Origin of the sequence: Mesorhizobium sp. WSM4904 (assembly GCF_029674545.1) — a bacterium.
Lineage (GTDB): Bacteria > Pseudomonadota > Alphaproteobacteria > Rhizobiales > Rhizobiaceae > Mesorhizobium.
Genome location: NZ_CP121354.1, coordinates 2,055,001 through 2,280,200 on the forward strand (window position 1 = coordinate 2,055,001; position 225,200 = coordinate 2,280,200).

213 protein-coding genes, 1 tRNA gene, 2 rRNA genes and 3 pseudogenes (2 of these 219 only partly in view) are annotated in these 225,200 nt (G+C 64.4%); 100 read left to right on the forward strand and 119 right to left on the reverse strand.

The genetic code is table 11. The features are described from left to right. From QAZ47_RS09785 to QAZ47_RS09840, 12 genes are all read left to right on the forward strand, one after another. Positions 1-2,573: ribosomal RNA gene (locus tag QAZ47_RS09785) — 23S ribosomal RNA — on the forward strand; it begins 253 nt to the left of the window's first position. A gap of 70 nt (positions 2,574-2,643) precedes the next feature. Beyond that, a 5S ribosomal RNA gene (rrf, locus tag QAZ47_RS09790) occupies positions 2,644-2,758 on the forward strand. Positions 2,759-2,917: 159 nt separating this feature from the next. Further along, positions 2,918-2,994, forward strand: a tRNA-Met gene (locus tag QAZ47_RS09795). A gap of 175 nt (positions 2,995-3,169) precedes the next feature. After that, positions 3,170-3,691, forward strand: coding sequence for a hypothetical protein (locus QAZ47_RS09800; protein WP_278233091.1), 522 nt, complete (start codon positions 3,170-3,172; stop codon positions 3,689-3,691). Between the two features lie 555 nt (positions 3,692-4,246). Beyond that, positions 4,247-5,908, forward strand: a complete 1,662-nt coding sequence (locus tag QAZ47_RS09805; protein ID WP_278233092.1) for a hypothetical protein — start codon at positions 4,247-4,249, stop codon at positions 5,906-5,908. Positions 5,909-6,166: 258 nt separating this feature from the next. After that, complete coding sequence (locus QAZ47_RS09810; RefSeq protein ID WP_278233093.1) at positions 6,167-6,808, forward strand: ThuA domain-containing protein; 642 nt, start codon at positions 6,167-6,169, stop codon at positions 6,806-6,808. A gap of 90 nt (positions 6,809-6,898) precedes the next feature. Beyond that, positions 6,899-7,642, forward strand: a complete 744-nt coding sequence (locus tag QAZ47_RS09815) for a FadR/GntR family transcriptional regulator (protein ID WP_278233094.1) — start codon at positions 6,899-6,901, stop codon at positions 7,640-7,642. Positions 7,643-7,730: 88 nt separating this feature from the next. Further along, positions 7,731-8,894, forward strand: coding sequence for a galactonate dehydratase (gene dgoD, locus QAZ47_RS09820; protein ID WP_278207810.1), 1,164 nt, complete (start codon positions 7,731-7,733; stop codon positions 8,892-8,894). 2 nt (positions 8,895-8,896) lie between these two features. Next, positions 8,897-9,673 (forward strand): SDR family oxidoreductase, encoded by a 777-nt coding sequence (locus QAZ47_RS09825; protein ID WP_278233095.1) that lies wholly within the window; start codon positions 8,897-8,899, stop codon positions 9,671-9,673. Positions 9,674-9,758: 85 nt separating this feature from the next. Continuing rightward, positions 9,759-10,751, forward strand: coding sequence for a substrate-binding domain-containing protein (locus QAZ47_RS09830; RefSeq protein WP_278233096.1), 993 nt, complete (start codon positions 9,759-9,761; stop codon positions 10,749-10,751). 64 nt (positions 10,752-10,815) lie between these two features. Next, on the forward strand, positions 10,816-12,336 hold the full coding sequence (locus QAZ47_RS09835; protein WP_278233097.1) for a sugar ABC transporter ATP-binding protein: 1,521 nt from the start codon (positions 10,816-10,818) through the stop codon (positions 12,334-12,336). Beyond that, the gene (locus QAZ47_RS09840; RefSeq protein ID WP_278233098.1) at positions 12,333-13,322 is read left to right on the forward strand and encodes an ABC transporter permease; all 990 of its coding nucleotides are present in this window, start codon (positions 12,333-12,335) and stop codon (positions 13,320-13,322) included. Before QAZ47_RS09835 ends, QAZ47_RS09840 begins: the two co-directional genes overlap by 4 nt. Before the next feature lie 70 nt (positions 13,323-13,392). Here QAZ47_RS09840 and QAZ47_RS09845 read toward each other — a convergent pair whose 3' ends face one another. From QAZ47_RS09845 to QAZ47_RS09905, 13 genes are all read right to left on the reverse strand, one after another. Then, positions 13,393-14,505 (reverse strand): ABC transporter permease, encoded by a 1,113-nt coding sequence (locus tag QAZ47_RS09845; RefSeq protein ID WP_278233099.1) that lies wholly within the window; start codon positions 14,503-14,505, stop codon positions 13,393-13,395. Next, the gene (gene rbbA, locus QAZ47_RS09850; protein WP_278233100.1) at positions 14,505-17,297 is read right to left on the reverse strand and encodes a ribosome-associated ATPase/putative transporter RbbA; all 2,793 of its coding nucleotides are present in this window, start codon (positions 17,295-17,297) and stop codon (positions 14,505-14,507) included. The genes QAZ47_RS09845 and rbbA overlap by 1 nt, the downstream gene beginning before the upstream one ends. Continuing rightward, a complete protein-coding gene (locus tag QAZ47_RS09855) occupies positions 17,294-18,361 on the reverse strand; it encodes an HlyD family efflux transporter periplasmic adaptor subunit (RefSeq protein ID WP_278233101.1) in 1,068 nt (355 codons plus the stop codon). Before QAZ47_RS09855 ends, rbbA begins: the two co-directional genes overlap by 4 nt. Before the next feature lie 394 nt (positions 18,362-18,755). Continuing rightward, complete coding sequence (locus tag QAZ47_RS09860) at positions 18,756-20,111, reverse strand: glutamine synthetase family protein (protein ID WP_347567204.1); 1,356 nt, start codon at positions 20,109-20,111, stop codon at positions 18,756-18,758. A gap of 444 nt (positions 20,112-20,555) precedes the next feature. Next, positions 20,556-21,254, reverse strand: coding sequence for a GntR family transcriptional regulator (locus QAZ47_RS09865; protein ID WP_278206547.1), 699 nt, complete (start codon positions 21,252-21,254; stop codon positions 20,556-20,558). 294 nt (positions 21,255-21,548) lie between these two features. Beyond that, complete coding sequence (atzF, locus tag QAZ47_RS09870) at positions 21,549-23,345, reverse strand: allophanate hydrolase (protein ID WP_278233103.1); 1,797 nt, start codon at positions 23,343-23,345, stop codon at positions 21,549-21,551. Beyond that, a complete protein-coding gene (locus QAZ47_RS09875) occupies positions 23,342-23,692 on the reverse strand; it encodes a cupin domain-containing protein (protein ID WP_278233104.1) in 351 nt (116 codons plus the stop codon). The genes atzF and QAZ47_RS09875 overlap by 4 nt, the downstream gene beginning before the upstream one ends. Next, the gene (locus QAZ47_RS09880; RefSeq protein ID WP_278233105.1) at positions 23,685-24,353 is read right to left on the reverse strand and encodes an isochorismatase family cysteine hydrolase; all 669 of its coding nucleotides are present in this window, start codon (positions 24,351-24,353) and stop codon (positions 23,685-23,687) included. Before QAZ47_RS09880 ends, QAZ47_RS09875 begins: the two co-directional genes overlap by 8 nt. Further along, positions 24,353-25,885, reverse strand: coding sequence for an ABC transporter ATP-binding protein (locus QAZ47_RS09885; RefSeq protein ID WP_278233106.1), 1,533 nt, complete (start codon positions 25,883-25,885; stop codon positions 24,353-24,355). Before QAZ47_RS09885 ends, QAZ47_RS09880 begins: the two co-directional genes overlap by 1 nt. Before the next feature lie 10 nt (positions 25,886-25,895). Next, positions 25,896-26,597, reverse strand: a complete 702-nt coding sequence (locus tag QAZ47_RS09890; RefSeq protein WP_278233107.1) for an isochorismatase family cysteine hydrolase — start codon at positions 26,595-26,597, stop codon at positions 25,896-25,898. A gap of 40 nt (positions 26,598-26,637) precedes the next feature. Then, the gene (locus tag QAZ47_RS09895) at positions 26,638-27,564 is read right to left on the reverse strand and encodes an ABC transporter permease (RefSeq protein WP_278206558.1); all 927 of its coding nucleotides are present in this window, start codon (positions 27,562-27,564) and stop codon (positions 26,638-26,640) included. After that, positions 27,564-28,706, reverse strand: coding sequence for an ABC transporter permease (locus QAZ47_RS09900; protein WP_278206559.1), 1,143 nt, complete (start codon positions 28,704-28,706; stop codon positions 27,564-27,566). Before QAZ47_RS09900 ends, QAZ47_RS09895 begins: the two co-directional genes overlap by 1 nt. 22 nt (positions 28,707-28,728) lie before the next feature. Beyond that, positions 28,729-29,856, reverse strand: coding sequence for a BMP family ABC transporter substrate-binding protein (locus QAZ47_RS09905; protein WP_278206561.1), 1,128 nt, complete (start codon positions 29,854-29,856; stop codon positions 28,729-28,731). A 337-nt stretch (positions 29,857-30,193) separates the two neighbouring features. Between QAZ47_RS09905 and QAZ47_RS09910 the strand changes: the two genes are divergently transcribed. After that, the gene (locus QAZ47_RS09910) at positions 30,194-30,847 is read left to right on the forward strand and encodes a GntR family transcriptional regulator (RefSeq protein ID WP_278207811.1); all 654 of its coding nucleotides are present in this window, start codon (positions 30,194-30,196) and stop codon (positions 30,845-30,847) included. Here the strand turns inward: QAZ47_RS09910 and QAZ47_RS09915 are convergent. Continuing rightward, positions 30,825-31,637, reverse strand: coding sequence for a LuxR C-terminal-related transcriptional regulator (locus QAZ47_RS09915; protein ID WP_278233108.1), 813 nt, complete (start codon positions 31,635-31,637; stop codon positions 30,825-30,827). The two genes, QAZ47_RS09910 and QAZ47_RS09915, sit on opposite strands and share 23 nt — an antisense overlap. 118 nt (positions 31,638-31,755) lie before the next feature. On the opposite strand from QAZ47_RS09915, the gene QAZ47_RS09920 reads away from it, so the two are divergent. The 5 genes from QAZ47_RS09920 (at position 31,756) to QAZ47_RS09940 (ending at position 36,556) form a co-directional block, all read left to right on the forward strand. Beyond that, entirely contained in the window at positions 31,756-32,889 is a 1,134-nt protein-coding gene (locus QAZ47_RS09920) for an ABC transporter ATP-binding protein (protein ID WP_278233109.1), read from the forward strand. Beyond that, positions 32,870-34,033 (forward strand): spermidine/putrescine ABC transporter substrate-binding protein, encoded by a 1,164-nt coding sequence (locus tag QAZ47_RS09925; RefSeq protein ID WP_278233110.1) that lies wholly within the window; start codon positions 32,870-32,872, stop codon positions 34,031-34,033. The genes QAZ47_RS09920 and QAZ47_RS09925 overlap by 20 nt, the downstream gene beginning before the upstream one ends. Before the next feature lie 74 nt (positions 34,034-34,107). After that, on the forward strand, positions 34,108-34,971 hold the full coding sequence (locus tag QAZ47_RS09930; protein WP_278233788.1) for an ABC transporter permease: 864 nt from the start codon (positions 34,108-34,110) through the stop codon (positions 34,969-34,971). Further along, entirely contained in the window at positions 34,971-35,783 is an 813-nt protein-coding gene (locus tag QAZ47_RS09935; protein WP_278233111.1) for an ABC transporter permease, read from the forward strand. The genes QAZ47_RS09930 and QAZ47_RS09935 overlap by 1 nt, the downstream gene beginning before the upstream one ends. Before the next feature lie 11 nt (positions 35,784-35,794). After that, positions 35,795-36,556 carry a glucose 1-dehydrogenase gene (locus QAZ47_RS09940; protein ID WP_278233112.1) on the forward strand — a complete coding sequence of 254 codons (762 nt, stop codon included), beginning with the start codon at positions 35,795-35,797 and terminating at the stop codon, positions 36,554-36,556. A gap of 18 nt (positions 36,557-36,574) precedes the next feature. On the opposite strand, the gene QAZ47_RS09945 is transcribed toward QAZ47_RS09940, so the two are convergent. Continuing rightward, positions 36,575-36,892, reverse strand: coding sequence for a GFA family protein (locus QAZ47_RS09945; RefSeq protein WP_278233113.1), 318 nt, complete (start codon positions 36,890-36,892; stop codon positions 36,575-36,577). Positions 36,893-37,495: 603 nt separating this feature from the next. On the opposite strand from QAZ47_RS09945, the gene QAZ47_RS09950 reads away from it, so the two are divergent. The 3 genes from QAZ47_RS09950 to QAZ47_RS09960 all read left to right on the forward strand — a co-directional run bounded on the left by QAZ47_RS09950 (position 37,496) and on the right by QAZ47_RS09960 (position 41,165). Next, entirely contained in the window at positions 37,496-38,866 is a 1,371-nt protein-coding gene (locus tag QAZ47_RS09950) for a glutamine synthetase family protein (protein ID WP_278233114.1), read from the forward strand. 2 nt (positions 38,867-38,868) lie between these two features. Beyond that, on the forward strand, positions 38,869-40,164 hold the full coding sequence (locus tag QAZ47_RS09955; RefSeq protein ID WP_278233115.1) for an FAD-binding oxidoreductase: 1,296 nt from the start codon (positions 38,869-38,871) through the stop codon (positions 40,162-40,164). Positions 40,165-40,376: 212 nt separating this feature from the next. Beyond that, on the forward strand, positions 40,377-41,165 hold the full coding sequence (locus QAZ47_RS09960) for a DeoR/GlpR family DNA-binding transcription regulator (protein WP_278233116.1): 789 nt from the start codon (positions 40,377-40,379) through the stop codon (positions 41,163-41,165). Between the two features lie 11 nt (positions 41,166-41,176). On the opposite strand, the gene QAZ47_RS09965 is transcribed toward QAZ47_RS09960, so the two are convergent. The 6 genes from QAZ47_RS09965 to QAZ47_RS09990 form a co-directional block, all read right to left on the reverse strand. Beyond that, entirely contained in the window at positions 41,177-41,683 is a 507-nt protein-coding gene (locus tag QAZ47_RS09965; RefSeq protein WP_278233117.1) for an L-2-amino-thiazoline-4-carboxylic acid hydrolase, read from the reverse strand. Continuing rightward, positions 41,680-42,459, reverse strand: a complete 780-nt coding sequence (locus tag QAZ47_RS09970; RefSeq protein ID WP_278233118.1) for an ATP-binding cassette domain-containing protein — start codon at positions 42,457-42,459, stop codon at positions 41,680-41,682. Before QAZ47_RS09970 ends, QAZ47_RS09965 begins: the two co-directional genes overlap by 4 nt. Beyond that, positions 42,456-43,466, reverse strand: coding sequence for an ABC transporter ATP-binding protein (locus QAZ47_RS09975; protein ID WP_278233119.1), 1,011 nt, complete (start codon positions 43,464-43,466; stop codon positions 42,456-42,458). The genes QAZ47_RS09970 and QAZ47_RS09975 overlap by 4 nt, the downstream gene beginning before the upstream one ends. Then, complete coding sequence (locus QAZ47_RS09980) at positions 43,463-44,293, reverse strand: ABC transporter permease (RefSeq protein WP_278233120.1); 831 nt, start codon at positions 44,291-44,293, stop codon at positions 43,463-43,465. Before QAZ47_RS09980 ends, QAZ47_RS09975 begins: the two co-directional genes overlap by 4 nt. Then, positions 44,290-45,276, reverse strand: coding sequence for an ABC transporter permease (locus QAZ47_RS09985; protein WP_278233121.1), 987 nt, complete (start codon positions 45,274-45,276; stop codon positions 44,290-44,292). Before QAZ47_RS09985 ends, QAZ47_RS09980 begins: the two co-directional genes overlap by 4 nt. 270 nt (positions 45,277-45,546) lie before the next feature. Beyond that, positions 45,547-47,157 carry an ABC transporter substrate-binding protein gene (locus QAZ47_RS09990; RefSeq protein WP_278233122.1) on the reverse strand — a complete coding sequence of 537 codons (1,611 nt, stop codon included), beginning with the start codon at positions 47,155-47,157 and terminating at the stop codon, positions 45,547-45,549. 310 nt (positions 47,158-47,467) lie between these two features. Here QAZ47_RS09990 and QAZ47_RS09995 point away from each other — a divergent pair, with 310 nt between their 5' ends. Further along, positions 47,468-48,658: a Xaa-Pro peptidase family protein gene (locus tag QAZ47_RS09995; RefSeq protein WP_278233123.1), complete on the forward strand. Its 1,191-nt coding sequence runs from the start codon at positions 47,468-47,470 to the stop codon at positions 48,656-48,658. Between the two features lie 217 nt (positions 48,659-48,875). Here the strand turns inward: QAZ47_RS09995 and QAZ47_RS10000 are convergent, their stop codons facing one another. From QAZ47_RS10000 to QAZ47_RS10010, 3 genes are read right to left on the reverse strand one after another with little or no spacing between them, the layout of a single operon-like run. Beyond that, positions 48,876-49,292, reverse strand: a complete 417-nt coding sequence (locus tag QAZ47_RS10000) for a cupin domain-containing protein (RefSeq protein WP_278233124.1) — start codon at positions 49,290-49,292, stop codon at positions 48,876-48,878. A 14-nt stretch (positions 49,293-49,306) separates the two neighbouring features. Beyond that, positions 49,307-50,161 carry a phosphoenolpyruvate hydrolase family protein gene (locus QAZ47_RS10005; RefSeq protein ID WP_278233125.1) on the reverse strand — a complete coding sequence of 285 codons (855 nt, stop codon included), beginning with the start codon at positions 50,159-50,161 and terminating at the stop codon, positions 49,307-49,309. Between the two features lie 12 nt (positions 50,162-50,173). Further along, positions 50,174-51,370: a Tm-1-like ATP-binding domain-containing protein gene (locus QAZ47_RS10010; RefSeq protein ID WP_278233126.1), complete on the reverse strand. Its 1,197-nt coding sequence runs from the start codon at positions 51,368-51,370 to the stop codon at positions 50,174-50,176. Positions 51,371-51,503: 133 nt separating this feature from the next. On the opposite strand from QAZ47_RS10010, the gene QAZ47_RS10015 reads away from it, so the two are divergent. The 7 genes from QAZ47_RS10015 to QAZ47_RS10045 all read left to right on the forward strand — a co-directional run bounded on the left by QAZ47_RS10015 (position 51,504) and on the right by QAZ47_RS10045 (position 58,206). Beyond that, complete coding sequence (locus QAZ47_RS10015) at positions 51,504-52,199, forward strand: TetR/AcrR family transcriptional regulator (protein ID WP_278233127.1); 696 nt, start codon at positions 51,504-51,506, stop codon at positions 52,197-52,199. 356 nt (positions 52,200-52,555) lie between these two features. Beyond that, positions 52,556-53,872: an extracellular solute-binding protein gene (locus QAZ47_RS10020; protein ID WP_278206584.1), complete on the forward strand. Its 1,317-nt coding sequence runs from the start codon at positions 52,556-52,558 to the stop codon at positions 53,870-53,872. A 67-nt stretch (positions 53,873-53,939) separates the two neighbouring features. Then, positions 53,940-54,845, forward strand: a complete 906-nt coding sequence (locus tag QAZ47_RS10025; RefSeq protein WP_192253241.1) for a sugar ABC transporter permease — start codon at positions 53,940-53,942, stop codon at positions 54,843-54,845. 1 nt (position 54,846) lies between these two features. Continuing rightward, positions 54,847-55,803, forward strand: a complete 957-nt coding sequence (locus QAZ47_RS10030; RefSeq protein ID WP_278233128.1) for a carbohydrate ABC transporter permease — start codon at positions 54,847-54,849, stop codon at positions 55,801-55,803. Continuing rightward, positions 55,800-56,021 (forward strand): hypothetical protein, encoded by a 222-nt coding sequence (locus QAZ47_RS10035; protein WP_278233129.1) that lies wholly within the window; start codon positions 55,800-55,802, stop codon positions 56,019-56,021. The genes QAZ47_RS10030 and QAZ47_RS10035 overlap by 4 nt, the downstream gene beginning before the upstream one ends. Further along, the gene (locus QAZ47_RS10040) at positions 56,018-57,121 is read left to right on the forward strand and encodes an ABC transporter ATP-binding protein (protein WP_278233130.1); all 1,104 of its coding nucleotides are present in this window, start codon (positions 56,018-56,020) and stop codon (positions 57,119-57,121) included. Before QAZ47_RS10035 ends, QAZ47_RS10040 begins: the two co-directional genes overlap by 4 nt. Next, entirely contained in the window at positions 57,121-58,206 is a 1,086-nt protein-coding gene (locus QAZ47_RS10045) for an ABC transporter ATP-binding protein (protein WP_278206588.1), read from the forward strand. Before QAZ47_RS10040 ends, QAZ47_RS10045 begins: the two co-directional genes overlap by 1 nt. 34 nt (positions 58,207-58,240) lie before the next feature. Here QAZ47_RS10045 and QAZ47_RS10050 read toward each other — a convergent pair whose 3' ends face one another. Both QAZ47_RS10050 and QAZ47_RS10055 read right to left on the reverse strand, forming a co-directional pair. Then, positions 58,241-58,672 carry a DUF4437 domain-containing protein gene (locus QAZ47_RS10050; protein WP_278206589.1) on the reverse strand — a complete coding sequence of 144 codons (432 nt, stop codon included), beginning with the start codon at positions 58,670-58,672 and terminating at the stop codon, positions 58,241-58,243. Positions 58,673-58,779: 107 nt separating this feature from the next. After that, on the reverse strand, positions 58,780-59,745 hold the full coding sequence (locus QAZ47_RS10055; protein WP_278233131.1) for an AraC family transcriptional regulator: 966 nt from the start codon (positions 59,743-59,745) through the stop codon (positions 58,780-58,782). A gap of 172 nt (positions 59,746-59,917) precedes the next feature. Between QAZ47_RS10055 and QAZ47_RS10060 the strand changes: the two genes are divergently transcribed. Further along, positions 59,918-61,132 (forward strand): MFS transporter, encoded by a 1,215-nt coding sequence (locus QAZ47_RS10060; RefSeq protein WP_278233132.1) that lies wholly within the window; start codon positions 59,918-59,920, stop codon positions 61,130-61,132. 139 nt (positions 61,133-61,271) lie between these two features. Here QAZ47_RS10060 and QAZ47_RS10065 read toward each other — a convergent pair whose 3' ends face one another. After that, positions 61,272-62,354 (reverse strand): nitroreductase family protein, encoded by a 1,083-nt coding sequence (locus QAZ47_RS10065; protein WP_278233133.1) that lies wholly within the window; start codon positions 62,352-62,354, stop codon positions 61,272-61,274. A 177-nt stretch (positions 62,355-62,531) separates the two neighbouring features. Then, positions 62,532-62,879 carry a GFA family protein gene (locus QAZ47_RS10070; RefSeq protein ID WP_278233134.1) on the reverse strand — a complete coding sequence of 116 codons (348 nt, stop codon included), beginning with the start codon at positions 62,877-62,879 and terminating at the stop codon, positions 62,532-62,534. Positions 62,880-63,053: 174 nt separating this feature from the next. Here QAZ47_RS10070 and QAZ47_RS10075 point away from each other — a divergent pair, with 174 nt between their 5' ends. Continuing rightward, positions 63,054-64,349: an amidase gene (locus tag QAZ47_RS10075; RefSeq protein WP_278233135.1), complete on the forward strand. Its 1,296-nt coding sequence runs from the start codon at positions 63,054-63,056 to the stop codon at positions 64,347-64,349. A gap of 24 nt (positions 64,350-64,373) precedes the next feature. Here the strand turns inward: QAZ47_RS10075 and QAZ47_RS10080 are convergent, their stop codons facing one another. The 5 genes from QAZ47_RS10080 to QAZ47_RS10100 all read right to left on the reverse strand — a co-directional run bounded on the left by QAZ47_RS10080 (position 64,374) and on the right by QAZ47_RS10100 (position 68,623). Beyond that, positions 64,374-64,733 carry a hypothetical protein gene (locus QAZ47_RS10080; RefSeq protein WP_278233136.1) on the reverse strand — a complete coding sequence of 120 codons (360 nt, stop codon included), beginning with the start codon at positions 64,731-64,733 and terminating at the stop codon, positions 64,374-64,376. 70 nt (positions 64,734-64,803) lie between these two features. Beyond that, positions 64,804-65,781: a hydroxyacid dehydrogenase gene (locus tag QAZ47_RS10085; RefSeq protein WP_278233137.1), complete on the reverse strand. Its 978-nt coding sequence runs from the start codon at positions 65,779-65,781 to the stop codon at positions 64,804-64,806. 6 nt (positions 65,782-65,787) lie between these two features. Next, positions 65,788-66,504, reverse strand: coding sequence for a FadR/GntR family transcriptional regulator (locus tag QAZ47_RS10090; RefSeq protein WP_278073783.1), 717 nt, complete (start codon positions 66,502-66,504; stop codon positions 65,788-65,790). 2 nt (positions 66,505-66,506) lie between these two features. Beyond that, a complete protein-coding gene (locus tag QAZ47_RS10095; RefSeq protein WP_278233138.1) occupies positions 66,507-67,676 on the reverse strand; it encodes a mandelate racemase/muconate lactonizing enzyme family protein in 1,170 nt (389 codons plus the stop codon). Between the two features lie 59 nt (positions 67,677-67,735). Beyond that, positions 67,736-68,623: a sugar phosphate isomerase/epimerase gene (locus QAZ47_RS10100; protein WP_278073785.1), complete on the reverse strand. Its 888-nt coding sequence runs from the start codon at positions 68,621-68,623 to the stop codon at positions 67,736-67,738. A gap of 401 nt (positions 68,624-69,024) precedes the next feature. Between QAZ47_RS10100 and QAZ47_RS10105 the strand changes: the two genes are divergently transcribed. The 3 genes from QAZ47_RS10105 (at position 69,025) to QAZ47_RS10115 (ending at position 72,490) form a co-directional block, all read left to right on the forward strand. Further along, the gene (locus tag QAZ47_RS10105) at positions 69,025-70,080 is read left to right on the forward strand and encodes a sugar phosphate isomerase/epimerase (RefSeq protein WP_278233139.1); all 1,056 of its coding nucleotides are present in this window, start codon (positions 69,025-69,027) and stop codon (positions 70,078-70,080) included. Between the two features lie 157 nt (positions 70,081-70,237). Next, on the forward strand, positions 70,238-71,425 hold the full coding sequence (locus QAZ47_RS10110; protein ID WP_278233140.1) for a Gfo/Idh/MocA family oxidoreductase: 1,188 nt from the start codon (positions 70,238-70,240) through the stop codon (positions 71,423-71,425). 213 nt (positions 71,426-71,638) lie between these two features. Then, positions 71,639-72,490: a sugar phosphate isomerase/epimerase gene (locus QAZ47_RS10115; RefSeq protein ID WP_278233141.1), complete on the forward strand. Its 852-nt coding sequence runs from the start codon at positions 71,639-71,641 to the stop codon at positions 72,488-72,490. 223 nt (positions 72,491-72,713) lie between these two features. On the opposite strand, the gene phnE (QAZ47_RS10120) is transcribed toward QAZ47_RS10115, so the two are convergent. The 13 genes from phnE (QAZ47_RS10120) to phnG all read right to left on the reverse strand — a co-directional run bounded on the left by phnE (QAZ47_RS10120) (position 72,714) and on the right by phnG (position 84,028). Next, positions 72,714-74,078, reverse strand: a complete 1,365-nt coding sequence (gene phnE / locus QAZ47_RS10120) for a phosphonate ABC transporter, permease protein PhnE (protein WP_278233142.1) — start codon at positions 74,076-74,078, stop codon at positions 72,714-72,716. Between the two features lies 1 nt (position 74,079). Further along, on the reverse strand, positions 74,080-75,033 hold the full coding sequence (phnE, locus tag QAZ47_RS10125; RefSeq protein ID WP_278233143.1) for a phosphonate ABC transporter, permease protein PhnE: 954 nt from the start codon (positions 75,031-75,033) through the stop codon (positions 74,080-74,082). Positions 75,034-75,092: 59 nt separating this feature from the next. Next, positions 75,093-76,001 (reverse strand): phosphonate ABC transporter substrate-binding protein, encoded by a 909-nt coding sequence (gene phnD / locus QAZ47_RS10130; protein ID WP_278073791.1) that lies wholly within the window; start codon positions 75,999-76,001, stop codon positions 75,093-75,095. Positions 76,002-76,140: 139 nt separating this feature from the next. Then, positions 76,141-76,998, reverse strand: a complete 858-nt coding sequence (gene phnC / locus QAZ47_RS10135) for a phosphonate ABC transporter ATP-binding protein (RefSeq protein ID WP_278206606.1) — start codon at positions 76,996-76,998, stop codon at positions 76,141-76,143. A 116-nt stretch (positions 76,999-77,114) separates the two neighbouring features. Next, entirely contained in the window at positions 77,115-77,825 is a 711-nt protein-coding gene (locus QAZ47_RS10140) for a DUF1868 domain-containing protein (RefSeq protein WP_278233144.1), read from the reverse strand. Between the two features lie 44 nt (positions 77,826-77,869). Next, positions 77,870-78,385: an N-acetyltransferase gene (locus tag QAZ47_RS10145; RefSeq protein WP_278233145.1), complete on the reverse strand. Its 516-nt coding sequence runs from the start codon at positions 78,383-78,385 to the stop codon at positions 77,870-77,872. Between the two features lie 209 nt (positions 78,386-78,594). After that, positions 78,595-79,212, reverse strand: coding sequence for a DapH/DapD/GlmU-related protein (locus tag QAZ47_RS10150; protein WP_278073794.1), 618 nt, complete (start codon positions 79,210-79,212; stop codon positions 78,595-78,597). Next, complete coding sequence (phnL, locus tag QAZ47_RS10155; RefSeq protein WP_278233146.1) at positions 79,209-79,916, reverse strand: phosphonate C-P lyase system protein PhnL; 708 nt, start codon at positions 79,914-79,916, stop codon at positions 79,209-79,211. Before phnL ends, QAZ47_RS10150 begins: the two co-directional genes overlap by 4 nt. A gap of 175 nt (positions 79,917-80,091) precedes the next feature. After that, the gene (gene phnK / locus QAZ47_RS10160; RefSeq protein ID WP_278233147.1) at positions 80,092-80,868 is read right to left on the reverse strand and encodes a phosphonate C-P lyase system protein PhnK; all 777 of its coding nucleotides are present in this window, start codon (positions 80,866-80,868) and stop codon (positions 80,092-80,094) included. After that, positions 80,865-81,845, reverse strand: coding sequence for an alpha-D-ribose 1-methylphosphonate 5-phosphate C-P-lyase PhnJ (locus QAZ47_RS10165; protein WP_278233148.1), 981 nt, complete (start codon positions 81,843-81,845; stop codon positions 80,865-80,867). Before QAZ47_RS10165 ends, phnK begins: the two co-directional genes overlap by 4 nt. Continuing rightward, positions 81,842-82,954, reverse strand: a complete 1,113-nt coding sequence (locus QAZ47_RS10170) for a carbon-phosphorus lyase complex subunit PhnI (protein ID WP_278233149.1) — start codon at positions 82,952-82,954, stop codon at positions 81,842-81,844. The genes QAZ47_RS10165 and QAZ47_RS10170 overlap by 4 nt, the downstream gene beginning before the upstream one ends. Position 82,955: 1 nt before the next feature. Then, positions 82,956-83,567 carry a phosphonate C-P lyase system protein PhnH gene (gene phnH / locus QAZ47_RS10175; protein ID WP_278233150.1) on the reverse strand — a complete coding sequence of 204 codons (612 nt, stop codon included), beginning with the start codon at positions 83,565-83,567 and terminating at the stop codon, positions 82,956-82,958. Next, a complete protein-coding gene (gene phnG, locus QAZ47_RS10180; protein ID WP_278233151.1) occupies positions 83,567-84,028 on the reverse strand; it encodes a phosphonate C-P lyase system protein PhnG in 462 nt (153 codons plus the stop codon). The genes phnH and phnG overlap by 1 nt, the downstream gene beginning before the upstream one ends. 139 nt (positions 84,029-84,167) lie before the next feature. Between phnG and phnF the strand changes: the two genes are divergently transcribed. Continuing rightward, positions 84,168-84,911, forward strand: a complete 744-nt coding sequence (phnF, locus tag QAZ47_RS10185; protein ID WP_278233152.1) for a phosphonate metabolism transcriptional regulator PhnF — start codon at positions 84,168-84,170, stop codon at positions 84,909-84,911. 294 nt (positions 84,912-85,205) lie between these two features. Here phnF and QAZ47_RS10190 read toward each other — a convergent pair whose 3' ends face one another. From QAZ47_RS10190 to QAZ47_RS10215, 6 genes are all read right to left on the reverse strand, one after another. Then, positions 85,206-86,225, reverse strand: coding sequence for a zinc-binding alcohol dehydrogenase family protein (locus QAZ47_RS10190; protein ID WP_278233153.1), 1,020 nt, complete (start codon positions 86,223-86,225; stop codon positions 85,206-85,208). 67 nt (positions 86,226-86,292) lie between these two features. Next, the gene (locus tag QAZ47_RS10195; protein WP_278206621.1) at positions 86,293-87,258 is read right to left on the reverse strand and encodes an ABC transporter permease; all 966 of its coding nucleotides are present in this window, start codon (positions 87,256-87,258) and stop codon (positions 86,293-86,295) included. Next, positions 87,255-88,808, reverse strand: a complete 1,554-nt coding sequence (locus QAZ47_RS10200) for a sugar ABC transporter ATP-binding protein (protein ID WP_278233154.1) — start codon at positions 88,806-88,808, stop codon at positions 87,255-87,257. Before QAZ47_RS10200 ends, QAZ47_RS10195 begins: the two co-directional genes overlap by 4 nt. Before the next feature lie 161 nt (positions 88,809-88,969). After that, the gene (locus QAZ47_RS10205) at positions 88,970-89,965 is read right to left on the reverse strand and encodes an ABC transporter substrate-binding protein (RefSeq protein ID WP_278233155.1); all 996 of its coding nucleotides are present in this window, start codon (positions 89,963-89,965) and stop codon (positions 88,970-88,972) included. Positions 89,966-90,145: 180 nt separating this feature from the next. Beyond that, complete coding sequence (locus tag QAZ47_RS10210) at positions 90,146-91,144, reverse strand: aldo/keto reductase (RefSeq protein WP_278233156.1); 999 nt, start codon at positions 91,142-91,144, stop codon at positions 90,146-90,148. Between the two features lie 107 nt (positions 91,145-91,251). Beyond that, the gene (locus tag QAZ47_RS10215) at positions 91,252-92,757 is read right to left on the reverse strand and encodes an altronate dehydratase family protein (protein WP_278233157.1); all 1,506 of its coding nucleotides are present in this window, start codon (positions 92,755-92,757) and stop codon (positions 91,252-91,254) included. 255 nt (positions 92,758-93,012) lie between these two features. On the opposite strand from QAZ47_RS10215, the gene QAZ47_RS10220 reads away from it, so the two are divergent. The 6 genes from QAZ47_RS10220 to gndA all read left to right on the forward strand — a co-directional run bounded on the left by QAZ47_RS10220 (position 93,013) and on the right by gndA (position 98,780). Further along, the gene (locus tag QAZ47_RS10220) at positions 93,013-93,915 is read left to right on the forward strand and encodes a GntR family transcriptional regulator (protein WP_278206629.1); all 903 of its coding nucleotides are present in this window, start codon (positions 93,013-93,015) and stop codon (positions 93,913-93,915) included. Between the two features lie 128 nt (positions 93,916-94,043). After that, positions 94,044-94,391, forward strand: a complete 348-nt coding sequence (locus QAZ47_RS10225) for a DUF2946 family protein (protein WP_278233158.1) — start codon at positions 94,044-94,046, stop codon at positions 94,389-94,391. A gap of 96 nt (positions 94,392-94,487) precedes the next feature. Then, entirely contained in the window at positions 94,488-95,015 is a 528-nt protein-coding gene (locus QAZ47_RS10230; RefSeq protein WP_278233159.1) for a copper chaperone PCu(A)C, read from the forward strand. A gap of 35 nt (positions 95,016-95,050) precedes the next feature. Then, positions 95,051-95,569, forward strand: a complete 519-nt coding sequence (locus tag QAZ47_RS10235; RefSeq protein ID WP_278233160.1) for a YcnI family protein — start codon at positions 95,051-95,053, stop codon at positions 95,567-95,569. A 51-nt stretch (positions 95,570-95,620) separates the two neighbouring features. Beyond that, complete coding sequence (locus tag QAZ47_RS10240; RefSeq protein ID WP_278233161.1) at positions 95,621-97,255, forward strand: copper resistance CopC/CopD family protein; 1,635 nt, start codon at positions 95,621-95,623, stop codon at positions 97,253-97,255. Positions 97,256-97,355: 100 nt separating this feature from the next. Next, complete coding sequence (gndA, locus tag QAZ47_RS10245) at positions 97,356-98,780, forward strand: NADP-dependent phosphogluconate dehydrogenase (protein ID WP_278233162.1); 1,425 nt, start codon at positions 97,356-97,358, stop codon at positions 98,778-98,780. 85 nt (positions 98,781-98,865) lie between these two features. On the opposite strand, the gene QAZ47_RS10250 is transcribed toward gndA, so the two are convergent. Continuing rightward, positions 98,866-99,909: a LacI family transcriptional regulator gene (locus QAZ47_RS10250; RefSeq protein ID WP_278206636.1), complete on the reverse strand. Its 1,044-nt coding sequence runs from the start codon at positions 99,907-99,909 to the stop codon at positions 98,866-98,868. 385 nt (positions 99,910-100,294) lie between these two features. Between QAZ47_RS10250 and QAZ47_RS10255 the strand changes: the two genes are divergently transcribed. The 8 genes and pseudogenes from QAZ47_RS10255 to QAZ47_RS10290 all read left to right on the forward strand — a co-directional run bounded on the left by QAZ47_RS10255 (position 100,295) and on the right by QAZ47_RS10290 (position 108,191). Continuing rightward, positions 100,295-101,533, forward strand: coding sequence for an ABC transporter substrate-binding protein (locus QAZ47_RS10255; RefSeq protein WP_278206637.1), 1,239 nt, complete (start codon positions 100,295-100,297; stop codon positions 101,531-101,533). Positions 101,534-101,618: 85 nt separating this feature from the next. After that, positions 101,619-102,512: a sugar ABC transporter permease gene (locus QAZ47_RS10260; RefSeq protein ID WP_278233163.1), complete on the forward strand. Its 894-nt coding sequence runs from the start codon at positions 101,619-101,621 to the stop codon at positions 102,510-102,512. Between the two features lie 67 nt (positions 102,513-102,579). Beyond that, a pseudogene (locus QAZ47_RS10265) lies at positions 102,580-103,455 on the forward strand (carbohydrate ABC transporter permease); the annotation flags it as partial. Then, a complete protein-coding gene (locus QAZ47_RS10270) occupies positions 103,455-104,564 on the forward strand; it encodes an ABC transporter ATP-binding protein (protein ID WP_278233165.1) in 1,110 nt (369 codons plus the stop codon). The pseudogene QAZ47_RS10265 and the gene QAZ47_RS10270, both read left to right, overlap by 1 nt. A gap of 37 nt (positions 104,565-104,601) precedes the next feature. Further along, a complete protein-coding gene (locus tag QAZ47_RS10275) occupies positions 104,602-105,348 on the forward strand; it encodes a sugar phosphate isomerase/epimerase (RefSeq protein WP_278233166.1) in 747 nt (248 codons plus the stop codon). A gap of 11 nt (positions 105,349-105,359) precedes the next feature. After that, positions 105,360-106,502 (forward strand): Gfo/Idh/MocA family oxidoreductase, encoded by a 1,143-nt coding sequence (locus QAZ47_RS10280; RefSeq protein ID WP_278233167.1) that lies wholly within the window; start codon positions 105,360-105,362, stop codon positions 106,500-106,502. A gap of 110 nt (positions 106,503-106,612) precedes the next feature. Continuing rightward, positions 106,613-107,659: an L-glyceraldehyde 3-phosphate reductase gene (gene mgrA / locus QAZ47_RS10285; protein WP_278206644.1), complete on the forward strand. Its 1,047-nt coding sequence runs from the start codon at positions 106,613-106,615 to the stop codon at positions 107,657-107,659. Between the two features lie 127 nt (positions 107,660-107,786). Next, positions 107,787-108,191 carry a Fur family transcriptional regulator gene (locus QAZ47_RS10290; protein WP_059184736.1) on the forward strand — a complete coding sequence of 135 codons (405 nt, stop codon included), beginning with the start codon at positions 107,787-107,789 and terminating at the stop codon, positions 108,189-108,191. Positions 108,192-108,397: 206 nt separating this feature from the next. Here QAZ47_RS10290 and polA read toward each other — a convergent pair whose 3' ends face one another. Then, the gene (gene polA / locus QAZ47_RS10295) at positions 108,398-111,364 is read right to left on the reverse strand and encodes a DNA polymerase I (RefSeq protein WP_278233168.1); all 2,967 of its coding nucleotides are present in this window, start codon (positions 111,362-111,364) and stop codon (positions 108,398-108,400) included. Positions 111,365-111,901: 537 nt separating this feature from the next. Here polA and QAZ47_RS10300 point away from each other — a divergent pair. From QAZ47_RS10300 to QAZ47_RS10330, 7 genes and pseudogenes are all read left to right on the forward strand, one after another. After that, positions 111,902-113,287, forward strand: coding sequence for a M20/M25/M40 family metallo-hydrolase (locus tag QAZ47_RS10300; protein WP_278233169.1), 1,386 nt, complete (start codon positions 111,902-111,904; stop codon positions 113,285-113,287). Positions 113,288-113,433: 146 nt separating this feature from the next. After that, a complete protein-coding gene (locus tag QAZ47_RS10305) occupies positions 113,434-114,054 on the forward strand; it encodes a ribonuclease D (protein ID WP_278206650.1) in 621 nt (206 codons plus the stop codon). 67 nt (positions 114,055-114,121) lie between these two features. Beyond that, a pseudogene (locus tag QAZ47_RS10310) lies at positions 114,122-114,325 on the forward strand (hypothetical protein). Positions 114,326-114,537: 212 nt separating this feature from the next. Further along, the gene (locus QAZ47_RS10315; protein WP_278233170.1) at positions 114,538-114,792 is read left to right on the forward strand and encodes a GlsB/YeaQ/YmgE family stress response membrane protein; all 255 of its coding nucleotides are present in this window, start codon (positions 114,538-114,540) and stop codon (positions 114,790-114,792) included. After that, positions 114,792-114,965 (forward strand): hypothetical protein, encoded by a 174-nt coding sequence (locus QAZ47_RS10320; protein ID WP_278233934.1) that lies wholly within the window; start codon positions 114,792-114,794, stop codon positions 114,963-114,965. The genes QAZ47_RS10315 and QAZ47_RS10320 overlap by 1 nt, the downstream gene beginning before the upstream one ends. A gap of 167 nt (positions 114,966-115,132) precedes the next feature. Continuing rightward, on the forward strand, positions 115,133-115,516 hold the full coding sequence (locus tag QAZ47_RS10325) for a hypothetical protein (protein ID WP_278233171.1): 384 nt from the start codon (positions 115,133-115,135) through the stop codon (positions 115,514-115,516). A 374-nt stretch (positions 115,517-115,890) separates the two neighbouring features. Next, positions 115,891-116,985: a DUF4238 domain-containing protein gene (locus QAZ47_RS10330; protein ID WP_278233172.1), complete on the forward strand. Its 1,095-nt coding sequence runs from the start codon at positions 115,891-115,893 to the stop codon at positions 116,983-116,985. Positions 116,986-117,020: 35 nt separating this feature from the next. Here QAZ47_RS10330 and QAZ47_RS10335 read toward each other — a convergent pair whose 3' ends face one another. Beyond that, on the reverse strand, positions 117,021-118,190 hold the full coding sequence (locus QAZ47_RS10335) for a hypothetical protein (protein WP_278233173.1): 1,170 nt from the start codon (positions 118,188-118,190) through the stop codon (positions 117,021-117,023). 50 nt (positions 118,191-118,240) lie between these two features. On the opposite strand from QAZ47_RS10335, the gene QAZ47_RS10340 reads away from it, so the two are divergent. Both QAZ47_RS10340 and QAZ47_RS10345 read left to right on the forward strand, forming a co-directional pair. Next, a complete protein-coding gene (locus tag QAZ47_RS10340) occupies positions 118,241-120,493 on the forward strand; it encodes a transglycosylase domain-containing protein (RefSeq protein ID WP_278233174.1) in 2,253 nt (750 codons plus the stop codon). A 431-nt stretch (positions 120,494-120,924) separates the two neighbouring features. Further along, the gene (locus QAZ47_RS10345) at positions 120,925-121,674 is read left to right on the forward strand and encodes an SDR family oxidoreductase (RefSeq protein ID WP_278206656.1); all 750 of its coding nucleotides are present in this window, start codon (positions 120,925-120,927) and stop codon (positions 121,672-121,674) included. 25 nt (positions 121,675-121,699) lie between these two features. Here the strand turns inward: QAZ47_RS10345 and QAZ47_RS10350 are convergent, their stop codons facing one another. Further along, complete coding sequence (locus QAZ47_RS10350) at positions 121,700-122,620, reverse strand: zinc-binding dehydrogenase (RefSeq protein ID WP_278233175.1); 921 nt, start codon at positions 122,618-122,620, stop codon at positions 121,700-121,702. A gap of 112 nt (positions 122,621-122,732) precedes the next feature. On the opposite strand from QAZ47_RS10350, the gene QAZ47_RS10355 reads away from it, so the two are divergent. Next, on the forward strand, positions 122,733-123,539 hold the full coding sequence (locus QAZ47_RS10355) for a helix-turn-helix transcriptional regulator (protein WP_278206659.1): 807 nt from the start codon (positions 122,733-122,735) through the stop codon (positions 123,537-123,539). Between the two features lie 6 nt (positions 123,540-123,545). Here QAZ47_RS10355 and ybaL read toward each other — a convergent pair whose 3' ends face one another. Then, entirely contained in the window at positions 123,546-125,339 is a 1,794-nt protein-coding gene (gene ybaL / locus QAZ47_RS10360; protein ID WP_278233176.1) for a YbaL family putative K(+) efflux transporter, read from the reverse strand. Positions 125,340-125,551: 212 nt separating this feature from the next. Continuing rightward, a complete protein-coding gene (locus tag QAZ47_RS10365) occupies positions 125,552-125,989 on the reverse strand; it encodes a host attachment family protein (protein ID WP_278206662.1) in 438 nt (145 codons plus the stop codon). A gap of 428 nt (positions 125,990-126,417) precedes the next feature. Here QAZ47_RS10365 and cysG point away from each other — a divergent pair, with 428 nt between their 5' ends. From cysG to QAZ47_RS10400, 7 genes are all read left to right on the forward strand, one after another. Beyond that, entirely contained in the window at positions 126,418-127,914 is a 1,497-nt protein-coding gene (gene cysG / locus QAZ47_RS10370) for a siroheme synthase CysG (protein WP_278233177.1), read from the forward strand. Beyond that, a complete protein-coding gene (locus tag QAZ47_RS10375; RefSeq protein ID WP_278073837.1) occupies positions 127,911-128,216 on the forward strand; it encodes a DUF2849 domain-containing protein in 306 nt (101 codons plus the stop codon). The genes cysG and QAZ47_RS10375 overlap by 4 nt, the downstream gene beginning before the upstream one ends. Before the next feature lie 43 nt (positions 128,217-128,259). Further along, positions 128,260-129,930: a nitrite/sulfite reductase gene (locus tag QAZ47_RS10380; RefSeq protein ID WP_278233178.1), complete on the forward strand. Its 1,671-nt coding sequence runs from the start codon at positions 128,260-128,262 to the stop codon at positions 129,928-129,930. Beyond that, positions 129,905-130,669: a phosphoadenylyl-sulfate reductase gene (locus QAZ47_RS10385; RefSeq protein ID WP_278206666.1), complete on the forward strand. Its 765-nt coding sequence runs from the start codon at positions 129,905-129,907 to the stop codon at positions 130,667-130,669. The genes QAZ47_RS10380 and QAZ47_RS10385 overlap by 26 nt, the downstream gene beginning before the upstream one ends. Positions 130,670-130,897: 228 nt before the next feature. Next, complete coding sequence (locus QAZ47_RS10390) at positions 130,898-131,431, forward strand: DUF934 domain-containing protein (protein ID WP_278233179.1); 534 nt, start codon at positions 130,898-130,900, stop codon at positions 131,429-131,431. A 78-nt stretch (positions 131,432-131,509) separates the two neighbouring features. Beyond that, positions 131,510-133,117 (forward strand): GMC family oxidoreductase N-terminal domain-containing protein, encoded by a 1,608-nt coding sequence (locus tag QAZ47_RS10395; protein ID WP_278233180.1) that lies wholly within the window; start codon positions 131,510-131,512, stop codon positions 133,115-133,117. A gap of 194 nt (positions 133,118-133,311) precedes the next feature. Continuing rightward, positions 133,312-133,932 (forward strand): DJ-1/PfpI family protein, encoded by a 621-nt coding sequence (locus QAZ47_RS10400; protein WP_278206669.1) that lies wholly within the window; start codon positions 133,312-133,314, stop codon positions 133,930-133,932. A gap of 135 nt (positions 133,933-134,067) precedes the next feature. On the opposite strand, the gene QAZ47_RS10405 is transcribed toward QAZ47_RS10400, so the two are convergent. Continuing rightward, on the reverse strand, positions 134,068-134,268 hold the full coding sequence (locus QAZ47_RS10405; protein WP_278233181.1) for a hypothetical protein: 201 nt from the start codon (positions 134,266-134,268) through the stop codon (positions 134,068-134,070). 218 nt (positions 134,269-134,486) lie between these two features. Here QAZ47_RS10405 and grpE point away from each other — a divergent pair, with 218 nt between their 5' ends. Both grpE and QAZ47_RS10415 read left to right on the forward strand, forming a co-directional pair. Next, a complete protein-coding gene (gene grpE, locus QAZ47_RS10410) occupies positions 134,487-135,134 on the forward strand; it encodes a nucleotide exchange factor GrpE (RefSeq protein WP_278233182.1) in 648 nt (215 codons plus the stop codon). A gap of 121 nt (positions 135,135-135,255) precedes the next feature. Further along, positions 135,256-135,887, forward strand: a pseudogene (locus QAZ47_RS10415) (trimeric intracellular cation channel family protein). A gap of 108 nt (positions 135,888-135,995) precedes the next feature. On the opposite strand, the gene QAZ47_RS10420 reads toward QAZ47_RS10415, so the two are convergent. The 6 genes from QAZ47_RS10420 to QAZ47_RS10445 form a co-directional block, all read right to left on the reverse strand. Continuing rightward, positions 135,996-136,883: a GNAT family N-acetyltransferase gene (locus QAZ47_RS10420; RefSeq protein WP_278233183.1), complete on the reverse strand. Its 888-nt coding sequence runs from the start codon at positions 136,881-136,883 to the stop codon at positions 135,996-135,998. Between the two features lie 186 nt (positions 136,884-137,069). Continuing rightward, positions 137,070-139,349, reverse strand: a complete 2,280-nt coding sequence (locus tag QAZ47_RS10425; protein ID WP_278233184.1) for a PAS domain-containing sensor histidine kinase — start codon at positions 139,347-139,349, stop codon at positions 137,070-137,072. A gap of 140 nt (positions 139,350-139,489) precedes the next feature. Continuing rightward, the gene (locus QAZ47_RS10430; protein ID WP_278233185.1) at positions 139,490-140,479 is read right to left on the reverse strand and encodes an MDR family oxidoreductase; all 990 of its coding nucleotides are present in this window, start codon (positions 140,477-140,479) and stop codon (positions 139,490-139,492) included. 111 nt (positions 140,480-140,590) lie between these two features. Further along, on the reverse strand, positions 140,591-141,079 hold the full coding sequence (gene lspA, locus QAZ47_RS10435) for a signal peptidase II (protein ID WP_278233186.1): 489 nt from the start codon (positions 141,077-141,079) through the stop codon (positions 140,591-140,593). A 10-nt stretch (positions 141,080-141,089) separates the two neighbouring features. Then, entirely contained in the window at positions 141,090-141,950 is an 861-nt protein-coding gene (locus QAZ47_RS10440) for an RNA methyltransferase (protein WP_278233187.1), read from the reverse strand. A gap of 1 nt (position 141,951) precedes the next feature. Next, positions 141,952-142,998: a class I SAM-dependent rRNA methyltransferase gene (locus tag QAZ47_RS10445; RefSeq protein ID WP_278206678.1), complete on the reverse strand. Its 1,047-nt coding sequence runs from the start codon at positions 142,996-142,998 to the stop codon at positions 141,952-141,954. 123 nt (positions 142,999-143,121) lie between these two features. Here QAZ47_RS10445 and QAZ47_RS10450 point away from each other — a divergent pair, with 123 nt between their 5' ends. Both QAZ47_RS10450 and QAZ47_RS10455 read left to right on the forward strand, forming a co-directional pair. After that, positions 143,122-143,832, forward strand: a complete 711-nt coding sequence (locus tag QAZ47_RS10450; RefSeq protein WP_278206680.1) for a YafY family protein — start codon at positions 143,122-143,124, stop codon at positions 143,830-143,832. Positions 143,833-143,901: 69 nt separating this feature from the next. Next, the gene (locus QAZ47_RS10455) at positions 143,902-144,270 is read left to right on the forward strand and encodes a VOC family protein (RefSeq protein WP_278206682.1); all 369 of its coding nucleotides are present in this window, start codon (positions 143,902-143,904) and stop codon (positions 144,268-144,270) included. A 72-nt stretch (positions 144,271-144,342) separates the two neighbouring features. On the opposite strand, the gene QAZ47_RS10460 is transcribed toward QAZ47_RS10455, so the two are convergent. From QAZ47_RS10460 to sppA, 4 genes are all read right to left on the reverse strand, one after another. Beyond that, positions 144,343-145,314, reverse strand: coding sequence for an ornithine cyclodeaminase family protein (locus QAZ47_RS10460; protein ID WP_278206684.1), 972 nt, complete (start codon positions 145,312-145,314; stop codon positions 144,343-144,345). 25 nt (positions 145,315-145,339) lie between these two features. Beyond that, positions 145,340-145,672: a DUF1049 domain-containing protein gene (locus QAZ47_RS10465; RefSeq protein ID WP_278206686.1), complete on the reverse strand. Its 333-nt coding sequence runs from the start codon at positions 145,670-145,672 to the stop codon at positions 145,340-145,342. A 115-nt stretch (positions 145,673-145,787) separates the two neighbouring features. Next, entirely contained in the window at positions 145,788-146,072 is a 285-nt protein-coding gene (locus tag QAZ47_RS10470; protein ID WP_027165368.1) for an integration host factor subunit beta, read from the reverse strand. A gap of 78 nt (positions 146,073-146,150) precedes the next feature. After that, positions 146,151-147,104: a signal peptide peptidase SppA gene (gene sppA, locus QAZ47_RS10475; protein WP_278206687.1), complete on the reverse strand. Its 954-nt coding sequence runs from the start codon at positions 147,102-147,104 to the stop codon at positions 146,151-146,153. A 294-nt stretch (positions 147,105-147,398) separates the two neighbouring features. Here sppA and lptC point away from each other — a divergent pair, with 294 nt between their 5' ends. The 6 genes from lptC to ptsN all read left to right on the forward strand — a co-directional run bounded on the left by lptC (position 147,399) and on the right by ptsN (position 152,774). Next, positions 147,399-148,112, forward strand: a complete 714-nt coding sequence (lptC, locus tag QAZ47_RS10480) for an LPS export ABC transporter periplasmic protein LptC (RefSeq protein ID WP_278206688.1) — start codon at positions 147,399-147,401, stop codon at positions 148,110-148,112. After that, entirely contained in the window at positions 148,099-148,692 is a 594-nt protein-coding gene (locus tag QAZ47_RS10485; RefSeq protein WP_278206689.1) for an LptA/OstA family protein, read from the forward strand. Before lptC ends, QAZ47_RS10485 begins: the two co-directional genes overlap by 14 nt. After that, the gene (gene lptB, locus QAZ47_RS10490) at positions 148,692-149,510 is read left to right on the forward strand and encodes an LPS export ABC transporter ATP-binding protein (protein ID WP_278206690.1); all 819 of its coding nucleotides are present in this window, start codon (positions 148,692-148,694) and stop codon (positions 149,508-149,510) included. The genes QAZ47_RS10485 and lptB overlap by 1 nt, the downstream gene beginning before the upstream one ends. Positions 149,511-149,820: 310 nt before the next feature. Further along, the gene (rpoN, locus tag QAZ47_RS10495) at positions 149,821-151,350 is read left to right on the forward strand and encodes an RNA polymerase factor sigma-54 (RefSeq protein WP_278206691.1); all 1,530 of its coding nucleotides are present in this window, start codon (positions 149,821-149,823) and stop codon (positions 151,348-151,350) included. Positions 151,351-151,663: 313 nt separating this feature from the next. Continuing rightward, positions 151,664-152,248 (forward strand): ribosome-associated translation inhibitor RaiA, encoded by a 585-nt coding sequence (gene raiA / locus QAZ47_RS10500; RefSeq protein WP_278206692.1) that lies wholly within the window; start codon positions 151,664-151,666, stop codon positions 152,246-152,248. Between the two features lie 61 nt (positions 152,249-152,309). Next, on the forward strand, positions 152,310-152,774 hold the full coding sequence (ptsN, locus tag QAZ47_RS10505; protein WP_027165361.1) for a PTS IIA-like nitrogen regulatory protein PtsN: 465 nt from the start codon (positions 152,310-152,312) through the stop codon (positions 152,772-152,774). Between the two features lie 92 nt (positions 152,775-152,866). Here the strand turns inward: ptsN and QAZ47_RS10510 are convergent, their stop codons facing one another. Then, complete coding sequence (locus QAZ47_RS10510; RefSeq protein ID WP_278073862.1) at positions 152,867-153,124, reverse strand: DUF1150 family protein; 258 nt, start codon at positions 153,122-153,124, stop codon at positions 152,867-152,869. Positions 153,125-153,189: 65 nt separating this feature from the next. After that, positions 153,190-153,615, reverse strand: coding sequence for an Hsp20 family protein (locus QAZ47_RS10515; RefSeq protein ID WP_278206693.1), 426 nt, complete (start codon positions 153,613-153,615; stop codon positions 153,190-153,192). A gap of 141 nt (positions 153,616-153,756) precedes the next feature. Between QAZ47_RS10515 and QAZ47_RS10520 the strand changes: the two genes are divergently transcribed. Then, positions 153,757-154,698 carry a nucleoside hydrolase gene (locus QAZ47_RS10520; RefSeq protein ID WP_278206694.1) on the forward strand — a complete coding sequence of 314 codons (942 nt, stop codon included), beginning with the start codon at positions 153,757-153,759 and terminating at the stop codon, positions 154,696-154,698. 39 nt (positions 154,699-154,737) lie between these two features. On the opposite strand, the gene QAZ47_RS10525 is transcribed toward QAZ47_RS10520, so the two are convergent. After that, positions 154,738-155,352, reverse strand: coding sequence for a LysE family translocator (locus QAZ47_RS10525; protein ID WP_278206695.1), 615 nt, complete (start codon positions 155,350-155,352; stop codon positions 154,738-154,740). A 198-nt stretch (positions 155,353-155,550) separates the two neighbouring features. Here QAZ47_RS10525 and QAZ47_RS10530 point away from each other — a divergent pair, with 198 nt between their 5' ends. Genes QAZ47_RS10530 through QAZ47_RS10540 form a run of 3 tightly spaced genes read left to right on the forward strand, consistent with a single transcriptional unit; the run spans position 155,551 to position 158,341 of the window. Further along, complete coding sequence (locus QAZ47_RS10530) at positions 155,551-156,378, forward strand: AraC family transcriptional regulator (protein WP_278206696.1); 828 nt, start codon at positions 155,551-155,553, stop codon at positions 156,376-156,378. A 59-nt stretch (positions 156,379-156,437) separates the two neighbouring features. Next, positions 156,438-157,868 carry a tryptophanase gene (locus tag QAZ47_RS10535; RefSeq protein WP_278233188.1) on the forward strand — a complete coding sequence of 477 codons (1,431 nt, stop codon included), beginning with the start codon at positions 156,438-156,440 and terminating at the stop codon, positions 157,866-157,868. Further along, positions 157,865-158,341, forward strand: a complete 477-nt coding sequence (locus tag QAZ47_RS10540) for a YbaK/EbsC family protein (RefSeq protein ID WP_278206698.1) — start codon at positions 157,865-157,867, stop codon at positions 158,339-158,341. Before QAZ47_RS10535 ends, QAZ47_RS10540 begins: the two co-directional genes overlap by 4 nt. A gap of 96 nt (positions 158,342-158,437) precedes the next feature. Here QAZ47_RS10540 and QAZ47_RS10545 read toward each other — a convergent pair whose 3' ends face one another. From QAZ47_RS10545 to QAZ47_RS10575, 7 genes are all read right to left on the reverse strand, one after another. Continuing rightward, positions 158,438-159,889, reverse strand: coding sequence for an amidase (locus tag QAZ47_RS10545; RefSeq protein ID WP_278233189.1), 1,452 nt, complete (start codon positions 159,887-159,889; stop codon positions 158,438-158,440). A 5-nt stretch (positions 159,890-159,894) separates the two neighbouring features. Continuing rightward, a complete protein-coding gene (locus tag QAZ47_RS10550) occupies positions 159,895-160,797 on the reverse strand; it encodes a ribokinase (RefSeq protein WP_278233190.1) in 903 nt (300 codons plus the stop codon). A 149-nt stretch (positions 160,798-160,946) separates the two neighbouring features. Next, positions 160,947-161,387, reverse strand: a complete 441-nt coding sequence (locus QAZ47_RS10555) for a hypothetical protein (RefSeq protein WP_278233191.1) — start codon at positions 161,385-161,387, stop codon at positions 160,947-160,949. A gap of 16 nt (positions 161,388-161,403) precedes the next feature. Beyond that, complete coding sequence (locus QAZ47_RS10560; RefSeq protein ID WP_278206702.1) at positions 161,404-161,925, reverse strand: hypothetical protein; 522 nt, start codon at positions 161,923-161,925, stop codon at positions 161,404-161,406. Then, positions 161,892-162,284: a hypothetical protein gene (locus QAZ47_RS10565; RefSeq protein WP_278233192.1), complete on the reverse strand. Its 393-nt coding sequence runs from the start codon at positions 162,282-162,284 to the stop codon at positions 161,892-161,894. Before QAZ47_RS10565 ends, QAZ47_RS10560 begins: the two co-directional genes overlap by 34 nt. 23 nt (positions 162,285-162,307) lie before the next feature. Further along, entirely contained in the window at positions 162,308-162,778 is a 471-nt protein-coding gene (locus tag QAZ47_RS10570; RefSeq protein WP_278233193.1) for a hypothetical protein, read from the reverse strand. 235 nt (positions 162,779-163,013) lie between these two features. Next, positions 163,014-163,916 (reverse strand): methylated-DNA--[protein]-cysteine S-methyltransferase, encoded by a 903-nt coding sequence (locus QAZ47_RS10575; RefSeq protein ID WP_278206705.1) that lies wholly within the window; start codon positions 163,914-163,916, stop codon positions 163,014-163,016. A 176-nt stretch (positions 163,917-164,092) separates the two neighbouring features. Here QAZ47_RS10575 and QAZ47_RS10580 point away from each other — a divergent pair, with 176 nt between their 5' ends. Next, the gene (locus tag QAZ47_RS10580) at positions 164,093-164,860 is read left to right on the forward strand and encodes a class I SAM-dependent methyltransferase (protein ID WP_278233194.1); all 768 of its coding nucleotides are present in this window, start codon (positions 164,093-164,095) and stop codon (positions 164,858-164,860) included. An 11-nt stretch (positions 164,861-164,871) separates the two neighbouring features. Here QAZ47_RS10580 and QAZ47_RS10585 read toward each other — a convergent pair whose 3' ends face one another. Continuing rightward, positions 164,872-165,366 (reverse strand): DUF2244 domain-containing protein, encoded by a 495-nt coding sequence (locus QAZ47_RS10585; RefSeq protein ID WP_278233195.1) that lies wholly within the window; start codon positions 165,364-165,366, stop codon positions 164,872-164,874. Between the two features lie 22 nt (positions 165,367-165,388). On the opposite strand from QAZ47_RS10585, the gene nth reads away from it, so the two are divergent. Continuing rightward, positions 165,389-166,195 (forward strand): endonuclease III, encoded by an 807-nt coding sequence (gene nth, locus QAZ47_RS10590; RefSeq protein ID WP_278233196.1) that lies wholly within the window; start codon positions 165,389-165,391, stop codon positions 166,193-166,195. Positions 166,196-166,528: 333 nt separating this feature from the next. On the opposite strand, the gene QAZ47_RS10595 is transcribed toward nth, so the two are convergent. Further along, on the reverse strand, positions 166,529-166,984 hold the full coding sequence (locus tag QAZ47_RS10595; RefSeq protein WP_278233197.1) for a DUF2214 family protein: 456 nt from the start codon (positions 166,982-166,984) through the stop codon (positions 166,529-166,531). Positions 166,985-167,203: 219 nt separating this feature from the next. Here QAZ47_RS10595 and QAZ47_RS10600 point away from each other — a divergent pair, with 219 nt between their 5' ends. Further along, entirely contained in the window at positions 167,204-167,758 is a 555-nt protein-coding gene (locus tag QAZ47_RS10600; RefSeq protein WP_278233198.1) for a GNAT family N-acetyltransferase, read from the forward strand. A 35-nt stretch (positions 167,759-167,793) separates the two neighbouring features. Here the strand turns inward: QAZ47_RS10600 and QAZ47_RS10605 are convergent, their stop codons facing one another. The 8 genes from QAZ47_RS10605 to QAZ47_RS10640 form a co-directional block, all read right to left on the reverse strand. Next, positions 167,794-170,280, reverse strand: coding sequence for an EAL domain-containing protein (locus QAZ47_RS10605; protein ID WP_278233199.1), 2,487 nt, complete (start codon positions 170,278-170,280; stop codon positions 167,794-167,796). Between the two features lie 281 nt (positions 170,281-170,561). Then, on the reverse strand, positions 170,562-170,960 hold the full coding sequence (locus QAZ47_RS10610) for a DUF1801 domain-containing protein (protein WP_278233200.1): 399 nt from the start codon (positions 170,958-170,960) through the stop codon (positions 170,562-170,564). Between the two features lie 75 nt (positions 170,961-171,035). Beyond that, positions 171,036-171,485, reverse strand: a complete 450-nt coding sequence (locus QAZ47_RS10615) for a DUF1801 domain-containing protein (protein WP_278233201.1) — start codon at positions 171,483-171,485, stop codon at positions 171,036-171,038. Then, positions 171,485-171,718 (reverse strand): hypothetical protein, encoded by a 234-nt coding sequence (locus QAZ47_RS10620; protein ID WP_278206713.1) that lies wholly within the window; start codon positions 171,716-171,718, stop codon positions 171,485-171,487. Before QAZ47_RS10620 ends, QAZ47_RS10615 begins: the two co-directional genes overlap by 1 nt. A 36-nt stretch (positions 171,719-171,754) precedes the next feature. Then, a complete protein-coding gene (locus QAZ47_RS10625) occupies positions 171,755-172,147 on the reverse strand; it encodes a VOC family protein (RefSeq protein ID WP_278233202.1) in 393 nt (130 codons plus the stop codon). Between the two features lie 73 nt (positions 172,148-172,220). Next, positions 172,221-172,631, reverse strand: coding sequence for an SRPBCC domain-containing protein (locus QAZ47_RS10630; RefSeq protein WP_278233203.1), 411 nt, complete (start codon positions 172,629-172,631; stop codon positions 172,221-172,223). Then, a complete protein-coding gene (locus QAZ47_RS10635) occupies positions 172,628-172,951 on the reverse strand; it encodes a metalloregulator ArsR/SmtB family transcription factor (RefSeq protein ID WP_278206716.1) in 324 nt (107 codons plus the stop codon). The genes QAZ47_RS10630 and QAZ47_RS10635 overlap by 4 nt, the downstream gene beginning before the upstream one ends. A 112-nt stretch (positions 172,952-173,063) precedes the next feature. Further along, the gene (locus QAZ47_RS10640; protein WP_278233204.1) at positions 173,064-173,816 is read right to left on the reverse strand and encodes an IclR family transcriptional regulator; all 753 of its coding nucleotides are present in this window, start codon (positions 173,814-173,816) and stop codon (positions 173,064-173,066) included. Between the two features lie 204 nt (positions 173,817-174,020). Here QAZ47_RS10640 and QAZ47_RS10645 point away from each other — a divergent pair, with 204 nt between their 5' ends. From QAZ47_RS10645 to QAZ47_RS10665, 5 genes are all read left to right on the forward strand, one after another. Further along, positions 174,021-174,998 carry a tripartite tricarboxylate transporter substrate-binding protein gene (locus QAZ47_RS10645; RefSeq protein WP_278233205.1) on the forward strand — a complete coding sequence of 326 codons (978 nt, stop codon included), beginning with the start codon at positions 174,021-174,023 and terminating at the stop codon, positions 174,996-174,998. A gap of 126 nt (positions 174,999-175,124) precedes the next feature. Beyond that, complete coding sequence (locus QAZ47_RS10650; RefSeq protein WP_278206719.1) at positions 175,125-175,661, forward strand: tripartite tricarboxylate transporter TctB family protein; 537 nt, start codon at positions 175,125-175,127, stop codon at positions 175,659-175,661. 4 nt (positions 175,662-175,665) lie between these two features. After that, positions 175,666-177,189, forward strand: a complete 1,524-nt coding sequence (locus QAZ47_RS10655) for a tripartite tricarboxylate transporter permease (protein ID WP_278206720.1) — start codon at positions 175,666-175,668, stop codon at positions 177,187-177,189. Between the two features lie 15 nt (positions 177,190-177,204). After that, positions 177,205-178,389 (forward strand): CoA transferase, encoded by a 1,185-nt coding sequence (locus QAZ47_RS10660; protein WP_278206721.1) that lies wholly within the window; start codon positions 177,205-177,207, stop codon positions 178,387-178,389. Continuing rightward, positions 178,386-179,225 (forward strand): citryl-CoA lyase, encoded by an 840-nt coding sequence (locus tag QAZ47_RS10665; protein WP_278206722.1) that lies wholly within the window; start codon positions 178,386-178,388, stop codon positions 179,223-179,225. The genes QAZ47_RS10660 and QAZ47_RS10665 overlap by 4 nt, the downstream gene beginning before the upstream one ends. 10 nt (positions 179,226-179,235) lie before the next feature. Here the strand turns inward: QAZ47_RS10665 and QAZ47_RS10670 are convergent, their stop codons facing one another. The 14 genes from QAZ47_RS10670 to QAZ47_RS10735 all read right to left on the reverse strand — a co-directional run bounded on the left by QAZ47_RS10670 (position 179,236) and on the right by QAZ47_RS10735 (position 194,944). Beyond that, positions 179,236-179,703 carry an NUDIX hydrolase gene (locus QAZ47_RS10670; RefSeq protein WP_278206723.1) on the reverse strand — a complete coding sequence of 156 codons (468 nt, stop codon included), beginning with the start codon at positions 179,701-179,703 and terminating at the stop codon, positions 179,236-179,238. A gap of 148 nt (positions 179,704-179,851) precedes the next feature. Then, positions 179,852-180,130 carry a hypothetical protein gene (locus tag QAZ47_RS10675; RefSeq protein ID WP_278207815.1) on the reverse strand — a complete coding sequence of 93 codons (279 nt, stop codon included), beginning with the start codon at positions 180,128-180,130 and terminating at the stop codon, positions 179,852-179,854. A 111-nt stretch (positions 180,131-180,241) separates the two neighbouring features. Beyond that, on the reverse strand, positions 180,242-180,934 hold the full coding sequence (locus tag QAZ47_RS10680; RefSeq protein ID WP_278206724.1) for a response regulator transcription factor: 693 nt from the start codon (positions 180,932-180,934) through the stop codon (positions 180,242-180,244). Then, on the reverse strand, positions 180,931-183,654 hold the full coding sequence (locus QAZ47_RS10685; RefSeq protein WP_278233206.1) for a sensor histidine kinase KdpD: 2,724 nt from the start codon (positions 183,652-183,654) through the stop codon (positions 180,931-180,933). Before QAZ47_RS10685 ends, QAZ47_RS10680 begins: the two co-directional genes overlap by 4 nt. Positions 183,655-183,710: 56 nt before the next feature. After that, complete coding sequence (gene kdpC / locus QAZ47_RS10690; RefSeq protein WP_278206726.1) at positions 183,711-184,274, reverse strand: potassium-transporting ATPase subunit KdpC; 564 nt, start codon at positions 184,272-184,274, stop codon at positions 183,711-183,713. A 12-nt stretch (positions 184,275-184,286) separates the two neighbouring features. After that, positions 184,287-186,383 carry a potassium-transporting ATPase subunit KdpB gene (kdpB, locus tag QAZ47_RS10695; protein WP_278233207.1) on the reverse strand — a complete coding sequence of 699 codons (2,097 nt, stop codon included), beginning with the start codon at positions 186,381-186,383 and terminating at the stop codon, positions 184,287-184,289. Next, positions 186,380-186,634, reverse strand: a complete 255-nt coding sequence (locus QAZ47_RS10700) for a hypothetical protein (protein WP_278206728.1) — start codon at positions 186,632-186,634, stop codon at positions 186,380-186,382. Before QAZ47_RS10700 ends, kdpB begins: the two co-directional genes overlap by 4 nt. Then, positions 186,618-188,321 (reverse strand): potassium-transporting ATPase subunit KdpA, encoded by a 1,704-nt coding sequence (kdpA, locus tag QAZ47_RS10705; RefSeq protein WP_278206729.1) that lies wholly within the window; start codon positions 188,319-188,321, stop codon positions 186,618-186,620. The genes QAZ47_RS10700 and kdpA overlap by 17 nt, the downstream gene beginning before the upstream one ends. A gap of 22 nt (positions 188,322-188,343) precedes the next feature. Continuing rightward, positions 188,344-188,433 carry a K(+)-transporting ATPase subunit F gene (locus QAZ47_RS10710; RefSeq protein ID WP_040990279.1) on the reverse strand — a complete coding sequence of 30 codons (90 nt, stop codon included), beginning with the start codon at positions 188,431-188,433 and terminating at the stop codon, positions 188,344-188,346. Between the two features lie 631 nt (positions 188,434-189,064). Further along, the gene (locus tag QAZ47_RS10715) at positions 189,065-190,501 is read right to left on the reverse strand and encodes an amidase (RefSeq protein WP_278206730.1); all 1,437 of its coding nucleotides are present in this window, start codon (positions 190,499-190,501) and stop codon (positions 189,065-189,067) included. 153 nt (positions 190,502-190,654) lie between these two features. After that, the gene (locus QAZ47_RS10720; RefSeq protein ID WP_278233208.1) at positions 190,655-191,746 is read right to left on the reverse strand and encodes a Gfo/Idh/MocA family oxidoreductase; all 1,092 of its coding nucleotides are present in this window, start codon (positions 191,744-191,746) and stop codon (positions 190,655-190,657) included. A 266-nt stretch (positions 191,747-192,012) separates the two neighbouring features. Continuing rightward, the gene (locus QAZ47_RS10725; protein ID WP_278206732.1) at positions 192,013-193,185 is read right to left on the reverse strand and encodes an ABC transporter substrate-binding protein; all 1,173 of its coding nucleotides are present in this window, start codon (positions 193,183-193,185) and stop codon (positions 192,013-192,015) included. Positions 193,186-193,265: 80 nt separating this feature from the next. Then, positions 193,266-194,114: an ABC transporter permease gene (locus QAZ47_RS10730; protein WP_278206733.1), complete on the reverse strand. Its 849-nt coding sequence runs from the start codon at positions 194,112-194,114 to the stop codon at positions 193,266-193,268. Then, positions 194,111-194,944: an ABC transporter ATP-binding protein gene (locus QAZ47_RS10735; RefSeq protein WP_278206734.1), complete on the reverse strand. Its 834-nt coding sequence runs from the start codon at positions 194,942-194,944 to the stop codon at positions 194,111-194,113. Before QAZ47_RS10735 ends, QAZ47_RS10730 begins: the two co-directional genes overlap by 4 nt. A 274-nt stretch (positions 194,945-195,218) precedes the next feature. On the opposite strand from QAZ47_RS10735, the gene QAZ47_RS10740 reads away from it, so the two are divergent. Together QAZ47_RS10740 and QAZ47_RS10745 are read left to right on the forward strand one after the other, a co-directional pair. Next, entirely contained in the window at positions 195,219-196,166 is a 948-nt protein-coding gene (locus QAZ47_RS10740) for a MurR/RpiR family transcriptional regulator (RefSeq protein ID WP_278233209.1), read from the forward strand. Positions 196,167-196,379: 213 nt separating this feature from the next. Continuing rightward, the gene (locus QAZ47_RS10745) at positions 196,380-198,167 is read left to right on the forward strand and encodes an NAD(P)/FAD-dependent oxidoreductase (protein WP_278233210.1); all 1,788 of its coding nucleotides are present in this window, start codon (positions 196,380-196,382) and stop codon (positions 198,165-198,167) included. Positions 198,168-198,705: 538 nt separating this feature from the next. Here QAZ47_RS10745 and QAZ47_RS10750 read toward each other — a convergent pair. Next, positions 198,706-199,938 (reverse strand): amidohydrolase/deacetylase family metallohydrolase, encoded by a 1,233-nt coding sequence (locus tag QAZ47_RS10750; protein ID WP_278233211.1) that lies wholly within the window; start codon positions 199,936-199,938, stop codon positions 198,706-198,708. Positions 199,939-200,020: 82 nt separating this feature from the next. Further along, entirely contained in the window at positions 200,021-200,386 is a 366-nt protein-coding gene (locus tag QAZ47_RS10755) for a RidA family protein (RefSeq protein WP_278233212.1), read from the reverse strand. 195 nt (positions 200,387-200,581) lie between these two features. On the opposite strand from QAZ47_RS10755, the gene QAZ47_RS10760 reads away from it, so the two are divergent. Further along, positions 200,582-201,067 (forward strand): hypothetical protein, encoded by a 486-nt coding sequence (locus QAZ47_RS10760; RefSeq protein WP_278233213.1) that lies wholly within the window; start codon positions 200,582-200,584, stop codon positions 201,065-201,067. 103 nt (positions 201,068-201,170) lie between these two features. On the opposite strand, the gene QAZ47_RS10765 is transcribed toward QAZ47_RS10760, so the two are convergent. Further along, complete coding sequence (locus QAZ47_RS10765) at positions 201,171-201,425, reverse strand: hypothetical protein (RefSeq protein ID WP_278233214.1); 255 nt, start codon at positions 201,423-201,425, stop codon at positions 201,171-201,173. Positions 201,426-201,745: 320 nt separating this feature from the next. On the opposite strand from QAZ47_RS10765, the gene QAZ47_RS10770 reads away from it, so the two are divergent. Next, positions 201,746-203,239, forward strand: a complete 1,494-nt coding sequence (locus QAZ47_RS10770; RefSeq protein WP_278233215.1) for an ATP-binding protein — start codon at positions 201,746-201,748, stop codon at positions 203,237-203,239. A gap of 187 nt (positions 203,240-203,426) precedes the next feature. Next, the gene (locus QAZ47_RS10775) at positions 203,427-203,870 is read left to right on the forward strand and encodes a hemerythrin domain-containing protein (protein WP_278206742.1); all 444 of its coding nucleotides are present in this window, start codon (positions 203,427-203,429) and stop codon (positions 203,868-203,870) included. 102 nt (positions 203,871-203,972) lie between these two features. Here QAZ47_RS10775 and QAZ47_RS10780 read toward each other — a convergent pair whose 3' ends face one another. The 9 genes from QAZ47_RS10780 to QAZ47_RS10820 all read right to left on the reverse strand — a co-directional run bounded on the left by QAZ47_RS10780 (position 203,973) and on the right by QAZ47_RS10820 (position 213,864). Beyond that, positions 203,973-204,695 (reverse strand): Crp/Fnr family transcriptional regulator, encoded by a 723-nt coding sequence (locus tag QAZ47_RS10780; protein ID WP_278233216.1) that lies wholly within the window; start codon positions 204,693-204,695, stop codon positions 203,973-203,975. 84 nt (positions 204,696-204,779) lie between these two features. After that, the gene (locus tag QAZ47_RS10785; RefSeq protein ID WP_278233217.1) at positions 204,780-205,766 is read right to left on the reverse strand and encodes an ABC transporter permease; all 987 of its coding nucleotides are present in this window, start codon (positions 205,764-205,766) and stop codon (positions 204,780-204,782) included. Beyond that, entirely contained in the window at positions 205,763-206,749 is a 987-nt protein-coding gene (locus QAZ47_RS10790; protein ID WP_278206745.1) for an ABC transporter permease, read from the reverse strand. Before QAZ47_RS10790 ends, QAZ47_RS10785 begins: the two co-directional genes overlap by 4 nt. Then, positions 206,746-208,293, reverse strand: coding sequence for a sugar ABC transporter ATP-binding protein (locus tag QAZ47_RS10795; protein WP_278233218.1), 1,548 nt, complete (start codon positions 208,291-208,293; stop codon positions 206,746-206,748). Before QAZ47_RS10795 ends, QAZ47_RS10790 begins: the two co-directional genes overlap by 4 nt. Positions 208,294-208,551: 258 nt before the next feature. Beyond that, a complete protein-coding gene (locus QAZ47_RS10800; RefSeq protein ID WP_278206747.1) occupies positions 208,552-209,586 on the reverse strand; it encodes an ABC transporter substrate-binding protein in 1,035 nt (344 codons plus the stop codon). 72 nt (positions 209,587-209,658) lie between these two features. Then, complete coding sequence (locus tag QAZ47_RS10805) at positions 209,659-210,570, reverse strand: sugar phosphate isomerase/epimerase (protein ID WP_278233219.1); 912 nt, start codon at positions 210,568-210,570, stop codon at positions 209,659-209,661. Between the two features lie 19 nt (positions 210,571-210,589). Then, entirely contained in the window at positions 210,590-212,119 is a 1,530-nt protein-coding gene (locus QAZ47_RS10810; RefSeq protein ID WP_278233220.1) for a mannitol dehydrogenase family protein, read from the reverse strand. Then, positions 212,116-212,898 (reverse strand): SDR family oxidoreductase, encoded by a 783-nt coding sequence (locus QAZ47_RS10815; RefSeq protein ID WP_278233221.1) that lies wholly within the window; start codon positions 212,896-212,898, stop codon positions 212,116-212,118. The genes QAZ47_RS10810 and QAZ47_RS10815 overlap by 4 nt, the downstream gene beginning before the upstream one ends. 72 nt (positions 212,899-212,970) lie before the next feature. Further along, on the reverse strand, positions 212,971-213,864 hold the full coding sequence (locus QAZ47_RS10820; RefSeq protein ID WP_278233222.1) for a MurR/RpiR family transcriptional regulator: 894 nt from the start codon (positions 213,862-213,864) through the stop codon (positions 212,971-212,973). Between the two features lie 442 nt (positions 213,865-214,306). Between QAZ47_RS10820 and QAZ47_RS10825 the strand changes: the two genes are divergently transcribed. After that, positions 214,307-215,491, forward strand: a complete 1,185-nt coding sequence (locus QAZ47_RS10825) for a Gfo/Idh/MocA family oxidoreductase (RefSeq protein WP_278233223.1) — start codon at positions 214,307-214,309, stop codon at positions 215,489-215,491. Positions 215,492-215,520: 29 nt separating this feature from the next. Here the strand turns inward: QAZ47_RS10825 and QAZ47_RS10830 are convergent, their stop codons facing one another. Continuing rightward, positions 215,521-216,147: a TetR/AcrR family transcriptional regulator gene (locus tag QAZ47_RS10830; RefSeq protein ID WP_278233224.1), complete on the reverse strand. Its 627-nt coding sequence runs from the start codon at positions 216,145-216,147 to the stop codon at positions 215,521-215,523. Between the two features lie 234 nt (positions 216,148-216,381). Here QAZ47_RS10830 and QAZ47_RS10835 point away from each other — a divergent pair, with 234 nt between their 5' ends. Continuing rightward, a complete protein-coding gene (locus QAZ47_RS10835; RefSeq protein WP_278233225.1) occupies positions 216,382-217,050 on the forward strand; it encodes a methyltransferase domain-containing protein in 669 nt (222 codons plus the stop codon). A gap of 48 nt (positions 217,051-217,098) precedes the next feature. On the opposite strand, the gene QAZ47_RS10840 is transcribed toward QAZ47_RS10835, so the two are convergent. From QAZ47_RS10840 to QAZ47_RS10850, 3 genes are read right to left on the reverse strand one after another with little or no spacing between them, the layout of a single operon-like run. Continuing rightward, the gene (locus QAZ47_RS10840; protein WP_278233226.1) at positions 217,099-217,959 is read right to left on the reverse strand and encodes a carbohydrate ABC transporter permease; all 861 of its coding nucleotides are present in this window, start codon (positions 217,957-217,959) and stop codon (positions 217,099-217,101) included. Continuing rightward, the gene (locus QAZ47_RS10845) at positions 217,956-218,846 is read right to left on the reverse strand and encodes a sugar ABC transporter permease (protein WP_278233227.1); all 891 of its coding nucleotides are present in this window, start codon (positions 218,844-218,846) and stop codon (positions 217,956-217,958) included. The genes QAZ47_RS10840 and QAZ47_RS10845 overlap by 4 nt, the downstream gene beginning before the upstream one ends. A gap of 38 nt (positions 218,847-218,884) precedes the next feature. Next, the gene (locus QAZ47_RS10850) at positions 218,885-220,177 is read right to left on the reverse strand and encodes an extracellular solute-binding protein (protein ID WP_278233228.1); all 1,293 of its coding nucleotides are present in this window, start codon (positions 220,175-220,177) and stop codon (positions 218,885-218,887) included. Positions 220,178-220,500: 323 nt separating this feature from the next. On the opposite strand from QAZ47_RS10850, the gene QAZ47_RS10855 reads away from it, so the two are divergent. The 5 genes from QAZ47_RS10855 to QAZ47_RS10875 form a co-directional block, all read left to right on the forward strand. Next, positions 220,501-221,772 carry an extracellular solute-binding protein gene (locus QAZ47_RS10855; RefSeq protein ID WP_278233229.1) on the forward strand — a complete coding sequence of 424 codons (1,272 nt, stop codon included), beginning with the start codon at positions 220,501-220,503 and terminating at the stop codon, positions 221,770-221,772. Between the two features lie 117 nt (positions 221,773-221,889). Further along, complete coding sequence (locus QAZ47_RS10860) at positions 221,890-222,822, forward strand: sugar ABC transporter permease (RefSeq protein ID WP_278233230.1); 933 nt, start codon at positions 221,890-221,892, stop codon at positions 222,820-222,822. Beyond that, complete coding sequence (locus tag QAZ47_RS10865) at positions 222,819-223,694, forward strand: carbohydrate ABC transporter permease (protein WP_278233231.1); 876 nt, start codon at positions 222,819-222,821, stop codon at positions 223,692-223,694. The genes QAZ47_RS10860 and QAZ47_RS10865 overlap by 4 nt, the downstream gene beginning before the upstream one ends. After that, entirely contained in the window at positions 223,691-224,431 is a 741-nt protein-coding gene (locus tag QAZ47_RS10870; RefSeq protein ID WP_278233232.1) for a PIG-L family deacetylase, read from the forward strand. The genes QAZ47_RS10865 and QAZ47_RS10870 overlap by 4 nt, the downstream gene beginning before the upstream one ends. Then, positions 224,428-225,200, forward strand: the 5' portion of a protein-coding gene (locus QAZ47_RS10875; RefSeq protein WP_278233233.1) for an ROK family protein. Its footprint extends 100 nt past the window's final position; 773 of the gene's 873 nt are visible here — the first part of the coding sequence; it begins with the start codon at positions 224,428-224,430; its stop codon lies off the right edge, out of view. Before QAZ47_RS10870 ends, QAZ47_RS10875 begins: the two co-directional genes overlap by 4 nt.

Here is a 225,200-nt window from a genome sequence, read left to right on the forward strand (position 1 = left end):
AGTGGCGAACGCGGGGAACTGAAACATCTAAGTACCCGTAGGAAAGGACATCAACCGAGACTCCGGAAGTAGTGGCGAGCGAACCCGGACCAGGCCAGTGGCGATTGAGAGACAAGCGGAACCTTCTGGAAAGTTGGGCCATAGCGGGTGACAGCCCCGTACGCGTAATGCGATCAATCGTCCTTGAGTAAGGCGGGACACGTGAAATCCTGTCTGAAATTGGGAGGACCACCTTCCAAGCCTAAGTACTCGTGCATGACCGATAGCGAACTAGTACCGTGAGGGAAAGGTGAAAAGCACCCCGACAAGGGGAGTGAAAGAGTACCTGAAACCGATTGCCTACAAACAGTGGGAGCCCGCAAGGGTGACCACGTACCTTTTGTATAATGGGTCAGCGACTTAGTGTGACGAGCAAGCTTAAACCGATAGGTGTAGGCGCAGCGAAAGCGAGTCTGAACAGGGCGTTCAGTTCGTCGCATTAGACCCGAAACCGAGTGATCTAGCCATGAGCAGGCTGAAGGTAAGGTAACACTTACTGGAGGGCCGAACCCATAACTGTTGCAATAGTTCGGGATGACTTGTGGCTAGGGGTGAAAGGCCAATCAAACTCGGAAATAGCTGGTTCTCCGCGAAATCTATTTAGGTAGAGCGTCGACCGAATACCCCAGGGGGTAGAGCACTGGATGGGCTAGGGGTCCTCACCGGATTACCAAACCTAACCAAACTCCGAATACCTGGGAGTACTAGTCGGCAGACACACGGCGGGTGCTAACGTCCGTCGTGAAAAGGGAAACAACCCTGACCTACAGCTAAGGTCCCCAAGTTATGGCTAAGTGGGAAAGGATGTGAGGATCCCAAAACAACCAGGATGTTGGCTTAGAAGCAGCCATCATTTAAAGAAAGCGTAACAGCTCACTGGTCTAAATAAGGGTCTTTGCGCCGAAAATGTAACGGGGCTAAAGCCATACACCGAAGCTTAGGGTTCGTGAGCAATCACGAGCGGTAGCGGAGCGTTCTGTAAGCTGATGAAGCCGTACCCGTGAGGGGCGGTGGAGGTATCAGAAGTGCGAATGCTGACATGAGTAACGTAAGGGGAGTGAGAGACTCCCCCGCCGAAAGACCAAGGGTTCCTGCTTAAAGTTAATCTGAGCAGGGTTAGCCGGCCCCTAAGACGAGGCGGAAACGCGTAGTCGATGGGAATCACGTTAATATTCGTGAGCCTGGAGGTAGTGACGGATCACACAAGTTGTCCAATCTTATCGGATTGAAAGGGCAGCGGAGTGGTTCCAGGAAATAGCTCCTCCTTATAGACCGTACCCGAAACCGACACTGGTGGTCTGGTAGAGTATACCAAGGCGCTTGAGAGAACTATGCTGAAGGAACTCGGCAAATTGCACGCGTAACTTCGGAAGAAGCGTGACCCTTTTCTGCGCAAGCAGAGGAGGGTGGCACAGACCAGGGGGTAGCGACTGTTTATCAAAAACACAGGGCTCTGCGAAGCCGCAAGGCGACGTATAGGGTCTGACGCCTGCCCGGTGCTGGAAGGTTAAGAGGAGGGGTGCAAGCTCTGAATCGAAGCCCCAGTAAACGGCGGCCGTAACTATAACGGTCCTAAGGTAGCGAAATTCCTTGTCGGGTAAGTTCCGACCTGCACGAATGGCGTAACGACTTCCCCGCTGTCTCCAGCATAGACTCAGTGAAATTGAATTCCCCGTGAAGATGCGGGGTTCCTGCGGTTAGACGGAAAGACCCCGTGCACCTTTACTATAGCTTTACATTGGCATTCGTAGTGGCATGTGTAGGATAGGTGGTAGGCTTTGAAGCCTGGGCGCCAGCTCAGGTGGAGCCACCCTTGAAATACCACCCTTATTACTATGGATGTCTAACCGCGGCCCGTTATCCGGGTCCGGGACAATGTATGGTGGGTAGTTTGACTGGGGCGGTCGCCTCCTAAAGAGTAACGGAGGCGCGCGATGGTGGGCTCAGAACGGTCGGAAATCGTTCGCTGAGTGCAATGGCATAAGCCTGCCTGACTGCGAGACTGACAAGTCGAGCAGAGACGAAAGTCGGTCATAGTGATCCGGTGGTCCCGCGTGGAAGGGCCATCGCTCAACGGATAAAAGGTACGCCGGGGATAACAGGCTGATGACCCCCAAGAGTCCATATCGACGGGGTTGTTTGGCACCTCGATGTCGACTCATCGCATCCTGGGGCTGGAGCAGGTCCCAAGGGTATGGCTGTTCGCCATTTAAAGCGGTACGTGAGTTGGGTTCAGAACGTCGTGAGACAGTTCGGTCCCTATCTGCCGTGGGTGTAGGAATATTGAAAGGATCTGTCCCTAGTACGAGAGGACCGGGATGGACGGATCTCTGGTGGACCTGTTGTGGCGCCAGCCGCATTGCAGGGTAGCTATATCCGGACGGGATAACCGCTGAAGGCATCTAAGCGGGAAACCCACCTTGAAACGAGTATTCCCTGAGAACCGTGGAAGACGACCACGTTGATAGGCCGGGTGTGGAAGAGCGGCAACGCTTGAAGCTTACCGGTACTAATAGTTCGATCGGCTTGATCGTTCTCATTACTTGTGCCCATTGTAGGCGGCACGAATAGACAGCTTCTCGATTTGAACGTGCGTTTTGCCGACCTGGTGGTTATGGCGGAGCGGCTGCACCCGATCCCATTCCGAACTCGGCCGTGAAACGCTCCAGCGCTGATGGTACTTCGTCTCAAGACGCGGGAGAGTAGGTCGCTGCCAGGTCTGCCAAGCGCACGTTCGTCTCACATCCCATCATCCGGATGGAGACAAAGTCTTCTCCTTACGATAAGGCCCGCCTAACGGGATCCTGGGCCGCGCAAGCGGCCCTTTCATTTGGTGGCCACTTGAATTCGGTAAGCTCAAGCTTACCTCTATGGTTGACGCGGGGTGGAGCAGCCCGGTAGCTCGTCAGGCTCATAACCTGAAGGTCACAGGTTCAAATCCTGTCCCCGCAACCAAGTTTGTCATAAATCAATAACCGTCCCGGTCTAACCGGGGCGGTTTTTTTGCGTTCTGCGGTGGGAAAGTCTGGATTTGGCCGTTTTGCGGACAGGTGGTTCGGAACAGGGTGCGTGCTAAATCAGAACTTCAGAACTGGTTCCGCATACCGGAATTTTTTGAGCGGGAGGGGATATGCCACTGGCGAAAATCGCGCTGATCGGAAGTTTTCGACGGCCCAATTATGGGAGAGTTCAGAGCGCGCTGCAGGTATTCGGTGCGGCGGGCCTTGAGGTTACCTCGCCTTCAGGGGCGGAGATCGCGTCCGGCGAGCAATTCGTGAGATTCACAACCGATTTGGAGCACAAAACAGACGCGGAGATACAGACCGCGACTCTTGAGCGCATTTTTTCGGCCGATGCGGTTTACGTCGTCACCGGCGAGAATGGGTATGTGGGCAGGACCACGTGCTACGAGATTGGTCGTGTCTTACAGCGGAAGCAGCCCCTCTACTTCTCAGCGTATCCGGACGACATCCCTGTTCACATCGGGTCAAGCCATGTGGTGACCCCGGAGGAGTTCGTGCTACGCTTTGTGCGGAACCGTGAGCCACTGGCCTGGCTTTTCGAGACGGGCACTGGAGAACTGTTTGATGGAGAACGTCGCCTCGCCGGCTGTAAGCAGCTCGTCAGAAACAAGGAAGAGCTTCGACCGTAGGCTAGTGATCTGTGGGAGCATGGCCTTTGCCAACGAGATGGATCGCGTTGCCCGCCTGCTTGCGGAAGATGGGGTTCGTGCGGTAACGCCCGAGGAGGTCGATGTCGCAGCGGAGTTTGGCAGCCAATCCAGCTACTATCAATTCAAGCGTGCGGTTTCGCGCGCGCATATTGCGAAGGTGAGAGACCCTAGGACCATAGGGATCCTGGTCATAAACTTCGACAAGCACGGGGTGAGAAGCTATATTGGGCCAAATACATTCGCGGAAATAGCTGTGGCTTTCGCTGACCGAAAGCGAGTGTATGTTCTAAACGGCATTCCCAGTATGTATGCAGACGAACTGTCCGCTTGGGGGGTGACCGATCTAGCGGGCGACTTGGGATCACTTGCAGAGCAGTGTCGCAATCTATGTCGACAGGATCGAAGCCAGCTCAAGCTTCCTTGGTCCTAAGGCCGGGCTCTACGTATCGACGAGCCATCTTTCTCCATTTCTTCGATCTGCACTTCCTTGAAGAGCGAGGCGCATTCGTTCGAGGACAGCGAGCTTTCGCCGAAATGGACCTCGCCGTGCGCTTCGCAGTCATGCTCGGGTCCCGCATCTTGGTTCCGGCTGCTTCCTTCTATGAGACCGAAGTCGCGCCCAAAGTTCTGAAGCAATTCCTTGAGTCCGATGTCGCTGATCTTTTCAGGTTCGTCGGTAGCGGCAGTTCGCTTGCGGAATTCAGTTTTGAAAAGATCGAGCAGTACCGACCGGGTTCGCCCCAGCACACGATCTATTCCGCCTCTCCGGAGCAGTTGGTCGGCTGGCAACAACGCACCAGGAGCGCCACGAAGGACATAGCCGCGGGGTGGCGGGAGCGCATCGCCTCGGAAGCGACTTTGCTGGATTTTCGCCGGGCACGACCGCAAGCCATGACCGACGGGGAATTCGAGCGCGCGTGGCTCGACGTCCCGGAGCGCCTTGGACAGGAAGCCTTCATCGTTCCGCACGTACTTGAGAGGCTTCCTGTCGACCCGCGCAATATCTCGACGCAGAACCGTTTGCACCGCATCGTCAATCGCGAATATTTCGCAAGCTACGCCAAGGATTTCGGGGCGGCCGTATTCCAGAACATGAGCGTTTTGGGGGGCGACGTGGTCCCGTCCGGGCGTAGGCATGATGACATAGACTTCGGGAGCCTGGTGAAGGTATGCCGGGCATCGGGGATTCTAAAAAGGATTCGGGGCTGTCACGTCCAGGAACTGGAGAGTCTCTGTTTCGAGCAAACATTCCAGGAGGCATTCGCGATGTCGCAGACGGGCGGATACGTTCAAGGCTCGAACGATCGTTCGCCAAGCCCTATGCGGGTCGACCTGGCGATATTGACGGCTCTGCCGAAGGAACGAGAGGCCGTTGAAGCCGTCTTCGGAACAGGGCACCCATTTCGCGTTGACGGCGATCCTCACATTTACAAAATGATCGACTTTGAAATCCAAGGAACGGTAAAGAAGGTCGTCGTCGCCGTCCTGTCGGAGATGGGAAACGTACGGGCAGGGGTGACGGGCACTGACCTCCTAAGGTCCTTTTCGCCCTCCATGGTGCTTATGGTCGGTATCGCCGGCGGATGCCCCAACCCCTCGCATTTTTCCGAGCATGTTCGGCTCGGTGACGTTGTCGTGGCTCGCTCAGTCCTGGAGTATGACCACGTGAAACGCCTGTCGGACGGGACGGTAGAATTCAGGGATTCCCCGCAGCGCCTTTCATACACTATCGCCCAAATCGTCGCTGCGCTGCGATCGGAACGAACGGGGTTTGACACTGGTTGGATTGCTTCCAGGGATCTGGCCCTGCGTCATTTCAATATCGATCCCGAGAATTTGCCGCCCGATATCCTTTATGGGGCTGACGGCATTCAACTCCAACATCCGTCGGATACTAGGCGCGTACTGTCGCCGTCCATCGTGCATTGGGGCCGGATTGGCGCCGGCGACAGCCTTCTTAAGGATCCGGTGTTTCGGGACCAGCTCCGCGACGAACACTCTGTAATGGCTGTCGAGATGGAAAGTGCGGGCATACGCGACGCGGCCTGGTCTCGCTCCTGCGAAGTTGGCGTTATTCGCGGCATCGTGGACTATTGCGATGCCCACAAGGATGACAACTGGCATATCATCGCCGCAGTCTCTGCGGCGGCGGTAGCCCGATTGCTTTTCGAGACTTTGGCTAAGGCCGACAGCTAGGATGGGCTCTTTCTGTCTGGGCAGCTCCGGCCGAATTACGCGCTCTCGCCAGCTAGGTGGTCTTCGCCAGGACCTCGAGTGGGTCGCCTGTTTCGTTTAATCCGTCCGGCTGGATTCCCATTCCATTAGAGATGGCCGCCGGCCAGGCGACGCGCTTTAAGTCTTTGATTTTGGGCGACATGCGTTAACGTCCGAAATCTCGGCAAGTATTCGCCCTTGGCGATTTTGAATGAAGAAATCAAACCGACGGAGAGAAAGATGCGGCAGGCGCTGATCGTATGGGGCGGATGGGAAGGCCACGAACCCGAAGCCGGGGCCAACGTCGTCAAGACGATGCTCGAGGAAGAAGGCTTTGCCGTGCGCGTGGAAAACACGACCGCGGTGTTCGCCGATCCGGCCATCGCAGAGCTCAGCCTGATCGTGCCGATCTACACCATGTCCAAGCTCGCCAAGGCCGAAGCGGCCAATCTGACCAAGGCCGTCGAGAGCGGCGTCGGTCTCGGAGGCTATCATGGCGGCATGGGCGATGCATTTCGCGAATCGACGGAATACCAGTTCATGTGCGGCGGCCAGTGGGTCGCGCATCCCGGCAATATCATCGATTACCGGGTGAACATCGTGCGGCGCGACGATCCGATCATGGCCGGCATCGAGGATTTCGCTTACCGCTCCGAGCAGTATTACATGCATGTCGATCCATCGAACGAAGTGCTGGCGACCACCACCTTCTCGGGCGAACACGCGCCGTGGATCGACGGCGTGGTCATGCCGGTCGTGTGGAAGCGCCGGCATGGCAAGGGCCGGGTGTTTTATTCGTCACTCGGCCATGTAGCCAAGGAGTTCGAGGTTCCGCAGATGCGAACGATCCTGCGCCGCGGCCTGATCTGGGCGGCACGCTGAGCTGGCACAGATCATATGAATTGTGATTTACATAAGATCTAGCCTTCCATACAACAGCTGGCGGCAGAGTGCTCTACGGGAGAGGATTGCGTGGAAACCATCGTTCCTTCGGATGCAATCGGCTGGATGCCTTCGGTCGACCAGGGCGGGGCGAGCGTGCACAACGCCGTCGTCAGCGTGCTGGGCAGCCGCATCCTGGGCGGGAACTATGCTCCCGGTGACGCCTTGCCGCGCGAGGACGAGCTCTGCGCCATGCTGGGCGTCAGCCGCACCTCGGTCAGGGAAGCGGTCAAGGTGCTGTCGGCGAAAGGCCTCGTCGAGGCCAGGCGGCGCGCCGGCGTGCGCGTGCTGCCGCGCGACAACTGGCGGCTGCTCGACCCGGTGGTCCTTGGCTGGCACCCGGCGATCCAGGACGACGAGGAACTGGTCTCCGGCCTTTTGGAGGCACGCAGAATCTTCGAGCCGGCGGCCGCGGAACTCGCCGCCAGGCGCGCCACCGCTGCCGATCTCGCCGATATCGAGCGCGCGGTGGTCGGCATGCGCGACAACATCCCGCGCGATCTCAACGCCGTCTGCCAGGCGGATCTTGCCTTCCACAAGGGTGTCATCGCCGCCAGCCACAATGTCGTGCTCAAGGGGTTGGTCGGCATGCTGGAGGCTGCGCTGCGCGCCACATTCCTCGTCACCAACCCGCTGATGGAAGCACAGTCGCGCGCGCTCTCGGCGCATGTCGCAGTGCTGGAGGCGATCCGCATCCGCGATACCGCCGGCGCCCGCGCCGCCATGAACAGGCTGCTCGACATCGCCGCCGACGACCTCCACACAAAAGCCTGACACTCCTTCTTGACGCCATTTTAGATCGTATGATAATCGGATTTCATATGATCTAAAAGCCGTCTGGGAGGAGTTGCGCTTGAGAATCGTGGCGATCACCACGCGCGTCGTGAACGCGGATATGCGCAACTGGGTGTTCGTGCGTATCGAGACCGACCAGCCGGGTCTCTACGGCTGGGGCGAGGCGACGCTGGAATGGAAGACCCAGGCCGTCGTCGGCGCCGTCGCCGACCTGGCGCCGCTGCTGATCGGCCGCGATCCGCGCGACATCGAGCAGGCGGTGCGCATCCTCAAGAAGCATTCGTTCTGGCGGCTGGGCGTCATCGGCATGTCGGCCGTCTCGGGCATCGAGCTGGCGCTCTGGGACATTTTCGGCAAATGGCTCGATCAGCCGGTCTGGCGATTGCTCGGCGGCAAGGTGCGCGACCGGGTCAAGGTCTATACCCATCTCGGCCTCGGCGACATGCGCGCCGTCTATGAAACGCTGGACACCGAGCCGCTGGTGCAGCGGGCCTCCGAGGTGGTAGCCAGAGGCTATCGCGCGCTGAAGGCCGTCTTCATCCCTTATAGCCACTATCACGCTCCGCTCATCGAGGTCGACAAGGTCGGCCGGCTCATGGAGGCGCTGCGCAAGACGGTCGGGCCGGAAGTCGAGATCATGGTTGACTTCCACGGCCGTCCCGCCTCCGCTTCGACCGCGCTCGCCTATATAGACGCGCTCGCGCCGCACCGGCCTATGTTCGTCGAGGAGCCGCTGCCGCCTGGCGAGACCGGCGCGCTGGCGCAGCTTGCCGCCAAATCGCGCGTGCCGATCGCCACCGGCGAGCGGTTGGTCGACCGTCCCGAATTCGACGATCTGTTCCGGGCAGGGGCGGTCGATATCGTGCAGCCGGACATCTGCCATTGCGGCGGCCTGCTCGAGGCCAAGAAGATCGCGGCGATGGCCGAGGCGGTGTCCGTGGGGGTGGCGCCGCACAATCCGCTCGGCCCGATTGCGGGCGCCGCGGCGCTGCATTTCGCCGTCTCCACCCCCAACCACCTGATCCAGGAGGAGATGGTCGGCGCCGTGCCCTGGTATTTCGAGGTCGTGAAGGGGCCGATCCGCATGGTCGACGGCTGCTGGCAGGTGCCGGACGCGCCGGGGCTCGGCGTCGAGGTCGACGAAGCGGTCGCAGAGCGGCATCCTTACAAGCCTGAAGTCATGCACACCACCAACGCCGTGCTTGCCGACGGCACCATCGTGGACTGGTGACGATGGCCGGGCGTCTCAAGGACAAGGTGGCGATCATCACCGGCGCCGGGCGCGGCATCGGCGAGGCGACGGCGCGCGCGATGGCGGCCGAAGGCGCCGCGATCGTGGTGGCGGAAAAGGACGCTTCGGCGGGGGCGAAGGTCGTCGCCTCGCTCGTCGAAAGCGGTGCGCGGGCGCTGTTCGTGGAAACCGACGTCGCCGACAGCAGATCCTGCGAAGCGATGGCGGAACAAGCGCTCGCCGCCTTCGGCCGCATCGACGTGCTGGTCGCCAATGCCGGCATCAATGTTTTCCACGAGCCGCTGGAAACCACGGAGGAGGAATGGCGGCGCTGCTTTGCCGTCGATCTCGACGGCGTGTGGTATTCGGCGCGCGCGGTTCTGCCGGCGATGCGGGCTCAGAAGCAGGGGTCGGTCGTCGCCATCGCGTCCTGCCATTCCTTCGCGATCATCCCGTCCACCTTTCCCTACCCTGTCGCCAAGCACGGGTTGCTCGGCCTGGTGCGGTCGCTCGGCATCCAATACGCCGCCGAAGGTGTCCGTGTGAACGCGATCGCGCCCGGCTACATCGAGACGCAGATCGCGGTCGACTACTGGAATACATTTGCGGACCCGCAGGCGGAGCGCCAGCGCATCTACGACCTGCACCCGCCGCGCCGTATCGGCCGGCCGGAGGAGGTGGCGATGACCGCCGTCTTCCTCGGCTCAGACGAGGCGCCGTTCATCAACGCGGCCTGCATCGTCATCGATGGCGGGCGCTCGGTTCTCTACCACGAATGAGGTTTCGCACCGGCGGCCGGTCGCCGGAAACGTCTTCAAAGCAGATCACGTCCCGCCGGCCCGGGATCGATAGGGAGGAAAGCCAATGAAAAAGATGATCAAGATATGCCTTGCGGTGGCGGCGACCGCAGCCGTCGCGTTGACGGTCCATGGCGCCGGCGCGCAGGACAAGATGAAGTTCGGCTACATCAACAAGATGGGCGACCATCCCTGGTTCGTGCGCGAGGTGAAAGGCGCCAAGGACAAGGCCGCCGAGCTCGGCGTCGACCTGCTTGTCCAGGACGTCCAGTTCGACGCCAACCTCGCCGTCACCACCTTCGACACCTATGTCGGCGATGGCGTCAAGGGCATCGCCGTGGTGGTGCCGGATCGTTCGCTCGGCCCGGTCGTCGCCGACAAGGCGAAGGCAGCCAAGATCGGCCTGATCGCGGTCGACGACGACATCGCCTTCGCCGACGGCACGCCGGTCGCCTATGTCGGCATGAACGCGCTCAACATCGGCAAGCAGGTCGGAACCGAGATCGCCCGCATCGCCAAGGCCGAAGGCTGGGACAAGGACCTCTCCAAGGTGCGCGTCGGCTCGATCGAGGACCAGAAGGCCGACACCTGCATGCGCCGCAACAAGGGCGCGGAGGAAGCGCTGGTCGCGGCGATCCCGGAGATCAAGTCGCGCATCGTCTCGATCCCCTACGACAACACCATGGTCAACTCGATCGACGTCGTTTCGACCACGCTGACAGCCAATCCGGATGCCGAGAAGTGGATATTCTTCTCCTGCAACGACGACGGCGTGCTCGGCGGCGTGCGCGCCACCGAGAATGCCGGCATGAAGCCGGAGAACGTCATCGGCATCGGCATCGACGGGTCGCGTTCCTGCGAGGCCTTCGGCGCCGGCAAGCCTTCGGGCTTCCGCGGCACGATGTGGCTGGACAGCGCCAAGCATGGCGCGGCCGCGATCCAGGCGCTCTACGACCAGGCCACCGGCAAGGAGATGCAGAAGGACTATTTCCAGGACGCCACCCTGATCAGCGGCGAGAATTTCGCCAAGTTCAAGGATACGCTCGGTTGCAAGTCCTAGGCTTTCTTTCCGCCTCACGGCGGGTGGCCTTTGGGCGGGCGGCTTCCTGCGGAGCCGCCCGCCGATGACCGTGCCCGTCGTTTCCGTCGAGAGCGTCTGCAAGCGTTTCGGCGCCGTGCAGGCGCTGCGAGATGTGTCGGTCGCCTTCAATGCCGGCGAGATCACTGCCCTGATCGGCGAGAACGGCGCCGGCAAGTCCACGCTGATGCGCGTGCTGGAGGGCGAGCACAGGCCCGATGCCGGTCGGGTTCTGGTCGATGGGCACCCGGTCCAGCTCAGCTCGCCGCGCGTCGCACATGGCTCTGGCATCCGCGTCATCCATCAGGAGCCGGAGATCATTCCGGAGCTGACGGTGGCGGAAAACATCTTCATCGGCGACATCAAGGCGCGCGGCGGCCTGTTCCTCGACCGCGCGGATCTGGAGCGGCGCAGTCTCGATCTGCTCGGTACGTTCGGCGTGGTCGACGTGCTGTCGCCCGGGCAGCGCTGCCATGGGCTCAGCCCGGCGCTCAGGCAGCTCATCGAGATCATGCGGGCGCTGCGGCCCGGCGCGAGGCTCCTTGCCTTCGACGAGCCGACTTCGTCCCTGACGGAGGACGAGGCGCAGCGGCTGTTCCGCGTCATCCGGCGTCTGAAAGCCGACGGCGTCGCCGTGATCTACATTTCGCACCGCCTGCGCGAGATCATCGAGCTTGCCGATCGCTGCGTGGTGATGCGCGACGGCAGCCGCGTCGCCGACGAGCCGATCGCGGCGCTCGACGAGCAGCGCATGGTGCGGCTGATGGTCGGCAGGCCGGTGAGCGACCTGTTCAACCGAAGAGAACGCACGCTGGGGCCGGTCCGGCTGGCGCTGGAAGCTGTCACGACACGCCGTGTCGACGGGATCAGCTTCGAGGTGAGGGCCGGCGAGATCGTCGGGCTGGGCGGACTGGTCGGCGCCGGACGGACGGAAGTCGCGCGCGCCATCGTCGGCCTCGATCCGCTGCTGTCGGGACGGATGACGGTCGGCGGCCGGCCTTACAAGCCGCGCGAACCGGCCGATGCCGTCGCGGCCGGAATCGGGCTGGTGCCGGAGGACCGCAAGCAGGAAGCGCTGCTCTTGATGCAGGCTGTGCGCGACAATGTCAGCCTCGTGGTGCCCGACAAGGTGTCGCGCTTCGGCTTCTTCAGCCGCAGGCGCGAGCGCGCGCTGGTCGCCCGCCACGTCGCGGAGCTCAGGGTGAAGACGCCGTCGATCGAACAGGCCGTCGGAAAACTGTCCGGCGGCAATCAGCAGAAGGTCGTCTTCGCGCGCTGGCAGGCGCGGGGGCCGGCCGTGCTCATCCTCGACGAGCCGACGCGCGGCATCGATGTCGGCGCCAAGGCGGAAATCTATAGGCTCATCGAAAGCCTGGCCGACCAGGGCCTCGCCATCCTGCTCATCTCCTCCGAGATGCCGGAGCTGCTCGGCCTCGCCGACCGCGTTCTGGTCATGCAGAGCGGGCGCATCAGCGGCGAGCTTCCGTGGCAGGAAGCGAGCGAGGAAGCGGTGCTGGCCTTGGCCATGCGCTCGGGGAAAGAGACAATCGAGAGGAGAGTATCGTGACCGATACCGCGACCGCCGGCCGCGAGCGCGCGCCGGCAAGTCTGTTCGGCCGCATCGGCGCGCAGAACATCAGTCTGCTGATCGCGCTGATCGTGCTGCTGGCGATCTTCGGCGCGCTCAGGCCCGACGTCTTCTTCACGCCGCGCAATCTGATCAATATCGGGCTCGCGGTCACCATCCTCGGCATCCTGGCGATGGCGCAGACCGTCGTCATCGTCTCCGGCGGGCTCGACATCTCGGTCGGATCGATCGTGGGCCTGAGCACCATGGTGCTTGCCGTCGCCGCACAGGAAACCGGCTCGATTTCGGCCGGTATCCTGGCCGGACTGCTCGCCGGACTTGTAGCGGGCGCGGTCAACGGGCTGATCATCGTCTACGGCCCGGTCAACGCGGTGATCGCGACGCTTGGAACGATGTCGGCCTTCCGCGGCCTCGCCTATCTGATGAACAACGGCAACTCCATCCCGATCACCGGCGACAGCCTGCGCGCGCTCGGCATCGGCACCTTTCTTGGCCTGCCTTTTGCCATCTGGCTGCTGATCGCCGCTATGGCGGCGTTCATCGTCTTCACCCGCGAGACGGTGGTCGGCAGGAACATCTACGCGCTCGGCGGCAATCCGACGGTGGCGCGGCTCGCCGGCATCCCGATCCGCCGCTACCAGATCTCGATCTACGCCATGAGCGGCTTCGCGGCAGCGGTGGCCGGCCTGGTGCTCGCCAGCCGCACCATGTCCGGACAGCCGGCCTCCGGCAGCCAGGGACTGGAGCTCGAGGCGATCACCGCCGCGATTCTCGGCGGCTGCGCGCTGCAGGGCGGCAAGGGCACGATCGTCGGCGCCATGTTGGGGGTGCTGATCATCGGCGTCCTCAACAACGGCATGATCCTGACCAGCGTGCCGACCTTCTACCAGCTGCTTGCCAAGGGCGCGCTGCTGATCCTGGCGGTCATCGTCCAGGAGCGCCAGCGGGCGCGGGCGGGAGAGTAGGCCGTGTGCGCAGATCGGCCGCTACACGCTTGCGATGCAGGTCTCAATCTCGAAGCATTGGATTGCGGTTCTATTTCAGGAACTGACGGAAGCGGCGGAGCGAGAACACAAACAGCAGCATGCCGATGACCAGCAGCGCCGCAAGCTGCGGCCAGACGACATCGAGGCCCGCGCCGCGGAACAGGACGGCCTGGGCCAGCATGACGAAATGCGTGTTGGGCGCGACGAACATGACGGCCTGGATGGCGAGGGGCATGCTCTCGCGCGGCGTCACGCCGCCGGACAGCACCTGCAGGGGCAGGAGCACCATCATCAACAGCAGGCCGAATTGCGGCATGGAGCCGGCGACGGTGGCAAGGAAGATCCCCAGACAGGTCATGGCGACGATGTCGAGGGCCGCGCCCACCATGAAAAGCGCGATCGATCCGTTTATCGGGACCGACAGCAGCCCCTGGATGACGAAGACGAGCGCAAGGCCCGACGCCACGAGGACGACGATGCCCATGGACCAGATCTTGCTCGTCATGATTTCGAACGGGGTGACCGGCATCACCAGCAGATGCTCGATCGTGCCGTGCTCGCGCTCGCGTATCAGCGCGGCACCGGTGAGCACGATCGAAAGCATGGTGATGGAGGAGATGACATTGGTGATGGCGCCGAACCAGCCCTTGTTGAGTTCGGGGTTGAATCGCGCCCGCAGGTCGAGCTCGACGGGGAGCGAAGTCTGGGAGCGATAGTGGTTCAGGAACTCGTTCACTTCCCCCGAAACGATCGACTGAACATAGCCTCCGCCGGTAAAGGCCTGCGACATGCGGGTGGCGTCGATGTTGAGCTGAACCGTTGGAGAGCGACCGGCCAGGAGGTCGCGCTGGAAGCTCGGCGGAATGTCCAGCGCGAATGTGTCCATTCCTGAATCCATGCGGCTGTCCATCTCGGGCTGGGAGATCAGTCGCGGCGCGGTGAAGTAAGGCGGGTAAAATGCCGTGACGATACGCGATGAGACCGGCGACTGATCCTCGTCGACGATGGCGATCGCAGCATGATTGAGCGTCTCGGGCATCGCCTTGGATTCGGTGTAGATGGCGAGGGTGAAGGCGTAGACGATCAGCACAAGCATCATCGGGTCCCGTACAAGACCGCGCAGTTCCTTGATGCCGAGCTCGTATATGTTGGCGATGTGCATCAGCGGGCCTGTTTTCTCAAGAAAGCCGCTCCAAGGCCGAGCAGCACCGGAATGGCGACGAGCAGCGGCACGAACGCGCCGGACAGGTCGGCAAAGCCGAGCGCTTTGGAAAAGACGCCGCGCGAGATCGTTACGAAATAGGTGGTCGGATAGATCCGGCCGATGAATGCACCCACGCCCTGCAGCGACGACACCGGGTCGATCATGCCCGAATATTGGGTGGCGGGGATCATGGTGAGCAGCGCGGTTCCGAAGATTGCCGCGATCTGGCTGCTCATGAAGGTCGACAGAAAGAGCCCCATTGCCGTCGTGGCCATGACGTAAAGAAGGGCGGCGGCTGCGAATGCCGGAAGGCTGCCGGTCAACGGCACGCCGAAAATGAAGACGGCAAAGGCAGTCAGCAGCACGAAGTTCAGCATCGCGAGGACCACATAGGGGATCTGCTTGCCGACCAGGAATTCGAGCCGGGTGACCGGCGTGACGTAGAAATTGATGATGGAGCCGAGTTCTTTCTCCCGCACCACGCTCAGCACGGCCAGCATTGCCGGGATCAGCAGGAGAAGCATCGGGAGGACAGCCGGAACGATGGCGTCGAGGCTGCGGACGTCGGGGTTGTAGCGGTAGCGGATATCGAGCTGAAAGGCGCTGGCGGTGGCGGTGTCGCCGTAGAGTTCGCGCGCCTTCCGCGCGAGCCAGCCGGCATGCATTCCCGAGACATAGCCCAGCACGGTTTCGGCGCGCGTCGGCATGGCGCCGTCGATCCACGCGCCGATCGTGACGTGGCGACCGCGCGCGAGGTCACGCCCGAACCCGGTCGGAATTTCGATGGCGAGATTGAGCTCCCCGTCCTCCATACGCCGATCGAGATCGGCATGGTCGGTGATCGGCGTCTTCTCGGTGAAATAGCGCGAGCCGGCGATCTGCAGCACATAGTCCCGGCTGATCGTCGTGTCGTCGCGATCGAGGACGGCGAAGGAGAGATTCTCGACGTCCATGTTGATGCCGTAGCCCACGACGAACATCAGGATGAGGCTGCCGATGGTAGCCAGCGTGGCGCGGATCGGATCGCGTGCGAGCTCCATCGCCTCGCGGCGGGTGTAGGCGAACATGCGGCGCAGATCGAAGAAACGGCCGTCGCGGCTCTCCTGGGGTTGGCTGTGCGGCGCGCCGAGCGCTTCCGCGAGCGGCACTGTTTCAGCGGCCGAGCCCGGCGTGCCGCGCTGCTCCGGCCCTGTCGCCTCCTCCAGATATCCGACAAAGGCTTCTTCCAGCGTTGCCGCCGAGCGGCTCCCGACGATGCCAGCGGGCGTGTCGCTGACCAGGACCTTGCCGGCGTGCATGAGCGAGATGCGATCGCAGCGTTCCGCCTCATTCATGAAATGCGTGGAGACGAAGATCGTCACGTTCTCCTTGCGGGAGAGATCGCCGAGAATCCGCCAGAACCCGTCGCGGGCAACCGGATCGACTCCGGAAGTGGGCTCGTCGAGGATCAGTATCTCGGGGGAATGGATCATCGCCACCGCCAGCGACAGCCGCTGGCGGATGCCGAGCGGCAGTGCTTCGGGCAGCGCGTCGACGTTGTTGGCCAGACCGAACTGCCGCGCGACCTCCTCGACCCGGGACGGGATCGCGGCGTCGGCCATGCCGAAGAGTCGGGCATGCAGCTCGAGGTTTTGCCGAACCGTCAGTTCCGAGTAGAGGGAGAATCCCTGTGACATGTAGCCGACGCGCCGCCGCACCTCGATGTCGCGCGAGTCGATCTCGCGTCCGAACAGCCGCGCCTTGCCCTCGCTCGGCTCGAGCAGCCCGGTCAGCATCTTCATGGTGGTCGTCTTGCCGCAGCCATTCGAGCCCAGGAAGCCGAAGATGTCACCGCGGCCGATGCGGAAGCTCACGTCGTCGACGGCGGTGAAATCGCCGAAGCGCATGGTGAGATGTTCAGCCTCGATGGCGGATACGCCGTCGGCATCGGCGGGTCGTGGAGGGATCTTCACCGTCTCGTGGCTGCCTCGCTTCTCCGGCGGGAGAAGAGCGATGAAAGCCGCGTCGAGGTCAGGCGCGCCGGTGCGTGCGAGCAGGTCGGCCGGGGCTCCGGACGCCAGCACCCGGCCTCCATCCATCGCCACCAGCCAGTCGAAGCGCGCGGCCTCCTCCATGTAGGCCGTCGCGATGATGACGCTCATGCCGTCGCGGCTCTTGCGAATCTCATCGATCAGTTCCCAGAACTGGCGGCGCGACAAAGGGTCGACGCCGGTGGTCGGCTCATCCAGGATCAAAAGGTCCGGATCGTGGATCAGGGCGCAGCAGAGGCCGAGTTTCTGTTTCATGCCGCCCGAAAGCTTGCCGGCCTGCCGATCGGCGAAAGGCGCAAGCCCGGTGCGCCTCAGGAGCTCGCCGATGCGGCGCTCCCGCTCCCGTCGGTCGTGCCCGAAAAGGCGGCCAAAGAAATCGATGTTGTCGAAGACGGACAGCGTCGGATAGAGGTTCTTGCCAAGGCCCTGCGGCATATAGGCGATCCTTGGGTAGACGCTCTGCCGGTGGCGGAGATCGGCCATGTCTCCGCCCAGCACCTCGATATGCCCTTCCTGTATCGTCCGCGCTCCGGCAACCAGGGAAAGCAGGCTGGATTTGCCGACGCCGTCCGGCCCGATCAGGCCGACCATGCAGCCGGCCGGGAAGTCCAGCGATATGTCATTGAGAGCCCGGACCTTCCCATAGACATGGCCGACGTTCTCCAGCCGCGCGACCCGCTTCGGCGAGAAGGCAGCGGCGCCGTCCGCCCGGGCATTCATTGCACGAGCTTTCCTTGGACGCCGGCCGGCCATTCAGCCTGCGGGTCGAGCCGCACATAGGCCACGCCGGGCAAACCCGTCTTGACCTGCTGGATGTATTTGCGGAGCAGCTCCGGCGAGATATGCGCCTTGATCCGGAACATGAGCTTCAGGCGCTCCTCCTCCGTCTCGACGGTCTTGGGCGTGAACTGCGCGACGTCCGCGACGAAGGTCACCTTGGCGGGGATGATGTATTGCGGCGCGGCATCGAGCACGAGGCGTACGTCGGAGCCGATGGCGACGCGCCCAGCCTGCGCGGTCGACAGGAAGAACGTCATGTAGACATCGCCGAGATCGACGAGGTTGAGCACGCGCCCGCCGCCCGCAAGCACCTCACCGGGTTCCGCCACCCGGAATTGGACACGTCCATCGCGCGGCGATTTCAGCGTGGCGTCGTCGATATCGGCATCGATGCTTTCGATCGCCGCCTGCGCGGCATCGACCGCGGCCTTGGCATCGACCACCTGTGCCCTCGCAGCGTTGATGGCCGCCTCGCTGGCGGCGAGCTGGGCCTGCGCCGCGGCAACGGCGGCCTTCGCGCTCTGCTCGGCGGCGCGATCGTTGTCGAGAACCTGCTGGGAGACGGTGTTGTTGACCGCGAGCTGCTGGGAGCGCGCCAAGGTCCGCTCGGCGGCGTCGAGCTCGGCCCCGCGCTGCGCGACGACCGCGGCGGCTGCCGTCTTTTCGGCTTCGCGTTGCGTCACCAGGCTGCCGGCGGTCTCGACGCCGATGGTGGCGCGCTGAAGCTGCGCCTCGGCCTGGCGGCGCTGAGCCTCGATCTGCGTGGTGTCCATGCGGGCAAGCACTTCGCCGGCTTTGACGAAATCACCTTCGCCGACCAGGATTTCCTTGATCCGCCCCGACGCCTTCGTGGAGACGTCGATTTCGACCGCTTCGATGCGGCCGTTACCGCTGGCGATGCCTTGCGGCAACGCCCCGGCCTCGGATCGCTGCCATGCGTAATAGCCGGCTGCCGCGAGCGCGATCAGAATGACGGGAGACAGCCACCGTAACGAACCTTTCATTGGCGGCCTCCTGCGCTGCGCGACGCGGGGACGAGCGCGGGCGGCGCAAAAGGGATCTGTTCAGGGCTCAACGAGATGCCGATCATGGCGGGGGACTCCGTTCGGGCTGAGAGCTGAACGGGACCAAAACAGAGGCCCGGCATGGCGACCTTGATCCGTATCAATCGCGGGAGAAGCACACCGGCGACGCAGAACGGCCTTCGAGGGAAGTTGCCCAGGCCACCAGAAGTCCGTGCCCTGTTTCATCGCATCGAGGCGTTCGCCGACCTTCGGACAGACCGAAGCGCCTCCTTGAAGCGCGTCGCGTCGAAACGGATTCGATCGACGCGCCTCAAGTCTTTGTTTCGATGCATGTCGTTTTCCCAAGCCGATGCACAGTTTTGGGCGACATGCACTAAACGCTTTCGAGATAGGTCTCGATCTCGAAGTCGCTGACGTTGAGCGCGAAGGTGTTGAGCTCCTGGCGCTTGCAAGCGATGAAGGCGTCGCGCAGCACAGCCGGGAAGATTTCCGCGACGCGCGGCCCGGTTTCGAACGCGGCGATGGCCGAAGCCCAATCCGGGGGCAGCTTGGCGAGCGTCAGTCCTTGCCCCTCGCCGCCGGTCGGCTCGCCGGGTGACAGTTGTTTTTCGATGCCCATCAGCGCGGCGCCCAGGATCGCCGCCAGCACCAGATAGGGGTTGGCGTCGGCGCCGGAGACGCGATGCTCGATGCGACGCGCGGCAGATGGGCCACCCGGAATGCGTATCGCCACCATGCGGTTTTCGTAACCCCAGGCGACGGCCGTCGGCGCATAGGATCTTGGCCGAAGCCGGCGGTAGGAATTGAAATGCGGCGCGAACACCAGCGTGCTCTCGGCCATGGCGGCAAGCAGGCCGCCGACCGCGTGGCGCATGGTCTCGGAGCCCTGGTCGCTGCCGTCGTCGAAGATGTTGCGGCCTTGCTTGTCGACGACGCTGAAATGGACGTGGAAACCGTTGCCGGCACGCTCGCCATAGGGCTTGGCCATGAAGCAGGCGGCAAAGCCATGCTTGCGCGCAATGCCCTTGACGGTGCGCTTGAAGAGCACGGCGTCGTCCGCGGCGCGCAAGGCGTCCGGAACGTGGTTGAGGTTGATCTCGAACTGGCCGACGCCGTTCTCGGCGATCGCGGTGTCGACAGGGATGCCCTGCATGCGGCAGGCCTCGTAAACATCGTGAACGAAGGCCTCGAAATCGTCGATCTCGTCGATCGAAAGCGCCGCATCGGAATCGAGTCGCCGCCCGGTGACCGGCGAGACAGGACCGACAGGCCGCTGCGATGTCGGGTCGACGAGGTAGAATTCGAGCTCGGTTGCAGCAACCGGCGTCAGGCCAAGCGCGGCATAGCGGTCGAGGATGCGGGCCAGCGCGCGGCGCGGGTCGCCGAGATAGGGCGCGCCGACCTCATCCGCCAGCCACAGCGGCAACAACGCCGTCGGATGCGCCGTCCAGTTGACAGGCAGGATGCCGCGTCCCGTCCAGTGGCAAAGGCCGTCGGCATCGCCGGTGGAGAAGACCTGCGCGTTGCCTTCGATGTCCTCTCCCCAGATGTCGAGCCCAATCAGCGAAAAGGGCATGCGCAGCTTGCCTTCGAGCGCCTTGCGCGCCTGCTCGACCGGGATGCGCTTGCCGCGCATGATGCCGTTGAGGTCGCACACCGCGGCCCTCAGGCTCTGGATGTCGCTCCTGCTATCAAGCCAGTTCAAAACGTCCGCAATTGCATCGCCCAATTTCCAGCCCCTGGTTCTTTCGGTAGCCATTTAGGCTACGATATCCATTCTACAGCTTGTGAGTTCGTGAAGGTCGCCCCTGGATGTTTCCAGACGACTTTGCTTCATTTTTTCAAATCATTAGCCGGGATATCGGGCGGCATTTCAGGTCCGATTTCTGCGATCTGCGATCGCAACATAGCGGCAAGCAAAGAGAAAGCCAAGCGGGAGTTGGGATTGGCCGCAACGCCTATCCCGTCGTCATCCTATGGCGGAGCAAGGAGCGAAGCGACGCGGCGCAGACCATAGGATCCATTCCGTGAAGTTGAGGCGTTGCCACGATGCAAAATTCTGCTCCTCAGCATCCTACGATCAAAGTCACAGAATGGATCCTCGGGTCTGCGCTCCGCTTCGCCCGTGGATGACGGCGTCACGGAGGCTTCGGCCAATCTCGAAGGCTTTTTCCTACTGCCGCAGTTCCGGGAACCTGACCTGCTTGAGAATGTGCGTTGCACCTTCGCCGATGTCGCGCACGATGGCCGCGCGTGCCCGTTTGCCATCGCCGGCCTCGATCGCCGCCACGACCTCCTCATGATAGTCGATGCCGAGAATGCCGGCGAGGTCGTCCTCGAAGCCGATGCGCAGGTTGCGCAGGAAAGGCCCGACCTGCATCCACACCGTCTCGATCAGGAAGATCATCTGCTCGTTGCCGCAGTGGCGGTAGATCGAGAACTTGAAGTCGTGATTTGTGCGCAGATAGTCGTCGATGTCGCCGCTGCGGGCGGCCTGGGTGAGCTCGGCGCAGTGACGGCGGATGGCGCGCAGGTTGTTGCCGTTGATGCGTTTGGTGGCGAGCTCGGTGGCCGTGCCTTCCAGGATCGTGCGCACGTCGGTCAATTGCTGGAAGCGATCGGCCGAGATCACCGGCACCTCGACGCTGCCGTTCGGCATCGGGCTCAGCGCCCTCAGCGCCTGCAGCCGCATGAAGGCGCTGCGCACCGGCATGTCGCTGGTGCCGAGCTCCTTGGCGAGCTTGCGCGAGGTCAGCTTCTGGCCGGGCTGGAGCTGACCCGACATCAGCGCCCGCACCAGTTCCAGATAGACTTTCTCATGCAGGGGTACCGTGTCGAGGGCAGTCAGTCCGAATTGTGTTTTGTCGGCCATTGGCTATGCGCTGCTTCGTCCGCCCTGAAATCCGTTTCGTCAAGCAATCCGCCGCCGGGATTACTTAGCTGGCGGTTTCGAGCCGCACGATAGGCGGTTAACGCGCGCCGCCGCAAGGGCCGCCAGGGTTGCATCCCGGCTGACCCAACGGAGCGGCATCATGCGTGCGGTGGAGCGATTCCCCTTTGCCTGACGCGGACCTCGCAACGCCTGCCGGCAGGCGGGGCCTCGACTTCCGGGCCAACAAGATTGCTGTCGTTCAGCTGGAAGGAAGGCTCCCGGCTGTCGTTGTGCTTACTGGGTCCTCGCGAGGAAACTGCGCCAGCCGCCATAGGCGGAGATATCCGTTGCCGCCGACAGACCGGCGGTCTCGGCCAGAAAACCCTTCGCCGATGTTCCATCGTCGAGCTCGATGGTGCCGATGCCGAGCGGTGGCGGGATGGCGGCGACGAAGCGGCCGAATGCCTCGGCAGAAAGCCGCCAGACCTCGACCTCGATCGCGGTGCCGCCGCCTGCGACGCGGATCAGTCCCGGTTTTGGCGTGGTCTGGCCGGCAAGCTCATAGAGCTTGTAGGAAGGCGTCGTCGTCGTCGCCCGGCAGAAACGCGCGCCAGCTTCCTTGAGCTGGCAATTGAGCGGCATCCCCGAAAGATGCGCGCCGACGACAACCATTTCGATCATGCCATCCTCGGCCGATGCGCTGGCTGGGCGCGCGCTCGACTGCCGCCACCCGGTCGCGCCGAGGGCGAGGCCGCTCGCCGAATGCAGGTCGCGCGCGACCGCCGCGACGAGGCCGTCCCGGCCGGCGGCGGCCAGAAGCGTAACGCTCATCGGCAGGCCGTCGTCGCGCGTGCCGGCCGGCACGGCGATGCCGCACATGTCGAGGAGATTGACGAAATTGGTGTAGGTGCCGAGCCGGCTGTTGGTGGCGATCGGATCGGCAAGCACGGCATCGACCGTGTAGTGGGTCGGCGCCGTCGGCACGCAGAGAAGATCGACGGAGGCGATGACCGGGGCAAGCCGCGCCTTGCAGGCCTGCAGGGCATAGAGTCCGCGGAAGGCGTCGGCGGCCGACAGGTTTCTGGCGCCACCGATGATCTTGCGCGTCACCGGATGGAGCGCTGTTTCATTCGCCTCGAAGAAATCACGGATCGCCGCATAGCGCTCCGCGACCCAGGCGCCTTCATAGAGCAGGTCGGCCGTCGCATAGAAGTCGCCGAACGGGATCTCGACGAGCCTGGCGCCGTGCGTCTCCAGGGCAGCGAGAGCGGCCTCTAAGCCCGCCTGCATCGATGTGTCGCCGAAGAATTTCAAGTCGGCCTTGGCCGGGATGCCGACATTCAGCACCGGCGGGCGGGGGGCGAGTGGCTGGACGGCGATGTCGCGCGAATAAGGATCGGCGGCATCGTGCGTCGCGGCGGCCGAGAACACCGCATAGGCGTCGTCGACCGTCAGCGCGAAAACCGAGACGCAATCGAGCGTCCGGCAGGCCGGCACCACGCCCGCCGTCGACAGCGCGCCAACGGTTGGCTTCAACCCGACGATGTTGTTGAGGCCGGCCGGAATGCGGCCCGAGCCGGCGGTGTCGGTGCCGAGCGCGAAGGAGACGATGCCGCGCGCCGTCGCCACCGCGGAGCCGGAGGAGGAGCCGCCGGGCACGAGCTTAGGATCGATCGCATTCCTCGGGATCGGCCAGGGCGTGCGCACGCCGACGAGGCCAGTGGCGAACTGGTCGAGATTGGTCTTGCCGACGACCAGGGCGCCCGCCGCCTTGAGCTTCGCCACGACCGTCGCATCCTTGTCCGGCGTGTAAGCATATTCAGCGCAGGCGGCCGTGCTAGGCATGCCGGCGACATCGATGTTGTCCTTGACGGCGAAGGGGATGCCCCAGAGCGGCTTGGTCACTGGGTCGAACGAGCCGAGCGCTTCGGCTTCGGCCAGCATCACGGCTTTCGTCGCAAGGTGGATGAAGATGCCGGGATCGCCCGCCGCCTCGACGCGGGCCAGCACCGTATCGATCACCTCGGCTATGCCGGTGCCAGCCAGGTAGGCCGCATGCAGGCTGCCGATGTCGAAGCGGATGTCGCTCATTTCGTCTCCCCCAGAATGATCACCGGCAGGTCCCATTGGATCAGCACGACGCAGCCGGCTTTCGTCCACACCGAATGCTCGGTGCCGACCGGATTGAGGATCACGCTGCCTGCCGGATAGTCGCCGTTCTCGTCGCTTTGGGTGCCTTCCAGCACGACGATGGTTTCCAGCCCGGCATGGCGGTGGCGCGGCACACCGGCGCCCGGCTGATATTTAAGGACCGCCACGGACGGTTCGACCGGCCTGCCCTTGAGAAGCCAGTGCACCGTCACGCCGTCGCGGAAAGGCTCGAACGCCAGATCGCGCCAGCCACCGTCCACAAGGCCGGCAAAGGCAAGATTAGGCATTCGCAATTCCCTCGAGCACCTGGTCGGTGGTCGCCGTCCAGCCGACGATCGCGCCCTGCGCCTTGATCATGGCGAGCGCGGCGGTCTTGAATTCGGGAAAGTAGCTCTCCGTCGCGTCCTCGGCGACCAGACACTCATAGCCGCGGTCGTTGGCCTCGCGCATCGTCGTCTGCACACAGACTTCTGTCGTCACGCCGGCGAAGACCAGCTGCCGGGCGCCGATCCGCTTCAGGTCATCGCCGAGGCCGGTCGCGTAGAAGGCGCCCTTGCCGGGCTTCTCGATGACGATCTCGCCGGGTAGAGGCGCAAGCTCATCGAGGATCGCCGTGCCTGGCTCGCCGGCGATCAGGACGCGGCCCATCGGGCCGACATCGCCGATGCGGATCGACGGGTTGCCGCGGTTGCGCTTGGCTGGCGGCAGGTCCGAAAGGTCGGGCCTGTGGCACTCCATGGTGTGGATCACCGGCAGGCCGGCGGCGCGAAAACCTTCGATCAGCCTCTTCACCGTCGGCACGATCGCGGTCACCCGGCTGACGTCGTTGCCGAGGCTGGCGCCGAAACCGCCGGGCTCGGCGAAGTCGCGCTGCATGTCGATGACAATAAGCGCCGTCGACTGCGGCTCGAAGGCAAAGGCGAAAGGCAGCGCTTCGATTTTTGCCATCAGTGGTGCCCCGCCATGTGCTCGCCGATCGTCTGCACGCTCGCCTGCGCGATCGGCGTCTCGTAGACGAGCGCGCCGTCGGACATGACGAGGATGCGGTCCGAGAGCTCCAGGAGCTCATCCAAATCTTCCGACATCAGGAGCACCGCGGCCCCCGCGTTGCGAGCCTTCATGATGCGGGCGCGGATTTCGGCGACGGCGGAGAAGTCGAGGCCGAAGCAAGGGTTGGAGACGATCAAAAGGTCGACCTCGCCGGTGAGCTCGCGGGCGAGCACGGCGCGCTGCACATTGCCGCCCGACAGCGAGGCGATCGGCGAGGAGAGCGATGCGGTCTTGACCTTGAACTGCTCAACCAGCCGGGCGCTGAAGGATTTGATGGCGCCGGCGTTGATCCAGCTCACCGGCTTGCCGTTGCCATCGACGTCGAAGGTGCGGAAGGCGATGTTCTCGGCGACCGTCATCCTCGGCGCGCAGGCATTCTTCAGCGGCTCCTCCGGGATGAGGCGGACGTTGAGCGCACGCGCCTCCGCGCGTGTCGCAGCATAGGCCGTGCCGCGAACCACGACTTCGCCCGCCTCGCTGGCGCGCTGTCCGGCCAGCACTTCCAGGAACTCCTTCTGGCCGTTGCCCGAGATGCCGGCAATGCCGACGATCTCGCCGGAGCGCACGCCGAGCTCGGCGATGTTGATCGATTTGAGGCCGGTTCGGTCCGGTGCCTTCAGCGCCCTGACCTCGAGCACGATCTCGGCATCCGGCTTCGGCTCGGCACGGCTGTCGAGCGCGGCGATCGGCTGGTCGCCGATCATCATCGCCGCCATTTCGCTGCGCGAAAGATCCGAGACCTTCCCGGTTCCGGTGAGCCTGCCCTTGCGCAGCACCGTGATGTCGTCGGCGAATGCCGTGACCTCGTGGAACTTGTGCGAGATCATCAGCACGGTGAGGTCGCCCGCCTTCGTCATGCCGCGCACCAGGCCAAGCACTTCCTGCGCCTCGCCCGGGGTGAGGACTGATGTCGGCTCGTCCAGCACCAGAAAATTGCGGCCGAGATAGAGCTGCTTGATGATCTCCAGCTTCTGCTTCTCGCCGGCGGCGAGCTCGGCCACCTTGACGTCGAGCGGCAGCTTGAAGGGCATGCGCTCCATGAAGGCTGCAAGTGCTGTGCGCTCCTTGCGCCAGTCGATGACGCCCGGCACCTTCTCGCGCGAGATGACCAGGTTCTCGGCGCCGGTCAGCGAAGGCACGAGCGTGAAATGCTGATAGACCATGCCGAGACCGAGCGCCGAGGCATCCCTGGGGCTGGCGATCGTCACCTCGCGTCCGTCGACCATCATGTCGCCCGACGTCGGGTGGTAGAAACCCATCATGCATTTGACCAGCGTCGACTTGCCGGCGCCGTTCTCGCCGAGCAGGGCGTGGAAGGAGCCTGCAGGCACTTTGATTGAGACGTCGTCGAGCGCGGTGAAGCCGCCGAAGCGCATGGTCATGCCGATGGTCTCGACGCCGATCGCCTCGCGGTGGAGAGTTCCGCTCATCGCCGGCTCCTCACGGCAGTTGGGCGACGAGGGCGGCCGAATTCGAGACGGCGCCGAAGACGCCGCCCTGCATCTTGATCATCTTGATCGCCGCCAGATGGTTGCCGTAGTCGGTCGCCCCGCAGCAATCCTCCAGCATCACGCATTCGAAGCCGCGATCGTTGGCCTCGCGCATGGTGGTGTGCACGCAGACATCGGTAGTGATGCCGGTGAGCACGATGTTCTCGATGCCGCGCTGGTTGAGGATCAATTCGAGGTCGGTGGCGCAGAACGAGCCCTTGCCCGGTTTGTCGATGATCGGCTCGCCCTCGGCCGGGTAGAGGTCGGGGATGATGTCCCAGCCCGGTTCACCTCGCACCAGGATGCGCCCGCAGGGGCCGGGATCGCCGATGCCGGCATTGATGCGGCGCGAGCGCCAGCGCTTGTTGGCCGGCAGGTCGGCGAGGTCGGGGCGATGGCCCTCGCGCGTGTGGATGATGGTGTAGCCCTTCGCCCGCATGGCGGCGAGCACAGATTTGATCGGCTCGATCGGCGCCCTGACCAGCGACAGGTCATAGCCCATATGGTCGACATAGCCGCCAGGCCCGCAGAAATCGGTCTGCATGTCGATGATGATCAGCGCCGTGTTGTCCGGCCGCAGATCGCCATTGTAGGGCCAGGGATAGGGATCGGCGTCGATGTAGCGCTGGGTGATCTCGGCTCTGGCGTTCATGGCAAAAACTCCGGTCTCGCGAGCGGCACGTGGTGCGCGGTCATTTGGTGATCGACAGTTCGCCTGGAGCGCCGGCGAGCGTGCGGCTCGGCGACGAGGTGGCGATCATGATGACGAGGGTGAGGATGTAGGGCGCGGCGTAGAAGAGGTAGTAGCCCTGGGTGACGCCCACCGACTGCAGCGCCGGGCCGAGCGCGCCGGCGCCGCCGAACAGCAGCGCGGCGGCAAAGCAGCCGAGCGGGTTCCAGCGGGCGAAGATGACCAACGCCACCGCCATCAGCCCCTGGCCCGACGAGATGCGCTCGGTCCAGCTGCCGGGATAATAGAGCGACAGATAGGCGCCGCCGATACCGGCCAGCGCACCGCCGACGCCGGTGGCCAGCAGGCGCACCGTGTTGGGGTCGAGGCCCATGGCGCGCGCGGCATCGGCGCTGTCGCCGACCACGCGCACGATCAGGCCGATGCGCGTGTTGCGGAACGCCCACCAGAGGAAAGCCGCGAGCGCGGCACCAATAAGGAACAGCACGTTGACGTTGAGCGCCGCCTGCACCTGAGGGATGTCGGACCAAGCGCCAAAGGGGATCGCCGGCAGGTCCGGCGCCGAAGGCTGGATGAAGGGCTTGCCGAAGAAGAAGGCGAGACCGGTGCCGAACAGCATCAGGGCGATGCCGATGGCGATATCGTTGACCTTCGGGAATTTGCAGATCCAGCCGTGGAAGAGGCCGAAGCAGAGGCCGGCGACCGCCGCCGCCAAAAGGCCGAGCCATGGCGAGCCGGTCATCACCGCCACCGCATAGGCGCTCATGGCGCCGAACACCAGCGTGCCCTCGAGGCCGAGATTGATGCGGCCCGAGCTTTCGGTGATGGCTTCGCCGAGCGAGACGAAGATGAAGGGGGTGGACACGCGGATAGCGCCGCCCAGCATGGCGAGCGGCACGCCCCAGAGGCCGATGTCGATGGCTTCCATCAGACAGTCCCCTTCAAGGAATCGGGCCTCTGCCAGAGGTCGGGATTGAAGAGCTTGAAGCGGCCGTAGAAGGTCTCGCTGAACAGGATGACGATGAACAGCATGCCCTGCAGCACCAGAACGGTCGCGTCGGGCAGGTCCATGCGGCGCTGGATGAGCCCGCCGGACGCGTCGATGCCGCCAAGCAGGAAGGCGACGGGGATGATGGCAAGCGGATTGTGGCGGGCAAGGAAAGCGACGAGGATGCCGGTATAGCCGTAGCCGGCAGCCAGCGAGCCGTTGGCGCTGCCCTGCACGGCCGCTACCTCGAGCATGCCGGCAAGGCCGGCGAAGCCGCCCGCCAGCGCGGTGAAGCCGACGATCAGCGGACCGACGGCAAGCCCCTGCACCTGCGCCGCTCTGACATTGCCGCCGGCGATGCGGGCGGCGAAGCCCCAGCGGGTCTTCTCGATCAGCAGCCAGGAGAGCACGCAGGCGAGGATGCCGACGACGAGGCCCCAGTGCACTTCCATGCCCGGGATGTTGCCGACGCGGTAGATATCGGCCAGCGGCTGGGTCGAGGGTTTGTTGAGCGAGGCGGGGTCGCGCAGCGGCCCTTCCACCAGATGGTTCATCAGTGCGATGGCGATATAGGCCATCAGCAGGCTGGAGATGGTCTCGTTGACGGCGCGGTAGTGACGCAACGCGCCGACGGCACCTATCCAGATGCCGCCGGCGGCCACGCCCCCCACGCCCATGAGGAGGATGACGAGAAAAGACGGCGCGCCGTTCAGCGCCACGCCGATGGCGGCCGCGGCGACGCCGCCGAGCACGATCGCGCCCTCGCCGCCGATGACGACCAGGCCAAGGCGCGCCGGCAGCGCCACGCAGAGTGCCGCAAGCAAGAGTGGCGCGCCGCGCGACAGCGAATTCTGGATCGAGAACCAGGAGCCGAAGCCGCCCCGCCACATCGTCTCGTAGAGCTGGACAGGCGATTTGCCGACCATCGCGATGAACAGGCTGAACAGCAGCATGCCGGCGACCAGCGCGGCGAGCGGAATGACGAAGGCCTCTGCCCGCCTGGCGATCCATTCGAGCGCCGTTCGGTATCCCCTCGCATCGAGGATGGCCCGCACGTCCGTACCGCTCACCGCTTCCGTCATCGCCTCGTCTCCCTTGGCCCGCTCAGGCGGTCGAGCCGACGACGCCCTCGACGAGATAGTCCATGCTTTCGAGCTCGATGGCTGTCTCGACGAAGGCCTGGCCTTCGGTGGCGACGACGGCGCCTTTGTTGCTCTTCAGCGGTCCCTTGATGACGGAGAAGCCGCCCTTCATCATTTCGGCCAGCGTGGCGTCGAACTGCTTGCGCGCGGCTTCGCCGACGGCGGGCCCGAGCGGACTCATCTTGACGAAGCCGTCGGCCAGGCCGCCGCGCGTGAAATTGGGCAGCGGCTTGCCGGCGACGAGATCGTCGACGAACATCTTGTAGACCTTGGCCCAGTTCCACTCCGCGCCGGTCAGATATTTTTCCGGCGCCAGCGGACTTTGGTTGGCGTGGTAGCCGCAGACGAAGGCGCCGCGCCCGGCGGCCGTCTCGACCACCACCTTGGGACTGTCGACATGGCAGGTGATGACGTCGGCGCCCTGGTCGACCAGCGCGTTGGTGGCCTCGGCCTCCTTGACCGCCAGCGACCATTCTCCGGTGAAGATCACCTGGCAGGTGATCGCCGGATCGACCGAGCGCGCGCCGAGCAGGAAGGAGTTGATGTTGAGCAGCACCTGCGGGATCGGCTTGGCGGCGACGAAGCCGAGTTTCTTCGATTTGGTGGTGTGTCCGGCGACGACGCCGTTCAGGTACTGACCCATGCCGATATAGCCGAAATAGGAGCCGGCGTTGATCGGATGCTTGTCCTTGTTCCACATGCCGCCGCAATGGCGGAACTGCACGTCGGGGAACTTGGCGCACATGGCCAGCATATGCGGATCGAAATAGCCGAATGAAGTCGGGAAGATCAGCGAGGCGCCGTCGAGATTGATCATCGATTCCATCGTCTTCTGGACGTCGACCGTCTCGGGAACGTTCTCTTCCTCGACGATGGAAATGCCTTCGATGCCCTTCAGCGTCGCAGCCCCTTCGGCATGCGCCTGGTTGTAGCCATAGTCGTCCTTCGGGCCGACATAGATGAAGCCGACGGTCGCGGAGGCGGCGCGCGCGGCGCGGATCGGAAAGGCTGCCGAGGCCAGACCGAGAGCCGCTCCGACGGCGGAGGTCTTGAGCAGGTCGCGGCGGCTAAGCATGAATCTCTCGGTCATTTTCGAATGCTCCCCTTTCTTGGACCCGGCGCGGGTCGGTTAACGTCTCGTCAAGAAAGTGCATGCAATCGCTATGCCAGTTTCATGGCGATATTTTATGTAATAAAATCAATAGATGACTTTAGCGGGTCTGCATAAATGCGAGGCAAGTGCATGCACTTTTTGCCTGAGAAATGGCCAATTTGACATGTTGGCCAAAATCTAGGCATACAGAGATGCGACTTGAGTCGAAATCAGCCCGCAGGCCCCCAAGGCCGCGGGTCCGGGTATGAGAAGCCGGACGGGAGGAGGCGTGTCGGGAAAGCGCTTGGTCAGGTCGGGCACGACCGTGGATCAGATGGTGAGGGCGATCGCGGACCGCATCGTCACCGGCTATCTGCGCCCCGGCGAAAGGCTCGACGAGATCTCGCTCGCCGCCCGTTTCGACGTCTCGCGCACGCCCGTCCGAGAGGCGCTCGGTCACTTGAGCGCGATGGGGCTGGTCGAAAGACGGCCCAACCGGGGCGCCATCGTCGCGGTGATCACGCAGGAACATCTGGCCTCTATGTTCGAGAGCATGGCCGAGCTGGAAGCGATCTGCGCGCGCTTCTCGGCCGAGCGCATGACCGCTGCCGAGCGTCGATCGCTTGAGATGGAGCATCAGGCATCGGCGCGGCTCGTGCAGCTCCGCGCCGAGGAGGACTACGAGTATTTCAACACCGAGTTCCACAGCAGGCTCTATCGCGGCGCCCACAACACGCATATCCACGATTTGACCGTGGCGACCCGCAGCCGGCTGGCGCCGTTCCGGCGCGCGCAGTTCATGCTGCCGGGCCGGCTGGCCAAGTCCTGGCAGGAGCATGATGTGATCGTTACCGCGATCATGCGCGGCGATGCGGCGGCTGCCGGCAAGGCCGCCCGCGATCATGTATCGATCGTCAGCGAGGCGAGCGCGGTGTTCGCGGCCGTCGACCCGATGGAACCGAAGGTCAGCCGATCCGCGCGTCGATGATTTCGACGAAACGCGCGAAGAGGCCTGCCTGCGACTTTATCTTGAGCTTGCGGTAGATGTTGCGGCGGTGGACCTTGACCGTCCCGGGCACGATCCTGAGCGCCCTGGCGATCGATTCCGTCGAATGGCCCTGGAGCACAAGGTCGACGACCTGCTTTTCGCGCGAGGTCAGCGACAGGCTCTTCCAGATATGGGCGCGATCCAATTCATTGGCCGTCGCGACGGTCTCGCCCGGCGGCGGAACCGCGACTTCGTCGGCGGGCAAAGTCGGCCAGCGCAGTCTGCAGAAGCCGACCACCGCCGGCGCCATGTCGCGCAGCAGCCTGGCGTCGGCGGTTCCGAACGGCCCCGATGCGCGCAGTCGCATCAGCGACAGCACCAGCGCATCCTTGCCGGCCAGCGGCACGAAGAAGCCCACCTCCTCGGCGAGCCGGGTCTGGCTGTAATAGGAGCGGTAGTATTCGCTGGCATAGAAGCGGTCCGGTGCCAGCTCGCGCATGCGCCAGAACCCTTCCTTGCGCTCGACCGCGGCGTGGTGGAAGGGGTCGAGCAGATAAGGCCCTTCCTGATAGAGCGCGACAAAGATGTGGCTTTCGGCCGGCGAGAAGGTCTCGAACAAGAGCGGCGGCCGCGCCGAACCCCGATAGCCGAAGATCACGCAATGGTCGAAGCGGACATGTCCGCGCAGCCAGCCGACGATCGCCTCGCCGAAATGGTCGCCGCCGGTCTCGCGCGTCGCGGCGATGACGGCAGCTAAAGCGTTGTAGTCATCACTGCGGGAGGTGGCCAATTCGTACCCCTCTGAACGATAAAATCGGCTAAATATACCACCTGCGAGGTATATACTAGCTGCCATTGGCTCTGCTAGCGTCACGACATTGCCTCACGCTGTCGCTGGAGCCCGTGGCTTGACTGCAGTGCCCGATATCGAGTTTCGCGCGGTCACCAAGCGCTACGGCGCCGTCACGGCGGTCAGCGGCATAGACCTTGCCATCCCGCCTTCCGCTTTCGTCGCGCTGCTCGGTCCGTCCGGCTGCGGCAAGACGACGTGCCTGCGCATGATCGGCGGCTTCGAGCAGCCGAGCGAGGGCCAGGTGCTGATCCGCGGCCGCGACATGGCCGGAACGCCGCCCTACCGGCGCCCGGTCAACATGGTGTTCCAGCAATATGCGCTGTTTCCGCATCTCGATGTCGAGGACAACATCTCCTACGGCCTGCGCCAGGCGAGGCCGCGCTTGTCGTCGCGCGAGATATCCTCAAAGGCAGGCGAGGCGCTGGCGATGGTGCAACTCGCCGGTTACGGACGCCGCAAGATCCACGAGCTTTCCGGCGGCCAGCAGCAGCGTGTCGCGCTCGCCCGCGCGCTGGTCAACAAGCCGGCGGTGCTTCTTCTCGACGAGCCGCTGGCGGCGCTCGACAAGAAATTGCGCACCGACATGCAGATCGAGCTGCAGAACCTGCAGCGCGAGATTGGCATCACCTTCGTGCTGGTCACCCACGACCAGGAGGAAGCGCTGTCGATGAGCGACTTCGTCTGCGTCATGAATGGCGGCCGCGTCGTCCAGATCGGCCAGCCAAGCGAGATCTATGACGAGCCGGCCGATCTCTTCGTCGCCGACTTCGTCGGCAAGACCAATCTCTTGAGCGGCAAGGTGGCCGGGCTCTCCCGCGGCCTCGTCGACGTCGCGCTTGCCGACGGCACGGTGATTTCCGCGCGCAAGCGGGCGCCGCTTAGCCCCGGCGAGGCGGTATCCGTCAGTTTGCGGCCGGAATCGCTCAGCCTCTCGGCACTGGGAGGCGGCAGCCTGAAGGGCGTCGTCCGCAACCGGATTTTTCTGGGCTCGACAGCCGAATACGCGATCGAGGTCCAGGGCATCGGATCACTGCTCGCCAAGGCCGATCACGCGATCGGCCAGGGCAATCTTTTCAAGCCGGGCGAACCCGTCGCCATCGGCTTTGCCGTCGGAGCGCCGCTGGCGTTTCCGCAGCCTGAGAACAACGGGACCAACCAGAGGGAAGACCATGTCGAAATCCTATCGTGACGGACTGCCGATAAGCCCCGAAAAATTCGTCGATCAATTGATGCGCCTGAAGCGCGGCTCGATCAGCCGTCGCGACTTCCTCGGCCTTACCGGTCTTGGCGTCGCGACCGCGGTGATGGCGCGCGAGCTCGGCATCATGCCGACGCCGGCCTTTGCCGCCGAGAGCCTCGGCGACCGCATGTCGATCGCCACCTGGCCAAATTATCACGACCCGGCGACGTTCGAGAATTTCAAGGCCGAGACGGGTGTGGCCGTCGAGGTCAACGTCTTCGGGTCGAACGAAGAGATGCTGGCCAAGCTGCAGGCCGGCGGCTCGGGCTGGAGCCTGTTCGTGCCGACCAACTATACGATCTCGACCTACAAGAAGCTCGGCATCATCGAGCCGCTGGACATGGCCAAGCTCGGCAATTTCGACGGCACCAAGGAAGATGCGCGCTTCACCGCGGAAGGCACGATCGACGGCACGATCTACGCCGTGCCGAAGAACTGGGGCACGACCGGCTTCGCCGTCAACACCAAGAAGCTCACGAAGCCGATGTCGAGTTGGAAGGAGTTCTGGGATACGGCGATGACCGAGGCCGACGGCCGCACCATGGTGCACGACTACCAGCTCACCACGATCGGCAACGCGCTGAAATATTACGGCTATTCCTTCAACTCGCTGAAGCAGGACGAGCTCGCCAAGGCCGAGGAATTGCTGCTCAAGGTCAAGCCGCATCTGTTCGCGGTGTCGAGCGACTACCAGCCGGGAATGCGCGCGGGCGATGCCTGGATGACGATGTGCTGGACCAATGACGGCGCGCAGCTTCACCGCGACATCCCCGAGATCGCCTATGTGCTCGGCAAGGAGGGCGGCGAGATCTGGACCGACTTCTACGCCATCCCGAAGGATGCGCCGAACAAGCCCGCCGGCTATGCGCTGCTCAACTATCTCATGAACCCGAAGGTCGCGGTGAAGGAGCATCTGGCCAACGGCGCGCCCTCGACCGACGCGCGGGTCAACGCGCTGCTGCCGAAAGAGGTGCTCGACAATCCGATCCTCTATCCGGCGGCCGACCTGTTGAAGCCGCTCGAGTTCGGCGCCGCGGCGACGCTTACCGATCCGGGTCGCGCCGAGCTGATGGCGCGCTTCAAGGCCGCGTGAGGCAAGGGACCAACTCCAGTCAAGTTCTTACCACCGGCGGGCAAATGTCCGCCGGTCCCGAAGCGGCTTTCTCGATGCGCGGCAGTCTCTTTCGCAAGAATTTCCTGACGGCGCTGCTGCTCGCTCCGGCGACGCTATGGCTTGTCGTGTTCCTGGTCCTGCCCTTCGTGGCCATCGCCATCTTCAGCGTCGGCGAGCGGGCGCCCGAGGGCGGCTACCAGGCCGCGCTGACGCTCGCGCAATACGCCAACCTGCCGGCGCGGGCGACAGCCTTCTGGAACACCATGGTGCTGGCGCCGGTCGGCGCGCTCGCCTGCCTCATCGTCGCTTACCCGGTCGCCTATTATCTGGCGCTGCGGGCGCCGCAGCGCTGGCGGCTGATCCTGCTCGCGCTGATCGTCATCCCGTTCTGGACAAGCCTGCTGATGCGCACCTATGCCTGGATGTACATCCTCGGCGGGCGCGGCATTCCGGCCCTGCTCGCCTATGTCGGCATCGAGGATCTGAGACTCATCAACACGCCGGGCGCGGTGCTGCTCGGCATCGTCTACGGCTATCTGCCGCTGATGATCCTGCCGATCTATGTCAGCCTCGAGCGGCTCGACCGCCGGCTGCTGGAAGCCTCCGCCGATCTCGGCGCGACGCCCTTGTCGACCTTCCTCGGCGTGACGCTCAGGCTGTCGCTACCCGGCGTGATGACCGGCTTCTCGCTGGTGATGATCCTCTTGCTCGGCGAATACCTGATCCCGACGCTGCTCGGCGGCGGCAAGGTGTTCTTCATCGGCAACGCGCTGGTCGATCTCTTCCTGCAGTCGCGCAACTGGCCGTTCGGATCGGCGATCGCCATCACGCTGGTTGCGGTCTCGGTGGTGGTGCTGATCGTCGCCAACCGCATCTCGACCCGGCTTTCGGGCGCCCGCCGCGTGGACCTGATTTGATGCGCGCCTTCGTCGTTGCCGTCTTTGCCTTCCTCTATCTGCCGATCGCGCTGGTCGTGCTGTTCTCCTTCAATGCCGGTCAGCACGCCAGCGAGTTCACCGGCTTCTCGGCGCAATGGTACGGCAAGGCGCTGTCCAATCCGTTCCTGGTCGAGGCGCTGAAGAACAGCCTGTTCATCGCCACCACCAGCGCGCTGCTGGCGGCCGTCTGCGGCACGGCCGCGGCGCTTGGGCTGCAGCGCGTCGGCGCGCGGATGCGAGCGCTCTTCGATGCGCTGCTGGGCGCCGCCATCGTCGTTCCAGGCGTGGTCATCGGCATCTCGACGCTGGTGGCGCTGGTGCAGCTCTTCGCCGTCGTCAATCCGTTCCTTGCTTCGCTGTGGCCGACCGACCAGCCGCCGCGCCTCGCGCTCGGCTACGGCTCGATCATCGCCGCGCACGGCCTGTTCTCGATGGCGCTGGTGACGATGATCGTCGGCACCCGGCTCGGCAGCCTCGACCGCAACCTGGTCGAGGCATCGAGCGATCTCTATGCCACGCCGCTGACGACGTTCCGCTCGATCGTGCTGCCGCAGATCATGCCGGCGATGATCGCCGGCTTCCTGCTCGCCTTCACCTTCTCCTTCGACGATTTCATCATCGCCTTCTTCGTCGCCGGCGCTCAGACGACGCTTCCGATCTACGTCTTTGCCTCGATCCGGCGCGGCGTGACGCCGGAGATCAACGCCGTCGCCACGATCGTGCTCGCCGCCTCGGTCCTGCTCGTCCTGCTCGCGCAATCGCAACTCGGCCGACGAAAACCATCGCGTTGAAAGACAAGCCCATGATTTTGAAAGATCGCATTGCCGTGGTGACGGGCGCCGGGTCGGGGATCGGACGCGCCGGCGCCATGATCATGGCGAGGGAAGGGGCGGTCGTGGTGATCGCCGACCGCGATCCGGCGGCCGGCGAAGCCACGGCGTCGGATATCCGCGAAGCCGGCGGCCGCGCCGAAGCGGTCGCCACCGATGTCGGCGACGACACGGCGGTAGAGGGCCTCATAACCGGAACGCTCGACAAGCACGGACGGATCGACATCCTGCACAGCCATGCCGGCATCCAGGTCGGCGGCACGCTGACGGAAGTGAGCACCGGCGGCATGGACGCCTCATGGCGGATCAATGTGCGGGCGCAGTTTCTGGCGGCGAAAGCCGTCATGCCTTCGATGATCGCGCAGGGCGGCGGGGTGATCCTCAACACGGCCTCGAATTCCGGCGTCTTCTACGACCGCGAGATGATTGCCTATGCCACGTCCAAGCATGCCGTGGTGGCAATGACCAGGCAGATGTCGCTCGACTATGCAAGGCACAATGTGCGCATCAACGCGCTTTGCCCAGGCTGGGTCGACACGCCGTTCAACGAGCCGTTCATCGCCCAGATGGGCGGGCGCGATGCGATCGAAAACTATGTCCGCACCAAGATCCCGATGGGGCGCTGGGCGAGCGCGGAGGAGATCGCCGAAGCCATCCTGTTCCTCGTCTCCGACCGCTCGTCCTTCATGACCGGCCAGGCGCTGGTCGTCGATGGCGGCGAGAGCATCGGCTGAGGTTCTTTGGCGAAGCTCCTACCGGTCGGCGGGATTGCGGAACGCCGGATCGCGGCGTCGCGAATAGGTGTCGATGCGCGGCAGACGGTCGGGGAATTCCAGCCAAGGCAGCCGCAGGCGCCAATAGGCATGCGCCTGTGGCCGGAACCGCTCCGGATGATCGAGGAATCCGATGGTGACATAGAGCTCGTCGCTCAGCCCTTCGTCGCGATAGGTGATCGAGGTGCCGCATTTTTCGCAGAAGCCGCGAACGACGCCTCGGGTCTTCGAGAATTCCCGGGGCTGGCCGCGGGTCAGCCGGAACTGGCGCGGGCGGTAACCGACCCAGATGGTCATGGGACTTCCGATCGCCCGGCGGCAGTCGTCATCATGGTCGAAGCAGATCCAGAAAGGATCGCCTTGCATCTCGGCGGCGACCGCACCGCAAAAACATGCCCCCGTTTCGATTCTGCTTTCCATCCTGTCGCTCCCGGTCGTGTTGAAGATCGTTCTGTTCGGGAACATCAAAGGCAGCATCCGGTTCCTTACGGCCATTCGACGCTAATGCGGGCCTTGTTCCGAGGGCCGGGCTTGCGCTGGGAGCGACGATCGGTCAAACCATAGGCCAGGTTCCTTGACGAGGCTTGCCGTGCAAGTGGCAAAAAGGCTTTCCCGCTCTCGGCCGCTTTCAGTTTCGGCCGCAAGAAACCGCGCTTCGGCGGGGTGTCACTAATCATGCGCTGTTGCCGGCACGAGAACCTGCAACGCGCCGAGGAGACCAAGGTCGGCTCGCACGTCGTTCGTGACGGCTGGACCGAGGGGGTAGCAGGGACGCTCATTCCGGCCTCTCGGCCGGCCATCAGGCGGGCGTCCGTCATTCAGATAACGCAGCTTATTTAACGCTCAAACCGAAACGGACGTGCCCGCCGAAGCGATTTCTCCTTCGTACGGACATGACCGATGCCTGACAAACAAGACTTTTCCAGCAGCGCCGATCCGCAAAGCTGGCTGACCACGCATGGAATAAACGAGGTCGAGTGCCTCGTTCCCGACGTCAACGGCGTGCTGCGCGGCAAGGCTTTGCCGGCGGCCAAGTTCCTCAAGTCGCTCGAGGACCGGGCGCTCTATTTGCCGAGCAGCGCCTTCCTGGTCGCCATCGACGGCCGCTATTCCGGTTCCATCGACGAGGGGTTCGCCTATCAAGACCCCGACATGCGCATGGTGCCCGACCTTTCGACGCTCAGCCTTGCGCCCGGCGGCGGCTCCGGTAAGGCCTATGTCTTTGCCGATACGTTCCACATGGACGACCGGCCCTGGATGGCTTCGCCGCGCCATGTGCTGCGGGCCGTGCTCGATCTCTACCGCCGGCGCGGCTGGCGTGCGGTGATGGCGCCGGAGCTCGAATTCTACCTCACGGCGCCAAATCCAGATCCGGATCGGCCGCTGACCGCGCCGGTCGGACGCAACGGCCGGCCGGAAAGCGTGCAGCATCCCTACGACATGCAGGCGCTGGAGGAATTCGAAACGGTGACGCGGCGCCTCTACGACCACGCCGCCATCGCCGGCCTGCCGCTCGACACACTGATCCACGAATCCGGCACCGCGCAGCTCGAGATCAACTTCCTGCACGGCGATCCGCTGGCGCTGGCCGACAAGGTGCTGTTGTTCAAGCGCATGGCGCGGCAGGCGGCGCAGGCGAGCGGCATGCACGCCACCTTCATGGCGAAGCCGATCGCGGCGCAGGCCGGCAGCTCGATGCATCTGCACATGTCGATCGTCGACGAAAGCGGCGAGCCATTGTTCGCCGGCAAAGACGGCGAGGATAGCGCGATGTTCGCGCAGTTCATCGGCGGCCTGCAGAAATACATCCCTGAAATCATGCCGCTGTTTGCACCCAACGTGAACTCGTATCGCCGAATCCGGCCTGGGCACAGCGCGCCGGCCAACATCGAATGGTCGCATGACAACCGCTCCTGCGGCCTGCGCGTGCCGATAGGCGGGCGGGCGGCTCGGCGGGTCGAGAACCGGCTTCCCGGCGCCGACGCCAATCCATATCTCGCCATGGCCGGTTCGCTGATCGCCGGCTATCTCGGCATCGAGGAGAAGCTCGACCGCTCGGCGGAAGCTTTCGGCAATGCCTATCGAAGCCAGAGCACGCTGCCGAAAACCATGGAGGAAGCGCTCGACCGCTTCGCCGCCTGCGAGCCGGTGCGGGCGCTGGTCGGCGAGGATTTCTTCCAGACCTATCTGCGCGTGAAGAGCGTCGAGCTCGATCTGTTCCAGACTGTCGTGACGTCGTGGGAACGCGACCATCTGCTGCTCAAGGTGTGACCATGGCTCGTTCGACAGGTTTCAATTCCGGTCTCGATATCGGCAAATCCTACTATGTCGCCACCGCCAATCCGGCGCCGGACCATCAGCCACTCATCGGCGACGTCGAGGCTGACCTCGTAGTGGTCGGCGGCGGCTGCACCGGGCTTTCGGCTGCACTTCACGCGGCCGAACGCGGCCTGAAGGTGGTGCTGCTCGAAGGCGGCAAGATCGGCTGGGGCGCCTCCGGCCGCAATGGCGGCCAGATGATCCCCGGCTTGCGCAGGGGCGCCAAGGGGCTGGTCAAGGCGTTCGGGCCGGAACGGGCGAAGGCGCTGTTCGACCTCGCCTTCGAGGCACGCGGGCTGGTGCTCGACATCATCGAGCGCCACGGCATCGAGTGCGACCTGCGCCTGACCGGTCATCTGGTCGGCGCGGTCAACGGCTCCGACATGCGCGACTTCGAGGAAGAGGCAGAGTGCCTCGCCAAGGTTATGGACTTTACCGATGTCGAGGTCCTGTCGGCGGCGCAGGCGCGGCAGATGGTGGACACGCCCTATCAGGGCGCGGTCTTCGAGAGGCTCGGCGGCCACATGCATCCGCTGAACTATACGCTGGGGCTGGCGCGCGCCGCAGTCGGCGCCGGCGTTATGATCCACGAGAACTCGGTCGCCGTCCGGCTGGAGCGCGAGCCGTCCATCCGGGTCTTCACCGACAAGGGTTCGGTCCGCGCGCGTCATGTCGTGTTGGCCGGCGATGCGCTGCTGGAAGGGCTCGAGCCGCGCGTCAACAGCCGCATCATGCCGATCGGCAACTACATCGTTGCCACCGAGCCTTTGGGCGGGCGCAATGTCATACCGTCCAATGTCGCGGTTTCGGACACGCTCTTCGTCGTCAACTATTACCGCATGTCGGCGGACGGCCGGCTGCTGTTTGGCGGCGGCGAGCGCTATACGCCTTCGCCGCCGGCCGACATTGCCGGTTTCGTGCGGCCGCATATGGAAAAGACCTTCCCGCAGCTCGGAGGCTGCCGGATCGATCACGCCTGGGGCGGGCTGGTGTCGGTGACGACGTCACGCCTGCCGCATGTCGGGCACTACGGCGAGGTCTATTTCGCGCATGGCTATTCCGGCAAGGGCGCCATCCTGTCGACGCTGTCGGGCAAACTGCTCGCGGAAGCGATCACGGGGGACGCCTCGCGGCTCGACCTGTTCTCGACGCTGACGCCGCTGCCGTTCCCCGGCGGCACTGCGCTGCGCGGCCCGCTCTATGTGCTCGGCATGCTGTGGTATGCAATGCGCGATCGGCTGAGACATTAGGGTCTGTTGATATTCAGGTGAGGCGGCCTGCAAATGGTGGCTTCCTGCGCTTCCGGTGCTCACGTACTTTGAGTATGCTCCGCTCCGGTTCTCGGAAGCCATCATTTTCGGCTCGGCCTGACCTCAATCTCAACAGACCCTGGGCTGGCTTTCCCTTTCCCGGCGTGGCTAATGTCCTGAGGCCGGGAACGAAATCCCGGGAAGGAAGAGCGATGAATATCGAGCCTGGACGGCTGACGAAGAAGGAGCGACATGAGCTGATCCTGTCGGAAGTCCGGCGCTCGGCGTCGATCCGCATCTCGAAGCTCGCCCGGCGCATCGGCGTCGCCGGCGAGACCATCCGACGCGATCTCATCGAGCTCGGCGAAGCGGGGCTCATCAACCGCACCTATGGCGGTGCGACGATCTCGCTGATGACGTCCGAACCGGTGATCGCCGAACGCGGCCTCACCCTGGTCGAGGAGCGCGCCCGCATCGGGCGCGGTGCCGCGAGCCTGGTCGAGAACGGCCGCATCGTGATGATCGATGGCGGATCGACGACCTACGAGGTCGCGCGCAGCCTTTCCCAGTTGCGGCGAGATATCACCCTCATCACCAACTCGGTCGGCATCGCATCGGTCGCCGGCGCCAACCAGAGCTTCCGTGTCATCCTCTGCCCGGGCACCTATGACGGGCGCGAGGCTGCCGTGCTTGGCGAGGACACGGTCGAGTTCGTGCGCCGCTACAATGCCGATGTGGCGATCATCGGCGCGTCGGCCGTCAATGCCGAGGGGCCGAGCGACATGGTTTCGGGCGCGGCCGCCGTGAAGCGCGCGATGATGGCCCGATCCTTGTCGACGATGCTGGTCGTCACCAACGACAAATTCGGCCGCAGCAGCCTGGAACGCGTTTGTGCGCTGAGCGATATTTCCGACGTCGTCACCGACAGCGAGCCAGCGGCCGAGCTGCGCACCGCCGTCGACGAGGCAGGCGGCGAACTGCACGTCTTTGCCGGAGACTGAATGGATATCGGTTAAGCGTCCCTGTTGGTCAGCGCGATATGGCAGCAGCCGGAGCCATGGCCGGGCGTCCAGGTGACGTTGGCGAAGCGCACGCCGGTCGCCTCGAACAGGCCGCGGTCGAAGGCGCCGGCAATGCGGCAGAGCGTGGCCAGCTTTTCCTCGCTGACGCCGGCCTCGACCCAAGCGTCCTTCAGCGGGCAACGCTTGACCTTGAAGGCGATGTGGTCCGGCCCGCGATCGACATGGGTCGGATACATTCGGCCATCATCAGGGCTGACGGCCAGGAACGCTTCGCCGATCGCTGGTGCGTCGTTGGGGCCGAAATCGGCGAAAGCCGCCGCCGCGACCTCCCGGCCGCGCTTTTCGATGGTGCGGATCATCACCGCTTCGGCCTTCTCGGCACCGAGCTCGGCGGTCAGCTCGTCGAGGAAGAGGCGATAGAGATCGGCCCGGTTGCGGAAAGCGGAGTCGAGCTCGCGCGACAGTTTTTCGGCTCTGGCTGTTTCGGGATCGGTCATGGCGTTGTGATCCTGCTCAATTTCGGCGTTGCCGCCACCAGCGCCTTGCCGATCGCCGATTGCGGGTCGGCGACGACGGCGCGGGCATCGCCGCTTTCGGCGATCCGGCCAGCGTCGAGGATGACGACGCGATGGGCGACGGCTCGGATGACGCCGAGATCATGCGAAATGAAGAGATAGGCGATCCGTTCCTGTCTTTGCAGGTCGAGCAGCAGTTCCAGGATCTGTCCCCGCACCGACACATCGAGCGCCGAAACGGCCTCGTCGAGCACGATCAGGGACGGCCGCGCGGCGATGGCGCGGGCGATGGCCACGCGCTGGCGTTGGCCGCCGGAAATCTCGTGGATGGCGCGCGCTGCAAGGCCGGCATCAAGACCGACGCGCCCCAGCAGCGCCGCAATATGACGCGGGCGCTCTGCGCGGGAGGCGATGCCATGAATGCGCAACGGGTCGTCCAGCACGCGCGCCACGGTGGCGCGCGGATTAAAGGCGGCGAGCGGATCCTGGAACACCATCTGGAGGCGGGCGCGGCGCGCGCGCAGCGCGGCGCCCGACAGCGCAAGGAAGTCCGCGCCTTCGAATTCGACGCGCCCGGCGTCCGGCTCGATCAGGCGCAGCACCAGCCGCGCGATCGTCGACTTGCCGCTGCCCGACGGGCCGGCGAGCGCCAGCGTCTCGGCCGGGCCGATCTCGAATGAGACATCGTCAACCGCGGGAAAAGGCTTGCCGCCGCGGTAATAGCGCTTGGCAAGGTTGGAGACGGCGAGCAGGCTCATGCCGAAGCGCCCTGCCGGCCAAGCAGCGGCTCGGCGTCGAGGCCGAGATGGGCATCGAGCAGCGTGCGCGTATAGGCATGGCGCGGCGCTTCGACGATCTGGCGGGTCCCGCCGATCTCGACCAATTCGCCATGGCGCAGCACCGCGATGCGCTCGGCAAGCGTGGCGGCGAGCGCGATGTCGTGGCTGATGAAAAGCAACGTCATGCCATCCTCGGCCACCAGCCTGCGGATCAGGGTGACGATCTCGGCCTGGACGATGGTGTCGAGCGCGCTGGTCGCCTCGTCGGCGATCAGCAGTTTCGGTCCGGCGGCGATTGCCGCGGCGATCGCCACGCGCTGCCTCTGGCCGCCGGAAAGCTGGTGCGGGTAAGCGCGCAAGGCGGATTCAGGGTCGAGCAGGCGGACGCGTTCGAGGAGGGTTTTGGCTCGGGCCAGGGATTGGGACCAGCCGAGGCCTAGATGGGTGTGCACGACTTCAGCGATTTGTTTGCCGATCGGCATGACGGGGTCGAGGCTGGAGGAGGGATCCTGGAAGACGAAGCCGATGTCGTGGCCGAGGCGGGGGATGGTATCGCGAGGACGAAAAGGCTGGCGCTCTACGGCGCCCCCCTCTGTCCTGCCGGACATCTCCCCCACTTGGGGGGAGATTGAGCTGTCGCTGCCGCTTTCGCCAATCGCCGGCGCTGCAGGAGGAGAGCCGGCAGCGGAACTGCTGATCTCCCCCCTTGTGGGGGAGATGTCCGGCAGGACAGAGGGGGGCGCGAAGGAACGAGAGGTTTGCGATTTCGGTATCGGCCAACCGATGCTTCCGCCAATCACAGCGGACCCCGCCAACAACCCCGCAATCGCCAGCGCCAGCGTGCTTTTGCCCGAACCGCTCTCGCCGATGATCGCGAGGCGCTCTCCTGCGAGAACATCCAGGCACACACCGTTCAGTGCCGCCACCTCGAGGCCGTCGCGGCTGTAGCGGACAGAGAGATCTCGGATCGAGAGCAGCGCCGTCACGACAGGCTCCTGCGCACCGCGCTGCTTTCGACCACGCCCTCGCCAGCGAGGTAGACGCCGAGCACGGTCAGCACCAGCGCGATGCCGGGAAAGATCGACAGATACGGCGCGGTGCGCAACACGGCCCGGCCTTCGGCAATCATGCCGCCCCAAGTGACGCGGTTGGGATCGCCGAGACCGAGGAAGGAAAGCGCCGCCTCGGTGAGGATGGCCGCAGCCACGATCACCGAGGACAGCGCCAGCACCGGCGGCAAGGCGTTGGGTAGCACCTCGCGAAAGGCGATTTCGAGCGGATGCATGCCGATGACGCGGGCGCCGGCGACATAGTCGCGCTCGCGGATCGACAGCACTTCCGCGCGCGCGACACGCGCCGGTCCGGTCCAGGCGCCGAGTGCTATTGCCGCGACGACCACGCCAAGCGAGGGGCCGACGATGCTGACGAAGGCCAGCGCGAGAAGAAAGCTCGGCACGGTCTGGAAGGCGTCGGTGACGCGCATCAGCACCTCGTCGATCAGGCCTCCGGCAAAGCCGGCCAGCGTGCCGACCACCGCGCCGATAAGGAGCGCCGCGGCGGCCGCCGCCAGACCGACGGCCAGCGAGGTGCGGGCGCCGTGGAAAAGCTCGGCCAGCACGTCGCGGCCGAGCCGGTCGGTGCCGAGCGGCAGCGACCAGTCCTGGAACGGCGGCAGCAGCGCCGGGCCGGCGATCGCCTGAGGATCGCCTGGGAAAAGCAGCGGCGCCGCCAACGCCATTGCGGCCAGCAGGGCGAGGATGAGCGCGCCCGCGATCGCTTCCGGCGCGCGGAAGAAACGAAGCAGCCGGCTCATGCGCCTGCCTCACCGGCGCCGACGCGCGGATCGAGAAAGGCATAGGCGAGGTCGACCAGGAGGTTGATGGCGACGACGAGCACGGCGCTCACCAGGATGATGCCGAGCAGCAGCGGCGTGTCCCGCCCGGCGACGGCTTCCTGCGCCAGCCGGCCGAGGCCTGGCACGGCAAAGACGCTTTCGATGACGACGCTGCCGCCCAGCATCTGCGCCGATTGCAGGCCGAGCATGGTGACCAGCGGCAGGAGCGCGTTGCGGGCGACATGCGCAAGCACGATGCGGCGGCGCGCCAGGCCCCGGGCACGGGCGGCGAGGATAAAGTCCTGGCGCCATGCCTCGGCCATGCCGGCGCGCATCATGCGCAGATAGAGCGCAAGATAGATGAAACCGAGCGCCGAGACCGGCAGCACGAGATGGGTGACGATGTCGGTGGCCCGCGCCAGCCCGGTCTTGCCGGAGGCGATGGTCTCGATGCCGCCGATCGGCAGCCAGCGCAGGTCGACGGCGAAAATCACGATCAAGACCAGGCCAAGCCAGAAACCGGGCACGGCATAAAGCGCCAGCGAGCCGATCGAAAGCAAACGGTCGCGAAAGCTGCCCGGCCGCGCGCCGGCGTAGATGCCGAGCGCCGAGCCGAGGCCGAAGGAGAGCGCGGTGGCGCTGCCCATCAGGATGAGCGTGGTCGGCAGGCGTTCGAGGACGACATCGCGGATTGGCCGCGAGAAGGTGACGGACTGGCCGAGATCGAGATGCAGCAGCGCCCAGAGGTAGTTGGCGAGGCGGGTCAGTTCCGACTGGTCGAGGCCCCAGCGGTGGCGCAGCAATTCGATCATGCCGGCATCGCCGCCGGTCGAGACGATATAGGCGTCGACCGCGTCGCCGGGTGCGGCTTCGAGCAAGAGGAAGCTGCCGATGACGACGATCAGGAGAACGAAGATGCTGCCGACGAGGCGGCGGCGAAGGAGGATGAGGGCGCGGGTCATGGCGCCCTCGAAGGCATGGCGACATGCTGGTTAGGGCTGCGCCCAGGCACCCCCCTCTGTCCTGCCGGACATCTCCCCCTCAAGGGGGGAGATTGGCTGTTATCTCTGGCTTCGCCAATCTTCGACGTTGCAGAACTGGCGAGACAGACAAGCTGCTGATCTCCCCCCTTGAGGGGGAGATGTCCGGCAGGACAGAGGGGGGTATCGTAGAGCTCGACGTTTGCTCGTGCGTCTACGACGATTTGGCGAATTCTCATCCGCGCGACTGTGTCACGATTCCAAATAGGTGTCCGCCCAGTTCGACACCGCCCAGCGCGGGTTGTTGGCGATGTTGCCGACGGTGTCGCGGGCGACGGAAATGAAGCTCCATTCGGCGACGTTGATCAACGGCAGGTCGGCCGCGACCTTTTTCTGGAATTCCTTATAGAGTTCGGTGCGAGCCGACGTGTCGAGCGTCTCCGAGGCCTTGGCGATCAGCGCGTCGAGCTCAGCGTTCTTGTAGCCGCCCTGGTTGGAGAAGGGCACGCCGTCCGGAATGCCGCTCTGCACCAGGATGGTGGTCGAGATCGCCGGGTCGCCGCGGAACACCGGCGGGCCGACGGCGAGGTCGAAGGCATGGTCGGTGTAGACCGCCTTGATATGCGCGGCCGAGTCGTTGTTGACGATCTCGGCGTCGATGCCGATTGCTGCGAGCGCCTGGCGCAGGTAGTCGCCAAACTGTTTCGTCTCGTTGAAATAGGGCGCCGGCAAGAGTTTCAGCGTGAAGCGCTTGCCGTCGTCGGCGCGCTTATAGCCGGCTTCATCGAGCAAGTCGTTGGCCTTGCCGACGTCGAACGGATAGGTCGGAACGTCGGCGGTATAGAATTGCGGATCGTTCTTCGGCACCGGGCCGGTGGCGGTCGCGGCGTAGCCGAGGAAGATCGTCTTGACGACGAAATCCTTGTCGATGGCATGCGCGATCGCCTGCCGCACCTTCAGGTCGGCCAGTTCCTTGCGGCGGTGGTTGATCTCGACGACGAGCTGGTAGGTCAGCCCCTCATAGCCCTTAGTGATCACCTTCAGGCCCGGCACCTTGGAGATGCGGTCGAGATCGGCGAGCGGCACGGCGGAAAAGGCAGCGAGCTGGATCTCTTCCGCCTCGAGCGCCGCGGCGGCCGAAGTGCGGTCGGGCAGCACCTGGTAGACGATCTCGTCGAGATAGGGCTCGTCCTTGCCCCAATAGTCGTCGTTGCGCGCCAGCCGGTAATATTGGCCGGCCTTGTATTCGGCGAATTTGAACGGACCGGTGCCGACCGGGGCGTTGTTGGCCGGATTGTCCTCGATCTTGCCATTCTCATAGACATGCTTCGGCACGACGCTCGTCAGCGCCGGCAGCGCGTTACGGATCAGCTGGAACGGGGTCGGCTTGGCGAATTTGAACACCGCGGTCAGCTCGTCGGGCGTGTCGACGGCGACGAGATACTTGAACACGGTGCGGCCGAGATTCTGCAGCGGCTTCCAGATCTGCAGCGCCGAGAAGGCGACATCGGCCGAGCTGAAGGGCTTGCCGTCATGCCATTTGACGCCGTCGCGCAGCTTGAAGGTTACCGACAGGCCGTCGGCCGCACCTTCCCAGGAGAGCGCAAGGCGCGGCTGAAGTCCGTCCTTGCCGTCGAAGGAGGCTTCGGCCAGCGTCTCGACGATCTTGCTGGAAATGAAGAAGACGCCATTGGAGGCGACGATCGCCGGGTTGAGGTTGCGCGGCTCGGAATCGGCGGCGACGATCAGCCTGCCACCCTTCTTCGGCATCTGCGCCTGGACGATCGCCGGCAGCGCGGTCGACGCCAAGAGCAGCGCCGAACCGGCAAGCAGGCCGCGGCGTGAAATCGTCAGTTCGGACATCGCTCAACTCCCCTCTTCGCGTCGCAACGGGCGCGGACAATGGGCGCGATTATGGCCTTCGGCAAAGGTTTCGCCAGAGACGGATTTGGCGCATGCTGGCTTGGCTTTGAAATTTTCGTCCGCTGGACCAGTTATATCGAGCCATCGACAATTGCAGATCTGGTAGGACCAGATTTGCATCGGAAATACGTTTCGATCGGCGCGGTGGCAAGTTCAACCGGAAGGCAGTTGGTTCTGGCTGGACCAAAGTGGCAAAAATGGTGCAGATTTAGGCGAAAGCTTAGGCAGCCAAAAGATCAGGGAGAGGCAGATGAACATCGCTCCGGGCAAGACCGACGTCACCAGCATCCCGTTCGACCAGGCGCGGGTGGACAGGCTGATGGAGGAGGCGGGCATCGACGTGCTCTGCGCCACCTCCAAGCACAATACGCAATATCTGCTCGGCGGCTACAAGTTCATCTTCTTTGCCGCGATGGATGCCATCGGCCACAGCCGCTATCTGCCGATCGTCCTATACGAGAAGGGCGGGCCGGAGAACGCGGCCTATATCGGCAACAAGATGGAGGGCGGCGAGCACCAGAACCATCCGTTCTGGACGCCGACATTGCATGCCGCCTGCTGGGGCACGCTCGACGCCGCAAATCTCGCGGTGGAGCATTTGCGGAAGATCGGCAAGGCCGGGGCGCGCATCGGTATCGAGCCGGGCTTCCTGCCGGCGGACGCCTACACGCTGATCCGCAAGGCGCTGCCGGACGCGAAGCTGGTCGACGCCACCGGCATGCTGGAGAACATGCGCGCAATCAAGACTGAGGCCGAGCTCGAAAGACTGCGCATCGCCTCCGAGCTGATCACCGATTCCATGCTGACGACTATTCGCTGGGCGCGCGAGGGCACGACCAAGACCGACATCATCGAGCGGCTCAGGCGCGAGGAGACCAATCGCGGCGCGCATTTCGAATATTGCCTGCTGACGCTGGGCTCCAGCCACAACCGCGCCGCCTCAGACCAGGCGTGGAAGAAGGGCGAGGTGCTGTCGATCGATTCCGGCGGCAATTATCGCGGCTATATCGGCGACCTCTGCCGCATGGGCGTACTTGGCGAGCCGGATGCCGAGCTGGAGGATCTTTTGGCCGAAGTGGAGGCGGTGCAGCAGGCGGCCTTCTCGAAGGTCAAGCCGGGCACGCTCGGTGGCGACATGATCGCGCATGCCGAAAGCGTGCTGAAGGCTTCCAAGGTTGCGGCCTACACGGATTTCTTCGCCCACGGCATGGGTCTGATCACCCATGAGGCGCCGTTCCTGATGACCAACCATCCGGTCACCTATGAAGGCACCTATGCCGCCAAGCCGCTGGAAAAAAACATGGTGCTCTCGGTCGAGACCACCATGCTTCATCCGACGCGCGGCTTCATCAAGCTGGAGGATACGGTGGCGGTGACCGATGCCGGCTATGTGATGTTCGGCGATCGGGGCAGGGGGTGGAACAGGGGCGGGGCGGCATAAAGCGAAAGGCTGGCGCAGCCCCTCATCCGCCTGCCGGCACCTTCTCCCCGTATAGTGACGGGGAGAAGGGAGCTGCTGCTATCTTGGTGCTCGTCTTGCAACTTCGAAAATTGGCGAAAGCGCAGATGAAAGCGTCTTTCTCCCCCGTATAGTGACGGGGAGAAATGTCCGGCAGGACAATGAGGGGCAGCGCTGCCCTGGACAGGAATTAAGTCTACTATTGCCCCGCCGGCAGCAGCCTGAAATCCGGTAGCTCCCGCAGTGCCAGCTCCGGTCCGGCGGGTGAATAGACGACGAAAAGCTGCATCGGCTGGTCGCCGGTGTTGAGCGTCGAATGGAAGCGGCTTTCCGGCACGTAGACGGTGCAGCCGGGACCGACTTTGGCGACCACTGGATTGCCCTTTTCGTCCTCGACCATCTGCTCGCCATGGCCCGAGATGACGAAGATGATCTCCTCCGCGCCCGGATGGTTGTGGCGAGTATGCCCTTGGCCGGGCGGCAGGTCGACGACGCCGCCGGAAAAGCGTTCCGCGCCGTTCACTTCCGGCGCGACGGTGAGGGCCAGCCTGCCCCAGTCGAAGCCGAAGGCGCTGACATCCTTCGGGTAGACGAACACCTTGCTCTTGTCGGCCATTGCCTCATCCCTCCCTAGTTGCTGGTAGTATTCGCTTTGCCGACTGCCGCGGCCTTGAAATCCGCCGTCTGCCTGGCGATCGCAGCTTCGGCCGGCAATCGCTCCATCGAGCTCGCTCCGTAGAAACCGTGCAGTCCCTTGCAGCGCTCCAGGATGTAGCGCGCGTCGTCGGGCATCGAGATCGGCCCGCCATGGCAAAGCAGGATGACATCCTCGCGCACCGAGCGCGCGGCGTCGGCGATGGCGTCGATCTCCTTCACGCAGGCCTCAAGCGACTTCGCAGAGGTGGCGCCGATCGAGCCGCCCGTCGTCACGCCCATGTGGGCGACGACGATGTCGGCGCCGGCCCGCGTCATGGCGCGCGCTTCGTCCGGGTTGAAGACGTAAGGGGTGGTCAAGAGGTCGAGCTTGCGCGCCTCGGCGATCATGTCGACCTCGAGCCCGAAACCCATGCCGGTCTCCTCGAAACTCCGGCGCATGGTGCCGTCGAACAGGCCGACGGTCGGAAAATTCTGCACGCCGGAAAAGCCCATAGTCTTCAGCTCGGCAAGGAACAGCGGCATGATGACGAAAGGGTCGGTTCCATTGACGCCGGCCAGCACCGGCGTCTTCTTCACCACCGGCAGCACCTCATAGGCCATTTCCTTGACGATCTCGTTGGCATTGCCGTAGGCGAGCAGTCCGGCCGCCGAGCCGCGCCCGGCCATGCGGTAGCGGCCGGAATTGTAGATGATGATCAAGTCGATGCCGCCGGCCTCCTCGGCCTTGGCCGACAGGCCGGTGCCGGCGCCGCCGCCGACGATCGGCACGCCCTCGGCGATCATCTTGCGGAATTTTTCCAGGATTTCTCTGCGCGGAATGGCGGCCATGCTTGTCCGGTCTCACTTCTTGGCGATGTCGAGGAAGGCCTCGGCGGCGGCTTTGGCGAATGCGGGTTCGTTGATGTGCAGCGGCAGGCGCGTCACGGTGCGGTTCCTGGCCGGCTCGATGGTGCGCTCGATCGCCTCGAACAGCGCCGCATCGGCTTCCGGATCGAAGAAGGCGCCGCCTTCGATATCGAGCGCCGACACGCCCTTTTCCGGGATCAGGAAGCGGACCGGGCCGTCGCAGCGGGCGAGGCGGCCGCCGATCCATTCGCCGATCCTGCGGCATTCGTCAGCGGTGGTGCGCATCAGCGTGACGTTCGGATTGTGCTCGTAGAACAGCCGCCCGCGATAGCGCTCGGGGATCGTCGGCGGCGCCCAGAAGTTCACCATGTCGAGCGCGCCGACCGAGCCGACATAGGGCAGTTTCGTACGGGCAATGGCGCCGAAGCGATCCTCGGTTGCCGGCAGCACGCCGCCGAACAGGAGATCGCAGACTTCGGTGGTGGTGATGTCGATAACGCCGGCGAGCAGGCCGCTGTCGGCGAGCTTCTCCATCGACCGGCCGCCGGTGCCGGTGGCGTGGAAGACCATGCAGTCATAGTCGGCGCGCAATTGCTCGACGATGGTTGTGACGCATGGCGTGGTGACGCCGAACATGGTGAGGCCAAGTGCCGGCTTGCCGGCGGCGACCGGTGCCGGTTTTGCGGCCATGCCGGCGATCGCCTGGGCGGCGTTGTGGAGCACGACGCGCGACAGCCGGTTGAGGCCGGCCATGTCGGTGACCGACGGCATCATGACGATGTCGGAGACATCGACATATGGCGCCGTGTCGCCGGAAGCGAGCGTCGAGACCATGATCTTGGGCAGGCCGAGCGGCAGCGCGCGCATGCCGGCGGTGACGATCGAGGTGCCGCCGCCGCCGCCAATGCCGATCACGCCGGCGACGTCGTCACGCGATTGGATGAAGCGGGTAAAGGCGACGCCCATGGCGGCAACTGCGGTGCCGCGATCGTCGATGCCGAGCACCGCGCCGGCTCCATCCGGATGATGCGCCGCGACCTCGCCTGCCGCGACATCGACGGGGACGGTGGCGCCGCGCGTGCCGATGTCGACGCGGAGGACCGTGCCGCCGGCCGCAGTTACGGCATCTGCCAGGAAGGCGAGCTCCTCACCCTTGGTGTCGGCGGTGCCGACCACATAGATGCGCTTCATTGACGCCTCTCTATGTTGGCTGGCCCAGAGGCGGCGATGCTCAATTCCTGAAGGCTTAGTGCTTTACGTGTCAACGCAACCAGTCCAAAAAGGGAGCCATTGCAATTTTTTGAGACGCGCGTATCGTATTGACATGGATGTCTCACGTCAACAAGCCGCTTCCAACGACGATGCCGAGCAGGCGCCGGCAGCCGAAAAGGGACCACGCGCCCGCACCAGGCGGCTGATGCTGGAGACGGCGACCAGGCTGATGCAGTCCGGCGTGACACCGTCGGTGAGCGAGGTGGCCGAGGCGGCGGAAGTTTCCCGCGCGACCGCATATCGCTACTTCCCAAGCCAGGCGGCACTGGTGCAGGCGGTGGTCGACGAGGGGCTCGGTCCGATCCTGACCTGGAAGTCGAATTCGAAAGACCCGGAGCGGCGCGTCGCCGAACTATTCGCCTCAGCCATGCCGCGCATCGAGGCCTTCGAGGCGACGTTCAAGGCGGCGCTCAAGCTGTCGCTCGACCAATGGGCGAGGCGGCAGGCAGGCACGCTGGGCGCCGAGCCGGCCTTCAAGCGCGGCCATCGCGTCGATCTCCTGAAGGACGCGATCGCGCCGCTCAAAGGCCAACTGAAGCCGCGCCAGTTCAAGCGTCTGGCGCAGGCGCTGTCGCTGATGTTCGGCGTCGAGGTGCTGATCGTGCTGAAGGACATATGGGGGTTGGACAGCCGCGACACGATGTCGGTCGCCGGGTGGGCGGCAGGTGTGCTGGTGCGCGCGGCGATGGCGGAATCGGAAGCGAAAGCGAGCGGAGCTGCCGCGGCATCTGGAGCGGGAATGTCTTAAATCTGGTTCGACCAGATTGGGGAGCCAGTTACGCATAATAATTGTGGTGCATCGCCAGAAACAAGGCCTTAACGTATCAAGGAGTAGGAAAAACAAGAGAAAACAGACAGATACCGCTTCGATTGGCTTGCCGAGCCGCTTTTCTGCGTCCAAGAAAGAGCTTGACGGCCCTCTTTAATTGGTAATACCAGATCAGTACGCATAAAGCGGATCGAAAGTGCGGATTGCGATCCGTTTTTTCCGGCAGGGGCGAGGAGGCTCAAAGCCGGAAAAGTGCCATCACGGGAGGAACTACCAGGGCCGACCACACTGCCGGCCCGCATGACACGGTAGAATGCGCACAAGGGAGGAAAACTATGCGCAAGATAGTGACCAGCGTGATCGCTGGTATCGGGCTGGCGCTTGCCTGCGGGACATCCGTCCGCGCGCAGGACAAGGAACTCACCATCTTCTGGGCGGAATGGGATCCGGCGAACTATCTGCAGGAACTCGTCAACGACTACACGGCCGAAACGGGCGTGAAGGTCACGGTGCAGACCACGCCGTGGCCGGACTTCCAGACCAAGGCCTTCACCGAATTCAACGCGCATGGCGACGCCTACGACATGGTGGTGGGCGACTCGCAATGGCTGGGCGCCGGTTCGACGCAGGGCCACTATGTCGACCTCACCGACTTCTTCAACCAGCACAAGCTTGGCGATGTGATGGCGCCCGCGACCATCAAATATTATGCCGAATATCCCGGCGGGTCCGGCAAATATTGGGCGATCCCGCTGGAAGGCGACGCGATCGGCTGGTCCTACCGCAAGGACTGGTTCGAGGACCCGAAGGAGAAGGAAGCCTTCAAGGCCAAATATGGCTACGACCTCGACATTCCGAAGACCTATGCGCAGCTGCGCGACATCGCCGAGTTCTTCCACCGTCCGGACCAGAAGCGCTACGGCATCGCCATCTACACCGACAATTCCTATGACGCGATGGCGATGGGCGTGGAAAGCGCCATCTTCAGCTATGGCGGCGATCTCGGCGACTACGCAACCTACAAGGTCGACGGCGTCACCAATTCCAAGGAGGCCGCCGCCGGCCTCGACATGTACAAGGAGCTCTACAAGTTCACGCCTCCGGGCTGGGGCAAGACCTTCTTCGTGGAAGACAACCAGGCGATCACCGGCGGCCTCGCCGCGATGAGCATGAACTTCTTCGCCTTCTTCCCGCCGCTGGTGAACAAGGCCACCAACCCCTATGCCGACGCCACGGGCTTCTTCGCCAATCCGGCCGGTCCGGACGGCAAGCGCTTCGCCGCTCTCGGCGGTCAGGGCATCTCCGTCGTCTCGTACTCGAAGAACAAGGACGAGGCGATGAAGTTCCTCGAGTGGTTCATCAAGGACGAGACCCAGAAGAAGTGGGCCGAGCTCGGCGGCTATACCTGCAGCCAGGCCGTGCTGAAGTCGGAAGCCTTCCAGAACGCCACGCCCTACAACAAGGCGTTCTACGACACGATGTTCATGGTCAAGGACTTCTGGGCAACGCCTGAATACGCCGAGGTGCTCGATCAGCTGAACCAGAACATCTATCCGTTCGTGGTCGGCGGCAAGGGCACCGCCCAGGAAGCGCTCGACAAGACCGCCGCCGACTGGAAGGCGACGTTCACCAAATACAACCGCTACAAGTAAGCATCGCAGTCAGAATGCCGGAGGAGGGCTTCCCCTCCGGCATTCCTGTTTTCAGGGAGAACGACCGTTGGCTTCGGTAGCCCTCACCAATCTTGATCCCGCATCCAGGGCCGCCGCGCGCGGCTGGTCGGATCTGACCATCCGCAACATGTTCATCATCCCGACGCTGGTTTTCCTGATCGTCTTCAACATTTTTCCGCTGATCTATTCGCTCGGCTATTCCTTCACCAACTTCGCCGCGAACCGCAGCGAGCCCTGGCAGTTCGTCGGCCTGCAGAATTATCGCGAGCTGCTGACCGACGACCACATCTGGTCGAACTTCGTCATCACCGCGAAATACGTGATCGTGTCGGTGGCCGGCCAGATGATCGTGGGCTTCGGTCTTGCGCTCCTGCTCAACCGCAGCTTTCCGATGAAGGGCCTGATCACCACGCTCCTGCTGTTGCCGATGATGATGTCGGCGGCGGTCGTCGGCCTGTTCTGGCAGCTGCTCTACAGTCCGTCCTGGGGGCCGATCAACTATGTCTTCGGCCTTGGCGACTTCGCCTGGCTTTCCAATCCCGACAGCGCGCTCTACGCCGTCGCGATCACCGACATCTGGATGTGGTCGCCCTTCGTCATGCTGCTTTCGCTCGCCGGCCTGTCGGCCGTGCCGCAGCACCTCTACGAGGCCGCCGCGATCGACCGCGCCAGCTGGTGGTACACCTTCACCCGCATCACCTTGCCGCTGGTCTCGCCGATCCTGCTGATCGCACTGATCTTCCGCACCATGGAAGCCTTCAAGACCTTCGACATCGCCTACACGATGACGACCCAGCCGACCGCCGAGCTGATCGCGATCCGGCTCTACAAGCAGGCATTCCAGCAGTGGGATACCGGCAAGTCCTGCGCGCTCGCCTACATCGTGCTGATCATGGTGCTGGCGATCACCAACCTCTACGTGAAGTATCTCAACAAGGTGAAGGAGCGCTGAGATGGCCGCCGTCCGCACTTCTTCCGAGGTCGCGCTCAACCGCATCGCTATCGCCGCGGTGCTGATCGCCACGCTGATCTTCCTGGCGCCGATCTACTGGATCGCCTCGACGGCGTTCAAGCCGAAGGAGCTCGCCGTCAGCGTGCCGCCCACCGTCCTCTTCGAACCCGAAGTGACGCCGTTCGTGCGGCTCTTCACCAAGCGCGTGCAGATGCAGAAGACGGTCGACCCGCAAGCCTACGAGGCCGCGCCCTGGTGGGAAAAAAAGATCTATGACGGCGGCGAGCGGGTGCTGAAAGTCGGCAAGGACGTGCAGCTTTCGCAATATCCCGACCGGTTCATGAACAGCCTGATCGTGGCGGTGATCAGCACCGTGCTCGCGGTGGGCATGGGAACCTTCACTGCCTACGGCTTCTCGCGCTTCAAGATCGCCGGCGAGGCGGACCTTCTCTTCTTCATCCTGTCGACACGCATGCTGCCGCCGGTGGTGGTCGCCATCCCGATGTTCCTGATGTACCGGGCGGTCGGCCTCAACGACTCGCATATCGGACTCATCATCCTCTACGTCGCCTTCAACCTGTCGTTCTCGGTCTGGCTGATGAAGGGCTTCATGGACGAGATCCCGAAGGAGTATGAGGAGGCTGCGCTCGTCGACGGCTATACGCGCATGCAGGCCTTCTTCAAGATCGTGCTGCCGGAAGCGGCGACCGGCATCGCCGCCACCGCTGTGTTCTGCTTCATCACCGCCTGGAACGAGTACGCCTTCGCGCTGATCATGACCAACCGGCGCGCGCAGACGGCGCCGCCCTTCATCCCAAGCCAGATCGGTTCCGGCCTGCCGGACTGGACCACGATCGCGGCGGGCACGTTCCTGTTCCTGCTGCCGGTCGCGATCTTCACCTTCCTGCTGCGCAACCACCTGCTTCGCGGCGTGACTTTCGGAGCGATCCGCAAATGAGCTTTCGCGCGATCAACGAGAAGTATCTTTTGCCGGCGTCGCAGATCCTCATGGTGCTCGGCATCATCGCGCTCTGTCAGCCATGGAGCCTTGGGCTGCATTCCTACGGCGTGACGATCATCCTGACCGGGCTGATCGGCTTCAACATCACGTCCAAGATTGCGCCGGAGCAGAGTGAGGAAACCGGCGCCGCGACGCATGAGGGGGCTCGGCAGTGACGCAGATCGAACTTCGCGGCATCGAGAAATTCTTCGGCGCCGTCCAGGTCATCCACAATCTGAACCTCGCCATCGCCGACAACGAGTTCATCGTGCTGCTTGGCCAGTCGGGCTGCGGCAAGACCACGACGCTGCGCGCGATAGCGGGGCTGGAGACGATCGATCAGGGCGACATCCTGATCGACGGCAAGGCCGTGCAGCACCTCAAGGCGGCCGACCGCGACATCGCCATGGTGTTCCAGTCCTTCTCGCTCTATCCGCATATGACGGTGTTCGAGAACATCGCCTTTCCGCTGCGCGCAACGCGACTGAGCAGCGGCGAAGTCGACAAGTCGGTGCGCGAGATCGCCAGGGTCCTGCGCATCACGGACCTGCTCGACAAGAAACCGTCGGCACTCTCGGGCGGCGACATGCAGCGCGTGGCGATCGGCCGGGCGCTGGTGCGGCGCCCGAAGGCGATGCTGATGGACGAGCCGATCGGCGCGCTCGACGCCAAGCTGCGCGAGGAGATGCGGGCCGAGATCAAGCGGCTGCACATCAAGCAGGGTTCGACCACGATCTACGTCACGCACGACCAGATCGAGGCGATGAGCCTGGCCGACCGCATCGTCATCATGCATGAAGGCTTCATCCAACAGGTCGGCACGCCGGACGAGGTCTATTCGCACCCGGCCAACCTGTACGTGGCGCAATTCGTCGGCAGTCCGGTGATGAACGTTGCCGAGGCCACCGTCGCGGATCAGGCCGGCATCGCCTCCGTTACCGTCGGCGGCACGCCCAAGGGTTTCGAATTCCCGCGCGAGCTGCTGTCCAAGCTCAACGGGCATTCCAACGGTGGCTTGACGCTCGGCATCCGTCCGGAAGGCGTGCTCGTTCGGCACGATGCCGCGCCCGGCTACATGCCGGTCGAGGCGCAGATCATTGAGCCGCTCGGCTCCTTCGACATTGTCGACCTCAAGGTCGGCTCCAAGATGCTGCGCGCCCGCACCAAGGCCGGCTACGTCTCGGGTCCCGGCGAAAAGGTCCATGCCCGCATCGATCCGGAGCAGGCGCATTTCTTCGACACGGCAAGCGGCAAGTCACTCGGAGTAAGGCTGTAATGGCCCATATCGAACTGAAGAACATCACCAAGAAGTTCGGCGGCCATACCGCGCTGACGGGCCTCAATCTCGAGATCGCCGACGGCGAGTTCTTCGTGCTGCTCGGCGAGACCGGCGCCGGCAAGACCACGACGCTGCGCCTGATCGCCGGGCTCGACAAGCCGACCGAGGGACAGGTCTTCATCGATGGCGTCGATGTTGCTAGCTGGGGCGCGGCCGAGCGCGACGTCGCGCTGGTGCTGCAGCAATATTCGCTCTATCCGCGCTATACGGTGCGCGAGAACCTCGAATTCCCGCTGAAGCCGAAGATCCGCCGCCTGCCGGACGACGAGATCAAGGATCGCGTCGCGCGCGCGGCCCGCACGCTCAGGATCGAGCACCTGCTCGACCGCAAGACCGACAGGCTCTCCGGCGGCGAGATGCAGCGCGTCTCGATCGGCCGGGCGATCGTGCGCAAGCCGCGCGTGTTCCTGATGGACGAGCCGCTGTCGGCGCTCGACGCGAAGCTGCGCGAGGCGCTGCGCACGGAGCTGAAAAACCTGCAGATGCAGCTCGGCGCCACTTTCCTGTTCGTCACCCACGACCAGATCGAGGCGATGTCGATGGGCGACAAGGTGGGCGTGCTCAACCATGGCCGCATCGTCCAGACCGGCACGCCGCAGGAGATCTACAACAATCCGCGCGACACCTATGTCGCGAGCTTCGTCGGCTCGCCGCCGATGAACCTCATCGACGGCAGGATGGTCGAAAACCGCGCGGTGATGGCGCCGATGAATTTCGAATTGCCGCTTTCTGGGGGAGCCAGGACGGGCGGTGCGACCGACGGTCGCCCGCTCGTCTTCGGCATCCGTCCGGAGGACGTCTATCTGGAGAGCGGTGCGCCGGTCGAGGCGCAGGTCCACGACGTCGAAAACCACGGCGTCGAGAAGATCGTGACGCTGAGGGTCGGCGACACGATGCTGAGAGCCACGGTGCCGGCGAGGACCGCCGTCGAGATCGAGCAGCCGGTCCGCTTCGCCTGGAATCCGGACAAGGTGGTGATGTTCGACAAGGGCAGCGGGGTTAGCCTGCGCCACGCCGGATAGCGGCCAGCCGTTCGTCCAACCGCTACCGCTTGGGCTATTTCGGCAGGTACGTCTCGTAAGGCGTGTCGTTGATCAAAAGGATCACGCATTCGGTGTCCGACAGACAGGCGTCGTCATGCATCTCGTCGGCTTTCTGGGTCCAATAGGAGCCCGGCGGCAGCTCGACCTTGGTCGCTTCGCCGCCCTGCATCTGCCAATGCGCCCAGAGCCCCTTGATGACGACGGCGCGATAGTCGGCGGTGTGGGCGTGGACCGGCGCGCGCCAGTTGCCGGGGACCTTGAGCAGCGTGCCGGCCGGGCCTTTGGCGCGCTCGCCCCACAGCGGACCAAGGCGCTGGGGCTGGTCCGGCGCTTCGACGAGGTAAGGGATCTTGTCGGCGGGCAGGTAGCTGTCCTCGAGCGCGAACGCCCGTCCCGGAAGGACGGCCAGCGCGGCCAGCGCGAGCGGTGCAAAGTAATTGGCCATGGCGGTTTCCTCCACCAAAAGCTTATGCCGTCTCAGCGGGCGAGGAATGGCCCTTCGTCCAAAAGATTTGGCAATTCCTCCAGCCAGGTGGCGGCGTGGCCGCGATGTCAGGGATGGTCGTCGCCGTTGTTGCGCAGATGGCTCGGCGCGACGCCCACCACCCGCTTGAAGGCGCGACTGAAGGAGGCTTCGGAATCGTAGCCCAGTTTCGCAGCCGCCACCGACACCCTCATGCCGTCGCGGGCGAGCCACTGCCGCGCCTGGTGCATGCGCACGCGCAGCACATACTTAGCCGGCGTGTCGCCGACCACTGTGACGAAGCGCTGCGCGAAGGCTGAACGCGACGCCCCCATCATCTTCGCGAGCGCCTCGACCGACCAGTCGCGATCGGGCTGCAGGTGAATGGCGGCGAGCACCTTGCCGACGTCCGGGTTGCGGACGGCGGCGATCCAACCGGTGGCATCGCCGCAGCCGTTCTCCACCCAGGAGCGGATGATCGTGGCGGCGAGCACGTCGGCGAGCCGAGCCAGAATCCCGCCGGAGCCGACGCGGTCCATCGTCACCTCGCCGGCCATCGCGTCGAGCAGATGCTGGATGCCCGGCGCGTTCGCCATCAGCTCATGCGCGCGCATCAGGTCGGGCATCATGTCGAGCAGCGGATGCGAGCCGTCGAGATTGAAGTGCATGCTGCCGCAAAACAGCAAGGTCTTGCAGCCGTCGCAGCCGTTGGAGACATCGTAGATGTTCTCGCAGACCGGCTCGATGGTGTAGCGGCCGATCGGCACGGGCGGAACGCCGGGAGCGCTCGCCAGCACGTGCTCGTCGCCGCGCGGGATCAGCAGCGCGTCGCCCACCGATAGCTCGATCCATTCCTTAGCCGGCGAGAACAGCCAGCAGCCCTGCTGGCCGATGAAATGGAAGCGCGCCGCCTTCTGCGCAGGGAAGGAAACAGCCCAAGGCTCGCCCAGCACGCAGCGGCCATATTCGACACCATCGAGCCGCAAGCCGCGCAACATGTCGGTCAGCGGGTCGCCGGATGCCGGCAATGTGGTTTTGGACGAATTGTAATTCATTTCGGCGTTTCTAGCATGGAAACTCCAGGCAGTCACTCCCTATGTTGCACCGCAGCCAAATGTTGCGCCGCAACCAAATCGGACCGATGGAGCCGCCCGCCAAGCATGTAACGGGTTGGTCCACAGTTGGTCATCCCCCGCGTGGCGCCGCAGACAGATCGGAGAATTTGCCATGACCGAACCCGCCACAGGCGTCATCGACGACGCTGTTCTCGACAGAACCGAACCGGAGGAACGAACCGAGCCTGTGTGGGGCGCGGTGGTCTCGCTGGCGCTCGGCGTGTTCGGCCTGGTGACGGCCGAATTCCTGCCCGCCAGCCTGCTGACGCGGCTGGCGCAGGATCTTGGCGTCAGTGAAGGTGCCGCCGGCCAGGCCGTGACGGCGACGGCCGTCGTCGGCGCGATCGCCGCGCCCACTATGGCCATCGTCACCAAGCGGCTCGACCGCCGATTGGTCATGTGGATGCTCACCGTCCTGCTGATCGTTTCCAACCTCGTTGCCGCCTTCGCTTCCTCGCTCGCGATGTTGCTTCTGGCCCGTGTGGTTCTGGGGATCGCGCTCGGCGGCTTCTGGTCGATGTCGGCCGCTATGGCGATGCGGCTGGTGCCGATGCGGCTGATGCCGCGCGCCATGTCGATCATCCTGACCGGCGTTTCGGTGGCCACCGTGACGGCGGCTCCCGTCGGCGCCTATGTCGGCGATATCTGGGGCTGGCGCACGGCCTTCATGATCGCGGCGGTCGTCGGCGCGCTGACCTTGCTGGTTCAGCTTGCCACCATTCCCAGCCTGCCGCCGACGGCGGTGGCGAGCTTCCGGACCCTGATCGACGTGCTGAAGCGGCCGACGATCCGCGTCGCTCTCCTGGTCGTGCTGCTCGTCGCCTCCGGACAGTTTGCCGGCTTCACCTATGTGCGGCCGTTCCTGGAGACGGTTCCCGTCATGCCGATCGAGACCATTTCGCTGGTGCTGCTCGCCTATGGCATCGGCGGCTTCTTCGGCAATTTCGCCGGCGCCTTCCTGGCCGAGCGCAACCTGAAGCTTGCGGTCGCGCTGGCGCCGTTGTTGATCGCGCTGTCGGCGCTTGCCATGCTGATCCTCGGCGCCTCGCCGGTGATCGCGGCCATCGCGGTTGCCGCCTGGGGCTTTGCCTTCGGCGCGGTGCCGGTCGGGCTGCAGACCTGGCTGGTGCGCGCCGCGCCCGACCAGGCCGAGAGCGCCGGCGGCCTGATGGTCGCGACGTTCCAGGTGGCGATCGCGCTGGGCGCGGTCTTCGGCGGCCTGCTGGTCGACCATGCCGGTGTCGCCAGCGCCTTCGCCTATGGCGCCGCGGCGACGCTGCTCGCGGCCCTGGTGACTTTCGCGATCGGGCCGAAACAGGCTGAATAGTTTAACTCGGTATGAGCTTTTCGCTTCGACCCGGGGCCCTCGGCGGCTCCGGGTCGAAGCTGTCATTGTGGCTGCTGGAAAGTCGGTGATTTGGCAAACGGAACAAGCCAGCAATCCTGGCCGCTGTTATCCGACGCGATCAACCGATGACCGAAGCCACCGGCCTTCTTGGCGAAAAAGGCAAGGTGGGTCCGTACCCGAACCGCATCACAAGATCAGGTCTGCGGGTCTCGCCGACGATCGCCGCCAGGTCGGCGCGCAGGCGGGCGACCTCGATGGGCTGATTGATAAAGGCGATCTTGAGCCCCAGACCCGTTGCGGCCAAAGCGAAGCGCTGGCAGGCCTGGCCGACCCTGATCCAGTGATCATGGTCCGGTCGCTCGCCAAAAAAGATCGCGACCCCGGCGGAAGAGTCAATTTGACGGGCGTAGTTCTGATTTTCCTGCGCGACGTTGAATAGCCGGTCGAACGCGATCCGACCCAAGCCAGTCGGCAGCACCGGATTGCCGCTCGCGGCAGAGAAGAGCCCATCAGCTCGAGCCATCGCGCTGCGCGGGTTGAATCGTATCCACTGCTTCAGTTCACGCATGAACGCGGGGTCGTTCATCTGCTCTTCGTTGCCGGCAAGGACGGTATCCCGAACCTTTATCATCCGTGTCCTGTCGGTGACGAGTGCGAGGCTTACACCTGGGATCGCAGCTGTTCGCTCGACTTCGACGAGGTCCGCCGCAGGGACAGCACGACCGTCGTATTCGGCACGCGTCGATTGGCGTTTTGAAATGGCGTCGACCAGCGGGTCCACGTTTGGCGCGCCCATGACGTAATCGTAACGGACACCATCGCCGTCGGCTGTGAGCGAGGCCTCGCCCGGACGGCCTGTCGCCGCCGCGGCGAGTGCAAGGTTGGTCATGGCGCATCCCAGGCTGACATAGAGATGATGGTCGTCAGGGTCGACGACAGGAGTCCGCCTCCGAAAGTCAGGCCGTATCTCGATTGCTTGCCCTTCCAACCGGAACCGCCAGGGCTGCGTATTATGGCTGTTGGCCGCCAAGGTGGCGTAGCGGACCACGGCTTCAAGGTCGGGCGTCAGTTGGCCATGCAATCGCGCGGTGAAAGCCTCATACTGGGCCATCGATCCGACCGCCGATCGCCAGCCGGCTACACCGGCGCCCGCCGCGACAACCAAGGCGCCTGCGCCGACGAGCATCGTTCGCCTGTTCATCGTGCCCTCTTGGCCAAACTCGCAGGCAAGATAGTGCCAGTCGGAAGGTTACCCTTTGATCTCCATCAAGGCCTGCTGGTCGACCATGCTGGCATGCAAGCGCTTGCATCCATAGCGAGCGGCAAAGCGCTTGCGGCAATGGCCCTTTCCTGCTCGGACCCAAGGTTCTGGCGCTCCCTAGGCAGCGCGTCCGTCGAATTCGAAGACCTGCACTGCGGCGAGGTCGATCCCCTCGAGGCAATTGATGTTGATGTAGGCGCTGCGCTCACTGCTTTGGCTGACATCCTCGGCGAAGGGATGGATGCCGCAGGTCCGGCAGAAGCGATGCGCGATCGAGCCCTTGCCAAAAGTGTATTTGCCGAGGTCATCGCCCCAGGCGACCAACCGTAAGCTTTCATGCGGCACGGCCCAAAGCAGCGCGCCCTTGCGCGCGCAGATCGAACAATTGCAGCGCACGACGCCGCCGAGCTCGCCTTCGACCTCGAACGCCACCTTGCCGCAATGGCAGCTGCCTTTGTACAGCATCGGTCTCTTCCTATCACTGGCAGGTGCAGAGGCACGCTTGCCGGGTTATCCCTTGCGCAGGCCTGGCCTGCCGCATCAAGTCTTTGTTTTCACCCAATTCCGGACGGAAACCGCTACACGCTTTTCCTGGAATTGCTTTAAAGACGTTGCATCCTTGCGGAGTCCGACATCGACATGCAATCCGTCCGCGACCGTCTCGAAATCATCCTGTCACGTCTTGCCAATCGCGCCGGCGACGAGAAGGTCTACACCAAGCTTTATGCCGAAGCGGCGTCCGCCGCCGCCGATGCGGCCGATGCCCGCCGGAAGGCGGGCGTAAGCCTCGGACCGCTCGATGGCGTAATCATTTCGATCAAGGATCTGTTCGATGTCGCCGGCGAGCCGACGAGGGCGGGCTCGCTGATGCGCGCCGGTGCCCAGCCAGCCGCGCGGGACGCGGCGATCGTGCGCCGGCTGCGCCAGGCAGGCGCCGTGATCCTCGGCAAGACCAGCATGACCGAGTTCGCCTTCACCGCCATCGGCGACAATCCGCATTACGGCACGCCGGGCAATGCCGCCGATGCCAGCCTGATCCCGGGCGGCTCGTCGTCCGGAGCGGCGGTCGCGGTGGGCGAGGGCAGCAGTGACATCTCCGTCGGCTCGGACACCGGCGGCTCGGTGCGCATTCCGGCCGCGCTCAACGGCGTCGTCGGCTTCAAGCCGACGGCACGGCGCGTGCCGCTCTCCGGCGCCTTTCCCTTGTCGGCGACGCTGGATTCGATCGGGCCGCTCGCCCGCAGCGTGGCTGATTGCATGGCTGCCGACGCGATCATGGCGGGCGAGGAGCAAACTGCTCTCCAGCCGATCCCGCTCGCCGGCCTGCGTGTCGGCATTCCGCGCGGCCGGCTCTTTGACGACACGCAAGCCGAGCTCGCCGCAGCCTTCGAGCAGTGCATCGGCAAGATCGGACAAGTCGGCGGGCACGTCGCCGACTTGCCGATCGGCGATCTCATCGCCGAGATGCGCGCAGCGACCAAAAGGGCTTCGATCGCGTCGATGGAAGGCGCGGAAGTGCATGCCGATTGGCTGGCGTCCGGCGCGTCGGTGCCGGTCGATCCGCATGTCAGCGGGCCTTTGTCGCGCGCGCTGACGGTTCCCGCTTCCGCCTACATCAGGACAATCCGCCGCCGGACAGAACTGGTTGCGGCCATGGAGGCCCGGCTGCAAGCGGTCGACGTGCTTGCCCTGCCTACCGTGCCGATGGTTGCGCCGTCGATCGCCGCCATGGCCGGCGATGAAGCGCTTCGGGACCGAACGGAAGGTCTGCTCTTACGCAACACGCAGGTCGCCAACCAGTTCGATCTGTGTGCCATCTCGCTGCCGATGCCCGGCACAAAGCTGCCGGCCGGACTGATGCTGGTGGCGAGGCATGGGCACGATCGTCGCCTTCTCGGCATCGCCGCGTCGGTGGAGGCTTTGCTGAAGGGCTGAGGCTGATGGCCCGGGCGGCGAGCCTCAATGTGCCGAGCAATGGCCGCGCTCGCTGTCCTTCGCTGCCCTCTCGATGCCCGTCGCGACCAGTGTCGGCAGGCTGTACCGCTTGCCGTTGAAACTATGCGGCCGGCTCTCGATCGTGCCGGCAACGACGACCTTGCCAGCATAGAGCTTATCCGACAGGTCGAGCGCCTTGTCCTGTTGCGGCAGGCTGTCAATGTCGACCGAGACGCCCTTGATGATCTTGCCGGAGGCGAGGTCGAGCGCGCTGTTCGAAGGGCAGGGCGCCATCACGCAGCGCAAGCCGTTGTCGCAGGGGACGTAGCTGCCCTGTCCGTCGGAACGGGCTTCGGCCCCGGACAGGCAGAAGCCAGCGATCAACAGGGCTCTCGCGGCACTTTTAGGCATAGCTGGAAGGTCGTCGTCAAATCCGGGAAAATTGAGGCAGGCGTCAGTCGGTCGGAAAGCGCTGCCGGTAGTGCTCGATCACTTCAGGGTTGCGCAGGTTGACCGGCAGCTTGTTGGCCAGCACCAGCAAGGCCTCGCCGGCGGCGCCGACGCCCATGCGCATCATCGATTCCTCGGTGATGCCGGCCATATGCGGGGTGACGATGACGTTGTCGAAGCCGAAATAGGGATGGTTCGGCGGCAGCGGCTGGGTCGCGAAGACGTCGAGCGCGGCGCCGCCGATGCGACCCTTCCGCAGGGCTTCGATCAGCGCCTCGTCGTCGACCACCGGTCCGCGCGAGACATTGATCAAAAGCGCATCGGGCTTCATGCGGGCGATGCGCTCGCCGCTGATCAGGCCGCGCGTTTCCTCGGTCAGCGGACAGCAGAGCACGATGATGTCGCTCTGCTCGACCAGCGCGTCGATCGACAGGAAGCCGACGCGTTCCGGCGCCGGACGCAAGCCGCGCGTGGTCGCCACGACATTGAGGTCGAAACCGTGCGCCGCGATATGGCCGACGGCCTGACCGACCGCCCCAAGACCGACGATGCCGATCGTCTTGCCGGCGAGTTCGCTGGTCGAATTGGCGTGCTCGCGCCCAGCGAGCCAGCCCTTGGCGCGCAGGTCGCGATCCATGACGCGGAAGCGCCGCAACAGCGCAAGCGCCGTGAACATCACATGCTCGGCGACCGAGCGGGCATTGACGGCCGGCACGTTCGCCACCAGCACGCCGGCCGCGGTCGCCGCCTCGACCGGGATCATGTCCAGACCCGCGCCGTGGCGGATCGCCGCGCGCAGGTTTTTGGCGCCATCGAAGAGTTCCGGCGGCAGCGGCGCGCGCACGATGACGATGTCGGCGTCCTTCGCCTCGGCGGCCAGCGTCCTGGCATCGAGGGCGGACGCAATAGCCAGCCTGCCGGCGCCGGCCAGCATTTTGGTGGCGCGTGGATGCAGCGGATGCGTCGACAGGATCTTGGGCATCAGCGTTCAGGCCTTCTCGAGCGTCGCGCTTTTCGGCTCCGTCCAGCGACCTTCGATGATCCCCTTCCAGTAGCTCTCCGCGCCCTGCAGATGGGCGCTCATCAGCGCCTGGGCGAGGTTGCCGTCGCGGCGCAGCAGCGCCTCGTAGATCTGGATATGCTCGGCATGCGAGCGCACGCTGCGCTCGGGGTCGTTGAAATAGATCGGCAGGCGCTGCTCGCCCATCAGATAGTAGACGCTGCAGATATTGTGGAAGACGCCGTTCTTGGTCGCCCGCACGATCTCGAGGTGGAACTCGCGGTCTTCCTTGGCGAGGCCTTCGCCGGCGGCAATGCGCTCCTCGGAGGCCTTCAGGATCTCGCGCAGCCGCTCGAAATTCTCTTCCGTTGCGCGCGAGCAGGCAAGCTCGGCCGCCTTGATCTCATGGATCTTGCGCAGCTCGACGGTCTCGTAGATCTGCACCGGATCGAGCGGCAGGCCGGCGCGGGCGAAAAGCGCCAACGCTTCTACGCTCGCCTGCTTGGTGTCGATATAGATGCCGGACTTGGCGCGGCGCTCGACGATGCGCATGGCTTCCAGGATCGCCAGCGCCTCACGGATCTGGCCGCGGCTGACGCCGAAATGCTCCGCCAGCTCGCGCTCCGACGGGGTGCGGCCCGACTCCTTGTCCGAGTTGGAGAACAGATAGGCGGCGAGTTCCGCAAGAAGGTTCTTTTCTTTCATCGTCAGATGCGTTGCGCGTGCGCCTCCAGGAAGCGCTCCGAAATGGTGAATCCCAATCCGGGCTTTTCAGGGATCGCTATCATACCGTCCTTTGCTTCGACAGTCTCCTCGACCAGATCGTGGATCATCGGATTGGCGCCCAGCGAATATTCGACGACGAAGCTCGCGGGCGAGGCCGCGCAGACATGCAGCCCGGCAAAGAAGCAGGGTGCGCCGGCCCAAAGATGCGGCGCAAAGCGCAGGTTGAAGGCGCTGGCGATGGTGCCGATCTTCATTGCCTCGCTGATGCCGCCGCAGAACGCGGGGTCCGGCTGGAAGATGTCGGCCGATTTCAGCACCGCGAGGTCGCGGAAGGCATAGCGCGTCGCCTCGCTCTCGCCGGTGGCGACGGGGACCGAGCCCGAGGCGCGCACCTCGGCCATACCAGGCTTGTCGTCGGCGATCACCGGCTCCTCGAACCAGGCGAGATCGAGATCGGCGGTGAGACTGATGAAGCGCTTCGCCTCGGCGACCGTGTAAGTGCCGTGCGCGTCGACCATCAACTCGACGTCCGGGCCGATCGCTTGCCGCGCGGCACGCACGCGCGCGGCCGAAATATGCGGCGCGCCGTCCATGGCGCCGACGCGCATCTTCAGCGCCTTGAAGCCGCCTTTGGCGATGTAGGATTTGAGCTGCTCGCCGATCGCGTCGGCCCCTGCCCAACCGCCCGACGCATAGGCCTGCATGCGCTCGACCTTGCGGCCGCCGAGCAGCCGCCACACCGGCTGCCCCAACGATTTGCCGAGGATGTCCCAGAGCGCGATGTCGACGGCGCTGATCGCCGCCACGCTCATGCCACGCCGCGCCAGCTGAGGCATGGCGTGGCCGCCATGGGCCGCCGTTTGATGGCGCACGCCGTTGTAGAGCATCTCCCAGATGATGCCGATGTCGGCCGGGTCGCGGCCGATAAGCTGCGGCGCAATCTCATGGTTCAGCATGTGGACCAGCGCGCCATAGCTGCCCGCGCTGCCGGCGGCGTTCTTGCCTTCGCCCCAGCCGACCAGGCCGTCCTCGGTCTCGATGCGCAGGATGGCGGCGTCGAACGTCGTCACCTGACCGAAGTCGCTGCGGTGCTGCCGCTCCGCTTCGATCGGTATGCGAACCCACCAGGCTTGGACGTTTCTGATACGCATCTTCATCCCCGGCCCCGCCGCCCGGCGAGGGCGGAAGGGCTAAGCTTCGATCGGATCCTCTACTTGATCAGCGGCAGCAACGTTTCGGCGGTGATGCGCATCTGGTCGGTGTAGAATTTCTCGGTGAGCACACTGGAGCCGTGGTCCTGGATAAATTTGAGCTGCTCGGGCGAGATGTCGACCGGGTTGCGCTCCACCATCTCCGGATAGGGAGCGGCCGGCGTGCGGTCGACGGGCGCGACGAACTCATTGGTCAGCGCGCCGTCATAGCCGATCTCCTTCAACGTGCCGACGATCTTCGGCCAATCGATCTGGCCGAGGCCAGCGGCGAAGCGGTTGTTGTCGGCGACATGGAAGTCGTAGAGGCGTTTTCCGACCTGCCGGATGGCGTCATAGACGTTAAATTCCTCCATGTGGATGTGGTAGGCGTCGAGGCAGACGCCGCATTCCGGGCTCACCGCGTCGGCGAGCGCCAGCGCCTGGGCGCCGCGGTTGAAGAGATAGGTCTCGAAGCGGTTGAGCGGCTCCACGGCGATCTTGACGCCGACCTTCTTGGCATGGGCGAAACATTCGCGCGTGGCGTCCACCACCCAGCCCCATTCTTCCGCCTCGGTGCCGTCCGGCACCACCTTGCCGACGGTCGCGGGAACCAGTGTGATGATCTCGCCGTCAAGCTCGCTCACCATGGTCAGCACGTCCTTGACGTATTGCACCGAGCGCTCGCGCTGGCCCTGGTTCTTGGCGGCAAGGTTGCGTTCGCCCAGCATCAGCGTCACCGCGCCCCAGCAGCGGATGCCGTGCTCCTTCAGCAGCGCGCGCGTCTCCTTGATCCGGTACTGCTCGGGCTCGCCGGAAATCTCGATCGACTCATAGCCGAACTTCTTGATGCGCTTGAGCGTCACCTCCAGCGGCTCCGCCCGCATCCAGTTGTGCGTCGAAAGATGCATGGTCTATCCTTCCCAGAATTCGCCTGTCACTTTTGCCCCGACGCCTCCGAAAAGAGCGCGCCGCACGATTCCTCCCCAAGGCGTTCCAGCGATTTTTCTTGAAAACTGGTTCGACCAATTGGGCCTGAGATGACCTCTACAGCAAATTCACATGAACGGCAAGGAGACCGCACATGACGGCCTGCTCTCCATGCAATTTGTTGATTTAAATGGATTAAATCTTCCTCTCACGGTTATGGCCGCTGCCTTTCCGCCGTTTGCTGTGGCTTGACCGGGTGGCTGGATTTGGTAATACCAGAATGACGCCCCGTTTTGGCGCCGACACCGAACGACCAAACAGGCTGGCCCTCATTCCAATCGGCGCTATGCTTGGTCGCGAAAACCGAGAAGGGAGGATGCCGATGCCGACGACAATGAAGGGTCCCGGCCTGTTTCTGGCGCAGTTCGCGGGCGACGCGGCGCCGTTCAATTCACTGGCCTCGATCACCAAATGGGCAGCCGGTCTGGGCTACAAGGGCGTGCAGATCCCGACCTGGGACGGGCGCCTGTTCGACCTCAAGAAGGCGGCATCGTCGAAGGCCTATTGCGACGAGGTAAAAGGCATATGCGCCGACGCCGGCGTCGAGATCACCGAGCTGTCGACGCACCTTCAGGGTCAGCTCGTCGCGGTGCATCCGGCCTATGACGCGCAGTTCGACGGCTTCGCGCCAGCCGAGGTGCACAACAATCCGAAAGCCCGGCAGAAATGGGCGGTAGAGCAGATGGAGTTCGCCGCCAAGGCGTCGAAGAATCTCGGCCTCAAGGCGTCGGTGAGCTTCAGTGGCGCGCTCGCCTTCCCCTATCTCTATCCTTGGCCGCAGCGGCCGCCGGGGCTGATCGAGGAGGCCTTCGCCGAGCTCGGCCAGCGCTGGAAGCCGATCCTCGACGTCTATGACGAGAACGGCGTCGACGTCGGCTACGAGATCCATCCGGGCGAGGACGTTTTCGACGGCGCGACCTTCGAGATGTTCCTCGACGCGGTCGGCGGCCACAAGCGCTGCAACATCAATTACGACCCGTCGCACTTCCTGTTGCAGCAGCTCGACTATCTCGAATTCATCGACATCTATCATGAGCGGATCAAGGCCTTCCATGTGAAAGACGCCGAGTTCAACCCGACGGGACGGCAAGGCGTCTATTCCGGCTATCAGGGCTGGGTGAATCGCGCCGGACGCTTCCGTTCGCTGGGCGACGGGCAGGTGGATTTCAGCGGCATCTTCTCCAAGCTCACCCAGTACAACTACGATTCCTGGGCGGTGCTGGAATGGGAATGCTGTCTCAAGCATCCCGAGGACGGCGCCGCCGAAGGCGCACCCTTCATCCAGCACCACATCATTCGGGTGACCGAGAGGGCATTCGACGATTTCGCCGGCGGCACGAGCGACAAGAAGCTGCTGCGGGCGATGATGGGAATCTAGCACTACTTTCCCTCCCCCTTTGAGGGGAGGGTGGATCCGCAAAGCGGATCGGGGTGGGGTCGCCGGGCGTGGAGCTCGGCATGAACCGACCCCACCTGGCCCTTCGGGCCACCCTCCCCGAGGGGAGGCATATCCGAGACAACGAGGGAGACAAAAAATGGTCGGCGCATCGAAGTCGGAAACGGGAGGCGGCCCGATCCGCTACGGCATGGTGGGCGGTGGGCAGGGCGCCTTCATCGGCGCGGTGCACCGGATCGCGGCGCGCATGGACAATGATTTCGTGCTGGTGGCCGGGGCGCTGTCGTCGAATCCGGAACGGGCAAAGGCTTCGGCCGAAGAACTCGGGCTCGATCCGTCCCGCAGCTACGGCTCCTATGCCGAGATGGCCAAGGCCGAAGCCAAGCGCCCGGACGGCATCGAGGCAGTGGCGATCGTGACGCCCAACAATGTGCATGTGCCTGCGGCGAAAGCCTTCCTCGAGGCCGGCATCCACGTGATCTGCGACAAGCCGCTGGCGACGTCGCTTGCCGAGGCGAAGAAGCTCGCGGCGCTGGTCGAAAAGACCGGCAAGGTGTTCGTGCTCACCCACAACTACACCGCCTATCCAATGGTGCGCCAGGCCCGCGAGATGGTGGCCAAGGGCCAGCTCGGCGACATCCGCATCGTGCAGTCGGAATATCCGCAGGACTGGCTGACGGAAGACCTCGCCGCCACCGGCCAGAAGCAGGCCTCCTGGCGCTCCGACCCGAAGCAGGCCGGCGCCGGCGGCGCGCTCGGCGACATCGGCACGCATGCCTACAACCTCGCTCGCTTCGTCTCGGGGCTGGAGCTCGATGCGCTCTCGGCCGATCTCGACGCCTTCGTGCCGGGCCGCCAACTCGACGACAACGTCAATGTGCTGCTGCGCTTCAAGCCGGTCGGCAACAAGCATCCGGCCAAGGGCATGATCTGGGCGAGCCAGGTGGCGCCTGGCCACGAGAACGGGCTGAAGCTGCGCATCTACGGCTCGAAGGGCGGGCTGGAATGGGTGCAGGCCGATCCTAACTATCTCTGGTACACGCCGTTCGGCCAGCCGAAGCAGTTACTGACGCGCGCCGGCGCCGGCGCGATGCCGGTCGCGGCGCGTGTGACGCGCGTGCCTTCGGGCCATCCGGAGGGCTATCTCGAAGGTTTCGCCAATATCTACCAGGAAGCCGCCCGCGCCATTCGCGCGGCGCGCAAGAAAGGCGGCAAGCTGGCTAAGGATGTGATCTTCCCGACAATCGCGGACGGCGTCGAAGGCATGGCCTTCATCGAGGCCTGCGTGAAGTCGTCGAAGAAGAATGGGGCGTGGACCAAATTGTAGTCGCGGCGATCGGCAGAGTCCCCCTCACCCGGATTGCCCCGAATTGCAAGGGCAATTCGGGGCAATCCGACCTCTCCCCCAGGGGAGAGGAGCTTGTCAGCGCCGGCGCCAACCTCTTCTCCCCTCGGGGAGAAGGTGGCCGCGAAGCGGCCGGATGAGGGGGCAACGCCTCGGGAGGGAACAGGCGGCTGTCAAAAGGGGGGAGGGGTGTCGATGAAGATCGGCATGTGCATGTTCTTGTGGACGACCAGCGTCTCGAAGAAGCACGACGCGCTGCTGAAGGACATCAAGGCGACCGGCTTCGACGGCGTAGAGATACCGGTGTTTTCCGGCGAGCCCGATGATTACAAAAGGCTCGGCGCGATGCTCGATCGCATCGGCCTGGAGCGCACGGCGGTCTCGGCCATGGGCGATCCGGCGATGAACCTGATCTCGCCGGACGCTGCGACGCGCAAGGCCGGTATCGACTACATGAAATGGGCGATCGACTGCAGCGCTGCGCTCGGCGCGGACCGATTGAGCGGGCCGCTGCATTCGACGCTCGGCGCTTTTTCCGGCAGCGGGCCGACGGCGGCCGAGAAGAAGCGTTCGATCGCTTCGCAGCGCGCCATCGGCGACCATGCCGGCAAGAAAGGCGTCACCATCGGGCTTGAGGCCCTCAACCGCTTCGAATGCTATCTGCTCAACACGATGGACGATCTGTCGGAGCATATCGACGCGATCGACCGCCCGCACATCAAGGCGATGTACGACACCTTCCACGCCAATATCGAGGAGATCGACCCGATCGGCGCCTATACGCGCAACGGCAAAAACATCGTCCATATCCATATCTCGGAGAACGACCGCGGTGTGCCGGGGCGGGGCAACATCCCGTGGAAGGAAACCTTCGCCGCCATTCGCAAGGGCGGCTATGACGACTGGCTGACCATCGAATCCTTCGGGCGTTCGCTGAAGGATCTGGCGGCGGCGACCAAGGTGTGGCGGGATTTCGCCGAGAGCCCCGAGGCGGTCTATCGCGAGGGGTACAGGCATATCAAGGATGGGTGGAGGAAGGCGGCGTAAGCCTTCCCTTCGTCATCCACGGGCGGAGCGGGAGCGAAGCGGACGCGGAGACCCGAGGATCCATCCGTGATGTCTACGCTCCGCAACGGTGCAGAGCGGGACCCCGAGTAAGCGCCACTTTTTGAACCGCTGCATTGCATGGCCTATGTCACGGAATGGATCCTCGGGTCTGCGCCGCGTCGCTTCCCTCCTTGCTTCGCCCGAGGATGACGAAGGCGCGAAACTACCCCTGCGCAGCCTGCAGCCTGTTGTAATCATGCAGCGTGCGACTGAGCCTGCGGCGCAGGAACTTCGAGATGTTGTCGAAGATGAAGACGACGAGCAGCGTCAGCAGAACCATGTAGAAGACGTTCGCCCAATTCGAGTTGGTGCGCATGGCTTCCCACAGCTTCAGGCCGATGCCGCCGGCGCCGACGGCGCCGATGATGGTGGCGCCGCGGGTGTTCGATTCCCACTGGTAGAGCGTCTGGCTGATGAAGATCGGCACCACTTCCGGCAGCACGCCGTAGCGCTGCACCAGGATGCCGTTGGCGCCGGTCGACAGCACGCCTTCGCGCGGCTTGTCGTCGATGTTTTCCAGCGCCTCCGAATAGGTTTTGCCGAGCGTGCCGATCTCGGTGAAGAAAATAGCGGCGCTTCCGGCCAGCGGGCCGGGGCCGAAGGCGCGAGTGAAGAACAGCGCCCAGATCAGCATGTCGACCGAGCGCATGAAGTCGAAGAAGCGCTTCAAGACCTGGCTGAGCAGGCCGCTCGGCGTGATGTTGCGGGCGGCGAAGAAGGCGAGCGGGAAGGCGACGATGCCACCGAGCAGCGTGCCGAGGAACGCCATGACGATGGTCTGCAGCAGCTTCGTCCAGACGTCGCCATGCTGCCACTGGGCGTTGTTCCAGATGTTGTCGGCGGCTAAAGCGAGGTTCGACGTGCCCGGCTGGAGCTCAGGACCGGAGAGGATCAGCGAGAACACCTCGCCGGCCTGCTTGCCGAAGAAGGGCGAGCGTGTGTCGAAGACGAAATTCGCCCAGCCGAGGAAGCGCCTGCGCACCTTGACGCGGTCGACGGTGACGCGCACCTCGCCAACAAAGCCCATCCTGGCGACGACCTCGTCGTCATGCACGGTCACCCAGTCCGGCACCGGACCTGTAACCACCGGCTTGCCGCCGGTCAGCGATATCGGCACGGTCTGGCCGTTGGCGACGATCGTCGCCCTGGTCTTGTCGAAGGTGACGGATTTGGCCTCACCGTCGATCTGCACGGTGTAGGTGCCGTCGGGATTGTTGATCACCCAATCCGGATCGGGATGTTCGCCGAGCGCGGAGAAGCGCGGATATTTCGGCGTGATCTCGGGCTGGTCGAGGCGGAATTCCGGCTGCAGGTCGTAGCTGATCCATTGCGACAGGAAGAGCGGCAGGCGCTCCCAGTGCGATTCCCTCAGCACCTGCGGCAGGCTGAAGAACCACAAGGCGTAGGCGAGATAAAGCAGGGTGCCGACGATTAGAAATAGCGGCCAGAAGCGCTTGTAGGCAGGCCGTTGGAACACCTGCGGGTGACGATCCTCGATGGCTTTGATTTCATCGACTGTCATGGCCATTTCAGGCACTCATCAAGAAGGCTTGTTCACCAACCAGCTTGCGGCGCAGCCAGGCGGAGAACTGGTCGACCAAGAAGATGGTGACGAAGAGAAGCAGCACCAGCGCCAGCGTCTTGGCGCCGAATCCGCGCGAGATGGCAAGCTTCAGCTCCTCGCCGATGCCGCCGCCGCCGACGGCGCCCATGATGGTCGAGATGCGCACGTTGATCTCGATCCTGAGCAGCGTATAGGACATGAAATTGGGCAGCACCTGCGGCAGGTCGGCGAAGCGCACCCGCTCGATCCAGTTGGCGCCGACCGCGCGCAGGCCTTCCTCGGGCCGCATGTCGATGTTCTCGTTGATCTCGTAGAACAGCTTGCCCAGCGCGCCGATCGAATGCAGGCCGATTGCGATGATGGCCGCGACCGGACCGATCGAGACGATGGCCGCGAACAGGCCGGCGATGACGATCTCCGGGAAGGCGCGCAGCAATTCCATGAAGCGCTTGACGATGAGCCGCAGGATCGGGCTCGGCGTCAGGTTGCGCGCGGCGATGAAGGAGAAGGGCACGGCGAAGACGAAGCCGATGAAGGTCGAGACCAGCGCGACGTTCACGGTGGTCAGCATCAGCTCGAAATATTCGGGGATGTAGAAGCCTCCCGAGATATAGACGCGGCCGAGCGGGAAGTTGAACTCCTGCGTGCCCTTGTCGTGCGGCGAGGCGATGTCGAACAGGGCCCGCCAGACGTCGTTCCAGTCCTTCGGGATAAGCCAGCTCAGGAAGTCGAGGATGTGCGGCAGCCGCTCGAAGAAATGGCCGGCATTGGCTTCGTCGGCGAACCACATGGTCGCGACCATGGCGACCAGCAGCAGGCCGACGCCGATCGCGGTGTAGAAGCGGCGCAGCGACGTCTGGCGCCGCCAGGCGTCGGCCTGCTGCCGCGTCGCTTCGGAATGAATTGTCGCTGTTGTCATGATCGGTGGATGCAAAAAGGGCGGCGTTGTTTTACGCCGCCCCTTTTTTCCTGATGCCGTCAGCCGCCGATCGCGGCTTTGCGGGCCTCGACGATGACTTTGTAGAAGTCCGGCTTCACCGGGACATAGCCGGTGAAATCGCCGCCCTCGACGCCTTCGAAGCAGGGCTTGTCCTTGGTCGGCAGCTGGGTGAAGAAGTCGGTGAGCTTGGCGGTCATGTCGGCGCCGAGCGCGGTGCGGACGACCAGCGGGCCGTTCGGGATCAGGCCCGAGCGCCACACTTCGACGAAGTCGTTCGGGTCGACGGCGCCCTTGGCGACTTCCTTGTGGAAGGTGCCGGAGGTGTAGCCGTTCTTGAAGTCGCCGATGCCGGAGGAATCGTCCACCGCCACGTCGACCTTGCCGTCGCGGACGGCAAGCACGTTGTTTTCATGACCGCCGTTGAACTGGGTCGAGGCGAAGTAGCTCTCGTTGGAAGCGCCGGTGTCCTTCGGAATCTGGGTCAGCGGGATCAGGTAGCCCGAGGTCGAATCCGGGTCGGCATAGCCGAGCTTCTTGCCCTTGGCCGACTTGATATCGGTGATGCCGGAAGTCTTCAGCGCCAAGCCGATCGAATAGTAACCGGTCGAGCCGTCGGTCTGCTTGGTGGTGAGGATCGGGGTGACGGCGTTCGGGTCCTTGAGATAGACGCTGGCGTAGCCGGACGCGCCGAGCTCGGCGAAGTCGAGCGTGCCGCCGAGCAGGCCCTGGATGACGCCGTCATAGTCGGCGGCCGGGAACAGCGAAACCTTCTCGAAGCCGAATTCGGCCTTCAGGTGGTCGGCGAGGCACTGGTAGTTGCGCAGGCGGTCGGTCTCGTTCTCGCCGCCGAGGATGCCGACGCGAAACTCCTTGATGTCGGCGGCGTGGGCGGCGCTTGCCGCCATGGCCAGCAACGATACGGCGCCAAAAACCATTTTCCTGAACATTGATCTCTCTCCTGTTTTGCCGGCTTCGCGCCGGCAGCGTTCGAATTTTGAGTTCAGCCTTTGACGCGGGCGGGCGATCCGGGTTGCTCTTGCCGAAATCCACGATTTGCCCGGAGCGGCTACGATCCGGGCGATGGACTCAATAGCCAGGGAAGGCCGGTTCGAGCGTTCCGGCGGATGCGGTGATCTTCGGCTTGATGTTGACGGCGGTCGACGTGATGGCCTCGGAGATCTCGACCCCGTTGGCGTCGGCGCCATAGACGGTGCGCACGGCATCGCGGTCGAGATCCTCCGGCGCGCCGTCGAAGACGACCTTGCCGGCGGCCATGCCGATGATGCGGTTGCAGTAGGCGCGGGCGGTGTCCAGCGTGTGCAGGTTGGTGACGACGGTGATGCCTTCGCGCAAATTGATGTCGCGCAGCGAGTCCATCACCACCTTGGCGTTGAGCGGGTCGAGCGAGGCGATCGGCTCGTCGGCCAGAAGCACCTTCGGCTGCTGCATCATGGCGCGCGCGATCGCCACGCGCTGCTGCTGGCCGCCGGACAGCGTGCCGGCCGGCTGCAGCGCGGTGCGGGCGATATCGAGGCGCTCGAGCGCCGCCACCGCCTCTGCGCATTCGGTGCGCGAGAACATGCCGAGCAGGTTTGAAAGCGTCGAGCGATGGTTGAGGCGGCCGAGCAGCACGTTGGTCAGCACGTCGAGGCGCGGCACGAGGTTGAACTGCTGGAAGATCATGGCGCAGTCGCGCTGCCAGCGGCGCAGCGGCGAGCCCTGCAGGCTGGAAACCTCGGCGCCGTCAAAAAAAATCGACCCCTGGCTAGGGTCGATGAGACGGTTGATCATGCGCAGAAGCGTCGACTTTCCGGCGCCGGAGCGGCCGATGATGCCGACCATCTGGCCCTGCGGGATCGAGACGTTGATGTCGCTGACAGCGGTGTTCTTGCCAAATCGTCGGGTTACGCCGCGGATTTCCAGCGTGGCCGATGATGCTGACATGGCAAGACTCCGGTACATCGCGGTTTCGAAGGTCCGTTAACCTTCGCTAGCGCAGCCCCATGAAGCTGGGGTGTCGGATTGATGTCAGTTTTGTTACGACCCACAGGCTTGGCGGGTCATTCCAGGACAAGCAATTCCTCGAAATGCTCCATGTCCTTGAAGCTGCAGAAGGCCGGCGGGCGCAATTCGATCACCGGAGCCTCGCGATCGAGGAACGCCAGGCACTCGTCGAACAGATCCTGCCAGGCGGACACTCGCTCGTCGGCAAGCCGGCGGATCTGATAGGCGAAAGTGATGTGGAAGACATAAGTGTCGTGGTCCGGATGGCGGTAGCCGAACGGGACCGAGAGCGCGTCGCGCCACAGGCGCAGGATACGATCGTCCTCCGCGGACGCACCGGCGACCGTAAGGCCGTTCGGGGTGACGCCGATGGCCTTGATCCTGAATGCGCCTTTGCCCTCGAAGTGCTGCAGCCGCTCGAGATAGAGGCGGGTCATGTCGTCGATGCTGGCGTCGAGCGGCACGTCGGCCGGCCAGAAAGGAAGGCGGCGCCGGTACTCGATGATGCCTTGGAACAGGGTCATGTGCAGGCTGGAGATCGGCGTGAAGGCGAGGCGGTCGGCGTCGGGCATGGCGCGGATGCGCTCGCGCACCTCGATGACCGCGGCTTCCGATCGCGAGCCCGGGACGAGGTGGCTGACGACCGTGTTGCCGGGCTCGAGGAGGAAGTTGCCCGATCTGTCGTAGCGCGTGCCGAGATGCACCGGCGGCGTCGGGTTGGTGCCTTCGAAGAAGGAGGCGAGCGAGGGTTTTGCTTTGTCGAGCATGACGATCTCCTTTGGCGGAGATGGCGTCCTGTCCGAGTCACATGTCAAAGGTGTGAAACCTTCGCATCTCCCAGCATGCGGTGCATCACGAAAGCGTCGACATAGCCTAGCTGCGGATGGTCGAACGCCTGCGGAATCGTGCCGACAATGGCGAAGCCCAGGCGCTGCCAAAGCTTCACCGCCCGCTCGTTGGCGCTGATGACGAAGTTGAACTGCATGGCTCGAAAGCCAAGTTCGGCGGCCCGTTGCAGGGAATGCTCGCACATCGCGGTGGCAATGCCGTGTGCCGTCGATGCGGCCGACGTGACGTAGCCGCAATTGGCGACATGCGCGCCGCCGCCGCGCTGGTTGGCATGGAGGAAGTAGCATCCGGCTATTTCGCCTGCATCCTCGGACACGAATACTTCGTTGCCTTCGGAAAACCAGTAGCCCAGCCCCTGGTCGCGGTTCCAGTCGCGGGGCAGCGCATAGGTTTCGCCCGCCCGCAGGACAGGTTCAAGTATGGACCAGATCGCATCTGCATCGGCCGGTGTGGCGGGACGAATGGTCGGCAAGGTCAAGAACCCACGTAGGATGGATCAAAGCCAGATCGTGGCGAGGATGCCGAAAAAGATCAGAACGACAAAGGCTGTCACGAATCCGGGCTTCACGCCAGAGGCCGGAGGTGCGGGAATGTCCCTTCACAAGGGTTGCATAAAACCCTCAAACATTCCGTATATTAGCATTGGTGCATTTTCCTGAACACCGACGAAAACGCGAGAGGCCGGCACTAGCCGCCATACTTCTCCAGGAAAGCCTCGGCCGAGAGCTCGCGGAAATCGTCGAGTGCCGAGCGCAGCCGGGCATGGTCCCAATCCCACCAGGCGAGCGCCTGGTAGCGTTCGGCGGTGCGGCGGTCGAAGCGCTCGCGGATCGGTTTTGCCGGCACGCCGGCCACGATGGTGTAAGGCGCGACATCCTTCGACACCACCGCGCCCGCGCCGACCGCGGCGCCGTCGCCGACGGTTACGCCCGGCAGGATGGTCGAGCCGTGACCGAGCCAGGTGTCGTGGCCGATGGTGACCCGTTTGGCGCGGCGCTGGGCAAAGAACTCGCTCTCATGCTCGGCATCGTCCCAGTAGTCCGAGGCGCGATAGGTGAAGTGGTGCAGCGTCGGCCGCGAGATCGGGTGGTTGGTGGCGTTGATGCGCACTGCGGCCGCGATGTTGGAGAACTTTCGAATGGTCGCGCACCAGACGGCGCAATCCTGCATCATGTAGGAATAGTCGCCGAGCTCGCTTTCCGAGACGCGGCTGCGCTCGGCGATCTCGGTCCAGCGGCCGAGCTTCGAGTTCTCGACCTCAGCCGTCTCGTGAACCAGCGGCGCCTCCGAAAGCTTCTTCGTCATGCGGCGATCTTTCCGGCGGCGAAGGCGGTGACATCGATGACGCGGTCGGCCACCGCGTCGCGCACGTCCTGGTCATGGAAGATGCCGAGCAGAGCAACGCCAGCCGCCTTCTTGGCGGCAATGAGCTCGACCACGACATCGCGGTTCCTGGCGTCGAGTGAAGCGGTCGGCTCGTCGAGCAGCAGGATCGGATGCTCGGTGATGAAGCCGCGCGCGATGTTGACGCGCTGCTGCTCGCCGCCGGAGAATGTCGCCGGCGGCAGCGCCCAGAGCTTTTCCGGCAAATTGAGTTGCGCAAGCAAGGTGCGTGCTTTCTCCCGCGCCGCCTCTCTGTCCTCGCCGCGCTCGACCAGCGGCTCGGCGACGACGTCGAGCGCCGAAACACGCGGCACGGTGCGCAGGAACTGGCTGACATAACCGATGGTGTGGCGGCGCACGGAGAGCACGGTGCGCGGGCCGGCGGAGGCGAGGTCGATCAGCCCGCCACCGTGCTGGACGATGATCTGGCCAGCGTCGACGGCATAGTTGCCGTAGAGCATCTTCAAGATCGAGCTTTTTCCGGCGCCCGACGGGCCGCCGAGCACCGCGCATTCGCCGGAGCGGATCGAGAAGGAGACGCCCGCCACCACCGGCAGCGTGACGCCGTCGCGCAGATGCATAGTGAAGCTTTTGGCGACATCGGAAACGACGAGAGGGGTGGGCATCAGAAAGTGCTCCTGTCGCTGTTTGCGTGGTGGCTGAAGCACCCCCACCCGGACCTTCGGTCCGACCTCCCCACAAGGGGGAGGTAGGGCGCCGGCGTTCCACCCTCCCCCTTGTGGGGAGGGTCGCTGCGAAGCGGCGGGGTGGGGGTAGGTGCCAAGGAAATGCGTTCCATCATCACACCTGTAAAATCGAAGACACGAGCAACTGCGTATACGGCGCGCGCGGGTCGTCGAGCACGCGGTCGGTGAGGCCGCTTTCGACGACGCGGCCGTCCTTCATCACCATCATGCGCTGCGACAGAAGCCGCGCCACGGCGAGGTCGTGCGTGACGACAATGGCCGCGAGGCCGAGATCGGTGACAAGCCCTCGCAATAGGTCGAGCAGGCGCGCCTGCACCGAAACGTCGAGCCCGCCGGTCGGCTCGTCCATGAACACCAGCCGCGGTCCCGTCACCAGGTTGCGGGCGATCTGCAGGCGCTGGCGCATGCCGCCGGAAAAGGCGCGCGGTTCGTCGTCGATGCGGTCTTCGTCTATCTCGACACGCGACAGCCAGTCGACGGCAGTGGCGCGGATCCTGCCGTAGTGGCAGTCGCCGACCGCCATCAGCCGCTCGCCGACATTGGCGCCGGCCGACACCGTCATGCGCAGGCCGTCGGCCGGGTTCTGATGGACAAAGCCCCAGTCGGTGCGCATCAGGAAGCGGCGCTCTGCCTCACTCATGCGGTAGAGCTCGCGCCACTGGCCGTCACGCATGCGGTAGCTCGCCGTGCCGGAGGAGGGCAGCAGCCGCGTCGACAGGCAGTTGAGCAGCGTCGTCTTGCCTGAGCCGGATTCGCCGACCACCGCCAGGACCTCGCCCGGCCACAGATCGAAAGTGACGTTCTCGCAGCCGACACGCGAGCCGTAGAATTTGGACAGCGCCGAGACGCGCAGCAGCGGTTCGTCGGTCATTGGGCCTCCTTACCCTCCCCCTTGTGGGGAGGGTCGGCGCGCAGCGCCGGGGTGGGGGTTGAGGAAGAAGAAAATTGGTCATGACCCCCACCCGCGCCTTCGGCGCGACCTCCCCACAAGGGGGAGGTAGGATCGCTGCGTCGCTTCTCGCAGTGATCGGTGTCCGAGCAGACGAACATGTGGCCGCCATGGTCATCGAGGATGACCTCGTCGAGATAGACGTTCTCGGCGCCGCAGAGCGCGCAGGGCTGGTCGAAGGTCTGCACCTCGAAGGGATGGTCCTCGAAATCGAGGCTGACGACGTCGGTGAAAGGCGGCACCGCATAGATGCGCTTCTCGCGGCCGGCGCCGAAGAGCTGCAACGCCGGCGAACGATGCATCTTCGGATTGTCGAATTTCGGCGTCGGCGACGGGTCCATCACATAGCGGCCCTCGACCTTGACCGGATAGGCATAGGTGGTGGCGATGCGGCCGTGCCTGGCGATGTCCTCATAGAGCTTTACATGCATGAGGCCGTATTCCTCCAGCGCGTGCATCTTGCGCGTCTCGGTCTCGCGCGGCTCGAGGAAGCGCAGCGGCTCAGGGATCGGCACCTGGAAGACCAACACCTGGCCCGCGTTGAGCGGATGCTCCGGGATGCGGTGGCGGGTCTGGATGATCGTGGCCTTGGCGGTCTCCGTCGTGACCGCGACCTTGGCGACCTTCTTGAAGAAGGCGCGGATCGAGACGGCGTTGGTGGTGTCGTCGGCGCCCTGGTCGATGACTTTCAGCACGTCATCCGGGCCGATGATCGAGGCCGTGACCTGGACGCCGCCGGTGCCCCAGCCATAGGGCATCGGCATCTCGCGCGAGGCGAAAGGCACCTGATAGCCGGGAATGGCAATGCCCTTGAGGATCGCGCGGCGGATCATCCGCTTGGTCTGCTCGTCGAGATAGGCGAAGTTGTAGGTGGCGATCTCTGTCGGTTGCACGTTCATTCCGCGGCCTCCCTTTTCTCTTCACCGTTGCCGTCGTTTTCCCGCGCCTCGTATTCGGCGCGCATGCGCCGGACCAGGTCGAGCTCGGCCTGGAAGTCGACATAGTGCGGCAGCTTGAGGTGCTCGACGAAGCCGGTCGCCTGGACGTTGTCGGAGTGCGAGATGACGAACTCCTCGTCCTGCGCGGCGGCAATCACATCCTCGCCGAGCTCGGTGGCGCGCAACGCCCGGTCGCAGAGCGCCATGGCCATCGCCTTGCGCTCGCTCTGGCCGTAGACCAAGCCGTAGCCGCGGGTGAATTGCGGCGGCGCCTTGGCCGAGCCCTTGAACTGGTTGACCATCTGGCACTCGGTGACGCGGATCGAGCCCAGCGGCGCGGCGAAAGGCAGCTCGGGCACGTCGAGCTCCAGTTCGACCTCGCCGATGCGCACCTCGCCGACAAAGGGGTGATTGCGCGCATAGCCGCGCTGCGTCGAATAGCCGAGCGCCAGCAGGAAACCCTCGTCGCCGCGCGACAGCACCTGCAGGCGGATGTCGCGCGCCATCGGGAATTGCAGCGGCTCGCGGGTGATGTCGCCGGGGATATGGTCAAGCGGCATGTCGCCATCCGCCTCGATCAGGCCCTCATGGGCGAGGATCGCGGAGACGCGCGGCATGGCTTCCGCTTCGGCCGAGCGCTGCGCGGGCGTCTCGACTTCGGCGCCGGCGGCAAGCTCCGGATCGAGCAGCCGGTGTGTGTAGTCGAAGGTCGGGCCGAGCACCTGGCCGCCGGGCAGGTCCTTGTACGTGGCCGACACGCGCCGCTCGATCTGCATGGCGCCGGTGTCGACCGGGTTGGTGTAGCCGAAGCGCGGCAGCGTGGTGCGGTAGGCGCGCACCAGGAAGATCGCCTCGATCATGTCGCCCCGCGCCTGGATGACGGCCAAAGCGGCGAGCTCGCGGTCGTAGAGCGAGCCTTCGCTCATCACCCGGTCGACTCCGAGCGCAAGCTGCTCGACGATCTGATCGAGACGCAGGGCCGGCACCGAGCGGTCGCCGCGGCGGCGATCGGCAAGCAGGCGATGGGCGTTGGCGATTGCGGCTTCGCCGCCTTTCACCGCGACATACATGTCATGCCTCCATCGTCTTGATGCGGGTGGTGCGCGGCAGGCAAGCGAGGTGGCCGGGCGCCGCCAGGATGATGTCGACGCCGCGCGGGAAACGCTGGTTGTTCTGCTTCCACTGCTCGACGAAATGGCGCGGCATGCCTGTCGGCGCGATCATCGCCGTCTTCTCGATGCCGGGGCCTTCGAGCAGCAGCGACGGACCGGAAGCGAGATCGTCGACCAAAAGGATCAACGTCGTCGAGCGGTCGGGATATTCCTGCGTGCCCTGCGAGAAACCGTCGAGCGCCGCCATCTCCGCCGGGTTGGCTACCAAAGCGAAATGCGCGTCGGCAGGCGTGTTGGCCAACGGCGCGCCGGTGTGGAAGCCGAGCCAGGCTTTCACAGACGCTTCGGCCTGCAGCCGCGGATCGATCCAGATCGGCGTGTCGTTGTCGCACAGCGACAACGCGACGGCGCCGGCGGTCGCCGACAGCGGCGCCGGTGGTTGGGCGAGCGCCGGCAGCGCCTGGACACTGCCCGGGCGCGCCATGGCGTCCATGATGGCGCGGAATACGACTTGAGCGTTGAAGACGGGATCGGCGAAGCCTCCTTCGATCGATTGCGTGGCGATATCCATCAGTCCTCTCCGCGCACCATGGTGAAGAAATCGACTTTCGTGGCCGCCGTCTCGACGCGCCGTTTCTCGCGCGCCGCATTGAGCGCAGCACGCAACGGCGCGACCAGCTTGGTCTCGACCGCCTCGCGATGAACGGGGTCCTGCCAGAGCGCGTCGGCGATCGCGGCGAGCCTGGCTTTGCCCTTGTCGCGGCCGAGCGCATAGGAATGGCCGACCTGTCCGGAAGGGAGCCGCACGGTGGCGCGGGTGACGGTCGCCTCGCCGACATTGAAGTGCGCGCCGCCGCCGCCGATCCTGCCACGCACCGTCACCAGTCCGGTTTCCGGGCCGCGCAGCAGTTCGGCCTCCAAGGGCAGGCCGGAGCCGTTCCAAAGACGCGCGATCTCTTCGGGCGCTGCGCGCGCCAGCGTCGCCATAACGGCTTTTCGCTCGGCCTGCTCGCGCGCTTCCTGTCCTCGCATCGCTTCACTCCTCGCATGGAATGGATTTGTCTATTGATATAGACAACCATACAAATTATACTCATCACGTAACCGGAGTCCATGACGCGTGGATGACAAGGGGCGCAAAAGTTAGGGGCAAGACGTTGGGGGCGGGGAAATGACTGGGCTGGCGAGCAGCATCGAAAGGCGCAACGGCGTGTCGCTGTGGCGGCAGATCGCCGACAGGATTCTGCAGGGGATCGCCAATGGCGATTTCGTCGAGAATGCGGCGCTGCCGCCCGAGGTCGCCTTGGCCGAGCGCTACGGCGTCAACCGCCATACGGTGCGCAGCGCCATTGCCGCGCTGGTGCAGGAAGGCGTGCTAAGGGCCGAGCAGGGGCGCGGCACCTTCGTTTTGTCGCGCAAGCGCCTGTCCTATCCGATCGGCGCGCGGACTCGCTTTTCGACCGGTCTGCAAGGGCAGACGAGCGAGCGGCACATCGCGCTCTTGTCGTCATCGACCGAGCCGGCCAACCGCCGCATCGCCGAAGCGCTCGCCATCGCCAGGGGGGCGGCCGTGATCCGTCTGGAGACGCGCGGCGAGGCCGACGGGCATGCGGTGTCGCGCGCGACGACCTGGTTCGATGCCAAGCGCTTCGCCGGCATCGAGGCCGCTATGACCGAGACGGGATCGATCACGGCCTCGCTGAAGCGCTTCGGCATCAACGATTATCTGAGGCACTCGACGGTGCTGTCGGCGCGCCATGCCGACGCCGACGACCTTGCCGATCTCGACCTGCAGCCGGGCGCCATCGTGCTTGTCACGGTTGCCATCAATGTGACGCTCGACGGCCAGCCGATCCAGTTCGCGGAGTCGCGGTTTCCCGCCGAGCGGGTGGAGTTGAGGCTTTCGGCGTTGTAGGAGATGCTGGCCTTATACGAGAGCTGATTGATCTGACTCGCACTGATGTCAGACCAACTCCGGTCGCTACTTGTCAGCGGCCTGGCGTTTGAGGACCGCCTTCCCCCACTCCGTCGCCGCTTCGCGGCGCCACCTCTCCCCCCTCCGGAGGGAGAGGAAGGGAGCCAGCTGGAATCGCCTCGCACCCTTCCTCTCCCCCGTCGATAGGGGGAGAGGTGTCGAGCGCAGCTCGACGGAGTGGGGTCGACCGGCGCGGCGCGCCGTCAATTCGGGCCGGGTTCACCGCCCGTCATGTTATGACCCGACCTCGATAACCGCCTTGATCAGCCCCGACTTCTCATGCGCCCATCGCGCGAGATCGCGTGGCGTGCCGGCAAGAGTCGTGCGGTGGGTGACGAGCTTGGCGAGCGGCACGGCGCCGTCGCGGATCGAGGCGGCGACATGGTCGAAATCGGCATGCAAAGCGTTGCGGCTGCCGACCAGCGTCATCTCGCGTTTATGGAATTCGGGGTCGGAGAAGGTGATGTCGTCCTTGACGACGCTGACCAGCACCAGCGTGCCGCCATGCGCGACATGGGCAAAGGCCGATTGCACCGATTGCGTGTTGCCGGTGGCGTCGAACACAAGGTCGAAACCTTCACCGCCGGTCGCCTGACGCACCAGTTCGGTCGCCTGCGCCTTGGAGCCGTCGAGTGCCGCAAAGCCGAGCTCGCTTTCGGCGAAGCCGAGCCGCTCGGTGCTCATGTCGAGCAGGCTGACGTCGAGCCCGGCGATCCGGGCAAACAGCGCCGTGCCGAGGCCGATCGGCCCGGCGCCGATGACCAGAGTGCGCTGGCCGGGTGAGGCAAGCGAGCGCCGCACGGCGTGCGCGCCGATCGCCAGGAATTCGACCGCCGCAGCATCGGCCAGCGACAGGCCGTTCGTCGGGTAAAGGTTCTGCGCCGGCACCAGGATCTCGTCGCACATGGCGCCGTCGCGATGCACGCCCAGCACCTCGATGCTGACGCAGCAATTCGGCTTGCCGTGGCGACAGGCGATGCATTCGCCGCAGGCGAGATAGGGATTGATGATCACCGGCTCGCCCACGGAAAGGTCGACGCCTTCACCCCTCTCGACGACCGTGCCCGAGACCTCGTGGCCCATGATGCGCGGATAGGCGAGGAAAGGGTGCTTGCCTTCGAAAATGTGGTAGTCGGTGCCGCAGATGCCGACATGGCTGACGGCGATCCGCGCCCAGCCGGGCCGCGGCGCACCGGGTTCCGTACGGTCTTCGAGGACAAGGTCGCCGGGCGAGCGGCAGACGACGGCTTTCATGCGCTGATCCAGTACTTGCGAGAGCGCCGGCCTCGGTCGATCGAGGCCGGTGCCATTTCAGGGACGGTTATTTGCCGCGACGGCGCAGGCCGTCGAAGTAGACGATGACGATGATCAGCATGCCGGTGATGACGCGCTGCCAGAAGGTGTTGACGTTGAGCAGGTTGGCGCCGTTGTTGATCGTCGAAAGGATGAAGGAGCCGATCAGCGGCCCGTGCACCGAACCGATGGCGCCGAACAGCGAGGTGCCGCCGATCACCGACGAGGCGATGGCCTGCAGCTCATAGGTGTCGCCCTGCGTCGGGTTGCCGATGCCGATGCGCGAGGCGAGCAGCACGCCGACGAAGGCGGCAAGCAGGCCGGACAGGATGTAGGCCATGAAGATGGTGCGCGGCACGTTCACGCCGGACAGGCGCGCGGCCTCGGCATTGGAACCGACCGAGAACAAATAGCGGCCCCAGCGCGTGTGATGCAGGAAGACGTAAGACGGTATCGCGACCAGGATCACCATCCAGAACAGATAGGGGATGCCGAGCAGCGAGCCGCGCGAGAAGGCCTGGAACGGGTCGCTGTTGATCGAGATCGAGTTGCCGTTGGTCATCAGCAAGCCGATGCCGCGCAGCGAGGTCATGGTGGCCAGCGTGATGATGAAGGGCGGCAGGCCCATCTTGACGATGCCGAAGCCGTGGAAGAGGCCGATGGCGACGCCGACCAGCAAAGTGATCAGCACCGCCGCCCAGATCGGCCAGCCGGCATTGATCAGAAGCGCGACGACGACGGTGGTGAAGCCGACCACGGCGCCGACCGAAAGGTCGATGCCGCCGGTGATGATGACGAAGGTCTGGCCGACGGCGAGGATGGCGATCAGCGAACCCTGGCGCAGAAGGTTGGTGATGTTGAGCGCCGTGGCGAAGGACGGCGTGGCGACCGCCAGCACGATCCACATCAGCAGCAGAAGGCCAAGCAGCGTCAGCCCGAACAGGGCGTTGAAATTGCGCTTGGGTTTTTCGGCGGGGATCGCCTCGGTGCTCATTTTTGTCCTCCCGACTTTTCTTGTTTCTCGGCCAGTGCCTGACCCAAAATGTCCTCGTGGCTGGCGGTGTGGAAGCCATGCGTGGCGACCAGCTTGCCGCGCCGGAACACATGCAGCGTGTCGGCGAGCTCATAGACTTCCGGCAGATAGGACGAGATCAGGATGATGCCGGCGCCCTTGGACAACAGCGTCGAGAACAGCCGGTAGATCTCGGCCTTGGTGCCGACATCGACGCCCACCGTCGGTTCGTCGAAGATGAACAGCTTGGCGCCATGCGCCAGCCATTTGCCGATGACGATCTTCTGCTGGTTGCCGCCCGACAGGCTGGAGGCGAGCGCATGACGCGTCGGCGTCTTGATGCGGAGATCCGCGATCTGGCGCTCGGCCTCGGATTTTTCGCGCGAGCCGGAGATCAGAAGATTGCTCGAAATGCGCTTGTAGATCGGCAGGTTGAGGTTCGTGCCGACCGGCAGGTTGAGGCAAAGGCCCTGGTCGCGGCGGCTTTCGGGGGCGAGGGCCATGCCGAGCCGGATCGCGTCGTGCTCGGAATTGACCTGCACCTCCTTGCCTTGCCACAGGATCTGGCCGGCAGACTTCCTGTGGCGGCCATAGAGCGTGGTGACGAACTCGCTGCGGCCGGCGCCGATCAACCCGTAGAGGCCGACGATCTCGCCGGCGCGGACGGTTACCGAGACATTCTCGAAACCCTTGCCCGAGAGGTTCCTCGTCTCGACGATCGTCGCGCCCGGCGTGAAATGTTCCTTGTGGTAGATCTGCTCGATCGAGCGGTTGATCATCAGCTTGACCAGTTCCGGCTCGTTGGTCTCGGCGATGTCGCGGGTGCCGACGAGCGTGCCGTCGCGCAGCACCGAGACGCGGTCGGCGAGCTCGAACACTTCCTCCATGCGATGGCTGATATAGATGATGGTGACACCTTCGCCCTTCAGCCGGCGGATCAGCTTGAACAGCTGGTCGGCTTCCTTGCGGGTGAGATAGGCGGTCGGCTCGTCGAAGATCAGGAACTTGGTGCCGCGGACCGTGGCGCGGGCGGCGGCGATCAGCTGCTGCTGGCCGATGGTAAGGTCGCCGAGCACGACATGCGCCGGCAGATCGAAGCCCAGGCCGTCGATGATCTTCTGCGCTTCATTGACCATGGCGCGCTGCTGCAGCAGGCCGAAGCGCGAATTCTCCTCGCCGAGGAACATGTTGGCGGCGACGGTGAGGTGGCGGCAGAGCACCACCTCCTGGTGGACGGCATTGATGCCGAGCGCCATCGCCTCGTGCGGCGTGGCGAGCGCTTCAGGCCTGCCCTCCCAGATCACCTCGCCGGAGGTGCGCGGCATGACGCCGGTGAGCAATTTGATGAGCGTCGATTTGCCGGCGCCGTTCTCGCCGACGATGGCGTGGATCTCGGCCGCCTTGAAGGCAAGGTTCACCGGCTTCAGCGCATGGGTGCCGGGATAGCGCTTCTCGAGGCCCTTGAGTTCGAGGATCGTCCTGCCGGGCTCCAGCGTGGGTGCGGGGTGCAGTTCCTGCGCCGTCGAAGTCATGGCAATCCTCCCAGATTGATCTCAACCGGTGGGTACGCAGCGATGCGTCTAGCGCGCATCTAGAAGGCGGAGCCTAAACCATGCGGGCAAATTGCCAAGCCGCCGCTGACGGATGTTTCCGGGGCGCGCCGACGCCCCGGAAACGATTGTCGCGATGCCGCTCAGTTGAGCTTCGGGTTGAGCAGCGCGTCGATCTTCGGATCCTTCATGTTGTCCTTGGTGACGAGATTGGCGCCGGTATCGACATTGGCCTCGACCTTCTCGCCCTTCGAGGCGGCCAAAGCGGTCTTGATGCCGTCGTAACCCATCCGGTACGGATCCTGGACGACGAGGCCGGAGATGACGCCGTCGTTCAAGAACTTGATCAGCTTCTCGTCGCTGTCGAAGCCGATCAGCGCCACTTTGCCGGCAAGGCTGTTCTCGGCGATCGCCTGGCCGACGCCCTGCGCCATGATCAGGTTGGACGCGAAGATACCCTTGAGGTCGGGATTGGCGGTGATCAGGTCGGTCGCGATGTTGAGGCCGGTCGTGGCCTGGCCGTCGGCATATTTGTCGGCGACGAGCTCGAGGCCCGGATATTTGGCCTTGAGCTGTTCCTTGAAGCCCTGCGCGCGCTGCTCGAGCGAACCGGCGCCCGGCAGCGCGGTGATCAGCGCGACCTTGCCCTCGACCTTGCCGCCATTGGCGGCGCCGATCGCGGCGGCGAGGCCGTCAGCCGCGACGCGGCCGCCCTGGACGTTGTCGGTGGTCAGGAAGGAGGTGAAGGCCTTGGATTCGGCGCTGGAGTCGATGCCGATGACCTTGACCTTGCTTGCCGCCTCGTCGATCGGCTTGCCGAGCGCCTTGGCCTCGGTCGGCGCGATCACGACCGCAGCCGGGTTGCCGGCGACGGCGTTCTCGAGGATCGAAATCTGGCCATTGACGTCGGTCTCGGCCTGGGCGCCGAGCTCCGGCACGTTGATGCCGAGGTCCTTGCCGGCCTTGCGGGCGCCGGCCAGCACGATCTGCCAGTAGAAGGAGGTGGTGTCCTTGACGATGATCGGGATGGTCACGTCGGCCGCCGAGGCCGGCGCCGAATGCATCGCGCCGGCGAGCATCGAGGCGGCGGCCAGTGCCACGAAGGCGCGGCGGTTGAGAAGGCTGGTCACGAATTTCATTAGGTTCCTCCCTATGTCGCCTGGTGAAGGTTGCGGAAGCTCCATCTGGATAGGCGAGAACCAAACGGAACTTTATCAATAAAAAACATTTGCTCTATTTTGATAGTGCAACGGTACGGCCTATGCAAGCGCTGTTTGGTGCCGATTGCGTGATACGGGCTGGAGCGTGACACCGACATCTCAGCCAAGCCGCTGGACGATCGTGTAGGGATCGTATTTGGCGAACTCCGTCGGCGGCACCTTGATGTCGAGCAGCTCCAGGTTGCGCGTCAGGTTGGCGGGCTTGGCCGTGCCGGTCAGCACCGAGGCGACGACCGGCTCGTGCAGCGGAAACTGGAACGCTGCTGCGGCCAGCGGATAGCCGCCTTCGGCGGCGATCTTCTGCATCGCGCCGACGCGGTCGAGAATATCGTCGGTGGCTGGCAGATAATCGAAATGCGCGCCCTCGACCGGGCCGGTCGCCAATATGCCGGAGTTGAAGACGCCGCCGATAATCAGCGAGGTCTTGCGCTCGCGGCAGAGCGGCAGCAGTTCGGCCTCGGCGCTGCGGTCGAGCAGCGAGTAGCGGCTGGCAAGCAGGATGCAGTCGAGCGGCGCGCGGCGAAGCACGTCGAGACATACCCGGACCTCGTTGACGCCCAAGCCGTAAGCCGAGATCGTGCCGGACGATTTCAGTTCCTCCAGCGCCTTCAGCCCGCCGTCCATCAATTGGCGGAAATGGATTTTCGTTGCCTCTTCGCCGTGCGTGTACGTGCCGATGTCGTGGACGAACAGGATGTCGATCTTGTTGAGGCCGAGCCGCGCGTAGGAGAAGTCGACCGAGCGCATGATGCCGTCATAGGAATAGTTGTAATCGAGCGCGAAAGGCAGCGGATCGACATAGGAGTGGTCGGGAACCTGGTCCTCCGGCACCGGACGGAACAGGCGGCCGACCTTGGTCGAGAGCACATAGGACGAGCGCGGCTTGTCGCGCAGGAAGTCGCCGGTGCGGCGCTCGGAAAGGCCGAAGCCGTAGAAGGGCGCGGTGTCGAAATAGCGCAGCCCGGCATTCCACGCCGTCTCCAGCGTTGCCATGGCGGCCTCGCGCGGGCAGGCGCGGTAGAGGCCGCCGATCGCCGCGCCGCCGAAGCTGATTTCGGTGACTTCGAGCGCGGTCTTGCCGATCCGGCGTTTGTTCATCAAAGCCTCCCCTTTGCCGTTCGACCGGCCGCTATTTTGACAGTGTCCAGAGCAATTCCAGGAAAGTGTGTAGCGGTTTCCGTCCGGAATTGCGCAAAAACAAATAGTTAGAGCGTCGCGCCGAGATGCCAGGGCACGAACTCGTTGTCGCCGTAGCCGAACGCCTCGCTCTTGGTCTTGCGGCCGGACGCCGTCTCGATGATCAGCTCGAAGATCTCGCGGCCCATGCCGGCGATCGTCTTTTCGCCGGAAGCGATGACGCCGCAATTGACGTCCATGTCCTCTTCCATCTGGTGGTACATCGTCGAGTTGGTGGCGACCTTGATCGACGGCGTCGGCCGGCAGCCGAAGCAGGAGCCCCGGCCGGTGGTGAAGACGATGACATTGGCGCCGCCGGCGACCTGGCCGGTCGCCGAAACCGGGTCGTAGCCGGGCGTGTCCATGAACACCAGGCCGCTGCCTGAGACCTTCTCGGCATAGCCGAAGACGCCGTTGAGCGACGTCTGGCCGCCCTTGGCGACGGCGCCCAGCGACTTCTCAAGGATGGTGGTGAGCCCGCCGCGCTTGTTGCCGGGCGAGGGGTTGTTGTCGATCGAGGCGCCGTGCTTGGCGGTATGGTCTTCCCACCATTTGACGTAGCTGTCGAGCTTGGCGGCGATCTCGGGCGAGGCGGCGCGGTAGGCAAGCAGATGCTCGGCGCCGTAGATCTCGGTGGTCTCCGACAGGATGCCGATGCCGCCGCAGCCGGCGAGGATATCGACGGCCGCACCCAGCGCCGGATTGGCGGTGATGCCGGACATGCCGTCCGAGCCGCCGCATTGCAGGCCGACCACGATCTCGCTGACCGGGATAGGCTCGCGCTGCAGCTGGCCGACTTCCTCGGCGATCTCGGCCAGCACGCCCATGGCCCTTTCGACGGATTTGCGCGAGCCGCCGGCCTCCTGGATGTTGAAGTGACGTTTTCCCGCGGCGACGCCCTTCTGGCCGTAAAGCGTGAGCTGGTTGACCTCGCAACCCAAGCCCACCATCAGCACGCCGCCGAAATTCGGGTGGCGGGCATAGCCGGCGAGCGTGCGGTGCAGAACCATCATGCCGTCGCCGGTGGCGCTCATGCCGCAGCCCTGGCCGTGCACGATCGGCACGAAGCCGTCGATGCCGGGATATTTCGGCAGCAGCCTGCGGTTGGCCTCGTCGGCGATCGCGTGGCAGACGGTGGACGAGCAATTGACGCTGGCGATGATGCCGATGAAGTTGCGCGTGCCGGCGCGGCCGTCGGCGCGGCGGTAGCCCATGAAGGTGCGCTTGCGGTCGGCCTCGGTGGCGTGCTCGGCCTCGCTCGGCGGCACCACCGGCAGGCGGCCGCTCTCGAACACCAGATTGTGCGAATGGACGTGCTCGCCCGGCGCGATGTCCTGCGTCGCGCGGCCGATCGCCTGCGCGTATTTCACCACAGCTTCGCCGGCCGCGATCTTCTTGATCGCCACCTTGTGCCCGGGGTCGATCGTTGCAGCCGCGACCACGCCGCCCGGCAATGAAGCACCGATCTCGATGCGGCCGTTGGCGACCGCGACATTGTCGGCGGGGGAAAGCAGAATGGTGTTTGCAGCGTTCACGGGCGGCTGTCCTGGGTAAACCTGGGAATGTGGGCGGATTGACATGCGCCCGTTTGAGGATAATGTCTTTTATCGTGAAAAAACATTTTTGCGTCAATTGTTTTTTCATCGCGCGGGTCGTGCGCCTTTGGGCGCACGGTTGCCCGTTTGGCAAAGCCGGCGAAATTCGATTTACCCATTTCGCGGGCTTGCGCTAGGAACACCGATCATATCGCGCTTCCGGCGGGCCGCCGCAAGCGTTGGGGGATACGGGGCATGTCGAAGAGCAACAACGTCTACAAGGACGCCTTCAACCGCGGCCTGCGGCTGCTCGACGAGACCAGGAGCCTGCCGTCGGAGCCGGAGCTTGGAACGCTACTCGGCGTCAGCCGCACCACGGTGCGCAGCATCCTTTCGCGCATGGAGGAGACCGGGCTGATCGCCTGGAACAAGCGCAACAAGACGGTGCTGAGGTCGCCGCGGCCGGAAGATTTCTTCCCCGAGGAGGAGACCGACTCGCTGGCCGAGATCATCGAGCGTTCCTTCATGCGCCGGCTGCTTGCCGAGGGCGCCGAGGCCGGCATGCAGATCAACGAACTGGAGCTCGCGCGCGAGATCGGCGTCGGCACCACCAGTGTGCGCGAATTCCTGATTCGCTTCTCGCGCTTCGGCCTGATCGAGAAGCGGCGCAACAGCCATTGGGTGCTGAAAGGTTTCACCCGCGCCTTCGCGCTGGAGCTGACCGAAATCCGCGAGATGTTCGAATTGCGCTCGGCGGCTGCCTTCGCCGCTCTGCCGGAGGAGAGCGCAGTCTGGGCGGACCTGGACAGGCTCGAGGAGGAACATCGCCAGTTGGCCCGCGAGATTGCAACGCGCTTCAATGAATTCTCCGAACTCGACGAGCGCTTCCACCGGCTGATCCACCGCGCCTCGCACAACCGCTTCATCGTCGATTTCTACGATGTGATCGCGATGATCTTCCATTACCACTACCAGTGGAACAAGGCGCAGGAACGCGAGCGCAACGAGGTCGCTGTCCAGGAGCATCTGGCCTATATCGCGGCGCTGAAATCGCGCGATCCCGCAAAGGTCGACGCCGCCTGCCGCAAGCATCTGAAGTCGGCGCGCCAGACGCTGCTGAGTTCCATTCCGGAAGGGCGGCAGGCGCAGCTCGCCTGAGTCTGGCGCATCGCGCCGCGTTGCCGCAGCCTGGTTTTGCCGATTTTCCAGCCGCCGGCCCCGTGTTAGGGTCCGCCAACTTGCTTGGAAGAGGCAAACCGTTGGATATCCGGCTGAGACGATGGAGCATGCCGGCCGCGTTGGTCGCGGCGCTGCTCTTGTTGCTCCAGTCGGCGCTCGGCGCCTTCGCCTTCGGCGCGCCTTCGCAGCTCGATGCCTTCGGCAACGTCATCTGCACACATGACGGGGCGGTCAAGCTTCCCGGCGACGATCCGCACCAGCAGCATATGCCGGCCTGCTGCTTGCTCGGCTGCAGCATGGTTTCGCCGGCGCATCTGCCGCCGCCGGACAGCGGCGCGCTTGCCAGGACCTCGGCATTCGAAGCGGTCGCTTTCCCGCCCCCGGCTTTCAGACATCTCGATTTCGCCCGCGACCGGTCGCCGGCCAATCCGCGCGCGCCGCCGGCAACGGTCTGACGGCACGACCCCGCGGAACCTTTCGCGGGTGCATTCATCCAAGATCAGACTGCTCGCGACCGGAGGCCGGCGCGATCTCATAGCCATGGAGCAACCATGTCCAATTCTTTTCCAGCAGCGCGCGCACAGGCCCATCCGCGTGGCTTCCAACACCTCGGCCTTGCCGTGATCGCCCTCCTTTTCCTGTTCGCCTGCATTCCCGGCGCCCTCGCGCATGAATTCAAGGCCGGCGATCTCGAAATCGGGCATCCGTGGTCGCGCGCGACGCCGCCCGGCGCCAAGGTGGCCGGCGGCTATTTCACCGTGACCAACAAAGGCAGCGCGCCGGACCGGCTGCTGTCGATTTCCTCCGACATCTCCGACAAGGCCGAACTGCATGAAATGGGCGTCAAGGACGGCGTCATGACCATGCGGCCGGTCACCGGCGGCCTCGAAATCCCGGCCGGCGGCAAGGTCGCGCTCAAGCCCGGCAGCTATCACCTGATGTTCATCGGCCTCAAGCGGCAGCCCAAGCAAGGCGAAAAGTTCCCCGCGACGCTGACCTTCGAGAAGGCCGGCAGCGTCAAGGTCGAGTTCCTCGTCGAAGGCATGGGCGAGACGGAGATGGACGAGCACGCCGATTGATCGCCCGCCCGCACCAGAAATCAGAGGGACAATTCATGAAGAAGTATCTTTTGGCGGCCGGCGCGTTGCTGTCGCTCGGCACGAACGCCGCGCTCGCCCACATCACGCTGGAAACGCAGGAAGCGGCCGTCGGCTCGACCTACAAAGCCGTTCTGCGCGTGCCGCATGGCTGCGAAGGCAAGGCGACGACGGCGGTGCGGGTGCAGATCCCGGACGGCGTCATTTCGGTGAAGCCGATGCCGAAGCCCGGCTGGGCGCTGCAGACCAAGAAAGGCAGATACGAGAAATCGTATCAGCTCTATGGCGAGACGCTGACCACCGGCGTCAAGGAAGTCGACTGGAGCGGCGGCAACCTGCCGGACGAATTCTATGACGAGTTCGTTTTCCGCGCCTCATTGGCTGCCGATCTGCCTGCCGGCCAGATGCTCTATTTCCCGGTCGTGCAGGAATGCGGCGATGCCGCGGCTCGCTGGATCGAAATTCCGGCGGCAGGCCAGGATGAGGATGCGCTGGAAAATCCGGCGCCCGGCATCAAATTGCTGCCGAAGAAATGATCTCTCGATGGCGCGCCCGTTCGGGCGCGCCATCGCCTCTCGAAAGACCGCATGAACGCAGCATCTTACCCATTCCGCCTGAGCGGCAGCCGCATCAGGCAAGTCACCGGCGGCCTGATCGCGGCTTTCGTGCTGATGCTGGCGCTGGTGTTGCCTGGCCGCGCCTTCGCGCATGCGGCGCTTGTCGCGACCGATCCGGCCGACGGCACGGTGTTGATGCAGAGTCCCGCCCGTTTGTCGCTGACCTTCAGCGAGCCGGTCTCGCCGTTGGTCCTTACTCTCGTGCGGCCGGACGGCACGCGGCTTGCCCTGACCTCCTTCCGCCTCACGGACCGGACCGTCGAGATCGACAATCCCGAGACGCTCAAATCCGGCACGCATGTGCTGAGCTGGCGGGTGATTTCGGAGGACGGCCATCCGGTCGGCGGCTCGGCGCTGTTTTCCGTCGGCGCGCCAAGTGCGGCGCCTGTCGCCGGTGAAACCGTCGACTGGTCGCTGCGCACAGCGATCTGGATCGGCAAGCTCTTCCTCTATGTCGGCCTGTTTCTCGGCGCCGGCGGCGCCTTCTCGCTCGCCTGGCTGGCCGAAAGCCGCCGCTGCGGCCGGCGTTTCGTCACAGGCGCTCTGCTCTGTGGACTGGGTGCCGCCCCGGTTTCGCTCGGCTTTCAGGGGCTGGACGCGCTCGGGGCGCCGCTCGCACGGTTTGCGGCGCCGATCGTCTGGGCGACCGCGGCTGAAACCAGTTTCGGCTGGACGGTCCTGGTCGCCCTGATCGCGCTTGGCTTCGCCCTACTGTCCCTCGCCAGGCCCAGAGCTTTCCGCAAGCTGCTTGCGCTTGCCGGGCTCGTCGGCGCGGGCGCGGCACTTGCCGCCAGCGGCCATGCAAGCACCGCCGAGCCGCAATGGCTGACGCGGTCGCTGGTGTTCCTGCACAGCGCGGCCATCGCATTTTGGGCGGGCGCGCTGGCGCCGCTCGGCCTTGCCTTGCGATACCAGCCGGCGGAGGCGAAGGTTTTCCTACGCCGGTTCTCGCGTGCGATCCTGCCTGTCGTTGCCGTGCTTGCCGCAAGCGGCGTCGTGCTGGCGATCATCCAGGTGCAGGAGCCGGCGTCGCTGATCAACACAGCCTACGGCCGCCTGCTGCTCTTGAAGCTTGCCTTGCTGCTGTTCCTGTTCACGCTCGCCTCCGTCAACCGCTGGACGCTCACCGCGCCAGCCGAGGCGGGCGACACGGAAGTGCAGCGGCGACTGGTGCGTTCGATCGGCATCGAGACGCTGATCGTGCTCGCCATCTTCGGCGTCGCCGCCGGCTGGCGCTTCACGCCGCCGCCGCGCGCGCTGGCGATCGCCGCCGCGCAGCCGGTATCGGTCCATATCCATACGCTGCAGGCGATGGCCGATCTCAGCATCATACCCGGCCACGCCGGTCAGGTCGCCGCTTCCATGGTCATCATGACCGGCGATTTCGGGCCGCTCGACGCCAAAGAGGTGACTCTGGTGCTGTCCAAGCCGGACTCGGGCATCGAGCCGATCAAGCGTCCTGCGACCAAGCCCGGCGATGGCACCTGGCGGGTGGACAATCTCGTCATCCCTCTGCCCGGCCGCTGGAACGCCAGGCTCGATATTCTCGTTTCGGATTTCGAGATGGTGAAGATCGAGGCGCCGATCGAGATCAGAGCGGAGTGACACTATTCGGCGAGGCGGTTGACGCGGTCGCGAAGGCCCGTCAATCATCCTTTGCAAAACGCGGCCTCCAACAAAAGCATTCGAAAGCAGGGAAGAAACGATGGAAAAAGCCGAAATCGGCCTGATCGGCCTTGGCACGATGGGTTCCAACCTGGCGCTCAACATCGCCGAGCATGGGCACCGCATCGCCGTCTTCAACCGCACCCCATCGCGCACCGACGCCTTCGTCGAGAGCGCCGGTCCGCTGAAGGACAGGGTCGTCCCTTGCTACAGCCTGGAGGAACTTGCCGCGGCGATCCGACCGCCTCGGCCGATCATCATCATGGTGCTGGCCGGCAAGCCGGTCGACGAGCAGATCGCGGCGCTTCGCGGCGTGCTTTCCGACAACGACATCGTCATCGATGCCGGAAACGCCAATTTCCGCGACACGATGCGGCGCTTCTCCGATCTGTCTGGCTCGGGCCTGACCTTCATCGGCATGGGAGTCTCCGGCGGCGAGGAGGGTGCGCGCCATGGGCCGTCGATCATGGTCGGCGGCACGGAAGAGTCCTGGAAGCGCGTCGAGAAGGTGCTGACGGCGATCTCCGCGAAATTCAAGGACGAGCCGTGCGCCGCCTGGCTCGGGACCGATGGCGCCGGGCATTTCGTCAAGACCATCCATAACGGCATCGAATATGCCGACATGCAGATGATCGCCGAGATCTATGGCATCCTGCGCGACGGCCTCTCCATGGGACCGAAGGAAATCGGCAAGGTCTTCGAAGACTGGAACAAGGGCCGGCTCAACTCCTACCTGATCGAGATCACCGCCAGGGTTCTGGCGGCCGACGATCCGAAGACCGGCAAGCCGGTGGTCGACGTCATCCTCGACCGCGCCGGCCAGAAGGGCACCGGCAAATGGTCGGTCATCGAGGCGCAGCAGCTCGGCATTCCGGCGACGGCGATCGAAGCGGCCGTGGCGGCGCGTGTGCTGTCTTCCATCAAGGACGAGCGGCAGGCGGCGGAAAAGGCCTATGGCAATATCGGCGTCGAGAAGATTTCCGGCGACAAGGCAGCCCTTCTGAAGGATCTCGAGCTGGCGCTGTTCGCCGGCAAGATCGCTGCTTATGCGCAAGGCTTCGCGGTGATGAGCGGCGCCTCGAGAGAGTTCAACTGGAACCTGCCGATGCCGACCATCGCCAAGATCTGGCGCGCTGGCTGCATCATCCGCTCGCAGATGCTGGATACGATGGCGGAAGCTTTCGGCTCCGGCGGCGCTTCCACCAACCTTCTGATGGCGCCGGCCTTCATCGCCATGATGAAGGAAGCGCATCCGTCGCTCAGGCGGATCGTTGCGAGAGCCTCGGAGGCCGGCTCGCCGGTGCCGGCGCTGTGCTCGGCGCTCGCCTATTTCGACAGCTACCGGCAGGGACGCGGTACCTCGAACCTGATCCAGGCGCAGCGCGATTTCTTCGGCGCGCATGGCTTCGAGCGCATCGGCGAGCAGGGCGCGTTCCATGGGCCCTGGGGCAGCGGGGCTGCTTAGAGTCAAGCCCGAGGATGACGAAGCCGCGTGGCCTTGGCCAATCTCCAGCGTCGAGCAGAGGGCCATTCTTGACCGGCAACCAGCACTAACCCCGATAGGGCAAGACCTCGCTCGGCGTGCTGAGCGACTGCAGCGATCCGGGGTCGGCGCCGCCGATCCAGCCGAGCACCGCGCGCGCGAGCTCGGAGCCGGCGAGCCGGAAATTCTCGTTGACGACCAGCAGTTCCCGCCGAAACAGATGCAGCAGCTCCGACGACTGTTTCGAGACCACGTCGACGTCGCGGCCAAGCTTCAGGCCTGCATCCTCGATGCCGGCGACGACGGCAAGCGTGGCTGCGGCGGCGCTGCTGACGATGCCGTCCGGGCGGTCCTCCCGCCGCATGAGCTGCGCAGTCCGCATCCGGATCTGCTCGATGGTGTGGTCGATGGAGACGGTGTTGAACGGCACCTCGCTGGCGCCGACATCGCTCAGCGCGTCGGCAAAGCCGTTCACCGTATGACCGTAATAGGTGAGGCCGACCGGCGGCGTCACCAAAGCGAAGCGTCGACGGCCCATGCCGGCAAGGTGGCGCACGGCCTCGCCGGCGAAGGCGTAGTTGTCGAAGTCGTGATAGGGATGCACCAGCCCCATGTCGGTGCGGCCGTGCGTGGCAAAGGGAATGCCGCGCTCGAGCATGTAGCGGGCGCGCGGATCGTTGGGCTGCGTGCGCGAGATGATGACGCCGTCGGCGGAGCCGGTCTCCACAAGGTAGCGCACCGGATCCAGCGGATCCTGCGAGCGCGAATAGGGCGTGACGATCAGGTGATAGGGCGTGTCGGCGATCACTTCGGTGACGCCGTAGATGATGTCCGAGACGAAGCTCATCAGCTCGTGCTCGGTATTGAGCACAAGTGAGATGACGTTGGTCTTGCCGGTTCTGAGCCTCACGCCGGCGCGGTTCGGCCGGTAGCCGATCTGCTTGGCGACGAGCTGGACGCGGCGCCTGGTTTCGGCGCCGATTTCGGGCGCATCCTTCAGCGCGCGCGAGACGGTGGTGACGCCGAGCCCGGTCATGAAGGCGAGCGTCTTCAGCGTCGGCCGTTCCCTGGCCGACGTGCCGCCGTCCTTGTCCTTGGTTCGTCTGTCCATTCGTCCCGCCCATCAGGCGCATAACAGCCGCGAGGCTGACCGGCAATCCTTCGCGTCGACATTTGCGCGGCTTTCAGCCCGTGACGCGGTTCAATATACTGAAACGTTACAGGTTGCCAACGCCCCAGACTAGGCGGCTGAGCGCGATCTTCACCGCCAGTGGCGAGGAAGTGGGCCGAAAGCCACTGGAATCGCAAAGAAATCTCAGTTTCCTGCGGGTTTTGGCATCATTCGGTTGAGCTAGACACTGCCGAGCGCTTCCAGCAGAAGGATTTTGTTCGCGACTCGAAAAAATCTTGGACGAAGTTCATTCGAGGGGTTGCCTATGCCGGTCATTTGCCGTATCGAAAATCTGTAACGTTTCAGATTCTGGGAGGAAACCGAAATGCGATACAAATTCCTGACTGCCGCGTTCGCCGCGACGGTCGCGCTCAACTTCGCCGGACCGGCGGCCGCGACCGATCTCGAAGTCACCCATTGGTGGACTTCGGGCGGCGAGGCGGCGGCGGTGGCTGAACTTGCCAAGGCCTTCGACGCGACCGGCAATCACTGGGTCGACGGCGCCATCGCCGGCTCCGGCGGCACGGCGCGGCCGATCATGATCAGCCGCATCACCGGCGGCGACCCGATGGGCGCCACCCAATTCAACCACGGCCGCCAGGCGGAGGAGCTTGTCCAGGCCGGGCTGATGCGCGACCTCACCGACATCGCCACCAAGGACAAGTGGACGGAAATCGTGCGGCCGAAGAGCCTGCTCGATAGTTGCACCATCGATGGCAAGATCTATTGCGTGCCGGTCAATATCCATTCCTGGCAGTGGCTGTGGCTGTCGAACGAGGCCTTCCAGAAGGCAGGCGTGCCGATGCCTAAGGACTGGAACGAGTTCGTGGCCGCTGCGCCGGCGCTGGAAAAGGCCGGCATCACCCCGCTCGCCGTCGGTGGTCAGCCCTGGCAGGCATCGGGCGCCTTCGACGTGCTGCTCGCCGCGGTCGGCGGCACCGACGCCTTCCTCAAGGTCTACAAGGAAAAGGACGCCAAATTCGCCGGCGGCCCCGAGATCGCCAAGGTGTTCAAGGCCGCCGACGACGCCCGCAAGATGGCCAAGAACACCAATGTGCAGGACTGGAACCAGGCGACCAACCTCGTCATCACCGGCAAGGCAGGCGGCCAGATCATGGGCGACTGGGCGCAGGGCGAGTTCCAGGTCGCCGGCAAGACCGCCGGCAAGGACTACACCTGCCTGCCCGGCCTCGGCCTGAACGAGGTCATCGCCACCGGCGGCGACGCCTTCTACTTCCCGCTGCTGAAGGACGCCGACAAGGCCAAGGCGCAGGAAGTCCTGGCCGAGACGCTGCTCGATCCGAAGACGCAGGTCGCCTTCAATCTCAAGAAGGGCTCGCTGCCGGTGCGCGGCGACGTCGACCTCAACACGGCGAACGACTGCATGAAGAAGGGTCTCGCGATCCTCGCCAAGGGCGCCGTCATCCCGTGGACGGACCAGCTGCTCTCGCAGGACAGCCAGAAGCAGAAGGAGGATCTGTTCTCCGAATTCTTCGCCAAGCCCGACATGACGCTCGAAGAGGCGCAGAAGCGCTTCGCCGACATCATCGCTTCGGCCGACTGATCGACGGCGCCCCCGCCAGCTCCCGGCCCCTGCTTATCCGGGGTCGGGAGCGTGATGTCCTCATTGTCCCAGCGCGGCTGCCGAGATGAGCAACAGCGAACGCCCCAACCAGCTTTTCCGCAATCTCAATGCCAAGGTCGCGTCGATCCCGATGATCCTGACCGCGCTGGTGGTCTTCGTCGGCGGCACGGCCTGGACGGTGCTCTATTCCTTCACCAATTCGAAGCTGCTGCCACGGCTGAGTTTCGTCGGGCTCGACCAATATTACCGGCTGTGGGCGACGCCGCGCTGGCTCGTCTCGATCGAGAACCTTTTGATCTATGGCGTGATCTCGCTGGTGTTCTCGCTGGTCATCGGCTTCGTGCTTGCGGCTCTCCTCGACCAGAAGATCCGCTTCGAGGACACGTTCCGTACCATCTTCCTCTATCCTTTCGCGCTGTCCTTCATCGTCACCGGCCTTGTCTGGCAGTGGTTGCTCAATCCGGACTTCGGCGTCCAGCGCGTCGTGCGCGACCTCGGCTGGACGAGCTTCAGCTTCGATCCGCTCTACAATTCCAGCATCGTCATCTACGGCATTTCGATCGCAGCACTGTGGCAAGGCACGGGGCTGATCATGTGCCTGATGCTGGCCGGCCTGCGCGGCATCGATGAGGATATCTGGAAGGCCGCGCGGGTCGACGGCATCCCGATGTGGAAGACCTATCTCTTCATCGTCATTCCGATGATGCGGCCGGTCTTCATCACCACGCTGGTGATCATCGCAGCGGGCATCGTCAAGGTCTACGACCTCGTGGTTGCCCAGACCAGCGGCGGCCCTGGCATCGCCTCCGAAGTGCCGGCGAAGTACGTCTACGACTACATGTTCTTCGCCCAGAATCTCGGCCAGGGTTTTGCCGCCTCGACCGTGATGCTGCTCTCGGTGGTCATCGTGATCGTGCCATGGGCCTATCTCGAATTCGGAGGCAAGAAGCATGGCTGAGATTGCTGCTTCCATCCCCGCTAAGGCGGACGCCCTCCGGCGCGAGGCCCCGTTGCCCGATACATTGGGGCCGAGCGGAACGAAGCCGCGGCATGTGCTTTCCCGCCGCAACATCTTCCTCTACGGCACGCTGATCGTCGTGGCGCTCTATTATCTGCTGCCGCTTTACGTGATGGTCGTCACGTCGCTGAAGGGCATGCCGGAAATCCGCCTCGGCAACATCTTCTCGCCGCCGCTGGAGATCACTTTCGAGCCCTGGGTGAAGGCGTGGGCGACCGCCTGCACCGGCCTCAATTGCGACGGACTTTCGCGCGGCTTCTGGAATTCGGTGCGCATCACCGTGCCGTCGGTGCTGCTGTCGATCGCGATCGCTTCGGTGAACGGCTACGCCTTGGCCAACTGGCGCTTCAAGGGCGCCGACAGCTTCTTCATCATCCTGATCGTCGGCGCCTTCATCCCCTATCAGGTGATGATCTATCCGATCGTCATCATCCTGCGCGAGATCGGCATCTACGGCACGCTCACCGGCCTGGTGATCGTGCATTCGATCTTCGGCATGCCGATCCTGACGCTTCTGTTCCGCAACTATTTCACGTCGATGCCTGAGGAGCTGTTCAGGGCGGCGCGCGTCGACGGCGCCGGCTTCTGGGGCATCTATCTGCGCATCATGCTGCCGATGTCGCTGCCGATCTTCGTCGTCGCCATCATCCTGCAGGTGACGGGCATCTGGAACGACTTCCTGTTCGGCGTCGTCTACACCCGCCCCGACACCTATCCGATAACGGTGCAGCTCAACAACATCGTCAACTCGGTGCAGGGCGTGAAGGAATACAACGTCAACATGGCCGCGACCATCCTGACCGGCCTCGTGCCGCTCATCGTCTATTTCGTTTCCGGCAAGCTCTTCGTGCGCGGCATCGCCGCCGGCGCGGTGAAAGGATGATGATGGCAGCAGCAATCGCCAATCCCAGCGTCTCGATCCAGGACCTGTCGCTCAATTTCGGCGTCATGTCGGTGCTGAAGACGCTCAACTTGGACGTCGCCGAGGGCGAGTTCATCGTGCTGCTCGGGCCGTCGGGCTGCGGCAAGTCGACCTTGCTCAACTGCATAGCCGGCCTGCTCGACATTTCGGAAGGCCGCATCTTCATCAAGGGCAAGAACGTCACCTGGGAAGAGCCGAAGGACCGCGGCATCGGCATGGTGTTCCAGTCCTACGCGCTCTACCCGCAGATGACGGTGGAGAAGAACCTGTCCTTCGGCCTGCGCGTGGCCGGCGTGCCGAAGGAGGAGATCGCCAAGCGCATCGCGCGCGCGGCCGAGATCCTGCAGATCGAACCGCTTCTGCAGCGCAAGCCCTCGGCGCTTTCCGGCGGCCAGCGCCAGCGCGTGGCGATCGGGCGGGCGCTGGTGCGCGACGTCGACGTCTTCCTGTTCGACGAGCCGCTCTCCAACCTCGACGCCAAGCTGCGCTCGGAGCTGCGCGTCGAGATCAAGCTTCTGCATCGCAGGCTGCAGAACACGATGATCTACGTCACCCACGACCAGATCGAGGCGATGACGCTGGCCGACCGCATCGCGGTGATGAAGGGCGGGGTGATCCAGCAGCTCGATGCGCCGCAGACGATCTACAACCGTCCGGTCAACCGCTTCGTCGCCGGTTTTCTCGGCTCGCCGGCGATGAATTTCCTCAAAGGGGAGTTGCAGGCGGGCGATGCTCCCCTGTTCAAGGCCGATGGTGTTTCCGTGCCGCTCGGGCGCTATCAGTTCGATGGCGACAACGGCCGTGCCGGCAAACCCTGCGTGTTCGGCATCCGGCCCGAGCACATTGCCCTGGGCGAAGCGGCCAAGGCGATGCCCTTCACCGCCGAGTCGACCGTCGAGATCGTCGATCCGATGGGCTCCGACACCCTGGTTTGGACGAAGCTCGGCGGCCAGATCGTCTCCTTCCGCGTCGAAGCGGACAAGACGCTGCGCAATGGCGATGCGATCTGCATCGGCTTCGATCCGGCGCGCGCTTCGCTGTTCGACGCGGAGACCGACAGCCGCCTTTAACCCGAAAAATCATCCCCAAGCAGAACGGACAGGACAGATGAACTGGTCATTCCAACTCTACAGCGCCCGAAATTTCCAACCATGGGACGGCGTGCTGAAGATGCTCGGCGAGCTCGGCTACAAGGAAGTCGAAGGCTTCGGCGGCGTTTATGACGATCCCAAGGCTTTCCGCGCCGAGCTCGACAAGAACGGGCTCGCCATGCCGACCGGGCATTTCTCGATCGATGCGCTGGAAAAGGACTTCGACGGCGTGCGCAGAACAGCCGATGCGCTCGGCATCTCGCTCTTGATCTGCCCCTATCTCATGCCCGATGCGCGGCCCGGCGATACTGCCGGCTGGCGCGGCTTCGGCGAGCGGCTCGCCAAGGTCGGCGAGACCACGAAGAAAGGCGGCTACGGCTTTGCCTGGCACAACCACGATTTCGAGTTCAAGGCGCTCGCCGACGGTTCGCTGCCGCAGGACCATATCTTGTCCGCGGCGCCCGACATCGGCTGGGAGATGGACGTCGCCTGGGTGGTGCGCGGCGGCGCCGATCCGCTGCCCTGGATCGAGAGGCACGGCAGTCGCATCAATGCCGTCCATGTCAAGGACATGGCCAAGCCAGGCGAGGGGCTCGACGAGGACGGCTGGTCGGATGTCGGTCACGGCACCATCGACTGGGCCGGCCTGGTCAAGACGTTGCGCGCCAGAAGCGCGGCGAAGTATTTCGTCATGGAGCAGGACAACCCCAACGACATCGAGCGCTTCGCCCGTCGCTCGATCGAATCCGTCAAGAATTACTAGGACATACCATCATGGCAAACAAACTTGGCGTAGGCGTCATCGGCTGCGGCAACATCTCGAAGGCGTATTTCTCGCTGGCGCCGCTGTTTCGCGGCATCAAGATGCGCGCCTGCGCGGACATCAACATGGACGCGGCGAAGATGCGGGCGAAGGAGTTCAAGCTCCGCGCCGAGACGGTCAACGACCTTCTCAAGGACGACGAGATCGACATCGTCGTCAACCTCACCGTTCCGGCCGTGCATTATGAAGTGTCGAAGGCGGTGCTCGAGGCCGGCAAGCACGTCTATTCGGAAAAGCCTTTCGTGCTGTCGATCGAGGAAGGGCTCGACCTCAAGAAACGCGCCGAGAAGAAGGGGCTGCGCATCGGTTCGGCGCCGGACACGTTCTTCGGCGGCGCGCATCAGCTGGCGCGCGAGCTGATCGACAGCGGCAAGCTCGGCAGGATCACCAGCGGCACCTGCCATGTGATGGGCCATGGCATGGAGCACTGGCACCCCAATCCAGATTTCTTCTTTCAGCCGGGCGCCGGCCCGGTGCTCGATATCGGTCCGTACTACGTCACCAACCTGATCCAGCTGATCGGACCGGTGAAGCAGGTTGCGGCCTTCGCGGCGACGCCAGCCAAGGAGCGAACGATCAGCTCAAAGCCCCGTGCGGGCGAAAAAATCCCGGTCAACACGCCGACCACCATCCACGCGCTGCTGGAGTTCGCGAACGGCGCCGTGGTGACGCTCAACACCAGCTGGGACGTCTGGAGCCATGGCCACGCGCCGATGGAGCTCTATGGCGAGGCGGGCACCGTCTTCGTGCCCGATCCGAACTTCTTCGGTGGCGAGGTTCGCTTCACCGATGCGACCAAGCCGGTGAAGAAGCTGCCCAAGTGGGATCATCCGTTCGGCGTGCCCAACGAGATGCACAGTCAGGGCATGATGGCCAACTATCGCACCGCAGGCCTTGCCGACATGGCGATCGCCATCGCCGAAGGGCGGCCGCATCGCTGCTCGATGGAGCTGGCGCTGCACGCCGTCGATGTCATGACCGGCATCCTGCGCTCCGGCGAAAGCGGCAAGTTCGTCACCATGCAGACGACTTGCGAGCGACCGGCAGCGCTCGGCATCAAGGAGGCCAAGGCGCTCCTGGCGAAGAAAAAGTAGGTGGCGACCCCTCTCCCCGTTTCGGCGGGGAGAGGGTAAGGATGGAGGGCAAGCATCGATTCAAGTCAGTAGCGGCGATCCCCGCGCCGCTTCGATCCCGAGGATTCCCCATGCCCTATGTCGCCGCCGAGAACCGCTACGAGAAAATGATCTACAACCGTTGCGGACGGTCCGGCCTCAAGCTGCCGGCCATCTCGCTCGGGCTGTGGCACAATTTCGGCAACGACACGCCGCACAGGACCAAGCAGGCGATCGTGCGCAAGGCCTTCGACCTCGGCATCACGCATTTCGACCTCGCCAACAATTACGGCCCGCCACCCGGCTCGGCCGAGACCGCGTTCGGCGAGATCCTGCGTACCGATTTCGCCGCCTATCGCGACGAGCTGATCATCTCGACCAAGGCGGGCTACGGGATGTGGGAAGGTCCCTACGGTGAATGGGGCAGCCGCAAATATATGCTGGCGAGCCTCGACCAGAGCCTGAAGCGGATGGGGCTCGACTATGTCGACATCTTCTATTCCCATCGCTTCGATCCCGAGACGCCGCTGGAAGAGACGATGGGTGCGCTCGACCATGCGGTGCGCTCGGGCAAGGCGCTCTATGCCGGCATCTCCTCCTACAATTCGCAGCGCACGCGCGAGGCGGCCGACATTCTGCGCCAGCTAGGCACCCCTTGCCTCATCCACCAGCCGAGCTATTCGATGCTCAACCGGTGGGTCGAGGAGGACGGGCTGCTCGACACGCTGGAGGGGCTGGGCATCGGCTCGATCGTGTTCTCGCCGCTGGCGCAAGGCATGCTGACCGACAAATATCTCGGCGGCATTCCCGAGGGCAGCCGCGCATCCCAGGGCAAGTCGCTGAGGCCCGCCTTCATCAACGACCAGTCGATCGCCAACATCAAGGCGCTCAACGCCATCGCCGGCCGGCGCGGTCAAACGCTGGCGCAGATGGCGCTGGCCTGGGTGCTGCGCAAAGGCAGGGTGACGACGGCGCTGATCGGTGCCAGCCGGCCGGAGCAGGTCGAGGATTGCGTCGGCGCGCTCAAGACGCTCGAGTTCAGCGATGCCGAGCTCGCCGAGATCGACACTTACGCCCGTGAGGCCGACATCAACCTGTGGGCGGCTTCCGCCGAGCGCAGGGGGCCGCCGCGCAAGTAGTGGCTGCGCCAGGCAAGCCAACTGCGGAAACAGTGGCAAAAATGCGCATTCGTCGCTATCTCATGGGCGGAGAGCGTTTCATGTGCGCAATCGGCACGCGAAACGACGCGACGACCGGACGGACAAGATGACGGCAAGGGATGCGCTGACCAAGAACCAGCTGTGCGTGCTCGAGAAGCTCGAGGCCGCCAGCGGGCCGCTCAGCGCCTATATGCTGCTTGACCAGCTGCGCGAGCGCGGCTTCCGGGCGCCGCTGCAGGTCTATCGCGCTTTAGACACGCTGGTGAAGTCAGGCTTCGTGCACCGGCTCGAAAGCCTCAACTCCTTCGTCGCCTGCGCCGAGCCGCACGACCACAGCCACTCGATGACGGCCTTCGCGATCTGCGACAGTTGCGGCCAAGTGACCGAAATGTCCGACCATGATGTCGACCATCGCCTGGACGAGTGGGTGCGCTCGACGGGTTTTGCCGCCAAGAAGGCGGTGATCGAGTTTCGCGGCGTGTGCGCGAAGTGCAGAGCTGAAGCAGCTTAGCCCCTGGAGTCGTCATCCTAGGGTGTAGCAGTCGCGAAGCGACGTCGCGGAAACCCTAGGATCCATTCCGTTACCTTGGCCGTAGAGTGCAGCGGAGCAGAATTCTGAACCGTTGCAACGCCTTAGCGTCACGGCATGGATCCTCGGGTCTGCGCGCGTCGCTTCGCTCCTTGCTCCGCCCGTGGATGACGAACGAATCTGAGGCGTTAATGCGCCTCGTCCCAGTTGTCCGCAGCACGCGCATCGACATGCAGCGGCACCGACATCGAGACTGCCGGCATCGGCGCGTTCTCCATCACCCGGCGCACGACTGGGATCGTCGCTTCGACTTCCGCTTCCACCGTCTCGAAGATCAGCTCGTCATGCACCTGCAGCAGCATGCGGGCCGACAGCTTGGCCTTCTCCAGCGCTTCTTCCATATGCACCATGGCGCGGCGGATGATGTCGGCCGCCGTGCCCTGCAGTCTGGCGTTGATCGAGGCGCGCTCGTTGAAGGCGCGGACCGACGGGTTGGAAGATCTTATCTCCGGATAGTGGATGCGGCGGCCGAAGATGGTCTCGACGAAGCCGTATTCGCGCGCATAGGCCTTGGTTTCCTCGATATAGTCGCGGATACCCGGGAAGCGCTCGAAATAGCGCTTGATGTAGGCGCTTGCCTCCTCGCGCGGGATCGACAGCTGGTTGGCGAGGCCGAAGGCCGAGATGCCGTAGATGATGCCGAAATTGATCGCCTTGGCACGCCGGCGCACTTCCGAAGGCATGCCCTCGACCGGCACGTTGAACATTTCCGACGCGGTGATGGCGTGGATGTCGGCGCCGTCGGCGAAGGCCTGCTTGAGCTGCGGGATCTCGGCGACATGCGCCAGCACGCGCAATTCGATCTGGCTGTAGTCGGCCGAGACCAGCTTGTGGCCCTTCTCGGCGATGAAGGCAGTCCTGATCTTGCGGCCTTCCGCAGTGCGCACCGGGATGTTCTGCAGATTGGGATCGGAGGAAGACAGGCGTCCTGTCGTGGTCGCCGCCAGCGCATACGAGGTGTGGACGCGATTGGTGCCGGGATTGATGAAGCCCGGCAGCGCATCGGTATAGGTCGATTTCAGCTTGGTGAGCTGGCGCCAGTCGACGATCTTGCGCGGCAGCTCATGGCCTTCGGCGGCAAGGTCTTCCAGAAGCTGCGCCGAGGTCGACCACTGACCGGTCCTGGTCTTGGAGCCGCCGGGCAGGCCCATCTTGCCGAACAATATGTCGCCGAGCTGCTTGGGCGAGCCGATGTTGATGCGCTCGCCGACGATCCCGTATATCTCCTCCTCGACGCGGGCGGCACCCTGCGCCAGCTCGCCCGACAGCCTGGACAGGATCTGCCGGTCGATCGAAATGCCACGCTGCTCCATGCGGGCGAGCACGGGCACCAGCGGCCGCTCCAGCCGTTCATAGACGGAGACGAGGCCCTTGGCGGCGAGCCGGGGCTTCAGCAACTGCCAGAGTCGCAGCGCCAGATCGGCCTGCTCGCCGGCATAGGTGGTGGCCCGGCCGATGTCGACCTGGCCGAAGCCGACGGCGCTCTTTCCCGAGCCGGCAAGCTCTTTCTTCGAGGCCGGCGCATGGCCGAGCCACTTCTCCGACAGCGAGGCGAGGTCGTGGCCGCCGGAGGTGCCGGCATCGAGCACATAGGAGACCAGCATGGTGTCGTCGAACGGCCCAACCTCGATGCCGTGCCGGCTCATCACGACGATGTCGTATTTCATGTCCTGCACGATCTTGAGGACCGACCTGTCCTCCAGCAGCGGCTTGAGCAGCGCCAGCGCTTCTCGGACCGGGATCTGGTCGGCCAGCAGGCCGCCGCCGAGCAGGTCGCCACTGCCGTTCATGTGGGCGATCGGCACATAGACGGCGCGGCCCGGCGCAACCGCCATGGAGAGGCCGATCAGCTCGGCCTGCATCGGGTCGGACGAGGTGGTCTCGGCGTCGAAGGCCAGAATGCCGGCCTCTTTCGCCTCGGCGATCCAGGATTTGAGCGTGGCCGTATCGCGAATGGCCGTATAGGCCGAAGGGTCGATCTTGCGCGCCGTCGCCTGCTCCAGCCGCAGCGCCGAGAGCAGGGAAGGAGTGTCCCCCTGTGGCGGAGCGTCTTCCGCCCTTACTGGCGCGGCAGGCTTCGCGGCGCCGTTCGGCGTCGCCATGGCCGGCCTTGGGGCCGGCGGCGCGCCGGCGCCGACATCGGGGCCGTGCGCGGTATCGGCGCGCTCGATGGTGACGGGCGCCGCCTGCACGTCGCCGATATCGGTTCCGGTTGCTTCCGCGACGCGGCGGGTCAGCGTGGTGAATTCCATGGTCTTCAGGAAGCCGATCAGTTTCGGGCCGTCCGCCGCATGCAGGATGAGATCGTCCAGCCCTTCCTTCAGCGGCACGTCGTTCTTCAGCGTCACCAGCTCGCGCGAGATGCGCGCCTTGTCGGCATTGGCGATGATGGTTTCGCGCCGCTTGTCCTGCTTGATTTCGCCGGCGCGGGCCAAAAGCCCATCGAGGTCGCCGAATTGCTCCAGAAGCTGCGCCGCGGTCTTCGGTCCGATGCCCGGCACGCCCGGCACATTGTCGATCGAGTCGCCGGTCAGCGCCTGCAGGTCGATCATCTTTTCCGGCGGCACGCCCCATTTCTCGATCACTTCGGGGATGCTGATCCGGCGATCCTTCATGGGATCGTACATACGGACCGTCGGGCCGACGAGCTGCATCAGGTCCTTGTCGGAAGAGACGATGGTGGTGTCGGCGCCAACTTCACAGGCGAGCCGGCAATAGGTGGCGATGATGTCGTCGGCCTCGAAGCCTTCCATCTCGATGCAGGGCAGATTGAAGGCCACGGTCGCCTGACGGATCAGGCCGAATTGCGGGATGAGGTCTTCCGGCGGCGCCGAGCGGTTGGCCTTGTATTCGGGATAGAGATCGCTGCGGAAGGTTTTCGAGGAATAGTCGAAGATGACGGCGAAATGCGTCGGCGCAATGCCCACACTGGTGTTGCGGGCGTCCTGCATCAGCTTCCACACCATGTTGCAGAAGCCGAGCACGGCACTGGTCGGCAGGCCGTCGGATTTGCGGTTGAGCGGCGGCAGCGCGTGGTAGGCGCGGAAAATGTAGCCGGAGCCGTCGACAAGAAAGAGATGATCGCCTTTTTTCATGCCGGCAGGGATAGCGCGGCAGGGCGTCGCGGTCCATGCCAAAGGCTGCGCAACCCACGGGTTCCGGCAACGCCCCTGACAGATACTGTCCGTCAAAGCGCATCGGGCCGACAGGGAATCGGGTGACGCGCCTTCAGCCTATGTTTGATGCATGCCGGGTCCCAAAACCGCCGCGCATTTTGTGCGACGTGCATAAGAATCCGGCCGCTCACGGCTATGTTACAAAAGTGTAATTTTCGTGCCCTTGAATCGCCATGTTCACGGACCCAAATAGCTGTCATCGGCAGTTTTCGCCGAAGTCCGGAGTAAGGCCCGTCCCCCGCCTATCCCGGGCAAACTGCGGCAGCCTATCCCCCCTCTCCGGGCTGCCGCAACGTTTCGAGTAAAGACCGCCGTGGTTCCCCCTCCACCACGGCGGTTCTTTTTTGCCCTGCAGCCTGCGTGTTACCGAAACCAGAGCCCTTGGTCCAACGATCACGGCTTTGCGTTTTCGGCTCGCCCCTTTAGGGTCGGGGCCAGAATCGAAAGGCTGAAGAAATGTCCAGAATCTCCCCTGTCCTCGACCGTCTCGACCAGAATCTCGACCAGAGCCTGGAGCGGCTTTTCGGCCTGCTCGGCATCAAGTCGATCTCCACCGATCCCGCCTATGCCGCCGACTGCCGCAAGGGTGCCGAATGGCTGGTCGCCGAGCTCAAGCTGATCGGCTTCGACGCCAGCGTGCGCGACACGCCCGGACACCCGATGGTGGTGGCGCATCACGAAGGGCCGGCCGGCGCGCCACACGTGCTGTTCTACGGTCATTACGACGTGCAGCCGGTCGATCCGATCGAGCTCTGGGAAACCGATCCGTTCGCACCGTCGATCAAGGAGGTCGAGCCCGGCCGCAAGGTGATCACTGGGCGCGGCTCGGCCGACGACAAGGGGCAGTTGATGACCTTCGTCGAGGCCTGCCGCGCCTGGAAGCAGGTACACGGCAACCTGCCGTGCCGCGTCACCATCCTGTTCGAGGGCGAGGAAGAATCCGGCTCGCCGTCGCTGAAGCCGTTCCTCGAGGCGAACGTAGCCGAGCTGAAAGCGGATTTCGCTTTGGTCTGCGACACCAGCATGTGGAACCGCGAGACGCCTTCGATCTGCGTTTCGCTGCGCGGCATGGTCGGCGAGGAGGTCATCGTCAAGGCCGCCAGCCGCGACCTGCATTCAGGCCTCTATGGCGGCCCGGCCGCCAATCCGATCCGGATCCTGGCCAGGATACTCGCCGACGTCCATGACAAGGATGGCCATGTCACCATCCCGGGCTTCTATGAAGGTGTCGAGGAGACGCCTAGCCAAGTGCTGAAGTCGTGGGAGGGGCTCGGCGAAACGGCCGAGACCTTCCTCGGACCGGTCGGGCTTTCCATTCCCGCCGGCGAAAAGGGCCGCTCCCTGCTCGAGCTCACCTGGGCGCGGCCGACGGCCGAATTCAACGGTATCATCGGCGGCTACACCGGCAAGGGCTTCAAGACGGTGATCGCGGCGGAAGCATCGGCGAAAGTGTCGTTCCGCCTCGTGCACAAGCAGGATCCGAAGAAGATCCGCGACGCCTTCCAGGCGTTCGTTCGCGAGCGCATTCCGGGCGACTGCTCGGTCGAGTTCCATCCGCACGGCGGCTCGCCGGCGATCCAGCTTTCGTACGACTCGCCTTTCCTCGCCAAGGCCAAGGATGCGCTGTCCGACGAATGGGAAAAGCAGGCCGTCACCACCGGCGGCGGCGGCTCCATTCCCGTGGTCGGCGATTTCCAGACCTATCTCGGCATGGAATCGCTGCTGGTCGGCTTCGGCCTCGATGACGACCGCATCCATTCGCCCAACGAGAAGTACGAGCTCACCTCCTTCCACAAGGGGCAGCGTTCCTGGGCGCGCATCCTCGACGCGCTGACCCGCTGAGGCGAGATCGTCGAAGGGTTGAAAACCAACTTTCTGTTGATTTTTCTCCGGATCGCGGCGAGGACGGATTACCAGCGCAACGCGCTGCCGCATGCTTGCGCATCCCAAGGGATGCGCGGCATTGCGGCCGCGATCCGGAGAAGAGAATGACCGACATCCGTTTCCACAAGAACGATCTGCCGGACCTGTCCCGCTACAATGTCGCGGCGGTGGCCATCGATACGGAAACGCTGGGGCTCAACCCGCATCGCGACCGGCTTTGCGTGGTGCAGATCTCGCCGGGCGACGGCAGCGCCGACGTCATCCAGATCGCGCCGGGCCAGAGGAAGGCGCCGAACCTGGTCACGCTGCTCAGGAACCGCGCCGTCACCAAGCTGTTCCACTACGGCCGTTTCGACATTGCCGTGCTCTACCACGCCTTCGGCGCGATGGCCGAGCCGGTGTTCTGCACCAAGATCGCCTCGCGGCTGACCCGCACCTATACCGACCGCCACGGGTTGAAGGATATCTGCAGCGAACTGCTCGGCATCGGCCTGTCCAAGGCGCAGCAGTCGTCGGACTGGGCGGCCGAAACGCTCTCGCCCGAGCAGCTCGAATATGCCGCATCCGACGTGCTCTACCTGCACCGACTGCGCGAGGTGCTGGCCATGCGGCTGGCGCGCGAGGGCCGCAGCAAGGAGGCCGACGCCTGCTTCCGTTTCCTGCCGACGCGCGCCAAGCTCGACCTGATGGGCTGGGCGGAGGAAGACATCTTCGCGCATAGCTGACGGAACCCGGCGCGTCGAGCGACGTTCCTGCCGGTCCATTGTCGGAATGAGATTGGGAGGGAATGAAATGGCAGAGCGCAAACCGATAGCGAGCGCGCCGAAGGACGGCTCCAAGGTCACCGTCATGTGGAAAGACAGCGACGGCGTGATCAACGAGTCCGTCGGCCAGTATCGCGACGGCGGCTGGTAGGTCTACACCGACAGCGACACCCAGAAAAAGGTCGATCCGACGAGCTGGCGGCCTGCATCGGGCGATGATGAAGACGACTAAAAGCGCGTCGCTATGAGCCGGATTGAGGCGACGCGCTTTTAGCCTTTTTTACGCATGTCGTTTTCCCGAAACCGCTGCTCACTTTTGGGCGGCATACGTTGGTAGCGCCGTCGCTGGCGCCGACAAGGACTTTCGCATAGCTTGAAGTCGTTGATCTCGAAGGCGATTCGGAGCCTCGCTCCGCTCTCGCCGCTTGCCTGGAGGGAACCTGCATGGGTATCGAAAGTCTCCTTGTCTTCATCATCGTTGGCGCCATCGCCGGCTGGCTCGCCGGCCTCATCGTCAAGGGTTTCGGCTTCGGGCTGATCGGCAATATCGTCATCGGCATCGTTGGCGCCTTGATCGCCGGCTGGATTTTCCCAAGGCTGGGCTTTGCCATAGGCGGTGGCATTCTCGCCGCGATCATCCACTCCACCATCGGCGCGGTGATCCTGCTGGTGCTGATCAAACTGGTGAAGCAGGCTTGATGCCCGGCATGCTTCAAGGGCGCGCCATGAAGCAGAACATGCTCTATCTGATCATCGGCGCGCTGCTGGTCGTGATCATCGCGCTCGGCATCTATATCTATCGTGAGCAAACCCGGCCGAAGGGCGTGGAGCTCAAGATCGACGACAAGGGCATCTCGATCCAACAGAATTGAGCCGGGTCGCGTCCGCATCTCGCGGCTTGACCGGGCTGCTCCGGATGACGGCTCCCATCAATCTTGCGGGAGCGGGCGGCAAACAAGATGACGTCCGGGCGGTTCGGCGATATCATTCCGGACATAGGGAGTTTGGGGCCGACCAACCTAGCCACTAGGAGGTTGCCATGAGGCACCAAACACTGGACCAGCTGCACGCCGTTGCCGAGGTCCGCACCGCTAAACCCGCAATGAGCCGAACCCAGCGCCTCGAGCGTTGGGCGGAGCTTCTCGAACGTGAGCCCAGCCGGCTCCTGACCGCGCTTACCGGCACCGAGTACCGCGCCCCGGCGGAACGCAATGTCATGCGCGGCGACGGCTCGCCGATATCGGTGGCCCTGGAAGACCCGGTTTTGCACGATGAAGGTTTGAAGGGCGACAGCTATGGAGAGGCGAAGCGTTTCTTCCAGCTGACCGATTATCAGCTGCACGAGATCGTCTGCTATTGCCATGTCGGCGACGTGATGCAGGCATCGAGAGCGGCGCTGTCGGTCCGCGCCGTGCTCGACTAGTCCACAGCCGACTTGCCCGCCGGATGCAGTCCGGCAAGGAGCGCGGTCGGATTTCTCGCACCGACCGCGCTCCGACAAGGTTCAAACGACCGCGATCTCGCCCGGAGTCGCTTGGTCGCGACGGGCGAGAGCTTCGCCCCGCGCGACCAGAGCTGGGAAATCACCAAGCATTTTCGATTGTCTCGGTTCTCCCACTTGAAGCCGTTCCCGGCCGTCGAGCGGGGCGTTGGTACGTCTCTACGATTGAAGCCCCGCACGCTGCCAAAGCGCAGCCGAGTGCTAGATCCCCGCAGGAAGCCCATGTGATATGCAACAACCGAGCATGGCCCTTAAGACCCCTGAAGACGGATCGGAACGGCGGATCATACTATTGCATGGCCGAGAACAAGAATCAGCATTTCGTCCCCAGGGTGCACTTAACGCCTTTCAGCGTTTGCGCAGAAGGCAAAGCCATCCACCTGTTCAATCTTGATCGGAAGAAGGTGATTTTCGACGCGCCGGTGAAAAATCAGTGTTCCAGGGATTACTTCTATGGGCAGGATTCGAAGCTCGAAGAGGCGATCCAAGCCGTCGAAGGATACTATGGCCGGTGTGTTGCTTCCCTCCATAAACCGGGCGCCCTTGTTAACGAATCACATGCCACAATCTTGAGGCGTTTCGCTTACCTACAGCATGTCCGCACAGAAGCCGCTGCGCGTCGATCCGCAGAGTTCGCTTTCGCCGCCACGAACGTCAGTGGTGTCAGCTGCAAACAACCGACATTCAAGGAGGCTGTGAAAACCGCCGTCATTGCTGCGATGCGCCACTACGCCCATACGATGGCCGTCGTGGACGATCTTAAGGTACGAGTTGTTCGAAACCTCACGTCAGTGCCGTTCATCACGTCCGATGATCCCGCCGTTCTCGCCAACCGATGGCATCAACAGCGCGTCCGAGACAGATCTTTCGGCGTCTCCAGTGCTGGAGCCTTGTTGTTCCTGCCGCTTACGCCAACACTTCTGGCCATTTTCCTGGATAGTGATGTCTATCAAGCTGAGCATGTGGGCGGGTGGATCAATGTGCCAAAACCGGCAGACATTCTTGCCTGCAATCACCACCAGGTATTGAACTGTGCGGCAAATCTGTATTTTGGCGATCGGAGTTCCGGTAATGACGTGCAAACGATGGCGGCTTCAGTGGCGCAGCTGAGGCCTCTAAGCCGGTTCAACGTCATGGCGGCCGTATCTGACGGTGAAACCGCAACCCACACCCGCTATGCTGTCGTGGATGCGAAGGACATCGCCGAGCACGACGACGTGCTTGTCCACGTGAGGGCCGTCAGGCCGGTGCCACCACGATGGCCCTCGTTCCTCAAGTTTCGGAACAAGCCTTTCGTCTACACCAATGACACGGGCGCAGGCTTTCGACGCCGGACTACGGCGACATCGCGCCTCCAGAACAGTCCGCCTTGGCGCAAGGTGCGTGGCTAAGGGGGCCAACGCGCCGCCGGCACCCGCCGATATTGTCAGGCTTCCGATTGCTCTGTCTCTTCGAAGACCGAGAACAGCGTGTCCTCATCTTCGTTCAGCGCAGCATCGCGTCGGTAAGAGAGTGACTCATTGGGAGCTTGGTAAACAGTCCTTGCCGTCAACTTCGGAAGGCTATCGAAGATCGCTTGTGCGGGCTCGAGTTCGCCAAAGAAGCCGATCAAGCGGTGATTGTAGTTCCATTCCAGAGCCCAAGCCCACGTTTCTGCGGACGGATGCTTCCTTGTGATCAGTTTGAAGAAACCGTCAGCGGATATCGCGAGAAAGCGACAGTCCCAGGGCTCGATCGTTTGCATAAATCCTTTCATCAGGGCGTTGCCCCAATCGCTGCGGATGGCCGCCATGACGGGATGATAGCCATGAAGCCAGTACCCGCCACAACGGGTTTCGTGGCTATAGGTCTGCATGTAGAAGAATGCCATCAGCTGCAAGCGCGCCAGTTCAAAGGCACGTTCGTCGTCGATCTGCGGCGGACAGGAAAATTGAAACGATATGTTGATGCCCGGCCCGAGGCTGCCCCGGATATTTATGCCTTCGCCACTATCCTTCACCGCCTTTCGGGTACGACGACTGCGGGCGTCGTTCGCCTTGCGACGCGCCTCCTCCATCGCATCCATGTCATCATGGCCGTAGCGCCCCCAGGCGTCGGGCTGGAGAGTGATCGCAGAAATGTCATCCTCGAGGGCGGCCTTGCGTGAGTTGCAACGTTGGCAGGCATTCAAGATCAGATTCCATTGGCGGTGCAATTTGCCTTTGGGCACGAAACGGCGTCCGATCACGTGCTCACGAGAAATGTTGCTTGCCGAAAGCATGGCGCCGCAATAGACGCAGGCGCGATTTTTGAGCGCTGTTGGGCGTTGCGGCACCATTTCAATTCGGCGGGTCTGGGCGGCGCATGATTCCATGCGCAGAGGATACACCGTCCCCTGTGCGCCGAACAGATCGGGAACGCAATGGTGTCTGATATCGAGCAGAGTCGCCAGTTGCTCCCCAGACGCAGTGCTAACGTCCTTGGCACTCCCGGCGCGGATCGTTGCGCCCGGCCATAGGGCCGGATCAGCCGGAGGTGGAATTCGATCCACTGTGAGGCATTTGATTCTCAATCGCTTCGATTTTTCCCCACTTAACGCGCCTTTAAACCGCCGCATCTACTCTGCAACTCGAGCGCCATCGGCACCGGGGGCAGCAAGCACAGCGCATGGCGAACCGCAGAGACAGTCGCATCGAACCGAGCTTCGAGGGGGCGCCGCGCGCGAAATCCTCCGATGGCTTTTCGGTCAGCGAGGAGGATCGCGTCGTGCCGGCAAATCGCAAATCCGCAGCAAAGCGCAAATCCGCCAGGGCGAAATCGCGCGGCCGTGGCCGCGATCGCAACCGGCGCGGGCTGTTTTCCATCTTCGGCCGTCTGCTCTACTGGTGCTTCGTGCTCTGCATCTGGGGCGGCATCGCGGCGGCCGGCATCGTCGTCTATTACGGCGCCAAGATGCCGGCGGCGACGACCTGGTCTATTCCCGACCGCGCGCCCAACATCAAGATCGTCTCGGTCGACGGCGGGCTGATCGCCAATCGCGGCATGTCGGGCGGCGAGGCCGTCGGCCTGCATGAAATGTCGCCCTACATCCCCGAGGCGGTCGTCGCCATCGAGGACCGTCGCTTCTATTCGCATTTCGGCATCGATCCGATCGGGCTGTCGCGCGCCATGGTCACCAACGTGCTCGGCGGGCATTTCTCGCAGGGCGGCTCGACGCTGACGCAACAGCTCGCCAAGAACCTGTTCCTGACGCCGGACCGCACGCTGGAGCGCAAGGTGCAGGAGGTGCTCCTGGCGCTCTGGCTGGAGCACAAGCACAGCAAGGACCAGATCCTCGAAATGTACCTCAATCGGGTCTATTTCGGTTCCGGCGCCTATGGCGTGGAGGCGGCCTCGCGGCGCTATTTCGGCAAGAGCGCGCGCGATGTCTCGCTGTCGGAGGCGGCACTTCTCGCCGGCTTGCTCAAGGCGCCGTCGCGGCTATCGCCGGCGCGCGACCCGAAGGCGGCGGAAGAGCGCGCGCAGCTCGTGCTCGCCGCCATGCGCGAGGAAGGCAAGATCAGCGACAAGGAATACAAGGTAGCGCTAAGCGCGCCGGCGACGCGCGCGCCGTCCTACTGGACCGGCTCGGAGAATTATGTCGCCGACACGGTCATGGAAGAGCTTCCGGACCTGATCGGCGACGTGCGCGGCGACATCGTCATCGACACCACCGTCGACTTGACCTTGCAGAAGCTTGCCGAACAGTCGATCCGCCGGCTGATCGACGAGAGCGGCAAGAAGCTCAACGTCACGCAAGGAGCGCTGGTGTCGATCGACGACTCCGGCGCCGTGCGCGCCATGGTCGGCGGCTACGACTATTCGACCAGCCAGTTCGACCGCGCCTCGGAAGCGCGCCGCCAGCCGGGCTCGGCCTTCAAGCCTTTCGTCTACATGGCGGCATTGGAAGCCGGCCGCACGCCGGACAGCGTGCGCAACGACGCGCCGATCAAAATCGGCAAATGGACGCCCGACAATTACGGGGGCAAATATTACGGCAAGGTGACGCTGGCCACCGCGCTCGCCAAGTCGCTCAACTCGGTGGCGGCGCAGCTCACCATGGAAGTCGGACCCGACGCGGTGGTCGAGGCGGCGCACCGCATGGGCATCCAGTCCGATCTGCAGTCGAACACCTCGATCGCGCTCGGCACCTCGGAAGTGACGCCGCTGGAATTGACCGCCGCCTACGTGCCTTTCGCCAATGGCGGCTACAAGCCGGACATCCATTTCATCCGCCGCGTCACCACGGCCGGCGGCAAGGTGCTCTACGAGAACAATGGCGGCAGCGCGCCGCGAGTCCTCAAGGCCGAGATCGTCGGCATGATGAATTCGATGATGACCGGCACGGTCGAGGTCGGCACCGCCAAGAAGGCGGCCTTCAACTGGCCCTCCGCCGGCAAGACGGGCACCAGCCAGAATTCACGCGACGCCTGGTTCGTCGGCTACACCGCCAACCTGACCACGGGCGTCTGGTTCGGCAATGACGACGGCAGCCCGATGAAGAAGGTGACCGGCGGCGCCTTGCCGGCGCAGGCCTGGCACGAGTTCATGGTCGCCGCGCATGAAGGCGTGCCTGTGCGGCCGCTGCCCGGCACCTGGAAATCGACGCCGTCCGATACGGTCGTGCCGGACGAGATACCCTCGGCTGACGCGTCGCAGCCGCCGCCGACACCGCCGGCAGCCGTAGGCCAGTCGGCGCCCGTCGCCCAGGCGCCCGCGCGCCAGGCGCGTCCGGCCCAGACGGTCGATGCCGACGGCTTCGGCATGCCGAGCGACAGCGGATCGACCGCTTCGATCAAGCATCCCGTGCCGCCCGGCGACGTCGGCGGCCCCACCAAGAAGCGCCAGACCTCGATCCTCGACATATTGAGCGGGGGTTAGACAATGGCAGGCGAACCGGCTGAGTCGACTGATGGGAAAGAATACAAGCGTCTAAGCACGTGGCAGTGGCTCTTGCTGGCCGGGATGACGGTCAGTGTGGTGGCCATTCGACACCTGCCATATCTCTATTACCCCGATCCTCGATACCTCGATCAGGAAAGAGTCGGGGCGATATACGGCTCCGTCATCCTGGGGTTTCTATTGCCTTATGGGTTGGCCTTGGGCATTGCACGCGTAGCCAGACGGTCGCGGGGAACTTTTCTAGCGGTGCTCTGGACGTTGTCGGGTCTGGTTTTTCTTCTCAATCTCGGCCTGCGCGCGGCGTGCCCGACTTGCTATTGAATGGCAATTGCTGGCCGATCTTGCGATCTCCTAGCGGCCTCTCGCCATTGTAACCATATTCGGCTAGATCACGCGCCGGAGACCGCGACATGGCCGAAATCGACAGCAGAAAAACCATCGTGCTCACCGGCGCCAGCCGCGGCATCGGCCATGCGACGGTGAAACGCTTTTCACGCGAGGGCTGGCGCGTCATCACCTGCTCGCGCCAGGCCTTCGCCGAGGATTGTCCATGGCCGGCCGGACCCGAGGACCACATCAAGGTCGATCTCGCCGACCAGGAGGATGTCGGCATCGCCATTTCGGAGATCCGGCACCGGCTGGAGGCGCATGGCGGGCAATTGCATGCGCTGGTCAACAATGCCGGCATCTCGCCGAAGCTGAAGGACGGCGGCCGGATGAACTCGATCGAGACGCCGATGCATGTCTGGCGCGACGTGTTCCAGGTCAACTTCTTCGCGCCGATCATGCTGGCCAGGGGCCTGTTCAAGGAGCTGGCCACGGCCAAGGGTTCGATCGTCAACGTCACCTCGATCGCCGGCACGCGGGTGCATCCATTCGCCGGCACGGCCTATGCGACGTCGAAAGCGGCGCTTGGCTCGCTGACGCGCGAGATGGCGCACGACTTCGGCCCGCACGGCATCCGCGTCAACGCGATCGCGCCGGGCGAGATCGACACCGCGATCCTGTCGCCCGGCACCGACAGAATAGTCGAGACGATCCCGATGCGCCGCCTCGGCGCCACATCGGAAGTGGCCGATATCATCTTCTTCCTGTGCTCGGGCCAGGCGTCCTACGTGACCGGCTCGGAGATCCACATCAACGGCGGCCAGCACGTGTGACCGACGGACTTCAGGCAAGGACTGCTCATCCGGTCATGGTGAGAACGGCCTTGCCGCTGAAGCTGCGCTGTCGCAGCGCGTCGAGCGCTTGCCCGATCTCGGTCCACGGCACAGTCAAGGCCACGCGGGTTTCCAGCCGGCCGGCCGCGACCAAGCCAAGCAGCCAGGCGATGTCGGCGCCAATGCCTGAACCGGACGTGTAATAAGCGAAAGTCTGAAGCCTGGCCCCCTCGTGGCCCGGAACGAACTGGCGGAAGCCGACCGGCGTGAGCTCGCCGCTGCTCGAACCGAACATGACGATGGTCCCGCCAGGCGCGACGCGTTCGATCGCGTGCGCGAGGCTTTTGCCGCCGACCGACTCGGTGATCAGCGAAAACGGTCCCGCGGCCAGCTCGATCGACTCGACGACTTGCTCGGCTCCCAAGCCACGCAGATCCTCGTCATACCGGGAAGTGGCGACCGCGGTCACGCGCGCGCCCTGCTCGCGGGCGATCTGGATCTGGAAACGGCCGACCGCGCCGCTTGCACCGGTGATCAGGACCTGCTGGCCGGCGAGGTCGCCGCCATGGTGCAAAGTCCGTAGCGCCGTCGTCCCCGCCACCGGAAGCGTGGCTGCGGACGCGAAGCTGACACCATCCGGCAGGACGGCGAGGCGGTCGGTTGGAACGGCGACGCGTTCGGCCCAGCCTGCCTCGTCGACCAAAGCCGTAACCCGGGTGCCGACGGCTGGCCCGGAGCCATCGGCCGCAGCGCGCTCGACAATCCCGACGATATCCTGGCCAGGTATCCAGCCGTCGGGGCGTATGGCGAGCAGGCGCAGTTCGCCACGGTTCAACGATGTTGCATGAACGCTCACCAATGCTTCATGCGCATTGCAGTTTGGTTCGTCGGTCTCGGTGAGTTTCAGCCGGTTGGGGCTGTCTGAAGAGATAGCAAGGGCAAGCATGGGCCACCGTTGGAATTGGAGATTTTGGGTCGCGGCGATATGGGCTCGAGCCTATCGACTTTCGTGACTGAAAAATTTAGATATAGAGCCAAATGATCGCTAAAAACATTCAATGAGGCGGCCGCTCCGCTGGCCCAGGCCGGACTTCGATGTCGACGACGTGCTCGCGCCGGCGATTGCCGTCCGCGTCGATGTGACCGAGACTCGGGCCGAAGTGCCCCAGCACTGGCACCGCAAAGGGCAACTCGTCTTCGCGCTCGGTGGCGGCGTCACGTGCCGCGTTCCGAGCGGCTTGTGGATGGTGCCGCCGCATTGCGGCGTGTGGATTCCGAGCGGCATGAAGCACAGCAATATCGCAACCGCCAATGCCCGGATTTTCTTCGTCTATATCGAGCCCGGAGCCGCCGACCTGCCGGACCGGTGCTGCACGCTGTCGATCTCGCCGCTGCTGCGCGAACTGATCGTCGAACTGTCGGACTGTTCGCCGGACGATGCAAGATGCGGTTTCCTGGGAGAGATTTTGCTGGCCGAGCTGCCACGCATGCCCGTGCAGCAATTGCACTTGCCGATCTCGGCCGAACCGCGGCTGCGGCGGATCGCCGAAATGTTGGCGAACGATCCCGCCGACCGCAGCACGCTGGCGCAATGGGCCGGTCGCGTCGCGCTCAGCGAGAGCAGTCTCGCGCGTCTGGTGGTGAAGGAGACAGGGCTGACCTTCGGGCGCTGGCGCCAGCAATTGCATTTGATCGTCGCAATCCGGGAGCTGGCTTCCGGCGCCAGCGTGCAGCAGGTGTCAGGCGACCTCGGCTATGAATCGGTCACCGCCTTCATCACCATGTTCAAGAAGGCGCTCGGCAAGCCGCCGGCGAAATATCTCGGCGACATCGCTCAAAATGGCGGGTCCGCATACGTCGCCTGATAGGCATCAGGCCGGCTGTGGTTTGATCTCCATGGCGGACCCAGCCGGATCGGTCGCTTTGGCCGTCACCACCTCGACGATGCCGCGCGCGATCTCGCTTTCGCCCATGATCACCGTGTCGGCGCCGAGCCCTTTCAGGTGCTCGACCTCGGCATCGGAATGGGCACGGGCAATGATGTTGATCGCCGGATTGGCGGCGCGGGCCCGAAGCACGACCTGCCCGGCCTCGAAGGCATTCGGGATGGCAAGGATCAGCCGCTTGGCGCCCTCCGGATTGGCGGCGGAAAAGACCTCCGCATTGGCAGCATTGCCGGCCACCGTCTCGATGCCGTCGGCCTTCAGCTTCGCCAGCGTCTTGTCGGCATCCTCGATGACCAGGAAGGGCAGGGCTGCCTCTTTCAGCGCGGCCCCAACAAGGCTGCCGACGCGGCCATAGCCGATCAGGATGGAATGGCCGGTCAGCGTCGACTTGGGCGGCGGGCCGTCCTCTTTCTCTGAAGTCGCCGGCGCCGAAGCCACCTGACCCCGCTCCGTCGCCGGGCCGATCGGGCTTGCTTCCTCGGGAGAATTGGCGGAGCGCCTCTCCAGCCATGGCTTCATCCGGTCCACGACGAGAAACATCAGCGGGTTGAGCAGGATCGACAGGATGGCGCCGGCAAGGATCAGGTCGCGGCCCTGATCGGGCAGCAGCTTCAGCCCGACCCCGAGTTCGGCCAGGATGAAGGAGAATTCGCCGATCTGGGCGAGGCTGGCAGAAATCATCAGCGCGGTGGCGATCGGATAGCGGAAGGCGATGACGATAACAAAGGCGGCGAGCGACTTGCCGATGACGATGATGGCAAGGGTGGCGAGTATGGGAAGGCCGTTGCTGACCAGGCTCAACGGGTCGAACAGCATGCCGACCGAGACGAAGAACAGCACCGAGAACGCGTCGCGCAGCGGCAATGATTCTTCAGCCGCGCGGTGGCTGAGCTCGGATTCGCTCATGATCATGCCGGCGAAGAAGGCGCCGAGCGCCAGCGAGACGCCGAACAGTTTCGCCGCGCCGAAGGCGACGCCGAGCGCGATGGCGAGCACCGCGAGCCGGAACAGCTCGCGCGAGCCGGTATGGGCGACATAGTGCAGGATCCAGGGGATGACCCTGCGGCCGACGACCAGCATGACGACGACGAAGGCGGCGACCTTGGCGAGTGTCATGCCGACCACGCCCCATATGCCGTAGCTGGCAGGCAGCGACAGCAGGCTCGAATGGTCGTCCACCAGCGGCTGGCCGCCGAGCACGCCGGCCAGCGCCGGCAGCAGCACCAGCGCCAGCACCATGGCCAGATCCTCGACGATCAGCCAGCCGACGGCGATGCGGCCGCGCTCGGTCTCGATCAGTCGCCGTTCCTGCATGGCGCGCAGCAGCACCACGGTCGAGGCGACGGATAGAGCGAGGCCGAAGACCAGGCCGGCACCCAGGGACCAGCCGAGCAGCCAGGCGAGGCCGGCGCCGAGCAGCGTGGCAAAGCCGATCTGCACGACAGCGCCGGGCACGGCGATTGCGCGGACCGACAAAAGGTCCTTCAGCGAGAAATGCAGGCCGACGCCGAACATCAGGAGGATGACGCCGATCTCGGCGAGCTCGTTGGCGAGGCTGGCGTCGGCGACGAAGCCCGGCGTGTTCGGGCCGACCAGGACGCCGGCTACCAGATAGCCGACCAGCGGCGGGATGCGGAAACGGTTGGCCAACGCTCCGAAGACGAAAGCAAGCCCCAAACCGGCGACGATGGTGGCGATAAGGGGCGTGTCATGCGGCATTGTCTATGGAGCGCCTTTCGGAAATTTACGATGTCGGATAAGCGCCGCCCGAGGCCGTCGCCCTTCGCAATATGGTGGAGAGCGCGGCGATGACGCAACCATGGCCGGGCAGAAATCGGCGCCGGGGCCGGTTCCGAAAAAAGAAAGGCACTCGGCCGCTGTCGGCAGACCGCGGCATCAAGCGCTCGATGTCCTCTGGCCATGCGGCGTTTTCAGGCCGCCAGGAGCAGACCCTCTATCTCGAAGATGGTGTGGTTGGTCAGCGTCTTGGGGATTTCGGCCTGAACTTTTTCGCAGACTTCCTTGTGCAGCTTCTGCCGCATTTCGCCCAGCACCCGCGGCGGCGCAATCAGCACGATCTCTTCGAACTGACCCCGGTGTGCAAGCTTGTAGAGCCGGTCGGCAATATCGTCAGCAAAACGTTCCTTTCCCAAGCGATGCCAGTCGGTTTCTTCGATCGCGCTGCGAGGTCCTTCGGCGTATCGGCCCGGTCTGTCGGTGCCTTGCTCACGAGTGGCAGGATTTTCCTGCTCCATCTCCTGCACGACCTGCAGGTTCGGATATTTGGTGTCGCCCTCGTTGCGCAGGAAAAGCGCCTTCTCGCCGTCAGCCACGATGACCCAAAGACCGTGTTTCAGCCTGATGCTCATGGCGCTCACTCCTTTTCGGTTTTCAGATATGTCGGTCATGCTCAAATGCGGCCTGTCGGCGGGGTAGGGTCGCTAGCCAAACGTGCCGCCGAGCGTGATTGTTCCAGCCAGGACGACGCCCGCGATCATCTCTTTGCAAAGTGCACCAACGGTCGCCGGTGAGGGTACGGCTTTAATCTACTAACTTAGTAGAAATTAGAAAAAAACGTTTTGCCGCGCTGAGGGGACGGCGCTAAAAATCATGCTGGATCAATGGCCGCGAGCGGGGTGCCTGGACACCTCAAGTTCCGGCGTAGAATTTTTTTCTCCTGCCTTTCGCGGCTGCGAAAAAGCGATTGCCTGCCATCATGGGATGCGCGAGTGCTTGCCTTCTGGTTTTTGCCGCGCACGCATAAAACTGCCAGACTGTTCTCTTAATCGTTGTCGCCATGTCGCCAGCCAATGCCAAGCTCAACGCCTTCCCCGTCTTCCTGCGGGTCGACGGCGAAGCCGTGGCCATCGTCGGCAACGGCGAGGGGGCGCTTGCCAAGGCCAGGCTGCTCGCGCAGTCGAGCGCGGCGCTGCGCATCATCGCGGACGATGCCGATCCCGAACTTCTGAATTTCATCGCAACAGCCGGCGCCGTTCATGTCGATGCCGCCTATGACGCTGCCCAGCTCGAAGGCGCGGCCATGGTGTTTGCCGCCAGCGGTGACGAGGCGCTCGACCGCCGGGTCGCCGAAGATGCGCGCCGGCTGGGCATCCCGGTCAACGCCGTGGACCGGCCGGAACTCTGCGATTTCTTTACGCCGGCGCTGGTCAACCGGGCGCCGGTTGCGATCGCCATCGGCACCGAGGGCGCCGGCCCGGTGCTCGCGCAGCTGCTGCGCGTGCGCATCGACCGCATGCTGTCGCCGTCGCTCGGCCGGCTGGCTGCCTTGGCGGCTTCGTTCCGTGCCGCCGCCGAGCGGCTGCCGAAAGGCAATCGCCGCCGCCGCTTCTGGAGCGACTTCTTCGCCGGCGGTCCGGCCAAGGCTGTCGAGGCCGGAGAATTCGCCAGGGCGCATGATGCGGCGCTCGACCTTCTGGCTTCGAACGAGTTGACGGCGGGCCATATCGCGCTTGTCGGCGCGGGTCCGGGCGCGGAGGATCTCTTGACGCTGCGTGCCCACCGCCTGCTCATGGAAGCGGACGCGATCGTCTATGACGCGCTGGTGCCGGAGGCGATCGTCGCCATGGGCCGCCGCGACGCCGAGCGGCTGCCCGTCGGCAAGCGCAAGGGCTGCCATTCCAAGAGCCAGGAAGAGATCAATGCCCTGCTCATCGAGCTTGGCCGCGCCGGCAAGCGCGTGGTGCGGCTGAAGTCCGGCGATCCGCTGGTGTTCGGCCGGGCGGGCGAGGAGATGGCGGCGCTGCGCGGAGCCGGCATCGCCTATGAGGTGGTTCCGGGCGTCACCGCCGCCTTCGCCGCCGCAGCCGATTTCGAACTGCCGCTGACGCTGCGCGGCGTGACCTCCTCGATGGTGTTCACCACCGGACACGACCTCAAGGGCAATTCGCTGCCCGACTGGGCCAAGCTCGCCATCTCCGGCGCCACCGTTGCCGTCTATATGGGCCGCTCGGTCGCTGCCGAAGTTGCCGGACGTCTGATCGAAGCGGGACTGTCGCCGGACACTGCCGTCGCTGTCGTCGAGAATGCAAGCCTCGGCAATCGCCGCCGCTTCCACGGCACGCTGGCCGACCTGCCGTCGCTCGAAGCGCGCGCCGATCTCACCGGTCCGGTCATGACGATCATCGGCGACGCGGTCGCCGGCGCCAATTTCGAACGATCCGAACCGCTCGCGACACACAAGCGCGAAGACACAGCACACCAAGACACAGGGCGCGAAGACACAGGGCATGAAGAGGCCGCCGACAGTACGGTGGCCGAAGGAGTACGGCAATGAAGGTTCTGACCGCGAACAGGCTCTCCGACGGCATCGCCGTCTGGTACGCCGATGGCGGCTGGGCGGAGACAGTCGGCCATGCCGACATCGCCCACGACAAGGTGGCTGAGGACAGGCTGGAGGCGATCGGCGCCGCGGCGGCCGCCAACAACGAAGTGGTCGACGTCAACATCATCGACGTCGCCGTGGTCAATGGATTGGTCGAGCCGGTGCGGCTGCGCGAGAAGATCCGCGCCGCGGGTCCAACCATCCGCACCGATATCGGCAAGCAGGCGTCCCCGGCACCGGCCCGGGCGGCATAAGTTTCAAGGAAAGAGCGGGCGGACGCGCCCCGGAAGACGAAGCATGTACCGTTACGACGAGTTCGACCAAGATTTCGTTCGCGCCAGGGTCGCCGAGTTCAGCGACCAGGTGCAGCGCCGGCTTGCCGGCGACATCACCGAGGAGCAATTCCGGCCGCTCAGGCTGATGAACGGCGTCTATCTGCAGCTGCATGCCTATATGCTGCGCATCGCCGTGCCTTACGGCACGCTGAACAGCCGGCAATTGCGCATGCTCGGCCACATAGCCCGCAAATACGACAAGGGCTACGGCCATTTCACCACACGGCAGAACATCCAGTTCAACTGGCCGGCGCTGTCCGACGTTCCGGCGATCCTCGCCGATCTGGCGAGCGTCGAGATGCATGCCATCCAGACCAGCGGCAACTGCATCCGCAACGTTACCGCGGACCACTTCGCAGGTGCCGCCGCCGACGAGGTCGCCGACCCGCGTCCGTATGCGGAAATCCTGCGCCAATGGTCTTCGGTGCATCCGGAGTTCTCGTATCTGCCGCGCAAGTTCAAGATCGCGGTGACCGGCGCCGAGCGCGATCGCGCCGCCATTCAGACGCATGACATCGGCCTGCATCTGAAGAAGAACGCGGCCGGTGAGCTTGGCTTTGCCGTCTATGTCGGCGGCGGCCAGGGCCGCACGCCGATGGTGGCCAAGAAGATCCGCGACTTCCTGCCGGAAGCCGAGCTGTTGTCCTACTGCACGGCGATCCTGCGCGTGTACAACCTCTATGGCCGCCGCGACAACAAGTTCAAGGCGCGCATCAAGATCCTGGTCCACGAGACCGGCGTCGAGGAGATCACCCGCCAGGTCGAGGCCGAATGGCAGGAACTCAAGGACGCCGAGCTGAAGCTGCCGGATGCTGATATCCAGGCTATCAACGCCTATTTCGCGCCGCCGGCATTGCCGGACCGGCCGGAAGGCGACGCGCAGGTGAAGCAGGCGCGGCTCGATTCCAAGAGTTTCTCGGAATGGCTCGACCAGAACGTCGTGACACATCGCCACCCCGACTATGCGGCGGTGACGATCTCGCTCAAGGGTATCGGCGAGGTTCCTGGCGACGCCAGCGACAGCCAGATGGAAGCCGTTGCCGACATCGCCGAGAAATATGCCTTCGACGAGCTGCGCGTCAGCCACGAGCAGAACCTCATCCTGCCGCATGTGGCGCGCGCCGACCTCAAGGCGGTCTATGACGCGCTGGTCGAGATCGGCCTGGCGACGGCCAATTCCAACCTGATCAGCGACATCATCTCCTGCCCCGGCCTCGATTATTGCGCGCTGGCCACGGCGCGTTCCATTCCGGTGGCGCAGGAGATTTCTCGCCGCTTCGCCTCGCTGGAGCGGCAGCGCGAGATCGGCGAATTGAAGCTGAAGATCTCCGGCTGCATCAATGCCTGCGGCCACCACCATGTCGGCCACATCGGCATTCTCGGTGTCGAGAAGAAGGGCACCGAGCTCTACCAGGTGACGCTCGGCGGCTCGGCCGACGAGAACACGTCGGTCGGCGAGATCATCGGCCGCGGCTTTTCATCGGAAGAGATCACCGATGCCATCGAGCAGATCGTCGAAACCTATCTCGGCCTTCGGCTCAGTCCCGACGAACGTTTTATCGACGCCTACCGCCGTGTCGGTCCCGCGCCGTTCAAGGAGGCGCTCTATGCTGGCGAAACCAAGGCCGCTTGACCGGACGGGCGGCGTCGAGGCCGGCGTCGCCGCGGAAGCGGCAGGGCTCGACGCGCTGCTTGGCCATCTGAAGCCGATCGAGATCATCGAACGCTCGGCGCGTGAATTCTTCCGCGGCGAGGTCGCCGCCGTGTCGTCCTTTGGTGCGGATTCAGCGGTGCTCCTGCATATGATCGCCAAGATCGACCGCTCGCTGCCGGTGATCTTCCTCGACACCGGCAAGCATTTCGAGGAAACGCTGGGCTATCGCGACGCGCTGGTTGCCGATTTCGGCCTGACCGATGTCAGGGTGATCAAACCGGACGAGGCGGGGCTCGAGCGCGTCGATCCGACCGGCAGGCTGCATGAGACCGATACCGACTCCTGCTGCAACGTGCGCAAGGTCGAGCCGTTGGCGCGCGGCGTCGAGCCGTTCCGCGCCTGGTTCACCGGACGCAAGCGCTTCCAGGCTTCGACGCGCGCAGCGCTGCCGGTCTTCGAGGCGGTCGGCTCGCGTATCCGCATCAATCCGCTCGCGCATTGGACGACGTCGGACCAGGCCGACTATATGCGCGCGCATGCGCTGCGCGAAAATCCGCTGGTCGCCTATGGCTATCTCTCGATCGGCTGCTTCCCCTGCACGCAGCCGGTGCAGCCCGGCGAGGACGCGCGTAGCGGCCGCTGGGCAGGGCACGCCAAGACCGAATGCGGCATTCATCTCTCCGGACTGGAGAAGTCGCTGACCGACGCATCGCTTTAGAGTATGTTGATTCAGGTGAGGCCGGCCCGCAAACGGCGGTTTCCTGCCGGCCTTCGCCGGCCGAAGCACTGATGAGTGGCGTGGCCGTTGAATTTAGGCTACGGCCGGCGTAGGCCGGTGCTCACGTACATGAAGTTAGCTCCGCTCCGGTTCTCGGAAGCCACCGCTCTCGGCTCGGCCTGACCTGACTCTCGACATATCCTTCGATTTTTGGACTTGGGAATTTTGATGACTGAAGCGACCAAACCGGAAACCCGCCTCTGGACCCCGAAGGGTTTTCGCGAGGACGACTGGACCCATGCCGAAAGCGCCGAGGCGCTTGCCGGCAATGGCCGCTTCATCCTGCCGCTGCAGGCTTTCCTGGCGCTCGATGACGAGACCCGCAAGTCGGCCAAGGAGCGCATCGGCGTGCTGTTGCTGCCCGGCGACGAACTCGACAAGATCGTCGGCTTGCTCGACCAGCTGTCGCTGGTGGCGCTGGCCTTTCCGGCTTTCAACGACGGCCGCTCCTTCTCCAAGGGCGAGCTGCTGCGCAGCCGCCACAATTTCAAGGGCGCGGTCCGCGCCACGGGCCAGGTGCTGGTCGATCAGCTGCCGCATATGTTGCGGCTCGGCTTCGACGAGTTCGAGGTCTCCAATCCGGTGCTCTTGAAGCGTCTGGAGGAAGGACGCACCGGCGGCCTGCCGGTCTATTACCAGCCGGCGGTGGAGCCGGAAGCCAAGGGACCGAAATATTCCTGGCGGCGCAAGCGCCCAGGCTGACGCGACGGCATCTTTACAAGGTCTTCGCGCAAGTCTTTTCTCCAAGAACGGACGGAAATATCCGCCGGGGAGGGAACGATGCGTTACGACTATGTGATCGCCGGCGGCGGGTCCGCCGGTTGCACGCTTGCGGCAAGGCTTTCCGAGGATCCATCGAAGACGGTCTGCCTGCTCGAAGCGGGCGGCGACGGCAAGGATCTGCTGATCCGCGCGCCGGCAGGCATCATCGCGCTGCTGCCGGGGCGGCCGAGGATCAACAACTGGGCCTTCCAGACGGTGCCGCAGGAAGGCCTCAACGGCCGCAGGGGCTATCAGCCGCGCGGCAAGGCCCTGGGCGGCTGCAGCGCCATCAACGCCATGCTCTACACGCGCGGCAACCGCCGCGACTATGACGAATGGGCCGACCTCGGCTGCGACGGCTGGTCGTGGGACGAGGTGCTGCCTTATTTCCGGCGCGCCGAGGGCAACCAACGTGGCTCCGATCCGCTGCATGGCGGCGATGGGCCGCTCAGGGTGGCGGAGCAGCAGGAGCCGCGCCCTATTTCCAGGGCCTTTGTCGATGCTTGCGGTGAAAACCAGATCAGGCGCAACGACGACTTCAACGGTCCGGACCAGGAAGGGGCAGGGCTCTATCAGGTGACGCAGTTTTGGGGCGAGCGCCGCAATGGCGAACGCTGCTCGGCGGCCGCCGCCTATCTGCATCCGGCGACCGGCCGGCGCAATCTCACCGTCGTCACCGGCGCGCATGCGACGGGCGTGGTGCTCGACGGCAAGCGCGCCAGGGGCGTTCGCTATCGCATCGGCAAGGACGAAGCCGTGGCGGAAGCCAAGCGCGAGGTCATCCTTTGCGGCGGGGCGTTCGGCTCGCCGCAACTGCTTATGCTTTCCGGCATCGGTCCGGCAGTCGAGCTCGCGGCGCACGGCATTCCGCTCGTCCACGAGCTGCCCGGCGTCGGCCGCAACCTGCAGGACCATCTCGATTTCATCCTGGCCTGGAAATCGCGGGAGACGGACCTGATGGGCATCGGCCTGCGCGGCATGCCGGGCTTGATCAGGCACATGCTGCGCTGGCGCAAGGATGGCACCGGCATGATCGCCACGCCCTATGCCGAAGCCGGCGCCTTCCTCAAATCCGATCCGGCGATCGAGCGTCCCGATCTGCAATTGCATTTCTGCATCGCCATCGTCGACGACCACGGCCGCAAGCTGCATATGGGCTACGGCTTTTCCTGCCATGTCTGCGTGCTGAGACCCTATTCGCGCGGCGCGGTAGGGTTATCGAGCACCGACCCGCTGGCGCCACCGCGCATCGACCCGCGCTTCCTGGAGGACGAGCGGGACGCCGACCTTCTGCTCAAAGGCGTGCGGATGATGCGCGCCATATTGGAGGCGCCGGCGCTGGCGAAATATCGCGCCAAGGAAATCTACACCGCCGGCGCTTCCGGCGATGCCGAGCTGATGGCGCATATCAGGGCGCGCGCCGACACGATCTACCACCCAGTCGGCACCTGCAAGATGGGCATCGACGATATGGCCGTCGTCGACCCGAAGCTCAAGGTTCGCGGGCTGGAGGGGCTGCGCGTGGTCGATGCCTCGGTGATGCCGACCTTGATCGGCGGCAACACCAATGCGCCGACGATCATGATCGCCGAGAAGGCCGCGGACATGATCCGGGCAGCAGCCTGAGCCTTGCGTGCTTGGTCGGACCAGGTTGCTTGATTCCGCCTCGGCTGAGCCGGTCCTGCCGGCTTGCTATCGGGATCGAGTCGATCTGGTCAGACCACTTATGCGATTTGCACTTCCCCTTCGGCCATATTGCCCTTAGGATAGGGTTATTATTTCGCGGTCCGAAATAAATAGTCGGCAAAGGAGGAAACGGCATGGCAGGCAAGAAGATATTGATGCTCGTTGGCGAGTTCAGCGAGGAATACGAGATTTTCGTCTTTGAACAGGCCATGCATGCGGTCGGCCACACCGTCCATGTCGTCTGCCCGGACAAGAAGGCCGGCGACGTGCTTAAGACCTCGCTGCACGACTTCGAGGGCCACCAGACCTATACCGAAAAGCTCGGCCACGACTACATCCTCAACAAGACCTTCGCCGAGGTGAATCCCGCGGACTACGATGCGGTCTACGCGGCGGGTGGGCGCGGGCCGGAATATATCCGCATCGACAAGCGCGTGCAGGCGCTGGTCAAGCACTTCCACGAGACAGGCAAGCCGATCTTCACCATCTGCCACGGCGTTCAGATCCTGATCGCGGTCGACGGCGTGGTGCGCGGCAAGGAAGTCGCCGCGCTGCAGTACTGTGAGCCGGAAGTGACCCTTGCCGGCGGCATCTATATCGACGTGCCGCCGACCGGCGCACATGTCGACGGTAATCTCGTGTCGGGCAAGGGATGGCCGGGGCTTGCCGCCTTCATGCGGGAGTGCCTGAAGGTGCTCGGCACCGAGATACGTCATGGCGAAGCGCTGATGCGCGACGAGCGCCAGGCAGCGTAGCCCTTCGGCGCCCTACGCCGTGGAACTTCACGAAGGGCGGCATGCGGCTGGAGCGTTTCACCGTTTCACGGAAACGGCGAACCGCTCTAGCCCTTTGTTTTGACGCAATTCCGGACGGAAGACCGTTTTCCTGCCCTAGTGACGCCGCGCGCCGCCCGCCTTATCCGCCTCCGCCCCGTCCAAGCGGTCGAGCAGGTCCGTAAGCCGCTTCGGCACTTCTTTTTCCAGGCGAAATACCGGCAGCGTGCGCAGTAAGCGCTTCGTCGCTTCCGTGCCGACTTGCCGCCTGATGTCGTTGGCGAGCTTGGCGCGCCTGTCGCCGTTGTTGCCCTTCATGGTCCCAAAATCCTGTGTCGGCTTCGAAACTCCTCCAGCCCGGCAATGGTTCCCGTACCTGCCCCCGAGGGCAAGCGAAGACGCCCGGTACGGTAAAGTTTGAATTAATTTCGAACGGCCCGAGGAGGGCCGCAGCCGGTGCTTGCCCCTTGATTTTTGGCCCTTAAACCTCGATATCGGGCGCAAATCCAAACCAATCCGAATGACGGGAAACGGCGATGAGCGACCAGGCAAAAGACGAACGCGCGCCCGAGGAAATCGAAGCCAACCAGACTTCCGGCGCCAAGGCTTCCGGCGAACGTGCGGAAGGCGGCGTCGACGGCGACTATGAGGCGCTTGTGCGGCTGCTGAAGGAAAACGAGGAACTGAAGGACCGCGCGCTGCGCGCCGCGGCCGAAATGGAGAATCTGCGGCGGCGCACCGCGCGCGACGTGCATGACGCGCGCACTTACGCGGTCGCCAATTTCGCGCGCGACATGCTGTCGGTGTCGGACAATCTGCGCCGCGCGCTCGAAGCCATCCCGGCCGAGGCAAAGGCCGGCGGCGACGCCGGCTTCAAGGCGCTTATCGAGGGCGTCGACCTCACCGAGCGCGCCATGCTGGCAGCGCTCGAGCGGCATGGTGTGAAGAAGCTTGCGCCGGAAGGCGAGAAGTTCGACCCGAACTTCCATCAGGCGATGTTCGAGGTGCCCAATGCCGACGTTGCGGCCGGCACCGTCGTCCAGGTGGTGCAGCCCGGCTATTCGATCGGCGAGCGCGTGCTGCGGCCGGCGATGGTCGGCGTCGCCAAGGGCGGTCCGAAGGCGGCCGCCGAGGCGAAGGTCGAGCCGGGCCCGGTGAACGAGCAGGCCGAGAAGGATGCGTGATTAGAGGAGTAAGGGAGTAGGGCAGTAAGGGAGTAGGAATGGCGGCCGTACATTTGATGCGGCTTATGCTATTTATAGTCCCTACTCACCTACTCCCTTACTGCCCTACTCCCTTACCCTCATGAATCCCATCGAGCTGCTCGACTATGCCGGCGTCGCGGTCTTCGCGGCGACGGGCGCGCTTGCCGCGTCGCGAAAGGAGCTCGACATCATCGGTTTCCTGTTCCTGGCGAGCGTCACCGGCATCGGCGGCGGGACGCTGCGCGACGTCATCCTCAACCTGCCGGTGTTCTGGGTCGCCAATGGTGGCTATGTGCTGATCTGCGCCGTGGTGGCGGTGCTCGTCTTCTTCAGCGCCCATCGCGTCGAATCCCGCTACAGACTGCTGCTCTGGCTCGATGCGATCGGGCTTGCCGCCTTCGCGGTTATGGGGGCCGCAAAGGGCCTTGCGATCACCGGCTCGGCGGTCGTGTCCGTCATCACCGGGGTGCTCACCGCGACCTTCGGCGGCATATTGCGCGACCTGCTTGCCGGCGAGCCTTCCGTGCTGCTCAGGCCTGAGATCTATGTCACGGCGGCGCTTGCCGGTGCGGCGCTCTTCACGCTTTGCGACCTTGTCGGCATGCCGGCCTTGCCATCCAGCCTGCTCGGCTTCGCGGCCGCCTTCCTGGTGCGCGGCGGGGCGCTCAAATTCGGCTGGTCGTTTCCTGCGTACAAAGCCGGCCCGGCCGGAGGCCGGAAGATATTCCGTGAAGGAGCGAGTAGCGAATAGGAAGTAGCGAATAGGGGTTGAACGGAACAGATCCCGCCACTTTTCTTCTATTCGCTATTCGCTATTCGCTATTCGCTATTCGCTATTCGCTATGCCGCGAAGCGCTGGCCTTCACCGCCATAGTAGTTGACGTAGCGGGCGCCGATTTCCTTGACCGGCATGACGACGAAAACGTCGACCGTCGAAAACTCGTGGTCGATGACGCAGCCGTCGCCGATGCGGGCGCCGACGCGCAGGTAACCTTTGACCAGCGGCGGCATGGCGGCGATCGCGGCCTTGGCGTTGACAGCCTCGATCGGCATCAGGTCCATCGAGCAGTAGCGGCCGGCCACCGCCCGGACGTCCCAGGCCTGATCGGTGCGGCAGTGGTGGGCGAGATAGGTGAGCGCCTCGGCATGCGCCGCCGGCACTATGCCATGGAAGGACGCGCAACCGGTCATCACGCCGATGCCGTAGTGGTTGATATAGGCCCAGATGCCTTGCCAGAGCGCCTCGATGGTCCGCTTGGAACGGTATTCCGGCAGCACGCAGGAGCGGCCGAGCTCGAGGAAGCGCTGGCCCGGATGGCGCGCCACCAGCTTGGTCAGTTCGAACTCGCCTTCGGAATAGAAGCCGCCCGCGGCCGTGGCTATCTCCTGCCGCAGCAGGCGGTAGGTGCCGACGATGCGGCGATGCTCGGGACCGGGAAGCGCGGTGTCGAAAACCAGGAGATGGTCGCAGAGCGGGTCGAAACGGTCGGCATCGCGCCGGTCCTGCGCCTGGAACAGATCCTTTCTCGCGCCAAGCTCGTCATAAAATACCCGGTAGCGCACTTCCTGGGCGGCGGCGATCTCGGCCTCGTTGCGGGCGAGCCGCACTTCAAGGCTGCCGATCCGGCCCAGCGGTGCGCCGCTTGCGACAGCATCGACAGTACGCGCGGCGAGCAAGGCGCCGCTGGCGTTCGGCCGAGTGTCACATTCAGGCATGACTGTATGCACGAGTGATTCTCCTTCGAGCCATCCCTCTTGGCACGGGGATACGGTGTAGGTGCAACAGGATTGTGACAGTACCGTGATACGGCGAGCCCGGCAATACTTCGTCGGCTGGGCAATACCCTCAACCGGCTATCTTAATGCCGTCAAAGCCAAGCAATCCAAGGCGTTCGAGAAAGTCTAAAAAAATCGTTACGCAGCAGCCTGACCCTCGACGGCCTGGACGAGCGCATCGGGGTCGAGCGGCTTGGTGACGAAGCCGCTGGCGCCGTGGGCCAGAACGGTATGGCGCGTCTTTTCCTGGCTGTCGGCGGAAAGAACCATGATAGGGACCGGCGGCACGGCAAGTGCCTCCTCATGCCGGCGGATGGCGGCGATCGCATCCAGCCCGTCCATCACCGGCATGTGCAGGTCCATCAGGACCACGTCGAAGCGATGCTTGAGGCCTGCGTCGGTGACGGCTTCGACCGCGGCCTTGCCGTTGCCGACGATCTTGACGCGGTGCCCGGCTTTCAGCAGCGTGGCGCGGGCAAGCATGGCGTTGATGTCATTGTCCTCGGCGATCAGCACGGACAGACCCTGGTCGCGGCGGCGAACGGACGCGGCGCCGCGTGGTTCCGGCCGCGGCTCGGCAGGTGCCGACACATGGCTGGTCAACAGCACACGCAGCAGGGTTTCGCCGCGCACCGGCCGGGCGAGAAACGTCGCGTAGCCGTTGGCGCGGAATTCGCCAAGCATGCCGCGATCGGTCGGAGCGATCAGGGTGATTGCCTCGCAATCGTCAAAGCCGCTCTCGCGCAGGCGCTTGAGCAGACGACCGTCGCTGTTTTCAAGCGCGGCATCGATCAGAAGCCCGTTGCAGCCGGCCGCGTATTGGGCGGCCTGACTGGGCGTCGCTGCGATCTCGACGGCGCCGCCGTGAGCGCGGATGGCGCGGGCGATGGCATCGGCCTCGACCGCGTTCTTCGACACGATCACCGCGCGCCGGTCCGAGAGGATGTTCTGGCGATGCGGCGGCGGCTCGGTTGCCGCGGTGGCCGGGATGTCGAAGACGAATTCGGATCCTTCGCCGAGCCGGCTCGAAACCGAGATCGTGCCGCCCATGGCGATCACCAGGCGCTTCGAGATGGCAAGGCCGAGACCCGCGCCGCCATGCACCCTGGTCGAGGTGCCGTCGGATTGTTCGAATTCCTCGAAGATGCGCTCCATGTCCTGTTCGCGCAGACCGGGACCCGTGTCGGCGATGGTGAAGCAGATGCGATCGGTGGTCTCGGTGCGGGCCCGCGCGACGGTGAGCAGCACGCCGCCGGCATCGGTGAACTTGACGGCGTTGCCGATGAGGTTGAGCAGCACCTGGCGCACCCGGCCCGGGTCGGCGGTGATCATCTGCGGCACGTCGGGCTCGACATAGCAGCCGAGCCCGATGTTCTTGGAGAAGGCCTTCGCCGCCAGGAGCTCGATGATGTTGTCGGCGATCTCGCGCAGCGAGGTCGGCTGCGGCTCGGGGTCGAAGCGGCCGGCCTCGATCTTGGAATAGTCGAGCAGGTCCTCGATCAGGGCCAGCAGCGCGCTCGCCGATGTGGAGACGGCGCCGACATAGGTGCGCTGCTCGGGCGAGAGGTCGGTGTCGGCAAGCAGCTTCGCCATTCCCATGATGCCATTCATCGGCGTGCGGATCTCGTGGCTCACCGTGGCGAGGAAGCGCGACTTGGCCTGGCTTGCATATTCGGCCCGCTCGCGGGCGGTGATCAGCGAGGATTCAGCGCGCTTGCGGGCGGTGATGTCGCGGGCGATCGCCCGGTGCGACACCGCGCCCGTATCCTTGTCGCGCACCGAGAGCTCGATCCAGGAGAACCAGCGCGGCCCGTTCGGCGTACGGATGGCGACATCGGTGGAGCTCAGGCATTCATGGTCCGAGAAGGCGGCGTCGGGCACGATGCCGACGTCTATGCCGAGCTCGGAAAGCGTCTTGCCGGCGAGGTCGCGCTGGTCGGTGCCGACGAGCGAGGCGAATACCTTGTTGGCGTAAACGATGTGACCGTCGCGATTGCGATGGACGACGAGATCGCCGAGCGCATCGATCAGGCCGCGAAAACGCTCCTCGCTCTCCTGCATCTCCCACATGCGGTCGGCGAGCGTCTCGATCTCGGCGCGGCTGCGGGCGGCGGTCTCATCGAGAAGTGCTGCGGCGCGACGCTCGGTGCGCCGGTTGCGCAGATGCATGGCGAGGCCGCCGAGGCCCGTCGCCAGGAGGCCGATGGTGATGAAGGCCGGTGCGCCGGTGAGATGCGCCAGCCCGGCCAACACGGCGATGGCGACGATCGTCAGGAACGGCAGGCCTTCACGGTTGTCTGCCGGCAATGTCGGGACCAGCGGCGGCGCGGCAAGCAGCTGCCGCTTCGGCGCGCCGAGGTCCAGCACGTCATCGCCTGCGGCCTTGCTGCCCTTCCTGATGTCGGAGTCCGCGAACATGCGGAAACCTTGCCAGACGGAGATTATGGAAGATTGCGGCGGATCGTTCGAATTTTAGGTTTCAGCGCGGATTCCCGCGGGTTTTGCCTTGTTTTAGGCAATTCCGGACGGAAAACCGCCGGACACTTCCTGGAATTGCATTACATATCCACGACCACACGGCCCCTGATCTTGCCGTCGACGATGTCGCGCGCGGCGCCGATGATGCCGTCGAAGCCGATCGACCGCGACAAGGTCGACAGCTTCTTCAAGTCGAGATCGGTGCCAATGCGGCGCCACGCCTCGAGGCGGACCGGTTTCGGCGCCATGACGGAATCGATACCGAGCAGCGAGACCCCGCGCAGGATGAAGGGCGCGACGCTCGTGGGCAGGTCCATGCCGCCGGCCAGGCCGCAAGCTGCGATCGCGCCGCCATAGGACGTCATCGACAGCACGTTGGCCAGCGTGTGGGTGCCGACGGAGTCGATCCCACCGGCCCAGCGTTCCTTGGCAAGCGGCTTGGCCGGCTGGCTGAGTTCCTCACGCGAGATCACCTCGGCGGCGCCGAGGTCGATCAGATAGGGGCTTTCGGCATTGCGCCCGGTGGAGGCGATGACATGGTAGCCGAGGGTGGAGAGGATCGAGATGGCGACCGAGCCGACGCCGCCGGCGGCGCCCGTCACCACCACCGGCCCACGATCCGGAACGATGCCGTGCCGCTCCAGCGCCATGACGGCGAGCATCGCCGTGTAGCCGGCGGTGCCGATGGCCATAGCATCATGCGGGCTCATGCCTTCGGGAAGCGGCACCAGCCAGTCGCCATTGACGCGAGCGCGCCCGGCATAGGCGCCGTAATGCGTCTCGCCGACGCCCCAGCCGTTGAGGATGACCTTGTCGCCCTTGCGCCAGTCGGCATGGGAAGAGGAGATGACGGTACCGGCGAAATCGATGCCGGGCACCAGCGGCCAGCGGCGCACAACCGGCGCCTTGCCGGTGATGGCCAGTCCATCCTTGTAATTCACCGTCGTCGCCTCGACGGCGACGGTGACATCGCCTTCCATCAGCTCGGCTTCGGTAAGTTCGACGACCTCGACCGATTGCTTCTTCTCGGCATCGCGCGAAACGAGGATGGCTTTGAAGGTATCGGACACTTTTGTCTCCTCGGTTCTGGCGATTTATTCATGCGGCTGCGGTTGGAAAACCGCTGCACGTTTTCCTTGGAATTGCCTAGGGGCCGACTTTGGGGCGATGGCAGCTCGAGGTCAATTGCTTGGGTCCTGAGGTTTGGTTTCCCGCCGCCAGCCGATCAGCTCGTCGAAGACAACTAGTGCCGCGCCCACGGAAATGAAGGCGTCGGCGAGATTGAACACCGCGAAGGACCAGACCGGCGTGTGGAACAGGATGTAGTCGATGACGTGGCCGTAGACGGCGCGATCGATAAGATTGCCGAGCGCGCCGCCGACGATCAGGGCAAAGCCGATCCGGGCGATGACGTGGCCGGCCGGCGTGCGCACGGCCAGATAGAGCACGAAGGCGACGACGAGCGCGGCGATGACCACCAGGCCGGTGTCGCCGAAGGAGGAGAACATCGAGAAGGCGATGCCGGTGTTGTAGGTGCGGAACAGCGCCAGGAACGGCAGGAGATCGACCTTTTCCTGGAAGGCGAGACCGTTCTCGGCCAACTGCTTGATCCACTGATCGAACGCGATGGCGACAACGACCAGAAGGGCGTAAGGGGACCATGATTTCACTTGGCAGTCCTCATCGCGTGTCGGTGGCGGGGTCGAGCTTCAACGCGCCGCGCCGGATCTCGAACAGCATCACGCCTGTGGCAACCGCCAGATTGAGCGAATCGGCGCGGCCGGCCTGCGGGATCCTGAGCAGCCGGTCGCAGCTTTCGGCAAGGCTGTCGGGCAGCCCCTGTTGCTCGTTGCCCATCAAGAGCAGCACCGGGCCCCGGGAGAAGTCGACCGATCGGTAGTCGACCGCGCCCTTGAGATGCGTTCCGGCGACGAGGCCCGGAAAGTCGCGCCGCCAGGCGAGGAAGGCCTGCTCCGTCGCCTTGGCGACCGGCACGGCGAAGATCGAGCCCATGGTGGCGCGCACCGTCTCCAGCGAGAACGGATCGGTGGTGTCGCCGACCAGGATGATGCCCTTGGCGCCGACTGCATCGACGGTGCGGATGACGGTGCCGAGATTGCCGGGGTCGCGCACGCGGTCCAGCGCAACCCAGACATCGCCGTCCGTGGCGCGGATACCTTTTAGCGGCAGCGTCTGCTGCGCGAAGACGCCGACGACCATCTGCGGGTTTTCGCGGCGGGTGATCGCGGCCAGCACCTTTTCCGAGACCTCGAGCACGGTGCCGCCGGCGGCGACCGTGCGCGCCGCGACTTTTTCTATCGCCGCGTTGCCGCGCCCGGCCTTGGCGAACACCAGTGTCCTGATCGACCAGCCGAGATCGAGCGCGTCGATGACAAGCTTCAGCCCTTCGGCCATGAAGGCGTTCTGCTGGTCGCGGAATTTCTTCAGCGCCAGCGCCTTGATGTCCTTGACCAGCGGATTGGCGAGGCTGGTGACTTCCTTGACCTGGCCGACCGGCCGGTGTCCGTCGTAAGCGACCATTTCAAGCCACCCAGCGCGAGAACAGCGAGGTCGACAGCGCGCGGCCGGCCGATTTCTCGCGGATGATCAGCTCACCGGATTCGACCATGCCCCCCATGCCGGCGAAGGTATCGCGCATCAGCGCGTGGATGGCGAAGAAGGAAGCCCGGATCGAATAGGCGGTTAGAACCACCGCCAGCGGCTTCGGCGTCAGGATCGAGCGGCAGAGGTCGGCGAGGCCCGGCAAGTCCTCGAACAATTGCCAGACCTCGCCTTTTGGACCGCGGCCATAGGCGGGCGGGTCGAACAGGACGATGTCGTAGCGGCTGCCGCGGCGCTCCTCGCGCTCGGCGAATTTCACCGCATCCTCGACGATCCAGCGGATCGGCTTGTCGGAGAGGCTGGCCATCTCCTGGTTCTCGCGCGCCCAGCCGATCGCCTTCTTCGAGGCGTCGACATGGGTGACCTCGGCGCCGGCGCGCGCCGCCACCAGCGAGGCAAGCCCGGTATAGCCGAACAGGTTCAGCACTTTGACCGGACGCCTGGCCGCCGCGATCAGCCCGGCCATGTGGTCCCAGTGCGAGGCCTGCTCGGGAAAGACGCCGACATGGCGAAACGAGGTGAAGCGGCCGAGATAGTCGATGCCGTCATGCTTCATCGGCCAGGTTTCGCCGAGCGGCGTTTTTGGAAAACGCCAGCGGCCGATGCCTTCTTCGTCGGTGTCGCCGGTGAAGATGGCGTCGGCGCGCTCCCATTCCTTCGCGGGAAGCGCTCGCTGCCAGATCGCCTGGCCCTCCGGACGCACGATGCGGTAGGGGCCGTACTGCTCCAGTTTTTCCCCGGCGCCGCTGTCCAGCAGCGCGTAGTCGGCATTGGGCGCGATCTCGAGGATCAGCGGCAGACGCTCGGCGGGCAGCGGACCCTCGCGGCGCGCAAGAGAGCGCGGCGCTGGTTTCTGGTCCTGGCGATTGGCGGGCGAGGCGCCAATTCCGCGCGGCAGCTGGCCGGGGCCGGGTTTTGCTGGCTGGCGCGGGCGGTTGTCGCGGTTTCGGTCGCGAAAGGACTTCAAGAAAAATCTCCGGAACGGCAGGCCGCTTTTGGCATAGGGCCTCCGCCTTCGCAACAAGATGGTCGGGCGCCGTTCAGTCGCAATGCAATGGACCTCGCGGTTGAAACAGGCAAATCTCCGATCATGTCCCGCTCCGAACGCCTGCTCGACCTGATCCAGATCCTGCGCCGCCACCGCCGGCCGGTCAGCGGCCGCGCGCTTGCCGGCGAGATGGGCGTGTCGATCCGCACGCTTTACCGAGACATCGCGACGCTACAGGGGCAGGGCGCGCCGATCGAAGGCGAGGCGGGACTGGGCTATGTGCTGAAGCCCGGCTTCATGCTGCCGCCGCTGATGTTCACAGACGAGGAGATCGAGGCGATCGTGCTTGGCTCGCGCTGGGTGGCAAAACAGCCGGACACGCGGCTGGCCGAGGCCGCGGCGAACGCGCTGTCGAAGATCGCGGCAGTGCTGCCGGACGATCTGCGCGAGGATCTCGATGCCACGACGCTGCTGGTCGGGCCGGGTTCGGCGGGTGTCGAGGCGATCGACCTCGGCGTGGTTCGGCAGGCGATCCGCAACGAGCGCAAGCTCGGCTTCCTCTACCGCGATGCCGGAGGCGCCGCGTCGGAGCGCGTGGTCTGGCCGTTCGCGCTCGGTTTCTTCGACAAGGTGCGGGTTATGGTGGCGTGGTGCGAGATGCGCCAGGATTTCCGGCATTTCCGCACCGACCGCATGTCTCGCCTCGCCGTCACCGATATCCGTTATCCGCGCCGTCGCCAGGCAATGCTCAAGGAATGGCGGACGACGCTCGACAAACCGGGCCGGAACGCGCCGGGAGACTCCGCCGGTTGATAGCTGCTGCCAGAATCTGACAGCGGTGTCGTCTAGGGTCACTAAGGTTCAAACATCTTGGAGACAGACATGACCACGCCCAATTTCGTCATCCTCTATGTCGACAGCCCGGAACGGAGCGGTGCGTTCTACGCATCGCTGCTCGGGCGCGAGCCGGTCGAGTCCTCGCCCACCTTTGTCATGTTCGTGCTCGACAAAGGCTTCAAGCTCGGCCTTTGGTCGCGACACACCGTCGAACCGGCGGCAGCCGCGGCGGGCGGAGGCGGCGAGCTGGTGCTTGCTGTCGACAACGCGGCTGCGGTCGACACCACACATTCCGGCTGGGCAGGGCGCGGCTTGAAAATCCTGCAGGCACCGACCGACATGGATTTCGGCCGCACCTTCGTCGCGCTCGATCCGGATGGTCATCGGCTGCGTGTCTATTGGCCGAGTGAGTAGGGCAGTAGGGCAGTAGGGTGCGTCGTCCCCGGCAGTTCACATACTGCCTTATTGCCCTATTCCCCTATTCCCCTATTGCCTTGCACTGAGCGCCTTGTAGACGGCGATGCCGGCGGCGAGGTCCTCGAGCGCGGCGCCGACCGACTTGAACAGCGTGATTTCGGCGTCGCTCTGCCGGCCCTGTTTTTCGCCACGCGCGAGCTCATGCAGGTCGGCGACGATCGCCTCGGGCTTCAGCACGCCGGAAGCCAATGGCTGGACGATGTCGCCGGCCTCCTTGGTGGCGCCGGCGCGGGTGTCGACATAGACGCGGGCGCGGGAAATCGCGTCGTCGTCGCTCTCGCGCATCTGCGGCGTGAAGCCGCCGACCAGGTCGACATGGGCGCCCGGCTTCAGCAGCGCGCCCTTGATCAGCGGCGTGGTCGAGATAGTCGCCGACGAGACGATGTCCGCCTCGCCAAGCTCGGCTCCGAGATCGCCGGCCGCGCTCGCCGGAAGGCCCTCGGCGCGGAGTGCGCTCGCCACTTTTTCGGCATTGGCCGGCGTGCGGTTCCAGATGCGGATCGATTGGATAGGTCTCACCGCCGAATGCGCCTTGGCGAGGAAGGTTGATAGCGCGCCGGCGCCGATCACCAGCAGCCGCGAGGCGTCCTCGCGGGCGAGATAGGACGCGGCGAGCGCCGAGGCACAGGCGGTGCGCCATTGCGTCAGCCGCTGGCCGTCGATCAGCGCTTCCGGCTCGCCGGTCACGCCGTCGAGCAGCAGATAGAGGCCCATCACCGCCGGCTTGCCGATGGCGTTGTTGTCCGGCGACACGGTGACGATCTTGACGCCGATGTGGCCGCCCGCCGAGGTGCCGGCGGCGTTGAAATCGGTCCAGGCCGGCATCAGCAGCAGCGTCGAGGCGGCGCCGTCCGGCCGCTCGACCGCATGATGGTGGCGCACCGGTTGCACGGCGCCGTCGCGGAAGGCGGTGCGCAGCGTCTCGACCAGCCCGGGAAAGGTGAGCGCCTGATCGACCTCGGCGGCCGAAATGGTCAGCATTGAAGGCTCCGTAACGGCACGCTGTTCAGTTCGTCGGCTTGGACAGCGCCGGTCCTTTCGGTGCCTCAGGCGCGCGGCTCACCGTCTGGCGCAGGCTCTCGGCCTCCAGGCCACGCTGGCGCGCCAGCTTACGGTAGCGGCCCTGCTTCACCCAGGTCGCCATGCTGCCGACGACCATGCCGACGGCTAGAGCCAGGAACAGGAAGATGAAAAGCGGCAAGTTCAGCGTCAGCGCCGGATTACCGGGATGGAACGGGTCGAGCGTGAAGGCGACCGGCCCGCGGTTGGCGACGGCAAGCGCAATCAGGATGATGGCCAGCGGCACGAAGACCACGACGAGCACGAAGCGATTGAACATCAGATCTCCATGGTGAGGCGGTTGAAGCGCGCATGTCCTTATCCCGAAACCGGTCTCCACTTCCGGGAGGCATGCTTGAGCGCCCAGACGTCGTTTCGACCCGCCGGCGCGGCGCCTATTTGCCGCCGTTCAGCCTTTCGCGCAACTCCTTGCCGGTCTTGAAGAACGGCACCCACTTCTCCTCGACCTCGACGGATTCGCCGGTGCGCGGGTTGCGGCCGGTGCGGGCAGGGCGGTTTTTCACCGAAAAGGCACCGAAACCGCGCAGCTCGACCCTGTTGCCTTCGGCAAGCGCGTCGGTGATCTCGTCAAAGATGGCGCCGACGATGTTTTCGACGTCGCGCAGGAAAAGATGCGGGTTGCGTGCAGCAATGATCTGCACAAGTTCGGATTTGATCATGAGAACGTTCCCCGTAAACCACTGCGGTCAAATTATCAGGATGATTTTATTGCTTTTTTGGCTCGTCCCAACGGCTTGTCAAGGGTGCCAGACTGAAACGAGACCGTCAAGAAACAAGCGGTCGGCGCCAAGCTCGTGAATGACATCGGCGCCGGCGTCCGGCAGGCCGAGCGCGCTGGCGACGGCTTTGGTCATGCTCCTCGAAAACAGGTAGCCGCGCCCCTCTGTGTTCTTCCATTCGACGACCTTGAGCTTGCTGTCGACGCCCTTGGTCGCCAGCCAGCCGATCGCCTCGGTCTCGCCGCCAACCGCGTCGACAAGGTGATTGCCGAGGGCCTGGCGGCCGGTGAAGATCGAACCGTCGGCCAGCGCCAGCGCCTGCTCATGCGTCATTTTGCGCCGCTCGGCGACGATGCCGACGAACCAGTCATAGCTGTCGAGGATGAGCTTGCGCACCATGGCGCGCTCGTCGTCATTGGTCGGCTTGAAAGGCGAGGGCGAAGCCTTGAGCGGCGAGGATTTCACTTCCTCGAGCTTGATGCCGAGCTTGTCCATCAGGCCGCTGACATCGGGATACTGGATCAGCACGCCGATCGAGCCCACGATCGAGGTCTGACGGGCAACGATGTGGTCGGCAGCGCTTGCGATCATGTAGCCGGCCGATGCCGCCAGCGTGCCGACCTCGGCCACGACCGGCTTGTCGGCGGCAAGCTTGCGCACTTCCTCATAGATCGACTCGCCGCCGACCGTGGTGCCTCCGGGCGAATCGATCGACAGGATGACGCCTTTCACGGTCGGCGATTTGCGGATCGTCTCCAGCCTTTTGATCAGCTCCTCGTCCTCGGTGATGGTGCCTTCGATCTTGACCTTGGCGATGTGATCGATCGCCTGGCCGGCAAAATCCTCGTCATAGACCCATGCCGAAAAGGCGATCAGCGCCGCCGCCAGAACCACAAACGCGGCCACGCGCCAGAACGTCAGCTTGCGGCGCAAGCGGCGGCGGTCGATCAGGTCGTCGGCTCTCATTGCCATTGTCAGCCTCACAATCGGTGGGAAAAGACGCTTTTAAAGCAAGCGCCCACGCGCGGCTACCGTTTCCTGCCGGTCGCGATCCCGGCAATAGACGTTGACGGCGACCTCACGAAAAATTAACGCAGCCAGGCCCTATCTGCTATGAAAGGCTGGCAGTTCAGCCGAATTCGTCCTAGTCGTGCGGTAGTAGCCGTCACATTTTTGCAGTTTTCCTCCGCTTGTGCTTGCTTGCGGGGGCCGGCATACCACCTATAAGCGGTGTTTGGCGGGGCAAGGGCTCATTAGAAAACAGTCATGTTGGCGCGATCTGACGAAACGAGCGATGCCGAAATGGTGTCGGCTGCCGCTGGCGAAAGCGGCACGCGCGGCGACGCGTTCGACCGCGCGCAGCGGCATTCGCGCCGCGTGCGCGTGCTGAAGTTCGCGGTGCCGCTGCTCGCGGCGGCAATAGCGGTCGCTTTTCCGGTCTATTCCTATCTCGCCGCGCCGGTTTCGGTCTCGGTGCAGGCCGATGGCACCGCCTTTTCGGACGGCAAGCTGGTGATGGCCAATCCCAAGCTCAACGGCTTCACCAAGCAGAAACTGCCTTATTCGCTGACGGCGACCCGGGCGACACAGGATGTCGGCAAGCAGGACATCATCGACCTCGACGGCATCAACGCCAAATTGCCCGTCGCCAGCGACAACGTCGTGGCCGTCGATGCCGCGCATGGCATCTACAATCGCGGCGCCAACACGATGGACCTGACCAGCGATGTCTCGGTGACCACCACCGACGGCATGGTGGCCAAGTTCAAATCGGTCTTCCTAGACATGGGCAAAGGCTCTATGAAGACGAGCAATCCGGTCGATGTCAGCCGCGGCGGGTCGCGCATCACTGCCGACTCGATGTCGGTGGAAGAGAACGGCAAGGTCGTGGTCTTCGAGAACCGTGTGCGCGTCAACATCGATCCGGCCGCTCTGAAGGCGGCGGGGGTTAAGAGTGGAGAAGAGAATGCGTCGCAGTAAATCCGCGTGGCTTCTGGGCGCAGCCTCCGCACTGCTGTTGCTGGGAACGGCGAATTCGCTTGCGCAGTCAAGCGCGAGCAGTCAGATCCCCGGGCTGAAATTGTCGGGCGACCAGCCGATCCAGATCGAAAGCGATAAGCTCGAGGTTCGTCAAGCTGACAGCATGGCCGTCTTCAGCGGCAATGTGACGGTCAATCAGGGCCCGACCCTGCTCAAGTCCGGCAAGATGACGGTCTACTACGTCAAGGATGCCAACGCCCCCAAAGGCGCGGCGGCCGGCGCGTCGGCGATGACCGGTGCCGCCAACATCGACCACCTCGTGGTCGAGAACAAAGTCTATATCAAATCGAACGACCAGATCGCCACCGGCGACACCGGTACATTCGACATGAAGACGCAGGTGCTGGTGCTAAAAGGCAAGGAAGTGGTGCTGTCGCAGGGCGACAACGTGCTCAAGGGCTGCAAGCTCACCGTGCAGATGAAAAGCGGCCTCGGCAATGTCGAAGGTTGTCCTCGCGTCATCATGTCGTTCAAACCCCAGAAGCAAGGAGAGCAGCAGCAGGGAGCGTCGAACAACTAATGGCCGGCGTATCGTCGCTGCTGGCCCGCCTTCCGGGACGGGCGGCCGCAAAACCGTCCGCGCCGGCAACGGTCGGCGCCGACAAGGCGAAGTTCAAGGGCACCCTGATCGCCAAGGGCCTGACCAAAAGCTACAAGGGCCGCAAGGTGGTGAGCGGCGTGACGCTTGGCGTGCGCGCCGGAGAGGCCGTCGGCCTGCTCGGCCCCAACGGCGCCGGCAAGACCACCTGTTTCTACATGGTCACCGGTCTCGTGCCGGTCGACGAAGGCACGATCGAGATCGACGGCTTCGACGTCACCTCGATGCCGATGTACCGCCGCGCCCGCCTCGGCATCGGCTATCTACCCCAGGAAGCGTCGATCTTCCGCGGCCTCAACGTCGAGCAGAACATTCGCGCCGTTCTGGAGGTGGTGGAAAAGAGCCGCAAGGAACGCGAGCGCACGCTCGACGAGCTGCTCGAGGAATTCCATATCAGCCATCTGCGCAAGGCGCCGTCGATGTCGCTGTCAGGCGGTGAAAGGCGGCGTCTCGAGATCGCGCGGGCGCTGGCGACGCGGCCGGCCTACATGCTGCTTGACGAACCGTTCGCCGGCATCGATCCGATCGCGGTCGCCGACATCCAGCAGCTCGTCCGCCATCTCACCGCGCGCGGCATCGGCGTGCTGATCACCGACCACAATGTGCGCGAGACGCTCGGCCTGATCGACCGCGCCTACATCATCCATGCCGGCCAGGTGCTGACGCATGGCCGCGCCGACGAGATCGTCGCCAACGCCGATGTGCGGCGTCTCTATCTCGGCGAGGGGTTCACGCTTTAGAGCCTGGTGCCATCCCGACAAATCGGAATGGGCTCCATCTCTTGGTTTAAGCGTGATCTTTTCCGAAAACCGGATTCCACTTTTCGCTGACGCGGTCCTTCGGTTCGGGGTCACGCTCTAGGCGCGAAATTCCGGTTCTGCCGCAATTTCTCGCTGATTTTTTCCGGTTTCCTGCCAATTCCGCCCCGGATAACGCTCCGGTAAGCCCTTCCTGCTAGCGTTTTCCTTGACAAGCAAAAGCCGGGCCAGTTTCTATGCCCGACCGAAAAACCTTCAGTTCGATGCGTAGACGAGGCGTTTGAATCCCACCATGGCGCTGGCGGCCAAACTGCAGCTCAGACAGTCCCAGTCGCTGGTGATGACGCCCCAGCTGATGCAGTCGATCCGGCTGCTGCAGCTCACCCATGTCGAGCTCGAACGCTTCATCGACGAGGAAATCGAGCGCAATCCGCTGCTGGAGCGGGCCGAGCCGCAGGATGAGACCGGCGGCGACCAGCCGCAGAAGGACGAGACCGCGCCGGAACCGGCGGCCGGGGGCGATTGGTTCGAAGGCGAGACGGAATGGAGCGCCGAGGCGATCTCGGAAAAGCTCGACGCTTCGCTGGAAAACCTGTTTCCCGACGATCCCGGCACGAGCGAGAGGCTGGGGCCGGACCTGACGGCGCAATGGAAGTCGGCGTCCGCAGGCAGCGCCGCCGGCGCATCGTCGGAAGGCTTCGATGTCGGCGAGATGGCCGCGACCATTGTGACGCTGCGCGAACATGTCGGCGAACAGATCGCTATGGCCTTCCCCAACCCTGCCGAACGCCTGATCGCAGGCGAGCTCGCCGACAGCCTCGACGAGGCCGGCTATCTGCGTGCCGACCCGGAAGAAATCGCCGCGCGGCTGGGCGCGGACAATGCGGCCGTGGCGCACGTGCTGGAGGTCTGCCAGACCTTTGAGCCGGCCGGCCTGTTTGCCCGCGATCTCGCCGAGTGCCTGTCGCTGCAGCTTGCCATACGCGACCGGCTCGATCCGGCGATGAAGGCGCTGGTCGACAATCTCGAGCTGCTCGCGCGGCGAGATTTCCAGACGCTGAAGCGCATCTGCGGCGTCGACGAGGAAGATCTTCTCGACATGCTGGCCGAGATCCGGGCGCTCGATCCGCGGCCCGGCACGGCTTTTTCGGGCGGGGCGAGCGATGCCATCGTCGCCGATGTCGAGGTACGGGCGGCCGCCGACGGCAGCTGGGCCGTGGAGCTCAATCCCGACACGCTGCCGCGCGTTCTGGTCGACAATGTCTACTTTGCCCGTGTCTCCAGCCATGCCAAGGACCAGGCGGAGAAGGACTTTTTGGCCGAATGCCTGCAGAACGCCAACTGGCTGACGCGCAGCCTCGACCAGAGGGCGAAAACCATCCTGAAAGTGGCCTCGGAAATCGTGCGCCAGCAGGATGCATTCCTCGTCCATGGCGTGCGGCATCTCAAGCCGCTCAACCTGCGCACTGTGGCCGACGCCATCGGCATGCATGAATCGACCGTGAGCCGCGTCACCGCCAACAAATACATGCTGACGCCGCGCGGCGTCTTCGAATTGCGCTATTTCTTCACCGCTTCGATCGCCTCCGCGGAAGGCGGCGAAGCCCATTCCTCGGAAGCCGTGCGCGACCGCATCAAGCAACTGATCGACGAGGAAAAGCCCGCCGACGTGCTTTCCGACGACGCCATCGTCGACATGTTGAGGGAAAGCGGCGTCGACATCGCCCGCCGCACCGTCGCCAAGTACCGGGAGGGCATGAACATCCCTTCATCGGTGCAGCGCCGCAGGGAGAAACGGGCGCTGGCCAACGCCGGACGCTAGGTCAGTTGATGTTCAACCGGCCTGACCTATTTTGGTGCAGGCTTGAGGAATGGCGGATTTCCACAGTTTTCGTGCTTCATTGACAAGCTGCAATGAAGTGTCTAGAAGCCCGCCCGCATGAGCCGGGCCGTGATGCCCGCTCGCGAATGGGTCCGTCAAAGCAAGGCCTCGGACGGCCAAGAAGGCGACTTGTGATCAACCGGAAAGTTCGGGTCTAAAATCGGCGCGCGTGCCGCCGCAAAGCTTGTGCGCGCGCACCACGGGTATAAACTCGGGACAGTTTGAAGCCTGAGCAAGGAAGGTCAGTTTTCAGATGAATCTGCGCATTTCGGGAAAACACATGGACATCGGCGATGCGTTCCGTACGCGCATCAACGATCGTGTCAACGAAGCCATCGAAAAGTATTTCGATCGGGGTTTTTCAGGACATGTAACGGTCATCAAGGCGGGGTCGCGTTTCTCGGCCGATTGCATGATCCGTCTCGATTCCGGTGCCTCCCTGCAGGCGACCGGCGACGCCCAGGATCCCACGCTTGCCTTCGAGACGGCCGCCGATCGCCTCGAAACGCGGCTGCGGCGCTACAAGCGCCGACTGAAGTCGCACAGTTCCGGCAACGGCAATGGCGAAGCCACCGACATCGCCTACACCGTGATGGAGCCACTCGCCGACGATGACGAAGAATTCCCGGAGAATTTTGCCCCGGCCATCGTCGCCGAATCGACCGTGACGCTTCGCACCATGTCTGTGGCGTCGGCGGTCATCGAGCTCGACACCAAGGACAGTCCGGTTTTCGTTTTCCGCAACGCCGGAAACGACCATGTCAATATCGTCTACCGCCGGCCGGATGGAAACATCGGCTGGATCGATCCGTCGACGACCAAAGTCGCGCAGGGATAAAGAAAGCCGGCCGCGCGAGGGGGACGACCGGCGCGGCAGGCGAGCAAGGGATTTTTCAAGCATGGATCTCAGCGATCTCATCAGCGTCTCGGCTATCATGCCGGCGTTGAAGGCGAATTCCAAAAAGCAGCTTCTGCAATTGCTGTCGGAGAGGGCGGCGGCGATTTCCGGGATTCCGGAGCGGGAGGTGTTCGACACCATCCTGCAGCGCGAGCGGCTGGGCTCCACCGGCGTCGGCAACGGCATCGCCATTCCGCACGGCAAGCTCGCCGGCGTGAAGCGGATCGCGGGCGTGTTCGCCCGGCTGGAGACGCCGGTCGATTTCGAGGCGCTCGACGACCAGCCGGTCGATCTGGTGTTCCTGCTGCTTGCGCCCGAAGGCGCCGGCGCCGACCATCTCAAGGCGCTGTCGCGCATCGCGCGCGTGCTGCGCGATGCCGACACGGTGGCCAAGATCAGAGGGACGCGCGACGCCGTGGCGATCCACGCGCTGTTGTCGGATACCCAGGCCTCGCACGCGGCCTGAAGCTTGCTCAGCTTTGGATAAAGCCTTGTTTTGGGGATAAAACCTTCAGGGGCCGCCAGGAGCGGCCCTTTTCGATTCAGGGAACGACCAGGTCAGTGAATAGCGACCGTGGTCAAATCGTTCTCCAGCGCGCCCGCCAGCGCCCGGTCACGGGCATCGGAAAGCAGGATCGGCTGACCGTTGGCGGCAAACAGCGCCCACAGTTCCAGGCCGGGCGCGATCTCGCCGAGGCCGGGGAAGCGGCCGCGCAGATCGTCGCTCGATACTTTCCTCAGGTAAGCGACCGAACCTTCGCCGAGATGGGCGAATTCGCCGCTGGTCATGGTCAGAGTTTCGTCAATTCTGTTCATTTTCAAGCCTCCTTGGCGCGAGACGCCACTTCCGGCCGTCCCGCATTTAGAGCCATCGGCGAAGATCAGTCTTTCACCGATATGTTTATTTTCCGTACCAGCCGTTCGGCCTCCGGACGGTCGAGATCGATCGACAACAGGCCGTTCTTCAGCTCCGCGCCGACCACCCGCATGCCATCGGCCAGCACGAAGCAGCGCTGGAACTGGCGTGCGGCGATGCCGCGGTGGAGGAACTCGCGCTCGGTGTCGTCGGTCTGGCGTCCGCGCACGATCAGCTGGTTTTCCTCCGTGGTGACATCGAGGTCGCTCTCGGCGAAACCCGCCACGGCAAGCGTTATGCGCAGCCGCTCGGCATTGCCGTCGGAGGCGCTCAGGCGCTCGATGTTATAGGGAGGATAGCTGTCACCCGACTTCGCCAGACGCTCCAGCGTCTTTTCCATGGATTCGAAACCCAAGAGAAGCGGGCTGGAGAAGGGCGTCATTCGGCTCATGTTACACTGTCCTCTCAAGAGCGACATAAACTGGAAAAACCCGGATGGCATTTTTCCCGATGGTCTTGATATGGTCCGCCGCGCGAACAAGTTCAAGCCATCAAAACCCCGCCCAAAAAGACTCCCCAAAAAGGAATTGAAATGCCCCAGTCACGAAAGATCATCATCGACACGGATCCCGGCCAGGACGATGCCGTCGCCATCTTGCTGGCGCTCGGCAGCTCCGAGCTGGAGGTCGTCGGCATCACCGCCGTTGCCGGCAACGTGCCGCTGAAGCTCACCGAGAAAAATGCCCGCAAGATCTGCGAGCTCGCCGGTCGGCCCGACGTCAAGGTCTATGCCGGCGCCATCCGCCCGCTGGCGCGCGAACTCGTCACCGCCGAGGAAGTGCATGGCAAGACCGGCCTCAACGGGCCGCAACTGCCGGAACCAACCATGCCGCTGCAGGAGCAGTACGCCGTCGACTTCATCGTCGAGACGCTGATGCGCGAGGAGAGCGGCACGATCACGCTCTGCCCGCTCGGGCCGCTCACCAACATCGCCCTGGCGCTGATCCGCGAACCGCGGATTGCGCCGCGCATCAAGGAAATCGTACTGATGGGCGGCGGCTTCTTCGAGGGCGGCAACGTCACGCCGGCCGCCGAGTTCAACATCTATGTCGATCCGCAGGCGGCAGACGTGGTGTTCAAGTCGGGCATTCCGATCGTGATGATGCCGCTCGACGTCACCCACAAGGCGCTGACCTCGGCCAAGCGCACGCAGGCCTTCCGCCAGCTCGGCACCAAGGTCGGCACTGCGACCGCCGAGATGCTGGAATTCTTCGAGCGCTACGACGAGGAAAAATACGGCACCGACGGCGGGCCGCTGCACGACCCGTGCGTGATCGCCTATCTGATCAAGCCGGAGCTGTTCAAGGGCCGCCGCTGCAACGTCAGCGTCGAGACGGCCTCCGAGCTCACCATGGGCATGACGGTGATCGATTGGTGGGGCGTCACCAAGCGCGAGAAGAACGCTATGGTGATGCGCGACATCGACCACGACGCCTTCTTCGCGCTGCTGGTGGAGAGGTTGGGGCGGCTCTAGCTCCTTTCCTTCCCCCACAAGGGGAGAAGGAGAGGGTGCTCACTTCGCCTTCGAGAATGCCAGCCACAGCCCGCCGCCGACCAGGAAGCTGCCGCTGATCCGGGACATCAGCTTGACGCGGCTGGCCGACAGGATGCGTCCGGCGCGGCCGGCGGCAAGCGCGTAGGTGGAATCCGACAGGGCGGCGAAGGCCATGGCTGTCAGGCCCATGACCAGGATCTGCAGCGTGTAATTGCCGAGCGGCGCGATGAATTGCGGGAAGAAGGCGCCGAAGAAGACAAGCGTCTTCGGATTGGAGATCGCCACCAGGAAACCCTGCAGGAAGAAGCCGCCGCGCGGTTTCTTGGCCGATCCGTCGGGGTTCAGCGTGCCTTTGGCGCGAAACATCTGCACGCCCATCCAGATCAGGTAGGCGGCGCCGATCGGCCTGACGCACTCGAACCAGTGGCCCATGCCGGCGATCAGCGTGTTGAGGCCGATGCCGACGATGGCGATCATGATGGCGAGGCCGGCCTGGGTCCCGGCGACATTGGCGAGACCGGCCTTCGAGCCGTGGCGCATGCTGTTGGCGATGATCAGCGTGACCGTCGGCCCGGGTACCAGGACGATGACGATGCAGGCGACGACATAGGTGGCGTAGAGTTCCAGCGACATGATCTTCCCTCGGCACCTCTGCGGGCTGGCAGGCGGTCGCCAGAATGCATGAGCCAGGGAAGCAAGCCAACGAAATAACGCCTGGGGGCCTATCGTCCGATTTCCGCGCTTTTGCGGATTCGGCCGGTGATATCTTTGTGCAATACCGGTGGTCCCGGGGATGCTAGATTTCTGTCTATCAAGTGCAGGGAGAAGGCCATGAACACGCTGGGCCAGGACGAGAAGGCGATCTATTTCACCGCACCGGTGGGCGGGGTCGAATGCCTTTCGGCAACCTTCAAGCGCCATCGCTACCAGCCGCATGCGCATGACACCTTCGTCGTCGGCGCGCTGTCGCATGGCACGGGCACCATCTTCATCCGCGGGCGCAATCATGCAGTCCGCGCAGGCGATCTCACCCTCTACAATCCTTTCGAGGTGCATGACGGCGCGCCGGCCAATGACGGTTTCAGCTACCGCGTCAGCTATCCGTCGACGGCCCTGCTACGCGAGATCGCGACTGAGAGCACCTCGCTCGACCGCGCCGGGACGCCGACATTCCGCGAGCCGATCGTGCACGATCCGCGAGGGGCCGCGCTGTTCTTCGCCGCGCATCGCCTGTGGGAGGAGAAGTGTTCGCAGATGGAGGCGCAGGAGAGGTTGCTTTGCGCCTATGTCTACTGCCTGTCGGTGCATGCAGGAGTGCGGTTTCCTCGCTCCAGCGGCGAGCGGGGGCCTATCGCCCGTATCGTCGAGCTTCTCTCCGAGCGCTTCGCCGAGCGGCTGACGCTGGAAGAACTGGCTATTGAAGCCGGACTGTCGCGTCAGCGGCTGATTCGCGCCTTCCATCGCAGGACCGGGATGACGCCGCACGCCTTCCTGGTCAATCGCCGTGTCGACGCTGCCAAGGCGATGCTGCGCAGCGGTTTCGATCCACTGTCGGCCGCGATGGCAACCGGCTTCAGCGACCAGGCGCATCTCACCCGCATCTTCAAGGCGCGTGTCGGCGTGCCGCCTGGAGCCTATCGCGCGGCCTTCGCTGCCTGATTTCACCGACCGATCCTGCAATGAGCGCGGCGCTTCAGGCCGCAACGATGGAGCATGTCATGAGCAAACGCATTCCAGAACCCTTCCGCATCAAGATGGTCGAGCCGATCCGCATGACCGATCGCGCCTTTCGCGAGACGGCGCTTGCCGAGGCGGGGCTCAATGCCTTCCTGCTCAGGAGCGAAGACGTCTACATTGACCTCCTGACCGATAGCGGCACCGGAGCGATGAGCGACCGTCAGTGGGCAGGGCTGCTGCTCGGCGACGAAGCCTATGCCGGCAGCCGCAACTTCTACCGCCTTGCCGAAACGGTCGAGCGGTTGTTTGGCTATCCCTACATGATTCCGACCCATCAGGGCCGCGGCGCGGAACAGATCGTCTTTCCGGAATTGGTGAAGCGCCGCGGTTCAAGGGCGCCGGTCTTCATCTCCAACTACCATTTCGACACGACCAAGGCGCATGTCGAGCTTGCCGGGGCCAAGGCCGTCAATGTGCTGACCAAGGCCGCCAACGACACCGCGCATTATGACGACTGGAAGGGCAATTTCGACCTTGCCGCGCTGGCGGCGGCGATCGAAACGCATGGCGCGGAGAATGTCGCCGGTATCGTCGCGACGGTGACCTGCAACAGCGCCGGCGGGCAGCCGGTGTCGATGGCCAATCTGAGGGCCGCCTCCGAACTGGCGCGTGACCACGGCATCCCGGTGATGATCGACGCCACGCGTTTTGCCGAAAACGCGTGGTTCATCCAGCAGCGTGAGGAGGGTTATGCCGACCGCTCCATCCGCGACATCGTGCGCGAAATGATGTGCTATGGCGATCTGCTTACGCTCTCGGCCAAGAAGGACGGGCTGGTTAATATCGGGGGCTTCTGCGCCTTCCGCCAGGACGCCGGCCTGTTCCGGGCGGTGCAGGTGCGCTGCGTGCCGATGGAAGGCTTCATCACCTATGGCGGCCTTGCCGGCCGTGACATGGAGGCGATCGCCATTGGCCTCGATGAGGCGGTCGAGACCGATTATCTCGCATACCGCGTCGGCCAGGTCGCCTATCTCGGCGAACGGCTGCGGCAAGCGGGCGTGCCGATCCAGTACCCGACCGGCGGCCACGCCGTTTTCGTCGACGGCGCTGCGATGCTGCCTCATGTCTCGGCTGATCGCTTTCCGGCCCATGCTCTCGCCTGCGAGCTTTATCTGGAGGCCGGCATCCGGGCTGTCGAGATCGGCTCGCTGATGCTGGGCCGCGACCCTGCGACCGGCAAACAGGAGAAATCGCCGCTCGAACTCCTGCGCCTCACCATCCCGCGCCGTGTCTACACCAACGACCATATGGACTACATCGCCGATGCGCTGATCGCGGTCGCGAAGCGGGCAAAGACGATCCGCGGCCTTGACTTCGCGTATGAGCCGCCGATCTTGCGCCACTTCACGGCGCGGTTTCGCTGGGCCGAAAAAGCGACCGCGGTGCCACTGGCGGAGATGGCGGACGCATGAGCCCTTCGGTCAAGCGGTTCCTGGAGGAACGCGGCGCGCGTTACCAAGTCGAGACGCATGCGCCGCTGATCTCATTCGAGGATGCCAAGACGATCCTGTCGCTGGATCCGGCGAACATGGTCAAGGGCCTGACCTTCGCGCGGCCTGGCGGCTTCGCGATCGTCGCGCTGAGAGCCGCCGACCGGGCGGACTATAAGAAGATCGCCGACGCGCTCGGGTTGCGCAGGGCCGACCTGTGGCTCGCCGACGCGCAAAGCGTGCGCAGGGAACTGGACATGGAGCAGGGCGGCATCGTGCCGCTGCCGATCGGCAGCGCTCGTGTGCTTATCGACCGCGCGGTGCTTGGGCTGGACGAGATTGTCTGCGGAACGGGCCGCAACACGGCGACACTGATCATCGACCGCGACGTGTGGCTGGACATCGCCGACGGCGAGGTCGGCGAATTCGCCAAACCAGCCCCAGTTGCGATGTGACAGTGGAGCAGTTCAACATGATCGCGTCGAACTGTTCCAGCTATTTGGCTTGATGCAATTCCGGATGAGAAACCGCCTCACTTCTCGGGAATTGCTTCAGCCAGCGCCCGCCGGCCAGGGCAGCGTCGCCTCATAGGCGGCGCCGGCTTGGAGCACGGCGAGGTCGCCGCGCGGACGGCCGATCAACTGCATGCCCATCGGACGGCCCTTGCCGTCGAAGCCGACCGGCACGTTGAGCGCCGGGCAGCCGCCCAGGGTGGCGAGGGCCGAGACCTGCATCCAGCGGTGATAGCTGTCCATGGCCCGGCCGGCGACTTCCTTCGGCCAATGAGTGGTCACGTCGAATGGGAAGACCTGCGCGGTCGGCAAGACGATGAGATCGAAGCGCTCGAACAGCGACAACAGCGTGCGGTGCCATGAGGAGCGCCGGACGGTGGCCGCATGGACCTGCGGCGCGCTGAGGCGTATCGCCTGCTCGACTTCCCAAACCGCTTCCGGCTTCAGCAGCTTGCGTTTTTCCGGATCGTCATAGTGCGCCTTCAGCCCGCAGCCGCTGCTCGCCTGGCGCAGCGTCACGAAGGCCTGCCACAGCGCCTCGAGATCGACATCCGGCACCAGCGGCTCGGCATGGAAGGATGCCTCGGTGAAGCGGGCCAGCGCGCCTTCGCAAAGCTCGAGGATCCCAGGCTCCATCGGCAGGTGGCCGCCAAGATCGCCGAGCCACGCAATGCGACCGCCGGTGGTCTTCGTGCGCAAGCCTTCGAGGAAGGAGCCCGGCTTGTCGTGCGACAATGGCGCCCGTGGATGATAGCCGGCCTGTTCGTCGAGCAGCAGCGCGATGTCGGCGACGTTCCGGCCCATCGGCCCTTCCACGCCCATCTGGGCGTGGAAGACATCGATGTCGGGCCCGGCCGGCACCAGACCCTGCGAAGGGCGGAAGCCATAGACGTTGTTGAAGGCGGCGGGGTTGCGCAGCGAGCCGCCGAAGTCGCTCCCGTCGGCGACCGGCACCATGTCTAGCGCCAGCGCTACCGCCGCGCCGCCGCTCGAGCCGCCGGCGGTAAGCGTCGTATCGAAGGCGTTGAACGTCGGCCCGAACACGTTGTTGTAGGTGTTGGAACCCAGGCCGAATTCCGGAACATTGGTCTTGCCGATGATGATGGCGCCGGCCTTGCGAAGGCGCTCGACGAAGAAATCGTCCTCCTGTGGAACGAAATCGGCGAAGATCGGCGAGCCGAAGGTCGTCCTCAGGCCCTTGGTCTGGGCAAGGTCCTTGATGGCGATCGGCAGGCCGAACAGCGATCCGGCCGCGCCGCCCCGCGCCAAATGAGCATCGGCCCTGTCGGCTTCGGCGACGATGTCGGCGCGATCGCGCAGCGACACGATGGCGTTGACCAGCGGGTTCACCGCCTCGACGCGGTCGAGGAAGGCGCTGACGACTTCGCGCACCGACAGATCGCGTTGCCTGATCCTGTCGGCCAGCTCCACGGCGGACAGGCGGCAAATCTCGCTGGCCGCCGGCACGGCATGCTTGGTTGCAGGGCGCATCGCTTTCACCGTGCGGCCAGGGCGGCTTCGACATCCTTCGCCAGCGGGATCGCCGGCTGCGCGCCCGGCTTCAGGCAGGCGAGCGAGCCTGCCGCTGCAGCGCGCGTGAGCGCCTGTTCGAGCGAAAGGCCGGACGACAGACCGGCGCCGAAATAGCCGCAAAAGGTATCGCCGGCGCCGACCGTGTCGACCGGGGTGATCCTCAGCGCCGGAACGGCGAGGAACTGATCGGGAGTGGCCGCCAGCACGCCTTCGCCGCCGAGCGTGACGACGATGGCGCGACCGGTCTTTTGGGCATAGCCGCGCATCCGCGCCTGCCGGTCGCGCCCGGGGAGCGCCAGCGCCTCGCCATAGAGGTCGAACTCGGTCTCGTTGGCGACGGCATAGTCGGCCTTGCCGAGAAAACCTGCGGCCTCGGCGCGGAAAGGCGCGGTGTTGAGCACGCTGACGGCGCCCGCCGAGCGTGCCGCATCGAGTGCCGCTTCCACCGTCTGCAGAGGAATCTCGTGCTGCAAAAGCACGACGTCACCCTTCTTCAGATGAGCCTTGGCGATGTCGCCCGGCAGCACGGAGTCATTGGCGCCGGGCACCACGGCGATCACGTTCTCGCCGTCGGCACCGACCAGGATCAGCGCGGTGCCTGTGGAGGCGAAACTCTCGCCGACGCCGGAAAGATCGACACTTCCGGCTTTCAGCAGCGCCAGCGCCTCGGCGGCAAAGCTGTCCTTGCCGACGGCGCCCACCATGCGGACCAGAGCGCCAGCGCGGGCGGCAGCCAGCGCCTGGTTGGCGCCCTTGCCGCCGGGCGCGGTGGCGAAGCCGGAGCCGCGGACCGTCTCGCCAGGTTCCGGCAAGCGATCGACATTGGCGATCAGGTCGAGGTTGATCGAGCCGATGATGATGATCAAGGAAAGCCTCCTGCCGGAGCGGGTTGGCCTTCGACAAAAGGCTGAACCGGTCCAAGTCCTTGCTTTTACGCAATTGATTGCGCGAGGCTAGCCGCAAAGAGGGCCGGTTACCAGATCATGTCGCTTATGCGCGCCGCCGGCCCACAGCATCATTCGCAGCGCACGGTGACCGTGCCCTGATAATTGCCTGCCGGGAAGACGCCGGGCGATTTCATCGCCGTGAGGTCGACCTGGATGGAGTGGGTCCCATTGGTGACGCGCTGCGGCGAACTGCCTGGAATATCGAGTCCGGAGCCGTCGAGGCGGAAGACGGTGTCGAAAGTGACGTTGGTGTCGCCGCCGCTGGGAGCGGACGTAAAGGCGAGCGGCGCCGGCGCGGAGACGGAATAGCAGTCGAGCAAGTTGAGGATCGTGCATAGAAGCGAGCTTGCCGTGACGGTGGCAGTGGCGCTCGACCCGCCCGCTTGCTTGGAGCCGAATATGTTGATGGAGGGGTTTGCCTTCATCGTTCCCGAGCTGCCGACGACGATGGTGCAGGTGCCGACGATCGCGGCCTGCGCGGGCGCGCAAAAGGTGGCCAGCACTGCCATGGCAAGCAGGGCGCGGCTATTTCTTCTTCTTTTTCTTGTCACTGCCTTTTGTGCCTCTGATGGTCCAGCCTTCATTGGCCCATCCGGCCGATGCAGCCTGGGGCGCGGCCGGCGCCACGCTTCCCGTCTGGCCGTCGGCGCCCACACCCATTTTGAGGAGTTTCAACTCCATCTGCAGGCGTTCGACCTCGAGCTCGTAGAGGCGGCTGCAATCGAGGCGCTTCGGCGTCCGCCCGATCGGGATCACCACGCGGCCGTAGGTGGCGATGTCGCTGTTCGACTGGCTGCTGGTGTTGTTGCCCCGGATGACACCGAGGTCGAGATAGGCGCCGCTGCCGGAAACGGCTGAGCGGCAGGTCGTGCCGTCGCTGGCATGGACTTCGTCCTGCCCCTGGGGCAGGCTGACGCCGGGCAAGCTGAACCCCGTCTGGTTTTGGTTCAGGTTCAGGATATCCTCGGCAAACCCCTGACTCACGACCGCCAACGCAGGCAGCAGGGAGAGGGTCAGGACTTGCGATGTCCGAAGAACTTTCCGCATATCTGTGCCCTTATCTGCGTCTGCTCGCTTGGAAAGGGGATACTCTCGGTACAGATACGCACTTTACGCTCGTTCGCCCCATCGAAGGGCACGACCACCAGCACCGGACGCGATGCCTGGCCGGCCAGAAGAAAGGCGCTGGGCGTGATCTTGGCGTCGACCGGCCGGAAATCCTGGTCATAGACATGGACCTCGACGCGAATGCGCTGGTCGTACGGGTTGCCGGGGAACACCCGCACCGCGAACGCATCCGTGAAGGATCTGACCTCGCCTCGCATCGGCGTCATCGACTGGCTCGTCGCGGCAATTGGGGACAGCACGACGGCCAGCGCCGCCGCCAGGTATCCAATCGTTCTCAAAGACCGCTCCTTTCGCGAGATGGCTATTCGCAGCGCAGTGTCACGGTGGCCTGGTAGTTGCCGGCGGAGAAGCGGTTCGTGCCGCTCTTGGTGCCGGCAAGGTTGACGGCGACCGTCGATGTGCCCGGTACCGTCAGCGCGGTCGCGGTGCCGGTTTCCGCAATCGTCTGCGCACCGGTGGTGGCGAAGGTCGGCGTCCATGTCGTGGCGGTGGTATCCGAGGCCGGCACGGTGGTGGACGTGACCGGGTCGACGCTGAGCGTGACACCGCCCGTGGTGTCGACCTGGGCGCTGCCGGCCGAGCCGCCGGCATTGTGCGAGCTCAGCGACTGAAGATTGCTGCTGACGGTCATCGTGCCGTTGGAATTGATCGTGATCGTGCAGGTGGCGGTGATGGTGCCGTTGAACAGCACATTTCCTGTGGCGGCCTGTGCCGTCTGGCCCGCGCAAGCGGCCAGCAGGCTTGCGGCCAACGCGGCGCGAAGGAATTTCATCGAGACCCCTCTTTCGAGCCGAACGGTCGGCTCAACTTAGGGCCATCATCCCTTTATCATGGTTAATTTAGTGTTAAGTGAAATAATAGCGCCAAGCAATTGACAATACAACCGGCGAAACCAGAGGTTGTCGCCGGTTGTGCAGCCAAAATAATCGGGGAAGTTCTGTTCCAATTATACTTGTTTATATTGCGATCCACGGTTTTTCGCAACGGTCTGCGGAAAAATCGAGGTTTCAAGCTAGCTGCCCCGCCTCCCAGCCAAGGATGGCACGCTTGCGCGTCAGGCCCCAGTGGTAGCCGGTGAGGGCACCGGACTTGCCGAGGGCACGGTGGCAAGGGACGACGAAGGACATCGGATTGGCGCCGACCGCCGCACCCACCGCGCGGCTTGCGGTCGGGTGGCCGATGCTTGCCGCGATCGAGGAATAGGTGCAGGCCTTGCCCATCGGGATGCGCAGCAGCGCCTCCCAGACGCGCAGCTGGAAATCGGTGCCGATCATCACCACGCGCAGCGGCTGGTCGGCGCGCCATTTCGTCGGATCGAAGACGCGCGCGGCGTAGGGCTGCGTGGCCGACATGTCCTCGACGTAAGTCGCGTTCGGCCAGCGGCCGGACATATCGGCAAAGGCAGCCCGCTCGCCGCCGGCATCGCAGAAGGCAAGGCCGGCCAGCCCGCGGTCGGTGACCATGATCAGCGCGATGCCGAAGGGCGAGATGTGGTAGCCGTAGCGGATGGTGAGACCGGCGCCGCGGGTCTTGTAGTCGCCGGGCGACATCGCCTCGTGTGTGACGAAAAGGTCGTGCAGCCGGCCAGGTCCCGACATGCCGAGCTCGAACGAGGTTTCCAGCAGCGGCATGCCGGAATCGAGCAGCCTGCGCGCATGGTCGAGGGTCACTGCCTGCAGGAAAGCCTTGGGCGACAGGCCGGCCCAGCGCGTGAACAGTTTCTGCAGGCCGGTCGGCGTCTCGCCGACCGCCTCGGCCAGAACCTCCAGCGAGGGCTGATCGCGGTAGTCGAGGCTGATCTTCTCGATGGCGCGACGCACGATCTCGTAGTCGCTGCCTTCGGGGGTGATGTCGTTCTGAAGGATCGCTGACGGTTGCATCCGGGTATTCATGGTCATCTGAGCGTTCATGGCAATATCTCCCATGGCAATATCTCGTTGGCCGCGAATATCGGTCTTCCCGTGCTTCGCCACCACCCGAAACTTGCCTTCCCTTCGCCCGCACCCAGATAGAATCGGCTGCAACCGAAGGGGCAATCATGGCCGGCGAAAAGGTAAGTCTGACCGGAGCGAGGGAGACCCTGCTGATGACACTCTACGGCAAGGCGCTGGAGAGCCGGCTGCCCCATTCGCTGCTTAACGACCACTTCGCCGACGCGGCGGTGCGCAAGATAGATTATGATTTTTCCAGGCTCATGGTCGACGGCAATCTCGGCCTTGGCTTCGCCATCAGGGCCAAGACGCTGGATGTCGCCGTTCAGGACTTCATTGCCAGAAATCCCGACGCGATCGTGCTGCATCTGGGATGCGGGCTCGATACACGCGTTTTTCGCGTCGATCCGCCGCAAGGCGTGGACTGGTTCGACGTCGATTACCCGGACGTCATCGCGCTCAGGCGCAAGCTTTACCCGCTCAGGGATCGCTATCACTTCATCGCCTCGTCGGTGACCGAGCCGGATTGGCTGGCCGAGGTGCCGCGCAATCGGCCGGCGATCGTGGTGGCGGAAGGGCTGACGCCTTATCTCGCGGCCGACGAAGGGCCGCGTTTGTTCTCACGGCTCGCTGCGCATCTTGCCGGCGGCGAATTGATGTTCGACGCCTACAGCCGTTTCGGCCTGGCGCTGGTTCGCCTCAATCCGGCCGTCAAGGCGACCGGCGCCGAGGTCCACTGGGCGATCGAGGATCCGCGCGAGTTGGAGCGAGCAGTTCCGAAGCTGCGGTTCGTCGAAGAGGTTCCGGCCTACAGACCGGAGCATGGCGGGCACATGCGCCTGCGCGCGAAACTGTTCGTTCGCCTCTGGAAATACATTCCGGCGCTGCGCAAGATCGGCAGGCTGTTGCGATACCGGTTTTGACACGCGTTGGCTCAGCGCGCCTTGGCGGTCGCCAGTGCGCGCGAAAAGGCCGTCGCGAAACTCTCGCGGTCATCCGGGTTGAGGAAGCCGCCGATCGAAACGCTCCTGCCCTGCGCCTCGACGGCCATTCTGGTGATGCCGATCTCGGCGTGGCGGGCGATCGAGAACCGCGTCCAGAACGGGTTGAAGCGATGATCCTCGCAGCGGCCCGACGGCGCCGTCTTGCGGATGTCGAGGCTGGTGCGCGAGACCGATATTTCCTCGCGAGCGCGCGCGGCGCGGTAGTTGACGCGGAAGGCGATGTAGACGGCGGCCACGTCGAGCCCGAAGAAGCCGAAGACCGGCCATGCGCCATGCGCCAGGAAGATCGCGCCGGCGACCGCCCAGCCGAACATCAGCGCGCCCATCAATATCAGAAAGCCGGTGCGGCCGAGGGAACGATGCGGCGTCAGCAGGGCCTGGAAGAATGGCTTGTCGGCTTCGAACGAGGCGTTTGTGTCGCTCATGGCAAGATATTATAGGAAGGAAATGGCGCCCCCCAAGTCCAAAAATTCCTCGCCCGTCAAAAAGCAATCAGCCTCCGCCTCGGGCAATGGCGCGAAAGCAAAGGCGCCGCCCCGCAAGGGCGGACCGCGCTCGCTCTACACTCCCGCCGAGGTGCAAGAGATCTTCCGGCGCTTCTCCGTGCAGCGGCCCGAGCCGAAGGGCGAGCTCGACTATATCAACCCTTTCACGTTGCTGATCGCGGTGGTGCTGTCGGCGCAGGCGACCGATGCCGGCGTCAACAAGGCGACGAAGCCGCTGTTTTCAGCCGCCGACACGCCGCAAAAGATGCTGGCGCTCGGCGAGGCCAAGGTCGGCGACTACATCCGCACCATCGGGCTGTGGCGCAACAAGGCCAAGAACGTGATCGCGCTTTCGAAGGCGCTGATCGACGACCATGCCGGCAAGGTGCCCGAAGATCGCGACGAGCTGATCAAGCTTCCCGGCGTGGGGCGCAAGACCGCCAATGTCGTGCTCAACGTCGCCTTCGGCCAGCACACGATGGCGGTCGACACGCACATCTTCCGCATCGGCAACCGGATCGGGCTGGCGCCCGGCAAGACACCGGAACAGGTCGAGCAGGGGCTCTTGAAAGTGATTCCGGCCGAGTATATGCGCCACGCGCATCACTGGCTGATCCTGCACGGCCGCTATGTCTGCAAGGCGCGCAAGCCCGATTGCCCGGCCTGTGTCATCGCCGACATCTGCAAGTCCAAGGAAAAGACAACCGACGTGCCGGCGCCGCTGGTGCCGATCGCGCCCTTGACGGAGACGATTCCTGTCGGGGTTTAGAGTATTTCCTGGAATTGCCTAGGTTTAGCCTCCGAGCACAGGAACTTTGACCGGTCGGCCAGGTTTGTGTTGGCAGGTTGCATGCCGTGGAGATTGGCCGAAACGCCCGTCGCGATCGTCATCCTCGGGCGAAGCAAGGAGCGAAGCGACGCGGCGCAGACCCGAGGATCCTGCCATGAGGCATGAGCGCTGCTGCGGTACGGAATTCTGCTCCGCCGCGCTCTTCGGTCGGGGTTAGGAGGCTTCAGCTAATTTCAAACGGCGCGCTGATTCCATGGAAACGAGCCGTGAAATTTTACAGGCTGCAACCTGTCAAAATCCCATGTCGAGGAACTAATAGCCGTAGCCGCGCGCCATCGCCGCGGCAAAGACGGGGATGAGCAGGAAGATGAAGCCTTCGGCGCGGACGTAATTCTTCACCGAGGCAAGTTCAGCCGCCGGCACCGAGAAGGAGGAATTGCCGCTCGCCTGCCTATTCCAGGCGATGATGCGAACAGTCGGGATGATCGACAGCAGGCCGACGACGATGAAGGCGACCATCTTGGCCCAGAACACCCAGTTGTAGACGTAGAACTCCCAGCCCTTCAGGCCGAAGAACACCCGGCAGATGCCGACGACGACGATCAGCGTGGCGATGATGCCGTAGTGGCGGTCGATGCCGGCAAGGCGCTTGAGCGTCGCCGCCCCCAACTCGCTACGCACCAGCACGAACTCGGCGCCGATGATGCCGGCGAGCGAGAACACCAGAAGGTGGTGGGCGACTGCCAGCAGAAGGTCGGTGGTGTCCATGGTCTTTTCCTGTGTTCGGACGGCGCCGCGAGATATGGCTGAATCAGCTTCGTCAAAAGAGTAACATCGTCGGTCGAGAATCCCAGATGCCGAAATCTCAGCCGGTCGGCGACATGACCGCGCTCGTTTCCTGGCGTGGAGGATAATCCCGAGCGATCCTGGCCCTTGTTCGAACGCACTGGTTTGCTAAGCGCTGCCGCCTCAATGGAGGGGAATGCCATGAGCATTGGAACGGAAGCAGGCGTGCCGATCCTCGAGACGGCGCGGACCGTGTTGCGGGCGCATCGGCTCGATGATTTCGAGACCTATGTCGCGATGTGGGCCGATCCCGGGATCACCCGTTTCATCAGCGGCAAGCCGCGCACCCGCGAGGAAAGCTGGATGCGCTTCCTGCGCCATGCCGGGCTCTGGTCGCTGCTCGGCTATGGGTTCTGGGCGATCGAGGACAAGGCGACCGGCCGCTTCATTGGCGAGGCCGGGTTCCACGATCTCAAGCGCGAGATCGAGCCGTCGATCGAAGGGGTGCCAGAAGCCGGCTGGGCGCTGGCCTCCGTCGTGCATGGCCAGGGGCTTGCCAGTGAGGTCGTCGGGCGCATCGTCGCCTGGGGAGACGCGGTGTTCGGGCGAGCCAAAACCGTCTGCATCATTGATCCCGACAACGGCGCTTCGCTCAAGGTGGCCGAAAAGAACGGCTATCGCGAAATGCTGCGGACCACCTATCACGACAAGCCGACGATCCTGCTGGAGCGGCAGGCCGGAGGGGCGACAGGCTAGGAACGCTTCGGAAAGAAGAATCGCCGGCGACCGTTTCAACCGACCTTGCGGCGCAACGTCTGCGCCAAGCCTTCCGAGGAATCCGCGCTTGCGTCCCCGTCGATCCGGCCGCCGCGGAAAACCGTCGTCGCGTCGAACGGCTGGGGCCTTGCGATCGCATAACCCTGCGCGTGGTCGACGCCGATCGTTCGCAAAGCCTCCATGATGCCCTCGCTTTCGACGAATTCGGCGATCGTGCGTTTTCCCGTCACCTTGCCGATGTGGTGGATCATCTCGACCATGGCGCGGTCGATGCGGTCGTCCAGCATGTCCTTGACGAAACCGCCGTCGATCTTGAGGTAATCGACCGGCAGGTGCTTCAGATAGGCGAAAGACGACATGCCGGAGCCGAAATCGTCGAGGGCGAAGCGGCAGCCCAAGCCGCGCAGGTCGGCGATGAAGCGCATGGCTTCCGTCAGGTTGGCAATGGCGCTGGTCTCGGTGATCTCCAGGCAGATCGTTCCGGGCGCGATGCCATGGGCGGCCAACTGCTCGCGCATGAAGCCGAGGAACGTCTCGTCGCCGAAGCTGGCGCCGGAAAGGTTGATGGCGCAGGTGGATATCGGCATGGCGCGCGGATCGGCAAGCCTGGCCGCGAGAATTCGGAATGTGTTGCGCACCACCCAGCGGTCGATCGCCGGCATCAGCCCGTAGCGCTCGGCCGCGGGGATGAAACTCTGCGGCGTGACGAAGTTGCCGTCCTCGTCGGTCAATCTCAGCAAGATTTCGATGTGCGCGCCAACCTCGGCGACATTCTCACGCAGCGGCGAGATCTCCTGCGCATGCAGCCTGAAGCGATCCTCGTCGAGCGCGGCATGCAGGCGCTGGACCCAGGCCATCTCGCCGAAGCGTTCGCGCAGCGCCGTATCGCTGTCGCTGTGAAGCTGAACCCGGTTGCGCCCCTTTTCCTTCGCCATGTAGCAGGCGACATCGGCGGCGCGCAGCACTTCCTCCAGCGACATGCCGCAATCGGCGATCTCGACCATGCCGATGCTGACGCTGATGTTGAAGGGCCGGCCTTCCCAGGAAAAATGCAGATCCTGGACGGTGGCGCGCAGCCGTTCCGCCGTGGTGACGGCGCAGCCGGTGTCGCAATCGAAGAGCAGCACGCCGAACTCATCGCCACCAAGCCTGGCCAGTATGTCGCCGGTGGGCAACTCATTGAGGAGCAGCACCGAGATCTGGCGCAGCAGCTGATCGCCGGCCGCATGGCCGCAAGTGTCGTTGACCAGCTTGAACTGGTCGAGGTCGAGATACATCAGCGCATGCGCGCGCGGTCTCTCCGGCGGCTCCGCAATCGCGCCTGCCAGCCGGGTCTCGAAGTCGCGGCGGTTGACGAGGCCGGTGAGCGCATCATGCGATGCTTGCCATGACAGGCGCTCGATGAAGTCCTGCTCGCGGGACATGTCGTGCAACGCGAGAACGGCGCCGACAATCTTGCCGGAGACGCTGAGCGGCGCACCGTTGAGCGCGACAGGCACGACCGAACGGTCGGGGCGCTCCAGGAGCTGCGGCCGCACGTTGGAACGGCGCGGCTCGCCGGCCAGGAGGCGCGGTATCAGGTCGATTTCCTCGACACCGCTGTCCTTGTCGATCAGCCGGAACAGCGAGGCGATGGGCTTGCCCTTGGCGGCGTCCAGAGGACAGGCTAGCAGGCGCTCGGCGACGGCATTCATGTAATCCAGCCGCCCGGCCGCATCGGTGCTGATGACGGCCTGGCCGATCGAGGCCAGCGTGATCTGCGCGCGCTCGCGCTCGGCGTTCAAGGCGCTTCGGAAGGCCTGCCGCTGAGCCATCAGCTTTCGCGTGCGCCATACCGCCAGCAGGATAAGCAGCGCCGCGGTGACGAGGTTGGCGGCCGTCAGCGCCATCTTGATGACGCGCGAGCCTTCGCCGAGGCTGTCGGAGAAGGCCTTGGACAAGGGTCCGATCCGGTCATCGAGCTGGTGGATGTCGGCTTTCCAGGCGCTGATCTCCGCCTGCGACGCGGGGTCTTCTTCGAGCCTTCTGTGCATATCGTCGCCAAGCTTCTCGATGGCGAGGATCATCTCGTCGGCCTCCGTCCAGTGCCGGATGGCGATGTCGAGGTAGCTGACGCGACGGAAATTCCGAAACAGCCAGATCAGGCCGGCAACGTCGTCGGCATGGTTGTTGCCGCCGAGGAAACCCAGCCGCGCCGCTTCGGTGTCAGGGTTGGTCTTTTCGAGCGCAAGCCTGGCCGAGCGATCGGCGAGCGGCACGGCGATGGCCTGGCGGTATTCGCGGAAATATTCCGCGTTGCCGGTATCGGCATAGAGGCTGAGCAAATAGATGGCGTGCTTCTGCCCCTTCGACCATTGGCTCTCGCCGCCGACATAGGCGCGAACGGCCGATAGTGTATAGAGGCTGAGGCTGGCCACCAGGGCCTGGATCAGGACGACCACGATGAAAGGCCAGACCAGCCCGATGAGACGAGGGCCGGCATCCGTCGACGAGAGCTTCATCGCATTTCCATGGAGCCTGCCGCGACCCCGTCGGCGTCTGTCCGACCGGCTCATCCGTCGGTTGAGACGATGTTCTTCCCCTCATGTCTGCCGGCAATTGGCGACACCAATCCAGATAGCGTACCTGGTTTAACAGCCGATAAATTCCGACAGTATTTGTTTTCGAAATTCTTCGACAAAACAGCTGGCGGCGTACGCTACGTCATGTGGATATTTCCGCCCCGGTATCGCCTGCCGAGTTGCTCTCGCCAGAATGAAGTCGAATGGGCGCGCCCAGCGATTCAACGTTTGGATTTTGCCTTGTTCAGAGCCACCGCTGCGCGGACGAGAGCCTTGAGCGCTTCCTCATCGATCTCCTCACCCTCGCGAAAATCGATGGCGCGCCTCGTGTTGCCTTCGAGGCTGGAGTTGAAGAGCCGTGAGGGATCGGGCAGCGCCGCGCCCCTGGCGAAGGTCAGCTTGACGACTGCCTTGTAGGTCTCGCCGGTACAGATCATTCCGGCGTCCTCCCAAACCGGCAGCCCGCGCCACTTCCATTCCTCGGTGACGTCTGGATCGGCCTGCTTGATCAGGGCACGGAGGCGGCCGAGCATCTCACCCCGCCAATCGCCCAGTTCCTCGATGCGTCCATCGATGAGCTCGGAAGGAGATTTGCTTTCCTGCACGCCACTTTTCTCCATCTGTGTTTCTTCTGCCGGATAAATGGATCGCCGGGATGGCTCTTCAGGCGGAACCGTGCTTGATCGACAATGCGCCTACATTCGTTCGCCTGGCAATTGGCTTGCCTGTTTCACCCAGGAGACGAACTGCGCTTCATCGAGCTGGTCGTCCTCATGGATGTGGAAATAGCGCGTGTCATTGCTCTTGGATTCGCCGGGCGGCACGGGCTTCAGCGACATGCCGCGAAAGAAGGCCACCTTGATGTATCCGGTGAGACAGTGGATGCCGAGAAACCAGCCTTCGCCTTCCATCCCGTAAAACGGCGAGTTCCATTTGACGGCCTTCTGCGCCTTGGGAACGGCCTGCATGATGAGCTGGTCGAGCCGGCGACCGACCTCGCTCTTCCACCCTGGCATCGCCACGATATAGGCCTGCACGGGGGCGTCGCCATAGCCCTTGGCGATCTGCGGGTTGCCGCCCGAGAGCAGGACGAGTTTCGCGCCCATGGGCCCAGCGGCAACCTTCGGCGATTTCGTCTTCGCCATCAAGCCGATCCTACGCGCTCGCGCGCCAGCCCACCGCGCCATCTGGCGGCATAGGGCAGCACGAACATATAGAGGCCGCTGAACAGCAGCAGGAAGAGCGGCAGGAGCGGAGAGTAGACCACCCAGGCCGGAGGCTCGCCCAATGCCATGGCGACGAAGTTAGCGATAACGGTCATGGTAAAGATGATCGACAGCCAGCGATGCAGTTGCCTGATCCATTTGCTCCAGTCCAATGCTGCCTCCTCTGAAAGAACGAATGAAACACCGGCTTACCAACGCGCCAGCTGGGTGATCTGGATGAGATTGCCGCAGGTGTCGTTGAGCTGCGCGATCGTCGAGCCGGTCACCTCGGTCGGCGCCATGGCGAAGCTGCCGCCATTTGCCGTGATGCGCTCGTGATCGCCGTTGATGTCGTCGGTGAACAGCATGAGCGCCGGCTGGCCCTGCTTGAAGATGGCCTGCTGGTAGGCCTTGGCCGCCGGATTGTCATTCAGCGCCAATTGCAGCTCCGTGCCGTCCGGGTCGTCGGGCGAGGTGACCGTTAGCCAGCGAAACGGCCCGTTGGTGAAATCGGCCTTCTTGTCGAAACCCAGCACGTCCGTGTAGAAGCCAAGAGCCTTCTCCTGGTCGTCGACATAAACACTTGTCAGCTTGATCTTCATCGCATTTCTCCATTGCTCGCGCCGCAGGTTGCCCGCCAACGATTTCTGCTTTTTGAACCCTTTCGGCGGGACTTCAGTCGATCCGCGCCAGGACCTCTTCCAGGGCTGTGAGGAACCTTTGCCAACCAACGGTGGCGCCCCGGTAGTAGGATTGCTGATCGGTGCGGAAACCTGTCTGCTCCATGCGCAGATGGGTGCCCGTGCCCGTCGGGGTGAGCGTCCAGGTGACGACGCTCTCCAGATCCTTGGTGTCCCAGGTGTAGGACAGCGTCTTGTATGGCTCGACCGCCTGGACCTGACACTCGACGCCTCCCCAGTCCGCGCTGAGTTCGAAACAGTGGTCTACGACCGGCTTGAAGTCGTTCTTCATCAGCCACTCCTCGATGAGATGCGGTTGGGTCAGCGCCCGCCAGATCTTTTCCGGCGGGTAAGGGATCTCGCGCTCGACGACGACGGAGCGCGTTCCGGCCGGCATATCGTTCATTGATCCATCCTCTTCAGCAGATCCTCGAGATCGTCGAACCGGCTCTCCCAGAACCCGGCCATCTGACGGGTCCAGTCCATCAGCGGCGCAAGTGCTGCAAGCTGCGCGCTGTAATGGGTCTGCCGACCCTCGTGGCGGTCGCGCACCAGTCCGGCTTCCTTGAGGAGGCCGAGATGCTTCGAGACCGCCGGCTGCGAGACACCGGCCTGCGCCGTCAGCGCGCCGACCGTCTGCTCGCCTTGGCGGCACAGACGCTCAAAAATGGCGCGCCTTGTCGGATCGGCAAGCGTCCGGAAGAGCATATCATGCGCGTTCGACATCTGGATCAATAACCTAATGGCTATTGATTGATCTATAACCAATGGGATATGTAAGAGTCAAGCGGAAGTGGATGTCTGGCTTTAAGCCGGCGCGCTCTCGATCGCCACGCGCTTAGCCGGCGGCGCCCATGTCGCGGCTTGCTTCATCCAGCATCGAGGTATCCTCGCCGAAGGCGCGTGTGGCGCGGGCGGCAGCTTCGAGCAGCGGGCGCTTCATGCGCGTGAGGAAAGCCGCGTCGACCCGCGTGCTCGGGCCGGCGAGCGTGAGCGCGCCGACCAATGTCCGCCCTGGTCCGAACACGGGCGCGGATATGCCTGCCGTCTGCGGGTCGCGATCACCGATCGAAATGTAATTGTAGGTTTGCCGGATCGTCTCGTAAGGCTCGCCCTGCTCGCCCGAGAAGGCGGCAAGCACCCGTCCGCCGGAGCCCACCAGCAAAGGCAGCACGTCGCCTTCGCGTATCGTATAGCGGATCGGGTGCTTGGACTCGACCCGGTAAAGACATGTGCGCACGTCGCCCGAGCGGACATAGAAGGCGACGCTCTCCCAGCTCCGCTCGGAGAGATCGCGCATGATCGGCAGCAGGATATCCATCGCCACGACCGAGCGCTGGTAGAGCGCACCAAGCCGGAAGGTGGCCGGTCCGATGCGATAGCGTCCGTCCTCCAGACGCTCCAGCAGTTGCCCGCGCATCAGCGAATTGGCCAGCCTCAGAATCGTGCTCTTGTAGAGGCCGGTGCGGGCCGCGATCTCGGCGAGACCGAGCGACCGGTCGGCGGTGGTGAACGCATCGAGGATGGCGATCGCGCGATCGAGGGCCGCAACGCCGTCGGCCTGGGCGGGGCTGGGAGGAGTGGCTGTCATTTCGGGTGATGGTTTCATCTTGGGTCGCCCATCCGGGAGTGATCCCGGACATGCGGATTTAGTCCGGTCCGTATCGTTCTGTCCAGCAGAATGGCATTCCCGTTGACAGAACGCGGTAACAAATGCTTGAACTCGAATGCGGGTCTTAATTCAGGCCACGTCTTGGCAGGCACCGGAGGAGGTGTCGTGATTTGGAGGAATCCCATGCTGAACAGACGCAGATTCTTGACCAGCACCGCCGCGGCCGGCGCTGCCGGTTTCGCCGCTTTGCACCTCACGCCGGCCTTGGCGCAGGATATCCCGCAGATCCAGATATTCGTGCCGGCGGCACCCGGCGGCGGCTGGGACCAGACCGCTCGCACGATCGACCAGGTGCTGCGCTCCGAAAAGCTGATCTCGGGCTCGCAGATCACCAATGTCGGGGGCGCCGGCGGCACGGTCGGCCTGCCGCAATTCGTCAACCAGTGGAAGGGCAAGGGCAATTCGCTGATGGTCGCCGGCATGGTCATGGTCGGCGCCATCATTGCCAACAAGGCCGCCAACAACCTGACCGAAGTGACCCCGATCGCCCGCCTCACCGGCGAGTTCGAGGCGCTGGTCGTGCCGGCCGCCTCGCCATTCAAGACGGCTAATGATTTCGTCGCCGCGCTCAAGGAGGATCCGACCAAGGTTCCGGTGGCCGGCGGCTCAGCCGGCGGCTCCGACCACATCCTGTTCGGCCTGATCGCCAAGACGGCCGGCGTCCCCGCGGCCAACCTGTCCTATGTGCCTTTCGCCGGCGGCGGCGAGGCGTTGTCGGCGCTGCTCGGCAACCAGGTCGCGGCCGGCATTTCCGGCTATGGCGAGTTCTCCGAGCAGATCAAGGCGGGCGCGCTCAGGCTGCTGGCGATCTCGTCCGACAAGCGCCAGGAAGGCATCGACGCGCCGACCCTGAAGGAGGCCGGCATCGACGTCGAGCTGTTCAACTGGCGCGGCGTCTTTGCCCCGCCCGGCGTTTCCGACGAAGACAAGGCGGCGATGATCAAGCTGGTCGAGACCATGGCCAAGAGCGACGCCTGGGCGACCGAGTGCAAGAACCGCATCTGGACGCCGATCCTGCTGACCGGCGACGACTACGCAAAATTCGTTTCCGAAGACACGGCCCGCATCGGCGCCATCCTCAAGGATCTCGGCCTCGCCTGAGTTCCGGCCCGCGCGATGTCCGAAGGGGGCAACGTCCCCCTTCGGAACAGCGTGGACAGATGATCGAGCGGCGGTGAAACTGCGGCGATGCCGGCGACTGCAAGCCGGCCATCCGGGGAGGAGACCATGAGCACCAGCGACCAGCAGGCGTCACCGCCGCGCCCTGCCGTACCGGAAATGTTGATCGGCATCGGACTTCTGGCCTGCGCCGGCGCGGTTGCCTGGCAGACCCTGGCGATCCCGGCGTCGCCGCTCTATTCCAAGGTCGGTCCGAAGGTCTTTCCCTACATCACCATGGCCGGCATGGTGGTCCTGTCGCTGCTGCTCATCTTGGCCGCCCTGCGCGGCGGCTGGCAGCCCGAGGAAGAAAAGGAAACGCCGACCGACTGGAAGGCGATGGGTTTCGTGATCGCCGGGCTCGTCGCCAATCTCGTGCTCATCCAGCCGCTCGGTTTCACCGCCGCCTCGGTCATCATGTTCGTGCTGGTCTGCTTCGGCTTCGGCAGCCGGCATCCGCTGCGCGACGCGCTGCTTGGCCTGGTCCTGGCGCTGGCGGCTTATTTCGGCTTTGCCAGGGCGCTCGGCGTCAACATCGGCGCCGGCCTGATCGAGAACCAGCTCAATGCGTTGATCAACGCCGTCTTGGGCATCGGGAAGGGCTGAGGCGATGGACACGCTCGGTTATCTCGCGCACGGATTCGCGGTCGCCTTCACGCCGACCAATCTCTTGTGGTGCCTGCTCGGCACGACGCTCGGAACCGCGATCGGCGTGCTGCCCGGCCTCGGGCCGGCGCTGACCATCGCGCTGCTCCTGCCGATCACCTACCAGGTGGCGCCGGAGGCTTCCTTCATCCTGTTTGCCGGCATCTATTACGGCGCCATGTACGGCGGCTCGACGACCTCGATCCTGCTCAACACGCCGGGCGAAAGCGCAACGATCGTCACTGCGCTCGAAGGCAACCGGATGGCGCGCTCGGGGCGTGGCGGCGCGGCGCTTGCGACCTCGGCGATCGGCTCCTTCGTGGCCGGCACGCTCGGCACGCTGGGCGTCGCCTTCCTGGCGCCGATCGTGGTCAAGTTCGCGCTGGCCTTCGGGCCGGCCGAGTATTTTTCGCTGATGGTGCTCGCCTTCATCACCGTTTCGGCGGTGCTCGGCTCATCCTCGGTGCGGGGGCTCACCAGCCTGTTCGGCGGCTTCGTCATCGGCATGATCGGCGTCGATCTGCAGACCGGGCAGCCGCGCTTCACCTTCGGCATGGGCGAATTGCTCGACGGCGTCGACGTCATCGTCGTCGCGGTCGGCCTCTTCGCGGTCGGCGAGACGCTCTACATGGCCTCGCGCCGCTATGCCGGCAGGGACGAGATCGTGCCGCTGAAGGGCTCGCTCTACATGACGGCTTCCGAGTGGGCGCGCTCGTGGAAGCCGTGGCTGCGCGGCGCCGCGATCGGCTTCCCGATCGGCGCCATGCCGGCCGGCGGCGCCGAGATCCCGACCTTCCTGTCCTACGCGATCGAGAAGAAGCTCTCCAAGCACAAGGAGGAATTCGGCACGGTCGGCGCCATCGAAGGCGTCGCCGGGCCGGAAGCCGCCAACAACGCGTCCGCCGCCGGCGTGCTGGTGCCGATGCTCACGCTCGGCCTGCCGACCTCGGCGACCGCGGCTATCATGCTGTCCGCCTTCCAGAGCTACGGCATCAATCCCGGGCCGCTGCTGTTGACGACCCAGGCCAACCTCGTCTGGGGTCTGATCGCCAGCCTGTTCATCGCCAACGTCATCCTGGTCATCCTGAACCTGCCGCTGATCGGCCTGTGGGTGCGTCTGCTGAAAATCCCGGCGCCGCAGCTTTATGCCGGCATCCTGGTGTTCGCCACCGTCGGCACCTATGGCATCTCGCAGTCGCCGATCGACCTCGTGATCCTCTATCTGCTGGGGATCGCCGGCTTCCTGATGCGGCGCTTCGATTTCCCGACGGCGCCCGTCATCATCGGCATGATCCTCGGGCCGCTCGCCGAGACGCAGTTTCGCCGGGCGATGACGATCGCCAATGGCGACTGGACGGTGTTCTACCGGCACCCGCTGTCGCTCACGCTTTTGACGCTCGCCTTCGTCGGTCTCGTCGGTCCGCATGTCTGGGCCTATGTCGAGCACCGGCGCACGCGCGGGCCGGAGCATGTGCCAGGCGATGCCTGAGCGATTGCCAAGATCATGACAGACCTGCTTTCCGGCATCCGCGTCCTCGACCTCACCAACGTGCTCGCAGGCCCTTACTGCGCCTACCAGCTGGCGCTGCTCGGCGCCGACGTCATCAAGGTCGAGGCGCCGCCGGGCGGCGATCTCGCGCGCCAGCTCGGCGCCTCGCCGGAACTCAACCAGGCGGGAATGGGCGCATCCTTCCTGGCGCAGAATGCCGGCAAACGGTCGGTCGTGCTCGACCTGAAGAAGGTGGAAGAGCGCGACCGCTTTCTCGATCTCGTCGCCACCTCCGACGCGCTGGTCGAGAATTTCCGGCCCGGCGTGATGGATCGGCTCGGTCTCGGGCACGAGAGGCTGAAGGAAGTCCGGCCGAGCCTCGTCTATTGCGCGATATCCGGGTTCGGCCAGACCGGACCGATGCGCGGCAACCCTGCCTATGACCAGATCATCCAAGGGTTGTCGGGGATCATGAGCATAACCGGCACGCCGGAGACCGCGCCGTTGCGCGTCGGCTATCCCGTCGCCGACACGCTTGGCGGGCTGGTCGGGGCCTTTGCGATCGCCGCGGCGCTTGTCAGGCAGAAGACGAGCGGCGAGGGCGCCTTCCTCGACGTCTCGATGCTCGAATGCACGCTGTCGGCGCTGGGTTGGCCGGTGTCGAATTATCTGACGGCCGGCGTCGAGCCGCGGCCGATGGGCAACGAGAACATGACGGCCGCGCCCTCGGGAGCCTTCCGCACCGGCGAAGGGCTGCTCAACATCGCCGCCAACAAGCAGGAGCAGTTCGTCACCCTTTGCGGGCTGATCGGACGCCCTGAACTGGCGTCGGATCCGCGCTTCGCCGAACGCGAGACACGCAAGGAGAACCGGGCAGCGCTGAAGGCGTTGATCGAGGAAGCGCTTGCCGGCGCCTCGGCCGCGATCTGGGAAGAAAAGCTCAACCGGGCCGGCGTGCCGGCGGGACGTGTGCTGACGATCCCGCAAGTGCTGGAGGAACGCCAGGTGACGGAGCGCGGCATGGCGACCCGCTTCCAGCATGTATCCGGCATGGAGGAGCCGCTGACGGTGGTGCGCGGCGGCTTCATGGTCGACGGCGCGGCACCGGCGCCCGCCCGGCCGCCACCGCGGCTCGGCGAGCATCTGGACGAGGTGTTCGCCGCGTTGCCGGCGAGCGACAAAACGAGGGCGCGAGCATGAGCGCGGAGAAGAAGACCGGCCGCGAGCGTGGCGAGGAATGGTGGCAGACCGGCATCATCGAGATGCATCCCGGCGTGATCCGGCTGCGCGGCTACGAGATCCAGGACCTGATCGGCCGAGTCAGCTTTCCGGCGATGATCTGGCTGATGCTGCGCGGCGAATTGCCGAGCGAGGAGCAGGCGGCGCTGCTCGGCATCGCGCTGGGAGCTGCCGTCGATCACGGCCCGCAGGCGCCCTCGATCGCGATCGCGCGCATGGCCGCCACTTGTGGCGTCGGCATCAACAACGCCATGGCCTCCGCCATCAACGTGCTGGGCGACGTGCACGGCGGCGCCGGCGAGCAGGCGCTCGCCTTATATGGCGACATTGCCGCCGCGATGGATGGCGGCGCAGGTCTTGCGGAAGCGGTGTCGGCGCGGCTCGATCGTTTCTTTGCCGAGGAGAAAGGCTATGTGCCCGGCCTCGGCCATCGCTTCCATCCAATCGATCCGCGGGTGCCCCGCCTCATGGAACTGACGCGCGCGTTTGCCGCGCGCGGCAGCGTCAGCGGGCGCTTCGCCGGCATTGCCGAGGCGATCGAGGCGGAGGTCGCAACGCGCAAGGGCAAGACGATCCCGCTCAACATCGACGGCGCCACCGCCGTCATCTATGGCGAGCTCGGCTTCCCGCCGCCACTGACGCGCGGTCTCTTCGTGCTGTCGCGCTCGGTCGGCATCCTGGCGCATGCCTGGGAGCAGTCGCAGGAGAGCGACCGCAACAAGGGACCGCTGCCCAAGGAATGGCTATGGGCTTATACCGGCACGCCGGCACGGCCTTTTCCTGGCGACGCCGATTAAAGAGATTCTGTCAGGCCGGAACGGTCGCCGGGATCGTCAAATCCCTGAGCAGCGTCGAAAGCTCCGGCTCGTCGATGAGCAAGGCGGCATCGGCAGGCGGCAGCCAGGCCCGCTGTCGGTTCGCGGCCTCCCGCCAGTCGGTCATCTCCTCGGTGACCTCGAGCAGATAGACGGCCACGTCGACGCGAATGAAACCGTTGGCCATGCGTTTCCAGTAGGAATAGGTGCCCGCGGGCTGCTTCAGCGCCTTGCCCAGCACGCCGGCCTCTTCCTGGGCTTCGATAGCAGCCGCCTTGCGCCCGCTCTTGCCCTTCATCGGCCAGCCCTTGGGGACGATGAAGCGCCTGGTCGTGCGTGAGGTGACCACCAGCACCTCGATGTCGCCGTCTTCGCGCAGACGAAAGGGGATGGCCGCCACCTGGCGGATCCGTGCTCCTTTCTTTGCTCTGCGTACCGCTTTCTTCTTGGCTGTTGCCATCCCAAAATCCGATGAGAGCAGCATCCGCCCCGCGCGTCATGCGCGTACGGCAAAAGCCTTACCCCTGCAAACCCCAAAACCATCGTCCTTGCAATCCGGCATTTTGCCAGCAAGTAAGTCGGCTAAATAAACGGAAAAAGCCGGAATGTCAGCGGCAGACCCGCGAAATCGTGGTGCCAATTACCTGGGACTGGCAATTCTGCTTGACGATCGGCACTTCAGGGCGAGGCTTCGGCGCGATCTGCCGGTCCTGTTCGCGGTATAGCTGCTGCTGTTGCTGGAACTGCTGCCGCTGCAGTTGGTTCCGGAGTGTTTGCAGTTCGTTCTGTTGGATCAGCGCGTTGCGGTTCGTCGGGATGACGACCTGAGCCGAGGCGTTTGAAGCCACACCCCAAAGGGTAGCAGACACCACGGCCGCCGAGGTCATGATTGCCAAAAAGCGAGGATGCGACATTGCTTCCTTCCCGCATGAAAAAACGGAACCTGCCCATAATATAGGGGATTTGTCCGGATGTACCATGGTTCAGGCTTGCGTCAGCTAGTCGACCTCACGCAAGCGATAGCCGACGCCGGTCTCGGTGATGATGTAGCGCGGCTGGTCCGGCGTCTTCTCGATCTTCTGCCTCAATTGGCGGACATAGACCCTTAGATACTGCACGTCGGTCGAATCGTTCCAGATCTGCTTCATCAGGAATTGGTGGGTGAGCACCTTGCCGGCATACTGCACGAGCATGCGCAGAATGTCGTATTCCTTGGGCGACAGCTTCACTTCCTTGCCTTCGACCTTGACGATGCGTTTCACCAGGTCGACCGACAGGTCTCCGGTCTGGAATACCGGCTTCTCGCCCTGCTGCTGGAACTTGTGGCGCAGCGCCACCCGGATGCGGGCGACCAGCTCATTCATGCCAAAGGGTTTTGTCACGTAGTCGTCGGCACCGAGCTCGAGCGCCGAGACGATGCCGGCCTCGTCGGTGCGGCTCGAAAGGATGACGACCGGAATGTCCAGGCCGTCGTTACGCCATTTGCCGAGAAGCTCGAGGCCGGTCATGCCGGGCAGACCGAGGTCGAGCAGGATCAGGTCGGGCCGTTCCGCCTGCACGAACTCGATTGCGGCCTTGGCATTCGGCGCCTCGGAGACCGTATAGCCCTGGCTGCCGAGGCCGACCCGAAGCAATTTGCGGATCGGCGGCTCGTCGTCGACGACCAGGATGCTGACGTTCTGGCTGGTCATGCGGCGTCATCCGTCTTGGCGACGGCCAAGTCCGGAATTTCCTCCGGAACCGGCATGCGGATGGTGAAGATCGCGCCCGGCCGGTCGGTGCGGTTCGCCGCCGAGATCGCGCCGCCCATGGCCTCGATGAAGCCCCGGCTGATCGACAGACCGAGACCCGTGCCGGCGCGGACCTGGTCGCGCTTGCGCACGCGGTAGAAGGTGTCGAAGATGCGCTCGAGGTCGTCGACCGGAATGCCCGGTCCCTCGTCCATGATCTGCAGGATGACGGACCCGTTGTCGAGCCAGCCTTGCAGGCGGATGGCCGAGCCTGGCGGCGCATATTTCGCGGCATTGTCGAGAAGATTGAACAGCACCTGCTCGAACAGGACAGGGTCGAGGCGCAGCATCGGCAGGTCCGGCGGAATGTCGGTGTCGATCCGATGCTCGCCGGTGATCTTGCGGGCCCGATCGAGCGCCGAGCCGACGATGTCGCCGACATAATGGAAGGCGTAGTTCGGCTCCATCGCGCCCGACTCGATCTTGGTCATGTCGAGCAGGTTGGCGATGAAGCGGTTCAGCCGCTCCGATTCGTCGACCACGGTCGACAGAAGGTCTGCGCGATCCTTTTCGGGAAGGGCGGCCGCATATTCCCGCAGCGTGCCGGCGGCGCCCATGATGGCGGCAAGCGGCGTCTTCAGGTCATGCGAGATCGAGGTGAGCAGCGCCGTGCGCAGCCGGTCCGCTTCCGCCGCCAGCCTGGCACGGTCGACATCGGCGACAAGCTGGATGCGCTCGATGGCGACCGCCGCCTGATCGGCAAGCGCGTCGAGAAGACGCTGCTGCTCGGACGTCAGCAACGGGCCTTGCCTGTCGTTGTCGAGGCCAACGACGCCGACCGCCGTGCGCCCAGTCCGCAAAGGGAGGTAGAGACGCTTCGCGCCGGGCAGCGTGTCGGCGCCGCGGCCGGCCGGGCGGTCGTGCTCCCAGGCCCAGCGGGCGGCGGCGATGTCGGCCTCGGCTAGCGTGTCGTCCGGCGGGTAGCCGGCCTTGACCGTGATCGTGCCGTTTTCCGGCAGAAGCAGCACCACGCGCACTTTCAGCATGGAGGCGATCTGGAACGCGGTGGCCCACAGCACGTCATCGAGCGTGCCGGCGCCGGCGAGCTTCTTGGCGAAGGAATAGATGTCCTCGGTTGCCCGTGCACGCGAGCGGGCGGCGACCGCCTGGCGCTGCACGCGCGCCGTCAGATTGCTGGCTATGACGGCGACAACGAGGAAGGCGGCAAAGGCGACGATGCTCTCCGGGTCCCTGATCGTCAGCGTGTAGCGCGGCTCGAGGAAGAAGAAGTTGAAGGCAAGGGCACTCAGGAAACAAGCGTAAAGCGCTGGCCAGAGCCCGAAGGTCACCGCCGACGTCAGCACGGCCAGGAGCAGGACGCTTGCCAGATTGCGAACATCGAAAAACTGGTCGAGAACCGAGCTGACGGCCAGTGCACCGGCTACATAGGCCGTGGAGAACAAATAGGGCCAGATCTGGAAAGGCTTCTGCTCGGCGGCCGCTTTCACCCTTGTCGAAGGCGTCCCCGCGTCGCGCTCGGTGCCCGAAATGACATGCACGCTGATGTCGCCGGCATTGCGGATCAGATCATAGGTGAGCGAGCCCTCGATCAGTTCCCGCCAGCGCGAGCGGGTCGGCCGGCCGATGACGATATGAGTGAAGTTGTTCGCCGTCGCGTGGCGCACGATGTCCTGGGCGACGTTCTGGCCCGGGATAGTCGCCACCTCGGCGCCGAGCTGCTCGGCAAGGCGCAGGTTCGTCGCCAGCCGGTCCTTGTCCTCCTCGGACATGCCGGCCAGGCGAGGCGTGTCGACATGCAGCGCCGTCCAGGGCGCGCGGAGCCGGTCGGCAAGCCGGCGTGCGTAACGGATGCGGGCGGCTCCGCCGGGACGCGAGTCGACGCAGACGAGGACCCGTTCGCCGGCGGCCCACGGTCCCGGAATGGCGTGGGACTGCATGTGGTTGAGCAACTGCTCGTCGACGCGCTGGGCGGTGCGTCTCAACGCCAGCTCGCGAAGCGCGGTCAGATTGCCCGGCGAAAAATAGTTCTCGATCGCACGCTGCGCGGTTTGAGGGAAATAGACCTTGCCTTCATGCAGCCGCTGGATCAGGTCGTTGGGGGTGAGGTCGATGACCTCGATGTCGTCGGCCTCGTCGATGATGGAATCGGGAACGGTTTCGCGCACCCGGACGCGGGTGATCTGTGCCACGACATCGTTTAGGCTTTCGACATGCTGGATGTTGAGCGTGGTGTAGACATCGATGCCCTGCGACAGGATCTCCTGCACGTCGAGATAGCGCTTGGGGTGGCGGCTGCCGGGCGCGTTGGTGTGGGCGAGCTCGTCGACCAGAACCAGCGCCGGGCGCCGTTTCAGGATCGCGTCGATATCCATCTCCTCGAGGACATGGCCGCGATATTCGACCTGGTGGCGCGGGACCACCTCATAGCCGTCGACCAGCGCCTGGGTCTCCTTGCGGCCGTGCGTTTCGACGACGCCGATCACGACGTCGATGCCGTCGGCCCGGCGGGCGCGGCCCGCCATCAGCATCTCGTAGGTCTTGCCGACGCCGGGCGCGGCGCCGAGGAATATCCGCAGACGGCCGCGACCCTCCCGCTCAGCGTGCTCGAGCAGCGCGTCGGGAGATGGTCTGTTCTCCGGGTTTGTCCTGTCGTCCGGCATCAAGTCCAATCATGAATTGCGCCGGGGGTCGTGTCGATCCCCGGCACGGGTGCTGATTATTTCAGGTCGTCGAGCGCGAGATTGAGCGCCAGCACGTTGAGCACCGGCTCGCCCATGAAGCCAAGCTCGCGATCCTCGACATGGCTGCCGACGAGCGACTTCACCTTGGCTTCGTCGATGCCCCTGGCCTTGGCAATCCGCGGCACCTGGAAATAGGCGGCTTCGGGGCTGATGTCTGGGTCGAGACCGCTGCCCGAGGTGGTGACGAGGTCCATCGGCACCGGCGCGCTCGGGTTCTCGGCCTTCAACTTGTCGGCGTCGCCCTTGATGCGCTCGATCAGCTTCGCATTGGTTGGTCCAAGATTCGAGCCGCTGGAGGCGGCGGCGTTGTAGCCGTCCCCGGCGGCCGACGGCCGGCCGTGGAAATAACGGTCGCTGGCGAAGGCCTGGCCGATCAGTTCGGAGCCGATGACCTTGCTGCCCTTCGTGATCAAGCTGCCATTGGCCTGGTTGGGAAACAGCGCCTGGGCGATGCCGGTCATGCCGATCGGGTAGACGAGGCCGGTAAGCACCGTGAAGAAGACGATCATGACAAAAGCGGGTCTGAGTTGCTTGAACATCGGAACAGATCCTTAAGCGAGGCCGAGGGCGGTGACGATCAGGTCGATCGCCTTGATGCCGACAAACGGCACGACGATGCCGCCGAGGCCGTAGACGAGAAGGTTGCGGGTAAGCAGCGCGCCGGCGCCGATGGCGCGGTACTTGACGCCCTTCAGCGACAGCGGGATCAGCGCGATGATGATCAGCGCGTTGAAGATGATGGCCGACAGGATGGCGCTTTGCGGCGTCGCCAGATGCATGATGTTGAGCGCCTGCAGCGGACCGGCGGACTGGCCGGGCGCGACGTAGAAGACCGCGAACATCGCCGGGATGATGGCGAAATACTTCGCCACGTCGTTGGCGATCGAGAAGGTCGTCAGCGAGCCGCGCGTCATCAGCAGCGCCTTGCCGATCTCGACGATCTCGATCAGCTTGGTCGGATCGCTGTCGAGGTCGACCATGTTGCCGGCTTCTCGCGCGGCGACCGTGCCGGTGTTCATGGCGACGCCGACGTCGGCCTGGGCGAGCGCCGGCGCGTCATTGGTGCCGTCGCCGCACATGGCGACCAGCTTGCCCTTGGCCTGCTCCTCGCGGATCAGCGACAGCTTGTTCTCCGGCGTCGCCTGGGCGAGGAAATCGTCGACGCCAGCCTCGGCGGCGATCGCGGCCGCGGTCAGCGGATTGTCGCCGGTGATCATCACCGTGCGGATGCCCATCTTGCGCAGCTCCGCGAAACGCTCGCGGATGCCGCCCTTGACGATGTCCTTGAGATGGACGACGCCGAGCAGGCGGCCGTCACGCTCGACCGCCAGCGGCGTGCCGCCGGCCTTTCCGATCTCGTCGGCTATGGCCTGCAGGTCGCGGATCGTCTCGCCGGTGGGACGCGTGCCGTGAGCGGCGACGGTCGCCTGGTTGACGTGAGCCAGCACCGCGTCGACCGCGCCCTTGCGCACGGACGAGCCGTCGATATCGACGCCGCTCATGCGGGTCTGCGCGGTGAAGGGCACGAAGGCCGCGTGCAAGGTCGCCATATCGCGGGCACGGATGCCGTATTTCTCCTTGGCGAGCACGACGATCGAGCGGCCTTCCGGCGTTTCGTCGGCGAGCGAGGCAAGCTGCGCCGCATCGGCCAGTTCCTGCTCTGTGACGCCCTTGACCGGCCTGAACTCGGTCGCCTGGCGATTGCCGAGCGTGATGGTGCCGGTCTTGTCGAGCAGCAGTGTGTCGACGTCGCCGGCGGCCTCGACGGCGCGGCCGGACATGGCGAGCACGTTGAAGCGCACCAGGCGGTCCATGCCGGCGATGCCGATGGCCGAGAGCAGCGCGCCGATCGTGGTCGGGATCAGCGTCACGAACAAGGCGACGAGGATCGTGACCGGGATATCGCCGCCGGAATAGGAAGCGAAGCTCGGGATGGTCGCGGTCGCCAGCACGAAAATCAGCGTCATGCCGACGAGGAGGATGTTGAGCGCGATCTCGTTCGGGGTCTTCTGGCGCTCCGCACCCTCGACCAGCGAGATCATGCGATCGAGGAAGGTGTGACCGGAGGCGGCGCTGATGCGCACGCGGATCCAGTCGGACAGCACCTGCGTGCCGCCGGTGACGGCCGAACGGTCGCCGCCGGATTCGCGGATGACGGGCGCGGATTCGCCGGTAATCGCCGCCTCGTTGACGGAAGCCACGCCTTCGATCACCTCGCCGTCCGAAGGGATGATGTCGCCGGCTTCGACCAGCACGATGTCGCCGACCTTCAGGCTTGTGCCGGGCACCAGCTTGAACTTGCCGCGATCCTCGCCGTTGACGAGCAGCTTGGCCTGGGTCTCGGTGCGCGCCTTGCGCAGCGAGTCGGCCTGAGCCTTGCCGCGGCCTTCGGCGACGGCTTCGGCGAAGTTGGCGAACAGCACGGTGAACCACAGCCAGATGATGATCTGCAGCGTGAAGCCGAGATCGCCGCCACCGGTGATGAGGTCCTTGACGAACAGAACGGTGGTGAGCGCCGAGACGACGGCGACGACGAACATCACCGGGTTCTTGACCAGCGTGCGTGGATCGAGCTTGCGGAAGGCGCCGCCGATGGCGGGCACCAGGATGCGGGCATCCAGAATGCTCGCGGATTTGGACTGGCTCATTTCGAGGCTCCGGTATCGGTGATGTTGGACGGCGCCGGGTGTTCGGTCTTCGGGAACAGGTGCGGAAGGCCGGTGGCCAGCAGCCACAGCACCAACAGCACCGCCGCCATGCCGAGAAAGGTTGAAAGCGTCGGGAAAGGTCGAGGTTTCTCGTCCCTTCCGTTGTCGGGCGCTCCGTCACCGGCCTGGTGACGGTCATGCGCGCGTATGTCGTTGAAGCGGAGCATGGTCATCTCAGAAGGTCTGTCCATGGATCATCGCCAGATGCTCGACGATCGGACCGACGGCGAGCGACGGGAAGAAGGTGAGGCCGCCGACGATGACGATGACGCCGACCAGCAGCCCGACGAACAGCGTGCCGTCGGTCGGGAAAGTGCCGGCCGAAGCGGGCACGGTCTTCTTCGCCGCCAGCGAGCCGGCAATGGCCAAAGCCGGAATGATGACCAGGAAACGGCCCATCAGCATGCCGATGGCACCCGTAAGGTTGAACCAGGGCGTGTTGCCGGTGAGTCCGCCGAAGGCCGAGCCGTTATTCGCGGCCGACGACGTGTAGGCATAGAGCACCTCGGAGAAGCCGTGCGGGCCGCCATTGGCCATCGAGGCCACGGCGCTCGGCAGGACCACGGCGATGGCCGTGAAGATCAGCATCGCCAGCGGCAGACAGAGGATGGCGAGCATTGCCATCTTGACCTCCTTGGCCTCGATCTTCTTGCCGAGATATTCGGGCGTGCGGCCGACCATCAGGCCGGCGACGAAGACGGCGACGACGACGAACATCAGGATGCCGTAGAAACCGGCGCCGACACCGCCGACGATGACCTCGCCGAGCTGCATGTTGATGATCGGGATCATGCCGCCGAGCGCGGTGAAACTATCATGCATGGCGTTGACGGCGCCGCAGGAGGCGGAGGTGGTGATGACCGCGAACAGGGCCGAGAGCGCGATGCCGAAGCGGGTCTCCTTGCCCTCCATGTTGCCGCCGTCGATGCCCAGCGCATGGACGAGCGGATTGCCGGCGGCCTCGGCCCAATAGCAGACGATGACGCCGGCTATGAACAACACACCCATCGAAGCGAGGATCGCCCAGCCCTGGCGCTGATTGCCGACCATGCGGCCGAAGACGTTGGTGAGACCGGCGCCGAGCGCGAAGATCGTCAGCATCTGGATCATGTTGGAGATCGCGTCCGGATTCTCGAACGGATGCGCGGCATTGGCGTTGAAGAAGCCGCCGCCATTAGTGCCAAGCATCTTGATGGCAACCTGCGAGGCGACCGGTCCGAGCGCGATGGTCTGCTTGGCGCCTTCCAGCGTGGTGGCGTCGACATAAGGCCCAAGCGTCTGCGGAATGCCGAGCCAGACATAGACCAGCGTCAGCACGATACACATCGGCAGGAGCACGTAGAGCGTACAGCGGGTCAGATCGACCCAGAAATTGCCGATCGACTTGCCCGAGGCACGAGCGAAGCCGCGGATCAGCGCGATCGCGATGGCGATGCCGGTGGCGGCCGAGACGAAATTCTGGACTGTGAGGCCTGCCATCTGCACGAGGTAGGACATCGTGCTTTCGCCGCCGTAGTTCTGCCAGTTGGTGTTGGTGACGAAGCTCGCGGCGGTATTGAAGGCGAGCTGCGGGTCGACCGCGGTCATGCCTGCCGGGTTGTAGGGCAGCACGCCCTGCAGCCGCTGCAGCGCGTAGAGAACGAGAAGGCCCACAAGGTTGAAGAGCAGCATGGCCGTCGTGTAGACGGCCCAGTGCTGTTCCTCCCGCTCGCTCGTTCCGGCGAGGCGATAGAGGCCGCGCTCGATCGGAACAAGCGCCGGCGACAGCAAGGTTCGGTCACCGCTGAAGACGCGGTACATATAGCCGCCGAGCGGCTTCACGAGCAAAAGCAGGATCCCGCAATAGAGGAGGATCTGTATCCAGCCGTTGAGTGTCATGATGTGACCTTCCGTGCGCCAATCAGAAGCGTTCTGGGCGAATGAGCGCGTAGGTGAGATAGGCAAGCAGGAACAAGGTCACCGCGCCGCCAAGTATGTAATCAAGAAGCATGATCCGATCGCTCCGCTCAGATTCTGTCGCAGGCTTTGACGTAGGCTAAGGACAAGACGAAGAATAAAATCCCGATCCCGAGAACAATGAGGTCCATTTCAGGTGTTCCTTGCTTTCCATTTGTGTTTGCAGCCCGCTCGGGCAGGCTCAAAACTGCACGCGACCGCGCATCACTTTGGCGATGACGGCGATCAAAGCGTTCTTTCGAAGGGAAATATGGACCCGATCGCCATAAAGGTTCGAGACGAGGCGGGCGGGAAAGATATAGGAATTTTATAGGGATTTTGGGCGGCCCCGTCCGAAGGTCCGGTTGGTTAATGTGCGTTGGCAGATTCCATGCCTTGGCGACTGGCCGAAAACGCCTATCGCGTCGTCATCCACGGGCGGAGCAAGGAGCGAAGCGACGCGCGCAGACCCGAGGATCTATGCCGTGACTTGGAAGCGCCGCGGCGGTCCAGAATTCCGCACCCTTGCACACTTCGGTCCAGGTAAGGGCATGGATTCCAGGGTCTGCGCGCGTCGCTTCGCTCCTTGCTCCGCCCTGGAATGACGAGGTTCATGAGCCTTCAGCTCATCATCAGCGTTTGCGATGACTACACCAACGTACGTTGATAGCCCACAAGGTGATCGCCTACAGCGCCGGCCGCCGGTCCTTCCATGGCATCTCGCCTTCCAACTGCGTGGAGAGCGCGAGCACCGTCGCCTCGTCGCCATAGCGGCCGACGAGCTGAACGCCGATCGGCGCGCCGCCGGCGGACTGCCCAAGCGGCAGCGAGATCGCCGGCAGGCCGGAGAAGTTGAAGGGAAAGTTGAAGACCGCGTCGCCCCATTTGGCGTTGTAGCGGTCGAGATCGGTCTCCGACATGTCGTAGTAGCCGAAGGGGCGCGGCAGCTCAGTCAGCGTCGGGGTGACGAAGATGTCGTAGGGGTTGAGGTCGGTGACGATGTCGCGGCCGATCAGCCTCAGCTGCTCGACATCGGAAACATGCTTGATGCCGCTGGTCGTGCGGCCGCGCGAGATCACTGCCCAGGTCACCGGCTCTACGTCGTGCGGTGTCACCGGGCGGCCGACCAGCGTTTCGAGAAAGCCGAAGGTCGCGGCCGTCTGGACGTTGGTCATGTCCGTGTAGGTTTTCCAGGCGGCATCGGCATCGAGCGGCATGTCGTGCTCCTCGACATCATGGCCGAGGCGCTGAAGCGCGGCCACCGCCGCAAGCACCGTCGCCTTGACCTCCGCATCGATGGCGGTGCCATTGGGCGGCGTGACGGTAAAGCCGACGCGCAGCTTCTTCGGCGTCCGCGCGGAGAGGCTGAGCCAGCTGCCCTCCGGCACCGGCGGCGTGTAGGCATCTCCCGGCAGCGCGCCGGCCACGGCATCGAGATAGGCGGCCGTGTCGCGCACCGTGCGCGATAAGCAGAGGAAATAGGCGCCGCCATACCAATAGTCGCCGAAGGGCGCGAGGCTGACGCGGCCGCGCGACGGTTTCAGCCCGACGATGCCGCAGCACGAGGCCGGCACGCGGATCGAGCCGGCGCCGTCGCTGGCTTCGGCGATCGGCACCATGCGCGAGGCGACCGCGGCCGCAGCGCCGCCGCTCGATCCGCCCGGCGTGATGCCTTCCTTCCAGGGGTTCTTCGTCGTGCCGTATAGCTTCGGCTCGGTGGTGATCGACCAGCCGTTCTCGGGCGCGTTGGACTTGCCGACGAGCACCAGGCCGGCCGCCTTGATGCGGCGCACCACCTCGCTGTCGGAATCGGCGACGAAGTCCTTCAGGTAGGAGCAGGAATTGGTGAGAGGCGCACCCTTCCAGGACGAGGCGAGCTCCTTGAGCAGATAAGGCACGCCGGCGAAAGGCGCGTTCCTGTCCACCGTCGCCGCCTGGGCGCGCGCCATGTCGTAGAGGCGATGGACGACAGCGTTCAGTTCAGGGTTCAGGCGCTCGATCGTGGTGACCGCCGCTTCGACCAGCTCGCTCGGCGAAACCTCGCCGCGTTTCACCAGGCCTGCCAGGCCTAGGGCGTCGGAGTTGGTGTAGGTCTCGAGCAGGCTGTCCGAAATCGCTGCCATGTCTTCCTCCCCCTATGATCGCGCCGATAGCCGGGAACGGCTCGGCGTTCCCCTCACCCAGCCTCCGCTTCGCTCGGCTGACCTCTCCGTCGGGGAGAAGGTGGCCGCGAAGCGGCCGGATGAGGGGGCTGGCGCGGCAGGGCGCGCCGAGCCTCAAGCCAGCTCGACGGTGCGCCTCTCCGCGATGCTCTGCTCGGCGGCGAGCACGATGCGCAGGCTGTTGACGGCCGCATCCATCTGCTCGGTCAGGTCGAGATCCTCGCGGATGGCGCGCAGGAAGAAGGCCTGCTCGCGGTCGCAAAGCTCCTGATGGCCGGGCTCGTCCTCCATGCTGACGATCTCGTCAGGCTTCGAAAAGTTCTTGTCGCCGTCGACCTGCGCATAGTGGATCTTCAGCGCGTCGGTCTTGGTATGGCGGTCGATGTCGGCGGAATCCGATACCTCCTCGGCTTCCTTGGCGCTGCTTCCCGACTGGCCGGCGACGATCGAGACGGCACCCTTCGGGCCGACCACGTCCTTCACGAAATAGGCCGTCTCGCTCATCATCGGTCCCCAGCCCGCCTCGTACCAGCCGACCGAGCCGTCATCGAAGGTGACATGCAGGTGGCCGTAATTCTGCTTGTCGGCCTCGGCCCAGAGTTTCGCGCCGATGCCGTGCACGCGCACCGGCTTGGCGCCGGTGAGCTGGCACATGACGTCGACATAGTGCACGCCGCAGTCGACGATCGGGATCAGCGAGTCGATCAGGTTCTTGTGCCAATGCCAGGCGGTGCCGCTGCTCTGCTGGTTGAGGTTGAGGCGCATCACCAGCGGCTTGCCGAGCGTCTTGCCGACCTCGATGAATTTGATCCAGGACGGGTGGACGCGCAGGATGTAGCCCAGCACCAGCTTGCGGTTCTTGGCACGCGCCGCGGCCACCACCTTCTCGGCGTCGGCGATGTTGGTGGCGAGTGGCTTTTCCATGAACACATGGCAGTTGGCGGCGATCGCCTTCAGCGCATATTCGGCATGCGTATTCGGCCAGCTGTTGATGGAGACCGCGTCCGGCTTGGTTTCCTTCAGCGCCAGGTCGAAATCCTCATAGAGCGGATAGCCGGCAAGTTCCTTTGGGATCTTCCTGTTGCTCTTGATGGTGCGGCTCATGATGCCGACGATCTCGAAGCCGTCCGAGCGGTGATAGGCGCTGGCATGCGAGGCGCCCATATTGCCCAGACCAACCACCAGGATTCTTACTTTGTCGGCCATGTCAGCCTCCCTGATTATCAATTGAACTGTGGGTGGCGATGTGCGGCCGCCGCCCATGTGCCTGTCCGGGCAATCGCCACAGGTTGGCGCTGCCCCTCATTGCCCTGCCGGGCATTTCTCCCCGTATAGTGACGGGGAGAAAGAGCCCTTCGCCGAGGGTTTCGCCAATCGCCGGCGTTGCGGCCACCTCCCTTCTCCCCGTCACTATACGGGGAGAAGGTGCCGGCAGGCGGATGAGGGGCAGCGCTTACCTCAACAATTGCAGCCTACTTCACCGCCGAGTCGAACAGGTGCGCCTTGATCTTCTCGATGTCGAGCGCGGCAAAGCCTTCCGACAGTTTCACGCCGTCTGCGTCGGCCTTGACCTTGGCCTTGTCGAAATCATTGGCGGCCTGGATCAGGTCGTTCGTGCAGACGTCCTCGGCCCTCACCGGCGCGGTGATCTGGCCGATCTTCAGGATCTCGTCGAAGAAGCCCTGCCAGCTCGCCATGTCATGCGAGCCCCAGCCGCCGCGCTTGTCCATGTCGCCGCGGAAGACATTGATCTGCTGCAGGATCGAGGTGGTACCGAGCTCCGGCCCGAGGTTCTTGGCCAAGGTCGGGAACTGCTCGAACACGGCCTCGACGGCCGCGCGCGGGTTCTGGTATCCGAATTCGAGGCCCATCGCCCAGCCGCGCAGGTACTTCTCCAGGAAGGCTTTCTTGTCGGCATCCTCGAGGTCGGCGGCGCGCACGACGAAGGTATTGGCCGGCAGCTTCGAGTTCTGCACGCCCAGCCAATATTCGAAGTCAAGGCCCTTGGCGATCCATTCGGCACGCAACCCCTCCCAGGAGAGTGCGGCATCGCCCTGGCCGCCGGCAAGTGCCGTACCCCAGGTCGGCCAGCCGGCCTCGACATATTTCACCTTCTTGATGTCGACGCCTTGGGCCGCAAGCAGCGGATCGACTATCGCCTGCCAGGCGGCGGAGCCGAGCAGGATGGTCTTGCCTTCGAGGTCCTTGAGGTTCTTGGTGCCCTGGCCCTTGCGGAAGGCGAGGCTGAAGGTGTCGCGCGCGCCCATGTGGAACACGGACTTCAGCTTCATGCCGTTCTGGATGGCGAAGGAGAAGACGCCGGGCGAGGGGAAGCCCATGTCGGCCTGTCCGACATCGACGAACTTCACCGTCGCCGTGCCGTCCGACGGACCAGGCTGCATGTCGGTATTGAGGTCGCCGAAATAGCCGGCCTTCTTGGCCGACCAGTAGGGATAATCGTCCAGCACTTCCAGTGTGCCGCGCGGCGAGATCCAGGTGAATTTTTCATAAGCCGCCGCCCTGGCTTTCAAGCCTGATGCGCCGAGCGCGGTGGCGGTCACGACGCCGGCCGCCGTCACCTGCAGGAAGTAGCGGCGGCTGATGCCCGCTGCAGCACTGGAACGGATCGGATTTTCATTGGTCATGGCATTCCCCTTTGTTGATTGCCCTCTGTCGATCGCTTGCCTTGCCTTCGCCCGCCTTCCGGGCGTTCATGCTCCGATGCTCAGGTCTCCCAGCTCGCCCATTTCTTGCCGATCAGGAAGAACAGCACGTAGATCAGGATGCCGAGGATCGACAGGATCAGCACCACCGCGAAGAATTGCGGCATCTGGATCATCGACGAATAGGAGGTAAGCCGGTTGCCGAGGCCGAAGCCGCCGCCGACCATCTCGGCGCCGACTGCGGTCAAGAGCCCGAAGATCGCGCCGATCATCAGGCCGACCAGGATCATCGGCAGCGCCATCGGCGCGCGGATCTTCCAGAATATCTGCAAGGTGCTCGCGCCGTAGGAGCGGGCAAGCGCGATCTTGGCGCTGTCGACGCGGCGGAAGCCGGTGGCGGCGTTGATCATCACCATCGGGCCGGCGGCCAACGCCACGGCGATGATGCGCGGCGCATAGCCGAAGCCGAAGCGCAGGATGAGCAGCGGCACCAGCGCCAGCATCGGCGTGGTGACGAGGATGAGGATGTAAGGCGCGACGATCTTTTCCGCGAAGGGGAACTGTGTGATCACCGCCGCCATCACCAGCCCGACGATGGCGCCGATGGCGAAGCCCGACACCAGCTCGACCAGCGTGTAGCCGAGATGCGGCGCGATCAGCGGGAACTCGTCGAACAGCGCGTAAACGATCGAGCTTGGCGGCGGCATGATGTATTGCGGCACGTGGAAGATGCGGAGCGCCAGCTCGATGCCGCCGATGATCACCACGGCGACGGCGAGGATCGCCGCCACCTCGGCGCCGGACTTGACGCCGGGGCCGCTAGCGAAGGCGGAAAGATTGGTAAGGCTGACGTCCTGGCCGTCGCCGCCCTTGCTCTTCGAGAATTCCGGAATGGCGTCGCCCCCGCTCACGGCCTGATCCTCACGATTTCAGCGGTTTTTTGCCCCTGCTGCTCCGATCCCTTCGGCCGGCGCTCGCCGACGATGTCCATCTTGATGCGGTTGGTGAGGTCGAAGACCTCCTTGGTCGCCATGATCTCCAGCGAGCGCGGCCGCGGAAACGGCACGTCGTAGACCTTGGCGACGCGGCCTGGCCGGGTGGTCAGCACCACGACCCGGTCGGAGAGGAAGATCGCTTCCTCGATGCTGTGAGTGATGAAGACGATCGTCGTCTTGGTGTCGAGCCAGATCTCCTCGACGAGGCGGTTCATCTCCTCGCGAGTGAAGCTGTCGAGCGCGCCGAAGGGCTCGTCCATCAGAAGCACGGAAGGCTTCAGCGCCAGCGCCCGCACGATCGCCGCGCGCTGCTGCATGCCGCCGGAAAGCTCGCGCGGGAACTTGCCGCCGAAGCCGTCGAGCCCGACGCGGTTCAAGAGATGCGCGATCCAGGCCCGGTCGGGCTTCTCGCCCTTGATCTCGAAGGGGAAGTTGATATTGGCGTCGAGGTTGCGCCAGGGCAGCAGGTTCGCTTCCTGGAAGACGATGCCGATCTCGGGGCGTGGGCCGGTGATCTCCTTGCCGTCGAGCAGGATCGAGCCGCTGGTCAGCCGGTGCAGGCCCGACATCGACCACAAAAGCGTCGTCTTGCCGCAACCGGAAGGGCCGACGATGGAGACGATCTCATTGGCGTGCACATCGAGGCTGCAGCGGTCCAGGGCGAGGAGATCGCCGGAGGCCGTGCTGTAGACCTTGCTCGCTGCCTGCACGCCGAGCTTCGGCGTTCTTGCGCTGGCCGTATTCATGCTCCCCCTCGGAGACTGCGCGATGCGTTGCCAAAGGCCCATCCGTCCGCGAAATCAGTCTGTAACTATCCTACTTTACTGTCAAGCGACGACAAAGAGCTGACGCAATCAGGTTCAATCAGTTCTTATCTAAGAGTCTGGTTTTCCGCTATTTTTGATCCCCTTGCGGTGTGTGTTACTTTCCTACATACTCGCTTCAGTTGATTGCCTATGGCCAGCGGGCGGATAATCGCGAATATGGTGGGTCCAGAAACTGGCAGGGAAGGACTGGCCAATGACCGAAGCTGACAGCCAGGTGCTGCGAATTCCCGATGAGGATGGCGACCGGCACGACCATGTCAGACGCTTCCCGGACATCATTTCGCAGGTGAAGGACAGCTACGCGGATTTGCGGCCGGCCGAGCGCCGCGTCGCCGATGTCGTGCTCGACGATGTCAAATACGCGGTCGATGCGTCCAATGCCGCGCTCGCGCAGCGCGCGCAGGTCAGCGAGCCGACGGTCACCCGCTTCTGTCGCGCCATCGGCTGCGAGGGTGTGCGCGACTTCAAGCTGAAGCTGGCGCAGAGCCTGGTCGTCGGCGCGCTCTATCTCAGCACCAAGCCGCAACCTTCGAACAGCGACAGCGGCGTGCCGTTCTGGAACGCCGTGTTCGGCGAAGCGCGGCGCGCGCTGCAGGAGGCCGAGCGGCAGATCGATCCAGGGCAGTTGCAGAAGGCGGCGGAACTGATCGCCAAGGCAAGGCAGGTGACGGTGTTCGGCCTCGGCGGCAGCTCGTCGGCGCTAGCCCAGGAAACGCAATACCGCCTGTTCCGCTATGGCATAACGATCAGCGCGCAGTGCGACCCGTATCTGATGCGCATGACGGCTTCGACGCTGAAGCCCGGCGATGTGGTGATCGCGATTTCGGCGACCGGGCGCACACGAGAGGTGATCGAGGCGGTGGAGCTTGCCAGGCATTATCGCGCCGACGCGATCTGCGTGACGGCACCGGACACGGAACTGACGCGGGTCTGCGACGTGCGGCTGACGATGGCGGTTCCCGAATATCCCGACACGCTGAAGCCGACCGCTTCGCGCTACGCCTTCCTGGCGGCGATCGATCTGCTGGCGGTGGCGTCGGCCTACAAGCTCGACGGCCCGGCGCGCGAGACGGTGCGCCGGATCAAGTACAACGCCCAGATCCACCGGACGGGCAAGGAGATGGAGCCGCTCGGGGACTAGCGACTATTCCTTCTCCCCTTGTGGGAGAAGGTGGCCGAGCGAAGCTCGGTCGGATGAGGGGTGTTCCAGGGAACGCCAGCGTCTCACTCCGCTGGAACACCCCTCATCCGTCTCGGCGCTATCGCGCCGATCCACCTTCTCCCACAAGGGGAGAAGGAGAAGCGGCGGCGCCGGCTTCGATAAGAATTCGAACTGAAAAGGGAACGAAGAAGAATGCTCGATATCGCACCATCGCAACAGGCGGCGACTTGGCTCGGCTCGTTCGGCCGGGCGCTCGAAGTTGGCGACATCGAGGCGGCGACGAACCTCTTCGTTGAGGATTGCTACTGGCGCGATCTGCTCGCCTTCACATGGAACATCAAGACCATGGAGAGCCAGGCGGCGGTCCGCGAGATGCTCGAGGCCACGCTGCCATCGGCGCGGCCGTCGCACTGGCGCCTGTCCGGCGAAGCCAGCGTCGACGACGGCATCATCGAGGCCTGGTTCAGCTTCGAGACGGCTGTGGCGCGAGGCGAGGGCATCCTGCGGCTCAAGGACGGCCGCTGCCGGACGCTGTTCACGGCGATGAGCGAGCTCAAGGGTTTCGAGGAGCAGAAGGGGCCGGCCCGGCCGCTCGGTATCCGCCACAAGGCCGATCCCGAGCGCGAGACCTGGGCCGAGAAAAGAGCGCGCGAGGCGCGCGACCTCGGCATGCACGAGCAGCCCTATTGCCTGGTGATCGGCGGCGGCCAGGGCGGCATCATGCTCGGCGCCCGGCTGCGGCAGCTCGGCGTGCCGACGCTCATCGTCGAGAAGAACGCGCGTGCCGGCGATTCCTGGCGCAACCGCTACCGTTCGCTCGTGCTGCACGATCCGGTCTGGTACGACCATCTGCCCTATATTCCGTTCCCGGAAAACTGGCCGGTGTTCACGCCCAAGGACAAGATGGGCGACTGGCTGGAAATGTATGCCCGCGTCATGGAGCTGAACTACTGGGTCGCCACCAAATGCATCAGCGCTGCCTATGACGAGACCGAAAAGGTCTGGACGGTGGTGGTCGACCGTGTCGGCCGGCGCATCACGCTGAGGCCCAAGCACATCGTCTTCGCCACCGGCGCCTACGGGCCGCCGCGGCGGATCGAGCTGCCCGGCGCGGACAGCTTCAAGGGCGAGCTGCTGCATTCGAGCCAGTATTCGACCGGCGAGAAATTCCGGGGCAAGCGCGTCGCGGTGATCGGCGCGGCAAGCTCGGGCCACGATGTCAGCGTCGACCTCTGGGAGGCGGGCGCCAAGGTCACCATGGTGCAGCGCTCGCCGACGACGGTGGTGAAGTCCGACACGCTGATGGAGGTCGGCTTCGAGATCTTTTCTGAAAAGGCGCTGGCGCGCGGCATCACCACCGACAAGGCCGACATGATCGTCGCCTCGACGCCGTTCGCGCTGGTGCCGAAAGGCCAGCGGGCGCTCTATGACGTTATCCGCGAGCGCGACGCGGATTTCTACAAGCGGCTGAGCGCCAGTGGCTTTGCGATCGACTTCGGCGAGGACGAAACCGGTCTTTTGATGAAGGCCTACCGCACCGGCTCGGGCTACTACATCGATGTCGGAGCCTGCGAGCTGATCCTGAACGGCGAGGTCGCGGTGAAGAGCGGGGTCGGCATCAAGGCGCTGTCGCCGAGCGGCATCCTGTTCGAGGACGGCAGCGAGCTCGCCGTCGACGCGATCGTCTGCTGCACCGGCTACCAGTCGATGAACGAGACGGTGGCGGCGATCGTCTCGCGCGAGATCGCCGACAAGGTCGGCCCGTGCTGGGGGCTGGGCTCCGGCGTCAAGGGCGATCCTGGCCCGTGGCAGGGCGAATTGCGCAACATGTGGAAGCCGACGGCGCAGGAGGCGCTGTGGTTCCACGGCGGCAACCTCGCGCTGTCGCGCTTCTATTCGAAGTTCGTGGCAATGCAGCTCAAGGCGAGGATGGAGGGGATCGCCACGCCGGTCTACGGCGAGCCGAGCAATGCTGGGTAAGGTCGACCCCCGCTCCGTCGAGCTTCGCTCGACACCTCTCCCCGATCGACGGGGGAGAGGAAAGGCGCGAGCTTATTCAGCTTCCTTCCTCTCCCTCCGGAGGGCTACGGCATGCACACATTTCCAAGCGGCTGGTCTTTGGCGATAGCGTGCATGGCGGCTTGGCGCATGCATTGTCTGATGTAGCGCTGGTCGACCCCCACTCCGTCTCGGCTTCGCCGAGCCACCTCTCCCCCGATCGACGGGGTAGAGGAAAGGCGCCAGGCGTTTTGCCGTCAACGCTCGTCCAGCAAGGCTCCCTTCCTTTCCCTCCGGAGGAGGGAAAGGTGGCGCTGCGAAGCAGCGACGGATTGGGGGAACCACGTGGCAATCAAGCCTCAGGTCGATCAGTCACGCCAGTCACAGAAGATGTGTGCATGCCGTAGACGAATGTGGGGGAGAGGTGGCGCTGCGAAGCAGCGACGGAGTGGGGGAAGCCATTCGTCAAACGCGCCGCCGCCGCAACCCTGCCGGCCATCTCCGCTCAGGGAGAGATCGGCTAATCATGCCGCTGCCGAAAATGCATGGCCGCAAGCTCGACATGCGTATGATGGGCATGCGCTTCGAAGCGTTCCGTTTCGTTATGGTTCGTGGCCTCGTTCGGCCACCATTTGCCGCCGATGACGATGCCGTTGGAGACCAGCCGCCGATCCGCCACCAGTGAAGCGCCGACCGCATCGACGAAGGTGAAGCGTCCCGGCTGCAATTTGAGCACCGTGACATCGCCGATGCCGCCGATCTTCATTGCGCCGAGTTCGGGCCTTGCGATTGCCTGCGCGGGATTAACCGTCGCCGCGCGCAGCACCTCGACCAGCGGCATGCCGAGCGCCATGAGCTTGGACATGCAGACCAGGATGTCGAAGGCGGGGCCATCGACGCAGTAGAGATGGACGTCGCTCGAGATGACGTCGGGCGCCAGGCCTTCGGCAAGCATGGCCTTGGCGACCTCGAAGTCGAAGGAGCCCATGCCGTGGCCGATGTCGAAAATCACGCCGCGCTCGCGGGCAAGGCGCATGTCCGGCCGCACCGCGCCCGAAGCGAAGACCGGCGCGTTGGGGAACGGCCGGAAGCAGTGGGTGAGGATGTCGCCGTGGCGGAGTCTCGGCAGCACTTCCGAGCGACCGGGCGGCGGCTCGTCGATATGCGCCATCAGCGGCAGGCCGACCTTATCGGCGGCTTCGAGCGCCAGGTCTAAGGGTGCGATGCCGCTGGTGCCGCCGGCATGCTTGCCGGAACGCACCTTGATGCCGACGACGACATCGGCGTGCTCGCGCACCGCAGCCACCGTCTCGCGCGGCTCGCAGAGCCTGAGATCGCTGCATTCGCCGACCGACACGGTCTTGGCGAAGCCGAATATGCCGGCGAAGGAGATGTTGACGTAAGCGAGGATGCGGACCTTGGAGCGTTCGATGACGTGGCGGCGAAAGCCTAGGAAATTGCCGGCGCCGGCGCTGCCGGCGTCGATGAAGGTGGTGGTGCCGCTCTTGGCGGCAAGCCGGTCGGCGTCGACGCCGAGCGAGGTGCCGCCCCAATAGACATGGCTGTGCAGGTCGACGAGACCCGGCGCGACGATGCAGTCCCTGGCGTCGACGACCTCGCCGGCGGCCTCGGCATCGATGGCCGCGTCGATCGCGGCGATGCGGCCATCGGCGATGGCGACGTCGCGCGCCGCATCGAGGCCCGAGGCCGGGTCGATCACACGGCCGCCCTTGATCAGCAGATCGAACTGCATCGGCGCCTCCTTGGCGTCTGTTTTTTCACGCAATTCCGAACGGAAAACCGCGATGCACTTTTCCTGGAATTGCTTTTAGCGATCAGACCGGCCGGTATGCGACCGCCTCGATCTCGATCTTGATGTCGATCATCAGGCGCGACTCCACCGTTGTTCGCGCCGGCGGGTCATTGGGGAAATGCCTGGCATAGACTGTGTTGAAGCTGCCGAAATCGCGGGCGTCCTCGAGCCAGACGGTGGTTTTTACCACGTCGTCCATGGTGCAGCCGGCAAGCGCAAGCGCGGCCTTGATGTTCTGCAGCACCTGCTCGGCCTGCTCGGCGATGCCGCCCTTGACCACGAGACCGTCACTGCCCACCGGCACTTGGCCGGAGACATAGACGAAATCGCCGGCGCGCACCGCCGGCGAGAGCGGGACATGCGATTTTCCAAAACACTGCTTGGGCAAGTGAGCCTCCTGTTGTCGACTGGACGGACCGTTTCTTCCAGCCGTCTACACGCGTCGGCGTGATCCTCATAGAGCTCCTGTTGGAAAGCAACATTTTTCGAGAATCCATGTTGCTTTATTACAGAAGCCTGAGCATCCTGCGCCTCAACGCAGGTCGGCAGTTCGTGCCGCCGGTACGCATGAGAGGGGGACCCGATGACCTTCGACAAGAATCCGTTTCCGGAAGGCGACGCCGATCGTCACGTGCTGTGGGAAATGCTGGTGCGGCGCGACATCGATGCCTTCCTCGGCCAGGACTGGGCGATGGTCGAGGACGATTTCATCGCCGAGAGCTTCTTCGGCATGCATGCGCATTTCCTCAGCAACGCCGACGCCTGGCGCCTGCAATTCCCCAGGCTGGAAATCTATCGCGACGAATGGCTGCGCCAGGCCAAGGAAACCGCGGCGACGAAATTCGCCGAGCCGCTGCGCGAGGCGCTGTTCCGCGTCACCAACATGCGCGACATCGACGTCGACGGCGACCGCGCGGTGCTGCACAAGAAGTTCGACGGCTCCGTCGCCAAGGCCGATGGCGGCGTCGACAGGCTCAAATGGCAGACGCTCTATTTCTGCCGCAAGGTCGGCGGCCGCTGGAAGATCGCCGGCTTCGTCGGCTATATGCCGCATCCGCTGGGAAGCTAGGCAGTCTGTTGATATTTCAGGTGAGGCCGGCCTGACCTGAATCCCAACAGACCGTGTAGCGCGGCAACCCAAAACCTGCAGGCGCATGCCTCCGGAAGGTAGCTTAGGAAAGCCGCGGCAGCCGCTCGTCGGGCGAGCGGTGGTCGAACACGACACCCATGGTCTTACCAACGGCGGCCATGACGATCAGTTCGACCAGATGGTCGTCGCTGTCCCCGCAGGAGGGATCCGATTGGCGGATGGCGTCGAGCATCGCGCGGGTCGAGATCGTGTCGCCGGCGCGAAATTTCGAAAGAGCAGACGAAACAAGATCTTGCACCGTCGGATCCATAACGGGCACTTCCGCAGCGACGTTCATCGGCCTCCTCCTGCCATGAACCCTCCCTAAAAGGATGATACGCCAATGTTGGGATTGCGCCAGCAAAATGGTGGTCCGACCAGTGCGATTGGCGACATCCTGCCGCCATTGCCCTGAAAGCGCGTCGCGCTGAAACGGATACAGTCGACGCGCTCCAAATCTTTCTATTGCGCATGTCGTTTTCCCAAAACCGCTGTGCACTTTTTGGGCGACATGCCGTTAGGTGTGGAACACCGCGCCGCAGGCAAAGGCCTAAGCTCGACGCATCGCGCTCCGGTTGCTAAGCCCCTCCCGCGCAGGGAGACCATTCGAGTCGAGACATGACGGTTGCAATCGAGATGGGGCAGACGACGGCAGGCGCGCCGGCGGCCCTCGACCTTGAGGAACTGCTGGCGACCCGCCTGCTGGTGCAGGGCAATTCGGGCTCCGGCAAGTCGCATCTGTTGCGTCGGCTGCTGGAGCAGAGCGCGCCATGGGTGCAGCAGACCATCATCGACCCCGAAGGCGACTTCGTGTCGCTCGGCGAGCGCTACGGCCATCTGGTGATCGATGCCGAAGAACATACCGAGCGGGGCCTGCAGGCGGCCGGCGAGCGGGCGCGCATCCACCGCGTCTCGACGGTGCTCAATCTCGAAGGGCTCGATGCCGAAAACCAGATGCGGCGCGCCGCCGCTTTCCTCGGCGGGCTGTTCGAGGTCGCGCGCGACCATTGGTACCCGATGCTGGTGGTGGTGGACGAGGCGCAGCTCTTCGCGCCGGCCGCCGCCGGCGAGGTTTCCGACGAGGCGCGCAAGCTTTCGCTCGGCGCCATGACCAACCTGATGTGCCGCGGCCGCAAACGCGGGCTTGCCGGCATCATCGCCACGCAGCGGCTGGCGAAGCTCGCCAAGAACGTCGCGGCCGAGGCCTCCAACTTCCTGATGGGCCGCACCTTCCTCGACATCGACATGGCGCGCGCCGCCGACCTGCTCGGCATGGAGCGGCGACAGGCGGAAGCGTTCCGTGACCTGGAGCGCGGGCATTTCATGGCGCTTGGCCCCGCGCTGTCGCGCCGTCCGCTGAGCGTGCGGATCGGATCGACCGAGACGAGCCCGCGCAACGGCACGCCGGGGCTGATGCCGTTGCCGGAGGCGGCGCTGGAGGACGCGCGCTCGATCATCCTGGCGGCGCCGCCGCCGGAGACGGTGCGGCCGCAGCGGCGGCCCTCGCCGGACCTGCTCGATCAGCTGATGGCGGCCAAGGCAGCGCCGTTGGATATCCGCCCCGAGCCGGCCGAGCCGCAGCCGAGCGCCGAGGATCTCGCCGAGCGGCGCGAGCGGATGGACCGCATCCTGCGCGCCATCCTGGCCGAACCCGACGCCGGGTTCCGCGTCATCGGCGTGCTCTACCAGGAGTTCGTGGTCCGCTGCCGGATCGAGGGGCTGGCTTCGGTCGTGCCGGACCTATCGGAGTTCCGCCGCATGCTGACACGCGCCCGCGCCGGCGTCGGCTCCGACATGGCCGAGGACGATGCGTGGCGCGACGTTTCCGTGCGCGCCTCGCTTCTGCCCGAGGACATGCAGGGCGTATTCATGATGATCGCCCGCGCGGCAAAGGAATCCTGGCCTTGTCCGAGCGATGCGGCGATTGCCCGCGCCTACGGTTCGCATTCGCTGCGCCGCGCGCGTCGGCTGCTCGACTACATCGAGGAGCAGGGCCTCATCGTCTGCCAGATCGACGGCACCGGCCGGCGAACGGTGACGCTGGTGGAACTCGCCTGGGCGACCGCGCCGGGCGATCCGAATGCGGGGGAGGAGGACAGTTCGGCGGCCTGACAGCGCCGAGCACGACCCGGCAGACAGCTTCAAGATCAGAGACGCCTTGAACCCGCTCCATCAGCCTGCATGCGGGTTCCTGGCAGGCGTTGCGATGGAAAGGGTTGATCCATATCAAGCCATGGCGATCGTCCCGGTACTATGAGAGGTGTCCAGGAAAAAGACCCGGGCATCGGGGCGGAGCATCATGACTGACGCCAAGCCGGAGCCGTTGCGCACCCCGGCCGATATGAAGCGGGCGCATGTGCAGATGCTTGCGCTTTGCCATATGCTGGAAGGCATCGCCGACGACCTGCCGTCGCGCGTCGACCGTCTGCAGTGCCTGGCCGTGGCGGCGGACCTCTTGCCGCTCGTTCGCGAGTGCCACCGCTTCGAGGAAGACGTCGTCTTCCCCGCCTTCGCGCAGCGAACTGGCAGGGAAGACATCATCGAGCGGCTCAAGGTCGAGCATCTGGAGGACGAAAGCGCAGCGACGGATCTCAGCGAGGCGCTGCTCACCCACGGCCACGGGCGGCCGATCGAGAACCCCGAGGCATTCGGCTACATGCTGCGCGCCTTTTTCGAATCGACACGCCGCCATATCGCCTTCGAGCGCGACCACGTGCTGCCCGAGGTTCTTGGCCGCCAATAAAGGACAGTGACCGGGATCAGAGCAATTCCAGGAAAGTGGGTAACGGTTTTCCGTCCGGAATTGCGTCAAAACAAAGAGATTTCCGTGAAACGGTGAACCGCTCTAATCGCCGGCGCGTGCCGCCAGACGTCCGATGTCGTCGACGATGACGTGACGGTTGTTCTCGACGTGGATCACGTTCTCTCCGCGCAGGCGGGTGATCTGCCGGCTCACCGTCTCCACGGTCAGCCCGAGGAAGTCGGCGATCTCCGCGCGCGACAGCGGCAGTTCGAAAGCGGCGCTGCGGCGCTCTGGACCGGCGCCCGGATCGATGTTGCGCGCGATCATCAGAAGGAAGCTCGCGATCTTCTCGGCGGCCGTCTTGCGGCCGAGCGCCACCATCCAGTCATGCGCCTGGTCGAGCTCGCGCAGCTTCTGCTCGAGCAGGCGATGCTCGAGGTCCGGCTGCTCCTTCATCAAGCGCTCGAGCGCCTGACGCGGGAACGAGCACAGCTCGACCTCGGTCGCGGCCTCGGCGGTCAGCGAGCTCTCCGACTGGAACGGCCTGCCGAGGAAATCGGGAGCAAACTGCAGGCCGACGATCTGCTGGCGGCCGTCGGAAAGCGTCTTGGTGAGCTTCACGACGCCGGAAAGCACGTTTGCGAAGCGCTCGACGCTCCTGGAGTCGCTCACCAGCTCCTTGCCGGTCTCGGCCTTGTGCCGCTTCGTCGACTTGGAAAGGGTGACGAGCTGGTCAAGGTTGAGCGCGCCGCAAATGCCGCGATGCCGCGCCTCGCATGAAACGCAGAGAACCGGAATGCCCGTCGTGTGAATGTCTTCGCGCACGAGGAACAGCTATAGTGTTCGCGCCGCCCGGCGGCAACGAACGTAGCGTCGCAGCCCTGTGCCCGTCTGAAAGAAGCCGCCTTCCTACCGGTCCTCGATGATCCTCAAGTAGGCCGCGGTCACGAACAGCACGATGAAGCCGAACAGGATGCGGCGGCCGCCTTCCGGCATCTGCAGGATGGTGAGCAGCGTCGTCAGCACGGTGAGGATCAGCGCGCCGACGATGGTGCCCATATAGCCGCCGCGGCCGCCGAAGATCGAGGTGCCGCCGATGACGGCCGCCGCCACCGAAGGCAGCACCAGTGGCTCGGCGAGCGACAGCGAAGGCGCCTTGATCAGGCCGATGTAGAGCAGACCGGTGATGCCGGCGAGCAGGCTGGAGATGACGTAGAGCGCGGTAATCACCTGCCAGTATCGGACGCCGGACAAACGTGCGGCGCGCTCGTTGTCGCCGACGGCGTAGAGCAGGCGGCCGAAGCCGGTGTGGTTGAGCGTGAAGACGATCAGCACCGCCACCGGCACGAACAGCAAGAGCGCATTGGGAAAGCCGTAGGTGAGGCCGGTCCCCAGCCAGTTGAGGAAATCCGGGATCCTGGCGCCGGAGGCAATCACGGTGCGCTGGTAGACCTGCAGGAAACCGGTGCCGATCAGGCTGGTGCCGAGCGTCATGATCAGCGGATGGACGCGGAAGACGCCGACGCCGATGCCGTTGACGAGGCCGATCAGCACCGCCGGCAGCATGGCGAGAAGGAATGCCACCGTCGGATCCTGGTTGACGATCTGGGTCGCCATGATGAAAGCGCTCATCGTCGCCACCGTGCCGACCGACAGGTCGATGCCGCCGGTCAGCATCGTCATGGTCTGGCAGCCGGCGAGGATCGCCAGCGGAATGGAGAACTTCGCCGTGTTGGCGATCCAGCGCTCGTTGACGATGCCGGGGCGCAGGACCTGCAGGATCGCCACCAGGATGACGAGCAGGATGATCAGCGGAATGATCGGCCGGTCCGCCATGAAGCGCTTCAGGCGCCGGCCGAACGAAGCGGGCTGGGGCACGGTCGCGGTGCTCGTCATGGCGTTGCTCCTGCCGGGCGACCCCGGATGGTGATGAAGGCGCCGAACATCACGACGGCGACCATGATTGCGCCCTCGATGATGGCGGTGACATTGGGATCGATGGCCAGCAGCGTGAGATCGGTGCGCACCAGCCTGAGCACGAAGACGGCGATGATCGGCCCGAGCAGCCCGCCCTTGCCGCCGCCGAGCGCGACGCCGCCAAGCACCACCGCCGCGACGCTGGCGAGCAGATAGGGGCCGGGGATCGGCGCGCCGATCCCGGTGCTGATGGTGAGCGACAGCCCGCCGAGCGCCGCGAACAGGCCGGAGAGCGCGTAGGCGACGATCCTGGTGCGCGCCACCGGCACGCCGCTGCGGAAGGCGGCGAGCTCGTTGCTGCCGATGGCATAGATGGAGAGCCCGAGACGCGAGCGCCTGAGCGGGATCCAGATGACGAAAAGGCAGACGACGAGCAGCACCAGCGCCTTCGGAACCCAGGCATCCGCCCAATCCGGCAGGCCGGGCACCGGCATGGTGCCGACCACGCTCGCCTTCAGCCACTCGGCGGCCGCGCCGCCTGGGGCGTCGAGCACCAGCAATGCCGCGCCTTGCAGCACGAACAGCGTGGCCAAGGTGACGACGATGTCCGGCACGCGGGTGACGACGATGAGGAGGCCGTTGAGCGCGCCGAGCACGAGGCCCATGGCCAGCACGAAGGGCACGACGAAGAGCGCATATTCCTCGCTGGCGCCGTTCATCATCGAAGCGGCGGTGACGCTGGTCAGCGCCATCATGGCGGCGACCGAGAGGTCGATGCCGCCGGCAATGACGACGACGGTCTGCGCCGCGACGGCAAAGGCGTAGGGCAAGACTGCCCGCGCGAGCGAGCCGAAATCGCCGCTGCCGTAGCCCGGCTGGATCAGTTTGGTGACGACGAACAGGAATACGAGCAGCGCAAGCAGGCCGGCGACCCAGCCCTGGCGGCGCAGGAAGCGGGTCATGGCGCGACCTCCGTATCGGAAGCAGGCCTGACGTCGGCAAGGATGCCGACATCTTCCCTGGCGCTGCGCGGCAGGCCGTAGGCCGCCCGCATCAGCGCCGGCTCGTCGGCAAGCTCGACCGGGAACGTATCGACGACGCGGCCGCCGAATATGACGATGACGCGGTCGCAGACACGCTGCACCTCTTCCAGCTCCGACGTGTAGAAAAGTACCGATTTGCCGAGGCCAGCGAGCTCGCGCAGCAATTTGTATATCTCCTGCTTGGTGCCGACATCGATGCCGCGCGTCGGGTCGAAGCAGAGGATGGTGCGGGCATCCGCCGCGATCCAGCGGGCGATGGTCACCTTCTGCTGGTTGCCGCCGGAAAGGCGCTGCACCTCGCCCTGCGCGCGAGTGTCGATCTGCAGGCGGGCAATGGCGCTGGAGACCACCATGCGCTCGCGGCGCACCTTGATCGGGCCCCATTTGCGCAGCGCCGCGCTGAAAGGAAGCGCGATGTTCTCGCGCACCGAGCGCTGCATGGCTAAAGCCTCGGTGCGGTCGCCCGGCACATAGGCGATACCGGCGCGGATGGCATCGCTCGGATGCGAGAACTTCACTGGCGCGCCGTCGACCGCGATCGTGCCGCCGGCCGGCCTGATCGAGCCGGCAAGGGCGGCGAAGAGCTCGTCCTGGCCTTGGCCCTCCAGCGCGACGACGCCGGCCACCTCGCCATTGGCGAGATCGAAGGAGACGTCGTTGAGCTTGGTGCCGAGCTGCAGGTTGCGCACCGATAGCCGCGGATGGCTGTCTTGTGTGCTGGCAGCCTGGCTTGCCACCCGCGCGGCGGCCACACTGGTCTTCTCGATGCGGGCGCCAAGCATCATCTCGACGATCTTTTCCTCGATGCCCGGCTCGATGTCGACGACGCCGACGGTGGCGCCATCGCGCAGCACCGTGGCGCGATCGCACAACGCGGAGATCTCGACGAAACGGTGCGAGATGAAGATCACCGAGCGGCCGCTGTCGCCTTGGCGGCGCACGACTTCCAGCACCTTTTCGGCAAGGTTGGCGGGAAGTGCTGCCGTCATCTCGTCGAGCAGCAGCACATCGGGTTCGACGGCGAGCGCGCGCGCCAGATCGAGCACGCGCAGCACGGCGAGTGGAATGTCACGCGCGGTCTCGCGTATGTCGAGATTGGGGATGCCAAGCTCGCGCACCCAGGCGCGGAAGGGCTCGACCGGCGTGCCGGTCAGCCGCAGATTGGAAAGCACATCGAGATCGGGGATCAGCGCCGGCTCCTGGTAGACCGGCAGCAGGCCGGCGCGGCGGGCGGCGGCGGGCGAGCGCACGTCGCGGGTTTCGCCGCGGATCAGGATGCGGCCTGCATCCGCCCGGATGGCGCCGGTCAGGATCTTCACCAGCGTCGACTTGCCGGCGCCGTTGGCGCCCATCAGCGCATGGACCTCGCCCGGCAGCACCGAAAGCGAGGCGTTGCGCAGCGCCGCGACGGCGCCGTAGTTCTTCGCCACGCCGGTGGCGTCGAGGAGAGGGTTGGTGGTCAAAGCGTGCGGGTCTCGATCATGTGTGGCCTGTTCTAACACAACAGTACGCCGCGCTTGCGCGCGGCGTACTGCGGAGCGGCGACTTTCCCTTCTCCCCTTGTGGGAGCTTGTGGGAGAAGGTGGCCTCGCGAAGCGAGGCCGGATGAGGGGGTGTTCCAGAAAACACCAACGCCTCATTCCTTCCAGCACGCCGTCATCCGTCTCGGCGCTGCGCGCCGATCTTCCTTCCCCCAAAAGGAGGGAAGGAAGAAGCCGGACTTATTCGCCCGGGCCCTTGCAGGCGACGATCTGCTCCTTGGTGTAGGTGGTCCAGTCCGGGATCGAGATCGAGACCGGCCACTCGGGGCTGAGCGACGGATCGGCGGCCGACTTCAGCTTGGCCTTGCCTTCGTCCGTGGCGTTCTCCCAGAGCTGCGGCTCGACCAGGACGGTCTGCTGCGCCGGCTTCTTGCCGTCGAGGATCTGCAGCGCCAGCGTGACGCCGGCGCCACCGATCGAGCCGGGGTTGGTGACGGCGGCGCCGACCAGACCCTTGACCGTGTTCAGCTGGCCGACGAAGCCGGCATTGTCGGCGCCGACAACCGGCACCATCGGCGCTTGCTGTTCCACCAGCGCGTCGACAATGACGTTGTCGATGCCGGAGGTCCAGATGCCGTTGATCGGCGCTCCCGTGGCGAGGAAGGACAGGATCTGCTGCTTGCCCTGATCCTGCTGCCAGCCGGTGAACACCTCCTGCGCGACCTTTACATCGGGGAATTCGGCCAGTGCCTTCTTGAAGCCTTTGTCCCGGTCGCTGTCGGCCGAGGCGCCGGCGGCGCCGCGCATGTAAAGCACCTCGCCCTTGCCGCCCATCTGCTGGAACAGCCACTTGGCGCCGAGATAGGCATATTGTTCCTGGTTGTTGGAGATAATGTAGGCGGAAGGCTCGGTGACCGCCTGGTCGACGGCGACGACGACGATACCGGCCTTGGTCGCCTCCTCCAGCCCGGCCTTGATGCCGGCCGGATCGGCCGGGTTGACGACGATGGCGTTGACCTTGGCGCTGATCAGGTTGCGAATGTCCTCGAGCTGGCCGGCGGCGTCGGTGTTGCGATGGGCGATGTTGAGCTTCGCCACCTCGCCGGACGCCAATGCCTGCGCCTTCATGGCGCAGATCATCTCCTCGCGCCAGCCGTTGCCCTGCACGGTGTTGGAAATGCCGATCGTGTATTTGCCCTCGGCGGACGAGACGCCCACCGAGGCAAGCAAGGCGGCACCGGCAAGTAGCGGGCCAATGGTCAGGTATTTCTTCATTTCAGTACTCCTCCACATTGACGTTCAGTTGCAGTTCCAGGGCTCCGTTGTGACCGGAGCCCAAGCTTTTCGTCATTTGACGAAGGGACGCAGCACATCACGGGCCAGCAGGAAACCGCGCTTCACCTTTTCGTCGCTTCCCTCGAACCGCCGGTCCTCATGCTCGATGATGACCGGCCCGTCATATCCAGCCCGGTAAAGACCCGAAAAGATGCTGCCCCAGTTGATGTCGCCAAGCCCCGGCATGCGCGGCACCTGCCAGCCTATGCCAGCGGAAAGAATTCCGCGCTCGTACAAACCATCATGATCAATCATCAGGTCCTTGGCATGCACATGCAGCATGTGCGGTCCGAACTCGCGGATGAAGCGTTCCTTGTCGATCATCTGCCAGACGAGATGCGAGGGGTCGAAATTCATGCCGACATCGCCGCCCCAGGCTTCGAGGATCCGGCGCCAGACATAAGGCGAGTAGGCGATGTTGTGCCCGCCCGGCCATTCGTCATAGCTGAAGATCATCGGGCAGTTCTCGAAGGCGAGCTTCACGCCGTGCTCGCGCGCATGGGCGATGATCGCGGGCCAGACTTTCCGCGCTGTTTCCCAATTGGCGTCGACAGTTTTCGAAGCGTCGCCGCCGCAGAAGGTGTTGACGAACGAGACACCCATGCGGCTCGCCAGCACGATCACCTTCTTCAGATGTTCGATCACCGCCTCGCGATGCGCCTGATCGGGATGCAGGGGATTGGGATAGAAGCCGAGGCCGGAGATCGTCAGGCCCTTGCCGGCGAGCTCGGCGGCGATGTCTTTGGCCTCCGACGCCGAGATGTCGGCGTCGATATGGCTGGTGCCGGCATAGCGGCGGCTGGCGCCCGAAGCCTTCGGCCAGCAGGCGATCTCCAGGGCCTCGAAGCCGGCCGAGCGCGCCCAGTCGGCGACTTCGCCGAGCGAGATGTCCGGGAATGGTGCCGTGAGTAGTCCAAGCTTCATGATCCCTCCCAATTCCTAACTATGCAGATCGCGCCGGGCGCTTCAACCACGCATCCGCTGGCCCAGCACAGACTTGTCTGACAAAGCCCATCGGGTTGCTCGAAAGCAGGCCGTCGAGACCGGTGGTCACATGCGCGCGGAACGTCGTGTTGGCCGCAAGCGACGGGTCGAAGATGGCATCGATGGCAAGGATTGCGTCGGCGAGGGCTTCGCTGTCGGCACCAATGCGGCCGGCGATCGCCGCGATCCTCTCGGCAAAAGGATCGGACGCCTGCCAGGCGCGGCCGAAACGCGCGGAAGCCTTGACCAGATAAGCCATCCAGCCGGCGACCGGGACCGAGAGAAGCGCAATGCTCAGGCCCATGGCCAAGCGGTCGCGGATCGGGTTGAGCAGGCGCTGGACGATCTTCTGCGAGCCGTCGGTGGCGATCTGGTGATTGCGATGGCGTATCGCCGTGTTGGTGAGGCGCGCAAGGCTCTGCTCGACATAGGCGGTCGGTGAGATGCCAGGCACCGGCATCAGCGTCGGCAGCGTCTCTTCGATCAGCATGCGGCGGACAAAGGTGGCAAGCAGCGGATCGGCAATTGCTTCGAAAGTGTGCTCGAAGCCGCCGAGCACGCCGAGATAGGCAAGCGTCGTCTGGGCGCCGTTCAGCACCCGCATCTTGAGATGCTCGAACGGGGTGACGTCGTCGACGAAGCTGGCGCCGACGCGGTCCCAGCGCGGCACGCGTCCGGCGAAACTGTCCTCGATAACCCATTGGCGAAACCGCTCGCCGACGACGACGGCGCCGTCGCGATAGCCGAAGCGCTCTTCGACCGCGTCGATATCGGCTTCTGTCGTCGCCGGCGCGATGCGGTCGACCATGGCGGAAGGAAAGGCAACATTGGCGGCGATCCAGTCGGCCAGCCCGCTGCCGCGCCTTTCGGCGAATGTCCGCACGACATTGCCGAGAATGGTGCCGTTGGCCGGGATGTTGTCGCAGGAAAGCAGCGTCACCGGCCGGCCATGCGAGACCATGCGCATTTCCAGCGCCCTTGCCAGTATGCCGGGCACGCTGCGCGGCGCTTGCGGATTGGCAAGATCATGCACGATGTCGGGGTGGTCGAGGTCGAGCGCGCCGCTCGACGGGATGTGGCAATAGCCTTTCTCGGTCACCGTCATGGTGACCATCTCGATCTCGGGCGAGGAAAGCACCTCGAGCGCCGGCGCGGCGCTGTCCTGGCTGTCAACGACGCGCACAATGCTGCCGATGACGCGCGCCTCGACCTCGTCGTTCTGGCGAATCAGCCGCGTGTAGACACCATCCTGTCGGCCGAGCGTTTCGGCGAGCAGGGGAGGCCGGATGTTGATGCCGACCAGTCCCCAGCGGTCGAAATGGTTTGCCAGAAGGTCGTCGGTGTATTCGGCCTGATGGCAGCGGTGGAAGGCGCCGACGCCGATATGCGCGATCCCTGGCCGCAGCGCCGAGCGATCGTAAGCCGGCTTGCTTACCTCGGGCGGCAAGCGGCCGAGCACGGCGGGGCCGAGGCGCTCGGCGGCGGTCACCGGTTCGCTCCGATCACCCATTGCTCCTGGTCGATCAGCGCGCCGGTCATCGGTCCGGCCGCGTCGGAAAGCAGGAAGACGGCAAGGTTCGCGATGTCGTTGACCGAGAACAGCCGGCCGAAGGGCTGCGCCGCGTTGGCGGCGTCGAGCCAGCCCGGACCCTGGCCGAGCGTTTCGGCCTGCATGATGCGCTCGGCCGGCGTGTCGGTCCAGCCGACATTGATGCCATTGACGCGGATGCGATCGAAGCGATGCGCGTTGGCGGCGTTCTTGGTCAATGTCGCCAGCGCGCCCTTGGTGGCGGAATAGACGGCAAGCTCCGGCGCGCCGCAATGCGCATTGATCGACAGGATGTTGACGATGGCGCCGCCCTGGCCGCGCTTCTTCATGTCGGCGATCGCTGCCTGCATCAGGAAGAAGGGCGCGCGGGCGTTGGCGGCGAACAGCGATGCCCAGCCGTCCAAGTCGGCGTCGACGAAAGAGGCACGGTCGGTCAGAGCCCCCGCGTTGACCAGCCCGTCGATGCGGCCGAAGCGCTCGATGCATCCCGAGGCGAGCAGTGCCGGTGTGTCCGGGTCGCCGAGGTCGGCGGCGACGAAAGCGGCAGGCGCGCCCATGGCCGTCAGGTCCGCCGCGATGGCGTCGCCGCGTTGCTGGTTGCGGCCGGTGATCAGCAGAGCTTCGGCGCCGGAGCGCGCGGCCGTCTCGGCGATCGCACGGCCAATGCCTTGCGTCGCGCCGGTGACCAGCACCACCTTGCCGTCGAGCCGAACCTCCATTCCTCCTCCCGGAACAAAGTTTCTATTTTTTTAAATATGGAACGACAGTTCCCTGTAGTCAACCGTACCTGTTCAGCCTGTCCGGCGCGCGACGACACCGTGGACCAAAGCCATGCCGACGGCCAGCGAAGCGGCCAGCGAGCGGAAGCCGGCGAAATCCGACTCCACCACCTCCAGCCAGGTGTCCGACAGTTTCACGAGCGGCGAAAAGGTGCTGTCGGTGATGGCGACGATTCGCGCCCCGCGCTCATGCGCGACGGCGACGAGGTCGGGCGTGATCGAATTGTAGGGGCTGAAGGAGACGGCGAGCACGGCGTCGCGCCGGCTTATGCAGCCGACCTGGTCGAGCGCGGTCGAGCCGACATTGTCGACCAGGACATTGCGCACACCCTGTTGCGACAGCGTCAGCGACAGATAGGTGGTGACGGGGAAGGCGCGTTTGCTGCCGATGACATAGATCAGCTCGGCTCCTGCAAGCAGGTCGATCATCTTCTCGAAGCTGTCGGTGTCGAAGCCGCTGCCGATGCGGCTGAGCGAGGCCTGCGAGGCGCCGACCATGCCGTTGAGGAAGTGCAGGTTGGCGTTCTGCTCGTTAGCCGGCTCCTGGCTGCCCTGTCCACGACCCTCAGGCCAGGATCCTTTCATATGGTCCTTGAACAGGCCCTGGAAATCGGAAAATCCGGCATAGCCGAAGATCTGCGCGAAGCGCACCAGCGTCGAGGGCTGTACGCCGGCCTGGTCCGCCACCTGGGCGATGGTACCGAGTGCCACGTCGCTCGGATGCTGCCATAGGAAGATCGCGACTTGGCGCAGGCGCTTCGGAAAATGCACGGTGCCGGACGAGAGCACGGCGCGCAGCTCTTCATAGGTTTGCGGTTTCGTGTAGCCAAGTGCTGCCAGAGAACGGCCCTGTTTGCGGCTCTCGCCGCTGCCGACCCGACCGGGTGAGGTTCGCGCGCCGCTCATGGGATGGGCCGGGTTTGAAGTACCGCGCAGAAAGGTGAAGACCGCCAATTGTCGAAGTTGGCGCCGCCCCTCATCCGCCTGCCGGCACCTTCTCCCCGTATAGTGACGGGGAGAAGGGGGCTGGCCGCAGCCTCGGCGCCTTTCCTGCAACGCTCGCGATTGGCGAAACCGCAGATGAGAGCGCCCCTCTCCCCGTCACTATACGGGGAGAGGATGCCGGCAGGCAGGTGAGGGGCAGCGCCAGTGCCCGGAAAACTGGGCGAACTCAAAAGCTGACGCAATTGGCCTGCTTCCACTACCCAAACCCTCCTCTGCCATTTTCGTGCAAGCCTAGTGCGGCACGATCGTTTTACAAAACAAAATTTGGAAAAGCTGTTCGAAATTGGCGGAGAGCTCCCTATAGTCCCGCTGTCAATGACAGCCATCCGGGAGGAATCGAAACATGGTCTATGCAACCGCTGACGGAACCTCGCGCCGACGCCTCAACGTCGGCATGGTCGGAGGTGGCCGCAGCGCCTTCATCGGCGCGGTGCACCGGCTGGCCATGCGGCTCGACGACCAGATCGCCCTTGTGGCGGGTGCGTTGTCCTCCGATGCGGAGAACGCCGCGGCCTCGGCCGCCGAGATCGGCATCGCGCCCGAGCGCAGCTATGCCGACTATCATGCCATGGCGAAGGCGGAAGCAGTGCGGCCGGACGGCATCGAGGCGGTGGTCATCGTCACGCCCAACCATCTGCATGCGCCGATCGCGACCGCCTTCCTCGAGGCCGGCATCGACGTCATCTGCGACAAGCCGCTGTCGACGACGCTCGCCGAGGCCGAGGCGCTGGTGGCGCTGACAAAGGCGAAGAAACGCCGCTTCGTCGTCACGCTCAACAACACCGGCTACGCCATGGTGCGCCAGGCGCGCGAGATGGTCGCGGCGGGCGAACTCGGCCGCATCGTTTCCGTGCATGGCGCCTATATCCAGGACTGGCTGACGCAGCCGATCGATGCGCAGGGGCAGAAGCAGGCCGAATGGCGCACAGACCCGGCGCGCGCCGGGCAATCGGCGGTGCTTGCCGACATCGGCGTGCACGCCTTCAACCTGGCGAGCTACATCTCCGGCTTCGAGGCCGAGGCGGTTTCGGCCGACCTCTTCACCGCCGTGCCCGGGCGCCGGCTCGACGACAATGCGCATGTGCTGGTGCGCTGGACGGGCGGCGCGCGCGGAACGATCCTCGCCAGCCAGACCTCGCCCGGCCACTACAACGACCTTTCGGTGCGCATCTATGGCGAGAAGGCCGGGCTCGAATGGTCGGGCACGAGGCCGGAGGAGCTGCGCTTCTCGCCCTATGGCGAGGAGACCCGCATACTGGTGCGCGGCGGCCACGGCTCGACGGCGGAAGCCCGGCGCGTCTCACGCATGCCGGCCGCGCATCCCGAGGGCTATATCGAGGCCTTCGCCAATTTCTACCGCGACGCCGCCGACATCATCCGCGCGCATCGCTCGGGCGGAACCGTCGATGCGGCGAGGGCGGCGCAAGTGCCTGACGTGGTCGACGGCGCGCGCGGGGTGAAGTTCGTCGCAGCGGCGGTGGAGTCGAACGCGGCAGATGGGGCATGGACGCCGGCGCTGCTCGGATAAATGCCGCTGGCTCAGGCTCTGGATCGCGGTCAATCCGCATCGCGACCTGCAGCGGGGTGATCCGCCTGTCGATGCTCGTCGCCAATCACGGGTGAAAGCCCATCGAGCACCAGGCTCCGGAACATGGCGTCGACCTCAGACGGCAGCAGCCCAGGCTTGCGCTCGAACCACCAGTTCAGGGTCGTAAGGAAAGCGCCGACGACGAATTGCACGACGAAGTCGCGTGGGATGGTGCCGTCCTGGAGGGTGGAGGACAGTTCCTGCCGCACCATTTCCGACAGGATCAGGCGGATCTCGTTCTCCGTCACGGCGCCGCCTCGCCCGCCAATCATCGTCCGGAAGTGGTCGGCGTACCGGGCCGCATGCTCGAACATGGCCGCGCTGAAGCCGAGCGAATCGTCCTGTGGTGCTCCAGCTGTTGCAGGCACGGCGGATTGCGCCTCTTTCAGCTCTTCCCGAAGCAGCTGGAAGCCGCTGCGTAGCAGGTCCTCCTTGCCGGCATAGTGCGCATAGAAGGTCGAGCGGCCGACATCGGCTTCATCGATGATGTCCTGTACCGAGAGGGCCTCATAGCCCTTGCGCAGCATGAGCGTCAGCAGCGCCTGGTGAAGGGCCTTGCGCGTACGGGCGGCCCGTCGGTCGATTCCGCGCGGCATGGATCACTCCTCCCTTTGCCAATCCGCTCCCGGATAGCCTTTCTCCGCACGTTTTCCAGGACGGTGGGCCTGGCTTGTCCGCTAACGGACGTTCCATTTGCATCGTCCGTCGAATCTTCCGGACAGAATGTCCATTATCATACGGATTGTTTCGAACTTCACCAGTTGGCGGCCGCTGGACCGGCATTCGCCGGCTTGGCGCTGTTGAAGGTCTGGCGCTGCTGAAGAAAGGACGTGACGGACGTGCATCATATGCGAAGCGAAGTGCGTACCGCTGGGGCCGCAATCGGCCCGGAAGCCAATAAGGGCATCGGCTTCCCGCGTCTCTACGACCTGCTCGTTCTCATGCTGACGCGGGGGCGGGATCGGGCCTATCGCGAGGCGTTGCTCGATCTGGCCGGTTTGGCACCCGGCTTCCAACTGCTGGACGTCGGATGCGGCACCGGCACGCAGGCGATTTCCGCCTGGCGCCGCGTGCAGCCCGACGGATCGGTGGTTGGCGTCGACGTCTCCGAAAAGATGCTTGCCGCCGCTCGCCGCAAGGCGAGCCGGGCCGGCCTCGATATCCCGTTTCACCATGCCGATGCGGCCGCGCTGCCGTTCGCGGATGGTCGCTTCGACGCGGTCACTTTCACGACGGTGCTGCACATGGTGCCGGAGCCGCGGCGCAGCCTTTGCCTGCGCGAGGCCGCGCGCGTCCTGCCCCCGGGCGGGCGGCTGTTGCTGGTCGACTATGCCGGCCCCGTCAGCGAGCGCGGACACATGTCGGCAAAGCACGGCCTGCACGGCCAGTTCGATCTGCACCGCCTCCGCGAACCGCTGGCTGAGGCCGGCTTCGAGCGTATCGAAGGCGGTCCGCTCAACTGGCTCGGCCTGCATTACCTGCGCGCCGTCAGATCGTGAAGATTGTCGTCACGCCGATGATGGCCCTGCGTGCCCAACTATGGCGAACTACCCCTTGATCGCCGAGCCGACGATCGAATCGACGAAGAAGCGCTGCAGGAAGACGAAGAGCACGAGCGGCGGCAGCACGGCGAGCGTGGCGCCGGCCATCACCAGGCCGGTGTTGACCGCACCCCGGTTATAGCTGAGCAGCCGGCTGAGGCTGATCACGATCGGATAGGCGTCGGCATTGCCCTGCAGCACGGTGAGCGGCCAGAGATAGCTGTTCCAGTGGTAGACGAAGGCGAACAGCGCGAGCGCCGCGATCGCGGGCGCCACGCTCGGCGCCACGATCTTGAACAGGATGAGCAGCTCGGAGGCGCCGTCCATGCGCGCGGCGTCGATCAGGTCGTCCGGCACGCCGGCGATGAATTGGCGCATCAGGAAGATGCCGAACGCATTGGCGAGGTTGGGCACGATGATGCCGGCAAGGCTGGCGTTCAGCCCGATCGAGCCGACCATGCGGTAGAGCGGGATCAGCGTCACGATCGGCGGCAGGAACATGGTGGCGATCAGCAGCGAAAACAGCAGCGAGCGGCCGCGGAAAGAGTATTTGGCGAAGGCGTAGCCGGCCATCATGCTGGTGACCAGAATGCCGGCGGTGGTGACCGAGGCGATGACCAAGGAATTCCACATCGAACGGCCGACATTGATGACGCCGGCGACCTTTTCGTAGGCGTCGAGCGTCGGCGTGTGAGGGATCCAGACCGGCGGCACCTGCATGGTCTCGGCCGGAGTCTTCAGGCTGGAGAGCACCATCCAGGCGAGCGGAAAGGCGGAGGCCACGGCAACCAGAAGCATGGCCGTCGCAAGCAGCGCCTTGTTCCCTGACGGGCGTTTGCGGGACGGCGGACGGGCTGGCGTGCTCATTCGCCGTCCTTCCGGTTGACAAGTGAGAACAGCGCGGAGACGCAGACGATCAGCGACAGCATCAGCATCACCGCCATGGCGGAGCCCAGCCCGCCCTGCGCGCGTTCGATGCCGACGCGGCGGATATGGTAGGTGAGCACATTGGTCGAGCCCACTGGCCCGCCTTGGGTGATCAGCGCCACCGGCTCGAACACCTGCACCGCGTTGATGATGGCGATGACGGCGCTGAAGAGAAGCGTGCGCCGAAGCAAGGGCAAGGTGATGAAGCGGAATTGCTCTTGGCCGCTGGCGCCGTCGAGCGTCGCGGCTTCATAGAGGCTGCCCGGGATCTGCGTCAGCCCGGCGACCGCCAGCACGGTGAAATAGCCGACCTGCTGCCAGCCATTGAGCAGGACGATCGAGACCAGCGCCGAGCGCGGCGAGGAGAGCCAGGGCTGCGGACCGATGCCGACCAGGCCGAGCAGTTGATTGAGCGGGCCCTCGCTCGGCGAATAGAGTTTCGACCAGACCAGCGCGACGGCGATCATCGGCACCATGTAGGTGGAAAACAGCACCGTCCGCAGCGCGGTGCCGCCTGCAACCTCGCGCTGGTAGACCATCAGCCCGAAGACGACCGACAGAGGCAGGATGAGGACGACCGAGAGCGCGGTGTAGACAGCGGTGTTGAGCAGGGCCGACTTGAAATCGCGCCCGACGGAGGTCGGACCGAGGATCTCTTGGAAATTGCCGAGGCCGACGAAGCTCGCTTCGGAAAAAGGCGTTTGCGTAGACCAATCGCGGAAGGAGAGCCAGATGGTGAGCAGCATCGGCAAGAGCACGAACACGCCGATCAATGTCACGGCGGGCGCAAGCATGATGCCCGCCGAGGCACGAAAAGCTTTGGCCATTCATATGGCTCCGATGGCTGCCGGTCAAAGGCCCGAGCCTATTTCGCCGCGCGCTCCAGGATCGACGTGGCATCGGCCTCAGCGTTCGCCTGCGCATCCTTGGCCGAGACCTGGCCATACTGCAACGCCTCGAGCGTCTGCTGCAGGGATTCCGAGAATTCCTGGCCGCCGAGCACGACCGGGAAGGGCCGCGCATCGGCCAGCACGCTGACATAGCCGGAAAGGAATTCGGAGCCGAGCTTGTCCTTGTGCGCCTCGATGTCGGAGCTGCGCGAGGGCAGGATGCCCATCGACATCAAGATGTCCGACATGGCCGAAGCGCCGTTCTTGCCGGATTTCGGGCTGTTCAGCCAGGCGAGGAACTCCCAGGCCGCCTTCTGCTCGGCCTCGCCGGCCTTGGCGTTGACCACCGTCATCCAGGAATAGGAGATCGAATGCGGCTTGTCGCCGCTCGGGCCCACCGGAATCGGCGCGGTGGCGACATCTGCGAACTTGTCGCCCATGCCGGTCTTCAGCGCGCTTTCCCACCAATTGGCCATGATGATCATGCCGGTCTTGCCGGAGACGAAATTGTCGAGGAACGGACCGGTGGTGTTGGCGTCGGCGGTCGCCATCGCCGGATTGCTCGCGCCGGACTTTATCAAGTCTTCATAGAGCGCGAAGGTTTCGCCGGCCTGGGCGCTGTCCAGCGCCGGCTTGCCATCCTTGACCAGGTTGCCACCATTGGAGACGAGCAGCGAGGCGAAAGGATGGACCACGCCTGCTGCCCATGAGTTGATCATGCCGAAGCCCTGCTGGCCCTTGTCCTTGTTGGTCAGCTTCGCTGCGGCATCCTTGAATTCGGCCCAGGTCTTGGGCGGAGCGGCAATGCCCGCCGCCTTGAACAGTTCCTTGTTGTAGTTCAGCGCGTAAACGTCGATCTCGTTCGGAATGCCATAGAGCGTGCCGCCGACCGAGGCGGCGCTGACGACGCCCGCCGGCCATGCGCTCTTCACCTCATTGGCCACCGTTTCGGGGGCAGGGGCGACGAGCTTGTCCTTCGCCAGTTCCGGCAGCCAGAGGTCATAGATGCCGCCGATCGTCGGACCGTCGGAACCGCCGCCCTGCGAGCGCAGCGTGGTCAGAAGATCGCCGAAGGGAACCGCCCGCACGGTGATGCCGACATCCGGATTCTGCTTCGAAAAATCCTTGGCCGCCGCTTCGAGCAGCGCGACCGTCTCCGGCGACCAATGAGTCAGATAGGAGATGTTGACCGATTGCGCCCAGCCGGTCGCGGGGAGCGCGACGAGACCCGCGGCAAGAGCCAGTTTCGAGAACCAGGCAAGCGACATCGGCATCCTCCACACAAGCCGCGACAGAAGCAACGACGTTATGACAAGTTTGATCTCTGGCGCAAGCCCTAACGTGAGAACGTCAGTCGACGCCTTGTGGGTCAAAAATCCCAGGCTACAGCCGCTTGATGGTTTATAAATGAAATTCAAATGGATAATCGTGCCATCGCCTTTCCATTCGAGACTGCCGGATAGTTCTTCGCGGCCTTATGCTCTTGCGGTTGGCGTCATGTCGTTATAATGACTTTTCGAAAAAGCAGATGACTCTCTTGCGGCTTCGCTGCCGCGCGAGATCCAAAACCGAAAAATGGGAGAACCGGCAAATGAGCATGCTTTCAATCCACCGGCGCGCAGCGCTCGGCCTGATCGGCGGCCTCGCCGCCGCCTGCGCCGGCATTTTGACGACGGCGCCGGCCCGAGCCGACAGCACCGTGACGCTGTGGAGCTGGCGTACCGAAGACGAGGCCGCGATGCGCCGCATCTTCGATGCCTTCGAGAAGAACAATCCGGGCATCAAGGTCGATATCCAGTTCACGCCAGATGCCGACTACCAGAACCGCTTGAGCACGGCGCTGCGCGGCGGCCGCGGGCCCGACATTGCGCAGCTCAAGGCCTATGGCGAATTGCAGCCCTTCATCGAGGGCGGCTATCTCGACGCGCTCGACGACAGCGTGGCGGAATTGAAGAACATGCCGGACGCGGCCCTTGGCGGCGTGCGCGGCCGCGCCGACGGCAAGCTCTACGGCGTGCCCTATTCGGTGCCGATGATGGGAGTCTTCTACAATGAGGATATCTTCTCGGCGCAAGGAATCGAAATCCCGAAAACCTACAAGGAGTTCGTCGCCACCTGCGACAAGCTCAAGGCAGCGGGTATCACGCCGATCGCCAATGGCGGCGCCAACGGCTCGGCCTGGGAGCTGGAGATCGGCGTCGGCGTCATCGGCCCGACCCTTTACGGTCCCGGTTTCTATGACGAGATGATGAGCGGCAAGGCGACCTTCGAGGATCCGCGCTATGTCGCCGCGCTGAAGCGCTTCGCCGAGCTGAAGCCGTATTATTCCGACGGCTTTGCCGGCATCGACTACACGACCGCGACGCAGCAGTTCATCGGCGGCAAGGCGGCGATGTTCTTCGGTGGCTCGTTCGAGAACGGCAGCTTCAAATCGCAGAACCCCAAGCTGAAATTCTCGATCTTCCCGTTCCCGGCCGACGACGCCTCGACCAAGCTCTACACCTCGGCCTTCTCGGACGGTTCCTATGGCCTGGTCTCGGAAAGCCAGAACAAGGAAGCGGCGACCAAGGTGCTGAACTTCATGGCCTCGGCCGAGTTCGCGCAGCTGTTCGCGGATGAGTTGGGCTGGCCGCCGGCCCGTAGCGACGTCACCGTCAAGGATCCGGTGCTTTCCAAGATGATGGAGATGTCGAAGAACTCGACGCCCTATCTCACGCTGGTCGGCTTCCGCTGGCAGACGCCGACCGCGTCCTCGGTGCTGCAGTCGGAGATCATCGACATGGTCGAAGGCAATGTCGCGCCGGAGAAGCTGGCAGCCGACATGCAGGCCGCCGTCAGCACCTGGTTCAAGCCCAAGCAGTGAGGAGCGCCGCCGGCCGCTCTACTCGGAAAGATGGAGCATGACGTCGTCCGAAAACCGCTTCACACTTTTCGGCATCACGCTCAAGGCGGCCGGCATCTCCACCCGATCGAGCAGCGCATGACCAGACTTCGCCACATGACCAGCCTCCAGCGCACGCAGCAGCGCATGGCCGTGCTGTTCATCCTGCCGGCTTTGGCCGTCTACGGGCTGTTCGTGCTCTATCCGCTGCTGATGTCGCTGTGGGGCAGCTTCTTCGCCTGGAAGGGGCTGCGCATGCAGGAGTTCGCCGGGCTGGCGAACTTTACGCGCCTGTTCATTTTCCCAAGCGGCGCTCGGCTCTACGGCGCGCTCTGGCACAACGTCGCCTGGTTCTTCGGCATCATGCTGCTGCAGAACGGGCTTGGCCTTCTGTTCGCCTGGCTGCTCTTCCTGCGCGACAGGGGAGCCGCCTTCTTCCAGTCGGTGTTCTTCTTCCCGGCGGTGCTCAGTCCCGTCATCGTCGGCGCGCTGTGGCGGCTGCTCCTGGCGCCGGGCGGCATTGCCGAATGGGCGCTCAACGGTCTCGGCCTGCATCAGGGCAGCCTGACGGTGCTCGGCAACAGCCACACCGCTTTGGCCATGCTGATCGCCGTCGATGCCTGGAACTGGATGGGTCTGCCGGTGCTGATCTACACGGCTGGCCTCAGACAAATCTCCGGCCAGATCTTCGAGGCGGCAAAGCTCGACGGCGCCGGCAATGCACGCATGCTGTTCTCGATCGCGCTGCCGCTGTTGATGCCGGCGCTCGGGACGCTGACGACGCTCTCCTTCATCAACACCTTCAACCAGTTCGACATCGTCTATGTGATGCAGGGCGTACAGGGCAATCCGAGCTATTCGACGGACACGCTGGTGACCTACTTCTACCGGCTGGCCTTCGGCGCCGAGGGCGCTGTCGGCATCACGGATATCGGGCTCGCGCTGGCACTCGGCACCATGCTTTTCCTCGTGCTCAGCATCGGCACGCTTCTGATGCTGCGCTTCTTCGACAAACGGACGGTGCAACTATGAGCGCGCCGTCTCTTCAGCGAGGATTGGCCCTCCAGCAACGACTGGCCATCCCACAAAGACTGGCGCGGCTGCCCGGCTGGACCATACTGCTGGGCTGGACGTCGGCGGTGCTCTTGCCGCTCTACATCCTGATAGTCTCCTGCTTCAAGACGACGGCGGAAATCTACGACAACCGGCTCGGCCTGCCGCAGAGCTGGGCCTTCGACAATTTCGTCCGCGCCTGGACCCGCGCCGATCTCGGCCACAATTTCATCAACAGCCTGATCGTCACCGGCGGCGCGGTGATCCTCACCATCGTCGTGTCGGCGATGGCCGCCTATCCGCTCAGCCGCTACAGCCTCGGCTGGAACGCCATCATGCTCGGCCTCTTTCTCTCCGGCATCATGCTGCCGATCAGGCTCGCGTCGGTGGAGCTGTTCACGCTGATGCGCAGCCTCGGCCTGCTCGACTCCCTTACAGGATTGATCCTGGTCTATTCGGCGATCCGCATTCCGTTCGCCGTCTTCATCTTCGCCAATTTCATGCGCGTGCTGCCGTCCGAGCTCGACGAGGCAGCACGCATGGACGGCGCCGGCGAGACACGCATCCTGTTCCAGATCGTGCTGCCGATGGTGAAACCGGCTGTGTCGATCGTCGCCATCTTCACGGCGATCGCGGTGTGGAACGATTTCTTCTTCCCGCTGATCTTCATCTTCGACGACCGCTACAAGACGGTGCCGCTGGCAATCAGCGTCTTCGTCGGGCAGTTCCGCACCGACTGGGGCCTGGTGTTCGCTTCGCTGGCGATCTCCATGGCGCCGATCCTGATCATGTATTGTTTGCTGGCGCGCCAGATTCGTGAGGGCGTCGGCGCCGGGGGAGGCATGAAATGATCGAGGACAAGGTCTATGCCGCGCGCTCGATCCTGGTCGTCGGGGCGCATGCCTTCGACGCCGAGGTGATCGCCGGACCCCTGGCAGCAGCCGCCGCCAAGGGCGGCGCCCAGGTTACCTTCCTGCATCTCTCGATGGGCGAGCAGGGTCACCCTTGCCTGATCCCGGAGCACTATTCGGCGCAGAAGGAGGACGAGGCGGCGAAGGCAGCGGCGCGGCTCGGCGTCGAGATGCGCAATATGAAGCTGCGCGACGCCTTCCTGCCCAACGACAACGCGACCGCCCTGCAGGTCTGCGACGTCATCCGTGAGCTACAGCCGGAGATCGTCATAACCCACTGGCACGGGAGCTGGCACAAGGACCACCGCGCCGCGGCGCACCTCACCCAGACCGGCATCTTCTTTGCCGCCTTGCCGACGCTGAAGCGCGCCCGTCCGGCACATACGCCGCAGCTCCTGCTCTTTGGCGAGAACTGGGAGGACGACGAAGGTTTTCGCCCTGAGCATCTCGTCGACGTCAGCGCCGGTTTCGACGCCTGGCACGAGGCTGTGATGGAATACGAGCTGGCGCGAGGACTGAGCAGCTTCCCCTATGTCGATTATTACAGCGCGCTCTACCGGCTGCGCGGCTGCCTGCGCGGCACGCGCCACGCGCAGGCTTTCGCGGCCGCCTCGCATTCCTGGAATGCCGGCAGCGGGCTGTTCGCGCCGTCCGCCGATCGGAGGCGCGACACATGACGCGGGTGCTGGCCATCGATCTCGGCGGCACCAATCTGCGGGCCGCGGTCCATACCGGCGATACCGGCGCCCTTGCGCCACAGGTTCGCGAGCCGGCGCCGGACAACCTCGACGCGTTCGTCGCGCGTGTCCGCGCGCTGACAAATGCCGACGGTGTCGACGCGCTCGGACTTGCCGTGCCGGGGCTGGTCGACGGCACAGTCTGTCGCTGGATCCCGAACCTGCCCTGGCTGGACGGCGTCGACATCGCGGCGGTGTTTCCCGACATAGGCGTGGCGGTCGGCAACGATGCTCAGATCGCGCTGCTCGCGGAGGCTGCCGAAGGCGCTGCCAAGGGCATGTCGGACGCGATCCTGCTCGCGATCGGCACCGGCATCGGCTCGGCGGTTCTGGCCAACGGCCGCATCGTCGCCGGTGCGCATGGCGGCGCCTGCTCGTTCGGCTGGGCCTGCGCCGACGTCGAGGATCAAGGCGATAAACGCAACGGCTGGCTGGAGCGTGCCGCCTCGGGCCGCGCGCTCGATGCGCTGTCCACGCGGATCGGGCTCGCCGATGGCAGCCGGCTGATCGAAGCCGCACGGGCCGGGCAATCCACCGCGCTTGCCCTCGTCGAGGAAGCGGCGCGACCACTGGGCACAGCGCTTGCCGGCGCGGTAGGACTGCTCGATCCGGGTGTCATTTTGGTCTCGGGCGGCCTGGCCGATGCGCTGGATGTGATTGCGCCGCCGCTGCTTGCGGCGCTTCGGCGTCAGCTGCCGGCGCATCTGCG

Bases quoted from the DNA above. Each gene is read 5' to 3' on its own strand.
- QAZ47_RS10570 (WP_278233193.1), bottom strand. From the start codon at position 162,778: ATGAAATTCCTTCGCGCCGCGTTGGCCGCAAGCCTGCTGGCCGCTTGC.
- QAZ47_RS10595 (WP_278233197.1), bottom strand. From the start codon at position 166,984: ATGGACACCACCGACCTTCTGCTGGCAGTCGCCCACCACCTTCTGGTG.
- QAZ47_RS09950 (WP_278233114.1), top strand. From the start codon at position 37,496: ATGCCTGACAAACAAGACTTTTCCAGCAGCGCCGATCCGCAAAGCTGG.
- QAZ47_RS10015 (WP_278233127.1), top strand. From the start codon at position 51,504: ATGGATGTCTCACGTCAACAAGCCGCTTCCAACGACGATGCCGAGCAG.
- QAZ47_RS10510 (WP_278073862.1), bottom strand. From the start codon at position 153,124: ATGAACAGAATTGACGAAACTCTGACCATGACCAGCGGCGAATTCGCC.
- QAZ47_RS09880 (WP_278233105.1), bottom strand. From the start codon at position 24,353: ATGGCAAAAATCGAAGCGCTGCCTTTCGCCTTTGCCTTCGAGCCGCAG.
- QAZ47_RS10685 (WP_278233206.1), bottom strand. From the start codon at position 183,654: ATGCCGGACGACAGGACAAACCCGGAGAACAGACCATCTCCCGACGCG.
- QAZ47_RS10635 (WP_278206716.1), bottom strand. From the start codon at position 172,951: ATGTCGAACGCGCATGATATGCTCTTCCGGACGCTTGCCGATCCGACA.
- QAZ47_RS10225 (WP_278233158.1), top strand. From the start codon at position 94,044: ATGCCGGCCGCGTTGGTCGCGGCGCTGCTCTTGTTGCTCCAGTCGGCG.
- QAZ47_RS10190 (WP_278233153.1), bottom strand. From the start codon at position 86,225: ATGAAAGCCGTCGTCTGCCGCTCGCCCGGCGACCTTGTCCTCGAAGAC.
- atzF (WP_278233103.1), bottom strand. From the start codon at position 23,345: ATGAGCGACATCCGCTTCGACATCGGCAGCCTGCATGCGGCCTACCTG.
- QAZ47_RS09970 (WP_278233118.1), bottom strand. From the start codon at position 42,459: ATGAGCCTGCTCGCCGTCTCCAACCTTGCCAAGCGCTATTACCGCGGC.
- QAZ47_RS10610 (WP_278233200.1), bottom strand. From the start codon at position 170,960: ATGGAGAAAAGTGGCGTGCAGGAAAGCAAATCTCCTTCCGAGCTCATC.
- QAZ47_RS10845 (WP_278233227.1), bottom strand. From the start codon at position 218,846: ATGGCCAAAGCTTTTCGTGCCTCGGCGGGCATCATGCTTGCGCCCGCC.
- QAZ47_RS10820 (WP_278233222.1), bottom strand. From the start codon at position 213,864: ATGAGCGGCGCGCGAACCTCACCCGGTCGGGTCGGCAGCGGCGAGAGC.
- nth (WP_278233196.1), top strand. From the start codon at position 165,389: ATGGCGCCCCCCAAGTCCAAAAATTCCTCGCCCGTCAAAAAGCAATCA.
- kdpB (WP_278233207.1), bottom strand. From the start codon at position 186,383: ATGAGCCAGTCCAAATCCGCGAGCATTCTGGATGCCCGCATCCTGGTG.
- QAZ47_RS10075 (WP_278233135.1), top strand. From the start codon at position 63,054: ATGCAATCCGTCCGCGACCGTCTCGAAATCATCCTGTCACGTCTTGCC.
- QAZ47_RS10345 (WP_278206656.1), top strand. From the start codon at position 120,925: ATGGCCGAAATCGACAGCAGAAAAACCATCGTGCTCACCGGCGCCAGC.
- QAZ47_RS10250 (WP_278206636.1), bottom strand. From the start codon at position 99,909: ATGGACAGACGAACCAAGGACAAGGACGGCGGCACGTCGGCCAGGGAA.
- sppA (WP_278206687.1), bottom strand. From the start codon at position 147,104: ATGGCAATGAGAGCCGACGACCTGATCGACCGCCGCCGCTTGCGCCGC.
- QAZ47_RS09945 (WP_278233113.1), bottom strand. From the start codon at position 36,892: ATGACCATCTGGGTCGGTTACCGCCCGCGCCAGTTCCGGCTGACCCGC.
- QAZ47_RS10580 (WP_278233194.1), top strand. From the start codon at position 164,093: ATGACACTCTACGGCAAGGCGCTGGAGAGCCGGCTGCCCCATTCGCTG.
- QAZ47_RS10165 (WP_278233148.1), bottom strand. From the start codon at position 81,845: ATGAACGTGCAACCGACAGAGATCGCCACCTACAACTTCGCCTATCTC.
- QAZ47_RS10725 (WP_278206732.1), bottom strand. From the start codon at position 193,185: ATGACCAATGAAAATCCGATCCGTTCCAGTGCTGCAGCGGGCATCAGC.
- QAZ47_RS10520 (WP_278206694.1), top strand. From the start codon at position 153,757: ATGCCCCAGTCACGAAAGATCATCATCGACACGGATCCCGGCCAGGAC.
- QAZ47_RS10720 (WP_278233208.1), bottom strand. From the start codon at position 191,746: ATGGCCGACAAAGTAAGAATCCTGGTGGTTGGTCTGGGCAATATGGGC.
- QAZ47_RS09835 (WP_278233097.1), top strand. From the start codon at position 10,816: ATGACCGTGCCCGTCGTTTCCGTCGAGAGCGTCTGCAAGCGTTTCGGC.
- QAZ47_RS10010 (WP_278233126.1), bottom strand. From the start codon at position 51,370: ATGAAGCGCATCTATGTGGTCGGCACCGCCGACACCAAGGGTGAGGAG.
- QAZ47_RS10670 (WP_278206723.1), bottom strand. From the start codon at position 179,703: ATGGCAACAGCCAAGAAGAAAGCGGTACGCAGAGCAAAGAAAGGAGCA.
- QAZ47_RS09855 (WP_278233101.1), bottom strand. From the start codon at position 18,361: ATGAAAGGTTCGTTACGGTGGCTGTCTCCCGTCATTCTGATCGCGCTC.
- QAZ47_RS10365 (WP_278206662.1), bottom strand. From the start codon at position 125,989: ATGAGCATCAGGCTGAAACACGGTCTTTGGGTCATCGTGGCTGACGGC.
- QAZ47_RS10065 (WP_278233133.1), bottom strand. From the start codon at position 62,354: ATGAACAGGCGAACGATGCTCGTCGGCGCAGGCGCCTTGGTTGTCGCG.
- QAZ47_RS10055 (WP_278233131.1), bottom strand. From the start codon at position 59,745: ATGAATTACAATTCGTCCAAAACCACATTGCCGGCATCCGGCGACCCG.
- QAZ47_RS09810 (WP_278233093.1), top strand. From the start codon at position 6,167: ATGCGGCAGGCGCTGATCGTATGGGGCGGATGGGAAGGCCACGAACCC.
- QAZ47_RS10600 (WP_278233198.1), top strand. From the start codon at position 167,204: ATGAGCATTGGAACGGAAGCAGGCGTGCCGATCCTCGAGACGGCGCGG.
- QAZ47_RS10750 (WP_278233211.1), bottom strand. From the start codon at position 199,938: ATGCAGTTCGATCTGCTGATCAAGGGCGGCCGTGTGATCGACCCGGCC.
- QAZ47_RS10050 (WP_278206589.1), bottom strand. From the start codon at position 58,672: ATGGCCAATTACTTTGCACCGCTCGCGCTGGCCGCGCTGGCCGTCCTT.
- polA (WP_278233168.1), bottom strand. From the start codon at position 111,364: ATGAAAAAAGGCGATCATCTCTTTCTTGTCGACGGCTCCGGCTACATT.
- QAZ47_RS10280 (WP_278233167.1), top strand. From the start codon at position 105,360: ATGGCAAACAAACTTGGCGTAGGCGTCATCGGCTGCGGCAACATCTCG.
- QAZ47_RS09830 (WP_278233096.1), top strand. From the start codon at position 9,759: ATGAAAAAGATGATCAAGATATGCCTTGCGGTGGCGGCGACCGCAGCC.
- QAZ47_RS10330 (WP_278233172.1), top strand. From the start codon at position 115,891: ATGGCCGAGAACAAGAATCAGCATTTCGTCCCCAGGGTGCACTTAACG.
- QAZ47_RS10640 (WP_278233204.1), bottom strand. From the start codon at position 173,816: ATGACAGCCACTCCTCCCAGCCCCGCCCAGGCCGACGGCGTTGCGGCC.
- QAZ47_RS09905 (WP_278206561.1), bottom strand. From the start codon at position 29,856: ATGACCGAGAGATTCATGCTTAGCCGCCGCGACCTGCTCAAGACCTCC.
- phnL (WP_278233146.1), bottom strand. From the start codon at position 79,916: ATGCCCACCCCTCTCGTCGTTTCCGATGTCGCCAAAAGCTTCACTATG.
- phnH (WP_278233150.1), bottom strand. From the start codon at position 83,567: ATGGATATCGCCACGCAATCGATCGAAGGAGGCTTCGCCGATCCCGTC.
- QAZ47_RS10575 (WP_278206705.1), bottom strand. From the start codon at position 163,916: ATGAACGCTCAGATGACCATGAATACCCGGATGCAACCGTCAGCGATC.
- QAZ47_RS10305 (WP_278206650.1), top strand. From the start codon at position 113,434: ATGACCGACATCCGTTTCCACAAGAACGATCTGCCGGACCTGTCCCGC.
- QAZ47_RS10655 (WP_278206720.1), top strand. From the start codon at position 175,666: ATGGACACGCTCGGTTATCTCGCGCACGGATTCGCGGTCGCCTTCACG.
- ptsN (WP_027165361.1), top strand. From the start codon at position 152,310: ATGGATCTCAGCGATCTCATCAGCGTCTCGGCTATCATGCCGGCGTTG.
- QAZ47_RS10485 (WP_278206689.1), top strand. From the start codon at position 148,099: ATGCGTCGCAGTAAATCCGCGTGGCTTCTGGGCGCAGCCTCCGCACTG.
- QAZ47_RS10665 (WP_278206722.1), top strand. From the start codon at position 178,386: ATGAGCGCGGAGAAGAAGACCGGCCGCGAGCGTGGCGAGGAATGGTGG.
- QAZ47_RS10350 (WP_278233175.1), bottom strand. From the start codon at position 122,620: ATGCTTGCCCTTGCTATCTCTTCAGACAGCCCCAACCGGCTGAAACTC.
- QAZ47_RS09990 (WP_278233122.1), bottom strand. From the start codon at position 47,157: ATGTCCGAACTGACGATTTCACGCCGCGGCCTGCTTGCCGGTTCGGCG.
- QAZ47_RS10045 (WP_278206588.1), top strand. From the start codon at position 57,121: ATGGCCCATATCGAACTGAAGAACATCACCAAGAAGTTCGGCGGCCAT.
- QAZ47_RS09825 (WP_278233095.1), top strand. From the start codon at position 8,897: ATGGCCGGGCGTCTCAAGGACAAGGTGGCGATCATCACCGGCGCCGGG.
- QAZ47_RS10870 (WP_278233232.1), top strand. From the start codon at position 223,691: ATGATCGAGGACAAGGTCTATGCCGCGCGCTCGATCCTGGTCGTCGGG.
- gndA (WP_278233162.1), top strand. From the start codon at position 97,356: ATGGAAAAAGCCGAAATCGGCCTGATCGGCCTTGGCACGATGGGTTCC.
- QAZ47_RS10555 (WP_278233191.1), bottom strand. From the start codon at position 161,387: ATGGCAGTGCTGGCCACCTTTTGCGCGCCCGCGCAGGCCGCGATCGTC.
- QAZ47_RS10390 (WP_278233179.1), top strand. From the start codon at position 130,898: ATGACTGAAGCGACCAAACCGGAAACCCGCCTCTGGACCCCGAAGGGT.
- QAZ47_RS10630 (WP_278233203.1), bottom strand. From the start codon at position 172,631: ATGAACGATATGCCGGCCGGAACGCGCTCCGTCGTCGTCGAGCGCGAG.
- phnD (WP_278073791.1), bottom strand. From the start codon at position 76,001: ATGTTCAGGAAAATGGTTTTTGGCGCCGTATCGTTGCTGGCCATGGCG.
- QAZ47_RS10525 (WP_278206695.1), bottom strand. From the start codon at position 155,352: ATGTCGCTGGAACTCTACGCCACCTATGTCGTCGCCTGCATCGTCATC.
- QAZ47_RS10385 (WP_278206666.1), top strand. From the start codon at position 129,905: ATGCTGGCGAAACCAAGGCCGCTTGACCGGACGGGCGGCGTCGAGGCC.
- QAZ47_RS10030 (WP_278233128.1), top strand. From the start codon at position 54,847: ATGGCCGCCGTCCGCACTTCTTCCGAGGTCGCGCTCAACCGCATCGCT.
- QAZ47_RS10100 (WP_278073785.1), bottom strand. From the start codon at position 68,623: ATGCATCTTTCGACGCACAACTGGATGCGGGCGGAGCCGCTGGAGGTG.
- phnF (WP_278233152.1), top strand. From the start codon at position 84,168: ATGACTGGGCTGGCGAGCAGCATCGAAAGGCGCAACGGCGTGTCGCTG.
- phnG (WP_278233151.1), bottom strand. From the start codon at position 84,028: ATGCGAGGACAGGAAGCGCGCGAGCAGGCCGAGCGAAAAGCCGTTATG.
- QAZ47_RS10320 (WP_278233934.1), top strand. From the start codon at position 114,792: ATGCCCGGCATGCTTCAAGGGCGCGCCATGAAGCAGAACATGCTCTAT.
- QAZ47_RS10710 (WP_040990279.1), bottom strand. From the start codon at position 188,433: ATGCTTCTTGATTACATACTTGGCGGCGCGGTGACCTTGTTCCTGCTT.
- QAZ47_RS10240 (WP_278233161.1), top strand. From the start codon at position 95,621: ATGAACGCAGCATCTTACCCATTCCGCCTGAGCGGCAGCCGCATCAGG.
- QAZ47_RS10645 (WP_278233205.1), top strand. From the start codon at position 174,021: ATGCTGAACAGACGCAGATTCTTGACCAGCACCGCCGCGGCCGGCGCT.
- QAZ47_RS09940 (WP_278233112.1), top strand. From the start codon at position 35,795: ATGATTTTGAAAGATCGCATTGCCGTGGTGACGGGCGCCGGGTCGGGG.
- QAZ47_RS10460 (WP_278206684.1), bottom strand. From the start codon at position 145,314: ATGCTGACCATTTCGGCCGCCGAGGTCGATCAGGCGCTCACCTTTCCC.
- QAZ47_RS10715 (WP_278206730.1), bottom strand. From the start codon at position 190,501: ATGGCAGCGATTTCGGACAGCCTGCTCGAGACCTACACCAACTCCGAC.
- QAZ47_RS10450 (WP_278206680.1), top strand. From the start codon at position 143,122: ATGTCCCGCTCCGAACGCCTGCTCGACCTGATCCAGATCCTGCGCCGC.
- phnE (WP_278233143.1), bottom strand. From the start codon at position 75,033: ATGACAACAGCGACAATTCATTCCGAAGCGACGCGGCAGCAGGCCGAC.
- QAZ47_RS10815 (WP_278233221.1), bottom strand. From the start codon at position 212,898: ATGGAGGTTCGGCTCGACGGCAAGGTGGTGCTGGTCACCGGCGCGACG.
- kdpC (WP_278206726.1), bottom strand. From the start codon at position 184,274: ATGTTCAAGCAACTCAGACCCGCTTTTGTCATGATCGTCTTCTTCACG.
- QAZ47_RS10455 (WP_278206682.1), top strand. From the start codon at position 143,902: ATGACCACGCCCAATTTCGTCATCCTCTATGTCGACAGCCCGGAACGG.
- QAZ47_RS10085 (WP_278233137.1), bottom strand. From the start codon at position 65,781: ATGCCCAAGATCCTGTCGACGCATCCGCTGCATCCACGCGCCACCAAA.
- QAZ47_RS10150 (WP_278073794.1), bottom strand. From the start codon at position 79,212: ATGACGAAGAAGCTTTCGGAGGCGCCGCTGGTTCACGAGACGGCTGAG.
- QAZ47_RS10850 (WP_278233228.1), bottom strand. From the start codon at position 220,177: ATGTCGCTTGCCTGGTTCTCGAAACTGGCTCTTGCCGCGGGTCTCGTC.
- QAZ47_RS10675 (WP_278207815.1), bottom strand. From the start codon at position 180,130: ATGACCTCGGCGGCCGTGGTGTCTGCTACCCTTTGGGGTGTGGCTTCA.
- QAZ47_RS10230 (WP_278233159.1), top strand. From the start codon at position 94,488: ATGTCCAATTCTTTTCCAGCAGCGCGCGCACAGGCCCATCCGCGTGGC.
- phnE (WP_278233142.1), bottom strand. From the start codon at position 74,078: ATGGCCATGACAGTCGATGAAATCAAAGCCATCGAGGATCGTCACCCG.
- QAZ47_RS09885 (WP_278233106.1), bottom strand. From the start codon at position 25,885: ATGAGCGGAACTCTCCACCGCGAGGCGATCGGCGTCGAGACCATCGGC.
- cysG (WP_278233177.1), top strand. From the start codon at position 126,418: ATGTCGCCAGCCAATGCCAAGCTCAACGCCTTCCCCGTCTTCCTGCGG.
- ybaL (WP_278233176.1), bottom strand. From the start codon at position 125,339: ATGCCGCATGACACGCCCCTTATCGCCACCATCGTCGCCGGTTTGGGG.
- QAZ47_RS10770 (WP_278233215.1), top strand. From the start codon at position 201,746: ATGACGGTTGCAATCGAGATGGGGCAGACGACGGCAGGCGCGCCGGCG.
- QAZ47_RS10105 (WP_278233139.1), top strand. From the start codon at position 69,025: ATGCCGACGACAATGAAGGGTCCCGGCCTGTTTCTGGCGCAGTTCGCG.
- QAZ47_RS10625 (WP_278233202.1), bottom strand. From the start codon at position 172,147: ATGAAGATCAAGCTGACAAGTGTTTATGTCGACGACCAGGAGAAGGCT.
- QAZ47_RS10300 (WP_278233169.1), top strand. From the start codon at position 111,902: ATGTCCAGAATCTCCCCTGTCCTCGACCGTCTCGACCAGAATCTCGAC.
- QAZ47_RS10395 (WP_278233180.1), top strand. From the start codon at position 131,510: ATGCGTTACGACTATGTGATCGCCGGCGGCGGGTCCGCCGGTTGCACG.
- lptC (WP_278206688.1), top strand. From the start codon at position 147,399: ATGTTGGCGCGATCTGACGAAACGAGCGATGCCGAAATGGTGTCGGCT.
- QAZ47_RS09845 (WP_278233099.1), bottom strand. From the start codon at position 14,505: ATGCACATCGCCAACATATACGAGCTCGGCATCAAGGAACTGCGCGGT.
- QAZ47_RS10290 (WP_059184736.1), top strand. From the start codon at position 107,787: ATGACGGCAAGGGATGCGCTGACCAAGAACCAGCTGTGCGTGCTCGAG.
- QAZ47_RS09910 (WP_278207811.1), top strand. From the start codon at position 30,194: ATGGTGAGGGCGATCGCGGACCGCATCGTCACCGGCTATCTGCGCCCC.
- QAZ47_RS10340 (WP_278233174.1), top strand. From the start codon at position 118,241: ATGGCGAACCGCAGAGACAGTCGCATCGAACCGAGCTTCGAGGGGGCG.
- QAZ47_RS09800 (WP_278233091.1), top strand. From the start codon at position 3,170: ATGCCACTGGCGAAAATCGCGCTGATCGGAAGTTTTCGACGGCCCAAT.
- QAZ47_RS09985 (WP_278233121.1), bottom strand. From the start codon at position 45,276: ATGACCCGCGCCCTCATCCTCCTTCGCCGCCGCCTCGTCGGCAGCATC.
- grpE (WP_278233182.1), top strand. From the start codon at position 134,487: ATGAGCGACCAGGCAAAAGACGAACGCGCGCCCGAGGAAATCGAAGCC.
- QAZ47_RS09930 (WP_278233788.1), top strand. From the start codon at position 34,108: ATGCGCGGCAGTCTCTTTCGCAAGAATTTCCTGACGGCGCTGCTGCTC.
- kdpA (WP_278206729.1), bottom strand. From the start codon at position 188,321: ATGACACTCAACGGCTGGATACAGATCCTCCTCTATTGCGGGATCCTG.
- rpoN (WP_278206691.1), top strand. From the start codon at position 149,821: ATGGCGCTGGCGGCCAAACTGCAGCTCAGACAGTCCCAGTCGCTGGTG.
- QAZ47_RS10585 (WP_278233195.1), bottom strand. From the start codon at position 165,366: ATGAGCGACACAAACGCCTCGTTCGAAGCCGACAAGCCATTCTTCCAG.
- QAZ47_RS10545 (WP_278233189.1), bottom strand. From the start codon at position 159,889: ATGCGCCCTGCAACCAAGCATGCCGTGCCGGCGGCCAGCGAGATTTGC.
- QAZ47_RS09960 (WP_278233116.1), top strand. From the start codon at position 40,377: ATGAATATCGAGCCTGGACGGCTGACGAAGAAGGAGCGACATGAGCTG.
- QAZ47_RS10070 (WP_278233134.1), bottom strand. From the start codon at position 62,879: ATGCTGTACAAAGGCAGCTGCCATTGCGGCAAGGTGGCGTTCGAGGTC.
- QAZ47_RS10735 (WP_278206734.1), bottom strand. From the start codon at position 194,944: ATGAATACGGCCAGCGCAAGAACGCCGAAGCTCGGCGTGCAGGCAGCG.
- QAZ47_RS10540 (WP_278206698.1), top strand. From the start codon at position 157,865: ATGAGCCCTTCGGTCAAGCGGTTCCTGGAGGAACGCGGCGCGCGTTAC.
- QAZ47_RS10615 (WP_278233201.1), bottom strand. From the start codon at position 171,485: ATGGCGAAGACGAAATCGCCGAAGGTTGCCGCTGGGCCCATGGGCGCG.
- QAZ47_RS09980 (WP_278233120.1), bottom strand. From the start codon at position 44,293: ATGAGCCGGCTGCTTCGTTTCTTCCGCGCGCCGGAAGCGATCGCGGGC.
- QAZ47_RS10375 (WP_278073837.1), top strand. From the start codon at position 127,911: ATGAAGGTTCTGACCGCGAACAGGCTCTCCGACGGCATCGCCGTCTGG.
- QAZ47_RS10800 (WP_278206747.1), bottom strand. From the start codon at position 209,586: ATGAAGAAATACCTGACCATTGGCCCGCTACTTGCCGGTGCCGCCTTG.
- QAZ47_RS10405 (WP_278233181.1), bottom strand. From the start codon at position 134,268: ATGAAGGGCAACAACGGCGACAGGCGCGCCAAGCTCGCCAACGACATC.
- QAZ47_RS10020 (WP_278206584.1), top strand. From the start codon at position 52,556: ATGCGCAAGATAGTGACCAGCGTGATCGCTGGTATCGGGCTGGCGCTT.
- QAZ47_RS10205 (WP_278233155.1), bottom strand. From the start codon at position 89,965: ATGAAATTCGTGACCAGCCTTCTCAACCGCCGCGCCTTCGTGGCACTG.
- QAZ47_RS10530 (WP_278206696.1), top strand. From the start codon at position 155,551: ATGAACACGCTGGGCCAGGACGAGAAGGCGATCTATTTCACCGCACCG.
- QAZ47_RS10830 (WP_278233224.1), bottom strand. From the start codon at position 216,147: ATGCCGCGCGGAATCGACCGACGGGCCGCCCGTACGCGCAAGGCCCTT.
- QAZ47_RS10765 (WP_278233214.1), bottom strand. From the start codon at position 201,425: ATGAACGTCGCTGCGGAAGTGCCCGTTATGGATCCGACGGTGCAAGAT.
- QAZ47_RS10000 (WP_278233124.1), bottom strand. From the start codon at position 49,292: ATGGCCGACAAGAGCAAGGTGTTCGTCTACCCGAAGGATGTCAGCGCC.
- QAZ47_RS10270 (WP_278233165.1), top strand. From the start codon at position 103,455: ATGATGGCAGCAGCAATCGCCAATCCCAGCGTCTCGATCCAGGACCTG.
- QAZ47_RS10315 (WP_278233170.1), top strand. From the start codon at position 114,538: ATGGGTATCGAAAGTCTCCTTGTCTTCATCATCGTTGGCGCCATCGCC.
- QAZ47_RS10865 (WP_278233231.1), top strand. From the start codon at position 222,819: ATGAGCGCGCCGTCTCTTCAGCGAGGATTGGCCCTCCAGCAACGACTG.
- QAZ47_RS10425 (WP_278233184.1), bottom strand. From the start codon at position 139,349: ATGTTCGCGGACTCCGACATCAGGAAGGGCAGCAAGGCCGCAGGCGAT.
- QAZ47_RS10140 (WP_278233144.1), bottom strand. From the start codon at position 77,825: ATGCTCGACAAAGCAAAACCCTCGCTCGCCTCCTTCTTCGAAGGCACC.
- QAZ47_RS10775 (WP_278206742.1), top strand. From the start codon at position 203,427: ATGACTGACGCCAAGCCGGAGCCGTTGCGCACCCCGGCCGATATGAAG.
- lptB (WP_278206690.1), top strand. From the start codon at position 148,692: ATGGCCGGCGTATCGTCGCTGCTGGCCCGCCTTCCGGGACGGGCGGCC.
- QAZ47_RS10275 (WP_278233166.1), top strand. From the start codon at position 104,602: ATGAACTGGTCATTCCAACTCTACAGCGCCCGAAATTTCCAACCATGG.
- QAZ47_RS09895 (WP_278206558.1), bottom strand. From the start codon at position 27,564: ATGGAAGCCATCGACATCGGCCTCTGGGGCGTGCCGCTCGCCATGCTG.
- QAZ47_RS10220 (WP_278206629.1), top strand. From the start codon at position 93,013: ATGTCGAAGAGCAACAACGTCTACAAGGACGCCTTCAACCGCGGCCTG.
- QAZ47_RS09935 (WP_278233111.1), top strand. From the start codon at position 34,971: ATGCGCGCCTTCGTCGTTGCCGTCTTTGCCTTCCTCTATCTGCCGATC.
- QAZ47_RS10855 (WP_278233229.1), top strand. From the start codon at position 220,501: ATGAGCATGCTTTCAATCCACCGGCGCGCAGCGCTCGGCCTGATCGGC.
- raiA (WP_278206692.1), top strand. From the start codon at position 151,664: ATGAATCTGCGCATTTCGGGAAAACACATGGACATCGGCGATGCGTTC.
- QAZ47_RS10235 (WP_278233160.1), top strand. From the start codon at position 95,051: ATGAAGAAGTATCTTTTGGCGGCCGGCGCGTTGCTGTCGCTCGGCACG.
- QAZ47_RS09925 (WP_278233110.1), top strand. From the start codon at position 32,870: ATGTCGAAATCCTATCGTGACGGACTGCCGATAAGCCCCGAAAAATTC.
- QAZ47_RS10195 (WP_278206621.1), bottom strand. From the start codon at position 87,258: ATGAGCACCGAGGCGATCCCCGCCGAAAAACCCAAGCGCAATTTCAAC.
- QAZ47_RS10255 (WP_278206637.1), top strand. From the start codon at position 100,295: ATGCGATACAAATTCCTGACTGCCGCGTTCGCCGCGACGGTCGCGCTC.
- QAZ47_RS10745 (WP_278233210.1), top strand. From the start codon at position 196,380: ATGCTCGATATCGCACCATCGCAACAGGCGGCGACTTGGCTCGGCTCG.
- QAZ47_RS10400 (WP_278206669.1), top strand. From the start codon at position 133,312: ATGGCAGGCAAGAAGATATTGATGCTCGTTGGCGAGTTCAGCGAGGAA.
- rbbA (WP_278233100.1), bottom strand. From the start codon at position 17,297: ATGAATGCCCGGGCGGACGGCGCCGCTGCCTTCTCGCCGAAGCGGGTC.
- QAZ47_RS09995 (WP_278233123.1), top strand. From the start codon at position 47,468: ATGAACATCGCTCCGGGCAAGACCGACGTCACCAGCATCCCGTTCGAC.
- QAZ47_RS10200 (WP_278233154.1), bottom strand. From the start codon at position 88,808: ATGACTTCGACGGCGCAGGAACTGCACCCCGCACCCACGCTGGAGCCC.
- QAZ47_RS10785 (WP_278233217.1), bottom strand. From the start codon at position 205,766: ATGACGAGCACCGCGACCGTGCCCCAGCCCGCTTCGTTCGGCCGGCGC.
- phnK (WP_278233147.1), bottom strand. From the start codon at position 80,868: ATGACCGACGAACCGCTGCTGCGCGTCTCGGCGCTGTCCAAATTCTAC.
- QAZ47_RS10805 (WP_278233219.1), bottom strand. From the start codon at position 210,570: ATGAAGCTTGGACTACTCACGGCACCATTCCCGGACATCTCGCTCGGC.
- QAZ47_RS10760 (WP_278233213.1), top strand. From the start codon at position 200,582: ATGACCTTCGACAAGAATCCGTTTCCGGAAGGCGACGCCGATCGTCAC.
- QAZ47_RS10440 (WP_278233187.1), bottom strand. From the start codon at position 141,950: ATGGTCGCTTACGACGGACACCGGCCGGTCGGCCAGGTCAAGGAAGTC.
- QAZ47_RS10660 (WP_278206721.1), top strand. From the start codon at position 177,205: ATGACAGACCTGCTTTCCGGCATCCGCGTCCTCGACCTCACCAACGTG.
- QAZ47_RS10355 (WP_278206659.1), top strand. From the start codon at position 122,733: ATGAGGCGGCCGCTCCGCTGGCCCAGGCCGGACTTCGATGTCGACGAC.
- QAZ47_RS10605 (WP_278233199.1), bottom strand. From the start codon at position 170,280: ATGAAGCTCTCGTCGACGGATGCCGGCCCTCGTCTCATCGGGCTGGTC.
- QAZ47_RS10335 (WP_278233173.1), bottom strand. From the start codon at position 118,190: ATGCGGCGGTTTAAAGGCGCGTTAAGTGGGGAAAAATCGAAGCGATTG.
- QAZ47_RS10740 (WP_278233209.1), top strand. From the start codon at position 195,219: ATGACCGAAGCTGACAGCCAGGTGCTGCGAATTCCCGATGAGGATGGC.
- QAZ47_RS10515 (WP_278206693.1), bottom strand. From the start codon at position 153,615: ATGAGCCGAATGACGCCCTTCTCCAGCCCGCTTCTCTTGGGTTTCGAA.
- QAZ47_RS10470 (WP_027165368.1), bottom strand. From the start codon at position 146,072: ATGATCAAATCCGAACTTGTGCAGATCATTGCTGCACGCAACCCGCAT.
- QAZ47_RS10060 (WP_278233132.1), top strand. From the start codon at position 59,918: ATGACCGAACCCGCCACAGGCGTCATCGACGACGCTGTTCTCGACAGA.
- QAZ47_RS10825 (WP_278233223.1), top strand. From the start codon at position 214,307: ATGGTCTATGCAACCGCTGACGGAACCTCGCGCCGACGCCTCAACGTC.
- QAZ47_RS09965 (WP_278233117.1), bottom strand. From the start codon at position 41,683: ATGACCGATCCCGAAACAGCCAGAGCCGAAAAACTGTCGCGCGAGCTC.
- QAZ47_RS10465 (WP_278206686.1), bottom strand. From the start codon at position 145,672: ATGTTCAATCGCTTCGTGCTCGTCGTGGTCTTCGTGCCGCTGGCCATC.
- QAZ47_RS10210 (WP_278233156.1), bottom strand. From the start codon at position 91,144: ATGAACAAACGCCGGATCGGCAAGACCGCGCTCGAAGTCACCGAAATC.
- QAZ47_RS09955 (WP_278233115.1), top strand. From the start codon at position 38,869: ATGGCTCGTTCGACAGGTTTCAATTCCGGTCTCGATATCGGCAAATCC.
- QAZ47_RS10090 (WP_278073783.1), bottom strand. From the start codon at position 66,504: ATGAAAGAAAAGAACCTTCTTGCGGAACTCGCCGCCTATCTGTTCTCC.
- QAZ47_RS10035 (WP_278233129.1), top strand. From the start codon at position 55,800: ATGAGCTTTCGCGCGATCAACGAGAAGTATCTTTTGCCGGCGTCGCAG.
- QAZ47_RS10170 (WP_278233149.1), bottom strand. From the start codon at position 82,954: ATGTATGTCGCGGTGAAAGGCGGCGAAGCCGCAATCGCCAACGCCCAT.
- QAZ47_RS10110 (WP_278233140.1), top strand. From the start codon at position 70,238: ATGGTCGGCGCATCGAAGTCGGAAACGGGAGGCGGCCCGATCCGCTAC.
- QAZ47_RS09900 (WP_278206559.1), bottom strand. From the start codon at position 28,706: ATGACGGAAGCGGTGAGCGGTACGGACGTGCGGGCCATCCTCGATGCG.
- QAZ47_RS10790 (WP_278206745.1), bottom strand. From the start codon at position 206,749: ATGACCCGCTTCCTGCGCCGCCAGGGCTGGGTCGCCGGCCTGCTTGCG.
- phnC (WP_278206606.1), bottom strand. From the start codon at position 76,998: ATGTCAGCATCATCGGCCACGCTGGAAATCCGCGGCGTAACCCGACGA.
- QAZ47_RS09875 (WP_278233104.1), bottom strand. From the start codon at position 23,692: ATGCCTAATCTTGCCTTTGCCGGCCTTGTGGACGGTGGCTGGCGCGAT.
- QAZ47_RS10325 (WP_278233171.1), top strand. From the start codon at position 115,133: ATGAGGCACCAAACACTGGACCAGCTGCACGCCGTTGCCGAGGTCCGC.
- QAZ47_RS10840 (WP_278233226.1), bottom strand. From the start codon at position 217,959: ATGAGCACGCCAGCCCGTCCGCCGTCCCGCAAACGCCCGTCAGGGAAC.
- mgrA (WP_278206644.1), top strand. From the start codon at position 106,613: ATGCCCTATGTCGCCGCCGAGAACCGCTACGAGAAAATGATCTACAAC.
- QAZ47_RS10560 (WP_278206702.1), bottom strand. From the start codon at position 161,925: ATGCGGAAAGTTCTTCGGACATCGCAAGTCCTGACCCTCTCCCTGCTG.
- QAZ47_RS09805 (WP_278233092.1), top strand. From the start codon at position 4,247: ATGGACCTCGCCGTGCGCTTCGCAGTCATGCTCGGGTCCCGCATCTTG.
- QAZ47_RS10535 (WP_278233188.1), top strand. From the start codon at position 156,438: ATGAGCAAACGCATTCCAGAACCCTTCCGCATCAAGATGGTCGAGCCG.
- QAZ47_RS10860 (WP_278233230.1), top strand. From the start codon at position 221,890: ATGACCAGACTTCGCCACATGACCAGCCTCCAGCGCACGCAGCAGCGC.
- QAZ47_RS10700 (WP_278206728.1), bottom strand. From the start codon at position 186,634: ATGGACAGACCTTCTGAGATGACCATGCTCCGCTTCAACGACATACGC.
- QAZ47_RS09865 (WP_278206547.1), bottom strand. From the start codon at position 21,254: ATGGCCGACAAAACACAATTCGGACTGACTGCCCTCGACACGGTACCC.
- QAZ47_RS10005 (WP_278233125.1), bottom strand. From the start codon at position 50,161: ATGGCCGCCATTCCGCGCAGAGAAATCCTGGAAAAATTCCGCAAGATG.
- QAZ47_RS10260 (WP_278233163.1), top strand. From the start codon at position 101,619: ATGAGCAACAGCGAACGCCCCAACCAGCTTTTCCGCAATCTCAATGCC.
- QAZ47_RS09890 (WP_278233107.1), bottom strand. From the start codon at position 26,597: ATGAACGCCAGAGCCGAGATCACCCAGCGCTACATCGACGCCGATCCC.
- QAZ47_RS10680 (WP_278206724.1), bottom strand. From the start codon at position 180,934: ATGACCAGCCAGAACGTCAGCATCCTGGTCGTCGACGACGAGCCGCCG.
- QAZ47_RS10650 (WP_278206719.1), top strand. From the start codon at position 175,125: ATGAGCACCAGCGACCAGCAGGCGTCACCGCCGCGCCCTGCCGTACCG.
- QAZ47_RS10380 (WP_278233178.1), top strand. From the start codon at position 128,260: ATGTACCGTTACGACGAGTTCGACCAAGATTTCGTTCGCGCCAGGGTC.
- QAZ47_RS10095 (WP_278233138.1), bottom strand. From the start codon at position 67,676: ATGCGTATCAGAAACGTCCAAGCCTGGTGGGTTCGCATACCGATCGAA.
- QAZ47_RS10115 (WP_278233141.1), top strand. From the start codon at position 71,639: ATGAAGATCGGCATGTGCATGTTCTTGTGGACGACCAGCGTCTCGAAG.